This is a genomic window from Xylella fastidiosa, assembly GCF_011801475.1.
GTDB classification, from domain to species: Bacteria; Pseudomonadota; Gammaproteobacteria; order Xanthomonadales; family Xanthomonadaceae; genus Xylella; species Xylella fastidiosa.
The window spans coordinates 2234666-2465351 of sequence record NZ_CP044352.1 but is presented as its reverse complement, the minus strand read 5'-3'; the positions used below and the strand labels follow the sequence as shown (position 1 = coordinate 2465351).

The window sequence follows — 230686 nt, the reverse complement described above, 5'->3', positions numbered from 1 at the left end:
CATTCTCGTGACGTGCTGGTTGCTCAGGAATGGCGTCGGGGTAAGCCCAGGGGTAGCCCTGGAGAGCGCGATGGTCGCATCCGTGTATGTAAAGGGACCCGGTCGGATGGGGGAGGTGGGCGCCGCCGCACTAAATTTCGCTTGGAGACCGAGCGTGATTCCAGTGTGGATGGGGCAGTCACTCCTGTATTTGGAGTGTCTACGGGGATAGTATCTGCTCCAGGTAAAGAGGTGGGGCGAAACATCGGTCTCCGACGTCGTAGTCGTTCAATGGATTCTGGTGAAAGTGGCCATGTTGTCGCCACTGCCGACCAAGTGGCTGCTAAGTCAGGTAGTCAACCGTCGCTCTTAGGTCGAATAGGGCGCCGTATCCGCTCGCTGTTAAGTATGTTCTAAGAAGATTGCCCTGGGCCAGGAAGCCCATTACTGCGTAGTCTTACGATGCTTCGATATGATTACGTGCATGAGTGTCCTTAGTTTCGATAATGTTAGTAAGCAGTACTCCGATGGTCATCTTGCTCTTGACGATGTCAGTTTCAGTGTCGCCGAGGGTGAGATGTTGTTTGTCACTGGCCATTCTGGGGCTGGTAAGAGTACGTTGCTCAGGTTGATTCAACTTGATGAGCGTCCTACCTACGGTGAAGTATTGTTTGATGATCTAAATCTGCTTAACGTGCGCGGGCGCCAGATACCATTTCATCGGCGTCAAGTCGGTGCTGTTTATCAGGACCATCGTTTGCTGATGGATTACAGTGTCGGTGATAATGTCGCTTTGCCACTCGTTCTGCGTGGTATTCCTCGTGCGGAAATTGGCAAGCAGGTGTGCTCAGTCTTGGAGCGTGTTAGTTTGGCCCATCGCTCACGAGCGTTGCCATCGGAGTTGTCGGCTGGTGAGCAGCAGCGTGTTGGTATCGCTCGTGCGATTATTAGTGAACCACGTTTATTGGTTGCTGATGAACCTACGGGTAATCTTGATCCGACGCTAGCTGAAGAGATCATGCAGTTGTTTGTAGAACTTCCGGCACGTGGTACAAGTGTGTTGGTGGTGAGCCATGACTTGGCTTTGCTGAAGAAGATGCGTAAGCGTGTATTGATCCTTGATCATGGACGTCTTGTTGACGATATCTCGCCGCAGGACTTGGCAGAATGAATAAATCTGCTATTAATGCTGCCGACTCCCGATTGGGTGCCTGGGTTGGTTACCATATTCACAGTATCGCGTTTAGCTTCCATTGTGTGATGCGCAAACCTTTGGCGACATTGCTTACAGTCATGGCATTGACTTTGGCGCTTGCATTGCCTCTAGGTTTGTCAATCGTGTTAGGTAATCTTAGGGTGTTGGCTGACAGCGTGCAGCAATCCCGGCAGATTAATCTGTTCTTGAAGACCAAGGTGGATGTTGTGGCGGCTCAGCGTTTGGCTGAGAAGCTGCGTGGTCGTCCCGATGTTGCTGTGGTGGTGGTTCGTACTCCAGAGCAGGGATTGGCTGAGTTACGCGAAGGTGCGAAGCTGGGTGAGGCGATAGATGCGCTTGGTAAAAATCCGTTGCCGAGTTTGTTGGTGGTTATTCCATCCCTATCTGCTGTAGATAGCGAGGTGGCGCGGGTGTTGCAGGCACTTCCAGAGGCTGATTTGGTGCAGTACGACGTATTATGGCAGCGTCGACTGGATGCTTGGCTAGGCTTAGGTCAATATTTGGTGCATATACTTTCAGCTTTGCTCGGCTTTGGTGCTGTAATGGTGGTTGGCAATACCGTCCGGCTGGATATCCAGTCTAGGCGCCATGAGATCGCGGTGCTACATCTGCTTGGTGCTAGCGATGGTTTTATTCGTCGTCCTTACCTGTATTTGGGGACGTGGTACTGTTTGGCTGCTTCTCTTGCTGCGTTTGGTTTGCTAGGTCTGATTGGCGTGGTGTTGCGTGCGCCACTGATGGTGTTGACGGATAGTTATAACAGTCGTTTCGCCCTTCATGGGTTGGGCATATCCGAAGGTGTCATGATTCTTGGAGGTATTCTCCTGTTGGGTTGGCTTGGTGTATGGCTGGTGACGGGGCATTTTTTACGTCAAATGCGCCCCGCGTAAATATGAGAGCTAAATGCTAGTTTCTGAACTCAAGAATAGGCATCTGATCAGTAATACGCCAAGGGTGATGGTCGTAGACGGTTCCAAATTGGTTCGTAAATTGATTACAGACGTGTTGCGGCGTGAGTTGCCAGAAGTAGATGTAATTGGCTGTGTCGGCATTGCTGAAGCACGGCAGACCCTAGAGGCTGGAACAGTCGATTTGGTGACTACTTCGCTTTTTCTGCCTGATGGTGATGGATTGGCTTTAGCCCGTAGCGTACGTGAGGAAGCGGGCCAAGCTTATGTGCCAGTGATCGTTGTCTCTGGAGATACTCAGCAGCACTTGGTCGAGCGTCGTTTCACTGAGTATGTGACCGATTATTTCGACAAAGCGTTAGGTCACGAGGCACTGGCTGCCTTCATACGTGGTTATGTGCAGCCCGAGCCAGTATCCAGTGGCACTGTGTTGTATGTAGAAGATAGTTGTGTGGTTGCTGAGGCGACAACACGTATGCTGGAGCGTCAAGGTTTACGTGTGGTTCACGTGCTTACCGCTGAAGATGCCTTCGCATTGTTAACTGCTGAATCGTTGGGGCGCACCGAGTACCGCATCAATTTGGTTCTGACTGATGTGACCCTGAAAGGTGAGCTTAGTGGCTGTGATGTAGTGCAGCGCATCCGTATCGATTTTTCTTATGGTAAACGCCGCCTTCCAGTGCTTGTTATGACTGGCGACACCAATTCTCAAAATCAATCCGAATTGTTGCGAGCCGGAGCTAATGATTTGGTGCAGAAGCCGATTGAGGAGCGTTTGCTTGTAACCAAGGTGTTGTTCCAACTGCGCTTGGCGCGTCTTAAAGATGATCTAGCGACTATTTGAATAGCATGAACGAGCAAGGTAAGGCCATTAATAGTAGTGCCGAGTCTCGAATTCAGTTGGAATCTTCTTGGAAGGCGCACGTTGGTAACTGGTTATTGCGTCCGGAAATGCGGGATTTGTCTTCCTTCCTGCGTGCGAGAAAGGTTGCTGGTGTGAGTGTCTACCCACCAGGATCTCAGATATTTGCGGCGTTCGAAGCGACCCCATTCCAGCGGGTCAAGGCTGTAATCCTTGGTCAAGATCCTTATCACGGTCAGGGCCAAGCGCATGGTTTGTGTTTTTCAGTGCGGCCGGGTATGCCGTTGCCGCCTTCTTTGTTGAATATTTATAAAGAGCTCGAAGAAGATCTTGGGTTGCTCCGCCCTGATCACGGCTGTCTGCTTCCTTGGGCAAAGCGTGGTGTATTGCTACTTAATGCGGTACTGACGGTGGAGGATGGTCGTGCAGGTGCGCATCAGGGTAAGGGCTGGGAAGGCTTTACCGACCATGTCGTTGATACCTTGAATCGCGAGCGTGAAGGACTTGTATTCATGCTCTGGGGTAGCTATGCCCAAGCCAAGGGTAAGGCTATTGATACGCGTCGCCACCTTGTACTCAAGGCTCCGCACCCTTCACCTTTGTCAGCGCATCGTGGTTTTCTGGGTTGCCGTCATTTTTCTCTCTGCAACCAGTACTTGAGCCAACATGGCTTGGGAATGGTGGATTGGAGCTTGCCTCCATGTATTGCACTGGATGGTGCAATATTAAATGGTAGAATAGCGGTGTAGTGATTACCGGCCCATGACAATGTTAGGATGCCATTTTAATTTAAATGGAGTTTTTCTAAAGATTTGTTCATTTTAAACGTATAGCTGTCACTGTGTGGTTACTTTAAGATTTGGGATACTTGAGTATGACTCGAAATACATCAATGGTGCTTGTGGGAAACAACTTTCCTGTTCCAAATGCCCTCGGTTCGTTGGAGGCATACATCAGTGCCGTGCACCAGATATCGGTACTTTCGGTTGATGAGGAGCAGCTATTGGCTCGCCGTTATCGTGATCAACAGGATTTAGATGCTGCACGTGAGTTGGTGCATTCGCACTTGCGTTTTGTTGTTCGGGTAGCGCGCGGTTATAGCGGTTACGGCCTGTCTTTAGGCGACTTAATACAAGAGGGTAATATCGGTCTGATGAAAGCTGTAAAGCGCTTTGATCCGGATATGGGTGTCCGTTTGGTTTCTTTTGCAATGCATTGGATTCGCGCTGAAATGCATGAGTTTATTTTGAAGAATTGGCGCATCGTTAAAGTTGCTACCACCAAAGCGCAGCGAAAGCTGTTTTTTAACCTTCGGAAATCTAGAACCCGTCTGGGCTGGATGAATGCCGAGGAAGTTAGTGCAGTTGCTAGGGATCTTAACGTCTCCGAACGTGAGGTATTGGAGATGGAGTCACGTTTGTCAGGGCGCGATATTGGTTTCGACGCGCCGGAGGAAGACAACGCTCCGCCATCGCCTGTTGGCTACTTGATTGCTAATGATGGAGATCCTTCTCAAGCTTACGAACGTGGTAATAGTGAGGAAACCCAATTACGCCTATTGCAGGAAGGTTTGTCTGTCCTTGATACCCGTTCGCGCGATATTATTCAGCGTCGCTGGCTGGAAACAGATAAGAAAATCACGTTGCAAGAATTAGCTGAAGAATATGGAGTTTCAGCAGAACGTATTCGGCAGATTGAAGCTAATGCGCTTAAAAAAATGAAGGTGCTGTTCGCTGCTTGAATGCTCTGTTTCAAAACAAAGGCTACAAAGTGGCTAGTGGTTGTTGCTTGTATGTATTTTTCTCGTTTTTGAAGATGCTTGGATCTTCCTGATGCTTAGTGTGATAAGTGTATGTTTATTTTCTTGAGTATGCGTAAATTTTGCTGAGGATAGTCTAAGCGTGCTTTTAATAATATAGAGATAAGAAAAGCATTCGCAGCACGATGTTCCGAAATTGAGTAGAAATCATCGATTTAGATAAATAACTGGGCGTAGAGTCGCTTGTAATCCCCTCTTTCAATTGACATTAATGATCCGCTTTCAGTCTTTTTTACTCTTAGAGTGTGTCCTCTGAAAATCCTTCTTGCTATACGTTGTAGGTCAAGAGTACGTTAATGAGGATTACGAAGCGCTTTCAGAGAAGCTTTAGCAGGCTGTGTGTCATTGAGTCATTCTACCGTGAAGCGCTCTAGGGGTGATGGTGATTCTGCGTTTTTCAGAGTGGGTCATGGGGTTGGGAGCGATGCTGGTACGGGATGTTGTGCTTCAATCAGCTACATCTTTGGTTTGGCGTTGGCCAATGAGTTGGAACTCCTTTTGGAACATATGTTGTGGAATTTTATCTATTAGAGTGTTGGACTAACTTGATTCTTATCAGATCTTTTCCGATGATCGTGAAGATGAGTTAAGTTGCATGTCTTGCTAGGTTTTTTTTCGGTGGAAGGACAGGCCAGATACAATTTCGTTAAATGGAGAGGCGGCAAGATGATAGTGAAACTCGTATTGATGCTGCCTGGGATGCATTGTGGTAGTACATCTTCTAATATAGGAACGGTGTGAATTTGTGATATACCGTATCCGATATGATTTTCGATACCTGATCGTTTGAGTATAACGCAGACATTAAGGCATGATTTCCGCAGTGTGGATAATAATAAAAGTGCCATGATTATATCGTCAGTACAAACTATAGTGTATTACGGTGCTTTTTTGATGTATGTAATGATGATTAATTTTGTGGATTATATATCCCTGCTGGTCAACACGTCTAATCTATTGATGTGTAAATAACGAAGTGATTGTGTTGAGTATAAAAGTCTGCTGGGTGGTATTCCATCAGTTTGTGATTATTTAAGATCAGTACTTCCACTACGATAGCTGTTATGGAATATTTTGAGGTTGACGATGATCGCTGCTATCAATAGATTTTCTGTGAAAGCGGATGATCGAGAATTATTTGATTTATTAAAAAAATATGAATTTGTATTGGTTAGTAATATACTTATGCGGTAAGTATCTTTAGAAATTTGTAAATGTAACGAAGGAAATATCTTTCTCCTTTTTTATTTCCATACAGAGTTTTATTATATCTGGAGATACTGAACTTCGTGTAGATAACCTTGTGCGGATTAATTAGTAGCGTACCATCGTTGCTGGTTACCAGAGAATTTTTTTGGAATTTTTTATTTTTGGTGATGCCGGTTTATTATTTTATTTTTTGTTAAATTTTTGGAAGTATTACCTTAGTAAAGATCAACTGGATCCACGTCTAACGACCAGCGGACTCGGCGTGCTTCTGGCAGTGCATGAATTGCTGGTATCAAGACATTGAGTGTGCGGTGTAGTGCGTTACGTTGGGAGCTGGACAGCAATAATTGGTAGCGCTCGTAGCCGGCGCGGCGCGGCATGGGAGCCGACATTGGGCCGTAGCATTCGACTGCATTGTTGGTTGGCATGTGTTTGCGTATCGTGGTGAGAAACTGTTGTGTTGAGGTTGTGTCTTTCGCTTCAGCACGCAGGAGTGCCAAGTGTGCGAATGGTGGTAACCAAGCGGCTTGGCGTTGTTGTAGCTCCGTATTAGCAAAGGTGTGGTAGCCGCCGTTGATTAGTGTTTGCAACAGAGGGTGATCAGGGTGGTGAGTTTGTAGCCAGACTTCTCCGGCGTGTTTAGCACGGCCAGCGCGGCCAGCAACTTGGATCAGTTGCTGGGAGAGCTTTTCAGTGGCACGGAAGTCGGCTGAGAATAGGCCTTCGTCGATTCCAACGACCACGACCATCGTTAAGCGTGGTAGGTGATGCCCTTTGGCTAGAATCTGTGTGCCTACTAAAATGCCAGCGGCATTGCCGAGTTTGGTGAATTGGGTTTTTAGTCCGTCGCGGTGCTTGGTTGTGTTGCGATCAATACGCACCACAGGATGTTTAGGGAAAGCCTCAATCAGGCGAGCTTCTAGGCGTTCGGTGCCTATGCCCTGTGGCTGTAGCGCTGTACTGCCGCAGTCTGGGCATGATAGTGGCATTGGCTGGCGTGCGCCGCAGTGGTGGCACTGTAAATAGGTTCCGCCGCTGTATACAGTCATTGGTGTGTGGTGCACTGATGTACTGCACTGGTGACAGGTAGCGGTCCAGCCGCAGTCGTGACATAGCAACACTGGTGAATAGCCGCACCGGTTCTTGAATACGAGTACCTGCTCATCACGCGCTAAAGTTGCGTTAATTCCTGTTAATACCTCGGGTGATAGGCCGTCTTTCAGTGGTCTTTTGCGCACGTCTAGTACGCGCACCTGAGGGGCATACGCTTGACCGGCACGGTAGCTGAGGCGGAGGTGCTTGTAGCGTCCGTTATGCGCGTTGTACAGTGATTCCAGTGACGGAGTGGCACTCCCGAGGATGACCGGTACGTTCAGTGCCTTGCCGCGCACCAATGCGAAATCGCGCGCGTTGTAACGTATCCCGTCTTGCTGCTTGTAACTCGTGTCGTGTTCCTCATCTACTATAATTAGTCCGGCATTAGGTAGGGGGGTGAACACCGCTGAGCGGGTTCCTAGTACCAGTCGTGCCTCGCCACATCGTGCCGTCGCCCACACGCGGGCGCGTTCGCTGTCTGCCAATTTAGAGTGCAGGGCATGCACGGGTATTCCGAGGCGGGCATGGAAGTTGGTTAGAAGTTGAGGTGTCAAGCCGATCTCAGGGACTAAGACCAATGCTTGTTTACTCGCAGCTAAGCAGGTAGCGATGGCTTGTAGGTAGACTTCTGTTTTACCGCTGCCGGTGACTCCATCTAGAAGATAAGTTTTGAAGCCTACGTTAGCGTTTAGTGTCTCAACTGCTTTCTGTTGTTCAGTGTTGAGTACAGGTACGGTGTTGCTTGTGGTCTGGATGATTACAGGTACCGTTGTAGGTTTCTTGATGCGTTCGACATAACCACGCTTGGTTAGGTTGTGTGCAACTGCGCGCCAGCGATTCATCCGAGTGTTAAGTGCATCTTCCGTTTGATCACTGGCGGTGAGTAATTCAGCCATTTGTGCTGAGCGGCTGTTGCGACGCAGCTTGGGAGCGGCAGTGCGCCCGGTTTCGGTTAGACGCCAAGCCCAGCAGGTCCAGGTCTCTGGTAAGGGTTTACCATGACGTAACAGCCCGGGAAGAGCCGTAGCTAATATCTCACCTAGTGGGGTATGCGTGTAGTGTGACAGCCACTGTAACGATTGTGCCAGCTCGCCATCTAGAATTGGTATACGGTCAATCCAGGCGAATGCCTCGCGTAATGGTACTGACATTTCGGCTGATGGAAGTTCGACGACTACACCGATCAGCTCACGTTTCCCGAATGGCACACGTACGCGGCAGCCTAAGGTTGAATCTGGGAGTGGTATGCCGCTTGGCGGCAGATAGTCGAAGCATTGCGGTAAAGGGATTGGCAACGCCACACGTAGGATCGTAGGGGGCATGGAGAAGGTTTAGTGATCGGATGCCGATAACAGAGTGTGTAGTTTGATCTCTATTCTCGTGGTTGTTCTCATAAACAAAAGGTAACTTATCGTTCTATTTGAAGAAACTGCGTTATCCACATTGCTTGTGGATAACGCTGTGGATTTCTCTTGTGCTCGCACGCTGTGAGAGTGCTGCCATCAGCCTTTTGCTTGGATTGGACAAAAAATGGCCATAATTTTTTTTTCTTTTGGATCATTCACTTAGTGACAAGGCATGGTTGCGATGTAGGTAATCAATGCCTTCTGAAACGGTGCTCTATGTCAAGCCCTGACGCTGTGTACAACCTACTTTAATGGTGAGCTCAATACATGGATTGGGAGTGCTAGATCAAAAGTGCTTTAAGAGGTCGTCTGCCCCCTATTGACCGCTATCATGCTTGGATACTGGAGTATCCATGACCGCTGTTCCCAAAGTTGCAATTACTTCTCCCGCTGCACTATTGGCTTTTCTACGTGGTGTTGAGCGTCGTGCCGTCGTACTTGTTGAATTACAGACAGGTACCATGTCTGCGGCACAGGCGGTGTTGCCTGCTGCCATCAGGATTTTCGGTGCTGAGGCTGTAGATTGCCCCTTTGCTGAATGGTCGATACGTTTTTGGAGTTTGCTGTGTGGTGCCCCAGTGCTGCGTCGGCCGCCTCTTACAGGGCAACGCTGGCCAAAAGAGTTGGTGTCCTTGCAAGCCATGGCAGTAGAAGATCGGCTTGCACTGCTGTTGCGAATCGTTGCTGGCCTGGATGAGGCTCAGGCTGCGGTAGTGTTAGGGAAGCCGTTGGAAACTTATTACCAAGCGCTAGCGCGTGCCTGTCCGCGTGATGTGCAGGGTCGCCCTAACCCAGCGGCTTGGCGTGCATTGGCCGAAGCGGCTCAGCAGCGGGTACGGAGTCTATCCATCAAGCGTCTTGTCACGACGACTGTGCTTCCGTCTCCATCACCCAAGATTAGTGTTGCTGAGTCTGCTGTTTCACGATTCCCTGCGCCCATAAGGTTTGAGCGGAATTGGGTCGTAATAGCCGGATTGACCTTGGGGGTGATATTCATGTTGAATTTGGCTTGGAACCGGAATATATGGTCAGTGCCAGATCCCCAATATGTCTCCAAGGGTTTTCCTGCCGTGTTACCTCTTCTAGAAGATTCGCCAGTAGTTATCGAAGCACTGCCAGACTACGTATCGTCGGCGTCGCCACAGGTGATATCGCCAGATCTTGCTGATCGCGCCATGCTTGAAGATAGTGCCTTGGAAGCGGCGCGTCAGGCAGATTTTTTTGCTTGGTACGTAGCTGGTCAGCCTATACCTCCAGATGAATCTGATTTAGCTCCGGTGGTAGCTTTTAGCATTCGGCACAATGGGAATCGTCGATGACCAGAGTCGAGCGTTGTCGAACGTATTGTTGTTTTCTTGTGCTATTGGTTGTGTCATCTGCAGTTTGCATCTGTGGTCAAGCACAGGACTTGGCTGTTGTATCTCCTGCGTCTATTTCTGCCCAGAAATTACTGCGTTGGCAACATATGACTCCAGCGCAGCAGGCTGATTTGCGCTTGCGTTACCGCGCTTGGCTGGCTATGGCGCCGGATGAGCATGTGCGTATTCTGAAGGCTAAGTCAGGAATTGCGTCACTATCGCCAATGCAACAGCAGGCACTACAAGCACGGTTCGCTCGATTAGATCGGATGTACAGCCGCGGTTGGTTGCTGGGTCCGCGCTTGGGTGCACACTATGCGCATCTACAACCGCTGATTGGCTACGTGCAGGAGTCCGAGCGGACCCCACTTTTGGCGTTGCTGCACGATTTGGATGATGTCCAATTGGCGCAGTTGGCGACGCTGGTTCAGCGTACTCCGCCAGCGCAATGTGATGCACTGCGTCGGGAATTGCTGGCACAGACACCGGCTGAGCGTGATGCATGGTTGCGGACACGGCTGCGACGCTAGAGGGGGAAAGCGATAAAGAATTTATATGGTGTAAAGTTAATTTCTAAAGAAAAACCACATAACGTGCCCTCATACCGATTTTGAGGCATTAAGACATCTTTAGATTTGCTTTGATTTTTGTGGCCTATAGCGCTTTTGAAATTCCCCTGTTTATATTTGAATATTGTAATTTATAGATCGGATAATATATTTTGCTTCCTTGGTTTATCCATTGCCTAATGGAATTGTGATATTTTCCATAAATTGCGCCTTTACGCGCATCCTAAATGCCTAGTGTTTTTACCTAGGCCCGATTTCAGGATCGCTCTTTCTATTTGCTTTATGGCAGTCTCGTTTGTGATATCCCGCTTTGGTTCCGAAGTTCGTCCTACTCTTTTGCTTGCGCTGCCGCTCGTTTTGGGTCACGTTTCCACTGGTCTGATCGGCTTTGTACTTAACGTTATTGCTGGTCATCACTCTACCGTCACTCTAGCGGCATCGACTATCGGCACTGCATTGCTTTGGTTGCCGATGTTGGTACCCATGGGTACGTTGATTTCGTTAACGGTGTTGGTATCGCAATTGCATGGTGCTGAGCGTGAACGGGACATTGGGCCTTTGTTCCGCCAAGCGTTGTGGCTGGCCATGCTGTTGGGGTTGGTGATGTTCACTTTCCTCAGTGTGGTGCCAGCCTTGTTGCCGCTCTTTGGTATCGTCCCGGATATCGTTCCGGGTGCTGCTAAGTTTTTGCATGTAGTGCGTTGGGGGAGTTTGGCATTCCCTCTTTACTTCTGTATGCGTTATTTCTGTGAGGGAATGCACTGTACTTTTCCAACGATGCTTCTGGGTTTTGGTGGGTTGCTAGTGCTGGTGCCATTGAGTTATGCGTTGACATACGGTCGTTTTGGTTTTGCCGAGTATGGTGTTGAGGGCTTGGGGATCGCAACAGTGACGGTCATGTGGCTACAGGCGGTTGTATTTGCGTTGTACTTGTGGAGATCACGTCGCTTCGCCCATCTGCAGCTATTTGCGCATCTGGAATTGCCGTGCTGGGCACGTATCCGTGATCTGTTGAATATAGGATTACCCATCGGCATTAGTATTTTGATGGAGGGCGGATTATTTATTGTCACCACGTTGCTGATTGGTCGGTTTGGTACTGATGAAATTGCCGCGCATCAAATTGCCCTAAGTGTTGCTCAATTGTGCTTCATGATCCCGATGGGTGTAGCTGAGGCAACCACGGTGCGAATCGGCCATGCTGTGGGTCGTTGCGATCTTTTGGTGATGCGCCGTGTCGCTTGGGCTGGTTATGCAATCGTGATCGGGACGCAGACACTCTCAGCAAGTGTGCTTTTGCTCGGATATGACGTGATTGTAGCCGCTTATACGGATGATTTGGTGGTGGCGTCTCTGGCTTCTAAATTACTGTTGTTTGCGGCTATATTCCAGTTCCCGGATGGTCTCCAGATGCTTTCGTCCGGTGTATTACGTGGGATGAAGGACACCCGGGTGCCGATGCTGCTGGCGATGATCTCGTATTGGGGTTTAGGTATGCCGCTTGGTCTTGGCCTTGGTTTTGCCTTGGAATGGAATTCTCGCGGTATGTGGATCGGCTTAATCATTGGCTTGACTGCAGCTGCATTGTTGCTTGGTTGGCGATTTCGTGTGGTTAGCGAGCGCATGTTTGCCGGTATTCCCTAATTGTCAGTCACAGCGCGGTTATGCTGACACCCGCTGCGCTGATTCGCGTTCAAAATGATGTCAGTTTTTCAAGGAGCGTTTCATGAACCAGTCTGTGCCTAGAAATCCCATTGCCCGTTTCTTTATTGGCTTATGGGGAGCGATGAATTTTACCCGCCGCTTAATTCTCAATTTGGTGTTTTTCGGTTTCTTGTTTTTCTTGTTATTGATGATGTTAATTGGAATGACGCACGGCTTGAAAGGCAAGCAGCTCGACGATCGCACGACTCTATTGATTGCGCCGCAAGGCACATTGGTGGAACAGTTCAGTGCCGATCCGGCCAGTCGTGCATTAGCCAAAGCGACTGGTGATAAGAGTGGGCAGGAAGTTCAACTGCGTGATCTGATCCGTGTGATTGAGGCTGCGGCTAAGGATAAGAAGATTGAACGTGTTCTGCTGGATTTGGACAAGTTGCAGCCATCAGGGTATGCCTCATTGCGTGAGGTCGTTGCTGCGTTACAGAACCTCAAAGATTCAGGGAAACAGTTAGTTGCTTTCAGTGAAAGTATGACTCAGTCGCAGTATCTGCTTGCCGCACAGGCGGATGAGATTTATTTGGATCCAATGGGCAGTGTTTTGCTTGAGGGTTTGGCTCACTACCGTCAGTATTTCCGCAAGGGATTACAAGAAAAATTGGGTGTGGATGTTCATCTTTTCCGTGTCGGCGAATACAAATCCGCGGCTGAGCCTTTTGTTCTTGATGCGGCCTCAGCCGATGCCAAGGAGGCCGATTTGTTCTGGATGAACGATATATGGCAACGCTATTTGGCCGATATCGCTAAGGCACGTAAGCTCGATTCGGCGCACCTCAATACTATAGTCGAAAGACTGCCGCAGGATATTGCTGCTAATCATGGTGATTTGGCCAAGTATGCATTGGCGCAGAAACTGGTAGATGGCTTGAGAACTCGCGAGCAAGTGAACCAGTTAATGATCCAGCGTGGTGTTGCCGATAAAAAGGCCGATGGTGGTTTCCGTAATGTGGACTTCGGTACTTATTTAAGTTTGCTGGATGCACAGAGTGCGCTACTAGGCACGTCCTCGCAGATTGCCGTCGTTGTGGCAGCGGGTGAAATAAAAGGAGGTGATCAGCCTGCCGGTTATATTGGTGGTGAGTCGACCAGTATGCTTTTGCGTAAGGTGCGTGATGAAGACGCGGTCAAAGCGGTGGTGCTTCGTGTAAATTCTCCCGGTGGAGAAGTCTTCGCTTCTGAGCAGATTCGCCGTGAAGTCGTTGCACTGAGGAAGGTTGGCAAGCCGGTCGTGGTGTCGATGGGTGATATGGCTGCTTCCGGAGGGTATTGGATTAGCATGGATGCTGATCGCATTTATGCTGATCCATCGACGATCAGTGGTTCGATTGGTATCTTCGGCTTGGTACCCAATATCACTCGTACGCTTGATAAAGTGGGAGTGCACACGGATGGCGTGGGTACGACCCGTTTTGCAGGTGCACTTGATATCACTCGTGCGCTGGATCCGCAGGTGGGACAGATATTCCAGAATGTGATCGACAAAGGCTACGCAGATTTCACAACTAAGGTTGCGCAGGCGCGTCACCGCTCCGTGAAAGAGATTGACAGTATTGCTCGCGGTCGTGTATGGAGCGGCGCGCAGGCGAAAGAACGTGGTTTGGTCGATGAACTTGGGGGAGTGCGCGAGGCGATTACTGATGCTGCAAAGCGTGCCAAGCTTGGCGAGGGCCACTACAGTGTGCGTTATGTTGATAAGGCAGTCAGCCCATTTATGCAGTTCATCATCAACATGATGTCCACTCGGATTGGGAACTGGGCATTGGGAGATTCAGGCTTGGCTCGGGTGCTGCTCACCCGTATTTCTCCGGAAACAGAGGTGCAGTTGCGTTTTGTTGAAGATGCAGTGCGTGAGGCCAAAACGGGCATGCTTCCAGTCAAACCCTTGGTTTACTGTTTCTGTGGACTTTAGCTAGTTTGTGGCGCCCTATGGTGCGATTGTTTGATTCTGTTTGCTGTTTTTCGACCGGAATCTTCTTTTGTTTTTTAAGGAGTGGCGTGTAAGAGGCTGATTGTATTCAATGGCTTTGGTGCTATCTGGACAAGTCAAACCAGCAGAAAGTTTTGATATGCCATGAATTTCGCGGGCAAATGGCAGCTGGTGATGTTGTGGCAAGTGGCCTATAGCATGGGTTACGTCCGCAGACGGCAGCGGCAGTTGTGGTGTGAGTGCGATACAAACTGTTGTAATAATGGTTTGTATCGCCTTGTATTAGGAGGTTGTTTAAGCGTTGAGTAAGCGCTGTGAGCGACTGATCACAAATGATGCTACGGATGGCATTGCGTGATGAAGCGTTGCAATTGAGCATATGTCTTCGATTGATTTTTTAATCATTATGTCAGCTGTCAGCCTTGACCAGAATGTAGAGTGTCTTTGTCATTATCATTTCATTGTAGTGCTTCCGAAGAGTTTCCCTGACAATTGACAGCTAGCATTCTGGTGTTTTGGAGATGCATACGAGTATTAGGTAGTGTTGTTCTCTCCTTGCCTGATGAGTCAGGCGGGTATTACTCTGTTTTGTATGTCTTTACTTTTTTGACTGGCCAGTGGATCGTTTATTGTGTTCATTTATCGATCTATGCCTCATTCTGCTGCAGTTATGATTCACATATCTTTTGTGCAGCTTTGCTCATGTATAGACGAGATTTCTTAAAAAGCGTTACTGCTGCTTGGGTTGCGTTTGGTTTACCTAACCCTCTTGGGGGAGCGTTCGCTACCAACAGGGTGATTCCTTTGCGTCGCTTGGGTCAATCTCAGCGTTTTGACTATGAATGGTTAAAGGAGCGCGCTCGCGCCCTCGCTGCGACGCCTTATCATTCACGTAAACGTGTGTTGCCGACACCACTAGAGAGGCTAAGTTGGGATCAGTACCAATCAATTCGTTATCGCCAGGATCATGCATTGTGGGCTGATAGTGATGCTCATTTCCAAGTCAAGTTTTTCCACCTTGGTCTGTATTTCCATAGCCCGGTGCGGATGTACGAAGTGGTGGATGGTATGGCGCAGGAGTTAGCTTATGATCCCGCGGCTTTTGACTATGGTAGCAGTGGCTTAAATGGGAAGGGGTTGCCCAAGGATCTGGGTTTCGCAGGATTCCGATTGAATACTCGTAAGGATATTGATCGAGATTTTGCTGCCTTCCTAGGGGCAAGCTACTTTCGCGCTGTGGGACAGGAGGGACAGTACGGCCAGTCTGCGCGTGGGTTAGCGGTCAATACAGGGAGTAGCGGACCAGAAGAGTTCCCGGACTTTATCGCTTATTACCTTGAGCAGCCGACTGCGGATGCGGATACCGTCGTGATGTATGGACTTTTGGATTCGCCGAGTATTGCTGGCGCTTATCGTTTTTCCATCACTCACGCAGATGTCCTACGGATGGACATCGACAGCGCACTGTATCCGCGTGAAACCATTGAGCGACTCGGGATTGCTCCATGTACCAGTATGTACCAAGTGGGTGAGAATGATCGGCGCATGGGTTGGGATTGGCGTCCAGAGATTCATGACACGGATGGATTGTTTCTTTGGACAGGGAATGGTGAGTGGATTTGGCGGCCCCTATGTAATCCGCTACATCTACGCTTCAACATGTTTCTTGACAACAATCCACGCGGTTTTGGTCTTTTGCAGCGTGATCGTGATTTCGATCACTATCAAGACGATGGTGTGTTTTACGAGAAGCGTCCTTGCCTATGGGTTGAGCCTAAACATGGCTGGGGTGAGGGGTCTGTCCAGTTGGTGGAGATCCCAACATTCGATGAAACCTTCGATAACATCGTTGCCTTCTGGAATCCACGGAATAAACCTCACCCTGGTCAGGAACTACTGTTCGGGTATCGGTTGTATTGGGGGCTTTTCCGCCTGTATCTTCTTCGTTGGCGTATTGTGTGGCCACGCGTACAGGCTTAGGTGGTGTGGTTGGTCAGAAGCGTAAATACTTCTCGTGGCGGTTTGCTGTGGATTTTGTTGGTGGCAAATTGGCTGCCCTCGCCAGGGTTCATGATGTGAGTGTGGAACCAGTACTGCATATGACACGTGGTCGCCCTGAGATCGTCTCGGCACGACCATTGCATGAGATCCGTGGCTATCGTGTCATGTTCGACGTAGTGCCCTTGGAGGACAGTGCTCAACAGATTGACATCCGTTTGTACTTGCGTGATACCAATGGGGAGCCATTAACAGAAACGTGGCTCTATCAATGGGTACCACCGATATTGGAGGAGCGCAAGTATTAATCGGATGAAGATTGATTACGACAGTACGGTATGCCGAGAATGACTTGATTCCGTAACGTTGCGGGTGATGTCGAGAACTATCGCAATAGTTAATTGATTCTTATAGTGAGATTCAAACACAGATGTATTTTCTTGGCGGACTGTATCGAAATGAGTCTCCACATTGATAATGTACCGCCAAGTGCTCTAAATCGAGATTTACCTATGTTTTAGATGTGTTCAGTGTGCAACGGTTTTCGTTTCCATTGACGATTATTTTTCAACGTTCTGCTTGCTTTTATTTTGGTGACTGATGCGCTTCAATTTTTGATGTACTTCGAGTCTCTGGCATGTGCTGCACTTGATGCGTAGTCCAGTTTTGGTGTGTGTATAGATCAGTTGTGCTCGCAGTTCCGCTGATTTAATAACGCTGATCTTTATGAAATCTTGCTTGTGTTCCAGACTTGACTACGTGAATGAAATAGCTGTTCCTGCACACTCTCAATTAATACCGGGTAATCGTAGCGTAGGTAGCAGCATCTTGGCTTTCGTCGACTGAAAAATATGTAATTGTTCAGGTCGAGGATTTTTCTGATGTGTTCTAACCATCTGATATCAAGACAGACATGTAAGAAAGTGATTTTTGTTTTGCGGCCCTGACATGCATGGTTAACATGTTCAAAAGTATCTACGGGGGAGACAGCTCCTAGGCCTGTCATCGTACTTATAACGCATCATTGCAGCATAGCAATCCCTTGCTCGATTAGTAATCAATACCGATGCCGTGTCACAAGCAAATGGGCTTCCATATACTGATCGGTACAATACGTATCCGGAAAACGTTTTCCTTATGCACGGCCTCAATTCTCCTCAACGTGCTGCGGTCTTATACCGTGAAGGTCCTCTGCTGGTGCTTGCGGGTGCTGGCAGCGGCAAGACGCGTGTGATTGTGGAGAAGATTGCGTACTTGATCACCTCAGATTGTTATCCTGCTAAACGTATTGCAGCGATTACATTTACCAACAAGTCCGCGAAGGAAATGCGTGAACGTGTGGCGAAGCAGATCAAAAGTAGTCGTGCTGATGGATTGACGATCTGTACCTTTCATGCATTGGGACTGAAGTTTTTGCAGATTGAGCATGAGGCCGTTGGACTGAAGCCTGGCTTTTCGGTGTTCGATGCAGATGATGCTGATGCCCAGATCAATGACCTGTTGCATGGAGCCAAACAGGATGTGATTGATGATACGAAAAGACGGATATCCCGTGCTAAGAATGCTGGTTTGTCACCTGAACAAGCACTTGCTGCTGCACGTACCACGCGTGACATGGAGGTGGCAACGTTATATGCACGCTATCAAGCACGCCTGATAGCGTTCAACGCCGTTGATTTTGATGACTTGATTCGCCTGCCGGTACAGATCCTTGAAACGAGTGATCAGGTTGCGATTGCTTGGCGTGAACGGATTGGTTACTTGTTGGTCGACGAGTGTCAGGATACCAACGATGCACAATATCGATTACTAAAGGTGCTGGCCAGTCCGCGTGGCAACTTCACCTGTGTAGGGGATGATGATCAGAGTATCTATGCTTGGCGAGGTGCTAATGCTGAGAACTTAATGCAACTGGAGAGAGATTACCCACAATTGAAAGTCATCAAGTTGGAACAGAACTACCGTTGTCCTAACCGTGTGCTGCGTGCTGCCAATGCGTTGATTGCACATAACCCACATGCGCATCTGAAGACGTTGTGGAGTGACCAGAAAGACGGTGAGCGCATCCGTATTTGGGAGTGCCGAGACAGCGAACATGAGGCTGAAAAGATCGCAGCGGAAATCTCTTATTTGGGGGATGCCAAGCAGGTACCGTGGAGTGATTTCTGCATCTTGTTCCGAGGTAACTTTCAATCGCGTCCGCTGGAAAAGGCACTGCAATTATTGCGTATCCCTTACCACTTGACGGGTGGTACCGCGTTTCTGGAACGTCAAGAAGTGAAGAACCTGTTGTCTTGGCTACGATTGTTGGTTAACCCTGATGACGACGCCGCATTTCTCCGTGCAGTGCAGTCACCCAAGCGTGAGGTTGGTTCCACCTCATTGGCTAAATTGGCTGAACTTGCGGCGACAAAGCAAATGCCGATGTCGCGTGCTGCTGAGTCGCTGGGCGCGTTGCAACAATTACCGGCGCGCGCAGCCAGTGGCCTGAATAAATTCACTGATATCTTGCGTGAGTTGCGCCAGCAAGTATCACGTGTGTCGGCGGCTGAGTTAGTGCGGCGCCTTGCTGAAGTTTCTGGTTTACTTACCGAATTGCGTGAGCAGTCCAATGATGAAGCGAGTTACCAACGGCGTAAGCGTAATGTAGAGGAACTGGCCGAATGGTTTGAAGGCGACCCTTTCGGTGCCAGTGTTGGCGATCTTGTTTCTCAGCTAGCATTGCTATCACGAAATGATAAGGACGATGGTGGTAACCAGGTGCGCATGATGACACTGCACGCTTCCAAAGGATTGGAGTTTCGTTATGTGTTCATCGCTGGTTGCGAAGATGGCGTGCTACCGCATGAAGTCAGCTTGGAAGAAGGCAATGTGCAAGAGGAGCGGCGCCTATTATATGTTGGTATCACCCGAGCCAAAGAGCAGTTGTGGATGAGCTATAGCAAATGTGCGCGCCGCTTCGGTGAACGTGTGCGGTTTAAGCCCAGTCGCTTTTTCGATGAACTGCCAGCTGAGGAATTACAGTGCGATGGTGCTGATCCTGCGGTTGATGCCGAACGTAAACAGGAGCGTGCTAAGGCTGGTTTGGCAGCAATTCAGGCGCTATTGGACTGAGTGATTCCGTGTATTCGACTTTAGCTGGCCTGGACAGATTTAGATGTCACTTGAGCTGCAAGCAGAATGCAATAGTGATTGTTCGCTGTGGTATCTATTCCATTTACCTTGGAAGACCCCAAAGGCTATCCCATACCTATATCAAATGGTCACAGTGCTATCCATAGGTCTATTCATGATTATTTTGATTTTGCTTTCATCATATGTGCTATCGGGTATCTTTAGTAACCTTTCCCTGGAGTATGCTTGCATGAAGCAATCTAAAATCCGCTCAGTCCTACAGAGCATTGCTCTGCTTGTATTGGCGGGTACCGCTGCAGCCGAACCTAAACTAGAGAAAATCACTCATGGTAGGTTCGAGCAGATCCCGGTCCTGCGTCCGGATGGTGAACCACAGCGCGTGGTGATCTGGTTCAGTGGTGCTGGGCATGTTGACCAGCGTACCCGTCAGGCGGAATTATTAAGGCAGGACGGGGCAATGGTTGCACTGGTTGATACGACCCATCTGTATAAAGTGCTCGCTGCTGATTCTAATCACTGTACATTTTCTGTCGGCGATGTCGAGAATCTGTCGCGTTATCTGCAAGCTTACTATCGAGATAAAACATATCGGCTTCCATTATTAGTCGGTGATGGCGATGGCTCGGGGCTAGTCTATGCGGTTGCTGCGCAGGCACCTGAAAATATACTTGCTGGTGTGGTGACCGATGGATTGTGTCCTGTAGTGGTGCCTACGCATGCGGTTTGTGGGGCTGGTGTGGCGAGTGATCAGCATCTCAAGCCGGCGCCAGTTGCCGCTCCTTTACTTGTCATGACGGTCTCATCTGCGCATTGTCCAGTGCAATTGACCAGCGAATTCGTCCGTAAGGTCGCACTTGGGCGTGAAATCAGACTTGCAGCAAGTGCTGATCTACTGCCCCGCTTACGGGCAGTGCTACGCGTGTTAGGCGCACAAAAAGGTGTGAGTTTGCCCCCACCGCCTGCTGATCTGGATGGACTACCAGTGGTGGAGGTGCCGAGTAAAGCACAAAAGAAAAGTGACACCTTTGCAATCTTTGTTTCTGGCGACGGAGGTTGGGCCGAAATCGACAAGAAGGTGGCAGGACATCTGGCCGATGCTGATATTCCTGTAGTGGGTTTGGATTCACTGCGGTACTTCTGGAGCGAACGTACCCCGCAAGGCTTTGCCAAAGATCTGGACCGCATTGCACGCTTTTATGCTCACCACTGGAAGCGTAGCCGTTTGTTGCTGGTCGGATTCTCTCAAGGTGCAGACGTGCTGCCTGCAGCGATTAATAAGCTTTCCCCCAACACCCGCCCAATTATCCGTATGACTGCACTATTGTCGTTAGGAAAATATGCGCAATACGAATTTCATGTCAGCAACTGGATATCAACAGACGACGAGGGTATACCGATTGCAGCAGACATGGTCAAATTGAGCTCCACAAGAACAGTGTGTATCTATGGCGTAGATGATCAAGAAACACTGTGTCCATCATTACCACAACAGAATCGTCGCGTTGCCTTACCGGGCACACATCACTTTAATGGTGATTATGAAACTGTCGCCAAAACTATTTTGGCGCAGATGGAAACTGCACCTTGATCTTGTTGATTACAGTTGCTCATTCATCTGTTTTGTGACATTACCCCAGGTACACAGCTAAGCATATTTATCCGCAGATGTTTAGCTTGGACATCTGATTAGAAATCATGTGTGGGGCCGTAACAATCATTGCTATCCTGGGGACTGGTATTGGATTTCTTGCTAATCAGCATGAATGAAGTCGGTTGCTTCGATTATTAGGTTTCCCTTGTGGTGGGTTCATTAATTACAAGATAGATTGATGACCCACATTACATATCTGTATTGTGGCTATTAGTAGACTGATTTTCTTAATGTTTAGATCAATCATCCTACTGTTTATTTGTTTCTGTGTAACTTGTTATTTGAATGATGCCTAGACCTCTTTTGGTTCTAGCTACTTTGACTTTATTAAATTCATAGAGTGTGACAAGGATTGGGGTATTATTTGAATTTTAAATCATTCAGCGATGTGAGAAGATATATTGAGAACATTTGATACATATATAGAAAATATATAGCTATCTCTGCTGGTTGATTGTGTGATTTTTTCTGGTTATTTTTGACATCGGAATTCATCAATATCATGAAGACATATCGAATAATGCGTCATTTAAAAGTATATTTTATAATCTAGATTATAATTCTTATGCGTTGATTATATTTAGAAATGGAGGGTTTTATTTTTAGTGGTAGTATGGATGGCTGATTTTATAGAAATTATTCATGTTAAATTTTAGGGTATTATATGGCATTTAATTGATTGGGATACATAAAGGTATACCTTGATGTTACTTGGTTATATCGAATCAGTGCGTATTTTTTATGGATTTTTTTAGAAGTAATATGTCATTTAAGCTCATGTTTATTTTATAGAGTCTGCGGCATTTTTTTCTAATTTCTAATTTTGAGACTCATTTCTCTTCTTTCATGTGTTTTTTTAGAGAAAGATGTTGGTCGTGATGCTTGCATAATGTATGAAGTGTGAGAATATAATTATTTTAATGATGTGGCGCGTTTATGCTTTAGTGAGTTTAGGCGTTTTTTTGAATGGTGTAGGATTTCTTAAATTAATTTTAAATAAAGTCACTTAAAGAGTCTAAGGTAATGAATACTCAAAAAAAAGCTCTATCATTGTATCTGCGTCATTTCTTACTGATCATTACTTTTTTGGTGTCGTTGCAGGCTGTCGCTGCAGAAAAAAAGAATGATGTAGTGAGTAATCAGAAAGATGCATTTGAATCCCTTTTATTCTCAGAGCCTCCATCTCTAAAGGGTACTCTTAGAGAGATACTTGCAAATCATTTTGGTGTAGAAAAGTCGCTAAGTAATCGTAACGACGTTTATTATGTGTTAAATGTTGGATATGTTGATGGTAAACTTTATGATCCCTCATCAAACAGCTTCCAGAAGGTCCATTTACGCGGATATACTGGTCAAGATGCCAATAATAAACGTGTCACCCAAGTTAATCAGTTTGTCGCCCCTCAAATCGAGGCCCACCCTGGTGATACGGTCCGTATTTTATTAAAGAACAGATTACCTCCTGATGCGAGTTGTCTGAATAACCATGGAATGCAACAGCAAGTGACAGCCAATAAATTGGCCGATAAACCTCATTGTTTCAATGGAACTAATTTGCATTCTCATGGGTTGTGGATCAGTCCGACAGGAAATAGTGATAATGTCCTTCTGTCAATCAATCCAGGAGTTAGCTTCGAATATCAGTATGATCTTTCTAATGATATTCCAGAGGGCACTTATTGGTACCACTCACATCGCCATGGCTCTACTGCTTTGCAAGTGTCTAGCGGTATGGCCGGTGCTTTTATTATACGCGGTAATCGTAAGCCAACGCCGACCTCAAATGGAGATTTAAGTACCTTATTAATGGATCCAGAGACAGGGCAATCTTACAAAGAACATACGGTGCTTTTCCAACAAATTGCTTACGCTTGTTTAGGTAATGATGGAAAGTTAAAACGTAAAAAGGATGGGACAATTAACTGGAGCTGTAATCCAGGAGAAACCGGCGTCATTGAGTCTTATGATCAGTTTGGGCCGGGTACATGGCCTGCTTCCGGTCGGTGGACAAGTATCAACGGCATCGTACTACCAACGTTTAAATCACAAGTTGGTGAAGTGGAGCGTTGGAGATTGATTCATGCAGGTGTGCGTGAAACAATTAATATGACATTTCGAAAAATCAACCCTAATATTAACTTGAATGAATTACATAAGCGTGCTTATACAGGTCATTTAAAGAGAGAGGATGCGGGACGTTTAGTCCAGGAGCTTTGCTCTGGAGAAGCTATTCCTTTCCAGATCGTAGCAGCCGATGGATTGACAATGAGTCATACTATCAATACTCAGAAAGTGACTCTTCAACCTGGATATCGTTATGATTTACTAACGGTATTTCCTTCCTCAGGTGGATATTGCATTATACAACCACAACAATCCAAAGCTGGTAGTATAAATAGCGAATCCTCACCTCAGAGTTTACTTGGCTTTGTGTCTGTCTCTGGAAAAGATAATATCTCTACAAACGCAATCACCTCAGTGCTTGTTAATAAGTTAATAAAGTCAGCTGAGAAATTTATGCCAGAGAATGTTCGTGAAGAAGTGATTAAAGATATCGCGCATGCTGAAGGCAAGGATAATCATCATGAAATCCTCCTGAGAAAGTTTACGCCACATCCTATCGATATTGCGGATAATGAAGTTCAAGGCCAGTCGAAACAAAAACTATTATTCTTTGTAGGTCAAGACTCGGATAAAAATAATGTATTTGTCTTGAGCCATGATTTCTCGGTTAAGAACGTGAATGGTGTCTATATGCCAAGCAAGCCATTCATCTATAATCCTAATAAGGTTGGTTTGAATCTGCCTCTAGGTAAGGCGCAAGAGTGGGAGTTGCGTTCTTATAGTGTTAGCCATCCTTTCCATATACATGTTAATCCTTTCCAGATTGTGGCTATTTATGATCCACAAGGTAAGGATGTCAGTGCGCCTGGTGTTGTAGAGGCTGATGGTGATACTCAATTTTCAGGTTTAAAAGGGCAATGGAAAGACACTATCCTTGTGAAAACAAATTTATTACCGGGTGATTTGAAGAATAACCCTAAAAATTTCTATCGATTTATAATTCGAACTCGGTATCAACGATATATAGGAGAATTTGTTTTACACTGCCATATTCTTGATCATGAAGATCAGGGTATGATGGAGAAAATTGCTGTCTCACTGCAGGATAATGTAGATTTACATTAGAATATTAATTTAAAGATCTCTGGTTATAGATTTTATTATCATTTTTTAACTCACCTGAACCCTCGTATGTTTCAGGTGAGTTTTAAATGTTTTGCATGTGATGGCATCGCCTGCGATTTAAAAGTAGGTGGGAAAGGTGCTTTATTGGTGCGTTGATTTTTTTATTTTTATAGAAAGAAAATAATCACGATGTAACGGTGTTTAAAGCCCCATGTTAATACATGATCTGCAAGCGATGGGTGCCCGTATGGTAACGGTATTTGTTGATCAAGCCATTTAGCGCTTCGTAATATAACTGCAAGTCACCGGTAATGAGAATTAGGTGAATAAATCCGATGAGTATGACATCGGGTATCTTGTATTTTGGAGTGGGTATGGTGATAGCCATTAAGTCTATAAAACAGGTGATCTTGTGTTTATTCTTATTGTGAGGTCATCGTGTCGTTGTGTGTTCAAGGTTCGCCACACGTATGCATTGCTTGTATGACGGAGAGGCGCAGGTCGTTCGAGTCAAGCACGTTTGTGTTGGTGGCCTGCATTGATGCGCTCCATGAGTACGTGTAATGGGCGATTGGGTGGTCCGAGTAGCTTAAATAACAGCAACGCGCCACCTTGCTGTGCGTTGTGGGCTTGTCCGATATTAAAAATGGGAATGGCTGTATTGTTGTGTATTACCTTATGCCGTGTGGAGCTTATGTCCTATCTATCACGGAATGTGTTGATAGCTGGATCGCTAATATGAGCATCAAAAATGACTGCAATGACAGTAGGACGATGGGAAATTGCTTTCAAAGTTTCCAAAGTAGGGCAATTACATGTTGAATATTCTTATCAAGTCTCATGCTTACCTATAGACATGTATTAAAAGGCGTTTGCTTTAAGCCAGGTTGAGTGATTTCAGGCGAGGGAGCTTCAAGTACTTTATTTTTCAGATGAAATATTTTGTTGGATATTATTTGCTGCAGATCACTCAAGCACAGTCGCGGTTGCCATTGATCTCATTGTTCTTCCATAATTTTTAGTCTATTTCTTGTGCAGGGAATTGTAGGCAGAGTGTGTATTCATTGGTGCAACACTGTGCTACAGGGAGGGGAGTGTCTGTTTGGCTATCAGGTGGTGCCAGTGCTACGTCAGGACGCAGTTTCAATAGCGCTGCCCAGTCGCCTCGGTTGGAATTACAGTTATTTTCTTGCGCTGGGGTGCATTCCTGATCCTGATTCGGTTGTAGTCGTGACAGTTGCAGCCGTCCTTTGCGATCCAACGGCAGTTTGCGCATCATCACCGTATTGGACACGTTGCCGCCAATCATGTGGAGCGTGCGATCGCCGTTGACGTTTGCAGCGACCACAATATCGCAGTGACTGAGCCAATCCTCGGTTCTACCAGCGTCTAGCGCGGCACGTAAGCCGGCATAGCCGACGGGCGGACGTCCGCGTATCCGGCATAGCAGGTCTCCGGCTTTTGGCTTCTCAATGCCTGGGTCGGTGAAACGGTATGGCGAGGAAGCATCAAGATAACTGGCGCGAATGTAGGTGATGTGAGATGGTGAGACGCTGAACCCAGCGAGACCAACGCGAGTCATGACCCAGGATATAAACGCTGCTGACCAGGGGGTGTCAAGCAGGAATGCGCGGCAATCGTTGGCAGTGTTGCGGCTGTTGTCTAGCGCGGCACAGCTAGAGGATCCTGGCGCGCTGCCCGTCATCGCTAGGGTGCTGCTCTCACGCCAGTAAAGCGCTACTTGTTGCCAAGCAATGGATTTTTGATCGGCGAGCGTGTCGCTTTCAGATTCTGTGATGCCAAGCTTGGCGATGCGTCCGTGACGATTGATGAATGATTGTCCCCATAGTCGATGTTCCTCACAGGCAGTGCGTACGATGGCTTGTGCTGCAGCAGAAGAGCCGTTAACCGGCGGCAATTCGCAGACTTCGACCGCCAGGGCTTGGGAAGTGCCTAGCCAGAACACGATGAGTATCGGCATTAGATGCATCAACGTGGAGACAGGTATCGATCCTCTTGGATGGATGAGACGCAAACAGATTGACTGAATCATTTTGTGATTATCTTTGATCTCGTTGATGGTCTCAGTTGCTTTGAATACCAATGGGCATTGGTGTTTCGACCACAACGGAGCCAACGATATTGCGATGGCCGTAAGTTATCGTAGCGTTACAGCGCATTTGTGTAATGCCATTGACGTTCCTTTTTTGGTTCCGTGTGTGGGGAATGGGCCGGGTAACGCGCTACATTCAATTTCACAGGCTGGGTATGCTTGGGCGTTGGTCAATATCCTGCCGCAATTAGTTTCCAGTCATTTGTGAGGTTATTTCTTTGGGGAGATTTCAATCACCAGCCGAGCCAATTGCTGTACATGGGGGCTTTACGATTGTGATCGTGGTGACGGCGGATACTGATTTTTGAAGGCATTCTTAGTGAATGTAGATTCGATCTAGATCAACGTGTGCCTGCTGCCGTCAATATCGTATTGCCTGACATCTTTCTCGTTTGGATGTCTGTGTTGGTTGACTCATGTTTAAGCTGAATGAGTGGGAGGAGTGCCGGATGAAGAGGGAGGTGCGACGGTTTCTTCAAAGCTATCCATCCGCAGTGAGAGTGTTTTAATTGTCGTGATGGAGGTGCTTTATTTATCCGGGAAGTTGGCGATCTGTATCGTAGCGATAGCTTCCTCGGGCAATAAGACGGGGATACTGTCTTCAATTCGGAACACTTGTTTGCGATCACGAGTGATCAGCGCTTCATGTAATGACTGATTTTGAATGCTGCCGTCGGCGCGTTGCACAGTGCCACTAACGATCGCCTTGTTCAGGGCTTCCAGCCCTTTACTCTCAAGTAAGGACAGCGGTTGGCGGGTATCTGGGGAGCACAGCAAATGAAGTAATTTGCGATCCATAATGAATGTCTGATCTTAACCGGGAAGATGGCTAGAATACGCGTTTGCGATAGGTTAGGGCCATGATCTCCAATCAATCCCCCCCGCTGGTCGGTATTGTCATGGGTTCCTCTTCGGATTGGGGGGCGATGCAGCACGCCGCACAAAAGCTCGATGCTCTCAGCGTCGCGTATGAAGTGAAGGTCGTTTCGGCGCATCGTACTCCGGATAAATTGTTTGCTTATGCTGAGCAGGCTGAAGGACGTGGTTTGCGTGCCATCATTGCCGGGGCCGGTGGCGCAGCGCACCTTCCAGGTATGTTGGCTGCTAAGACGATAGTTCCAGTGTTGGGGGTGCCAATGCAGTCCAGGGCTCTGAATGGTTTGGATTCGCTGTTATCAATCGTACAGATGCCGGCGGGTATTCCAGTAGCCACATTCGCGATTGGGGAAGCTGGTGCAGTCAATGCCGCCCTGTTTGCCGCCGCGCTGTTGGTACCCGAAAATCCAGCAATGCGTCGGATGCTGACTGAGTTCCGCCAACGTCAGACGGATCAGGTGAATGCTGCGGACGATCCACGCCAATGAAGACCCTCGGTATTCTTGGCGGTGGGCAACTGGCCCGTATGCTGGCGTTGGCTGCACCCCCATTGGGCGTGCGGGTGTGTACCTTTGATCAAACTGTTGACGCTTGTGCTGGGCAGATGACGCCGCTCTGGGTTGGTTGTTTTGATGATGTGGCTGCGTTGCGTGACTTTGTCACCCGGGTGGATGTCATCACTTTCGACTCTGAGAACCTGCCGGTTGCTAGTGTGCAAGTACTGAAAGAACACGTCCCGGTGTATCCGAATCCAGAGGCGCTTGCAGTGGCCCAGGACAGGCTGAGTGAAAAAACCTTGTTTCGTGACTTGGGGATTCCGGTGCCCGACTTCGTTGCTGTCGACAATCGGGCTGCTTTGGATGTGGCAATCGTCAAGGTGGGGACACCTTGTATCCTCAAGACGCGTCGGTTTGGTTACGATGGCAAAGGCCAATTCCGCATCAAGACGTTGACTGATGCGGATGCGGCTTGGGCCATGCTCGGTGAGCAAGCCGGAATAACCGGGTTGATTTTGGAAGCCTTTGTGCCATTCCAGCGTGAGATGAGCATCCTTGCTGTGCGCGGTTGTAACGGTCAGTTTCGTTCTTGGCCGTTGACAGAGAATTGGCATGTTGCTGGCGTTCTTTCTGTCAGTTTGGCTCCAATGGCCGTTGATCCCACGCTGCAGGCTGCGGCTGAAGCCTATGCGCGTTTATTGGCTGAGCGATTGGACTATGTGGGCGTGTTCGCACTAGAGCTGTTCGTCCACGATGGTCGATTACTTGCCAACGAGATGGCACCACGCGTACATAACTCCGGACATTGGACGATTGAAGGGGCCGAAACGTCCCAGTTTGAAAATCACCTGCGTGCTGTATTTGGCTTACCGCTCGGTAGCACTGCGATGCGTGGTTATGCCTGCATGGTCAATTGCTTAGGTGTCATGCCTGATCAACAGGCATTACTTGCCCTGTCAGGCCTACATTGGCACGACTATGGCAAGCAGCCACGCCAAGGGCGCAAGGTCGGTCATGCCACACTACGTGCGGATCAACCTGCGGATTTAATGGCTTCTCTAGAGCAGGTCGGCGCAGTACTTGGGGATCAAGAGCGCGTGGCTGTGGTGCTGGAGCGTTTGTCCGAGGAGGTGTCACGGAGGGATGCCGTTGCGGCGTCTTCTTCTGTCTGAGCTGATGTCAGCGATGGGCGAAAGCCTGGGCGTCCTCTCGAATGGCTGCGTGAATGCCTGAAGTCTGTGTCAATGGAGGATAGCGTCTGTGCTCGGTGCAGGTGTGTCACTGTCACGTGTCTGCCGCCATATTGCTGCGTTGCCGTTGTACTTCATGCGTTTCCACATAAAGCATGAGGACATACAGTTTCAGAATGTGGTGAAAATGAGCATATGAGGGGCTGTTAGATTGGTGTGAGACTTTGTTAGGAATACGGTGGTTACAATGTCGCCCTGTGTCGTAGACATCTGATTAGCGGTTACGGGACCTGCCTCATGTTGGGAGAATCGTATGTTGGTGATGGAGCGGATCCAGGCTGAAATTGAAGAGCATCCATTGGTGTTATTCATGAAAGGGACGCTTGAATTTCCGATGTGTGGTTATTCCAGCAGAGCGACACAGGCGTTGCTTGCTGCTGGCGCTCGTCATTTGCATATTGTGAACGTGCTTGCCGAAGCAGAGATTCGTGCCAATTTGCCACGCTTCTCCAATTGGCTGACTTTCCCGCAGCTGTTCATTCATGGAGAATTGATCGGTGGCTGCGAGATCATCTTGGAGCTGTTTGAATCTGGCGATCTGAAGCGTATTCTCAGCGAGGCTGATTAGGCTTGAGTGCATATGTGTTGTAGCAAACCGTACTGAAAGGTTGCCTGGTGTGGGCAGCGGGTGTGAATGGAGGTTACAGCGCACATCTGGGCCGCAGGCCCCACAGTGATCTTACTCATGTGGTGATTACCGTTGTTGCAGTGGTGTCAGGCCGTGCCCCATTTTGATTGTTTCCATATCCGTTGGAGTATCAAGCGAGGCATTTCCAGACGGCGGTGCCACACCGATGCAGACTTGGTTGGGCGGCTTGTGTAAGTCACGGTATCCTGCGCAGCAGGATGTGCTTTCTTGGTCGAACTGGCCTATTCACCGGCATCCGTGTGCAAGGAGCCTCCAAACCTGAGCGCACGGTGACGGTTCGGTAAAGATTGCAGCGTCCACAAACTGACAGCGTGTGTGGTCTTATGGGTGACGTCTCAGAGGGTGAGTTCAGCGTATTGGGGCAGATTGCGGCCATCTAGGCACAATAGGCCTGTTGGACTCGTCCTGGGTGTCTGTAGACAGCCCAGATCAGTGATTGTATCGAAGTCCCAATGCGTACCGTATTGAGCACATAGGGTGTTGTTGCCGTGAATGGTGGGTGCCAAGGTTGATCCTGCCGAATAGGCATCGGCCTGTCTTGCATTATTCAGTGTTTTTATCGAGTGTTTTACACCGTCGAGTGATCTGGAGTTCCATCCCATGACGATTATGTCTGCTGCGTTGTTACTGTTCCTGATTCTTGACCCATTGGGCAACATCCCGGTGTTTCTCAGCGTACTCAAACCATTGCCTGCCCAACGGCAACGCGTGGTACTGGCGCGTGAATTGCTGATTGCGCTGATGGTACTCATGGGTTTCCTATGGGGGGGCAAATACGTCTTGGAGTTGATGCATTTGCGACAGGAGTCGGTATCGATTGCCGGAGGCATCGTCTTATTCCTCATTGGTATCCGGATGATCTTTCCTCGGCCAGAAGGATTGATGGGGGAAATCCCTGAGGGAGAGCCTTTTATCGTGCCATTAGCAATCCCATTGGTTGCTGGTCCATCGGGCATGGCTGCAGTGATGCTGATGGGGAGCAACGAGCCGGCCCGGTTGTGGGATTGGAACTGTGCGTTGTTGCTGGCTTGGGGCGGAGCAGCAGCGATCTTATTTTCTGCGACGTTCTTGTACAAACTGTTGGGCCATCGTGTGTTGACAGCATTGGAGCGCTTAATGGGAATGTTGTTGGTGGCAATCTCGGTGCAAATGTTTATGGACGGAATCAGCACATACCTCAAAGCGTCAATGCATTGATAGCCGCTGCCTTATGTCAGCAGACAATGGAGGCTTGAGGTAACGTGATCGCTTCCGACGGTACAGCGTCATTGATCCACTAAATGCCATTGATGCGTTTTGCAATGATTATCCCAGAAGAAAAACAGCGATGACGTGCCGCTCGGGGGCAGCGTCGTGGTGTCTTGGTGTTCTTATTAATATAGATGGTGTTTTTTGCGTGAGCACGCGAAGTAATGTGCGGTGTGTTGCCCAGTGATGTTATGTCGAAAATCGTTATATACCTCATTGGTCACATGTGACGATTGTCCAAAGGTTTCTACGATGGGTACTGGAATCTCAGTGTTGTTCAACCATAGAACAATCGTTTTGAACGCAGATCAAGATTCGCCTATTGAATGAAAAACGCAGCATCACAAAGGCGATGCCCCTATGGCACTCAATTGCAGTTGATCGCTTTGATTTGTATAAGGACTGCACATATCCCATATCGAATATCAGTAGATCTTGCGGTAGATTTCGATACTATTTTTTCAAGCGCATACATTTTATTTGTCACAGCTTCTATCGTTTAAGACTCGCGCTTACGACAGCTACTCCCGCTTCTATTTATTAATGCAGAGGTATCAGGTTTCAATTGAAGTGTGCTCATTGGAGGCGCTCTGCTTGAAACCACCACCGATACAGTTCAACTCAGCTTCGTTCAGCGCGCGTATCTTGTTTGAGGAAATTTCGTGTGTGGGTTCTTTGGTCATTAACTTGATTGCCGCAGTAATGCGTTGTGATGTGCTTTATTGACTGCCGATCACTGCTGCTGCGCGATGGCTAATATGGAATCACCAGATGCATCAAATCTGCTTCATGTTGAGTGATTGATGGTTGAAATTTCATGCTGTGTTGTGGCAGACCGCTGATGAAATCATGCTGCTTTGTTTGATAAAAATGCCTCAAAACAAATTCAACAAACCAACGCGGTGTCAATGGTGCTGACACTGGAATGCGGCATCCCGTGACATCACCTAATGTCAGATGACTTTTGGGATGCGCCCCATCAACGTAAATACCTTCGCGCGCATCAAAATCAAAACGTAATGGGAATGGAACAATTCTACGTTCCACAATCTCCATAAACAGCGCATCGCAAACGTATGTGTCCGGGTCATCTTGGAAGGTCCGTAGATGTGGCGCAGGGTAAAACCCAAGCCGATGTTGGAGCAGGCTGTCGTTTTCGAGGCGGTACATCATTTGAAGCAGTGCCCCATCAATAAGCCTCATGTTGTATGAGCGCTTATCTGCGAGTGCGCTATATATTTTCGTGTATTCGATATCACGTAGTGCAATGGAAAGATGCTGCGCACCGCTGAAGCTAATCTCTGTTTTACCCCCAGAACATCGAATCGCAGAGAAGTTTGAATCGTCACACACGCCTTGTTCAATTAATTTAGAAATCAGTCAATCCATATCTTTTTTGATGCATTGTGGAGTCAGCCTCATGAGGCGTTATCCCCAAGGAATTTTCTGAGTGTCTCCAGACTCGCTGCATCAAGATCTTCCAAATGCAGTTCGCCACTCTCCAGATCATGTAAAAGATCAGCAAGCTGACTCTTGCGTTGCTTAAGACGCTGCCGCGCTTGTGGAGACATATCACGGTGCACAATGCGCAGACTGCTCAATAACTCCTCATCGGGATAGGTGAACTCCAAGACAAAGTGGCGCTGCTTTAACGCATTGAATTCATCAACCAACTCCTGCATTTGGGGGCCATAACCGATGACCCGAACCCAGGCTTTACTGCGTGTCATCGCGGTAAAAAGACAATTACGCAGATTGGCAAGCCCTGAGCCGGAACCGTTACAGTGCTGCGCATTGATGACATACACCATGCCGGCTTCATTCCCCTTGGCACGGTAAATCCCAGTGAACGTTACGGAGCGAGTATCGGTTCGGAAAAAGACGTCCGCATCGGTATCGACACCTGCTAAATGCGCCTGAATCCCTGCTTCAAAAAGCGATTTACGGATGAAACCTGTACTTTGACGGGCCGTTAGAGAATCTGGGTGAATCACCATGATGTCATCATGGCGAAGCTCGTCTTCTGCGAGATTTTTCTGAATCTGTTGCAGCAGCCAGGCATCTTGCTGAAACTCATCCTCGAATGGGATGAACTGGACGATGTCATTAATATCCGAATGATCTTCCAGGAATATTGGACTTGTTTCTGGAGTGCGCTCAAGTGCAACAGGCTGGCCTTTAGCCAATTGCCCATGCTTCACGGTGTAGCCAATTTCTTCCCATAACATTGGATCGTTGAACATCTGCACCAAGCCAGTTGATTTAGCTTGCGGCGCGTTACGGTACATCCCAAAACCAAGACTATGCGCCGACACTAATACCGGGCGGGAGTTTCGATAGCATTTCTGCAAGATTAAATCCCGTCTCTCATCGTCGCCAAAGGTGGCCAGTGGTTTTACCGTTTCATCCTTGCCAAAAATCTCTTCCGGCGGTGGCAGCGATGTTCCTGAGAGACTTTGCAGCTCGTCGTAGGCGTACACCAAGCGTTTTTCTGGCGTCAGCATGGCGTAGCACAGCTTCAGAAAACTGGGTGGCAGGTCCTGTGCTTCATCTAAAAGAATGACATCGTAGAGACCTGCGGCATCAGCAGCATCTTCTAATGCATTGCGACATGCGCCATTGAAGGCATTTTCCTCGTTTACGAATGTAAAAGAGGCTCTCCTAAAGTCGAAAAACGTCGCTCCCGTCGCACAGCAATATTCATAGTAAAGGCCATCTCTCGCCGCTCCGCCGGGTGCCCCCCAGGCATTGATGACCCGAATCTTGGTCCAGTCTGGTTCTTCACCACTCTGCTCAATACAAAAATTGGTGATGAGCCGCTGGAACTGGGCTTTGAGGGAACGCGTATTAAAGGTGACAGCGATCCGCCAATCCGGATACTGGGTGTGCAGATAAGCGGCTTTAAGTGCCAAGACAATGGTTTTTCCAGAACCTGCCAGCCCTCTGATGCGCTGCACGCCTTCCACTGTTTCAAGGACGGCTTTGTGTTGCCGATGATCCAGCGTGGCAATGGAATCTTCCAGACGCTTGAGCTTGGCCCCCCGGGAGTCTGAGCGTTGTACTTCACGCTTGGAGCGGCTTTTTCTAATGCTGCTGAGGCTTTCTATTGCAGACAGCGTCATTCTGTAGAGAGTATCGCTGCCCTGCGTCCAATCCAGTGCATTGAGTGCAGCGCCAAGGCCGTGTTCATTGACGAGTGGATAATCCGTAATCGCGACAGCCTCAACATTGCCAATGGCTGGAGCAAATGAAATCACCGACAACGGCACCTGTCATTGACGTCCTTTGACCAGTTCCCGATGTAACCTCAAGCGTGCTTCCATCTTGTTTGCTAAATCATCCTGACGTTCTGCATAGTCTTTGGCATCCGTCCCTTCGATTAAATCGAATAACACAATGCCTGTGGAGGGGCTGACCAAGGTGGCATCAATGGAGTATTTGCCATCTGGTGTGGCAATCAAGGGATAGCCGATGAAGACTTCACCGCAGATGCCCTGCAAGAGGGTGAGCGCTTGCTGCAAGAGGTCGGTGGCAACCGGTTTGTTATTGACACCACGGGTAATGTTCAATTGTTCAGTCATGATTGTTAGTCCTCATGGACGCTGCCTGAAAAGACCGGCGTAGCGTGGTGCGGGGGCAGCGAGAGCGGCAAGTAAAAACTGCATCTTTTAGATAGGCCGGTATCGGAAACGGGTGTCGAGGTCTTGGATGTGCTGATGATCCAGGGTGGGTTGAGAGGTACGGAACTGGCCGTGGGTAGCGATGGTGAGTCATGCGGCTTGCATCTGTGATGTTCCGAAGTTGCGCGTGATGTTGACCAGGCGGAACCCAGAAATACGCGCTGGCTTGCTGTGCTGCTCAACTTTGGTCGATGCGTAATGGGTGTCGTGCTTTGGGAAGACAAACGAATCTCCATGCAGTGTTCTGAGAAACCAAGAAACCCGGGTTGCTGATCTATGCGGGGCGGTGTTGCAGCCTTGTTCTTGTCTTGTGCTTGTATCGGGTGCTAGCCATGTGTCCTGTTGTGTCCCCAAGAGAGCTGCTTGGAATAGGGGATGGCGGCTGTCTGGAGAGACGGCAGCTGTATTGTGGATGATTGTGGGGTTTTTTCGGCATTCTTTCTGGGTGTGTTTGTTGGCGAGTGATTGTGCGGTTTTTCTGATCGTGGTGTCTGTTCTGCACCGTTGTTTGGATGTGGTGCGGTCTCGTATTGAATTTAAAGCGTGACTCTTGGGCAAGCTCAGACGCCTGCGCTGCTTTGTAAGGGTGCTGTGGACATGAGCGCTGTGAGCCATGCGAGAGGGCGTTATTTCGAATGCTTGAGGACAGGTGTTTCCGTAGTGTTGTTGCCGAGATGGGTTTGGTTGGGTGAGACACGTCGGTTGCAGTGGGGGTCTCTCAAGCGCATCAGACGGAGCAATATTGCCGGTCGTCGGTGTGATCTGGGCCACGTTGCGAGGGTCATGCAGTGGATCCATTAGAAATGTCCGATTGCAGCGCTTGTGGCTGTTATCAAGTGTGCAAGGAGTGTTTCATAGAAGGCATGGCTAGGTGCAGCCTGCATCAATGGACACTGAAACAGCAAAGACGCTCCCAGGAGGTCAATATTCGGTTTGGTGAGGTGCATTGCCTGGGGCTAATGTTGTTCGTGGCTAAGCGTAAGGAGGACGCAGGTGTGGGGCGAGGAGGGCGTAGTGCTACCGCAGAGGCATCGGTACGCCTGGTGTTGGCTTAGATGTGTTTGATCGTGTGGTTGCTGTCTCAAACCTGTGTCGCGTTGGTGCAGATCACATTGCCGGGTAGTTTCACATCAAGTACTGGATTGCTGTGACAGAGGATGGCCGTGTTCTTGGTGATGGGGACATCGTGGTTGCGTAGTCGTGTTGTGGCGGTGCCGTGGGGTGTTACGCGGAGTGAGTGGCAGTGGGGGTGTCCAATGATTCGTAGTGTCGTGGCTGACATAGTTAATGTGTGTGCTGTTGCGGTGAGAGTAGTCATTCTCACGATGTTGCAGGGGCACGATGGGTGGCTGTTTTTACGCAAGAAAATGCCATGTTCCCCCTCCAGAGGGCGGCGTTACTACATGGGTTGTTGCTTTTGCTGTTGAGGTTGTTGCGGTTGTAGAGGTGTTTAGGTTGTCAGGTGCTGTAAGTGTGGTAGTGCTGCATTGATGTGATCCCAGGGGAAAAGCGGTCCGGGGTCATGTTTGCGTGGAACCAGTTGCGTGGGGTCGTTGCTGGCCGGGACGTGTTCGGTGTCCAGTGTGTCGTGGCCGGCGATGCTGTTGAGTGCCGGTAGTGTGTGTGTCAGCCACGTCAGCAGTGCGATCAGGGCTTGGATCTGGGCTGCTGGATAGGGTTCGTCCATTGTTTGATGGCGGGTGTCTAGCCAATGGGGGTAGCGGCCACGGTTCACGAGTTCGATGCCTAGGGTGTGTGCGTTTTGGTTGCGGACGTGGTGTGCGATTCGTTCTGGGGGCACGTATTGTTCAATGTGTCCGTTGCGATCGATATAGTAATGGCCGCTGTCGCCGGTGCCGCTCGGATAGAGCACGCGCTCGCTATAGGTGCGTGCTGTTGCTAAGTCGGGGAGTTCGGTGCAATGAATGACTGCCAGGGTGATGGTGTCCAGTGGCCGTAGTTGTAGTGCGGTGACGTAGGGCAGAGGGTGTCGCTGAATGGGGGGTAGGGGGCGGGCATTGGCCGATGCTACCACCGCTGCGGTGCGTTGCCTCTATGTGGTGCGTTGCCTCTATATTGCTTGTCTGGGGTGCTTGGTGCTGCCGTGTATGTATGGTGTGATGGGCACTGTTTAGTTTGCTGGGTGTACACGGTGTGTGGCTTCGGTGGCCTGAGTGTGTTTGTGGTGGTGGGATAGGTGTTGTTGACGTTGTGGAGGAACGATGAGTCGAGGGCATTGCATTCTGTCGCATGGTTTTGAGAGTAGTCCGGATGCGAACAAAGTCACTGCGTTGGCGGAGGTCGCTGAGCGCTTGGGGTGGAGTCATGTGCGTCCTGACTATAGTGATCTGGATGCACGGCGGGAGGTCAGTCTGTTGGGTGATGTGCCGGGGCGCTTGGAGCGTTTGCTGGCTTTGGCGCGTGATGCTGTTACGCGTGGTCCAGTGGTGTTGGCGGGATCTAGTCTCGGTGCTTATATATCGGGACGGGTGTCGTTGCAGGTGCCTGTTCGCGGTCTGTTTTTGATGGTGCCGCCGATATGTATCTCTCAGATGCCGGCGTTGGATGCGGCGTCAGTGCCGATTTCAATTGTGCATGCTTGGCGTGATGAGCTGATTCCTGCTGTGGAGGTGATCGCTTGGGCACAGGCGCGTGCAGCGCGGTTGTTGGTGGTGGACGATACGCATCGTTTGGGGCATCACGTTGATGCTGCGGCCCAGGCGTTTGCGGCATTGCTTGCGACGCTGTAGACGTTTTAATGGTGTGATCGGGGACAGACGGTGTGCGATTGGGCCGTTTCTGTTTTTTCTGTGGGCAGTCACGTGATGGTGATGTTGTTCTGGTGTTTTTTAGGATGGTGTGCGGTCGCTGGTTAGGGCGCATGTTGCGTTGTCTCGGGTATTGATTGTGGTTGGGGTTGCTGGATCCAAGGATTGCTTTTGTCTGGTTCTGGGTGTGTTGATGTCGTGTTTGAAGTGGTCCTGACAAGAGTGCTGGTAAAGCGTGGCGTGATGGCCCAACACGGCGCTCCGTGTGGTGGCTTCTGTTGCTGTTTTCCCCATCGTGGCAGGTGTGAGGTGCTGGTTTCCGGTTTGGGTTGATGATGTGAGATTTTTTGTTTCCTGCGCTAAAGGTTTGGAATATCTGTTGGTTGATGAAGTGTTGGCGCTTGGTGCCGCTGGGGCTACGGCGACAGTGGCCGGTGTCAATGTGGAAGGTGGGTTGTGCGATGCGCAGCGTCTGGTGCTGTGGTCGCGTTTGGCCAGCCGTGTGTTGTGGCCGTTGGCGGCGTTCGCATGTGCGGATGAGGATGCGTTATATGCGGGTGTTGCGGCGTTGCCGTGGGTGGAGCATGTTTTGCCGGGCCAGACGTTGGCGGTGGATGCGCACGTTTCCGGGGAGGCGATCACTCATGCGCGTTACGCTGCACAGCGTGTGAAGGATGCGGTGGTCGATACGTTGCGTGATGCTGGTGTGGTGCGGCCATCGGTTGATGTGGAGCACCCAGATGTACGTTTGAATTTGTCGCTCCGCAAGGGGCGTGCGACGTTGTCGGTGGATCTGGGTGGTCGGGCGCTGCATCACCGTGGTTGGCGTCAGGCACCGCATGCGGCGTCATTGAAGGAGCATTTGGCGGCTGCGGTGTTGTTGCGTGCCGGCTGGGCCAAGGTCTATGCCGAAGGTGGGGGGCTGCTCGATCCGATGTGTGGCAGTGGCACGCTCTTGATTGAGGGGGCGTTGATGGTGGCCGATGTGGCACCTGGGTTGTCGCGTTATGCCGATCCTGATGCGATGTCTCATGTGTCGGTAGCAGAGCGTCCGGTGTTGTTGCCGAGTCGTTGGCGTGGTTTTGATGTCGTGGCGTGGGAAGCCTTAGTGGTTGATGCGCAGCAGCGTGCCAGGCGAGGGTTGGCGGAGTTGCGTCCGGTGTTGCACGGCAGTGACATTGATCCTCGGGCACTTGGTGCTGCGTTTGCGAATGCGCGGGCGGCGGGTGTTCAAGATGCGATTGAGTTTGTTGTTGCCGGTATTGATGTGCTGCCGGCGGTGTCTGAGCCTCACGGTGTGGTGGTGTGTAACGCGCCCTATGATGTGCGTTTGGCGGCCGATCCGGGGTTGTATCGGCATTTGGGGGATGCGTTACGGCGTGTGGTCCCGCGCTGGCGGGCCGCGCTAGTGTGTGGCAGTAGTACGTTGGCATTTGCAACGGGGTTGCGGGCTGATAAGAAGTATCAGTTTTTCAACGGTGCGTTGGAATGTGTGTTGATTGTCTGTGATCCGGTGGTGCCGTTAGCGCGTGAGGCAGGGGGAGCACAGGCGTTGAGTGAGGGGGCGCAGATGGCTGCTAATCGTCTGCGCAAGAATGTGCAGCGCTTGAAGAAGTGGCGTATCCGGGCGGGGGTGGAGTGTTACCGGGTTTACGATGCTGATTTGCCGGAGTATGCGGCTGCGATTGATGTGTATCAGGAGGTGGATGGTGCGCGGCGGTTATTCCTGCATGTGCAGGAGTATGCGGCGCCGGCGTCGATTCCTGAGGGGGATGTGCGGCGGAGGCGTCATGAGTTGCTTGCTGCGGTACGCGCGGTGTTTGATGTGTCGGTGGCTCAGGTGGCTTTAAAAACGCGGCAGCGCGGTAAGGGGGGGAGTCAGTACGGTTGTTTTGCGCAGCGTGGGGAGTTTTTTCATGTGTGTGAGCATGGTGCGTTGTTGCGTGTGAATTTGTTTGATTATCTGGATACGGGGTTGTTTCTTGATCATCGTCCTTTGCGCGGGCGCATGGCGCGTGAGGCGGTGGGTAAGCGTTTTCTAAATGTGTTCTGTTACACGGGTGTGGCGAGTGTGGAGGCAGCAGTGGCTGGTGCTGCGGCGACAACCAGTGTGGATTTGTCATCCACGTATTTGCATTGGTGTACGGATAATTTTGCGTTGAATGGGCAAGGTGGGGTGAGGCATCGTTTGGTGCAGGCGGATGCGTTGGCTTGGTTGGAGGCGGAGCGTGGTCAATACGATGTCATTTTTTGTGATCCGCCGACGTTTTCGAATTCGGCGCGCGCTGATGATTTTGATGTGCAACGCGATCATGTGCGTTTGCTGCGTGCGGCTGTTGCGCGGTTGACCCCTGGTGGGGTGCTTTACTTTTCCAATAATTTCCGCCGTTTCCGTTTGGACGTGGATGCGGTTGCTGCGTTTGCGCAGTGTGAGGAAATCAGCCCGGTGACGATTGATTTAGATTTTTCGCGCAATACGAGGATCCATCGTACGTGGCTGTTGTGGCGGTAGTGGGGTGTTTGCAGGGAGTTGTTGGGGTGTTTCTCTGGAGGTAATCGGCAGTGTTGCGCTGTACGGTTGCGGTGGTAGGGCCGTTAGGGGCAATGGTGGGTGTGATGGTTTCAGGTTGCGATGTGTGTTTTTTTAAGTTGAGAAGGGGTTGGGTGAGGGTGCTTTCTCAAGCTGAGGAGGTGATGTTGCGGTCTGTCTGTATGGTGTTGGTAGTAGGTAGTCACCAGGGTACTGGTGGCTGTTATGTCATTGTTGGTCTATTGGGTGTGTGGCTGGCCATGTGGACGCTATGCAGTGGGATGGCTGGTTTGCTCAAAGGGGTGGGGAGGAGGTGGGGCAGGAATGTTTGTGGGGTTATCTCCGGTTTCTGTTCAGTCAGTGTCTGTGCATGGTGGTGTTGTTAGGCAAGGTTGTTGAATGAAGTTCCAGTGAGGTTTCAGGCTGGTGTTATGGGGCGTTGCTCAGTCGTGCGAGTTCTTCGGCTTGGTGTTCTTGTCGTAGTCGGTCGATCAGGGGGTCTAGGTCGCCTTCGATGATGTTGGGAAGGTCGTAGAGTGTCAGGTTTTCGACACGGTGATCGGTGATCCGGCCTTGGGGAAAGTTGTAGGTGCGGATACGTTGGCTGCGGTCGCCGCTGCCGACTTGCAGTTTACGTTTCATTGCTTCGGCTGTGGCCTGTTGGCTGCGTTGGCTTTCGATCAGTTGTGCTTTGAGCCGTTTCATTGCTTTGTCGCGGTTGGCGTGTTGGCTGCGTTCGGTTTGGGATTCGACGACGACGCCGGTTGGGAGATGGGTGATGCGGATTGCCGATTCGGTTTTGTTGACGTGTTGGCCGCCGGCACCGGAGGAGCGGAATGTGTCGATCTTGAGGTCAGCGGGGTTGATCGAGATGTCTGCGATTTCGTCGGCTTCTGGAATAATCGCGACGGTGGCTGCTGAAGTATGGATGCGTCCCTGGGATTCGGTTGCGGGCACGCGTTGTACGCGGTGTGTGCCGGATTCAAATTTAAGTCGGGAGTAGGCGCCGCGTCCGACAATGCGCGCTATGATTTCTTTATAGCCGCCATGTTCGCCGGGAGTATCTGATTCCACTTCGACTTTCCAGCGCTGGCGTTCGGCGTAGCGGGTGTACATCCGGAAGAGGTTGCCGGCAAAGATTGCAGCTTCGTCGCCACCAGTGCCGGCGCGTACTTCCAGGAATAGGTTGCATTCGTCTCGGGGGTCTTGAGGAATCAGGAGTCGCTGAAGTTGTTCGTCAAGTGTGGTCAGGTGTGCTTGGGCTATGGCGATTTCTTGTTCGGCAAGTTCGCGCATTTCAGGGTCGGTGCGTAGTGTTTCAGCGGCGGCTAGATCGGCTTTGGTACGGGTTTCTTCGGCCAGTGTGGTCGCAATCGGTGCGAGTTGCGCCAATTCGCGGGAGTATGTACGGAATCTGTCGGTGTCAGAGGCGATTTTGGGATCAGAGAGCAAGCGTTCGAGTTCTTCATGGCGCTCGGCGAGTGCTTCCAGTTTACGACGCAGGGTCGGTTTCATCGGTTTTCACAATCGTTGTCTGAAGGGTGGGGTGGTGGTAGCCGGGTTTCTCTGGAAAGAGTTGTTCTGCTGCACGAACTAGCTCGGTGTTGTTGGCGAGTGCGGCTTCGCGCAGTGCGGCAGTTGGAGGGTGTAACAGGCGGTTTGTCAGGCCATGGGCAAGTTGTTCCAGGACTTCTTCGGCGGGACGGCCGTTTGCTAGTTGTCGCCGTGCGCGTGTCAGCAGTTCATCCCGGGTCGTTGTGCCGAAGGTGCGTAGGCGCCGTAGTGGGGCTTGGTGTGCCTGCGCTTGAAGTGTATCCATGTAGCGTTTGACTTGTAATTCAATGATGGCCTCAGCGGTTTCGGCTGCTTCGCGCCGGCTGTGCCGGTTTTCTTCCACGGCGCGCTCCAGGTCGTCAATGGTGTATAGGTAGGCGTCGGTGAGTGTTCCTACTTCGGTCTCGATATCGCGTGGTATTGCTAGGTCAAATAGCAGTATGGGTTTTCGTTTTCGGATGTGTAGTGCGCTTTCGACGTTGGATTGGGTGACTATAGGGGTAGGTGCGGCAGTGGCCGAGAAGATGATGTCGGCTTCGGCAAGGTGGAGGTTTAGTTCGGTCAGGGGGAGTGCGTAGCCACCATGCTGGCTGGCCAGCATCTGCGCTTTGGCGTGGGTGCGGTTGGCAATTAACAGGCGTTGTACTCGTCCTTCGCTCAGGTGTTTGGCTGCCAGTTGGATGGTCTCGCCGGCGCCGATGAGCAATACGGTCGATTCGTTCAGCGGGGAGAAGGCGTCTTGTGCTAGTCGCACTGCGGTTGAGGCTATTGAGACTGGGTTGGTGCCAATCCGTGTATTTGTGCGTGCGTGCTTGGCGACGGAGAAGCTATGTTGGAATAGCCGGTCAAGTGTGTTGCCAAGGGTGCCGTGGGTGCGTGCCATGGACCAGGAATCCTTGACTTGGCCGAGGATTTGTGACTCCCCGAGGACCATTGAGTCTAGGCCTGTGGCGACTCTGAATAGGTGCCTGACTGCCGCTGCGTCGCGATATTGATATAAGTGGTTTTGTAATCCTGGTCTGTGTTGTTCGAGCCAGTTCAGCAGCATTTGCGCATTTGTGGTCTCGGCGTATAACTCGGTACGGTTGCAGGTGGATAGCAGTGCGGCTTCGTTCACATTGGGGAGGTTGCGCAGTGAATCAAGTGCGCGTGGCAATGCATCACCGACGAAAGAGGCCCGTTCGCGTAGCTCCATTGGCGCAGTTTGATGGTTCAGTCCGAGTACCCACAACGTCATCGTTCAGTTACTTGCTATAAGCTGCTTGTTATTCATGTCCTCCATTTTACGGTCCGGTTGCTCCCGATGCTCGTGCCGATTCGCATCCTTACAGTTCCATTGTTGTTTTTTATCGTGTTTCCCGCAGTTGCTGCTCGCGCGGCTTTTGGCGATCCGGCGACTCAGGTGAGTCCTTGGTTGGGGCCCGTTTTGGTGGCCGAGTTTGAATTGCAATCTGGGCAGCTGAGCAATGCGGCGAGATGGTATTTGCAGGCTGCACGTTTTCAGCCTGGGAATGTCGGTCTCGTTGAGCGTGCCGCTCGCATTGCGATGTTGGCGGGTGATGATGTCGGTGCGGAGCGTGCTTTAGCGATCTGGGGTGTCCGCGCGCCTAAGTCGTTGTCAATGCGTGAGGTCGAAGTATCACTCGCTATGCGTCGCCAGCAGGTCAATATGGCGCGCCATGGGCTTACCGGGTTGCTGCGTAATCCTGATCCCCGTAGTTGGCGTTATGCGTTGATTGCACTCAACAATGGCGGCCGTGATCCGCAGCTGTCGGTTAGGTTGATGGAGGAGTTGGTTCGCCGCGGTGATATCCCTAATCGGATTGAGGTCTGGCAGGAGTTTGGTCGTTTGGCGTTGCGTTTGGAGCAGCCGATATTGGTGAAGCACATCATCGACCAGTTGATGCTGCGCTTTCCTAAGGATCCACGTGTGGCGTTGTTGCAGGCTGCTCAGTTGCAGCAGGCGGGTAAGCGTAAGCAGGCTCTTTCTAAGCTAAAGGAGGTTGAGCGGCGTGCGGTAGCTGATGTGGATCTGCGTGGGGCATTAGCTTTGACTTATGAAGGCATGGGTGAAGGTAAGGCTGCTGCACGGGTGCTTGCCACTGGTCCGCAGGATGTTCAAACCTATGGTTTGCGTGCTTCGTTGCTAGCTCGCCAGCAGGAGAGGCAGGCGTTGATTGCTTTGTATGAGGAGTTGAGTGGTGGGAGCGGGACGCATGAGCCGGAGAAGCGTCTTCTGTTAGGTAAGATTGCTGAGTTTCTGATGCGTTACGAGGATGCGCTTTCTTGGTATCACGGGGTGTTGGATGGGGAGCTGCGTGGTGAGGCGGTGTTGCGTGCGGTCAGCGTGTTATTTGAGTTGAAGCGCTATGATGAGGCGTTCGATGAGGTGCATCGCTTGCAGGGGGATGCTGCGATTGATGATGAGCAGCGTCGCGATGCTTATTTGGTTGAGGCTGAGTTAAAACAGCGCTTGGGTGACTCTGCAGGTGAGTTGAACGCTTTTGCGCGTGGATTGGATGAGTTTCCTAACGACAGTGAGCTTCTTTATGTGCGTGCGCTGGCTTGGGAGCGTCGTGATGACATCGTTCAGGCTGAGGCCGATTTGCGTAAGTTGCTGGTTGCCGATCCGGGCAATGTGGTCGCGTTGAATGCGCTTGGTTATACCTTGGCCAACCATACGATCCGCTACAAGGAGGCGTTGGCGTTGATTGATCGTGCCCGTGCGGCTGAGCCTGATAATCCTTCGATTATCGATAGTTACGGTTGGGTCATTTATCGACTGGGACGGGTTAAGGAGGCTTTGGTGGAGCTTAAGCGTGCTTGGTCTTTAGCTAAGGAGCCAGAGATTGCTGTGCATGTCGGTGAGGTGCTGTGGGCGGATGGTCAGCGCGAGGAGGCACGGTACTATTTTGAGGAAGCGCGTAAATTGGATCCGGATAATTTGGTGTTGCGCCATGTACTGGAAAAGTTTGGGTTATGAAGGTGTATTTGCATGATGTGAATAGGGGCTTGGGTGTGTTCTTGTTGGCAGTCTCTTTTTTGTTGCCTGGGTGTAGCAGCAGTGGTGGCCGGCGTGCGTCGGTGCCCGTCACGGTGGATGCCACTGCGCAGGTAGTTGAGCAGGCTCGCCAAACGTGGTTGCAGGAGCATCCTAACTGGAGTTTTTACGGACGTGCGGCGATCAGGCAGGGGAGTGATGGTGGGAGTGTCCGGGTGGAGTGGGAGCAGCATGGTCGCGGTTACCGCATTGTGTTAAGTGCTCCAATGAGTCGTCAGAGTTGGGTGTTGAGCGGAAGTAGTAGCGGTCCGGCTCGTCTTGAGGGTGTGGGTGGGTGGGTGCGTGTTGGCGAAGTTGCCGAACAGGTGTTGTTCGAGGCGACTGGTTGGCAAGTTCCGATGGGGTTATTGCCTGATTGGGTACGAGGTCGCAATAGTGATAGTGGGGGTGGGGATGTGCAGTTAGATGCGGAGGGACGTCCTCACCGTGTGTATCAGGGGGGGTGGCAGTTGAGGTTTCTGGATTGGTTTCCGTCTTCCGTGGGGCGTCCGATGTTGCCGCGGCAAATTGAGGCTAGTCGCGGTTCGGCTAGGATACGTTTGATTGTTGATCAATGGGACGAGTTGATCCCGTGAGTGTCGTCATTGATGACGGTGTGGGCTGGTCGGCGTGGCCGGCACCTGCCAAGTTGAATTTATTTTTGCAAATTACCGGGCGACGTGTTGATGGTTACCATGAATTGCAGACTGTTTTTCGTCTGCTTGATTGGGGTGATACGATCCATCTGCGGGTGCGTGAAGATGGTCAGATTCATCGCATTGGTGAGTCAGTGACTGGGGTTGTTGAGGCTGACGACTTGGTGGTGCGTGCGGCTTATTTGCTAAAACATGCGACTAATGTCTATTTAGGGGCAGATATCTTTGTTGAAAAGCGAATCCCAGTTGGTGGCGGCTTTGGCGGTGGGTCCTCTGATGCGGCGACTGTGCTTCTTGTGTTGAATGCATTGTGGCACACCAGGCTTGACGTTGCGGTTTTGGCGGCTTTGGGGTTACGTTTGGGGGCCGATGTGCCGGTATTTGTACATGGGTGTAATGCGTGGGCTGAGGGTGTCGGTGAGTGCTTAACACCGATGATTCTGCCTGGAGCGGCCTACCTGCTATTGGATCCAGGGGTGTGTGTGCCGACACGGGAGCTGTTCCTTGATCCGGATTTGACGCGCGATGCGTCCCCCGCGACAATAGGCGACTTCATTGCTGGTACTGCGTTTGGTAATGCATTCGAGCCGGTTCTGAGACGCCGCGAGTCTGCGGTTGCGGGTGCTCTTGATGTGCTCTCAGAGGTTGGTTTTGCAAGGGTGACTGGCTCTGGCAGCGGTTGCTTTGTGGAATTCAGTACGCGCGATGAGGCTGAGTGTGCTTTGGAGCGGCTGCCGTACGGGTTGTGTGCTTGGGTTGCTGATGGCGCTTCCCGTTCTCCGCTGCTTGATGTACTGAAAACAATGGAATTTTGATGCAGGGGCGTCGCCAAGAGGACTAAGGCACCGGGTTTTGATCCCGGCATTCGTAGGTTCGAATCCTACCGCCCCTGCCAGTTTTTTTATGGTTTTCAAGTTCATGTGTTCCCGTTTGGAGGGGGCAGGGCGCTTGGGTTTGTAGTGTTCCTGGTAATTCGGTTTTACTCTCTTAACCTTACTCTTCGTTGCTGCCTGATAGATGCCTACCATTCAAGACGAACGCAATTTGATGGTCTTTTCGGGCAATGCCAATAAACCACTGACTCAAAGTATTTGTAAGGAGTTAGGGGTGCGTATGGGTAAATCGTTAGTGTCGCGTTTTTCCGATGGAGAGGAGCAGGTCGAAATTGAGGAAAGTGTGCGTCGTCAGGAAGTATTTGTGGTGCAGCCGACCTGTGCGCCAAGTGCTGAAAATTTGATGGAACTGTTGGTTATCATTGATGCGCTCAAGCGTGCCAGTGTTTCTAGTGTCACTGCCGTGATTCCGTACTTCGGTTATTCGCGTCAGGATCGCCGAATGCGTTCTTTGCGTGTACCGATTACCGCAAAGGTTGCGGCAAAAATGATCAGTGCGATTGGTGCTGATCGTGTGTTGACCATTGATTTGCACGCTGATCAAATCCAGGGTTTTTTTGATGTGCCGGTAGATAACGTTTATGCTTCGCCGCTGTTACTGGCTGATATTTGGCGTGCTTATGGCACTGACAATATAATTGTGGTTTCCCCGGATGTGGGGGGGTGGTCAGAGCCCGTGCCATGGCTAAGCGTTTAGGCGATACCGATCTGGCAATCATTGATAAGCGCCGTCCTCGTGCCAATGTTGCTACGGTAATGAATATTATCGGGGAGGTTAACGGTAAGACCTGTGTACTGGTCGATGATTTAGTGGATACTGCCGGTACTTTGTGTGCGGCGGCCGTAGCACTTAAGCAAAATGGTGCTACTAAGGTTGTTGCTTATATCACGCATCCGGTGCTGTCCGGCCCTGCTATGGACAATATTAATAACTCTGAGCTTGACGAGCTTGTGGTGACGGATACCATTCCTTTGTCTGATGCCGCTCGGGAATGCCGAAAAATTCGCCAGCTTAGTGTGGCTGAGTTGCTTGCTGAGACTATTCGGCGTATTGCTTTTGGTGAATCAGTCAGTTCACTGTATGTGGATTGATTGCATGGCCCATCGGGCTGTTTTTAAAAACGACTCTTTTGGTCGCGAGAGGGTCGCCTTCTATCGCTGCGAGGCGGTTTCTCAACTTTTATAAGGTAGTAAAATAATATGGCAAATCATCAAATTAAAGCGCAGCGCCGTAAAGACGAGGGGAAGGGTGCGAGCCGCCGCCTGCGTCATGCTGGCATGATTCCAGCCATTATTTATGGCGGTGAGCAGCGTCCAGTGAGTATCCAACTCAATCATGAGCAGATTTGGCTTGCTCAACAGAACGAGTGGTTCTATTCCTCTATTCTCGATCTGAATGTCGATGGGGCGGGGGCCGAGAAGGTTCTGCTGCGTGATTTACAGCGCCATCCTTATCGTCAGTTGGTTATGCATGTTGACTTTCAGCGCGTTAGTTCGGATGCCAAGCTGAGTGTTGCTGTGCCGTTGCATTTCATCAATCAGGCTACTTCACCTGCCGGCAAGGTTGGTGGTGTGGTGATTACCCACGAATTGAATGAGGTGCAGGTATCGTGTTTACCGAAAGATTTGCCCGAGTTCATTGAGGTTGATTTGTCCACCTTGAATGTCGGTCACGTAATTCACCTGTCTGATATTACGTTCCCAATCGGTGTTGAGTTGTCGACTCGGTTGGATAAGGAGCACGATATGGCCGTAGTCATTGCTAAGCATGCAGTGATTGAGGATGACGCTCCTGCAGAAGAAGGGGAGGGTGACTCCAAGTAATGTGCTGCATTCCTTGCATCCTAAATGGCGGGGTAATTCAGTAACAATGTTCATATGTTAGGGCTGCGTTTGATAGTTGGGCTCGGCAATCCGGGTAGTGAGTACATCAAAACCAGGCACAATGCTGGGTTTCGCTTTGTCGATGGTTTAGTTCAGCGTGAGGGGCAGTGCTGGGCGTTGGAGTCTAAGTTGTTTGCTTACGTTGCTCGTGTGTTTATCGCTGGGCAATGGGTATGGTTACTACGCCCAGTCACTTTTATGAATTTGAGCGGCAAGTCGATTTGTGCCGGTTTGAATTTTTGGAAAATTAAACCGGAGCAAATGTTGGTTGCTCACGATGAGTTGGATTTTCCACCAGGGGCTGTGCGCTTGAAGTTTGATGGTGGTCATGGTGGTCAGAATGGGTTGCGTGATATTACCAAGTTGCTTGGTCACGGACGTTTTCATCGTCTGCGTGTAGGTATTGGTCATCCTGGCCATAAAGACCGTGTGGTGAGTTGGGTGCTAGGTTGTCCAACGTGCGATGAAAATATTGCTATTGATGCTGCTTTGGAACGAGCCAGTGTAGTGTTGCCTTTAGCGGTTGCTGGTGACTTTGATGGGGCGATGAAAAAGCTACATACGGTAGTGTGATGGGAAATCTATATGGGTATTAAATGCGGTATCGTTGGGTTGCCTAATGTTGGTAAGTCGACTTTGTTCAATGCGTTGACTAAAGCTGGTATCGCTGCCGCTAACTTCCCATTCTGTACAATTGAGCCTAACGTAGGTGTCGTGTCTGTTCCTGATCCTCGTCTTAATCAATTGGCCGAAATCGTCAAGCCTCAGAAGTTACTGCCGACGGTGATTGAGTTCGTTGATATTGCAGGTTTGGTTGCTGGTGCGGCTAGTGGTGAAGGGTTAGGCAATAAGTTTTTAGCGCATATTCGCGAGGTTGATGCGATCGCTCATGTAGTTCGTTGTTTCGAACATGGTGAAATTATTCATGTTGCCGGTAAGGTTGATCCTCTGGCTGACATTGAAATCATTGATACGGAATTGATACTGGCCGATCTCGACACTGTCGAGAAGGCGTGCAACCGTATCATGCGTGCTGCCAAAGGGGGGGGGGGAGGCGATTGCCCGCAAGTCTGTGCTTGAGAGATTGCAGGTTGCGCTTAATGAAGGCAAATCTGCTCGCTCTGCTGGTTTGGATGAGGATGAACGTGCTTTAGTCCGCGATTTGTTCTTGCTGACGCTCAAGCCGGTGATGTATATCGCTAATGTGCTTGAAAATGGGTTTCAGGATAATGTTTATCTTGAGGCTTTACGTGTCCGTGCTTCCTCTGATAATGCTCAGTTAGTGCCGATTTCTGCAGTGATCGAAGAGGAGCTGGCTCAGCTTGAGGATGTGGATCGCGATGCATTTTTGGTTGACCTTGGTCTGGAGGAGCCGGGGTTGAATCGAGTAGTTCGTGCTGCTTATGCGTTGCTAGGTTTGCAGACTTACTTTACTGCGGGTGTGAAGGAAGTGCGTGCTTGGACTGTGAAGTCTGGTGCCACCGCGCCGCAGGCCGCTGCGGTGATTCATACGGATTTTGAAAAGGGATTTATCCGTGCCGAAACGATTGCTTTCGATGACTTCATTAAATATAAAGGCGAAGCAGGCGCGCGTGATGCTGGGCGTATGCGTTTGGAGGGCAAGGAGTATCGGGTTCAGGAAGGAGATGTGTTGCATTTTCGCTTTAACGTATGATTCTGTTGCTGCCTAAATGCATTTTTGCCGTATATTTTTTCGATGGTAAGTTTGTTGTAAAGCAGGCTTCTGAATTGGTTGTGTAGTGGAGTTTTTGTTGACGTGGGTTTTATTTAGTGCGATAATGAATGGCTTTTCAATCGCTCGAAATGAAATAATTTCCTGGTTGCTTGTGGTTGTGAAAATCAGGAGGGATACCCAAGCGGCCAACGGGGGCAGACTGTAAATCTGCTGGCTTGCGCCTTCGGTGGTTCGAATCCACCTCCCTCCACCATTTTCATTGTCTGCATGTGGCTGGTAGCTAGGTGCGGGAGTAGTTCAAAGGTAGAACCTCAGCCTTCCAAGCTGATGGTGCGGGTTCGATTCCCGTCTCCCGCTCCATTGAATTTAATGATTTTAGAGCGTGGCATAATTCGAAGCTGTGCTCACGTAGCTCAGTCGGTAGAGCACCTCCTTGGTAAGGAGGAGGTCGATGGTTCGATTCCATTCGTGAGCACCATAGGTTTTATTTAAAGATTTTAACGAATATTGAGAACAGATACTCATGGCTCAGGATAAGTTCAAACGCACTAAGTTGCACGTAAATGTTGGTACGATTGGTCACGTTGACCATGGCAAGACTACACTGACTGCGGCGCTGACCAAGGTGGGTGCTGAGCGTTTTGGTGGCGAGTTTAAGGCATACGATGCGATTGACGCGGCACCTGAAGAGAAGGCGCGCGGGATTACTATTTCTACGGCGCACGTCGAGTATGAAACTGAAGTCCGCCACTATGCCCATGTGGACTGTCCTGGTCATGCTGATTATGTGAAAAACATGATTACAGGTGCGGCGCAGATGGATGGTGCGATTTTAGTATGTTCTGCTGCTGATGGTCCGATGCCTCAGACTCGTGAACACATTTTGTTGGCTCGCCAGGTGGGTGTGCCTTACATTGTTGTGTTCTTGAATAAGGCTGACATGGTGGATGATGCTGAGTTGCTTGAGCTTGTGGAGATGGAAGTTCGTGAGTTGTTGAGCAAGTATGATTTTCCTGGTGATGACACTCCTATTGTGAGAGGTTCCGCGTTGAAGGCGCTGGAGGGTGATCAGTCTGAGATTGGTGTACCGGCGATTATTCGACTGGCGGAAGCATTAGATACCCACATTCCGAATCCGGAGCGTGCGATTGATCGTCCGTTTTTGATGCCTGTGGAAGATGTGTTTTCGATTTCTGGTCGTGGCACTGTGGTGACAGGTCGTATTGAATGTGGTGTGATTAAGGTTGGCGATGAGGTGGAAATAGTTGGCATTCGTCCGACGTCGAAGACGATTGTTACGGGTGTTGAGATGTTCCGTAAGTTATTGGATCAAGGTCAGGCTGGTGACAACGCGGGTCTATTGTTGCGCGGTACGAAGCGTGATGAAGTGGAGCGTGGTCAGGTGTTGGCGAAGCCTGGTTGTATAAAGGCGCATAAAGAATTTGAGGCTGAGGTGTATGTGCTTTCGAAAGAGGAGGGTGGTCGTCATACTCCGTTTTTCAATGGATACACTCCGCAGTTTTATATGCGTACAACAGACATTACCGGTAAGGTCTGTTTACCTGAGGGTGTAGAGATGGTGATGCCTGGTGATAATGTGAAGGTGACGGTATCTCTGATTAATCCTGTGGCGATGGGTGAGGGTCAGCGCTTTGCGATCCGTGAAGGTGGGCGGACAGTGGGTGCTGGCGTTGTTTCGAAGGTTATTGGTTAACTAGAGTGCTTTGTAGTCCGGCGGTCTTAGCTCGTTGGATTTTTTCAAACGGCGGACCGATTTAATCTCGGTTCGCCGTTGTTATTTCAAAAATTGTAGTGCGAGTGAGTCTCAAGCGTCAGTAGCTCAATTGGCAGAGCAGCGGTCTCCAAAACCGCAGGTTGGGGGTTCGAGTCCCTCCTGGCGCGCCACTTTCTTCCTGGTTTGTGACTTGGCTCAAATCGGTAAATTAAATCCTGATGAAAACAAAAATCGAACCTATTAAAAGCACCGTTCTTAGCGGAGATATTTTCAAATACTTCATTGCTAGTTTGCTATTGGTGTTAGGGGTGTTTGTATGGTTTTTGTTTAGTAGAGCTGTGGATTTTCTTATGCTAGGTTCTTGGGGTCCACAGTTGCGTGGTTTGGTTGTTATTCTCGTTTTCGTCGCTGCTGTATCGGTGCTTATGACTACAGCAAGGGGCCGTGAATTTCGTGGGTTCTTGTTTGAGTCCCGTTTTGAGTTGCGTAAGGTGGTCTGGCCTACTCGTCACGAGGCTATTCGTATCACTTGGGTTGTAATTGTCATGATTACTATACTAAGTTTGTTGTTGGGTGGCTTTGATTTCGTGATACAGAAGCTCACGCAGTGGTTCCTATCGCGTTGAGGAGGATTAAACTGTGAAGCGCTGGTATGTTGTTCATGCCTATTCAGGTTTTGAGAAGTCAGTTGCGCAGGCGTTGCGTGATCGTATTTCTCGTATTGAGATTCAAGATCGTTTTGGTGATGTGTTGGTTCCTGCCGAAGAAGTTGTGGAAATGCGTTCCGGTCAGAAGCGCCGTTCTGAACACAAATTTTTCCCTGGCTATGTGTTGATTCAGATCGAAACTTATTATGAGGGTGGTGTGCCCCGAATCGATAATGAATGTTGGCATTTGGTTAAGGAGACCCCGAAGGTAATGGGCTTTATAGGTGGTACTGCTGATCGCCCGTTGCCGATCAGTAGTGATGAGGCTGATGTTATCTTGCGTCGTGTTCAGGATGGGGCTGAAAAACCACGTCCTAAAGTTTTATTTGAGCCAGGGCAGATGGTTCGAGTTATAGATGGCCCCTTTAATGATTTTGATGGGCTCGTAGAGGAAGTTAACTATGAAAAGAATCGTCTGCGTGTGGCGGTACTGATTTTTGGTCGTCCTACACCTGTTGACCTTGACTTTGGTCAGGTTCAAAAAAGCTGAGTTTTTCTATTTTTTATTCAGTGAAAAATATAAAAGGTTTGCTATACTCGGTATTATAAGACCTGTTAGGGCTGCCTTTTTTGCGGCTTCAAATAGTCTTTAATTAGTAAGTTTAAATGCGTGATGTCGGGACGCGTGCTTTTCTCGATATGATGGGGAGCCTGTTTCTAGAGCGCTATTACCCGGAGATATTTCAGGTGGCAAAGAAAGTTACTGCTTACATTAAGCTTCAGGTGAAGGCCGGTCAGGCGTCTCCTTCACCTCCCGTTGGTCCCGCTTTGGGGCAGCGTGGTTTGAATATTATGGATTTTTGTAAGGCTTTTAATGCTGGAACTCAAAAGATTGAGCAGGGTTTGCCGATTCCGGTAGTAATTACTGCTTACTCGGACCGCACTTTCACCTTTATTACAAAAAGCCCTCCAGCGTCGATTTTGTTGAAGAAAATTGTCGGTATACAATCCGGTTCCAAGCGTCCCAACACAGAGAAGGTGGGCAAAGTCACTCGCAAGCAGCTTGAGGATATTGCTAAGACTAAGGAGCTCGATATGACTGCTGCTGATTTAGATGCTGCTGTACGTACGATTGCAGGTTCGGCTCGCAGTATGGGTTTGGTGGTGGAGGGTTGAACTTATGGTGCAGACAAAGCGTCAAAAAGCTATTGATATCGCTGTTGTCCCTGGTAAGGCGTATGGGATTGATGAAGCGATTAAGATTCTAAAAACGGCCACTAAGGCCAAGTTTATTGAATCAGTGGATGTTGCCATACGTTTAGGTGTGGATGTGAAAAAGTCGGATCAACAGGTCCGAGGCTCGACTTTGTTGCCCGCTGGAACTGGTAGGGATGTACGTGTCGCTGTGTTTGTTCCATCTGGCGCTAAAGCTGAGGATGCTTTAGCTGCTGGTGCTGATGCGGTCGGTATGGATGATTTGGCTGAGAAGATGCAGGCGGGTGATCTAAATTACGACGTCGTGATTGCTACTCCGGATGCGATGCGTGTTGTTGGTAAGTTGGGTACTTTGCTTGGGCCTCGTGGTCTTATGCCTAATCCGAAAGTTGGTACGGTATCTCAAAATCCTGGTGAAGCTGTTAAGAATGCTAAATCTGGCCAAGTTCGTTATCGTGCTGACAAGGCTGGTATCATTCATTGTGTGATTGGTAAGGTGAATTTTGACGATGAAGCATTGAAGTTAAACTTACAAGCATTGTTAGTTGACTTAATTAAAATCAAACCAACTGCTTCTAAAGGTACTTATTTGCAAAAAGTGTCATTGAGTTCCACTATGGGTCCAGGCGTAATGATTGACCAATCTACTTTATCTCTTAAGTAATTTTGGTGTGGTCGAATTAATGCTTCTGGGGTGCTTCATTAATATAATTTTTATGGCCGATTTTCCCGGCTTTTGGTCCACCACTATAAAGGTGTAGGGCCTTTTGGAGGCGGTCGTGGGTGTTTAACTCTCGATAGCCATCAAAGATCGTAGGTGGGTTCTGCGATGACTTTTGTGATTCTTGCTTAAGTCTGTAGAACGCTTAATTTTTATTTAAGGGAAAGCCTACGTAGATGGTGTCGCTCTTCTGGACTTTTCTGGTTCATGAAGCTCTGGGGCGTTCCCGAGTTGTGCTAGTTCCAGGTCTAGAACAGCCACTCAATCTTGAACGTGATTATGTCTCGGTTTCCATGAGGGAAGCTGCCCGAAACCGTAATCGGCAGGAGCTGTGAGCGGGTTATTTGAAGCAGAGCAACGGGAGTGGGGTCCTTTCGAAATGTATATGCGATTTTTTCACTATAACTTAGCCATTTTTGTTTTCCCATCTTTAATGGAGTGGGCCAATGGCTCTTAATGTTTTTCAGAAACAGGAAGTTGTTAAAGAGTTGGCAGGAGTTGCTACTAAAGCTCACTCGTTGATTGTCGCTGAATATGCTGGCATCACTGTTCCTCAGATGACTGCGATGCGTAAGCAGGCTCGAGAGAGTGGTGTGTATCTCAAAGTTGTTAAGAATAAGTTGGCAGCGCGTGCCCTTGGAGATACCGAATACGCCGTTATTAAGGAAAAGTTAATTGGCCCTCTCCTGTATGCCTTTTCCCTGGAGGATCCAGGTGCTGCGGGTCGTCTAATTAAGGAGTTTTCTAAAAAACATGACAAGCTCAAGTCGAAAGCAGTATCCCTTGGTGGTGTGTTGTATCCGGCTGGTCATGTCGATGTGCTTGCATCATTGCCAACGCGATTGCAGGCTCTGGCTATGCTAGCTCGTGTTTTATCCGAGCCGGTCACATTGTTCGCACGTGCTATTAAAGCTATGGCTGATGACAAAAGTGAAACTTTTGCTGTGTCATCGCCTGAAACCAGTGAAGCGTGATGCGTTAAAGACTCGCTAGAAAATCCATCTCAGAAACTATCTAAAGGTAATTATCATGTCCCTCACCAACGAGAAGATTGTCGAAGCTATTGCCGAGAAATCCATAATGGAAGTTATGGAGCTTGTTAAGGCTATTGAAGATAGGTTTGGCGTTTCTGCTGCTGCTCCTGTTATGGTTTCTGGTTCAGCTGCTGCTGCTGCTCCGGTAGAAGAGCAGACTGAATTTACCGTCACTCTGAAAGAAGCTGGAGCTAAGAAAGTTGAAGTGATCAAAGCCGTTCGTGCTGTCACTGGTTTGGGGCTTAAAGAAGCCAAGGATCTTACTGAAGCGGGCGGTATATTGAAAGAAGCTGTCTCAAAGGAAGAGGCTGAGAAAGTTAAAAAAGAGCTTGAGGCTGCTGGTGCAACTGTAGAGGTCAAGTAAACGGTTATCTTGCATTGTCCGACATCTCGTAGTGATTCATTGAAGGCTGGGACGGCCCCCAGCCTTTTATCCCTTACAAAAAACGCTGTTATCTGGATGTTCGGAAATTCAAAATTCAATTTATGGTTTCTTGGTAGTTGAAAGTAATGGGGAAAGACGCGCTGGTGTCTAATACCCGTGTTTTCAACTGGTAACTCGTTACGTTAGAGCCGCGGACGCGCGGCCTGTACACCCTAAAGGTGAAAGATCTTATGACATCCTATTCGTTCACCGAAAAGAAGCGTATCCGCAAGGATTTCGGCAAGCATCGTTCGATCCTCAAGGTGCCGTTTTTGTTAGCTATCCAGGTGGACTCTTATCGTGCATTCCTTCAAGGAGATGTGGAGTCCAGCCAACGTAAAGACATTGGTTTACATGGGGCACTGAAATCAGTATTTCCTATTGTCAGTTACAGCGGTAATGCTGCTTTGGAATATGTCGGTTACAAACTTGGTGAGCCGATGTTCGATGAACGTGAATGCCGGCAGCGTGGTATGAGTTATGGTGCGCCGTTGCGCGTGACCGTTCGTTTAGTCATTTATGATCGTGAGTCATCGACAAAAGCAGTTAAGTACATTAAGGAACAGGAAGTATATCTTGGTGAAATCCCGTTGATGACTGAAAACGGTACCTTCATTGTGAATGGTACCGAGCGAGTCATTGTTTCGCAGTTGCATCGTTCCCCAGGTGTCTTTTTTGACCACGATCGTGGCAAGACACACAGTTCGGGTAAATTGCTTTATAGCGCTCGTATCATTCCTTGTCGAGGTTCATGGTTGGACTTCGAATTCGACCCAAAAGATGCGCTATTTACCCGTATTGACCGTCGCCGTAAGTTGCCGGTATCCATTTTGTTGCGTGCACTCGGTTATTCTAACGAGGAAATACTTGGCGAATTTTTTGAAATTAATACGTTTCATATTAATCCTGATGAAGGGGTGCAGCTTGAGTTGGTTCCCGAGCGGCTACGTGGTGAGATATTAAGTTTCAATCTGACTGACGGTGGCAGCGTGATTGTTGAAGCCGGTAAGCGCATCACTGCGCGTCATGTGAAGCAGTTGGAGGCTTCGGGTATTTCCGCATTAGCTGTGCCGGATGAGTATCTAATTGGCCGTATTTTATCCCATGACGTGATTGATGCGACGACTGGTGAATTGTTAGCCAGTGCCAACAGTGAGGTGAATGAGGATCGCATAATTGCTTTTCGCAAGGCTGGTATCGAGTCGGTCGGAACCCTTTGGGTGAACGATTTGGATCGTGGTGCTTATCTATCTAATACTTTGCGTATTGATCCGACTAGAACTCAGCTTGAGGCGCAGGTTGAAATATATCGCATGATGCGTCCAGGAGAGCCGCCAACTAAGGAGGCAGCTCAAAACTTATTTCATAATTTATTTTTTACTTTTGATCGTTACGACTTATCAATGGTTGGTCGCATGAAGTTTAATCGCCGTGTTGGCCGTAAAGAAGTCGCTGGCGAGCCTGTTCTTTACGATAAAAAGTATTTTTCAGATCGTAATGATGAAGAATCCAGGCGCTTAGTTTCTAAGCTGGGCGAAACTTCCGATATCCTTGATGTGATTAAAGGTTTGTGTGAGATTCGTAATGGTCGTGGTGTTGTCGATGATATTGATCATCTGGGTAACCGTCGGGTGCGTTCTGTCGGTGAGATGGCAGAAAATGTCTTCCGTGTTGGGCTTGTCCGTGTCGAACGTGCTGTCAAAGAACGTTTGTCAATGGCCGAATCCGAGGGGCTTACGCCTCAAGAGTTGATCAATGCTAAACCGGTTGCTGCCGCGATTAAGGAATTCTTCGGTTCCTCCCAATTGTCCCAGTTCATGGATCAGAATAATCCTTTGTCGGAAGTGACTCATAAGCGTCGTCTTTCGGCATTGGGTCCAGGTGGATTAACACGTGAGCGAGCTGGTTTCGAAGTGCGTGATGTTCATTTAAGTCATTATGGCTGTTTATGTACGATCGAAACCCCTGAAGGTCCCAATATTGGCCTAATCAATTCACTGGCCGTGTTTGCTCGTACCAACCAATATGGCTTCCTTGAGACACCGTATCGCAAGGTTGTGGAAGGTCGTGTTACCGATGAAGTTGAGTACTTGTCGGCGATTGAGGAAAATCAGTATGTTATTGCACAGGCGAACACGCTGACTGATGATAATGGGCAATTAACCGAGTCATTTGTGCCATGTCGTTTTCAGGGGGAGTCGCTCTTGAAGCCCCCATCTTATGTTCATTACATGGATGTTTCGCCGATGCAGACAGTGTCAGTTGCTGCTGCTTTGGTGCCATTCTTGGAGCATGATGACGCGAATCGCGCATTAATGGGTGCGAACATGCAGCGCCAAGCTGTGCCCACCTTGCGTGCTCAGAAACCGTTGGTTGGTACTGGTATTGAGCGTACAGTGGCGCGTGACTCGGGTGTGACTGTGAATGCGCGCCGTGGAGGTGTGATTGATCAGGTCGATGCTGGCCGTATCGTGGTTAAAGTCAACGAAAGTGAGATTATTGGTGCCACCGATGCTGGTGTTGATATATATGGATTGATCAAATATACACGCTCAAATCAGAATACATGTATCAATCAGCGCCCCCTTGTGAATGTTGGCGACATAGTTGCTAGTGGTGACGTACTGGCCGATGGCCCATCGACTGACATTGGCGAATTGGCTCTTGGGCAAAACATGCTGATCGCTTTTATGCCTTGGAATGGCTACAACTTCGAAGATTCAATTTTGCTTTCTGAACGCGTTGTTGAAGAGGATCGCTACACTACAATTCACATTGAGGAGCTGACTTGTATTGCGCGCGATACCAAGTTGGGATCAGAGGAAATTTCAGCTGACATCCCTAACGTCTCTGAGCAGGCATTAAATCGTCTAGATGAGTCAGGTGTGGTGTACATCGGTGCTGAGGTGCGCGCTGGCGATATTTTGGTTGGTAAAGTCACGCCGAAGGGAGAAAGTCAGTTAACTCCAGAAGAAAAGTTGCTGCGTGCCATCTTTGGTGAAAAAGCTTCGGATGTGAAGGATAGTTCGCTTCGTGTACCTCCGGGCATGGATGGTACTGTAATTGATGTCCAGGTGTTCACCCGTGATGGTATTGAGAAGGACAAGCGTGCGCACCAGATCGAAGAGTATGAAATCAAGCGTGTCAAAAAGGATTTTGATGATCAATTTCGTATTCTAGAAGGTGCTATTTATGCTCGTTTGCGTTCTCAGATTGTAGGTAAGGTGGTTAACTCCGGTGTTGATATTAAAAAGGGTGAGGTCATCACTGATCCTTATCTTGATGGTTTGAAGAAGAGTGACTGGTTTGCATTGCGTATGAAGGATGAGGTTGCTGTTGAGGCAATCGATAGGGCGCAGAAACAGATACAGGCGTACCAGAAAGAGTTCGATCAGCGTTTTTCTGACAAGCGTAGCAAAATCACTCAGGGGGACGACTTGGCTCCGGGTGTATTGAAAATGGTCAAGGTGTTTTTGGCTGTAAAGCGTTGTATTCAGTGTGGCGATAAGATGGCCGGACGTCATGGTAATAAAGGTGTGATTTCCAACGTTGTTCCCGTTGAAGACATGCCATTTATGGAGGATGGGACACCTGTCGATATCGTGTTAAATCCGTTGGGCGTTCCCTCTCGTATGAATATTGGCCAAATCTTAGAGGTGCATTTGGGGTGGGCAGCTAAGGGTTTGGGGCATCGAATTCAGCGTATGCTGGAGGCCAATGCTGCTATTGCGGACTTAAGAAAATTTCTTAATGAAATTTATAATCATGATAAAAGCTTGGTTGGCGAGCGTGTAGATCTGTCTCAGTTCAGTGATGACGAATTGCTGAATATGGCTAAGAATCTGACTGATGGTGTGCCGATGGCGAGCCCGGTTTTCGATGGTGCCTCTGAACAAGAGATCAAACGTATGCTGGATCTCGCGGAATTGCCGGCCGGCGGTCAGACCCAACTCTACGATGGCCATACTGGGGAACCTTTCGATCGTAAGACTACGGTCGGTTACATGCACTATTTAAAATTGAACCATTTGGTTGATGACAAGATGCACGCTCGTTCAACTGGCCCTTATTCACTGGTTACTCAGCAACCATTGGGTGGTAAGGCCCAGTTTGGAGGGCAGCGTTTTGGCGAAATGGAAGTTTGGGCCTTGGAAGCTTATGGCGCAGCTTACACTCTGCAGGAAATGTTGACTGTAAAGTCTGATGATGTTCAGGGGCGTAATCAGATGTACAAGAACATTGTTGATGGTGATCATCAGATGGTGGCAGGTATGCCTGAATCTTTTAATGTTCTCGTGAAAGAAATCCGCTCCTTAGCAATTAATATTGAGTTGGAAGATAACTAAGATGCGTTGTTATGGATTAATTCATCTGTTTGGAGATCCAGAGCTCCATTGTCCTCTGTTTCCAACTCGTCCCGATGCCCGAATTTCGGAGAAGAATTATGAAAGATCTACTCAATCTTTTTAATCAGCAGCGCCAGACATTGGATTTCGATGCCATCAAGATTGGCCTTGCCTCGCCTGCCTTGATTAGATCTTGGTCGTTCGGTGAAGTGAAGAAGCCGGAAACAATCAACTACCGCACTTTTAAGCCTGAGCGTGATGGTTTGTTTTGTGCTGCTATCTTTGGTCCTATCAAGGACTATGAATGTTTATGTGGCAAATATAAGCGCATGAAGCATCGAGGGGTGGTCTGTGAGAAATGTGGTACCGAGGTGACTTTAGCAAAAGTACGCCGTGAGCGTATGGGTTGCATTGAGCTAGCTTCGCCTGTTGCTCATATTTGGTTCTTAAAATCGCTACCTTCACGCATTGGATTGATGCTGGACATGACTTTACGTGATATCGAGCGTGTCTTGTACTTCGAAGCCTATGTAGTGACTGAGCCGGGTCTAACTCCTTTAGAACGGCGTCAGCTCCTAACCGAAGAACAATATTTGCAAGCCCGTCAAGAACATGCTGATGACTTCGATGCTTCTATGGGAGCCGAAGCTGTATACGAACTCTTGCGAATGATTGACTTGCAATCGGAGATGGCTCGTTTGCGTGAGGAAATCGTTGTCACTGGTTCTGAGACTAAGCTGAAACGTTTGACTAAACGTATTAAGCTGATTGAAGCGTTTATCGAATCTGGCAATCGTCCGGAATGGATGATTTTGACCGTGTTGCCTGTACTACCCCCAGACCTGCGTCCGCTGGTGCCGTTGGACGGTGGTCGCTTTGCAACCTCTGATCTTAATGACCTGTACCGTCGAGTCATTAATCGTAACAATCGTCTGTGCCGCTTATTGGAGTTAAGTGCTCCTGACATCATCGTGCGCAACGAGAAGCGCATGTTGCAGGAATCAGTCGACGCGTTGCTAGACAACGGTCGTCGTGGGCGTGCTATTACTGGTACTAATAAGCGTCCCTTAAAATCGTTAGCGGACATGATTAAGGGTAAACAGGGTCGTTTTCGCCAAAATTTGCTTGGAAAGCGTGTCGATTACTCTGCTCGTTCAGTGATTATCGTAGGCCCTAATCTTCGGTTACACCAATGTGGATTACCGAAAAAAATGGCGCTTGAGCTATTCAAACCTTTTGTGTTTGCTAAGCTGCAGCGTCGCGGCTTGGCTACTACGATTAAGGGAGCTAAAAAACTAGTTGAGCGTGAAGAAGCCGAGGTCTGGGATATTCTTGAAGAGGTTATTTCTGAGCATCCTGTGGTATTGAATCGTGCGCCAACTTTACATCGCCAGGGTATTCAAGCCTTTGAGCCAGTTTTAATTGAAGGTAAAGCGATTCAGTTACATCCGTTAGTTTGTACTGCATTCAATGCAGATTTCGATGGCGATCAGATGGCCGTGCATGTGCCTCTTTCGCTCGAAGCTCAGCTTGAAGCGCGTGCGTTGATGATGTCTACTAACAACATACTGTCTCCAGCGAATGGTGAGCCGATCATCGTACCATCACAGGATGTTGTACTTGGCTTGTACTACATGAGCCGTGCACTTGAAAATAAGAAGGGCGAAGGGATGGTGTTCGCCAATACCAGCGAGCTGAAACGTGCTTACGACAATAGCGTTGTTGAATTGCATGCTAAGGTGAAGGTTCGTATTACAGAGATAGAGACTGATGATCAAGGGCTGCGTAACAAGGCTTCTTCGATTGTAGATACTACGGTAGGTCGTGCATTATTGAGTGAGATTCTTCCAGAAGGTTTGCCGTTTGTTCTTGTCAATACCGAAATGACTAAAAAGAACATTTCGAGGTTGATTAATTCAAGTTATCGCATGCTTGGCTTGAAGGAAACTGTTGTATTTGCAGATAAATTGATGTACACGGGTTATGCCTATGCGACACGTGCCGGTGTGTCAATCTGTATTGATGACATGCTGATTCCTATCGAAAAGAAAGAAATATTGGGTGAAGCTGAGCAAGAAGTGCTCGAGATTCAGGAGCAGTATCAATCCGGATTGGTTACCGCTGGCGAGCGTTATAACAAAGTGGTTGATATTTGGTCCCGTACTAATGAACGGATTGCCAAGGCAATGATGGATACCATCGGCACTGAGAGAGTGGTTAACGCCGATGGTGAAATCGTTGATCAGAAGTCGATGAATTCGCTCTATATCATGGCTGATTCTGGCGCGCGCGGTAGCCCGCAGCAGATTCGCCAATTAGCTGCTATGCGTGGTCTAATGGTACGTCCTGATGGCTCGATCATTGAGACACCCATCAAAGCTAACTTTCGTGAAGGTTTGAGTGTCCAGGAATATTTCAACTCTACGCATGGTGCTCGTAAAGGTTTGGCTGATACTGCATTGAAGACAGCGAACTCTGGTTACCTGACTCGCCGTTTGGTTGATGTCACTCAAGATTTATGTGTTGTACAGCTTGATTGCGGCACTGCTGGTGGATTAACTATGACCCCGATCGTTGAAGGTGGAGATGTTGTTGAGCCACTTAAGGATCGCGTGTTAGGACGTGTTGTTGCTGAGGATGTATTGCTGCCTGGTAATGATGATGAGCCCATTGTAACTCGTAGCACCTTGCTTGATGAGCAATGGGTAGCTAAGTTGGAAGAGGCCGGTGTGCAGTCAGTGAAGGTTCGTTCTCCTATCACATGTGAGTCTCCGTTTGGCGTATGCGCCCTATGCTATGGTAGGGATCTCGCTCGTGGTCATTTGGTTAATATGGGTGAAGCAGTAGGTGTCATTGCTGCTCAATCAATCGGTGAACCAGGTACGCAGTTGACGATGCGTACCTTCCATATTGGTGGTACCGCGTTGAGTGCAGCAGCGATAGATAACATTACTGTAAAAACTAGCGGTTCGGTAAAATTTACTAATCTAAAGTATGTTGAGCATGCCAATGGTACTTTGGTTGCGGTATCTCGTTCCGGAGAGATTTCGGTTCTAGATACTCACGGCCGTGAGCGTGAACGCTACAAGTTACCTTACGGTGCAACTATAAATGTCAAGGATATGGCTGAAGTCAAATCAGGGCAAATCTTGGCAAATTGGGATCCCCACAATCACCCAATTGTTTCTGAAGTTGCAGGTTTTGTCCGTTTTATCGATTTTGTTGATGGTGTCACTGTCATTGAGAAAACTGATGATCTGACTGGTTTATCTTCCCGTGAGATTGCTGATCTGAAGCGCCGTGGTTCCCAAGGTAAGGATCTTCGTCCTTTGGTGCGTATCGTTGATAAAAAAGGTAACGATCTGACTATTCCCGGTACTGATCTTTCAGCTCAGTATTTGTTGCCTCCGCGTTCGATTGTTAATCTTCAGGATGGTGCTCCAGTTGGCATCGGTGATGTGGTGGCTAAGATTCCACAGGAGGCCTCCAAAACTCGCGATATCACTGGCGGTTTGCCTCGGGTGGCGGATCTGTTCGAAGCGCGTAGGCCGAAAGATCCTGCTATTTTGGCTGAGCGTTCAGGGGTGATAAGTTTTGGTAAAGACACCAAAGGTAAGCAGCGATTGATTATTAAAGATGCCGATGGAAGCGAGCACGAAGAGTTGATTCCTAAGTACCGTCAAATTATTGTGTTCGAGGGAGAGCATGTCACCAAGGGGGAGACCATTGTGGACGGTGAGCCGAGTCCACAGGATATTTTGCGTTTACTCGGTATCGAGCCGTTAGCTGCTTACTTGGTTAAAGAAATACAGGATGTGTATCGTTTGCAGGGTGTGAAGATCAATGATAAGCATATTGAAGTCATTACACGGCAAATGTTGCGCAAAGTTGAGATTGTTGATCAGGGAAACAGTAAGTTCCTCAATGGTGAGCAAGTTGAACGTCAGCGTGTTATCGATGAAAACGCGAAGTTAATTGCGCGCAATGAATTACCAGCAAAGTACAATCCAGTGTTACTAGGTATTACTAAGGCTTCTTTGGCAACGGAATCGTTCATTTCCGCAGCTTCTTTCCAAGAAACGACCCGTGTCTTAACTGAGGCTGCGGTACGAGGGACCAGGGATAATTTGCGTGGTTTGAAAGAAAATGTCATCGTTGGTCGCCTTATTCCGGCTGGTACTGGCCAGACGTATCATAGCCAGCGTCGCTATAGTTCTGTTGGTCTTACTGAGTCTGAAATGGAAACCTTGGTTGGTCGCAGTACCTCATCTGGTACAGAAGTTACTTCGCCTTCCAAGGATGCGATTCCTCTTGGGGGGTAAGGTGGGTTTTTGAGTATTCGGATGAATCATAAATTCTGCTTACTATCAACCGTCGAAAAATAGCTATCATAACGGTATTGTGCGATGATTTGATTATTAGGCCGCGGTCAAGTAAGTCTGAGTTTCTTGCTTCATTGGCAGTTTGTTCATCTGTCAATTATGCGGTTTTTGTTAACCGCAGTGCAGTTAACTGCACTGCTTCCCTTTATTAATGCACAGGCTTTTGTGCTTTATTTAGAAGAATCTACGATGGCAACTATTAATCAATTAGTTCGCAAGCCGCGGCAAGCGAGTACTTACAAGAGCGCCTCCCCGGCACTTGATAAGTGTCCTCAGCGCCGTGGAGTGTGTACTCGTGTATACACTAGCACCCCTAAAAAACCTAACTCTGCATTGCGTAAGGTTGCTAAAGTGCGTCTAACCAATCAAGAAGAGGTCATTAGCTACATAGGTGGTGAAGGTCACAATTTGCAAGAGCATTCTGTCGTTTTGATTCGTGGTGGTCGTGTCAAGGATTTGCCCGGTGTGCGATATCATACGGTGCGTGGTTCGCTTGACGCTGCTGGTGTCGCCAAGCGGCGTCAGGGCCGTTCGAAGTATGGCGCAAAGCGCCCGAAGAGTTAAAGGAGTCAGCTAATAATGTCTCGTAAAGGTTCTACTCCGCAGCGTAATGTTCTGCCAGATCCAAAATATGGTAGTGAAACTATTGCGCGTTTCATCAATATGGTGATGAAAAGTGGTAAGAAGTCTGTTGCCGAAAAAATCGTCTATGGCGCGATGAATGTTATTGGTGAGAAAAATTCAAATGCTATCGAATTGCTTCAGAAGGCCCTTGACAATGTCTCTCCTGCTGTTGAGGTTAAGTCGCGTCGTGTAGGTGGTGCAACTTACCAAGTGCCAGTAGAGGTACGCGCTTCTCGTCGCATGGCGCTGGCGATGCGTTGGTTGATAGATTCTTCACGTAAACGTGGCGAAAACTCTATGCCACGTAAATTGGCGGCAGAATTGCTTGACGCATCTGAGAGTCGTGGCGGTGCCATCAAAAAACGTGATGAGACTCACCGTATGGCTGAAGCAAATAAAGCCTTTGCCCACTACCGCTGGTGATTTATAGATTTTTGGTAAAGGGTTTTTCGTGTCTTATAAATACTCTTTGCTAATAGTAACAGTTCTGTGTCTCATCCGAAGGCCGCTGGGAAGCGGCGTTTGGCCATTTGAAATTTGAGGAATTGAGAGGTTCCCGTGGTTCGTGCCACTCCTATTCATCGTTATCGTAACATTGGCATCATGGCTCATATTGATGCTGGTAAGACCACTACCTCCGAGCGCATCCTTTTCTATGCTGGTGTATGTCACCAAATGGGTGAAGTTCATGATGGTGCTGCGGTGATGGATTGGATGGAGCAGGAACAGGAGCGTGGCATCACTATCACTTCCGCTGCGACCACTGTGTTTTGGTCCGGTATGGATAAATCTATGCCGCAGCACCGTTTTAATATCATTGATACTCCAGGGCATGTTGACTTCACCATAGAAGTGGAGCGTTCCCTGCGTGTGCTTGATGGCGCGGTATTCGTACTATGTGCGGTCGGCGGTGTGCAGCCTCAGTCCGAGACAGTGTGGCGTCAGGCTAATAAGTATTTTGTGCCACGCATGGCTTTCGTCAATAAGATGGATCGTACCGGTGCTAACTTTGATAAAGTTGTCGAGCAATTGAAGGCGCGTCTAGGTGCTTATCCTGTGCCTATGCAAGTGCCGATTGGTGCAGAAGATGGTTTTGAGGGGGTGATTGACCTTCTGAAAATGAAAGCTATCCATTGGGATGCTGCGTCGCAGGGTACTGTCTTTGAATACCGTGATATCCCCATTGAATTAGTTGATAAAGCTTCAAAGGCGCGTGCCTTTATGGTCGAGGCTGCCGCAGAGGCGACTGAAGAATTAATGGATAAGTACCTGAATGAAGGTGAGTTGAAAGAACAGGAAATATTAGAAGGGCTCCGTGAGCGAACATTGAAGGTTGAAATTATACCTGTGTTTTGTGGTTCAGCATTCAAGAATAAGGGTGTGCAAGCGATGCTTGATGGCGTCATACACCTATTGCCTTCGCCAGCTGACCGCCCTCCAGTGCAGGGTTTGGATGAAAAAGGTAACGAATGCCGCTGCAAGGCTTCGGATAGCGAGCCTTTTTCGGCTTTAGCCTTCAAGATTATGACTGATCCATTTGTTGGTTCGCTGACATTCTTTCGTGTTTACTCTGGTGTACTGAATTCTGGTGACCAAGTGTATAACTCCGTCAAATTGAAAAAGGAACGTGTGGGACGGATTTTACAAATGCACTCCAACCAACGGGACGAAATAAAAGAAGTTCGTGCTGGTGACATAGCTGCTGCGGTAGGTCTGAAGGATGTCACAACTGGCGATACTCTATGTGACCAAAACCATATCATCACTCTAGAGCGGATGATTTTCCCTGAACCGGTGATTTCAATGGCGGTTGAGCCTAAGACTAAATCCGATCAGGAAAAAATGGGAATGGCTCTGGGACGTCTTGCGCAGGAAGATCCTTCTTTCCGTGTCAAGACTGACGAGGAATCAGGTCAAACCATTATTTCGGGTATGGGTGAACTGCATCTAGACATTATTGTTGACCGTATGCGTCGTGAATTTAATGTCGAGGCCAACGTTGGTAAGCCACAAGTAGCTTATCGTGAAACGATCCGTAAGAGTGATGTGAAGTCGGATTATAAACACGTAAAACAGTCGGGTGGTAAGGGTCAGTATGGTCATGTTGTGATTGAGATTTCGCCAATGAGCGATGTCGATAAACAGCATCCAGATGTGAAGGGTGATTTTTTGTTTATTAACGAAATTACCGGCGGTGTTATACCTAAAGAATTTATCTCACCGATTGAGAAGGGATTGCGTGAAACTATTACCAGTGGTCCGTTGGCTGGTTTCCCTGTCGTCGGTGTGAAAGTTAAGCTGGTTTTCGGTTCATACCATGATGTTGACTCCTCAGAAATGGCGTTTAAGCTTGCTGCCTCAATGGCGTTCAAACAGGGTTTCGCTAAAGCTAATCCTGTGTTACTTGAGCCAATCATGAAGGTTGAAATTGTCAGTCCTGAGGATTATTTGGGGGATATCATGGGTGATGTAAGTCGTCGCCGTGGTGTTTTGCAAGGCCAGGATGATAGTCTTTCGGGCAAGGTTATCAATGCGATGATTCCATTGGGCGAGATGTTTGGATATGCCACCTCGCTGCGTTCGATGACGCAAGGACGGGCTACTTTTGCGATGGAATTTGACCATTACGAAGAGGCACCTACCAACATTGCCGATACTGTCATCAAGAAAACTTAAACGGAAGCGTTTGCCAGCTTGCCGAAGGCCATAAACAACGGCTCTTTTGCTGGGCGCTGTGTTATTAAAATCGAGTAAAAATTTAGCAGAAGAGGTTTCTAATTCTATGGCTCAGGATAAGTTCAAACGCACTAAGTTGCACGTAAATGTTGGTACGATTGGTCACGTTGACCATGGCAAGACTACACTGACTGCGGCGCTGACCAAGGTGGGTGCTGAGCGTTTTGGTGGCGAGTTTAAGGCATACGATGCGATTGACGCGGCACCTGAAGAGAAGGCGCGCGGGATTACTATTTCTACGGCGCACGTCGAGTATGAAACTGAAGTCCGCCACTATGCCCATGTGGACTGTCCTGGTCATGCTGATTATGTGAAAAACATGATTACAGGTGCGGCGCAGATGGATGGTGCGATTTTAGTATGTTCTGCTGCTGATGGTCCGATGCCTCAGACTCGTGAACACATTTTGTTGGCTCGCCAGGTGGGTGTGCCTTACATTGTTGTGTTCTTGAATAAGGCTGACATGGTGGATGATGCTGAGTTGCTTGAGCTTGTGGAGATGGAAGTTCGTGAGTTGTTGAGCAAGTATGATTTTCCTGGTGATGACACTCCTATTGTGAGAGGTTCCGCGTTGAAGGCGCTGGAGGGTGATCAGTCTGAGATTGGTGTACCGGCGATTATTCGACTGGCGGAAGCATTAGATACCCACATTCCGAATCCGGAGCGTGCGATTGATCGTCCGTTTTTGATGCCTGTGGAAGATGTGTTTTCGATTTCTGGTCGTGGCACTGTGGTGACAGGTCGTATTGAATGTGGTGTGATTAAGGTTGGCGATGAGGTGGAAATAGTTGGCATTCGTCCGACGTCGAAGACGATTGTTACGGGTGTTGAGATGTTCCGTAAGTTATTGGATCAAGGTCAGGCTGGTGACAACGCGGGTCTATTGTTGCGCGGTACGAAGCGTGATGAAGTGGAGCGTGGTCAGGTGTTGGCGAAGCCTGGTTGTATAAAGGCGCATAAAGAATTTGAGGCTGAGGTGTATGTGCTTTCGAAAGAGGAGGGTGGTCGTCATACTCCGTTTTTCAATGGATACACTCCGCAGTTTTATATGCGTACAACAGACATTACCGGTAAGGTCTGTTTACCTGAGGGTGTAGAGATGGTGATGCCTGGTGATAATGTGAAGGTGACGGTATCTCTGATTAATCCTGTGGCGATGGGTGAGGGTCAGCGCTTTGCGATCCGTGAAGGTGGGCGGACAGTGGGTGCTGGCGTTGTTTCGAAGGTTATTGGTTAACTAGAGTGCTTTGTAGTCCGGCGGTCTTAGCTCGTTGGATTTTTTCAAACGGCGGACCGATTTAATCTCGGTTCGCCGTTGTTATTTCAAAAATTGTAATGTATTTAAATTTTAAGTATCCTAAGTTATTGGTGTCAATTTTAATAGTTCTTTCTCTGCACAGCGCCCGACTACAGTGTCTAAATTAAGTGTTCGCACTGAAATTGCATCTGCTGGTTGTGCGGGGTTACCTTGATAATTCTAAAGATTGCATTCAATAAGTCGGTTGATTGATCTCTCTCGACTTTTGAACCAATAAATTATTTGTGTATAGTTATGTTGCTGTTGCTGTTGCTGTTGCTGTTGCTGTTGCTGATCCAATGATGCTTGTATATTGCATTATAAATAGTTTCTATTTGTAGTGAATTTTCATAGAAATAGACAATTATTTTTAGTATTTTAATTGGAAGTGAGGCGTTCGCTCATTACTTTCTGTTTTTTCCCTCCTTAATTTTTATTAGAGTTTTACCTTCAATGATTAACTGCAGTCTCTCTTCAGTTGCGATGTTTCTGAAGATATTAAGCATTGTGGATTGTGTGGTTTCGGTATTTCTTGATAATGCTGAGTGTAGCCATTGATCGGTCAATCTTGACTGTAGCAGTGTGTGCAGCACAGTAGTTATTGTCATTGGTGCGTTGGTATTAAATGGTGCGAGTGTGTGTTCTTAGATTCTCGTTGTGTAATATGTGGGAGATAAGATCGATACTGTAATATGCTGTTGCGCGTTTTGTATATAAAAGTAATATGTGGCTTGCTGTTTCTTTGTGATATGAAGTGTTATTGAGGTTGATGCTAGATGATATACTTTCGTATATTGGCGAAATTAATGATTCGTGCATATCAGCTTTAATAACGGCTCAGTTGGTTCGTCTTTACTGCATTTCTAGATCTGATGATTGCGGTGATCTTAATCTTTAGGGTGATTGCTTCTTAAATATTTTTGAGCCTTGTGCGATTGATGTTGAATAGAAAATTGAGCTTATGCCTGTATGCTCCTCTGTTTCAGATTCAGATGTTGTCTATCAACAGTTTGATTGATCTTTTCTAGCAATTACGCTTGAATTCTTCGAACTCAAGATAAGTGTCTTGTTATAAAAATATTCTAAGTGCTTCAGAGACTAGGATAAAGCATAAATTTTTTTGAGTATGTATTTATGTTCCTTTTGCCTTGCTGGGTGGATTAATTTATCCCCAGGAATTGCTGTATGTGGCAGACGTTCTGTGAAAATTGAGGTATTCTTTGCGCATTATAATTTCTGCAACTCCGTTGCTGTCCGTAGGATGTGCGGCTTGATCTAATGCTTACCAAGTTGCATACAGATGAAGATCAGTCCGATACGATGAGGTATACATGATTGTGCGACTCTGCTACTGCATTGAGGTGAAAGATAAACGTTGTAGTTCCGCATCAGTAATACCTGATAATTAACGCGGTTTGTTCAATTTTTCAACTCTCAATTAAGCATTTTGCATAGCGAGCAGCGCGCGCGTACTGTGTTCAAGGGTGAGCTAATTAGTAAGTGATAAAGGCGCGAAGCGCCCTCAGTATATTCGATCACGCATGATCCCCTTAATATCAATCAGTTTTATCGCTTGATATTCAGTGATACTGACCACACATTGTGATGTATATTCTTTTCTATATTTTGGAATATTCGTTATATGTTGACTCGTATTGTCTTATTTGCCATCACCAATATTGCAGTATTGATTTTAGCTAGCATCGTGATGTCGTTGCTGGGTGTCAATCCGACACAAATGAGTGGGCTGTTGGTTATGGCTTTAATTTTGGGTTTTGGTGGTTCGCTTATCTCGCTATTGATGTCTAAAGCCATCGCTAAGCATACGACTGGTGCCTATGTGATTGAGCAACCCAGGAATCCAAGTCAGCGCTGGTTACTAGACACTGTAAGGCGGCAAGCCGAGATTGTTGGCATCGGCATGCCTGAGGTAGCTATCTATGAGGGACCTGAGATCAATGCTTTTGCAACTGGTGCTGATCGCAACAATGCGCTGGTGGCAGTATCTACCGGTTTGTTGCAGAACATGAGTCAGGATGAGGCCGAGGCAGTGTTGGGGCATGAGATCGCACATGTTGCCAACGGTGACATGGTGACTATGGCGTTGCTGCAGGGTGTGCTTAATACATTTGTGATCGTACTAGCGCGGGTCGTTGGAGGGTTTATTGACAGTCTGCTTTCCGGAAATCGTGGTGGTGGTCGTGGTGTTGCTTACTACGGGATTGTATTGGTATTGGAATTATTGTTTGGTCTTTTTGCGACGATAATTACCATGTGGTTTTCGCGTCGTCGTGAGTTTCGTGCTGATGAGGGCGGTGCATACTTGGCCGGCCGCAATAAAATGATTGCTGCATTAGAGCGGCTTGGGATTAACCATGGCCAAAGTACGTTACCGACGCAGGTGCAAGCTTTTGGTATTTATGGTGGTATCGGTGAAGGGCTGCGTAAGCTTTTCTTGAGTCATCCGCCTTTGAGTGAGCGTATTGCTGCGCTTCGTATGGCTAGAGAGTAATGTACACTCTCGCTTTGGTTGCTGCTTAATTATCTGATTCTAATTTGGATTTTAACTAATTATGTAATGCAGTTATTAGCCAACTTTAGTAATTGATTGTTACATTGTTTCTATAATCCTGACCCATAGTTTGGTCTAGTAATTCGAGTCCACTATGGTTCGGAAAGAAAATAAAGGACTATTTTTATGTATCTTTTCCAACTTTGTTGAGGTGGTAACACTAAGTCGTATTAGAACTCGTTGTTCATTGTTGCGCTGATTGGCGCGACGAAGTCTCCTTGCACGTAGTCCACGCCTACCTTGAATAATGCGCTCATCGACGTTGAGTCGGTCACGAATTCGGCGAAGGTTGCAATTCCGTTGTCTTGCGCACGTGAAGTTATCTCACGAATCTTTTCTAGACTGTCATGGTTGGAGTTGATGTCTTGAGTTAGGTTACGATCCAATTTTAGGAATGCTGGCTTGAAATGTGTCAATAACTGAAATGAGTCCAGCCCTGTACCGAACTGTTCTAGCCCCATTTTGCAGCCTTGTACTGAGATTTCACTAAGAAACTGCTGCGCATTATATAAATGGGTGAACACTTTTGATTCCGGCGTTTGTAACCACAGTTGCTCCCCACGAACATGATGTGCTGCTAATTCTGTACGTAGCATGGTGAGTAACTGCGGGTCGGTAAACGAAGCCGAGTCGATCTGTACCAGTAAATGCGTGGTATGGCCGGCCCGCTGGCGTTCACCGATCTGTGCGATCGCACGCGCAACTACCCATCGATCAATTTGTGCGATCAACTCGCGTTTCTTGGCGATTTCTAGCAGTGTCACCGACGAAATGAGTTCTTCATCTCCATGCAGGCCTATGTAAATTTGGTATAGCTCTAGGGATTGTTGCTGTAGACTCATTATCGGTTGGTAATAAATGGTCAAATCGTTGTTTGTCACTGCTTGCTGCAGTTGTTTTAGCAAGTTCTGGATTCGCAGTTCCTCTGCGCGATCCGCTGCCGCTGGATCGTAGATTATGGCAGTGTTGCCACCAAGCTGAGTGGCAATCTGAACTGACTCGGCGGCGTGATGGAGTACTTTGCACAAATTGGCGATGCGTTCGCCTATTTGTACACCGCCAATGCTTACTGTGACTGTGGTTGAGTGTTTTCCAAGCAGGAATATATGTTGTGCGATGTCAATGCGGATACGTTCAGCCAATGTTATGGTATGGGTGTAATCGCCCTCTAACAGTAGTGCGAATCTGGTCTCGCAGAAACGCGCGGTTCGCACTGCTACTTTTGAATCGATCATTTCAGAAAAGAAATTTGCGAGTGAGGTGATGAGTGTGTCCGCCGAGTCCAAGCCGATTTCTTGTAGGATTCTTGTGTAATGGTTAGGTTCAACTAGTAGCAAGCCAAATTGATCTCCGTTCATACCGGCGCGTGCTACAGCATCTTCTAATGCGATGATGAAGGCTTGGCGATTTAGAAGCCCGGTAATAGGATCACGTTGACGCAGTTTTTCGATTTCACGTGTCAATTCTTGGTCGAATTCTTCGTAGCCACGGAGCACTACCTGGATGCAGGGTTCACCTTCGTATGTTGTGGTGGTGAACTCCATTGTTGCTGGAAATATGTTGCCATTTACGTGACGCGCATCTAATTTATATTGCGATGGTGGTTTCTCTCCTTTGGAGAGTGTTTTGAGCAGATGCTTGAATCCTTCCATGTGTGGAGCTGCAATCAAATCTAACAGTGGTAGCCCCTCAATGTCTTCAAACGATTCGAATCCAAACATTTCCAGATAAGCTTGGTTTGCCTGAATGTGCATGCCTTCATGCACATAGGCGATTGGATCTCTTGACGATGCGATCAGCGCATTACAGCGGCGTTCGGTCTCCCGTATTTGCGCTTCGAATCGGCGTAGGCTGCGGCGTATTTGCAGCGCTTCAATTTCGTTGTTTACCACTTCCAGTAGGTGTTTGGGGTGGTGACCTAAGGCGATTGAGCGGATACCGAAACCGGTTGCAGCAATCCACTCTTTCTCGTTGAGTTGCCAAGTCAGTTGGATCAGGGGGACGTCTTTGCCACTAGTGGAAATTTGTTGATGTAGTGCTCTGAGTGATATTTGGGAGGAATTGCCGACTAGTACTAGGTCAATTGGGTGACTGAGCATCATTGTCACGTCTTCTAGGTGCTGTGGCCGGGATGGTCGCACTGCAATGCCGCTATTTCGCAGCAAAGTAACGATCGCTTCGGTATTCTCAGGGTTATCGTCAATGATCATCAGTCTTAGCGTGCGTTCTTTGTTTTTTTTCATGCGTTAGTCCAAGGGATGAGAGGGGACACGAGCAATCTATGCATGCACTGCATGGCCGCTTAGGTGCTTTATCCTTTTGATCGAGAAATGCAGATATGGATTGTGAAGTTCCTAGATCAGCTGAATACGTCTACACCTGGCTGAACGAAGTACGACTCAGGTGTAGCAGTTCTTTAATGCTTAAATTGATGTCGTCGGTGTTTTTGTTTCTGGTTGTGCTATCAATTCCTAACTAGGTTGCCAAAAATTTGGCTATGGAATGTAGTTGGTATTTATCTAGTTGGCGTATTGGTTTATCCAGCAGTCAGATCTCTTAAACGATGTTGCGTCAAGTCTAAGAGGGGGGGGCTAGCCATGCTACATGTCTTGGTTTGCGTTATTTAGCCAGTGTGGCCATGTTTTTCTCGAGGAATAGGTTTTAGACATAGACCGTTGCTATGTATTCACTGAGAACCAAATATTTAGAATTGATTTGCAGTTACTATTCAGATTAGTGATAATAGTCAAACTTTTTATATATTCGTCTCAAAAATATTCTATAAATAATAATTCTTCTTCCTGCGGTTGATTTTGGAAATATGAGTAAATAAGTAATTAATATCAGTAATGTCATTCATTTTCTAGTAAAGTTGGCTGATTGTTGTTGGAAGTCAAAATTTTTTTGAGAATCTTGTTTCTTCTAGATGAATAGATGAAAATCAGAATTGTATCCATCTCCGTTTTGGCTATTCATAGAGATGATTATCATGCGTATAGCGCATCTCAATTGCCTTGGTCATCATTTCGGTGTTTCGTAACTATGATGTGACGATAGTGTGATTCGAGTTTCTGTGCTTACTGCTTGGAATTGATCTTAAGCTCTATTGGATCAGTATGTTTCGCTGGATGTTGTGTTTAGTGAAGCTGCTCGGTTGGGCTATCTTGGTGTACAGGTCTGGCCATGGTTTTTTCTCTACTAAGATAGTGGCCCCTGGTGCAACAGGACCTTGTCTAACTTAATTCACTGATTTTCTTTGGTTGTTTGAGTCATCGAAGCGATGCCTTTGGATGAAGTTATAGTGTCAATTCAAATGCTGATTGTGCCAACAAGCGGAAGTCTTGGGTGTGCAGCATCAATTTTTATTTATGCCATCTACACTGATTGCGGAAGAGCCTGTCTAAGGCAAATATTGTGGCTTCAATTTTATGTGGCTTTGCTCTACAGAGTGCTCTTATGTGGTAGCGATGGTGAGAGCCATGGATGGGAGGGGAGATGAGACGCATATATTGTGCGAGTTATTTCTCAATCAGTAGACTGGATGTAGTGATAATTAGATAGAGGGGAGTCGATTTTTTAAGAAAAGCCTAGTATCGTTACACGTGCTGTGTTTGCTAGGCTCACAGTGAATCGTGGCCTGTTGCAGTCGATCACCTGATCAGCTTCATCGTTCCGTTTGACCAACGCCTGCAACTCAGTTTTGGCCCCGATCTCCGGTGGCCGTTATCCATTCAATTGTTCAGGAGTTTGTAATGTCTGATACGTCTGATGATCGTCAGATAGGTACGGTGAAGTGGTTCAATGATAATAAAGGCTTCGGCTTCATCACCTCGAATAATGGGCCCGACCTGTTTGTCCATTACCGCGCAATTCAAGGTAATGGATTTAAGTCCCTTCAGGAAGGTCAGAAAGTTTCTTTCGTTGCTGTGCAAGGCCAGAAAGGTATGCAGGCTGACCAAGTTCAGGTTCTGTAATCTAGGGTCTCATTAGAGATTGTTCTCGTAACGCCGGAAGTACCTGCTTCCGGCTTTTTTCCGTGTTTTCCATAGATAAGAATTTCTTATGGCTCATATCTCCTGAGGATTCTTAATTTCCTATTCTGTGATGTGGTTCTAGAGGAAAATCAGGTTTTCTATTGCGTTTAATCTCTTTCTTCAAGTCGGTTGGGGCCAAACCGTTGTTGTGCTTTTGTGGGATTGGCAGGCTTGGTCATATTGGTGTTCGATCCAGCCTGTTGTTAAGTGGTGCTGGCGTGATTACTACGTAGTGATAGAGGTGATTCTGAGGGTAGGTTGTGTGGAATATGCGCAACCTTCGCTAATTGGGATGCGGCAATATCACAAGGTATTCAGCACCAATGGCGTATCTGATTCATATGTGGCCACTGCGTTTTAACAACCGTTTTATTGATGTACTGCCTTGCGATCCAGAGGTCAGCTTACGCTCGCGTCAGGTTTTAGAAGCTTGGTCCAGGGTGGCACCCACCCCGGTGCCCATGCCGTGTTTGCTGGCGTATTCATCTGAAGTGGCAGCGATATTGAATTTCGATGCAGAGGAACTGGTGACTCCACGTTTCGTCGAGGTGTTTAGCGGCAATGCGTTATATACGGGTATGCAGCCGTATGCTGTCAATTATGGTGGACATCAGTTTGGGCAATGGGTAGGGCAGCTCGGTGATGGTCGTGTGATTACGTTAGGCGAATTGCTTGGTGCCGATGGCGTGTACTACGAGTTGCAGCTTAAGGGGGCTGGACCTACGCCGTATTCGCGTGGTGCTGATGGCCGTGCTGTATTGAGATCGTCCATCCGTGAGTTCTTGTGTAGTGAGGCGATGCATCATCTTGGGATACCAACCACGCGCGCGTTGAGTCTGATTGCCACAGGGGATACGGTGATACGCGACATGCTTTATGACGGTCACCCTGCCCCTGAGCCTAGTGCGATTGTGTGCCGCGTAGCGCCCTCTTTTATACGTTTTGGCACATTTGAGTTGCCGGCTTCGCGTGGTGATATCGATCTGCTACGTCGGCTGGTCGAGTTTACGATCATACGGGATTACCCCCATTTGCACGGTGCAGGGGAGACGTTGTACGCGGATTGGTTTGCCGAGATTTGTACACGTACCGCGGAGCTTGTTGCCCACTGGATGCGGGTTGGTTTTGTACATGGGGTGATGAATACCGACAACATGTCGATTCTTGGTTTGACGATCGACTACGGCCCATACGGCTGGATCGATAATAATGATCTGGACTGGACTCCAAATGTGACCGATGTCCAGAGTCGCCGTTATCGTTTTGGTGCTCAGCCGCAAGTGGCGTACTGGAACCTAGGTTGTTTGGCGCGTGCTCTGGCGCCACTGTTTAGTGATGCAGCGTCATTGCAGGCAGGACTAGAACGGTTCCGTGCCACGTACTTAGCGGCCGAGCGCCGTGATGCTGCGGCTAAACTCGGCTTCGCGGCTTGCTTTGATGAAGACCTGGAGTTGTTTGATGCATTGCGTACCTGCATGCACCAAGCGGAGATGGATATGACGCTGACTTTCCTGGGATTGGCTGATTGGGAGCCGAACATGCCGGACAGTCTGTCTCTGTGGGCTGAGGCATTTTACGATCCTGTCAAACGTGATGCGCAGGCACCCATGTTGCGTGATTGGTTGCAGCGCTATGCAGCGCGTCTTTCTGTGGATCCCTTGCCGGTTGCCGAACGGCATGAGCGCATGCGTTTGGCTAATCCACGCTATGTGTTGCGCAATTATTTGACGCAGCAGGCGATCGAATGTGCTGAGCAAGGCGATCTCACTGAGTTACATGCACTGTTGGAGGTCATGCGCCGACCCTATGATTTTCAGCTAGGACGTGAGGCATATGCGATGCGGCGTCCAGAGTGGGCGCGCAGCCGCATTGGTTGTTCGATGCTGTCTTGCAGTTCTTGAGTGGAGACAGTGTCAGGTGTTTGATTCACACAGTGTGTGGCTGTGTCAGGAGTGAATTCAAATCTTGCATTGGTTGTGGTGTTCCAGAGTGCTGATGCACTATGAGTCCCAATCCCTGAAAAACCAGGGTGTTGTACTTGATGAAAGTGGGATTGGTCTCGGCAATTGTATGGTGGAGTGGGTTGTATTGAGTTGCTTGATTGCTGTGCAAGCTGCTTTGGGGGTGTCGTTGTGTCTTCCTCCAGGACGCAACGACTGGCTGCTGCGTACAATGCGCCAATGCCTCTGATTACTCTTCAAAATGTTGATTACAGCGTTGGTGGTCCATTGTTGTTGGAAAAAGCAGCACTGAGTATTGAACAAGGTGAGCGCATTGCTCTCATCGGTCGTAACGGTGCAGGTAAGTCAACACTGATGAGGTTGATTGCTGGAGAGTTGCATCCGGACAGTGGCGAAATTCGTATTCAGCAGGGCATGCGGGTGACGCGTCTTGAGCAAGAGGTGCCGCAGGACATGAGCGGTAGCGTGTTCGATGTGGTTGCTGCCGGCCTTGGTCAGCCTGGGCGATGGCTCGCTGAATTTCACCAACTCAGTCATGCGGAAGTTCTCGACACTGAGGCATTAGCACAAGTCCAATCTAGGATTGATGCCAGCGATGCTTGGTCTCTGGATCAGCGAGTGACTGAGGTACTAACCCGTCTCGAGTTAAACGGCGAAGCTGAGTTTGCGTCTCTGTCTGGTGGGATGAAACGCCGTGTGTTACTGGCATCTGCGCTTGTGTCTTTGCCTCATTTGTTACTCCTGGATGAGCCAACCAACCACTTGGACACCGAGGCGATTGATTGGCTTGAGAGTTTCCTCAAGGGGTGGGATGGTAGCGTGCTATTTATCACCCATGATCGCCGTTTCCTACGTGCTTTGGCGACGCGCATTGTTGAGATCGACCGTGGTCATGTCACGAGTTGGCCGGGAAATTGGGATAATTATGAGCGTCGCCGTGAGGAGCGGCTCAACCTAGAAGCACAGCAGCAGGCACGCTTCGATAAGCTGTTGGCTCAGGAAGAGGTGTGGATCCGGCAAGGGATCAAGGCGCGTCGTACTCGTGATGAGGGTCGTGTGCGCAGGCTCAAGGCGATGCGGATGGAGCGTCTTCAGCGCCGTGAGCTAAGTGGCAATGTACAACTTGAGGTGGCTCAAGGCGAGTTCTCTGGGAAGAAGGTCATTGAGGCAAAGAATCTGTGTTTTGCATTCGGTGAGCGCACGATTGTGCGTGATGTCTCCACCACAATCTTGCGTGGTGACCGTATCGGATTCATTGGCCCCAATGGCAGTGGCAAGACGACGTTGCTGAAGTTGTTGTTGGGTGAGCTGCTACCGCAGGCTGGTGAGGTGCGTATGGGCACTCATCTACAGATTGCTTACTTTGACCAATATCGTGCGACTTTGCGTGAGGACTGGAATGCAATTGAGAACGTTGCTGAAGGTGCAGACTTTATCGATCTCAATGGCAAGCGAAAACATCTCTACGCTTATTTGCAGGACTTTTTGTTCACTCCTGAACGTGCTCGGGCACCCATCACTCGCTTGTCCGGTGGTGAGCGTAATCGGTTATTACTGGCGAAGTTGTTTGCACAACCGTCTAATGTTTTGGTGATGGATGAACCGACCAATGATCTGGATGTTGAGACGCTGGAGTTGCTGGAGGAATTGTTGACCAATTACAAGGGCACGCTGCTGTTGGTCAGTCATGATCGCGATTTCCTCGACAATGTTGTGACATCGACGTTGGTGATGGAAGCAGAAGGAAACGTTGGTGAATACGTCGGTGGCTACAGTGATTGGCTGTGGCAGCGTCCCAAGCCTACTATGGTGATGGTGCGCGAGCCACATGCCGCCAAAGCGGAAGTGGTGATGCCTGTGTCCGGGTCGGTCAAACGTAAGCTTAGCTACAAGGATATGCGTGAGTTGGAACAGTTACCTAATCGCATTGAGCGTTTGGAAGAAGAGTTGGCAGCGTTGACTGAGGCGATGAGCACAGCTGATTTTTATCAGCGCGATAGCGCTTTAGTGGGTGCTGATACACAGCGTTTGACCATGCTCCAGGCCGAACTGGATTCTGCCTACGTCCGTTGGGCTGAACTGGATCGTTGAAAAAACATATCGTATTGGCATGCATTACCCAGTCTGGTGTACCGGCTGCTTGCCTTAGTCGGTGTCGGCCACAAAGACCATAAACACCCGGCTATCATTGGCCCAAGATGCGGTTGCCTCCTCAAGGATATCTAGGAGGATTGCGTGTGTATCGGCTGCCTGTTGTGCCAGTGTGGCGATGCCGTCTAGTAACAGTGCTTGCCCGTCAGACGCCGCCAGCCAGCTTAGATCCCGCAGTGCGTCTGCGAGTGCGTCCCAGTTGTGCCCAAAGCTCTTGGGAAAATTCAGTTGGGTTGCTAACTCCAGGAGCAACGTGGCTTTGTCGCGGCACTGGTGCAGGTTCACGTGGATAACTTGAAGTCCGGCTGCATGGGTCACTGCGGCCAAGTGAGGCAGATCGCTGGAGGCAACCCGATAGACCCTGGAGCTTTTGGGGTCACTGGGATCTAATCGGAGGGTGTTGCTATTCATCGCGTTGATACGTTGAAGCTGCGGAAGCTCGTGTAGTGATCGTCACTGTAGTACCAGATCTCTGGGGGATCACCACCGGTAACGATCCGTCGGGCACCCCGATCGTGAGAACCTGGTGTTTCTACGGTGTATTCGCGGTAATAACCGTATGGACGTGCTGGTAGCCGTTTTTCTCTGTTGCCAAAGATGATGCCATCCTTACGATAAGGGAAAGGGCCTCCTTGTTGAATGAGTCTAACCAAGGTACGTGCTTCTGCGGGGAGAAATTCCGGTAACCCATCTTTGGCGCGTAATGCCGGTGGTGCGATCTGTACTCCGCCGTGATGGTTTTGCGACCCTGGCGCAAATTCCGGATTAGAAACATGTAATGAGTGCATGCCCCACAACGTGGCGAGCACTAGTAAAACGGTGGCCGATAGCGTGAATTTTCTAAGCATATGCCCGGGTCGGAGAGGAAGAGTGGCGAGTATGTCTGGATTGGTTGTTTTTAACTTGACTATTGGCGCTAAAAGCAGAACTCAAAGCCAGTGTCTAGTCTATCTAAAGGACACCCATCAGCATGCTGATGGGTTTTAGTGGGGTGTGGTCTCCCTATGGTTTTCCTTGGTAGCTGTGCCTATCGTCTTTACCATTTACCATAAACGTCGGCATCCGCCGGTATGACTTCAGGAGAAACGCATGGCTTACACCCTTCCCATCCTGCCTTACGCTTACGATGCGTTGGAACCACACATTGATGCCCAGACAATGGAAATCCATTACACCAAGCACCATGCCACCTATATCAATAATCTTAATGCTGCGTTGGAAGGAACGGAGTACGCGGATTTACCCATTGAAGAATTGCTCCGTAACTTAAAAAGTTTGCCGGAAAGCTTGCAGGTTCCAGTACGTAACAACGGCGGTGGTCACGCCAATCATTCACTGTTCTGGACGGTGATGGCTCAGGATGGCGGCGGCAAGCCGAAAGGAGAGGTTGCTAAAGCGATTGACCAGCAGCTGGGTGGTTTTGAGACATTTAAAGATGCTTTTACCAAAGCTGCACTCAGTCGTTTCGGGTCCGGTTGGTCATTGCTAAACGTCACTCCGAGCAAAACTTTGGTGGTTGAAAGCAGCGCTAATCAGGACAGCCCTCTATGCGATGGTAAGACGTCTATTTTGTGCTTGGATGTGTGGGAACATGCATATTACTTGCACTATCAGAATCGTCGTGCGGATTACGTTAATGCGTTCTACAACGTGATCAACTGGGATGAGGTTGAGCGCCGCTATGTGGTTGCGATGAGCTGATCCATTCCAAAGAGAGTTTTGGGGTTTTCCCAGGAGCCGGGAGCGTGCGTTTCCGGCTCTTTTCATGTCGCTATGGGATATTAACGTTGCTGCTTTTATCATCACGTAATTGCATTGCTGTTTTATTTTTAATGGTGTCGAATGTTTGCGTACGCGGTAAGGGTACTAAAAACAGGGAGCCTCTCTCAGCGTGATGTTACTAATTTGCATGGCTGTATCAGTTGTACACGATCATTCTAGCCAGTTGCGGTTGGATAATGATCTCTGATTTCTAAGTTGTGTCAGTTGCAGTTGGTCGGTGCGTATGGCGGGATTTCTTGCTTGTGTGGTGTATGTACTGAAGGATTTTTTTTCAGTATTTACATGCCTTCTAAATTGCTTGTGTTACCAGTGCTTTTTCTTTTGTGGAGGCTTTTCAATCATTGGTTGCTAAGGATATTTTCTGCTGCGCTCGAACCCTAGGTCGGAGCATTGTCTGTGGCGATGAGGATGCTGTATCCCTCATTGGTGTGCGTATTTGTTTAACGGTATCCAGCTTATTTATCGTGTTTCCATGCATGATGACAAGCTTGTTAACAGTGATTCCATGTTCGCCTCACTGTGTGCAAGATATGGCGATGGATTCAGTTGAATTTGATGATGAATTGGTGGCGATTTTTTTGCATTAGTTTGATTTCTTGCTTTCCTGGAACATCGTTTATATCTTGAGTTTCTCGTATTATTTTTGAGATGTAATAGACGTATTTATTTTCTTGATAACCTTGATGATTTTCTAATGTGATCTGAAAATGGGTGGGTCTTTTTTAATGTAATGGAGTTGAGAAAATTATAATGACGATATTTTTTATCTTATGTCAACACTAGTTTTAATTTTATTTATGAAGATGTGTGAAATTCATTATTGTTATTTCTGATTACTTGGGTAAATAATCAGAAATATAAATCCAGTGAGCTTAAGATCTTTAGGGATCTTTTGATTTCTAATGCATCATTGAATTTATTTAAATATTTTCGATTTTTTAATTTTAACTTCCACTATATCTCATTAATGAGACTTGGGTACGATGCCTATAGAGGGAGTTCTCTCGTAAGCTTTTTCCAAAGCGTGTATCAGTTCCTTAGTCAGATATGGCTTAGTCAGTATTACACCTGAGGCGAACTCACTAGATATGTATTCTGGAGGAGTTCCAGTGGCTAGAACGAATGGTATATCTAGTTCACTGAGACGCTTGGCGATTATGCCACTGGTCCTTCCATTACCGAGTTGGTGGTCAAGGATTGCAATATCTGGAGGTTGTTGGTTAATCAGCGCAATGGCATCTTCGATCAATGCTGTAGAGTCGATCACTGATGCGCCAGCTTGAGAGAGTTGCATTTCAAGTAGCATTGTATTCATTGCATCGTTTTCTACTACTAATATTCGAATTCTCTGTAAAGTGAACATCGCATCCTATCCGACTAGGTATGGAGTATAGCGACAGAAAATCCATGTAGTGATGCGGTGCGCGGTGACATTGGCTGAAGTATCAAGATTCAGTGTACATCAGTGTCTTGCCAATGACATGCTGCCTTGCGTCGGTACCTGATCGTCGCACATTTTCATTATGGATTTGTTTTTGTTGAATTTACGTCAATATCAATTCTAATGACGTCATATGGATTATTGATGAGTCGCTCAGATATTGGGTATCAGTGGTTGCAGTTGACGATAATCTTGAGATAGTTCTTTCTTGATTGTGTTACTTCGATTAATGATGTTGACGTTTGACCAATGTAGTCATCAGTCTGCTTGTATCGCAAAAAATGTGACGTTGTTACTTTCAGTAGAGGTGATGAGAAATAATATTGTTTCATCTTCAATATAGCTTAGTTACTATTTTGAGTAATAGGTGTAAGTGACCATAACCAATGGTAGGTTGTGAATTCTTTCTATGAGAATTAAGTGAGTTCTCATTATTTATTATATTGAATACAGTGTGGTAGTTATTGTGACGCTACATTGCTTATTAAGTCGATGGTGTTTGTATCCTGCATTGCTTATGCTGCAATTGTGTCAACAATAAATGCTATATCATTGATTGCCGGGTTACGTAGGTTTTCCACGTAGATAGTTAACTGGTAGTCGTTGTGTTAGAACATCATACGTTTATGTTTAATTTGGAGTGTGGAAACACAGGCCCAATTTTTTCAGTACCATCAAGTTCCGGTGGCCTTCTCAGTGTTTTAGTTGGGTCATCTTTTGAGGTATTTAATACGATTGTTGGTTAGATCGTTTAATTACGTGTTGGTCTCTGTCGAGCGCGCGCGGATTGCATGTGCTGGATGGCAGATTGTTTGTTCCATCGCCAGGTGTTATCGCTGCGACTAGATGCTGGCGATCATTCACAAGTGCATTTTTACAATGAGTCTGTGAGCCTGATGCGGGTGCTGAGTTAGAATTGCACGATGGTTATTATCAATACTGCTGCTTATCACTTTGTTTCGATCACGCAGCCGCAGACACTGGCTGATCAAATCCGTGCCCATGGGGAGATTGCGGGACTGAAAGGGACGGTGTTGATCGCCAATGAAGGAATTAATTTGTTCCTTGCTGGCGAGAAGGAGGCTATCAATGCATTCTATGCTTGGTTGTGTGCTGACGTGCGTTTTGCAGCGTTGCATGTGAAGTATAGTGTTAGTGCATATAAACCATTCGCGCGCTTTAAGGTGAAGGTCAGGCCAGAGATTATCAGCTTCCGTCGCGGGGATATTTCTCCGCTTCAGGTCCGTGCACCTGGGGTCTCTGCACACACCCTTCGTGATTGGCTACGTCGGGGTTGCGATGATAATGGCCGACGTTTGGTAATGCTAGATGCTCGCAATCAGCAAGAAATTGCATACGGTACATTTTCTGGAGCAATGACCTTGCCGATCACCAAATTTACTGGATTCCCAGGGGCGCTAGCACACTATCGTGACTTATTATCCGATGCTACTGTGGTTAGCTTCTGCACAGGCGGGATTCGCTGTGAAAAGGCTGTCTTGTGGATGCGTGCCGATGGTATGGACAACGTGCTGCAACTGGAGGGCGGTATCCTCGGTTACTTCGAGCAAGTGGGTGGGGAGGGCTACGATGGACGTTGTTTTGTCTTTGATAAGCGGGTAGCGCTTGATCCGCAACTGCGTCCTTTGTATGACATGCGGGTCGTAGCAAGTTTTGCGCGATCAGAAATTTCTTAATGCGTAGCGCAGTATCTACTGATACATGCTTCCCGACGGTCGTTGCATCCTGAGTTGCTAGTTTGTGTAACAGTTGTTGCGGGCTTTATTGGGGAGAGGTTGCATAACAGTCTGTTCAGTCGATATTCAAAAACCGTTGTGCGGCGTTCCGATGCATTAATATGAGTATTTACCGCAATGTGTTTTGTTTCAGAAATTCGTTGGATTGACTCGCATCTCTAGAAAACTATCTGATTCAGGGGGACAAGGATGACTATTAAGATTTTTCTGATTGATGATCATACTCTCGTGCGTGTTGGCATGAAGATGATCTTATCCAATGAATTAGATCTCGAAGTGATAGGGGAAGCGGAGACAGGGGAGGCGGCTTTACCACAGATCCGTGAGCTACGCCCGAATGTCGTATTGTGTGACATGCATCTCCCTGGGGTGAGTGGGCTGGAGATTACAGAAAAATTGGTGAAAGGGAATTATGGTAGCCGTGTAATTATTGTTTCGGTGTTGGAAGACGGCCCATTGCCGAAGCGACTGTTAGAGGCTGGAGCTTCTGGTTATGTTGGTAAGGGCGGTGATGCTAATGAGTTGCTGCGTGCTATCCGTGAAGTGGCTTTAGGGAAGCGCTATCTTGGTAACAGCATTGCGCAGAATTTGGTGTTGTCAAGCCTTGAAGGAGGATGTTCACCTTTTGATGTTTTGTCACCGCGTGAGTTGGAAATTGCCTTGTTGTTAATCCAAGGTCTGAGTCAGGGGGCTATTGCTAAGCGGTTGTGTCTCAGTCCTAAGACAATCAACACTCATAAAGTGCGTTTGTTCGCTAAAGTTGATGTTCGAGATACCATTGCTCTGGCTCGGTTGGCTATTCAGTACGGGGTGAGTACTCCGGAGAAATATAGTTTAGATAAAACGATCTGATTCGAAATCCAGATTTTCTTCCTCAAAATGATGCTTTCAGGTAGAGAGTGAACAGGTACTTAGAAGGCACTCAATAGGATGATATAAGGTGCTGCGTCACTACAATTATCAGGGATAAGAGTGTTGTATTTGGTAGTGCCGCCATGTGGTTCCACTCAAACGTCGTTGTTCTTTAAAGCCTTTTAGTTGCCTTTGTGTCTTTGTATTTTCTACTTATGGGGCGGGCTACAATTGTAAAAAAATGTTTATGTAAGCATCTCAAGTGTCAGACATTGAGTGTGTGGTTTTTGTTCCTTGAAATGACCTAAGTCTGCTCTTTGCCATCTTTCGATGGCAAAGAGTACAGAACTATGCTTTCCACTTATTTGCGGAAGCGGGGGATTATTTCATTGGTTATGTGAGTGTGTTTGGAAGCAAGGTTGTTAATAATTTTATAGTGTATTGTTGTCACTATTTTCTTCGTTGTTTTTTGTAAAACCTAATGATTTGTCGTTCTGCGATGTTGTGGTCGCGTTATTAATATTACGTTGGGTTGTATTTTCCACGAATGGGGCTTGCTTCTTGTCTTCTAGTGGAGCGACTACCTTGGGTAGTGGATTTTGCATCGGCAAGCGTTGCTTTCGTACTGGTGGTTGGGTTGTTTCGGATTCCGTTGTAACGATCTTTCGCTTCGTTTCGATGTGTTCATTATTGTATGTAGTGGAGGGAATAACTTTGGTTTGTGCTTTTTCTATCGTTGTTGAAGGCTTGGTTGCTATCACTGGTTGATTCGTTACAACCAGCACATCAGTGGTTGTTGGGCGAGCTGCCGTATCGCTGTTCGCATTGGTTGGTTTGTTTGGTATCTCTGTCTTTGTGGTTTTAGTATTCGCGTTTGAGCGTGATGTTGGTGTTATATGCTCTGATGGAGGTGCCTTGGCAGAGGGATGTGCCGTAGAGAGAGTTTCCAGACGACGCCCCGAACTGTGTCTGGTGGTGTTGGAGTGAGCGTTGTAAGGTGTTCTTGACGGGGAATCAGAAACGACATCTTTATGCGTATGAGTCTTAGTAGCTTGTACAGAGGCATTAGGCGTGGTTGACGCAGCACTGGTTTCACTTTGGGGAGCCATTTGCGAGGCGATATGCGTTCTGGACGCGGTTTCCATTATGCTTTGAGGTGCTGTAGTTGTGAGATCAGCGGATATCCCCTCTCTCTCGGCAGCTATTGCCTTACGTAACGGTGCGGTGATCGGAGCTGCGGGTGCTAGGTCATCGAACTCAAACTCCGGTTGGCGCTTGTTTTCCTGCATGGCAGGGCGCAAGGCTTGGGGTGATTCGATATTGTCCGCATTGTCGGTTTCAGTGTCGTTGGATAGTTTGATGCTATTGCTTTCGCTTACAGCATTGGTTTCGTTACCGAGAGAAGTATTCCGACGACGACGACGACCACCACGACGACCACGGCGCCGCCGGTTGCTGCCGTCGTTGTTCCCAGTACCTTCATGATTGTTTTGTTGCGGTTCAATGTCAGTATTTGTATTGATGTTCGTCTTTGTGGTTGATTTAGCTTCGATCAGCGCGTTTGATGTGCCTTGAGTCACGTTCGATGTTGTTGGTAAAGCATCTTGGTCTTTACCTGACGGTGTGGCTGTCATGCTAGGCGCAGGGATGTTATTAAGCACCGCTTCCGCAGTTAACGGGATCGGTTTTGCTTTCTGTAGCGTGTTGTCTTCACCATGGAGTACAGGTGCAGGCTGTTTGTCTAATATCGTTTTCGTGCTGTTTTGTGTCGGTTGCGATTGCGTCCTTGGTGTTTTTGGGAGCTGTGGTTGGGGTTGCCTTGGCATCTGGGGTAATTTCGACACATATGCTGACGATTTTGGTGTTTGTGATTCGTTCCGCAATTTCCCGTTTGTGTCTGCTGTGCATTGGTTCTGGATTTGCGGATAGTTGTTGCTTTCGTTATGGCGATAATTGTCGCGGTGGCTGCTGCTTTGCTGCTGTGGTTGGGTGTTGCTAGTAGCGATTTGGCCATCACGGCGGTTGCGTTCGTTGCGTTGCACATTGCCATTGCGGTTCTGTTGCAGGGGCGCAGGATGCGAGCTGTTACTTGCGGTCTGTCGCTTGTCAGTATTTCCAAAGATACGTTTTAGCCAACTCGCTAGGCTGGATACAAGTTCCGGAATAGGGTGTGCTCGGTTCTCAGCGGATTGCTCTCGGATTGTTGGTATGTTTTCTTGAGTTGGTGCCAGTTGCGGTGGGGTGATCGATTTCACTGCTGGTGCTGGCGGGATGTTAAGTTGCGATTTGGTGAGTGCATGTACCGGTAGCTTGCGTGGGGTGTTGCGTTGGTAACTTGGTTTGCCTGTTTCTTCGCTTAATTCGTTCTCACGTAGACGAGTCACCTCGTAGTGCGGGGTATGTAATTGCTCGTCAGCGATGATGATGATCGGTGCGTCATGGCGTTTCTCGATCTCATTAATTGCACGGCGCTTCTCGTTGAGCAGGTAGTTGGCTATCTCTACTGGTGTCTGGACAAGCACCTGTCCAGTGCTTTCCTTCATCGCGTGTTCTTCGACTATACGGATGATCGACAGTGATAGCGATTCGATGCTGCGCATCCGCCCGTGTCCGTCGCAGTATGGGCAAACGATTTGGCTGGATTCGCCCAGGCTTGGGCGTAGGCGTTGACGACTCATCTCCAACAGGCCGAAGCGTGAGATCCGGCTAAGCTGCACGCGTGCACGGTCGTATTTGAGACAGTTTTGTAGACGGGTTTCGATCTCACGTTGGTGTTTTGAAGAGGACATATCAATGAAGTCAATCACTACTAACCCACCTACATCGCGTAGGCGCAGTTGGCGTGCGATTTCATCGGCTGCTTCCAGGTTGGTTTGGAATGCGGTTTCCTCAATGTCGTTACCCTTTGTAGCTCGTGAAGAGTTGACATCAATGGCAGTGAGCGCTTCTGTTTGATCAACCACAATGGAGCCGCCGGAGGGGAGGCGTACGTTACGTTCGTAGGCACCTTCGATCTGCGATTCGATCTGGAAGCGATTGAACAGAGGGATGTCGTCTTTGTAGTATTTGAGCTTGCGAAGGCTTTGCGGCATCACGTGCCGCATGAATTGGTGGGCGTCCTGATACATTTCCTCTGTATCGACTAGAATTTCGCCGATGTCAGCACGGAAATAGTCGCGTAGGGCGCGGATGATGAGGCGCGATTCTTGGTAGATGAGCAATGGAGCAGGCTTGCTCAATGCAGCTTCGGCAATGGCGCGCCAAGCGTGCAGTAAAAAATCCAGATCCCATTGTAGCTCTTGAGTGTCACGGCCCACGCCAGCAGTACGGATGATCACTCCCATATCGTTGGGAATGTTCAGTTTTTCCAGTGCTTCTTTCAGCGCAGCGCGATCTTCGCCTTCAATGCGACGTGAGACTCCGCCTGCTGATGGCGAGTTTGGCATCAACACCATGTAGCGACCGGCGAGTGAAATGAACGTGGTCAGAGCGGCTCCTTTGTTGCCACGTTCTTCTTTATCAACCTGAACGACGATCTCTTGACCCTCGCGTAATAACTCTCGGATACCAGCTTTGTGATGGTCCAGACCGGCTTGGAAGTAGTCTTTGGAGATTTCTTTTAACGGCAAAAAGCCGTGGCGATCTGTGCCGTAATCAACAAATGCGGCTTCGAGAGACGGTTCCAGCCGGGTGATACGGCCTTTATAGATGTTGGATTTTTTTTGTTCTTTAGATGGTTGCTCAATATCAATGTCGTACAGGCTCTGGCCATCCACGATTGCTACGCGAAGCTCTTCGGCCTGTGTAGCATTGATTAACATTCGCTTCATTAGTTGCGTTCCTCGCGCGCTTTTTACGCGCGGAACGCCGTGGCGCTTCGCCTCTGGAAGTATTCATCGCCCCTTTCGCGCGAAGCGCGTACAGGTCGACTTGGTTTTCCAGCGCTACAGCACCACGGCAGGCCGCGGGAGCGCTTTATTTCTCAGTTGTTTCAGGGCCGACAGCCACATTCCGGTAAAACCGGTGAGGCACACGGGACATGTTCAGCGCGGGCACTGAAATGCCCGGCGATGGCCAGGTAGGTCGGCGAGTCGCTAACATTGCCGTCCCTGATGGGGGGCCGTGTGCTATGCCAGATTCGTCGGAAGCGGGGCTTCTGACCCAGGTCAACCTTCAACGAAATCAAACCCTTATCTCGCGCTTCGAAGTGTAGCAGAATATGTGGTCGGATGACCGATCCATTTCGTTCCCAGTCAGAGTCTGTCGTGGAGTGTTTCAGCGTACGTATCGTTGTCGTGCCTGCCGAGCACAGTGGGCAGCGCTTGGATAATTTTCTTCTCAGCAAACTAAAGGGTGTCCCGCGCAGCTTGATTTACAAGCTGGTGCGCAGTGGGCAAGTCAGAGTGAATGGTGGTCGTGTCAAGGCCGAGCGCAAATTGGATGGGGGTGACGAAGTCCGACTTCCGCCGTTACGTCTTATTCAGGATCGGGCGATTGTCGCGCCATCGGCTGCATTTCTGGCCAGGATGGAGGCAGCGATTGTGTTCGAGGACGCGCGTTTGTTGGCGTTGAACAAACCCAGTGGTATGGCTAGCCATGGCGGCAGTGGGATCAGTTACGGCGTGATTGAGGCTATGCGTATCTTGCGTCCTAAGCAGGAACTGGAACTTGTACATCGTTTGGATCGTGATACCTCTGGTTTGTTGATCATGGCAAAAAAGCGTGCAGTTCTCATTGAGTTGCAGGCATTGATGCGCGAAGCCAGCGTGAATGGTAAGGAGGGGCGTGGTATTGCCAAGCGCTATTTGACTTTGTTATCAGGGCGTATGCCCAATGGAGTGATGAGTGTTGATGCGCCGTTGCATATTAATTTGCGCCATGGGGGAGAGCGTCATGTCCGGGTGCATCATGATGGGAAGCCTTCAAAGAGTCGTTTCCGTTTGCTAGAGCGGCGTGGAGGGCAATCGTATTGCGAGGTGTTGATCGAAACTGGTCGAACTCATCAGATTCGTGTGCATGCACAGCATCTCGGTCATCCAGTTACTGGGGACGACAAGTACGGTGATCAGGAGGTCAACCGGAAGTTGCGCGATCAGATTGGTTTACAGCGTCTTTTCTTACATGCTGTGTCGTTGGAGTTTGCTTTGGATGCTGGAAGTACGCCCTATGTGTTGAATGCTCCATTGGCGGAGGACTTGGTGGCCGCCTTAGACCGTCTTTAGTCTGATCCAGCTTTGAGCGATCTTTAACAAAAAATGTTCAGCTTCCCGCTTCACGCATTATGTCTGTGGTGAAATACTCCAGCACTGTGATTACGGTGCTGTGAGAGATATTGTGGGCTGTTATCGTTAAGCGTTAAAAGCATACCTAGTCTGGAATTGTCCAGGGCATATGAAGAATCTGCTTGCAGTGATACTAATTGCCCTGTCGATATAGAGTCGCTCCCACCCGCTGTATTGCGGAGTGGCTGGCACTACAGCGCTTTGATTATGTTAGATATGCGTGAAATTCTAAATGGCCATTTGATATAGATATCAGGTCATGTGTATCAGGCGCAGTATAGATATGGAGATGCGGTTAGAACGCTGCTGTGAGGCCCGTGTGAATAGCGACTTCAGTGATTGTGATGGTCACCTTCTTCAAGTGCGAAGCACCAGTCAGGTTTGGGAATGGGCGGGTTGAACGTGACTGGTACTTGGATTGTCTGTGTGATCGGTTGACCATTGCGCGTCGCTGGCCTGAATTCCCAGTCGCGTACACGATCCTTTGCCGCTGTATCCAGTGCTGCCTGGTTGCTGCTTTGTACCAAGTTTACTTCGATGGGTTTTCCTTGCGGACCTACTTTGACTTTCAATACTGTGCGTCCGCCGATACCGGCGCAGGCTAGTTGCTCCGGATACTTTGGTGGGGGGGTACGCACAGCAAGGAGTTCAGTAGGAGGGGTTACGGGCGTTTGATCGACACGCTTGTTACAGGCATCAAGTGCCAGCAATAGTGCCACCAGGTCAGCAAAATGCAGCAATTTCATGGCGATGTCAGATTCCTTGTTCGTATAGGGCGGAAGTCTTAGCGGCGCAAATGAAGTCAATCTCGCTGATTCCCCCTATTTTATGCGTTGAAAAGCACACGACAGCCCTGCCATAGTGCACGTTCATGTCCGGGTGATGATCTTCGCAGTGTGCGATAAAAGCGAGCGCGTTAACGAATGCGAGGGTACGGTAATAATTGTCGAATTGGAATGTCCGGGTGAGTGCATGTCCGTTATTACTCAATTCCCATCCTGGGACTTGTGTCAACAGTTCGGCTAAGCGGGCTTGGCCGAGTTTGTGTTCTTTTTTTTCTCGCGGCTGGCAGTGAGCTTGAGCTAGAGTAATCCGATCGTTCATTGAGCATCCTGGTGTCATTAGTATGTGCATACTAGGGTGAGGCGAATGCGATACTAAGTGAATTTAGAATAACCAACATGATCCAGATTTCTGACACAGCTAAGTCTCACTTCCTTAAATTGATCCAACGCGAAGGTGTCCCTGGGATGGGGGTACGTTTGAGTGCGGTGGATCCCGGCACACCGCGTGCCGACGCGCGCTTGGAGTTTGCCGATCCCTCGGAATTGGTTGGCGATGAATGGTTGATAGATTGTGGTGACTTCACCCTCTATGTCGCTTCAGCCAGCGTGGCATGGCTGGATGGTGCTGAGATCGACTACGTTACACAGGCCACTGGTAGTCAGCAATTGATCATCAAAGCTCCGAAGATTAAAGGTCAGGAGCTTAGTCAGGTTGCATCATTGGTTGAGAGAGTGTGTTGGGTTGTGGAGAACGAGATTAACCCGCAATTAGCATCCCATGGTGGACGAGTGGAGGTACAGGAGGTTTCTGCAGAAGGAGTTGTCTTACTGCGTTTTGGCGGTGGCTGCCACGGCTGTGGCATGGCTGATGTAACTCTTAAGCAGGGCGTTGAGAAAACCCTGATGGACCGAGTACATGGTGTGATTGCAGTACGTGATGCGACCGACCACAGTACAGGTGCGGCTCCATATATTTCTCGCGATTTTTCCCCCTGATTTTTTCTTTGCGATGACACACGCTCAATTCACGCATTTTTTATCTTGATGCACACTTATTTTCCGGACTTGTTAATCCTCAGGTCGATTAGTCGCTTGCCATGTGGATGGATTGAATGCCGTTGCAGTCTCCAAGGTTTAGGCAGAGCAAATTGATTGCCTTTTGGGCGGCGTATACGTCACGTCCTCGCAGTAGAGACGAGCTGGCGTTAGGATACTTTCGGGCGTTTCGAAGCTTGTGGTGGCAACACTGGGATCCACGTCCGCGTGATGAGTGGCTACTGCATTGGGTTGCGGTGTTTAGCAGTGCCCTAATTAATTTGTGTTTTCTTTTTTTGCTTATTTGGAGCTTTGCGATCCGTTGGGTCTTGCCGCCTTCAAGTGATGAGGGGCGGGTGAGCGTCAGTCTGATTGGTCATGGTGCATCGGCATCTGGTACGGACGTAGGCACACCACATGATGCAGCGGTTGCTGTTGCGACGTCTGCTGCTGTGTCCAGATCTACACCGTCTGTCATTCCTCCTGTGCCTGCTCCTTTGGCTGGCGTGGAAAGTCCATCTACACAGATTGCTGATGGGAGCGCTGCGTCACCATCGTCTACGCGTCAGGTACCTTCTAACGTTGAGGTCAAACAGCCAGCGCAACCTACAGTTGAACAGCCGTTGCAAGTGACTGAAGTCACAGTCCCGACAACTGACTTTGTGATTCCTCCTTTACAGCATTTATCTGATATGCCGGTCCGGATACGTGAGCATTTGCTGCCGCAAGTACGGCAACGTGAAGTGCAGATCGTTGATATTTCTTCGCGACCGTTGCAGTCACAGTCACACGAGCCGCAGCTACCTCCGTCGCGTGTGCCTATTCCGAGCGTGCGTGAGCGTGATGTTGTGATTCCGGATCAACTGCAGATTGTTATGAGCAGTCCACAGTTGGTTGTTCCGACGCTTCGTCCCAAAGAACTGCGTGAGGTGCAGGTTCATCAGCGTGAGTTGCCCGCCGTCGCTGTACCGGCGCAACCTTCTGTTGACATGCCTTCGTCAGCTCCAGTAACGGTTGCATCCACCCCAGTACAAGCGCCTTCAGAAGATCGGAAGCAAGGGAATACAGCCGCAGTGCAGCACGGCAATGGTTCGGATGCATTCAAGCGTAACGATGATTGGGGCTTGGGTGATCACCAGCGTCAGGGGAGTGATGGGCAAGGTTTATTCGACCAGCAGGGACGCGTTCGTGTCCCTAAAGCCGACACGTCCGGCGTGATTTCGCGCGGTGCACCTGGGAGTGAATCGGATACTTGGACTCGTGAACGTCTTGCTCAGTCTGGGCAATGGCTGAAACGGCCACCGTACGATTACATTCCAACGGTGTTCGATCAGTACTGGACTCCAAATGAATCTTTATTACAGCAATGGGTGAGTCGTGGTATCAAGAAGATCGAAATCCCCATTCCAGGCACCAACATCAAGATCCATTGTGTGGTGTCACTGTTGCAGTTTGGCGGGGGATGCAGTCTGACGAATCCGAATATGAATGATCAGCCAGCGATTGCACGTCCGCCGCCAGACATCCCGTTCAAGAAGGAATTGCAGGAGCAGGAGAGTGGTATCAGGTAACGGGTAAATAAAGTTTTGTTTTTGATCGGGGGGGGAGCATCTTCAGCGTTGTAGCAACGCTAGCTTGTCCGGTTTGCCATTCCATTCTGCGGCGTCGGGCATCGGTTCACGGCGTACCGTCACTACTGGCCATGCTTTGGCAAGCTCGGCGTTAAGTGCAATGCATTGTTTCTGTTCAGTGGGTACATCCTCCTCGGGATAGATTGCATTTGCTGGGCACTCTGGCTCACACAGTGTGCAATCAATACATTCGTCAGGGTCAATGACAAGAAAGTTCGGGCCTTCATGGAAGCAATCGACGGGACAGACTTCTACGCAGTCAGTGTATTTGCAGTTGATGCAGTTTTCGGTAACGACAAATGGCATGATTAAATCCAGCGTTTAGTCGTGCAATTCTAGATCAGTTGTGTGAGTCCGCGAGTGGTTGCCCGATAAGCTTCCATAACGGTTTTTTTACATTACATGTGCGTGCTAAGCATTCGCTACAGTTACACATCTCGTCGGGTTGTTGATGTGCAAGGCAGCTGCTTGTTACTTGTGGCGTACTTGAAAGGTACTTTTACAGTGCATCGCCTTTCCTTTTGGTAAGTGCACATTGGCGTTGTTAAACGCAATCCAAGTGTATCGTTCTTGGTCACTTTTGAATTTGATTTTCCCTGCATTACGTGGTGTAAATCTGGTGTGATGAAAAGCGATAAAAAGGCTATTGGCGTTAAGGATACGATTTGTGAACGGTGTCTATACAACGCATCCAGTGAGAGGGCTGTACTCAATTCCTTTTTGATGTTTCTAGCCGCAAATATAGGATTGGTTAGATGGATACAGCCAAAATGCTGAGACAGGTTGCGTTGCTCACCGGTGTTAATGGAGAAGCGAAAGACTGTATTGGTACTTTGATCGTGAATGAATCAATGCAGTGCATTGCGTTTGCTGTACGTGTAGCCGTTTGCTGTATTGCTGGTGCGTAAAGCTTGCAGCAGTGCACGTGGATTTCCATCGTTAGGTGCCATCGCAATGCCGAGTAGGCGTGCCAGTAGTGGGTATATGTCGACGTTGTTGATCGGGTTAAGTAACAGGTTCGGCATGAATGATGGCCCGTTGGCAAGGAAAACGGCCCGCATGGAGGGGAGCATTGGATCGAACCCGGATGAGCCACCCATTTGCAATGGGTTGCGCTTAGTTATTTGGGCTGCTGATAGTGCATTCCAGCCTTCGTGCATTTGGCAGACGATGTTTGGGATCCGTGGGTGGGTACCGTAGTGCCAGTGCGTTGGCAAGGCTTGCTTGCGCCAACAGTCGTATGTGGCGTGTGCGCCGAGTACCATGGCTTCAACTTTACTTTCATGGCCAGGTAACGGTGTGATTCCGAGTACTTGGCCATCACTGACTACATGTACATCTGATAGTTGCACGATGCGTTCTAGAGGTACCGCGTGATCGCCTGGGATTGGTGCAATGCCTTGGTCAGAGACCACAATCACGTCGGTATCTGTGAGTTTGCCGTGTTGGCGCAGGCTATCAATCAGCCGACCAATTGCGCTGTCGATCATGTTTACAGCTGCGGCATATTGTGGAGAATCGGGGCCGAAGTTGTCGCCTGCAGTGTTGACTTGCTCAAAACGCAGTATCACCAAGCGTGGTGCATCGGGGCCACGTTCATTGAGCCAGCGCAGCGCCTGAGTGATCTGTGTATCTGCTGAAATGTGTTTGTTATAGGCATACCAGCGGCTTGGTCGCGTACCGGCGATTGATGCTTCGCTACCTGGCCAGAGAAATGTAGCGCTGCGTATGCCGGCGTGCTCAGCACTGACCCATATGGGTTCGCCTCCCCACCAGCGTCCGTTGCTGATTGCTTCCTGACGTTCCGATTCGAATGCCCCCAGGAGCGGATCCTCCATGGTGTTATGCACAATGCCATGATGATCCGGGCGCAGCCCAGTGATTAGAGTGTAGGCGTTTGGAAGGGTCAACGCAGGATACGAAGGTGTCATCCAGCGTGCGTGTACGCCATCGCTTGCTAAGCGTGCTAGTTGCGGCGCCTGACCATGTTCAAGTGCGTCAGCGCGGAGGCCATCAATCAAGATCAGCAGTAATTTGTACTTTGGGTGGTCTGTGATGGCAATGGTTGGTATGTTAAGGCGAGTAGGAATCGAGCAGGTCGCCAATAGCAGGGTGCCGATGAATATAGATAACGTGCGTGCGATCATCATTGCAGCAATATCAGCAGTAGTAGTGATGTCACGATGTCATGATTGTCTTGCACGTATGAGTTGGTTTGGTACCTTCCAGGTACAGCAGGGAGCGTTTGATATGTAGTCCGCCGTTGAAGCCGGTGAGCGCGCCATTGCTGCCAATCACACGGTGGCAAGGTAATACGATGGGCAGTGGGTTGCGAGCGTTTGCGGCTCCTACGGCACGGCTTGCACTTGGTCGCCCAATGTGAGCAGCTAATTTCGCATAACTCCAAGTCTGGCCGAATGAGATGTGGGCTAGTGCCTTCCATACCGCACATTGGAATGGTGTGCCCTGTGGTCGTAACGGTAGCGAGAATGTGTGGAGCTCGCCGTGCAAATAGTCGAGTAACTGGGTGCGTGCTTGCTTTAATAGTGTTGTACTCGGAGCATAGTGCCAGCATTCGTGCTCTTTTGTTGTGTGATCGTTGCTTGGGAGCATCACGCGACATAGTGCATCTGTATCGGCGACAATTGTCAGTATTCCAATCGGACTATCAAAGATGTCATAGCACAGTTGCGACATCATGAGGCCTCTTTAGGGTCACGGCTAGGTAGTATCGATTTAGCAAAATAAAAATCTTCTACGGCCATCAAGTTCCAGGACGCGTGATAGTACGTGCAGTTAGGTGCCCATGTATAGAAACACAAGTACTGCCTGGAATGCTTGATTTATATCTTGGTATTTGCGTAGTGCAGTGTCGATTTTCCCGAAGCGTAAGAGAAACATTTAGCCCATACACTGCATCGTGTCTTCTCTGTCCCATGATGACAAGCTTGCTTGCATTTCCATCAGAGTTATTCACTGAATATTTGTAGTTATTTAGATGAACTGAGGATATGTTGAATGCGATGCGGAACGTTCTTAGGTGGATTCTGAGGGTTTGTCATTGTAAATAGGGATTTCTGATCTCGTTCGACCAATTATGCAGGCACATCATTAATTAATGTGAAAGTCTTGCATCTTGGGAATCAGGTATTGAAGTAAGTTCCTGGTATTCTTGGAAGCTACGGTTTAGTTGATGGATCGCCGAAATACGAGTCATTGCAGTACTATTTCTAAATGCATTTCAACATACAATGCTAGGATGTTGAATATTTCCAAACCTTGTGTTGCGTCCTATTGTTGACCCAGCTTGTGCTGCGTATCGTTGATTGCTTTTGGTGTATGTGTTATGCGCTTTATTTATCCACTCCGAGTGGTTATGCCCGCATTAAATCTGCTTAAACTCGCTAGGCTTGTTGTGTTTACAAGTGTTCGGAGAATGTTTCGTTCTGCCCGTCTGTTTGTGCTTTCGTTTGTTTTCCTTACTCCTTTGGTTGGTTACGTCCAGCCTCAGGTGAAGCCAATCGTTGCTGCATCTCCCCTAACGCCAGCCCAGCAAGCACAATTGGATAAGCAGAATGCGATGATGAATCAGGTAGCGTTAAAGGTTGCGCAATTGGTTGATGCTGGTCAGATTGCAAAGATCTGGGATGGTGCCTCAATGGTGGCTAAGCAAGCGGTAAGGCGTGATGCATTTATTGAGCAGATTCGTGTCGAGCGTGTTCGTCTCGGCACAGTGATCGCGCGCGGTCATGGCGTAGTGACTCGGGTCAAATATGATACCAGCCTGCAGCTGCCCGCTGGCCTTTACTTCAATGTGAGTTTCCCGGTTAAGTTTGCGAATGCGTCGCAGCCGTTGCGTGAGTTAATTTCGTTTCGACAGGACGAAGACAACATTTGGCGCTTATCGGGTTATAGCTTGCGTGCGCCTGGAAATGAAGCCGCATTTTGAAGTTTTGCTTTATGTTGCTGATGTGGATTGAAGACCGCTGTGCTTTACAGCGTGGATCTTTATAGTGTCATCTTCCTGGCTATGATTGGGCGCCAGGAGTACTTCAACTGACGCGGTTGTTCCCTATCCCATCCGTATTTAGATAAGTGTGTGCATCAACCGCTTAGGATTGAAAGGCTGTTGTTGTGAGCAGTACTGCTTGGCATTGGTCCGTTTGTGTGACAGTAAATAACCGTTGAGGTATTGCTAACCATTGGATCAGTTTTTCTCCTTCACTGGATCTGAGGTTACTAACGCGTTGTTTTAGAGTCTGCTTGCAATTGCCTTGGCGAATCCCATGGTGTTGCCGTTACCCCCCAGATCGGGAGTCAGCGAATCTTTGGCATTCAGTGTGGCCACGATTGCGTTGCGTAGGCGTTCGGCGTTTTGTGGTTGACCGATATGATCCAGCATTTGTACAGCACCTAGCAGCAGCGCGCATGGATTGGCTTTACCTTGTCCAGCGATGTCTGGAGCCGAGCCATGTACGGCTTCGAAGATGGCTTGTTCATTACCAATGTTGGCGCCCGGAGCCAAGCCTAAACCGCCGACCAAGCCTGCGCACAAATCTGAGAGGATGTCACCGAACAAGTTTGTGGTGACAATGATGTCGAATTGTTCTGGGCGCATTACAAGTTGCATGCAAGTGTTGTCGACGATCATTTCTTGGAAATCGATTTCTGGGTACTGGCTTGCGACGTCTCGGGCGGTTTTCAGAAATAGTCCAGAGGTTGATTTAATGATGTTGGCTTTGTGTACTGCGGTGACCTTTTTGCGGCCCGTTGTTCGGGCTAAGTCGAATGCGTAACGGACGATACGTTCCGACCCTTTACGGGTCACTCGTGCGCTTGAAGTGGCAACTTCTCCGTCAGGAGAGATGGTTTGACCCTCGCTCAGGTAGGCACCCTCGGTATTTTCCCGTACGGTGATCAGGTCTACGTTATCGCTAAAGCGTGACTTGGTATTTGGGAAAGATTTTGCGGGGCGAACGTTGGCGTATAAGTCGAATTTACGTCGCAGGGCGACATTGATCGAGCTGAAACCTTCACCTACCGGGGTTGTGAGCGGGCTTTTTAGCGCGATTTTGTTCTTGCTGATTGAATTCAGGGTGGATTCCGGTAGCAAGTCTCCGTGTTTTTCAAGTGCGCTCAAGCCTGCATCTGCGAATTCGTAATTCAGATTCGCTTGTAACGCGTTTAATACCGACAGGGTGGCATCCATGATTTCCGGGCCGATACCATCACCGCGGATCACCGTAATTGTTTGCGTCATGAGAGTTGAATCCCGAACTGAAAAGGGGGAGCGCAAGCTAGCTGTCCAAAGTGCGGATGCTAGGGTTTTTCCGAAGTATTATGCCTGAATTCTATAGATGACTTCAGTGGATAATACTTTAAGCGTTAACTATATCTGACGTCCCGTTATATCTTTTAAATTGCGGACAGAAGTTTGGTGTGATGTTCGTTGCTTTGATTCACTATTGTTCAGCCATCATGAAGATCTCTTTGGTGTCTTCTAGTGCGTGACGTTTATAAAGAGGGATGTTAGCGCTGCAGGGCGGCAATAAGACAGTCCTGCTTGTGCTTGTTTGTGTTGTTGGATGTCTTCAATACCTTATGCGCAAGCGCGCCTGGGCTGTGGTTGCACTGTTTCAGTGCCGTTTAACTCATGCGCAGGCTGGGTTGGCATCGTGCGAGAAGGCGTTGGAGAGGGCTTGGTAGTTAATATATTGTTATATAACGAGCTGTGTACAACGTGGTAGATGATGCGATGCAGTATCAAGCATCCCACATAACGGTTGGTAGCGAATATGTTTTTATTTTTGATGCATCGGTGTGGCAAGTTTGAGGAAGTTTAAAGATTGAATGTATGGTTTTTCTGGACTGAATGCGTGAGTGCATATGCTGGTAGATCCCGCTCAAAGTGAGCGGTGGAAGCGTTGCTTGCGCTCCCCCATTTCCCCCATTGCGATCATCCCTGCGGGCTGTGATTGGTCAGCAGTGGTTCCAGCTTGCCTGCATGATGAAGTGCCATCATGTCGTCGTAGCCGCCAACATGGGTATCCCCAACGAAAATCTGGGGCACGCTGGTACGTTGGGTGCGTGCAATCATTTTTTCGCGTTCTGCTGAGTTCACGTTGATCATGATCTCTGTCCAGGTGTAACCCTTGCTCTTTAGAAAATTCTTAGCAGCCACGCAATAGGGGCAGATAGCAGTTGAGTAAATAGTAATCTTGGGTGTGCTACCTGCTTCATCACGTGTAGAGTCTTGTTTCATTAGGAAACTCCGTGTCGATTTTGAGGTCCAATGGTAACCGATGCCCCGCATGTCGAAGGTGGCGGTTGCAACATTTAAACTGGTGACCTCCCCCTGGTGACCTCCCCAGAATTTCGCGACAGGAGCTTCACTTTGCGCCGACTATCACTTGCTATTGCCACTGCTCTCGTATTGCCTCTGGGTGGTATTGGTGTCAATGCTCAGGAAAGCCGCTTACCTGACATTGGTTCCTCGGCGGGGCAATTACTGACTCCGGCACGTCAGGCCGAATATGGCAAGTTGATGATGGCTGAGTTACGTAACTACGGCTATGTGTTGGAAGACCCGTTACTACAGGGGTGGTTGCAGAGCATAGGAGAACATTTGGCGGCTAACAGTGATCAACCGCACCAACTATTTACCTTTGTATTGTTAAAAGAACGTCAAATTAATGCGTTTGCCACATTGGGCGGTTATGTAGCGGTGAATTCCGGCCTGTTGCTGACCGCTGAGCGTGAGGATGAGGTTGCAGCCGTGCTCTCCCACGAGATCGCGCACATTACTCAGAAGCATGTGCTGCGTAGCGTTGAGCGTGCACAGCGTGATCAGATTCCGATTCTGCTAGGGATGCTGGCGGCTGTGATCGCCGCACAGCACGTTGGCGGTAATTCAAGTGGTGATGCGACGATGGCTGGTATTACCAGTGCCATGGGACTCATGCAGCAGCGCCAGATCAATTACACCCGTTCCAACGAAGCTGAAGCAGATCGTCTTGGAATTCACACCTTGGCGCGTAGTGGGTATGACTTAGAGGCGATGGCTGGCTTTTTCGAGAGAATGTCGCTGGTGACACGCGGTAATTCTGGCGGTGATCAGGCGCCGGACTATTTACAGACCCATCCTGTGACCGTGACCCGCATCAGCGAGGCGAAGGCACGTGCTGAGCAACTCAAGAAACAAAAGGGACTCACGGGGGGCGAGGTTGACCTAATGTCCCGGGAGCGTTTGAATTTGCATCATGTTTTGCCTGGTGTTCCTGCTAATCCGTTGTTGCCAAAAGTTCTACAGCCAGCGTATAGCGAGTTATCTCGTGGGCCTAGTGGTCAGTTCGGTTGGGCCAAAGAGCGCTTACGCGTACTGAGTGCGAAATCCCCAGAGAGTGCGCTGCGTGAGTATGAAGCCCTGCGTCGCAACACAAAGGGGGGATTGAATGATTTTCAGCGCTATGGGATGGCGTTGGCCAAGTTCCGTAATGGCAGCAATCTGGACGAGGTCATGCATGAATTCCGTACATTGCTTGAGGTACACCCTGACAATGTCTGGCTTGCTTCGGCATTGGCGCAGACCCAAGCGCGGGCTGGACAGCGTCACGAGGCTGGTGAACGTTTCGATGCCTTGTTGCGGCGCTTGCCTGGGCAGCGTGCAGTGGTGCTCATGTATGCGGAGATGCTTAACGAAGGCGGTAACCTTCAGGATGGTAAGCGTGCTCAGGCGTTGTTATTGCCGTTACTGCGTCAGTTGTCTGAGGATGCGTTATTTCAACAAACTTTCGCGCGCTCCTGCGAGTTGGCCGGTGCCACTGCACGCGCCAGTGAGGCCTATGCGGAAGCCGCGTTTCTGAACGGACGTCCGGAGCAGGCATTGATTCAGTTGCAGGCGTTGAAGAAGAAGAATCTGGATTATGTGACACGTGCGCGAGTGGATGCGCGTATTGCGGCGATTACTCCAGCGGTGCTGGAAATGCGTCGTCAGGGTATCCGCGATCCGGATTTGGATCGATGATCTCTGTGTGTCATATCAGCCATATTTTTGTCATGAATTTGTAGTTTACTGGCGAACATCCTAAGTAAGGCGGTGTCTGAGCGTGCAAAAACGCGTCTTGATTGTCGATGATGAGGTGGCGATTCGTGACATGGTTGCTTTCGCTTTGCGTAAGGGTGAATTTGAATCCTTGCAAGCTAGTGATGCGCGCGAGGCTCAGGCCGTTATCGCAGATTGCGTTCCGGATTTGATTTTGTTGGATTGGATGCTGCCTGGTACCAGTGGCCTGGAGTTGACACGTCGTTGGCGTAAAGCGTCGCTGACCCGTGAAATACCTATCATCATGCTGACCGCGCGTAGTGAGGAGAACGATCGGGTTGGTGGTTTGGAAGCGGGGGTGGATGATTATATGGTCAAGCCGTTCTCGGCGCGCGAACTGTTGGCGCGCATCCGCGCGGTGATGCGCCGTACTCGTGATGATGAGGAGGATGGTAGTGTTGCCATTGGAAAATTACGCATTGATGGTGCTGCGCACCGTGTGTATGCCGGTCATGTGCAAGTGCCAATTGGTCCGACTGAATACCGCTTACTGCATTTTTTCATGACACATTCGGAGCGCGTGTACTCGCGTACTCAACTTTTAGATCATGTTTGGGGTAGCGGCGTATATATAGAGGAGCGCACGATTGATGTGCATATCCGCCGTTTGCGTAGAACGTTGGAGCCATTCGGCCTTGACGATATGGTGCAGACGGTACGTAGTGCCGGTTATCGCTTCTCCGGGGCGATCCAGATCTGAATATTCCATCGAATGCCGTGAGTATCGTCTCCACACTCCACCGTATTCGGTTCGCTTGGTTCAAGACCCTGGGAGTGTTGGCGCTGATTTTGTTCGCTGCACTGCTTGTTGGTCTGTTGATCGGCCAAGTGTGGATAGTACTGACCTTAACAGCCTTAGCAGAAATTGCCTGGCAGTACTGGAGGCTGCATCAAGTTCTGTATCAATTGGCCGTGCGTCGGCGCTGGACACGTTCGATGGATATCGGTGTTTGGAAACAATTAGATCACTTGATTTACCGTAATCAAACCGACATGCGTGCGCGTGTTCACCGGTTGATGGAGATGTTGCGTACCTACCGTGCAGCAGCAGCTGCGCTCCCTGATGCAGTGGTTGTTGTCGATTGCAATAGTCAGTGCATTCAATGGTTCAATGAGGCGGCGAATACCTTGCTGGGCCTGCGTTACCCTAGCGACCTGGACAGGCCTGTTGTCGAGCGGTTGCAGCCGTTGCCGTTAGCATCATGGTTGACTCAGGGTTGTAACGCTGAGTCGATGTTGGACGTGCCTTCACCAGTGAATCCTGACGTGCGCTTGAATCTGCACCTCATTCCTTATTTCGACGATTATTTGTTGCTGGTAGCACGTGACGTTAGCAAACTGTTGCGTCTGGAGCAGGTGAAACGTGACTTTGTGGCGAATGTGTCGCACGAATTACGTACCCCATTGACCGTGGTGCATGGTTATCTTGACATGCTCGATCCGGATGATTTTCCGGATGCTGCTCCAATGTTGGATGAGATGCGTAAGCAGTCGCAGCGCATGACTCAATTAGTTGAGGATCTGCTGACACTCTCCAGGTTGGAATCCCAGGAGGAACTTGAACAGGAGCAGGTGGCAATGGTGCCGATGTTGGCGACGTTGCATCGTGAGGCTGAGGCACACAGTCAAGGCCGTCATACGATTGAAGTGGTCGACAATGCTGGCTGCGATCTTTTCGGCTCCAATAAGGACCTTCACAGTGCGTTTTCCAATTTGATTACCAACGCAGTGCGTTACACTCCGGCTGGCGGTAGTGTTAGGGTGTGCTTCCAACGCGAAGATGATGGCGTGGCGCTGATGGTTTGCGATACTGGTTATGGTATTCCAACCTCACACTTACCACGAATCACCGAACGCTTTTACCGGGTTTCCAGCAGTCGCTCGCGTGAGAGAGGGGGGACTGGTTTAGGGCTGTCGATCGTCAAGCATGTGTTGGAACTCCACCAGGCACGCTTAGACATCATCAGTGAAGTTGGTAAGGGGAGTGAATTCTCCTGCCACTTTGCTGCAGCCCGAGTCGCCATGCGTGAATCTGAATCTGTGCCGATACAGCCTTAGATGTCCCTGCTTGAAATAATCCTTGCTCGTGTGGCGTGGATTTACTGTGGCCTCACTGTTGTTCCTTCCTACTTATATTTCTTTCCTAGTCTCTTTTTTCTCAAGACGTTCTATGTCTAAATCTTCTCCCATTGAACCTGTTTCAGCATCTGATGTCAGCCAGCAGTTCCGTGATCCTGGGCTGTATTTGAACAGGGAGCTATCACAGCTCGACTTCAATTTTCGAGTGTTGGCACAGGCATTGGATGAGCAGGTGCCGTTGTTAGAGCGGTTGCGCTTCCTGTGTATTTCTTGCACCAATCTGGATGAATTCTTCGAAATCCGTGTTGCTACCGTGCGCCATGCTCAGGAATTCGGTTTGCCGCCAGCGCCTGATGGGATGAGACCGACGGTAATCCTCAACGCTGTTCACGACCTGACAACCAAACTCGTCCATGATCAGTACAACTGCTGGAACCAAGTGCTGTGTCCGGCACTTGCCTCCCTTGGAGTGGGTGTACTGAGTCATAACAGTTGGAACGTGCGTCAGAAACGTTGGCTACGTGGTTACTTTCGCAACGAAATCATGCCGGTGTTATCGCCACTTGGTTTAGATCCTGCGCATCCATTTCCGAAAATATTCAATAAAACCTTAAATATTGTGGTGGTACTTAACGGTATTGATGCTTTTGGTCGTGCTGGTCATTTGGCTATCGTGCGTGCCCCGCGTTCGTTGCCGCGTATTATCGAGTTGCCCCAACATCTGTCCAGAGATGGCTCTCAAAACTTCGTCTTCTTGTCCTCAGTACTGTCTGCTTTTGTCGGTGAGTTGTTTCCTGGCATGGTGGTCAAGGGGGCTTATCAATTTCGGGTTACTCGTAATTCTGAATTGGTGGTGGATGAGGATGAAGTCGAGAATCTGGCGCTGGCGTTGCGTAATGAATTGGTGACCCGCGGTTATCGTCTTGCAGTCAGGTTAGAGATCGCTGAGGACTGCCCAATCCCGATTGTGCGTACATTACTGCAGAATTTTGGGTTGCAAGAAAACGCTGTATATCGGATTAATGGTCCTGTCAATCTGAGCCGAGTGAGTCAGGTCTATGACATGGTGTTGCGTCCGGAACTGAAATATCCCCCGTTCAATCCACGCACGGTGCGTAACAGTGATCACATTTTCGAGATCATTGCCAAGGGGGATGTGTTGTTGTACCACCCCTACGATGCTTTTACCGCAGTCCTTGATTTGCTGCGTCAGGCGGCGGCTGACCCGGATGTACTGGCCATCAAACAAACCCTCTACCGTACCGGCAAGGATTCCACTATCGTTGATGCGCTGATCCAAGCCGCACGTAGTGGCAAGGATGTCACTGTGGTGGTTGAGTTGCGCGCGCGTTTTGACGAGGAAGCCAACCTAGGTTTGGCCGATAAGCTGCAGGAGGCTGGGGTACAAGTGGTCTATGGTGTGGTTGGTTACAAGACCCACGCCAAGATGTTGCTGATTGTACGCCGTGAGGGCCGCAAACTACGTCGCTACGTGCATTTGGGCACTGGCAACTACCATAGTGGTACGGCACGGATATATACCGATTTGAGTTTGATGACGGCTAATGCGGCCATCGGTAAAGATGTGCATCAACTATTTCTGCAATTGTCTGGATTAGCACCCAAAATGAAGCTGGAGTGCTTATTGCAGTCCCCATTTACCTTGCATGCAGGGGTGTTGTTCCGGATCGAACGTGAGACCACGTTCGCACGGAAGGGGCGCCCTGCCCGCATCGTTGCCAAGATGAATGCGCTGAATGAGCCACAGGTCGTACGCGCACTGTACGTCGCCTCGCAGGCGGGTGTGCAAATTGATCTGATTGTGCGTGGGGCTTGCACGTTGCGGCCTGGCGTGCAGGGTATATCCGAAAACATCCGCGTGCGTTCAATCGTCGGCCGCTTTTTGGAGCACAGCCGGGTGTATTGGTTTGCTAATAACGGTACGCCTGAACTGTTCTGCGCCAGCGCCGATTGGTTGGAGCGCAATTTGCTACGTCGGGTCGAGATCTGTTTCCCGATCTTGAATCCGGATTTGGCGAAACGTATTTATTCTGATGTTTTACAGAGTTACTTGGATGACAACCTCAATGCTTGGGAATTGGGGAGTGATGGCGTTTACCGGAAACTGCTCCCCGAGACAGATCATGCGCCATACTCGGCCCAGGTGGCTCTACTGGAGTCTTTATAGATGTTCCTTTGCACTATGCCGGTGATGTTTACAGCGCCGGTGGGATTTTCAGTTAAAATATGCCCTCTATGCTCAATACGTTGCCATCCTATCCCCCGCTGAAGGACGGTGACCTCTTGGCCGCCATTGATCTTGGCTCCAATAGTTTCCACATGGTGGTTGCACGTTATCTGCTCGGTCAGTTACACGTGGTCGATCGTCTCCGTGAAGCAGTGCGTATTGCCGATGGACTTGATGCTAAAGGGGGATTGTCGAGCAAAGCATGTGAGCGTGCACTTGAATGCTTGGCGCGCTTTGGTCAGCGTCTGCGTAATATGCCTTCTCCCCATGTGCGTGCTTTGGCTACCAATACGGTGCGTCGACTCCGTTCGCCGCAGGCCTTCCTGGTGTTGGCTGAGACCGCCTTGGGACATTCGATTGAGGTTGTCAGTGGCCGCGAAGAGGCGCGTCTGATTTATCTTGGTGTTGCTCATGCGCAGCCACCCCGATTGGATCAGCATCGGTTGGTGATTGATATTGGTGGCGGTTCGACTGAATTTATCATCGGTAAAGGCTTCGAGCCTCTGGAGCGAGAGAGCTTACAGGTCGGGTGTATCGCCAGTACGCGGCGTTTTTTCCCAGAGGGTAAATTGTCCAAAAAGCGGTGGAATGATGCACTGACTGAGATCGGTACTGAGTTTCAACAATTTGCGGCTCAATACAATGCATTAGGTTGGCAGGAGGCACTGGGTTCCTCGGGGACGCACAAAACGATTGCCAAGATCTGCACGGAGATGAAGCTTGCCAAGGGAGAAATCACCGCCGAAGCGTTGCCTGTATTGCGTGAGGAATTACTCAAAGCCAAGCGTATTGAAGATATTCATTTGCCTGGTTTGTCTGCTCATCGCCGTCCCATCATCGCTGGTGGAATATTGGTGCTGGAGGCCGTGTTTCAGACGCTTGGCCTGGAAAAGCTGTTGGTCAGCAAGGCAGCAATGCGTGAGGGTATCCTCTACGACATGCTCGGCCGAGCTGGTGACAACGACCCGCGTGACACATCGGTGGCCGTGTTGATGCACCGCTATGCCATTGACGAACAGCAAGCGTTGCGTGTGGAGACGACTGCACAGCTCCTGTTCCAGCAGGCGTGTGGTCCCTGGGCCTTGGATGCTGACGATGCCCGTGTGCTTTGTTGGGCGGCGCGCTTGCATGAGTTGGGGTTAGTGATTGCGCATAGTCACTACCACGTGCATGGCAGCTACGTGCTGGAGCATTCCGATATTGCAGGTTTCTCTCGCCAGGAGCAGCAAGTACTAGCTGTGCTCGTGTGTACGCATCGTCGTCATGTGTCGAAGAACGCGTTTGACGTGTTACCTGACCGCCTACGGGTGTCGGTTCGCCGCAGAGCTGCGCTGCTGCGTCTGGCGGCATTGCTGCATCGTGCGCGCGAACCCGATTGGGTGCCTACGTTGGATCTGCATGTCGATGGCGATGTGCTGATGTTGACCGTTCCCAAGGGGTGCTTGGCCTCACGGCCGCTGCTGCATAGTGACTTGAATGCAGAGGTTGAAGCAATGGTGGATTTAGGAATCGTGTTCAAACTGTCTGTCGTTTGAGACAGATGCTGTGTACGGTTGAGCGTACCGTATTGTTGCGCATGCGGTTTTTGACTTATCTTCCATGCTGATATGGGCAAGAGAGTGCGTTGTTCGTTGCAGTTAGGTCAGCCTTTCCGTTTTCCGTTTTCCGTTTTCCGTTTTCCGTTTTCCGTTTTCCGTTTTCCGTTTTCCGTTTTCCGTTTTCCGTTTTCCGTTTTCTGTGGCCTGGGTATGCCTGTGTTGGCCGTTATCTCTCTTGACCAAAGCGTCTGCTGCCGATAGTAAAGTAGGGAAGGTGATAATCGTATTGCAGAGCCGTTTTTTTATTGAATGGTTATCGCGTCCCCTGAATGACGATATATTGCGTTGCAATACTGCTGTGATTGTTGTGTTATTGAGATCAATGTGGTGTAACGCCTTCGTTGTCCTACGACAAGAAACAGCGTATTCAAATGGTGCGCCTTGGATTGTTATGTCACTACAAAAGCTAATGGCGCGGGTGTATTAATGCGTGTTGTTGGCGTGTTGTGATGTTCTATTTTTCGCACGATGCAGATGCGTTCTGGGGTATTGCCTGCTTTAAAAAGCGGGGCTAGTTGAAATATGTATAGGCTGCCCATCCCATTGATTTTCTTGGTGTGACGAGGGTTAGCAGTGTGCTTGCCAAGAATAATGTGATAGTCATTGCCAGAGCCAGTCATGTGTGTATCGGCATGCCAACTGTTTGGTTGCGATACGGTATTTTAAATTTTCTTTCAATATTTCAGTGATTGCGTCAGGTTTTACATGTAATCCTGCTCTCTGGGTCTACTACAATGATTGAATGACGACTTTGATTATTTCAGATCTGCATTTGGATCCGTTGCGTCCCGTGGTGACTGAATTATTTCTGCGATTCTTGCGGGAACAGGTGTCTGGTGCCGATGCGCTTTATATTCTTGGCGACCTGTTTGAAATATGGATTGGTGACGATATGCCTTCAGAAGTCGCCGACATGGTGGTGGCTGCGTTGCGTACCCACGCCGATGCGGGTACGCCGCTGTACTTCATGCCAGGTAACCGTGATTTTCTGGTGGGTGCCGATTATGCAGCGCGTGCTGGTTTCCGGATTCTTCCGGATCCATGTGTCGTTGATCTCTATGGGGAACCCACGCTCCTGTTACACGGTGACCTGTTATGTACAGACGATATCGCGTATCAAGCGTTCCGTGCGCAGACGCGTGACCCGGAATTCATTGCGCAGTTTTTGACGCAGACGCTTTCCGCGCGTCTTGCTTTTGCACAGCAGGCCCGTCTGGCCAGTCACGCGCACCAGTCTGGATTGAAACAAGAAAATGATTCCACGCAGTTTGAAAAAATTACTGACGTAGTACCTGCTGATGTTGCAGCGATGTTTGCTTGCTATGGGGTCAATCGAATGATTCATGGCCATACGCATCGCCCAGCGTTGCACATGTTGCAGGTGGCTGAGTGTGCGTGCACGCGTGTAGTGCTTGGTGATTGGTATCAGCAAGGGTCAGTGTTGTGTGTGGATGCTGATGGTCTTGTGTTGGAGCAGTTGTTATTGCCAGGTTGAATATGCGTTTGTGTTGCATTTCTTGGGACAAGAGTCGAGAAACAATTGCTTAGCTGGTATTGGCCTCAGCGATTTTTTCAAAAATCTTTGTTTGATTCCTAGAAAAAGATCGCAATAGTTTGTCGCTGCTTGAGTAGCGGTTGGATGCTTTGTGATGAATTTTTTTGATTTTGACAGCAGCAGTGCAATGCATTTTTATAGGTAAATATTGACGATCATCAGGCGTCGCGTAGCGGTTCAGCCATCTTTTCAGGCGGCGCGATCACATAAAAAGGGATCATTATCTTGAGTGTTATCCAAGATAGTAGGATGACCTTCGAGGTGTAGATAAGTTCTTTTACTTTGTGATAGATCGTCTTCTCACTCGACCCGAAAAATACCAAATCCAGATCATCCCATGAACAGAGTCATAATTACTGCCGATGGGGGGGGGCTGAGGTGTGTAAGGAATCGCATTGGCATAAATCGCTGTTACCAAATGTATCTTTGATGCTGATCGTTGCAGCGAGAATGCCCGGATGCCTTTGCCTTTTACGATCGTGTGTAAAGCAGCAGAAAACACGGACCACGTTCCTGTAATGGCATTGGTTCGTGCGTCCTCACACCTGATCGTATGCTTCTCCTTACTTCTCCTTACAGTTTTCTCTCGGAATCAGCCGTCAGCAATTGATTGATCTCTTGTACATCCTCAATGCTCAGGGTGCCGCTGTTCTGGGAAAGTAGTAGACGGTTTTGTAGGAAGTTGTAGCGTGCTTGTACATAGGCTTGCCGTACCGAGAAAAGGATACGTTGGTTCTGTACCACGTCCAGCAGGGTTCGGGTGCCGACTTCCAGGCCGACTTGAGAAGCATCTAGGGCCGCTTGTGCTGAGACGACTGCCAAGCGACGCGCTTCGACCTCGCTGATGCCTGCAATCATATTTTGGTAGGCATTGCGGGTATTACGGTTTAGCGTGCGCTTATTCTGCTCGTAGTTATCCTGTTGGATGTCGCGTTGTGCGATTGCCTGACGGACCCTGGATTGGGTTGCACCACCTGCAAAGAGTGGTATTGACAGCGTTAATTGTAAGTTGTTGGTGTCGCTAATCGGTTGGTTCCTGTCAGGAATGAGTGCGCTCATTGCGCCGCTGGAGGATCCCCAGGCTTTACTTTTCCCCAGGCTTCCACTCAGTGACAGTGTTGGGTAGTGCTCGCCACGTGCGGCTGAGATGCTGGATTCCGCGGCATTGACTTGCAATTGCTGCGCTTTTAGCGACGGATTGTTGGAGATGGCTTCAGTGACCAGCTGGTCAATGTTACTGAATTTCGCTGGCACTTCTGGTCGGAAGTCTTCAGGGAGGCCACGCAGGTCAGTGACGGGTTGTCCAGTGATCTCTGCCAATGCTTGGTAGTAGTCTTGCAGTGTGTTGCGTGCAGTGATGGTGTCTGCACGGGCTTGGTCGTAGCTGGCACGTGCTTCATGAAGGTCTGTGATGGGTGATAGGCCAACCTCAAGACGTTTCTGTGCGTAATCAAACTGGCGCTTAGCTGATGCTTCATTCGCTTCGGCGGCGATCAGCGATTCAATCCCGATCAAGACGCTGAAGTATGCAGCTGAGCTGCGCACAATCAAGTTTTGTTTGGCCGATTCCAGTGTGAAATCGGCGGCTTTGGCGATCTCGCGTTGTGATCGAAGGTTGGAAAACTGGCTCCAGTTGAACAGAGTTTGGCTACCGTTGATGCTGTATTGGCGGTTCTTACTGATGGCTGATCCGCTGATACCGTCGTATTCAGTGCGGCTACGTGCCAGGGTGGCTGTGCCGCTCATCTGCGGCAGCAGCGCTGCACGTGCCTGAACTTGCCCTTCAACGCTGTATAGCCGAGTGGATTCGGCTGCGCTTAATTGAGGGTCAGCAGCGCGTGCCATTTCGTAGACTTGTAATAGGTTTGTCGCTTGTGAAACGACGGGAAATAGGGCGGTGGTCACGGCCAAGGCGAGGCAGCGGCGGATCATAGCGTTATCCTTGAGTCAGGTATCAAAAATGAAATTGGAGGGCTGGCTCGCCACCTTTGAGGTAAGCCAGATCGGTCTCAAACAGGGATGTGATGTTTGGGGTAGAGGCATCTCCACGCACCAGAACAGCTTGCATCGCTGGGGAGTGGCCGTGTATAGCGAACATACGGCCGTTGGGGTGTAGCCATTGCAGAAATTGCAGTGGCAGCGTGCTCACTGCACCAGTCAAGCAAATGACGCTGAACTGACGTTCGGGTTGCCAAGTGAAAGCGTCGGCCTGCTCAATGTGTACGTTACTGCCTAGGCCAATGGTATCTAGGTGGGTACGTGCCGATGCGGCCAGTGCGGAATTGATCTCTAGGCTGACTACTTCGTGTCCCAGTGAAGCCAAGCAGGCAGTGAGGAAACCACTGCCGGTGCCGATTTCCAATACGTCCTCTTCTGGTGACAACATCAGGGCTTGAAGTAGGCGCCCCTCAATGACGGGTTTCATCATTGTTTGTCCGCCGGGTAAGGGGATTTCAAGGTCTGCGTAGGCTAGGGTACGGTATGGTTCAGGGACGAACGCCTCGCGTGGGATGTGTGCCAGTACATCAAGTACGTGCAGATCCACCACATCCCATGGACGGATCTGCTGTTCGACCATTTTTTCGCGGGCTATGGAAAAATCAATGGTCATGGTGTCAATTTTCGACGCGGTGGGACACGCATTTTAGCCGTGCTTTGATGTGGGGTCATGGCTCTTGATCTGTGTGGTCTATGCGTCTGCTTTGCACTATTGGAAGTCATTGTCATCGTGTATGGCATTGTGTCTTTACTTTAGGAATAGAGTCCACGTTGGTGTTGGTATGTGCCAGGAACCGCACTGTACTGGAGTGCGATATCAGATCATAGATTATCAATTACGTGTAATACGTCTTTAAGTCAGTGTGAAGGGTTTTGTAAAAGTTGATGTTAGACATAGGATTCCAAGTTCGCCAAGAGGCGAGCTGTGCTTTTAAGAAGTTTCCAAGTATTTGTTGAGTACGATTGGGGGGGTATTCCAAGATATCTCGTACATCTGTGCGCTTTTGGTGCCGGGTGGCGTGAGGATGTTGATTGTGCTTGCCAAGTTTGGTGCTGATAGATGGGGCAGGTATTGCGGGAGACGTAACCTTCTAAGTGGTATGTTGAACACGTTGCGTTGGATGCTATATGCCCGTGTTATGTCGATGTTTGATCCTTATTTAGGGAAACCAGGATACGGATGTTCATAAGGTGGCAATTGATCTGCGAGCACGGTACATGGGCTGGCAATGATGGTTACTTGTTTAGCAAGATCAGCAGGTGACAGGTGGTGATGGATGCGTAGTTGGTGTAGTTGATAGGTGTCAGTAATGCAGGAACCTGTACAGGTCCGTTTGCTGATGCGCGATATGTTGTACGTTTCACTTCATAAGTGGTGAACAGCGGTAGGGTGATACAGATGAGATTTATCAAGGAAGGAATAGCATCGTGTGATTGATGGCATTTGAAAAAGCCAAGTAAGTGTTTTGTGGTGTTGCTGTAACGTTGGGAGGCAAGCATGTCTGTAGATGGAATCCTCCTTATCTCTGCTTGGCCTGTGCATGAATGCGAAGTTTCATGAAAGTCTTGATGACTCGGGGAGGTATAACGATCAGGTTAGGTGGAGTGGTAAATCTGTATTTTGCAGGGATGTTTAAAAGAGACAGGATTGAATGATGTTGGAAGGTTGCAGCAGATTTTTTGTTGCTGTATGTATGGCATTTTAGGAGTTAAATGCAGCAGGGTTTTGTCTTGGTATTTTCCGAATATTGCTGTCTATATGCGTAATTTCTTTGCGTGATTTGATCAATCATGGATTGGTATATCTTCAATAAGAAATTCCTGATGAATAAATGATCTTTTCGATTCTTGGAGTTATTCATGGCGAAAGATTATTTTCGCTGACTGGGGTTTTCAAATTCAGTAAAACTACTGTTTTGATCGAAAAAATAGCAGTGCGCAGGTGAATCATCTGGGTGCATTGTTCATGCAGATGCTATGCATGAACATGAGCAATGATGTCTGCTTGTGGTGTGATAGCTGCTGTATTGATGCTATTTACGGTGGGGCATGTTGTGATTCAGTTGTAAGCTTGGTTGTGTCAGGGTGCGATGACGATGCTGATCTCGCTGTCTGTGCTGATGGTGGAGCGTTCGCGACAGGTGATTGCCGTGACTTTGTATCGTGTGGAGAGAGTATAGGTGTTTGCAGCCGTATTTCGATCACCTGTTTATTCTATGAATTGTAGGCGTGCCAGCTTTGCGTATAGGCCTCCAGCGGCGATGAGTTCGCTGTGGGTGCCTTGAGCGACGATCCGGCCTTGGTCCATCACCACGATCCGGTCAGCTTTCAAGATGGTGACCAAGCGGTGTGCAATGATCAATGTGGTGCGCCCTGTCATCAGTCGTTCCAGTGCCTGTTGTACTGCTTGCTCGTTTTGTGCATCAAGTGCGTTGGTCGCTTCATCCAGGAGTAGAATCGGCGCCTCCTTGAGGAGTGCGCGAGCGATTGCGATACGTTGCTGCTGGCCGCCGGACAGGGACAGGCCGTGCTCGCCTAGCTCGGTGGCATAACCCTGTGGCAGGGCGCGGATGAAACCATCTGCTTCGGAAGAGCGTGCGGCGATCTCGATTTCGGCAGTGGTGGCGTCCAGTCGTCCATAGCGGATATTTTCCATTGCGCTCGCGGTGAACAGTGTTGGTTGTTGTTGTACCAGTGCAATGTGTGTCCGTAATACTTTCGGATCGGTTTGGCGTAGGTCCACACCATCAATCAGGATGCGTCCATGGGTGGGATCATAGAAGCGTAGTAATAGTGATAGCAGGGTGCTTTTGCCAGCACCGGATGGGCCGACAAAAGCGATGGTTTCCCCCGGACGTATATGCAGGTCAATGCCATCAAGTGCAGGTGTTTCTGGGCGTTGTGGATAGTGGAAGCCGACACGTTCAAAGCGGATTTCTCCCCGCAATGGATGGGGTGGCAAGGTAGGTGTGGCTGGTACGCTGAGCGTGTTTTTCTCTTTGAGTAATTCGAAAATCCGGCCCATGCCACCAGCGGCACGTTGTAGTTCGTTCCACACTTCGGCAAGGGAGCCGATGGAACCACCGCTGATCAGTGCGTATAGGACAAATTCACCGAGTGTGCCCGCGCTCATACGGCCAGCAATGACATCATGTGCACCTGCCCATAACACTCCGACGATTGCACTGAATATCAACACGATGCTTGCAGCGGTGACCCATGTTTGGATGTGAATGCGTTGTCGCGCGGCCTGCAAACTCGTTTCCAGTGCGCGGTCGAAGCGTGTACGTTCGTAATGTTCACGTGCATAGGCTTGCACTGTACGTAAAGCACGTAATGTTTCAGCAGCGAAGCTATTGGTGTCGGCAATGCGATCCTGGCTGGTACGGGCGGCTTTTTGGAGGTGTTGTGCGCCTAAGAAAATGGGAAGTATCACGAATGGGATGACCACCAGGGAAAGGCTGGCGAGGCGTGGACTGGTGATGAATAACATGATAAGGCTACCGATTGCAGTCACGGTGCTACGCGTCGCTACTGACATTGTGGATCCAATGATTGAGCGTAGCAGTTCACTGTCTGTGGCCAGACGCGACACCAGCTCGTTGCTGCGATTACGATCGTGAAAGCTGGCATCCAATCCTATGAGGTGTGCGTATAACTGGCTACGCAGGTCGGTGATGATCTTCTCGCCCAGTAGCGAGACGGAGAACAGGCGCGCTGCTGTACCTACTGCCAGAATCACGGCGACTAACAACAGTAGAGCGAAGCTCCGATTGATTTGCCCCTCGCTGGAAAAACCGTGGTCAATCATTTGTTTGAAGGCGCTTGGTAGGGTCAGCGTTGCTGCCGAGGAGACCGCCAACGCAATCAGCCATCCCGAGAACAAGGCAAGATGGCGGCGCATGAATGGCCACAAGATGCGCAGATGGTTCAGGCGTTGTAGGCGGTTGGGGATGTGTGGTGCAGGCATGGGTGGGAGTTTCCTACAGGCTGTAGCAGGGGGCCGATGGTGTTGCTTAGCCAAGTTTTCAATGTATGGAGCTGATCCAGTGGGCAAGGCATGTGCAGGTGGGTACCTTCGCATTGCTTTGCTTGAGCGTGAACGGTGTTGTTAGAAGTTGCCATTGCAGTTGAAATCGCAATGCACTCAGGTGCTATCGTTGGGGAGAAGCGAAGATTGCCAGTGGATAGCTGAATATCCATCGGCACGGTCAGAGGTGTTCACTTGGAAGAGGGGTGATTCCGCGAAACGATGACGTGCCGGCATTCATCTGAAAATTGCGACTCTCTCGTATCTTCGATGCACGAAAAAAGAAACCCGCCTGTTGGCGGGTTTCCAAAGAATATGGCGCGCCCGGAGAGATTCGAACTCCCGACCGCCTGGTTCGTAGCCAGGTACTCTAATCCAACTGAGCTACGGGCGCGTTTTTCTTAGAAAAATAGTATGAAAATCATCCGTGAGGTTCTATCCATATGAGCATCAATATTTGTACGCGATAAAACTAAAAGTACACGAATTGTGTACAGAGTACACGATTCGTGTACACGATAAAACTAAAAGTACACGATTCGTGTACTTTTAGTTTCTAAAGAGGCGTTAATGATGATGCGTTGGTAGAGTCGCCTAAGATTTTTCTGGGCGCGTGTTGTTCATTTGAATGTGTTTGATGAACCAATGTGCATTTGATGACCGTAAGACATCAATTCAAGACCATCTAGGATGAATAGACCTTGGTTAAATCGGTGCTTTTCGTGTGATTTTCTCTTGTGCTAGGCGTGGTTCAGCAGCTAGACTTCCTTAGTTTTCGCAGTTGAAGTGCTTATTGCTGTGAAAACAGCGTCCACGCCAGACGTCACTGGCGAATCTACACCTGCTACCGTTGCTCTGTGTCGGGGTGCTTCCATTAGGGGGTCGGCATGGAGGTGGCAGGGAAGTTTAAACCCAGGAATCATTGCGGGTTCCTTAAAGGTAAGAAGCCCGCAAAATAGTGTGTGCATAGCGTACATACGAGATTCCGCTCTCTAGGAGTGACTGTTATGCCTCAAGTGACGATGCGTCAGATGTTGGAAGCTGGGGTCCATTTTGGCCACCAGACCCGTTACCGTCATCCCAAGATGTCACCTAACATCTTTGGTGCCCGCGGTAAAATTCACATCATCAATCTCGAAAAAACCGTTCCTCTGTTCAACGATGCGATGAACTTCCTTTCCGCAGTTGCACAGAAGCGCGGAAGCGTTCTGTTTGTGGGGACCAAGCGCAGTGCGCGGGATGCGATCAAGGAAGAGGCCGAACGTTGTGGTATGCCTTACATGATCCAGCGTTGGCTCGGTGGCACGTTGACTAACTTCCGTACGGTGAAGCAATCGGTTGCCCGTCTGAAGGAGCTCGAGCTAGCCGAGACAGACGGTACTTTCAGCAAGCTTGTGAAGCACGAAGTGCTGAGACTGCGCCGTGAGTCCGGTAAATTGCAGGCTTCGCTGGGTGGTATTAAGGATATGAACCGTATTCCTGATGCAATCTTCGTGATCGATATTGGTCATGAGGATATTGCGATCAAGGAGGCTAAGAAGCTCGGCATTCCAGTTGTGGCAGTGGTGGATACCAATTACGATCCTTCACTTGTGGATTACCCGATTCCTGGCAATGACGATGCTATCCGTGCCGTACAGCTCTATGCGCGTGCCGCTGCCGATGCTGTTTTGGAAGGTAAGGCGGCGATGCCAAATGCTGCTGCTGTGCGCGAGGAAGAGTTTGCTTCTGCCCCAGATGCGGGCAAGAAGGGCCGTCAAGCTCAGCCCAAGAAGGGTAAAAGGGCTAGCGACGCTGCGGCTGAGTAAGCGGCAGTCCGATACAGCTGCGTTGCAGCGCCGTTCTCGGCGGTATTTGGGAATCTCTGTTTATTTTTTGTGGACCCATTTTCCTGGACGATTACAGCATTTCATCTACATAGGGACGGGCGGATTCTCGCCTGTCCTCCCCGGCGATCATTGCTCGCCTCCGGCCTTTGTATATACGAGGTAATTCTATGGAAATCACTGCATCCCTGGTCAAGGAACTGCGCGAGCGCACCGGCGTAGGCATGATGGAGTGCAAAAAAGCGCTGAGTGAAAATGCAGGCAATATTGATGCTTCTGTCGAATGGCTGCGTAAATCCGGTTTGGTAAAGGCCGATAAAAAGGCTGGTCGTATTGCTGCTGAGGGCCGCATTGTGGTAGTTCATGATGGCTGTAAGGCTGTCCTGGTCGAGATCAATTCGGAGACCGATTTTGTTGCCAAAGACAGTCATTTTCTGGCATTTGCCGAGGCTGTTGCGCAGGCTGCGTTAGTTGCTGGGGCGGCTGATGTTGAAGCGCTAAAGCATGTCAAGCTTCCGTCTGGAGAGACTGTTGAGGAAACCCGCGCTGCGGTGATTGCCAAGATTGGCGAGAATGTGCGGGTGCGTCGTCTAGCGCGGATTGATAGTGCAAATAATGTGGCCGCATACGTACATGGTGGCCGTATCGGTGTATTGGTTGAAGTCAAGGGAGGCGATGTTGAGTTGGCTCGCGGCATTGCAATGCATGTAGCAGCGATGAACCCCCCATATAACAAGGTTGCTGATGTGTCGGCTGAATTTCTGGAAAAGGAAAAGGAGATCGAGCTGAGTAAGATGTCTGAGAAAGACAAATCTAAGCCTGCCGATATTTTGGAGAAAATTATCAGTGGGAAGATCAACAAAATAGTTAAGGAAGTGACTTTGTATGGTCAGCCGTATGTGCTTAATCCCGATCAAAGTGTCGAGCAAGTTGTGAAGGCCGCAGGTGCTGATGTGATTGGTTTCCAGCGCATGGAGGTTGGCGAAGGGATTGAAAAGATCGTCGAAGACTATGCTTCTGAAGTGATGAAGCAGGCCGGCCTTTCTTGATTTCTCCCTAGGTCGTGTGTTTGTTTGAGGAACCGTGGTACACCCCTGCTGTGTGGTCGCGTGTTCGCCACGGTTGTTTTGTCAGGCAGCGTCTTAGAGCGCCTCATGCGCTGCTGTGAATCCGTCATATGCTGATCCTTCCCTAGCCTGCGATAGGCAGGACTCCCAGGGCTGTGGTATTCATGTGCAGTAGTGTCCTGGTTGGGAAGCGGCGATGTCTCATTGAACGCTCTATATAGCGTTTTGGGCTATCACGCTTTAATGATCTGAATCGTGCAGCGTTCCAGGGCTGGGGCGCTTGGTTAGCTTGCGCTGCAGAGAGCGCCGATGCATGCCAAGTAACCGTGCGGCGGCGGAGATGTTGCCGTCCGTCTCGTGTAATGCTTGCTGGATATGTTCCCACTGAAGGCGACTGAGCGGAGTCATCGTATGTAAAGCAGATTCGTCCTTGTCCGGCGTTAATCTGTTTGCTGTGTCTTCGCTGATTGCACGCAGAATGGTGTTGATGTTGGCTGGTTTGGGTAGATATTCGTCGGCACCGCGTTTAATGGCTTCTACCGCAGTGGCAATGCTGGCGTAGCCGGTGACGAGCAGGATTCGCATATCGCTGCGGATGGCGCGCAGTTCTTGGATGAGCGCTAACCCTGAGTCTTGGCCGAGCTTTAGGTCGAGCAAGGCGAAACTTGGGAGCGCGCTACGCGCAGCGGTTAATGCGCTGACTGCATCGGTGGCGGTCACGGTGTCTACGCCACGGCGTCCCAAACTGCGCTGTAGGGTGCGCAGATAGAGTGTGTCGTCGTCGACTAGCAAGCCGATCTTGGCGGCGGAGTGATTCATGCCGTGGATGTTTCCTTCAAGGGCACTCGAAAGCTTACTCGTGTGCCGCGTCCTTTGGCGGGTTGCATCCAGATGTCGCCTTGCAGACGTTCGACGGTCGCATGGGACAATGCCAGACCAACGCCCATGCTATTTGCTTTTTGGGTGTGGAACAGCATCCCTGGTAAGAGTCCCTGGGGCGTTTCGAAACCAGAGCCATAGTCGCGCACCTCACCGTATAACTGGCCATCCTGAATATGGAGATTCAAATCAACTTGCCGCCTGTCACTGCGTTCGCCAGCGTCGGCGGCATTATTGAGAAGCACCATGATGAGGTGGCCTACTCCAGGTTCCAGCATCAATTGTAGCGGTGCATCCTCGTTGTGTTTCAGATGGATCGTCGGATGCATTAGTTGCCACTGATCTAGAACGTTATGCACTTGGATATCAACGTTGAGCTTGTCGGCGGGTGCGGCGAGTGTCAGCACACGGTTGCGGCATTGCGTCAGTAGCTCGCGTAGCGTTTCCAAATCCTCGCACAACTCAAGTTGCTGGCATTGCTCGGCGACATCGTCGGCGAGCAACGTCATGGTAGCTAATGGAGTATTGAGTTCGTGTGCAACCGATGCTGCATGGGTTGCCAGGGCGATGATGCCTTCATTGCGTGTGAAACGTTCACGCAGTAGCGAGATCTCACGTTCTCTGGCGTGTAGTGCCTGTGCCAGCCATGTGGTGAATACCAGGACCATTACCGTTGAGAGCAGAAAGTTAGCCGCCATCCCCCACATATGCAAGGTGAGAGGGTTGAAGTGGTTGTGTGGTAGTGGCAGGCCGAATGCGGCGCTGACTAAGTAGCCACTGACGCAAGCGGCCGCGACTGCCATGGCCCAGCGTAACGGCAACGCTAACGCTGCCAGTGCGATCAGGACCAGGAACAGTGAGCCGAACGGATTGCTGATGCCGCCACTCCAGCCGACCATCCAGGTGAGTACGGTGACATCGACCAGGATATGGCTGAATTCGATGTTCGGTGAAGTGACATGGGTGTGTGAAATGCGTCGCTGTGCATATAGGTTAAACAGTGCCAGCGTGCAAACCCCGGCCCACAGCGGCCCCTGTGGCAATGCTAAGCCCATCGCATGGGTGGCCATCAGGATGGTCACTACCTGTCCGGCAGTGGCGACCCAGCGCAAGGTACACAGAGTGCGTAAGAATGAAGTGGCAGAGGTATGCATGCGTCTGCATCATATTTAGGTTGTGGGGTGCTTTGGGAGAAACTTTTGCATGACCAGCATATGATTGATGTGGGTTGTCTGTGTGCTGGCTGAGTGTGCTGTGCGAGGCAGGGCGATTGCGGTCAGATGTGTTGACGATATGTATGTGGGTGTCGATGTTGATCCAGCACAAAGATGTGAGTGATTCAGTGGCTCAAGGTTTAAACTACGCATATGCACGACATCGTGACTCCTCAAGTTGCTTCTGATTCCGCCGTACCTTGGCCGCGGCGCCTTACGCAGGCAGTCAATATTGGTCACCTGACCGTTGGAGGGGGACACCCAGTAGTGGTGCAGTCGATGACCAACACGGATACAGCCGACGTTGTTGCTAGTACCAAGCAGGTTGCCGAATTGTGGCGTGCCGGTTCTGAGATGGTGAGGTTGACCGTCAACAATGCCCAATCGGCTGCTGCAATCCCGCGTATTGCCGAACGCTTGGCAATGATGGGCATTGAAGTCCCCTTGATCGGTGATTTTCATTACAACGGTCATCAATTATTGGCTGACGAACCGGCGTGTGCGGAAGTGCTGGCCAAGTACCGGATCAATCCTGGTAATGTCGGTTTTGGAAAGAAGCGGGATTTGCAGTTCGGCCAATTGATTGAATGCGCGATCCGCTATGGCAAACCCATTAGGATTGGCGCCAATTGGGGATCATTGGATCAGATGTTGGCGGCGCAATTGATGGATGAGAACAATCGGCGCAAGCAGCCATGGGATGCCGCTCAGGTGTTGCGTGAGGTATTGATTTTTTCGGCGGTAGGCTCTGCCGAGCGCGCTGTTGAGTTGGGGTTGCCGCGTGATCGCATTGTGCTCTCGGCCAAGGTGTCTGGTGTGCAGGAGCTGATTGCGGTATACCGTGATATGGCAGCGCGCTGTGATTTTGCCTTGCATCTTGGCCTCACTGAGGCTGGTATTGGGAGTAAAGGGATCGTTGCGTCCTCAGCGGCGCTGGCAGTATTACTGCAAGAAGGGATCGGAGATACGATCCGCATTTCGTTGACCCCTGAGCCGGGGCAATCGCGTACCCAAGAGGTGATTGTGGCCCAGGAGTTGTTGCAGACAACTGGTCATCGTGCCTTTACTCCGATGGTCACTGCTTGCCCGGGGTGTGGGCGTACCACTTCGGAATTCTTCCAGGAACTCGCCAAGACGGTGCAGCAGCACGTGCGCGACAAGATGCAGGTGTGGAAAATCACTCACCCTGGTGCGGAAACTATGACCTTGGCCGTCATGGGTTGTGTGGTGAACGGGCCGGGGGAATCGCGTCACGCCAACATTGGTATTTCGCTGCCTGGCACGGGAGAGATGCCGGTTGCGCCGGTGTTTATTGATGGTGAGAAGTCGGTAACCTTGCGTGGCGGAAACATTGCCCAGGACTTCATCACTTTAGTTGACGATTACGTAGAACGCAGGTATGCCCGTTTCCCCGACTGATGCGTTTGTCGGCTTCTGTCGTTGGCGACGCGCTCATGTGCGGCATCACCAGTTGCTGTGCTTAGGGGTGTTGCTGCCTCTTGGTCTGTGCGTTGTGTTGGCTGTCGGCGTTTACCAACGTCAGTCTTTCTGCTTCGATCTGCCGTTGTTGTATTGGATACGTACCCTGGCCTCGCCGAATCTTGATGCCTTTTTTGTCGCATTGACTCAGCAGGGTTACTGGTATGGGGTGGTGGGTATTGATGTGTTGATTGTGCTGATCCTGTTGGGGCAGCGGCGTTGGTATGTCGCTGGGTTTGCTGGATCCAGTCTTGTTGGTGCGAAGCTCTTGAATATTGCTGCCAAGCATCTCTTCCAGCGTGAGCGGCCCATGCTGTGGGAGACAATTGCTCCGGCTCATGGGTTCAGCTTTCCCAGCGCCCACGCGATGGATGCGATGGCGATGCTGACAGTGTTGCTTGTGCTGCTGCGGGGTGTACGCTGGCGTGGATTATTGATGATGGTTCCAGGGACGTTTGTGCTGCTGTTGAGTGCTTCGCGTCTATATCTCGGTGTGCATTACCCTTCCGACATTCTTGGCGGCTGGAGTGCGGCGCTGGTTTGGGTGATCGGGCTGTATTTGCTGATGTTTCGCGATGCGGATCGGTTGCTAGCATTGCGCTCTAGGACGGGCCCTGAGCGCGATTGATTCCGTTGGATTGGACACCTTTTTGTATCGTTTCGGTCGCCGTGCGTCGTGCCAGCACTGCTTCTCGATGGGTGATGTAGACGTTCGCGCCGATAATGATGGATGCGCCTAACGCGGTGTAGCGATCCAAATGTTCTCCGAATAACCACCATCCGAGCAGTGTCACCAGCGGTAGTTGCATGAAGCCAATTGGCTGTAATGTCGAGACTTCTCCCAGGCGTAATGCGCGGATCCACAGGAGCTGCCCTATCGTGCCGAATATGCCGGTGGCGATGAGCCATACCCACTCCACTCCTTCCGGCCAGTGCCACTGCCACAGCGCGAGTGGCAGCGATAATGGAACCCAGAACGCGTAGGTATAGAACACGACGGTATCTGGTGGATCAAGGTGCGAAAGTTGCTTCATTTGGATTGTAATGATCGCATTCAACAGCGCTGCGACCAGCGCGACCAGTAGGGCTGGACTGAACGTGCTCGACCAGGGCTGCAGTAACACCAGGATGCCAGCGAAGCCAGCTAGTATCGCTAGCAAGCGCCGTAGCCGCACGACCTCGTGCAGCCGTAGGGAGGCTAGAATGGTCGCAAACAGCGGGGTGGAGTAGGACAGGGTGATGGCTTGTGTGAGGGGCAGATGGCTAATGGCCCAAAAGTTGCACAGCATTGATATCAGCCCGAGCATTGAGCGTGCTATGTAACGTGGCCCATGTTGAGTACGTGGTAGCGGCTTGCCTGGGCCAAGTATCAATGGGAGCAGGACAAGCAGGCCGAATGCATTGCGGAAGAATGCAATTTCTGTCGTGGGTATTTGAGTGGAAGCGTAACGGATAGTGATTGCCATCATGCCAAACGACAGTGTACTGAATAGCATCAGCATTGCCGCACGTAGCGGCAGCTGTCTCTGAGTCACCATTGGGCCCCAATCAGGCGTGTTTCTGGCTCGATTGCCACACCGAAGCGCTCCTGCACCGAAGCAGCGATGCGTCGTGCCAGCGCCAGCAGCTCGGCGCCGGTTGCTTCGCCGTAGTTAACCAGTACAAGTGAGTGCTGTGGCGCAACTCCAGCGTCGCCTTCGCGGATGCCTTTCCAGCCACACTGCTCAATCAGCCAAGCCGCTGATAGCTTGTTTGATTCTGGTGTTTCGCCCGGGTAAATGGGGAGTGTGGGGTGGTGTTGGCGTAACTGTTCGGCTTGTTCGCGTGGCAGATGTGGGTTCTTGAAAAAGCTGCCGGCGTTGCTGAGCACCTCTGGATCCGGCAGTTTGCGGCGACGCAGATTGATAACTGCCTGGGCGACATCGCATGGCTCTGGCAATGTGATCTGTAGCGCCTCTAATTCTTCGCTGATCCCTGCGTAGTTGAGGTTGAGTTCATGCAGCAGCGGCAGACGGAATTCTACCGCTGTGATCAGGTAGCGGTTTGGTTCTCGCTTGAATCGACTGTTGCGGTAAGCGAATTCACATTCGGATGCGGTCAGCCTTACGAACTTGCCTTCGGTCTGATCATAGGCTTCGACAATGTGCACGAATTCTTCGACTTGCACCCCATACGCACCGATGTTCTGAATTGAGCAGGCTCCGACTGTGCCTGGAATTAGTGCCAGATTTTCCAGTCCAGACAGTCCCTGTTGCAGTGACCATAGCACCAAGTCATGCCAAGCCATCCCTGCACCTGCACGTACTAGCGTGTGATCGATCCGATGTTCAAGGATCGTCACTTCGCGGTTAACAAAGCGCAGCACACACTCCTCAGGATCGGCGGCGAACAAAACATTACTGCCACTGCCAAGCACCAAGATTGGCAAGCCGACGATGTGAGGGTGCGTCAATGCTTGTGGTAGTGCGGTCGGATGAATGATCTCTAGTAGCCAGCGCGCTTGTGCCTGGATATGAAAAGTGTTCAGCTCACGCAGAGGCGCGTTGGCATGGAGGATCCAGTCAGGAGTATTGATTTGCCTGCTCATTGAGTGTTTTCCCTTCCGCTACTGGAGGCTTCGAGGCGGCGGCGAATGGCTTCCACGCATTCTCCAACCAACTGTGGGCCTTTGAATATCAATCCGGTGTAGCACTGTACTAGGCTGGCACCAGCAGCCATTTTGGCGCCGGCATCGGCACCGCAACAGATGCCGCCCACGCCGATGAGATCAATAGTTTCAGGTAAGTGAGTACGTAGCCGACGTAGCACCAAGGTGGACTGTCCCAGGAGGGGTGCACCGGACAGCCCCCCCGCTTCGCTTGCCAGCGGATGTTGTCTTAGGAGCGGGCGCGTCACGGTGGTATTGGTGGCGATCACTCCGTCTACGCTCATCTCGTTGAGTACACGTGCTGCTGCATCAATGTCGCTGTCACTGAGATCTGGTGCCATCTTGATGAGCATGGGTACGTGCCGGCCGTGTTTCGCTGCCAGCGTTTCTTGTGTTTCACGTAATTCTCCGATCAAGCGACGCAATGTCTGTTCCTCTTGCAGCGCTCGTAGACCAGCAGTATTTGGTGAGGAGAGATTGATAGTGACATAGTCTGCCAGTGCATAGACCCGTTCCAGACAATACCGATAGTCGTTACTGGCCTGTTCGTTAGGGGTGTCTTTGTTCTTGCCAATGTTGATCCCAAGCGGGCCGTTGCGTCGCCGCGCGCCTGCAACGTTACGTACCAGCGCATCTACACCTAGGTTGTTAAACCCCATGCGGTTAATCACTGCTTGTTGTTGCGTCAGGCGGAAAAGGCGAGGCTTGGGATTCCCCGCTTGTGGACGTGGGGTGGTGGTACCGATTTCAATAAAGCCAAAGCCTAAGGCGAATAGAGCGTCAATGTGAGTCCCGTTTTTGTCCAGTCCGGCGGCTAAGCCAACAGGGTTGGGAAAGTTCAGACCGAAGGCTGTGGTGGGTAAAGGTCGTGTGTGGCGTGTCAGTAGAGGTAATGCTCCACTGTGGTAGGCGATATCTAAGGTGCGCAGGCTGATGTCATGGGCACGCTCTGCGTCGCAGGTGAACAGGAGGGGACGGAAAAGGGAATACATATTGCTCAAATTAGCGCCCGGCAAAGGCGTCTGTCAGGTATTTATGCCGATAGGATAGCTGTATGTCCATCTCTGACAAAGGATGTAGGTCTGTCTGTTTTAGGGTCTGAGATGTGGGATGGAGAGGGATGTTTGAATGGTCATTGTGCGGTGTCAGGACAGTGTTTCGAAACCTTAGCTGCTGTACCTTTCACTCAGTCAATCAATATTGCCGAGCAGCGTTGCTTAGCGTGTGGAAGCGTTGCTGCGAATATTGGAAATTTCTTATGAGTCTAGGAGGTTAGTGTTTGGCGAGCGAACCTAAAAAGCCTACGTAAAAGATAATGGCCATAACTATCAATAAAAAGGATAATGCAAGCCAACCAAGTATCAGACCAACGATCGCTAGTTCATCGCCTTTCAATGTGTCGGGCTGACGCCGGATTTCAGCGCGTGCCATGTGGCCGGTGATGATCCCACACAAACTTCCGATGAAGGGCAAAAAACTGATGCCGAGGATACTGGTGACTAGACTAGCGATGGCGAGTCGGCTGGCTCTCTGCTGTCCGTTGGTGCTCTGCTGAATGATGTCCATTGTGATCAAATATCAAAAACAAGTGGAAATTTTATCACGGATCATTCCTGCCTGATGTGCATCAATGCGCTGATAGCGGTCATCATGGCGATTAGGTGTCAGCCCCTTGAGGGGAGCCGTATGCGAACAATCAATGCGTTTGGCCAGTGACAAACCACCAATGGGAATCATTGCAGCCAGTGGGGGAGTCAATGCGGCAATGCTTTGTTACAGAGTTGTGCAGGCTCGAAAGGAACATGGTGTGGCTTTGCTCACGGAAGGTGGTAGTCGTGTTCAACACAGTGCTGACGTGTGCTGCACATGGGATCTACCATTGATGGGAACACGCAACACGTGAGTGACATATCACACTCCTCACCCAAAGTACGCAGTACATACCTCCTGTGCGTCGCCATCCATCCGTATCTGGCCATGTTCCAACCAAATCACACGATTACATGTATTTAGAATCAGTTGTTTGGAGTGACTGGCGACAACGAGAATATTGGTTGCTTGTACAAGTTCTGAAAGGCGTTTTTCCGCTTTTTGCTTGAAGCCTTCGTCGCCAACAGATAACCACTCGTCCATCAACAGGATCTCTGGACATACGATGGTGGATACTGAAAAGGCTAAGCGTAGATGCATGCCTGTCGAATACGTGCGTAGTGGCATGTCGATGAAATTGCCGAGTTCGGAGAATTCGATGATTTCATTCACAGAGCGGTTTATTTCGCTCTTGGTCATCCCAAGCAGTGCGCCACGTAGATAGATGTTTTCCCGTCCTGTGGCTTCTGGGTCCGTTCCTAGTGAAATGTCGATCAACGACCCGGTGGTTCCTTCGATCAGCGCTTGGCCTGAGGAAGGGAAATAGACGTTATTCAATAGGCGCAGCAAGGTGCTCTTTCCCGCACCATTGTGACCGAGCAGACCAACGCGCGCGCCGTCTTGCAACGTGAATGTCAACTCTTTTAATACACTGACGACAACACGACCACTTTCTTCCTTGCGCAACTGACCGCCGGTGACGGCCTGGATGAGTTGTTTTTTTAGTGATCTACTGCTTGCGTTATAGATTGGAAAATCGACGCAGACGTTCTCAAATTTGATAAGAGCCATGTTTTGTTAGAGCCAATAGGCGATGCGGCGCTTGTAACGGTTGTAAAAAAAGGTTGCCAATATCCATCCAAAGACTGCAAGTGAAATAGATATCTGCCAGTTCAAAGCATTGGGCACATTGCCTAAAAGCGGTGCACGTACAATTTCAACAATGTGATAAATCGGATTCCACTTAAGCAAATAGTTCGCTGTTGCTGCGGGCAGGTGCGTTGGCATCCATATGATCGGTGTCAAATAGAACGCGACTTGGGTTGAGTTGGATACGATTTGCGACAAATCGCGATACCGTGTGCAAATCACGCTCAGGATTAAGCCAATCCATCCAAGATTTAACACCAGCACTAAAAAGCCGAGGATGCTCAACAGGGCAGTGAAGCTAATGTGCTTCCCAACGACGATAAAGACCACAGGCAGAATAACGATGTTGTGCAGCACAATAATGATATTGCGCCAGATGGTACGCATGACGTGTACGAACAGTGGGATTGGCAGCTGCTTGATGATTGCTTCTGCAGAGGTGAATGCGCCGCAGCCTTCATTAATGGTTGTTGATATAAAGCCCCAGATAATGATGCCCGCGGTGAGAAACGGTAGAAAATCGCTGAATGGTAAATTGAGTATCTGGCCGAAAACGAGTCCCATCGTTGCAATCATCACGGCCATACTGATGGTCAGCCAAAACGGCCCGAGCACGGAGCGCTGGTAGCGCTGACGCACGTCTTGCCAACCGAGCATGCCCACCAGGCGATATTTCCTGACAGCAGCAGCAATATCTGAGAGTGCGATCATGGCAGGAAAATCTTTCATCATTCAATTCACTTTCACGTCTTATTGATTAAACAGCAGATAGGCGCATCCGATGTACCCAATGAACGTCTCCGCTTGGATGATCTCACCGAGGGAATGTGCATCTGTGCCATATCACTATTGCAATGGAAGCTAACCCTTTGCATTTTGCATGATGAAGGATTGCTTCTGGAGTATTGCGAAACATGTATCAATGTGTTTGATAGTGCGACCACATCGACCTTTTTATATGCAGATTCATCTGCCGAGCACTCTACAGCGGTTGTGTGTTAACGACTGAAGAGACGTTATGGATAGCGTCCTTCGTGCGATATCGCTGCAGGGTATGCCATGACGATGCGATTTACCTTCGGAAAACAGCCAAAGCGACATTATCAGTTATTCACGAAGAACTGAACGTCCTCACTCTACTGAGTAGTGATCGGTGCAGTGCCCTTGGTTCATGTGATCTGAGTGAAGTGGATCCCTTGGCAACAGCGGACCATGTATCAAGAAACATTGTCCGCTCTATTGCAGTGAGTAAGGATTGCATTGTGATGATGACGACCGAATTTACCGCGACTCAATGTGCTGTTACTCCAGTATCCCATTGGATGATTTAAGACCAACGGTGATGCGTGATTTGAAAGACCAAGGTGCTTCAGTCTTAGCCGCAGAGGATGTGGTGTCCGTCCTACTCACCACAGACGGACACTAGGTGATTAAAATGATGTGACAGAGATGGTTCAGTACACTGTGGCGAACGACGATGACGTTCGCACTCGCCATTGGCATGCCGCAGACAGTCGCCGGACCTGTTTCAGAACTCGGCACTGCCTGGCGCACGCGGGTAGGGGATTGCATCGCGGATATTGCTCAGCCCGCAGACGTAGACCACGAGACGTTCAAACCCCAGGCCGAACCCCGCGTGCGGCACCGAGCCGTAGCGGCGAAAATCCCGATACCACTGGTAATGTGCCGGGTCCAGACCGAATTGCGCCATCCGTATATCAAGCATTTCCAAACGCTCCTCACGTTGGCTGCCGCCAATAATTTCGCCGATGCCCGGGGCTAACACATCCATCGCCGCGACCGTTTTCCCATCGTCGTTCAGCCGCATGTAAAAAGCTTTGATGTGTTCGGGATAGTTCGTCACCACCACCGGACGGCCGATGTGCTTCTCGGTCAACCAGCGCTCGTGCTCGGTTTGTAGATCCAGTCCCCATTCAACCGGAAAATCAAACTTTTTCCCCGACCTTTCCAACAGCTTGATGGCATCTGTGTACTCGATCCGTTCGAATGGTGAATTGATAAACCCTTCCAGCTTGCTGATCGTGGTTTTCTCTACCCGTTCGGTAATGAATGCCAAGTCGTCGTCACGTTCCTCCAGTACCGTTTTGAAAAGAAATTTGAGGAACTGTTCGGCCACACGTGCATCCTCAGCCAGATCCGCGAAGGCGATTTCTGGCTCAATCATCCAAAATTCCGCAAGGTGACGCGGCGTGTGACTATTCTCAGCTCGGAACGTCGGGCCGAAGGTATACACCTTGCTCAGTGCCAGTGCATAGGCTTCTACGTTGAGTTGCCCGGAGACGGTCAAGAACGTTTCTTTTCCAAAGAAATCATGCGAAAAGTCAATTCCGCCGGTCTCCGTGCGCGGTAGATTGACTAAATCCAGCGTAGAGACGCGGAACATTTGTCCGGCACCTTCGGCGTCGGAAGTGGTGATGATCGGTGTGGTGATCCAGTAATAACCATTCTCGTGAAAAAAACGGTGTACCGCCTGCGATAGACAGTGGCGGATACGAGCGACTGCACCAAACAGATTGGTGCGTGGACGCAGGTGCGCCACCTCCCGCAGGAATTCCAATGAATGTTGTTTGGGTTGGATCGGATATGTTTCCGGATCCTCGACCCAACCGACGACCTCAATGCTCTGGGCCTGGATTTCGAACTGTTGACCTTGGCCCAGAGAGGGTGCCAGGGTGCCGATCACGATGACTGCGCAACCTGTAGTGAGTTTGCGTACTTCTGTTTCGTAATTTGGAAGATGCGCTGGAGTGACGACCTGAATTGCGGCGAAGCAGGAACCATCACTGACACTGACAAAACTGAGACCCGCTTTAGAATCGCGCCGGGTTCGTACCCAGCCACGGACTGTCACTTCACTGCCCACCTGAATTTTCCCGGAGAACATTTGCTCAACACTAGCCACCGTCATGACGCTCCACCTTAATTAATTCGTAGTGAATCTTTCTTCTTGAACGCGCGAGTGTATCTTGATGGCCTTGGCGCGGCGATTGTGGCGATTCCTTCGAAGATGTGTTTTGGCTGCCTGATGTCGTTATGTCGTACTCAATGCTTTGCGAAGTCTTTCGGAAGCGCCGCCGTTATACTTTGTAATTCATCTTGAATAGCTGCAGAGTTTTGGGAGTTTCCGTATGACTGTCACGCTTACCCCGGTTGCTTTGGATCGTGTGCGTCGTTTTATCCAACAGACTCCCGGTACGCTGGGACTACGTTTTGGCGTCACCCGTACTGGCTGTTCCGGCTGGGGGCATTTTACTGATCTAGCGTGCGAACAGCGCGAAGGTGATAGCGTCTTTGAACAGGACGGCGTACGCATCTTCGTTGATGCACACAGCTTGCCCTTGGTCGATGGGACCTGTATCGACTTCAGTAAACGCGGCTTGAGCGAAACATTTACCTTCGTTAATCCCAACGCCGCCGTTGAATGTGGGTGTGGCGAGAGCTTCACCACAGACGTCGACAAGGCCTGATTGCTGCCTCATCCTGGCCGGAATGGGCCTGCTGATGCTTCGCCTGAGCTGTGTTTGAGCCGGTGACTGCTTGTTATGGAATCACAAGGCGTCTTCTTGCGGCCAGAGCAAGGAACCGCCATACTCCCCAGCCCTCCGCCTGATTCTTGGTGGGGCCTTGCTCCACCGGCATTGCTGGGGGGCTGTCTGCCCTCTCAGGGCTACATCCACAAGGTTATTAAACAAAGGTTTAAATAATAATGGGTCGTCATTACGAAATCGTGCTATTGGTCCATCCGGACCAGAGCGAACAAGTGCAAGCCATGCTCGAGCGCTACAAGGCGCTGATTGAGAACGGCCATGGCAAAATTCATCGTTTGGAAGACTGGGGACGCCGTCAGCTGGCTTACCCCATTCAGAAACTCGTCAAAGCCCATTACCTCATGATGAACATTGAGGTTGAGCAGTCTGTATTGAACGAACTAGTCGATTTATTCCGGTTTAACGATGCGATTTTGCGTCACTTAGCAATCAAACGCAGTGGCCCGGATACCGAGCAGTCGTTCATCATGAAGAGCAAGGATGATAAAGGCGACAAGCCGGAGCGCCGCCGCCGTGACGACGATGAAAATGGTGATGTCGGCGTTTCTAACGATAGTGATAACGATGGCGGCAACGCCGAAGCTGCTTAAGGAGTCCCCTCATGTCTAAGTTCTTCCGACGCCGCAAATTCTGCAAATTCACTGCCGAGGGCATTAAAGAGATCGACTATAAAGATCTCAATACCCTACGCCAGTATTTGACAGAGAATGGCAGAATCGTTCCAAGCCGTGTGACCGGCACAAAATCGAAATACCAGCGCCAATTGACAACTGCAGTGAAACTTGCGCGTTTTCTTGCGTTGATTCCCTACACTGATAACCATGATATTTAGATAGACGGGTCCCTTAGCGTGAGAAGCTGGTCTCTGCTTTGACCATGCTTCCTGCGTGAAACACCCCCGCAATATCGATATCTTTCCCGTCCTATTCGGACAGCATCCGTTGCGCCGTTTCAGATCCTGGCGCTAACGAATAACGGAACACTTACCATGGAACTCATACTGCTGCAAAAAGTCGCCAACCTTGGTGCCTTAGGAGACAAAGTCACTGTCAAACCAGGTTATGGCCGCAACTTTCTCCTCCCAAACGGAGTAGCTGTGCCTGCCACAGAAGCCAATCTTGCTGCCTTCCAGGCCAAGCGTGCTGAGTATGAAGCCAAAGCCAAGTCGGAACTGGATCAGGCTCAGGCGCGTGCCGCCAAGTTTGAGGGCGCCAGTGTCACGGTGTCTGCGCATGCCTCCACCGAAGGTAAATTGTATGGCTCGGTGGGCGCGCGCGACATTGCTGAGGCGTTCACTGCCGTCGGCTTACCGCTTGAAAAGAAAGAAGTCATTCTTGGCGAGGGTGCGTTCCGCCTGATTGGCGAATACGACGTCCTATTGCACCTACACGCTGATGTTGAAAGTACTGTTAAGGTGATTGTTCAGGGCGTCCCCTGATTCGTTTGACCTCCATCGTGTCTGACAGGCGCCTGACTGCGCCTGTCGTTTTTTCTTTATTGTCCCCGTGTTCTGGGTGTGGCGGCTATACTCTGCCCGTTTTATATCGGTGTGGTGGTTGTGCCGCTTTGGCGCGTGACCTCCTAAGGACACATTTCCAACGGAATTCCTTACGTTTGGGCACCATCAGCCTGTGGTGCCTGGAACCTTCAGCCTATGCGCCTGTCCACGATCAAGCTGTCCGGTTTCAAATCGTTTGTTGATCCTGCCACGCTCCATCTACCAACCAACATGACCGGTATCGTTGGTCCCAATGGCTGCGGCAAATCCAACATTATTGATGCGGTGCGTTGGGTGATGGGTGAAAGCTCAGCTAGCCGGTTACGAGGCGATTCGTTGACGGACGTGATTTTTTCCGGATCTTCCGCCCGTAAACCGGTGGCACAGGCCACCGTTGAGCTGATCTTTGATAACAGCGACCACACCATCAGTGGAGAATTCGCGGCATTCAACGAAATTTCGGTCAAACGTACCGTGAGCCGTGATGGCTCCAGCGTCTACTCCCTGAACGGCACCAAGTGCCGCCGCCGCGATATTACCGACTTGTTCCTAGGCACCGGCTTGGGGCCGCGCAGCTACTCCATCATCGAACAGGGCATGATCAGTCAGATTATCGAAGCGCGCCCTGAAGATTTGCGTATCTACCTGGAAGAAGCTGCCGGCATATCCAAATACAAAGAACGGCGTAAGGAGACCGAGAGCCGCATCCGTCATACTCAAGAAAATCTGGATCGCCTGAACGATTTGCGTGAAGAAATCGGTAAACAGCTTGAACACCTCAAGCGCCAAGCGCGCCAAGCTGAGCAATATCAGACATTGCAAGAAGAACGCCGTGTTAAAGATGCCGAGTGCAAGGCCTTGCAGTTCCGTGAACTGGACACCCGTCTCCAAGGATTGCGCCAGGCATTACTTCAAGAGGAAACCCGCTTACAGCAATTGCTTGCCGAACAGCGTGAAGCCGAGATGCGGATCGAAACCTCCCGCGTGCGGCGTGAAGAGTCTGCCGAAGCCTTGGCAACCGCACAGGCCGATGTCTATCAAGTAGGTGCCACACTGGCCCGCATCGAACAACAGATCCAACATCAACGTGAAATGTCGCAGCGTTTGCACAAAGCACGCGATGAAGCACAGAAACAACTGATCGACCTGACCCGTCACATGGGTGACGATGCCGCCACACTGGCGGTGTTACGTGAGGCCGTCGAGAACAACGAACCCCAGTTGCACGTGCTGCGTGAGCAGAGCGAATTTAAACAAGACGCACTGCGCGACGCCGAAGCAGCGTTGACAGACTGGCAGCAGCGTTGGGACAGCCACAACCGAGAGACCAGCGAAGCATCGCGTGCTGGTGAAGTTGAACGTACCCGTGTTGACTACTTGGACCGTCAGACCCTGGACGCCGAGCGGCGGCGTGACCTATTGCTTGCCGAACGTGCCGGACTTGATCTGGACGCATTGGCCGAAGCCTTCGAGCAGATCGAAGTGCAATACGAAACCCAGAAAGCCGCACTAGACGGCCTCAACGACCAACTTGAACAACGTAAACAGACATTGGCGGACGTACAGCACCAGCAGCGTACTGCGCAGACCGAACTGGCCGATGTCCGTAAACATGCCCAGACCGCCCGTGGTCGCCTATCTTCACTTGAGACCCTGCAACAGGCCGCCCTTGGCCAGGAACAAGGTGCCGCCATGACCTGGTTGCAGGCCCATGGATTGAGTTCGGCCGCCCGCGTAGGAGAACGTATTCGTGTCGAGAGCGGCTGGGAAAACGCCCTTGAAAGCGCCCTTGGTCACATGATTGAAGGCGTCCTTGTTGATGACCCGCAGACCTTGGTTGAAGCATTGAACAGCCTTAACGAAGGCCACATCGCATTGGTGGCTGACACCCAGACACAGATCCAAGTGGCCCCCACATCCCTGGCCGCTAAAGTCCAGGGACCTGTTGCGATCCGCCGTTTACTGACCCATCTGCACGGCGCTGAAGATTTAGTCGCTGCCCGCGCCCTGCAAGCAACACTGGGCGAGGGCGACTGGGTGATGACCCGCAACGGTGAATGCCTGGGTGAAGGATGGCTACGCGTATCCCGTTCTGGAGCCGCTGAGCAAGGCGCATTACTGCGTGAACGTGACATTCAAACCCTGCGCGCCCAGATTGAGACCCTGCAAGAGCGCGAAGCTGAATTGGAACATCGCTTGACGCACTTCCGCGACCACCTATTGATGGCCGAACAGCACCGCGAAGATGCACAACGCCAACTCTATATTGCACATCGTGGCGTCTCCGAACTGGCCGGCCAGCGCCAGGCCCACCACGGCAAACTAGAGGCCTCCCGTGGCCGTATCCAGCACATTGAAGCCGAGATTGCCCAGTTATTAGAAACCTTGGATACCAGCCGTGACCAAGCCCGTACTGCGCGCGCCACACTGGATGAGGCAGTCACCCGCATGGGTGACTTAGAGAGCCAACGTCAGGCATTGCACGCTGAGCGGCAACAACTTAACCTGACCCGTGACCAAGCGCGTGAAGCCGCACGCAGCGTCCGTGAAGCTATGCATGCCTTAGCCTTGACCTTAGAGTCACAGCGTACCCAAATGGTGTCCTTGAGTCAGACATTGCAGCGCATGGACAACCAGCGCGGCCAGCTCGACGCACGCTTAGAAGAACTGATGAACCAACTCAGTGAAGGTGATTCCCCGGTGGAGATCCTGGAGCAACAACATCAGGCTGCCCTCAGCGAACGAGTCCGTACCGAACACCTCTTGGTCCAAGCACGTACTCATCTTGACGGCATTGATGCCGAACTGCGCCAATTTGAACACACCCGTCAGCAGCGCGATGAACAGGCCTTGTCCCAGCGCGAGCGCATCTCTCAATGCCGCCTTGACCAACAGGCCCTCGCCTTGGGCGCTGAACAGCGGCAGGCTGCGGTGGAGAAAGCCGGCTTCGTCTTACAGCACCTTGTGGATGCCCTTCCTGAAGCTGCCAACCCAGCTGACTGGGAGGCCGCGATAGAACAACTGGATATACGTATCCGTCGTCTGGAACCTGTCAATCTGGCGGCCATTCACGAGTACAACGAAGCCGCACAGCGTGTCGAATACCTCCAAGCCCAACATGAGGACCTGACCGTTGCCCTACAGACACTTGAGGATGCCATCTCCAAAATCGACCGTGAAACCCGAGGCCGCTTTAAAGAGACCTTCGATCGCGTCAACGCGGGGTTACAGACACTCTACCCCCGTTTATTTGGTGGCGGTCACGCCTACCTGGAGCTGACCAGTGAAGATTTACTCGACACCGGCATAGCGATCATGGCCCGCCCCCCAGGCAAGCGCGTCTCCAGCATCTCCTTACTGTCTGGCGGTGAAAAAGCCATGACAGCAGTTGCACTTGTGTTTGCCATCTTCCAACTCAACCCCGCACCCTTCTGCCTGCTCGACGAAGTGGATGCTCCCCTGGACGAAGCCAATGTTGGGCGCTTGGCCAGCATGGTGAAAGAAATGAGCGAGAAAGTGCAGTTCCTGTTTGTCAGCCACAACAAATCCACCATGGAAGCCGCCCAGCAACTGTCCGGTGTCACCATGCGTGAACCCGGAGTGAGCCGCCTAGTCAGCGTGGATTTGGCCGAAGCGGCCCGTTTGGTTGACGGGAGCTGACGTGCCATCCTTGCCCTAATAAGATGACCTGATAAGTACATCGCTGGAGAGACACTGAATGTCTGACGTCACCCTGTTACGCATCGGGATTGCGATTGTAGGAATACTGTTCGTTGCCGCTGTCTTCTTCTTCAGCACACCGAAGACATCGGCTCACAGAGTACGCACGAAAAAAGAAGAGCCACCCCGCGAACGGCGTGAGCCGATGTTGTCTACCGAAGTGGACAACTCCCCACATCAAAGCGTCGACGAAGTGCCTGCCTCCGTTCCGCAGCAGCAAGTGAATCCTGAGGCCACTAAACCTGGAGAAATTGAGCTAGGCAAGCGGCCCACCAACCACTTCGACAAAATCATCCTCCTGTTTGTTGCCGCCAAAGCAGAACACACCTTGCGCGGCGAGGACATCGTCGTGGCCGCAGAGAAAACTGGGATGATCTTTGGATACATGAATGTATTTCACCGTCTCGTTGAAGGCTATCCGGAGCGCGGCCCGATCTTCAGCATGGCGAGCATCCTCAAGCCTGGTAGCTTTGATATGGCCAACATCCGCGAAATGCAGATCCCCGCCATCTCATTTTTCCTCACATTGCCCGCACCAATGACTGCGCTTGATGCCTGGGAGAAAATGCTGCCCACCGTCCAGCGTATGGCCGAACTGCTGGATGGCGTGGTACTGGACGAAAGCCGTAATGCATTGGGTCGCCAGCGCATCGCCCATATCCGAGATGAACTACGCGCCTACGACCGCCAACAACAAGTGCCCCCACTGATCAAGAACTCACGCTGGTAAACCGAACCCAACACATCACCTTAGAAGCACAGGCGAAGTGCCAAGAGATCGTAGATCTAGCGTGATGGGACGCAGCCTCTCCCCACACCCCGCCTGCCTTGTGTCTCTGAAGCACCTGACCTGGACCGGAACAATCCATGAAAAGTCATCCCAGTGCTTCACCGCGTTGACTGCACCGTGCTCTGAAACAAACATCTAAAGTCACCATTGAAGATGCCCAAAATGTTGGAGAAGTGTTGGATTGCTCCAATCCCACTGCTTGCTGACCACATCACCATGTCCAATCGCTCCGCATCTGTGACCCTCCCCGGACGCGGCTCGCCTGCCTGATACCCATCGACGGATGCCCCAGGTGCATAGAGTCCTCCCGCCTGACATGCCGCCGCATCGCACTGATGTTGCAACCTCCGGCTCAACCTTTCCCTGATTGCCGTTTCCCCGATGCGCCCCCGCCTTCTGACCTCCAAGACCTGATGAGCCAACCAACCATCACACCGTGTCCTCCTGACACCTCAGCCACCTTCTTACACCACACATCAGCAATGCAATAACCCCGAGGACACCCAACCGCATTGAACACTCCCCGGAGTCTTTATCCTCACCGTACCCCGCTTAGCTTCCCACTGCGACGGCTCTGGTGGTGTCTAAGGTGCCTTGCAACCCTTCGATGTTTGTAACCATGCCCAACGCACCGAACAACCCTGCAACATCTCACAGCGCCTCACTTATACAATCATTTCCTGTTTTATAAATAACTGATCCCGCCCTCATGATCCCCCTGGATCCTGCCCAGCGTGCCGCTGAACTGCGTCGTCGTCTTCAAGAGGCCAACTACCACTACCACGTCCTCGACCAACCACGTATTCCGGATGCTGACTACGACCGCATGTTGCGTGAACTGGACGCCCTCGAAGCGACCTATCCAGACCTAGCGACGCCTGATTCACCGACTCAGCGTGTTGGACACACCATTGCCACCGCATTTTCCGAAGTGCGCCATACCGTCCCGATGCTTTCCCTGAACAATGCCTTCAGTGATCCCGAAGTCCTTGAATTCGTGCGCCGTATTACCGCGCGTCTGGGAGAAACAGCCCCTGGTTTTTCCGCAGAACCCAAACTGGATGGCTTGGCGATCAGCCTCCGCTATCAGAACGGCATCTTTATCCAAGGAGCGACTCGCGGCGATGGCGTCACCGGCGAAGATGTCACCGCCAACCTGCGTACCCTGCCTACCATCCCGCAACGCTTGCAAAGCGACACATGGCCAACCGTGTTGGAAGTGCGCGGCGAAGTGTATATGCCACGTCCTGACTTTGAAGCCTACAACACCCAGGCCCGGCTTCGCGGATGGAAAGTACTGGCCAATCCCCGCAATGGCGCCGCCGGCTCCTTGCGGCAACTGGACCCACACATCACCGCACAGCGCCCCCTGAGCTTCTATGCCTACGGTATCGGCGAAGTGACCGATGACGTAGCGTTCCACCGCCACTCCGAAATCCTGGCCTCCCTACGTGCCTGGGGATTCCCCGTCTCCCCCCTCGTGGAGCTGGTGTATGGCAGTGAAGGACTACTGAATTACTACCGCCGGATGGAAACCATTCGCGATACCTTACCGTTTGATATTGATGGCATCGTTTATAAACTCGACGACCTGTCTGGCCAGCATGAAATGGGGTTTGTCGCCCGTGCCCCCCGTTGGGCCATTGCCCATAAATTTCCGGCCCAAGAACAAACCACCACTGTTGAAGCCATTGAAATCCAGATTGGCCGCACCGGTGCGGCCACCCCAGTCGCACGCCTGACCCCCGTACAAGTCGCTGGAGTCACCGTTACCAGCGTCACCTTGCATAACGCTGACCAGATCGCCCGCTTGGATGTACGCATCGGTGATACCGTCATCGTGCGCCGTGCTGGTGACGTGATTCCTGAAGTCGTCGCAGTCATCACCGACAGCCGCCCCCCTGGAGCCACCGCATGGAGCATGCCGATGGCGTGCCCCGTCTGTGGTTCCGAGATTGTTCGTGAAACAGGCGCCGCTGTATGGCGTTGCTCCGGTGAACTCGCCTGTCCCGCCCAACGCAAAGAGGCCATCCGCCATTTCGTCTCCCGCCGCGCTATGGATGTCGAAGGGCTGGGCGTCAAGTGCATTGAATTACTGGTGGATGCCGCCGTTGTCCACGGCGTCGCTGACCTGTATCACCTGAGCCTGGATCAACTGCTGCGGCTCCGCCTCGTCACCAATGCCCAAACCCCCACCATGCTCCTGCGCGAAGCGCGCGACCATGTGACCGGCATGCGTTACCAACAATTAGAAGAGATACTGCGCACCGTGGGTGTGGACCTGTCTGGTGAAGGTGACGTGCCCAAGCATTGGCAGATTGACGTATTGCGTGCCCAATGGCCGGACTTTGATTGGAACCACAAAAAGATTGCCACCAAGTGGGCGCAGAACCTGATTGCTGCCATTGACCGCTCACGGCAGACTACCTTGGAGCGTTTCCTCTTTGCCCTTGGCATGACCCATGTCGGCGAAACCACCGCCAAAGCACTGGCGCACTCCTTCGGGGACTTAGCAATCATTCGGCAACTCCCTTGGCCCTTATTCAAATGCGTCCCGGATATTGGAGGCGAAGTGGCACGTGCCATCGGCCACTTTATGGATCAGCCCGCCAACCAACAGGCCATTGATGACCTAGTGGAGCGTGGCGTGCGTATCACCGATGCCCATCCCCCCACATCTACATTGCGCGATCAACTCACCCTGGCCAGCCTCTTGGAACACTTGGAGATTCCAAAAATCACCCCACTGCGTGCTGTCCAGTTAGCCACCCTCGCTCCCACATTGCCCTTATTGGCTGAAGCCGACCTTGATGCACTCCTTCAGGCGGGCGTGCCCCAGCCTGCTGCACAATCATTGACCGAATGGTTCCAATCTCCTGATAACATCTCCTTAGCCCGCCGCCTCCAGCACTGCTGTGACGTACTGTTGGCACAACTGCTATCTCCCGATCGTGCCCACACTGCCCCACTCAACGGCCAGAGCGTCGTACTGACAGGCAAATTAGCGTCACTGACCCGTGAAGCCGCCGCCACTCGACTAGAAAGCTTGGGAGCCAAAATTGTCGGCAGTGTGTCCAAAAAAACCAGCTTCCTTGTTGCTGGAGAAGATCCAGGCTCCAAACTCGACAAAGCCCACGCCTTGCATGTCGATATTTGGGATGAAGCCCGTCTACTCGCCTTTCTGGAACAATACAGTGCCCAATAGAACAACAGACATGGACACGGCTACCTTGCAATGGCGTCTTGCTACTCCTGTCGATGAACCCCTACTGATCCCCATGATCCGGCGCTTCTATGCCGAAGACGCCACCCCTTTTGATTCCCTACGTTCTTTGCCTGCTTTGCGTACCCTCCTGGCCGATCCTACATCCGGCGAAGTCCTGTTGTGGCTGACGTCGCAAGGAGAGCACGTCGGCTACGCCGTCCTCACCCTGTGTTGCAGCCTTGAACTAGGCGGACGCTATGTATTGCTGGATGAACTCTACCTAGAGCCAGCGGTCCGTGGTCGTGGTTACGGCCGTCACGCCATCGCCCATCTGGAAGCCCGAGTGCAGGCACTCGGTTTTGACCTGCTGCGCATGGAAGTGAACCACCATAACAACGCGGCCAAGCGCTTCTACCTAGCATTAGGCTACCGCGATGAACACCGTGACCTGCTCAGCCGTCGTTTGAACGAAACATCTTGATGACCCTCATCGACACCTTGCGGCTGCGCGCCCGTTTAAACACCATGATCCGGCGCTTCTTTGCAGATCGCGGCGTCTTAGAAGTTGAAACACCCCTCCTCTCCGCCGCCGGAAATACCGAGCCAAACATCCACAGCTTCACCACCTGCTTTACTGGGCATTGTGATGCCGGAGCAGCACAACGTTGGCTGCGTACTTCGCCGGAATACCCCATGAAACGTCTCCTTGCTGCTGGTATCGGCGACTGCTACGAACTGGGGCGCGTCTTCCGTAACGGAGAAGCGGGCGGTCGCCATAACCCCGAATTCACCATGCTCGAGTGGTATCGCGTCGGCTGGGATCACCACCGCCTGGCTGAGGAAACCACCGCCTTGGTCCGTGAAGCGCTGTCTCTTGTCGAACGCACAGCTACATTGCATGTCACCACGTACCGTCAACTGTTCCTTGACATCCTTGACATTGATCCCCTACGTGCTCCGCAAACCGTACTGCGTCAAGCCTTGGACGGTGGCGAGATCAACCCCGATGGATTGAGCCGTGATGATTGGCTTGACCTACTGATGACGCATCGCATCCAGCCGACATTCCCTACCGACCGCATCACCGTCATTGACGACTGGCCAGCCACACAGTGTGCCTTGGCGCGGATCCGTTCCGATGACCCCCCGGTGGCGGAGCGCTTTGAACTCTACTTAGGTGTTCACGAGATCGCCAACGGTTACCATGAATTGAACGATGCAACTGAACAGCGCCGTCGTTTTGAACACGATAATCAAGTCCGTGCCGCACGCGGATTGCCGCAGATGCCTCTTGACGAACCTCTCTTGAACGTCTTGTCCCGTCTTCCTGATTGCGCCGGTGTCGCCGTCGGTGTGGATCGATTACTGATGGCCATGAGCGCAACCGCATCCATTGCCGACGTCCTGGCGTTTTCCTTTATCTCTGCTTAGCCTGCGTTGCATGTCTGTTGGTGGGTTGATACCGTCCAACATGTGTACCAGCGCTGCTCTGTCGACTGTGGATGGGCGAGTGCCGTTTCACTTAGACGTTTGTCTAAAGGACTTTTGTCTCACCATGTGAGTTCCTAATTGATTTGCTTATGCCCCCAATTCTTGGATCCCAATGCAGCAGCACACACCTTCTTTCTAGGGGGATGCCTGCCATCAAGAGGGGCATTTCCCTCTTGCTGCTCGGAGGCGTTCCCTGGTTTGGGATCGCTGCAGATCGTTATGAAGCGCCTCCTGACGTAGTGCGTTGTGAGTCCCACGATCAAGAACGCGTCCATTGCACCATGCTGACCACGCATGGAGTGCAGCTCGTGCGCCAACTCTCCGTAAACAGTTGCGAGCATGGCAGTCAGTGGGATGTGGACCCAGAGGGCGTCTGGGTAGAGCAGGGGTGCCAGGCCGAATTTGCTCCCCTGCCTGATCCTGTGCATCCACAACGGCGGATATTGCGCTGCGCCTCAGATGGTTCTGTCGTCAGTTGCCCCGTGGTGCTACGCGGTGTCCCTGTCCGCTTACTGCGCCAACTTTCCTTATTTCCCTGCAAGAAAAATGTTACCTGGGGGAGAAAACACCATGAAATCTGGGTGTCCAGTGGCTGCAAAGGTGAATTTGAACTCGGTGCCGAAGATGGATCTGGATTTGTTGATATGCCGTGGCGCTTGATTTGTGAATCCAAAAAACGTCAACGCATGAGCTGTGGCACATCGGTACAGCACGAGGTGAGTGTATTCCTGCAACTCTCCACCACACCCTGCGAAAAAGATCGTAATTGGGGCTGGGATGCTGACCGAATCTGGGTCGATGGAGGCTGCCGTGCCGAATTTCTCGTCTATTGAAACCGCTCTCCATCTGCAAACCGCATCCCACCGACACCAACACCTGTGTAGCGTCACCTGATCGCACACACCGACCTTTCCTATTCTCGACAGGCCTCAATGTCTATCAACGGATGCGTACAATGCTCCAATGCACCATCCCTTGCCCCCTGATGACACACTTTACGACCAGGTTCGTCCCATCCTTTGGACCGGCCATTTCCTGAAATTACTTGATCAGCGCAAATTGCCGTTTGTGGTCGAATATGTGGAGTGCCACAGTAGCGAAGATGTCACACAGGCCATCCGCACCCTGATCGTTCGTGGTGCACCGGCCATTGGCATTGTTGCAGGGTGGGGCGCCGTCCTTGCAGCGCGTGAGATTGAAGCGGTCGATGGCATTGAAGCACTTTGCAAGCTAGAACCCGCATTACAACGTCTCCATGCCGCACGCCCAACCGCGGTCAACCTTGCTTGGGTCCTGGCCCGCATGCGCCGGACCCTGAGCGCTGCCCACGCTGATTGGCGCCAAGTGATGGAGTGCGAAGCGGAGTCCATTGCGAGGGAGGACCTCACCGCCAACCGTTGCATGGGTGCCTACGGTGCCGCACTCATTCCAATCGGCAGTGGCGTGTTGACCCATTGCAATACCGGTTCTTTGGCGACTGCAGGGTTCGGGACTGCCTTGGGAGTCATCCGTGATGGCATCGCCCAAGGGCGCATCGCACGCGTATTCGTAGGAGAGACCCGTCCCTGGCTACAGGGTGCACGTCTCACCGTGTGGGAATTGCAGCAAGACGGGATCGACGCCACCTTGATTGCCGACTCCGCCGCTGCCCACCTCATGAAATCTGGCCAGGTGCAATGGGTCATTGTTGGCGCTGACAGAATCTGTGCCAATGGGGATACTGCCAACAAAATTGGCACCTACCAACTGGCTATTACCGCTCGCCATCATGGAGTTAAATTCATGGTGGTTGCCTCCGCTGCGACTGTCGATATGGACACCGTCGCTGGAGAGGCGATCGAGATTGAACAGCGCGATCCGGAGGAACTGCTTGGAGTGAGTGGTGTGCGTACCGTGGCCGAAGGTATTGCTGCTTGGAATCCAGTCTTTGACGTCACACCGGGTGCCCTGATTGACGCCATTGTCACGGAGCGCGGTGTGATTCAATCTCCAGATGCGGCACAGATGCGTGCCACATTCGGCAACTGAATGCGCCTGGGAACCACCTTCTTTCCATCCTCACACTCCCATCAAGTGTTTGTTTCTTTGGGGTAAGCATCAGCGGCCGTAGTGCCTTCATGATAAAATCACCGGATTAAATTGAACCCTGGCCATCTTTGTTCGGCAGCCCATCCCATGGTTGCTTGTGAACTTGTGCGCCGCTTTACATGACGGGACCCGAATGGCAGAGACCGCCAAGGAAATCATCAAGGTCAATCTGGAAGACGAGATGCGTAAGAGCTACCTTGATTATGCGATGAGCGTAATCGTAGGTCGTGCACTCCCCGATGCTCGCGATGGCATGAAGCCTGTGCATCGCCGCGTCCTGTACGCCATGCATGAACTTGGTGCTCACAGCGACAAGTCCTACTTCAAATCTGCACGTATCATCGGTGAAGTTCTCGGTAAGTACCATCCGCATGGTGATCAGTCTGTTTACGACACCCTGGTACGTATGGCGCAACCCTTCTCGTTGCGTTACTTACTGGTAGAGGGTCAAGGTAACTTTGGTTCGGTGGACGGCGATCCTGCCGCCGCGATGCGTTACACCGAGTCGCGCATGTCGCGGATCAGCCACGATCTGATTGCTGACATCGATAAAGAGACCGTCGACTTCCAGCCCAATTACGACGAAAAAGAAACGGAACCAACGGTCATGCCGACCCGGTTCCCGAATCTATTGGTCAATGGATCGTCCGGGATTGCAGTGGGCATGGCCACCAATATCCCGCCCCATAACCTTGTCGAATCCATCAACGCTTGCATTGCCCTTATTGATAATCCAGAACTGGATATTGATGGATTGATGGAATACATCCCCGGTCCGGATTTCCCCACCGCCGGTATCATCAACGGCACCGCTGGCATTGTTGCTGGCTACCGTACCGGCCGTGGTCGCGTCCGCATGCGTGCCAAGGCGGATATTGAAGTTGCCGACAATGGTCGTGAAGCCATCGTTGTTACTGAGATTCCTTACCAAGTCAACAAAGCACGTTTGATCGAAAAAATTGCCGAGCTGGTGAAGGAAAAGAGAATCGATGGCATCAGCGAACTGCGTGACGAGTCCGACAAGGACGGCATGCGGATTTATATTGAAGTCAAACGTGGCGAGTCTGCCGAGGTTGTCCTCAACAACCTCTACCAGCAGACCCAGATGGAGTCGGTATTCGGAATTAACATGGTGGCACTGGTTGACGGCCGCCCCCAACTACTCAACCTCAAACAGATACTGCAAGCCTTCATCCGTCACCGCCGCGAAGTGGTCACCCGTCGCACCATCTTCGAACTGCGCAAAGCCCGTGCCCGTGCCCACGTCCTGGAAGGTTTGACGGTTGCCCTGGCCAACATTGACGAGATGATTCACCTGATCAAAACCTCGCCAAGCCCACAAGAAGCAAAAGAGCGCCTGCTCGCCAAAACCTGGGCACCTGGATTGGTCGGCACATTGCTCAGTGCCTCAGGTGGTGAAGCATCGCGCCCGGAAGATCTCCCCCAAGGCGTGGGGCTGATTGGCGACTCCTATCAATTGACTGAAGTCCAAGTACGACAGATTTTGGAAATGCGCCTGCACCGCCTCACCGGGCTGGAACAGGACAAGCTTGCCGAAGAGTACCAGCAGCTGCTGGAGATCATTGTCGGCCTGATCCGCATCTTGGAGAGCCCGGATGTCCTATTACAGGTCATTCGCGATGAACTGCTCAAGATACGTGAAGAATATGGGGATGTACGCCGTACCGAGATCCGCCATAGCGAAGAAGACTTAGACATCCTCGACCTCATTGCACCAGAGGATGTCGTCGTCACCCTGTCCCACGCCGGCTATGCCAAGCGTCAGCCCGTGTCAGCCTACCGTGCCCAAAAGCGGGGAGGGCGTGGCCGCGCTGCTGTGACCACAAAAGAAGAAGACTTCATTGACCATCTCTGGCTGGTCAACACCCACGACACCCTGTTGACCTTCACCAGCACCGGCAAAGTATTTTGGCTGTCGGTGTACCAATTGCCAGAGGCCGGTTCCAACGCCCGCGGTCGCCCCATCATCAACTGGATCCCCTTGGAGCCAGGCGAAAAAGTGCAGGCCGTCCTTCCCGTACGCGAATACGCTGAGAACCACTATGTGTTTTTTGCCACCCGCCAAGGGACCGTCAAAAAGACTCCCTTGAGTGAATTTGCATTCCGCTTAGCGCGCGGCAAAATCGCGATCAACCTTGATCAAGGAGATGCCCTGATTGGTGTTGCCCTGACCGATGGCGAACGTGATGTCCTGCTCTTTGCCTCCAATGGCAAGACCGTGCGTTTCAGTGAGAACACTGTCCGCTCAATGGGCCGCACCGCCACGGGCGTGCGCGGTATCAAACTGACCGAAGGAGAAGAGGTGGTCAGCCTCATCATTGCCGAACCGGCAACTGGCGTGGATATGCTCGAAGAAGCGGAAGAAACCGCAGACGACGACATCCAGACAGCCAACACTGCCGAGAGCGTGCACATTGATCCCACCCAGGATGACATCCTCTGCATCCTGACCGCCACTGAAAACGGCTACGGCAAATGCACCCCCCTGGCCCATTACCCTCGTAAAGGCCGTGGCACTCAAGGCGTCATTGGTATCCAGACCACCGAGCGCAATGGCCGCCTGGTTGCTGCCGTCCTATTAGGTGCCACCGACGAAGTCCTCTTGATCTCTGATGGCGGCACCCTGGTGCGTACCCGTGGCTCCGAGATTTCGCGCGTTGGCCGTAATACCCAAGGCGTCACCCTAATCCGCTTATCCAATGGTGAAAAACTTCAGGCAGTCGAGCGTTTGGATGCTTCCTTGAGTATCCCGGATGAGACAGAGGACGATCCCGGCACCGTACACCCTGCCTGAACAGGCAACATCCGTCCGGATCTGAATTAAATTCCCATTAAAAGCCCATGAGGACATGGCACACTCGCCATGTCCCATCTCCTGAACCTCTGCGACTCACCTACCGTCCGGGATACCACCCTTTGTCTGCGTCCCAGACCTTCATCATGCCATCATGTTCAGCGAACCATCCCTGTTGCAACCCGTTTGCTGCGTGTCGCATCCCTTGCCACGTCTTCAGCGTTTCAATTCATGATCCTAAGGACAATCGCTATGCCCTCCCGTAGAGACCTCTGCTCCACACTGCTGATCCTTGTGATGACGGCCTCCTTCGGCGTCATCCCTGCCTTTGCTGACTACCGTACCCCCCCAGAGCACATCCTCAAAGTGCTCAAAGCACCACTGACACCAACACCGAGCCTGGACCCCACCGGCCACCGTCTTCTCTTGACCACTCAGCAGACCTATCCTTCCATTACCCGTGTTGCCCAACCCTATTTGAAACTGGCCGGCGTGCGCCTGGAACCTCGTAACCGCAGCCGCCACGACACCCCCGGTGGCTACGGTATTCCATCTTGCGTTGCCCACTTCTCCCTGATCGAGATTGTCGGCGGTCGCGAGATCCCCGTTCAGCTCCCTCCCGGAGCCTGTCCCGGCATGGCCTTGTGGTCCCCCGATGGCCAGCGCTTCGTCTTCCAAAACGTTACATCCGACTCCGTTGAATTGTGGATTGGCGATGCCGCCACCGGCCACATACGCCACATACCCGGCATACGTCTCAACCCCATTTTTGGACATACGGTCCAATGGCTTGGCGGCAGCAGCAAACTCCTCCTCAAACTCGTGCCCCCTCATCAGGGATTACCGCCGGCCAACACTCCCGGCACCGCTGGTCCGGATATTCAAGAAACCTTCGGCGGCAAAGGCCAGAGCAGCACCTATGAAACTCGCGACACCCTTGCCAGCATTTACGATGATTCCTTATTCGCCTACTACGGCGCCTCCCAATTGGCGGTACTTGATATTGGAACCGGCGTCCTACGTCCCGTTGGAGTTCCCGCCTTGTACGACAGCGTCAAAGGTGCTCCTGACGGCCTACATGTATTGACTGTCGCCATTCAACCCCCGTACTCCCATGCCGTCACTTACCAGCGTTTCGCCCGTGACATCGCCGTACTTGACCTCGTCAAAAATGCCTCCGCACCGATCGCCCGTCTGCCATTGGCGGACCGCGTCCCCGTGCATGGCGTCCCCGAAGGCCCGCGCGACTTCGACTGGCGCCCCACTGATCCGGCCACCTTGGTATGGGCTGAGGCCCAGGATCATGGCGACTGGAACATCAACGTCCCGCACCGTGACCACCTCATGCTGTTGCAAGCTCCCTTCACCACCAAACCCGTTGAGATTGCACGTACCGTACAACGCTTCGATGGCTTTGACTGGACCGCACAGCCAGATATTGCCTTCCTCAGTGAAGAAGATGAGAACCGTCACTGGCGCCGCACCCGTATTGTTGACCTTGACCACCCAGCCCATCCCGAACGCATCTTGTGGGATCTTTCCAGCGATGAACGCTATGCAGACCCAGGCGCGTTTATCTACCACCTCCTGCCCAACGGCACCTCCGTCGTACGCCAGGATGGTCATGCCGTCTACCTGAGAGGGCAGGGCGCCTCCCCACAGGGCGACCGCCCTTTCTTAGACCGCCTGGACCTGAAAACACTCAAGACCCAACGCCTATTCCGCAGCAACAGCGACGCCTACGAACAGTTACTTGGCTTTGTTCCCGAACCCGGAAAATTCCTCACCTGGCACCAAACCGTCATCGACCCCCCTAACGCCTTCCTACGCACCCTCGGTCCCCAGCACCCAACCCCTGCCCAGAGCGAACCCGACTATGCCTCCAGCACCGCCCGCATTACCCATATCACCGATCCGACCCCCGAAGTGCGTCAGATCAAAAAACGCCTTGTGACCTATAAACGTAATGATGGCGTCGACCTTTCCTTCACCCTCTATACTCCCCCCGACTATCAAGAAGGCCAACGCCTACCGGCCATCCTTTACGCCTATCCCGCTGACTTTGCCAACAGCACCCAGGCTGGCCAAGTCACCGGTTCCCAACACACCTTCACCCGCTTACCCTACTACCGACTGCTCCTCCTGGCCGGCTACGCCATCATCGACAACGCATCCTTCCCCATCGTTGGCGACCCCAAAACCGCCTACGATACTTACCTCGAACAACTCAAAGCCGATGCCACGGCCGCTGTAGACAAAGCCGTCGCCTTGGGCGTCGTCGACCGTGAGCGCATCGGCATCACCGGACACAGCCACGGTGCCCTCATGACAGCCAACTTGATCGCCCATACCGACCTGTTTCGTGCTGGAGTGGCCACCAGCGGCTCATACAACAAAACCTTCACCCCCTTTGGCTTCCAGAACGAACGCCGCATCCTTTGGCAAGCCAAAGACGTCTACTTGAAAGCATCGCCCTTCTTCTATGCCGACAAAATCAAACACCCATTACTCCTGATCCATGGCGAAGATGACGCCAACCCTGGCACCGAACCATTCCAATCCCGCAAGTTCTACCAAGCAATCCGCGGCAATGGCGGTATTGCCAAACTGGTCATGCTGCCCCATGAACCACATTGGTATACCGCCTTGGAATCGAACCAACAGGTCGTCTACGAAATGCTCAATTGGTTTGATACCCACGTCAAACAGGCCCCCCGTAAACCTGAATCACCGCCCTTGATACCTCCCCATTGAGTGACCTGCTATCCCTTGGGCAACGCTCGATCAATCCAAACCTTCGAACGTTTCCAGCCCTTCCAAGCAAACCTTGCAGCGTACTGATTCCGGTACGCTGCCTCTCGAAACACCGCACCCTAAGAGCCCCCGCCTGCCCATGATTGACCTAGCCATCCATGGCTGAGTCCCCATCCTAAAACGCCCACCGGGTGATTCGGCTTCTTTCCTTCAACCTGCCCGATACCCCCTTGTCATGGGCCACGCAACACCCTCCGGCACACAGCCCCGGTTCCCACCTGCCAACCACTGTCAGCCCCTGCAGACGATTGCTAGCCCTCGTATGCAAGCCATTCTGTGAAAAAATTCACACCTTTCCCAAACTCCAGCCCGTAGGAAATCTCCTACATCAGAATCAGTAGTTTTTTCAGCGATTTCCTCCTGGTAACTCCTATGTTCTTCCCCACTCATACCTCGATAAAATTCACTATTCATTGAATGAATAGGGTGCATGGCACTTGGAGCGCTCCCTTTCACAGCAACACAAGCAAGGTAAAGGGATGATCCAGAATACAAAAACGTCTTCTTTGAACACCATGGCAATACGATTCAAACCATATATTCGATGGTGCCTGCTCCCATTGATCGCAGCGCTGCTCCAACAACAGAGCGCATACGCCCAAGTCGCACCACCCGATCAAGAATTGCTCCGCCAACAAGAACGTGAACGCGCACTCCGTGAACAACTGGAGCGCGGCACCGATACCCGTTTACAAGAAGTACCGGGAAAAATCCCCTCCTTATTGCCACATGACGAAACCCCCTGCTTCCCTATCCAGAAAATTTTTCTCGAAGGTGACAAAGCCGCCCGCTTTCAATGGGCCTTGACCGCTGCCAACCCACCCCATGATCCAGCTATCGGGCGTTGCCTCGGCACCGCAGGCATCAACATTGTTATCTCCCGCGTACAAAACGCCATCATTTCCCGTGGCTACGTCACCACACGCGTCCTTGCTACCCCACAAGACCTCAAAAGCGGAGAACTTCACCTCACCCTCATTCCCGGCATACTCGCCCACATTCGTTTTGCTCCCGGCACCAAACCCGATGCCACTTTTTGGAACGCCATCCCCGCCCACCCTGGCGACCTACTCAACCTGCGCGATATAGAACAAGGTCTAGAGAACTTCAAACGCGTTCCCACAGTCGAAGCGGATATCCAAATCGTTCCCACCGAAGGAGACAACTCTCAGCCCGGTCAAAGCGATTTACTTATTTCCTGGACCCAAGGCCGCCCTGTCCGTTTCAATGCCAGTTTTGACGACTCAGGCAGCAAAAGTACCGGCAAAACCCAGGCTGGAGTCACTCTCTCTCTGGACCATGCCCTGACTCAAAATGACCTCTTCTACATCAGCCTCAACCGTTCTGCCTTCAACGGCAGCAAACGCGGGACCCGAGGCATCACCCTCCATTACTCCATGCCCTTAGGTAACTGGTTAATCGCCGCCACCCACAGCGGCTACAACTACCACCAAAGCATTGCAGGCAGCCAACAAACCTATATTTACAGCGGTGAAAGCCATAACAGCGAACTCAAACTATCCCGGCGCCTCATCCGTACCGCCAGCAGCAAAAGCGGTATCTACCTACGTGGTTGGACCCGTGACTCGAAAAATTTCATCGACGATACAGAAGTCCTCGTACAACGCCGTCGCATGGCAGGTTGGGAAATGGGCCTCACCTATCGCCGCTACATCAATACCGCAACACTGGATACTACTCTGGGTTTCCGGCGCGGTACCGGTGCCTTTGGTGCATTACCCGCCCCAGAAGAACTCTTTGATGAAGGCACCTCCCGTCCCAAAATCTACTTTGCTGACTTACAGTTCAACCTTCCCTTTCAACTGGGTCACCAATCCTTGCGCTATACCGGTAGTTGGCGTGCCCAATGGAACCGTACCCCTCTGATTACCCAAGACCGTTTTTCCATCGGCGGGCGCTACACCGTCCGTGGCTTCGATGGCGAAACTACCTTGATCGGCGAGCGCGGCTGGCTGTTGCGTAACGATCTTGGGCTATCCCTTGGAGGCGGCCAAGAAGCGTACCTCGCCCTTGACTATGCACACATCGGAGGGGCGTCGGCCTACTTACAACAAGGCAACCACCTTGCCGGTACCGCCTTGGGATTGCGTGGAGGCCACCGCAGCCTATTTTGGGATGTCTTCGTAGGCGCCCCAATCAACCGCCCACGCACCTTCTCAAACGCCTATACCGTGACCGGATTCAGCTTGAACTGGTCCTTCTAAACACATACCGCTCTCAAAACATTTCACTTAATGGGGATACCATGAACAAGGATCTCTAGCGTCTCATCTACAACTGTGCTCTGCGTTTGTGGCAAGTCACCTCAGCACTTGCCACCGCACCCGGCGGTACCGCAGGTCCTGCTCCTGCAGCGCAACTCCCACCGCGCGTGCCACATCCATCATCTTTGGCCTCTGGCTCAGCCTCGGCTGGGTGAGCATCGCTGGCATCGCCACCGCCCAAGTCATCCTCAATGAAGTCAACAGCCAGACTCCTACCTAACTTCATGGTTACCTGGAAGTGGTCGGCGACTGTGCCTAATTTACCGCCACCGATACCCTGACCAATCGCGGCATCATCGACAACCTCGGCACTGGAAACTTCTACGGCGACCACCTTGCCCTCCAAGTCCAGGCACTCACTCACCGCGATGAAACCATCGACGGCCAGACCCACACCGCCGTCATCGCCACCCATCAGTGCATGGACATTGGCGTCGCCGCCCTGCGTAACACCACTAATGCCTTCATCATCAGCGATGGAAATGCGGCCATTGACATCATCGGTGCCCTGAACCTCACCGCCGCCCGGCTGACGCCACCGGAACTTGATTTGCCGTACTGACGGAGCATTCCAAACTACCAAGAGCCTATCGGCGTTGTTGTTTTTTTGGCCGAATCTGTACGCCATATGCCGGTGAGCGATGCGGCAGGTTATCGGCTTCCGGCTTCGTAAGTCTGATCTTTACCGCCCGAATTAACCGGTGCAAACCGGTTACATCCCTATTAATAAATAGATGGGGATGAGTGCAATCATTGTGTTGTGTGTGCTTTATGTGGGATGCATCATCTGGATGATGGTGGTAAGCATTGAAGATACCTGAGTGCTAGCCAACGATATGAACAACGATGCCTCCGTGTTTCTGGAGGCATCGTTATTTATTGAGGTTATTTGTCGAGGCGTTTTTCAGCGATACGTCTGGAATGTGTGGAGAAACTTTGAAAAATAGTTTCTTAACAACGCATCATATGCCCTCACTTGAGGGTTCTATCTTACGAGCAAAGCAATCGCTGCACCTAAATCTCCCGGTGAACGTACTGTCTTGATGCCTGCTTTTTCCATTGCAGCAAACTTGCCTTCAGCTGTTCCTGAGCCTCCTGAGGCGATGGCGCCAGCATGACCCATACGCTTGCCTTTCGGTGCGGATGCACCAGCGATAAAGCCAACCACCGGTTTTTTCACATGGTGTTTAATATATTCAGCCCCGGCTTCCTCAGCATCCCCGCCGATCTCGCCTACCATGATGATGCCTTTGGTCTGCGGGTCGTTATTGAACAGTTTTAGCGCATCAACGAAGTTCAGCCCGTTGATTGGATCCCCACCGATACCGATGCAGGTTGATTGACCGAGGCCGACGTCAGTGGTTTGCTTCACTGCTTCGTAAGTCAAGGTACCGGAGCGGGACACAATACCGATATGACCTGGCTTGTGGATATGGCCAGGCATAATGCCTATCTTGCACTCTCCTGGTGTAATGACGCCTGGGCAGTTTGGTCCTATCAAGGTGATTTCAGGTGATGCTTTAAGTACATTTTTAACGCGTAGCATATCCAGCACGGGGATACCTTCAGTAATCGCTACGATGACTTTGATGCCTGCTGCAGCTGCTTCCAAGATTGCATCCGCTGCAAACGGTGGTGGTACGTAGATCACTGAGGCGTCGGCACCTGTGTTCTGGACTGCTTCACGCACAGTATTGAATACCGGTAGATCAATATGAGTATTTCCTCCCTTGCCGGGGGTAACACCGCCGACGACTTGGGTGCCGTATTCCACCATTTGAGTGGCATGGAAGGTCCCTTGTTGACCGGTGAAGCCTTGTACGATCACCTTCGTATTTTTATTAACCAGTACAGACATGTTGAATTCCTAAAGGGTCTCGGTGAGTTCAGACGGTGACAGCGGCCACGGCTTTTTTGGCGCCGTCGTTGATGTCGTCAGCCGGGATGATGGCGAGGCCGGATGTAGCTAGCAGTTGTTTGCCAGCGTCTACATTGGTGCCTTCCAAGCGTACGATAACAGGCACTTTGACACCCACCTCCTTCACTGCAGCGATGATGCCTTCGGCAATCATGTCGCAGCGGACAATGCCACCGAAGATATTGACAAAGATGGCTTTGACCTTGTTTGAGGAAAGGATCAGTTTGAATGCGGTCGTCACGCGCTCTTTGGTAGCGCCGCCACCGACATCAAGGAAGTTTGCCGGTTCGCCGCCATTGAGTTTGATCACATCCATCGTGGCCATGGCAAGTCCGGCTCCATTGACCATGCAGCCGATGTTGCCATCCATGGTGACGTAGTTCAGATCGTTTTCTGAAGCTAGAACCTCGGTTTCGTCTTCCTGAGTTTTATCGCGCATTGCGGCCAATTCTTTATGTCGGAATGTGGCGTTGTCGTCGGAATTAATTTTTCCATCCAGTGCGTACAAATCCCCATTGCTCAGGATTGCTAATGGATTTAATTCGATCAAGGACAAATCTTTGTCGTTGAACAATTGATAGAGGCTAATCATGATTTTGGACAGCTGATTAACCTGTTTTGCTTCTAAGCCGAGGTGAAATCCAATATCGCGTCCTTGGTATGGCTGTAGGCCTTCGACAAAGTCGACGTTGAGCGTTTGGATTTTTTCAGGGGTTTCAGCTGCAACGTGCTCAATGTCCACGCCACCCTCGGATGAGGCGATGTAGGTGATTGAACGCGTGCCGCGATCCACTAACACTGACAGATAGAGTTCTTTAGTGATTTCACCGGCTTCGGTGACCAGGACCAGATTCACCGGCAGAGCGACACCTGCTGACTGGTAAGTAGCCATCTTGGTACCGAGCATTGTTGCTGCGGCCTGTTTCACTTCGTCGGTTGTCTTGCAGAATTTCACGCCGCCGGCCTTACCGCGACCGCCCGCATGAATCTGAGCTTTTACCATCCAGGGGCCGTTGCCCAAGGATTTGGCGGCTGTGACCGCTTCATCGGCTGAAGACGCGATGCGTCCGGCCGGAACAGGGATGCCGTATTCGGCAAATAGTTGTTTTGCCTGGTATTCGTGGAAATTCATGCGTCACCGTCGAGAATGGAAACGATCGCTATGCAAGGCTGGATGTTTGCCAATGGCAGACACCGTCATGGGTGCAAGCGGGCTGCTCATTGTCGCTCACTATGATGATGGAGCGCAAAATTATTGTGTTTTTATTCATAGTCTTGATTGGTACTTCTTGTAATTTTTGCGGGGCTAGTTGGAGTTAATCGGGCATAGTGTCGCCGGTCGTGTCTATACTCGGCTATCTCTCTTCTGCCTTAGGACACCGTGACGTGTTGTTCAGCGCTTCGCTGATTCATCGGATCGAATTTGCCCCGCAGCGTGAACTTTATTTTCTCGCGTTGTATCGGATCTTGGAGGCTGGATTGATCGCGGCCCTGGTGTTCAGTCCGGTGTCGCTATTGGTGGATCCTGAGAGTGATCCACATTTGGGCACGGTTGTCGCTGTCGGTTATTTGCTGTTGGCTACCATTTTGTTGGTCTGGGGTCGTAATGAGCGTTGGTTCACGCCATTAGTCTTTGGAAGTACTGTCGCCGACATTTTGGCTGCCACTCTTGCTATTCACGCTCTGCCTAAAGCCAGTGCCGGCATTGCGATGATGTTGTTGTTTAACGTTGCTGCCGCCGCCATCTTATTGCGGTTGCGTTTCAGCATGATCCTGGCTTGGATTGCTGGGGTTGCGATGCTTGTGGAATACATCTGGACTGTACTCAGTGAGGGTGACTCCTCACGTTCACTGGCCGAGCTCCTTATGTTTTTCACCAGCTACACTGCAGTGGCGTATATGTGTCATCAGGCCGCGCAGCGGGCTAGATATAGCCAAGCTCTGGCTGAAAAGCGCCGTGCCCAGATAGTCAACTTGGCAGAGATCAATGAGCTGATTATCCGACGTATGCGGACGGGTGTGTTGGTGGTGGATGCTGCTAATCGAATCGGTTTGAGTAACGAAACTGCAGCTGCGTTGCTGGGATACGACAGACAATTGGTCGAGAGTGATTACGATCTCGCTACGGTTGCTCCGGAGTTGATAATGCGTCTGAAGTGTTGGCGTATTGGTCGACACTACGAAGATACTCCGTTGCGATTAGCGCCTGATCAACCTGAGGTTCAGCCTCGCTTTGTGAGTTTGCTTGCCGACAGTGGATTGACATTAATTTTCCTTGATGATGTCAGTGTTGTTTCACGCCGTGCCGAATCGTTGACTTTGTTGGCGCTTGGACGTTTTTCAGCCAGTTTGGCGCACGAGATTCGTAATCCTTTGGCTGCAATTAAACATGCATCGCAGCTGTTGGAAGAGTCCTCCAATCTTGACAAAGGCGATCAAAGGCTGTTGGACATTATTCTAAAGCAGTGCCAGCGGACCAATGGGATTGTGGAGAGCGTGCTTGGTTTGGCAAGACGCGAACGTGCTAACCCGGAAAATTTGGATTTGGTCGGTTTTGTGTCGCGATTTGTCGATGAATACCGCCAGACATTGTCAAGCGAGTATGACAATCTGGAGATACAAACGTTGCACAGTACCGTGCAGGCACTGGTGGATCCACGCCACTTGTACCAGATCCTCGCTGTCCTTACCCACAACGCATTGCGTTATGGCCGCTTTCCGGATACTCCGGCACAGGTGCGTATTGAGGTGGTATATACCGGAGGCAGCGTGGGGATCAATGTCCTTGATCAGGGGCCTGGTATACCCGATGCGGCTGTTTTGCAGCTTTTTCAGCCTTTTTTCACTACTTCCGACCATGGTACGGGGCTTGGTCTATATATCGCTCGTGAGCTGTGCAATGCGAATCAATCCAATCTTGAGTACGTGGCCATTCCAGGGGGAGGGGCTTGTTTCCGGATTACTTTGCCGGGTCCGTATGCATTGATTCCGAATTGAGTGCCCCGGTATTTCATTCACATTCTTTCGCATTTAGAGAGAGCGTGGCCGTTGCGGCGTGTTAGCGTCGCTATTGCAGATTGCAACCCTATGGGCGGTTAATATTGGCATCTTCGATGCGTTGCCGTGCGTCTGAAGACGATGGGAATTGTCCATCTTCAGTCTGCTGCGTTATCTTGGCATTCATGAATGAATCCCGCAGTGCTCTGATTGTCGATGACGAGCGCGACATCCGTGAACTTTTGGTCCTTACGCTAGGACGTATGGGGCTGCGTATCAGAACGGCAGCTAATCTGGCACAAGCATACGCGTTACTTGAGTCTGACTCGTTCAATCTTTGTATCACCGACATGCGTTTACCTGACGGCAGTGGCATTGAGCTGGTGAAAAAGATTGTGCGTCATTATCCACGCACCCCGGTGGCCATGATCACTGCTTTTGGCAGTATCGAACTGGCGGTAGAGGCGCTCAAGGAAGGTGCTTTTGACTTTGTCAGCAAACCTGTTGATCTGAACGTCCTGCGAGGCATGGTCCGTCATGCTTTGGAATTGAACAATCGTGAACGCTCTGTTGTGTCAAGTCAGCCACAAAGCCCCAGCCAACGTCTCCTTGGTGAATCATCACCGATGGCTCAGCTTCGGGCCACCATCGCTAAAGTGGCGCGTAGTCAAGCCCCGGTTTATATCCTTGGTGAATCAGGAGTTGGTAAAGAACTGGTTGCACGTACGATCCACGAACAGAGTGTGCGTGCTGCTGGGGCGTTCGTGCCGGTCAACTGTGGTGCGATCCCTGTGGATCTTATGGAAAGCGAATTTTTCGGTCACAAGAAAGGGAGTTTCACCGGTGCGCATACTGATAAGCCAGGTTTATTCCAAAGTGCTGGCGGCGGTACTTTATTCCTGGATGAAGTTGCCGAATTACCCTTGCACATGCAAGTTAAATTGCTGCGTGCGATTCAGGAGAAATCGATACGGCCAATCGGTGCAACCGTTGAGGTACCAGTAGATGTGCGTATTTTATCGGCGACTCACCAAGATCTGAGTGACCTGATTGCCAATGGCCGCTTCCGTCACGATTTGTACTACCGCATTAATGTAATCGAGATACGTGTTCCACCGCTACGTGAGCGTGCTGGCGATTTGCCGCATCTTGCTGCAGCCATTGTGGCTCGCTTGGCACACACGCATGGGCGGGCGGTCCCGTTGCTTTCACCCTCCGCCTTGGAGGCGTTAGAACATTATTCGTTCCCGGGTAATGTGCGTGAACTGGAGAACATTCTGGAGCGTGCTCTAGCACTGACTGAAGATGATCATATCGGTGCCGCGGATCTGCACCTGCCCCAGGGCAGTTTGCATGGACAGGGATTGCCGCTCCCGTTAGTGCCCACAGTTCTCCCGATTGTGCCTGCGGACGCATCAGCATCGGTGGAGGGTGAGAATACGCCGGCTGCCTTGCCCTCGTACATGGAGCAGCTGGAACGTGCTGCCATTCAAAAGGCGTTGGAAGAGAATCGCTGGAATAAAACAAAGACAGCCGCAAAACTTGGCATCACTTTCCGTGCATTACGTTACAAACTAAAGAAGCTGGGTATGGAGTGATGAGAGGAAGCAGGCAACATAGCCTGCCTTGCTTCTTCTCAGCATGGTGTCATGACGTGCTTTGATTCAGTCATTAACAGGTGTTGTTGATGCCTAATCTTTGGTGACTCGATTAATTTCAGCCAGCCCGGTGATGCCCTGAGCGACTTTGAGTAGCGCCGATTGGCGTAGGTCGTTGATGCCGATGCGCTGTGCCTCTTCGGCGATTTGTAAGGCATTACCGCCGGCTAAAATGATCGAGGAAATCCCTTCGGTAATTGGCATCACTTGATAAATACCTGTGCGGCCTTTGTAGCCTTCAGTGCATTCGTCGCAACCGACAGGCTCGTATAATTCCAGCCCCGCATCAATTTGTTCTTGAGTGAATCCTTCGGCCAGTAATGCGTTTGTCGGCAATTGAGCCGGGCGCTTGCACTTGTTGCACAATCTCCGTGCCAATCGCTGTGCAATCACTAAGGTCACGGATGAAGTGATGTTGTATGGTGCAATCCCCATGTTCATGAGGCGTGCGATGGTTTGCGGTGCATCGTTGGTATGTAGGGTGGAGAGCACCATGTGGCCGGTCTGTGCGGCTTTGATGGCGATTTCAGCGGTTTCCAGATCACGGATTTCGCCGACCATGATCACATCCGGGTCTTGGCGCAGAAACGAACGTAATGCTGCGGCAAACGTCATACCGCGCTTGTTGTTTTGTTGTACCTGATTGACACCCGGCAGCCGGATTTCTACAGGATCTTCGGCTGTGGAGATATTGCGTGTTTCGTCATTGAGGATGCCTAACGCAGTGTAAAGTGAGACTGTCTTGCCCGAACCGGTCGGACCAGTGACCAGTACCATTCCATAGGGTTTGTGGATTGCTTCCATAAAAAGCGTTTGTTGGTCAGCTTCGTAACCGAGTTTGTCGATACCCAGCTTTGCCGCGCTGCCATCCAAGATACGCAGTACCACTTTCTCGCCGAACAGCGTTGGCAAGGTGCTGACGCGGAAATCGACTTGCTTGGTTTTCGACAGATTAAGCTTGATACGTCCGTCTTGAGGGACGCGTTTTTCCGCGATATCCAGTTGCGACATGACTTTCAAGCGTGCGGCGATACGCTGATTCAACTTGTTCGGTGCTTTTGCCACAGCCTTCAGCAGACCATCAATCCGGAAACGGACGCGGTAATCTTCTTCGTATGGTTCAAAGTGGATGTCTGATGCGCCGCGTCGGATGGCATCAATCAGCACTTTGTTGACGAATTTGACGACAGGTGTGTCATCGCTCTTGGCATCAATCCCTGTATCGCCACTGGCCCCGTCGTCGTCTCCGCCGCCGATATCCAGCCCTTCAATGCCGTTATCCTCTTCATCCAATGCGGAGCTGAGCGCGCCGCTCCTAGATTGCCATTGTTCAAGTGTGCGCCGTATCTGGTCTTCGTCGACCAGAATCGGTTCCACGACCAGATTGGTGTGGAATTTGATGTCGTCCAGGGCCTGTGTTTGAGTTGGATTGCTGATCCCGACGAACAGTCGATTACCGCGTTTAAATAATGGCAACACTCGATGCTTTTGCAGTAATTCTTCGTCGACCAAGTTCATTGCATTGTGATTGTGGTCGAATGCGGACACATCCAGTAGCGGCATCCCGAACTCAAGTGCATTGGCCGCGGCCAATTTTGCTGCACTCACTAGTTTTTTATCGATCAACCACTGTGGTAAAGGCACTTTTGCGGCCATTGCCTGATTTTGAGCAGTGCGTGCAGTGGCTTCCTCAATGCTGCCATCCTGGACCAGGCGACGGGCAATACCGGTGATGCCGACAAGATTGGCTGAATGAGGTGTGTTCATGAAAAGTTCTCTGGTTACTCTGCTTTAAAGTATGGTGCCCGTTGGCTTTTCCAATGAGCAGTTATCGGGAGGGGTACGTCAATCGAAGGCGCTTGTGTCGTATGTCCAATTTTCTTTGGTTGTGCGATTGAGCGTCAATTTTAGAGGATGGATGAAACGGTTTTCTAACCTATTGTGAAGATGATTCTACTGGCCTGCGTGTTGTTAACGTGTGCTTGAATCTTCGAATTCGGGTGAGTGGTGTAGAAACCCGAATGGGTCGTGTCGATCAGGGCAACCTGCGGCTGTTCTTATAGTAGAAGCATCCCGGTAAAGGGTCCTTCCGCCTGGATATCTTCCAGAGTCGTTGGCGATATAGGCTTGGTCAGTGCGACCTCGATCACTGCCAGTGCAATGATGCTCAACCATGTTCGATGGGGGAGAGTCCAGCTGATTTTTTATTCTTTAAACCTTAGGGAAACCGAAGCCGGACAGATCATGGTTTCAAGGTGATCCATCAGAGATTGCTTTGAAATCATCATCTTGTTGCTTGAGTGAAGGATGTTGCGGTCAGCGATGGCCAGCCCAGATGTCCAGAAATGCAGATGGAAACGCTGCATGGATGGCCGTGTCTCTCACAGACAATGGTTTCAAGAGAGAGAGCGTTCAACACGTGCTGTGGTGCTGAGGAACTGTTTGGGTGGATCGGTCTGCCTTTCAAAGGCAGCCACGCTAGCTAAATTGGCGGCGTCTTTAACGTATTGACCAAGAAGCCCGCCATGATGGCGGGCTTCTTACTTGACACCGATTACCTTAGGTGAATGTGAGCATTTACCCATGAATCGTGTTGTTGCTGGTGTTAATTAAGTTCCAGTGCAGCCTGCTGGAGTTAACGCTGCAGGCGCGGTTGTGGTGCAGGTCCAGTTCCCCCCAGTATTGACGCCACCTTGGCCTGCGTTGTTATCAGCGATGCGGGTCAAGGTGATAGTTTGATTGTTGACCTGACCATTACCAATCATCGTACATACGATTGCGCCGCCAGTAGTTGTGATGTCCACCACAACGAGGCTGCAACGAGTGGTCGGGCTGCGTAGTCCAATAGCGTTAGGAGTGTTTGAAGCCTGTCCATCAGCCATACGGATTTCGGCTTGTGTTCGGCCCGGTGTGATCTCGGCTAGTGCCGCTGCGACTTGAGACCTGGCGACATAATTTTGGTACATGGGCAGAGCGATCGCTGCCAGGATGGCGATGATCGCAATGACGATCATCAGCTCGATCAAAGTGAAGCCTTGTTGCTTTTTCATGATGAATCCTTAAATAGCGTTGGTAAGAAATCCAGCGTTGCTGAATGCGTTGTCCAGCACTGGCAAGATGACTTAAGCAGGAGGCGTGCCAATAGTGTGATTTATATCAATAAATAGAATTGATATTTGTCACTCTTTCTTTTTTTGGAGAAGAGGCGTGTTAAAAACGCCGTATTGGGTCAGGACCTGCCGTTATGCGTTATTCATCCCAATATTGAAGGGTGCAATACAAAGCATGGCTGCGGGATGGGAGGAGAGCGTAGCTTGATGATGGCAGCGTCAACACAGGTCCTTGGCAGGGCCTATCGCCAATCCAGGGGATGGGTTTAGGGATGCTGATAACTGCTTGCGTTTGTTCCATTGGTTCGTTTGCCTGGTCGGGGTGTTGTCTGCGCAGGGAAACGATGGAAGGTACTTTGCGACAGGTAAGGCAGATGGAGTGACCTGAGGCGAAGTCTCAATGCGTGAGCACGCAACATGGATCCACTGCGGCGCTGTGGGCTTTGGCAATGTCCTGTTGTTGTCAATGATGTAGTGAATAAAAGCTTTGGTTCAGGCTCGCGATGTTGGTAGTCATGATCGCTGCTGCGGTCCGCTCATTTTTGAGTGCCGGTCGCATGTGGTGCCAGCGATATCTTGGTTTCCGGGCAGAACAAACGTGTGCATGTGATTGCACACCGTAGCTCCTGATCATCCTGGACGGGAAGGCCGGTGCTTCATCATGTTGTTAGAGGGTGTTGAAGACTGAATTTCAAGATGCCGCGCTCGGCAAGATGAAGTGTTCCGGCGGGTTACGGATGATTCCTGAGGTTTTTGTGCAGTCTATGGTTCCTGGGTGCTGATTAAGATTCACATGGTGCGCTATGTGGTGTTGTTTGCGGTGTCGATAGAGTCAGCGCCAAGGGCTTGGATGCTTCCGGATGCACTTATTCGCCAGGTTGCGGTTTTTTCGGGAAGTGCCAGTATGAGTATTGCTGAAAGTCAGGGGGATTATTGTAAATATTTTTTAATGATTAAATTTTCGGGTGAAGTCAAAGTGAAATGTATTGCGTTTTTATATTAAAATCGGTGCTTTATCGATTTTTTAATAATAGTTGTAACGGCTCACTCTTGTGTATTCGATAATAATATTAATGCCATAAAAAATATAATTAATCAGGCTTTGAAATGTCAGCTGAGTATAAGGGCTATGTATTGAATAAGAATAATATTATCAAAGCGCCCGCCATCAAGGCGGGCTTCTCACCGGATCTATCACGTTAGGCGAACGTGGTCACTCAGCATTGATCGTGTTGCTGTGTGTATTCATTATTTAGCGGCAGTGCAGCCGGAAGGTCTCAGTGCATCGGATGTCACAGTGGTGTTGCATGTCCACTGACCTCCATTATTGGCGCCATTGGTGCCCGCGGAGTTATCGACGCTACGATTCCAAGCGATGGTTTGACCATTCACCTGAGAATTGCCCTTAATCGTACATGTGATGTTGGCAAGTCCGGTGTTTTCGACTTTAACGGTAATCCCACAACGAGTGGTGTCGGTGCGCAGTCCAATATCGCTCGCATTGGTTGTACTCTTCCCATCAGCAATCAGAGACTCGGCTTGCACCTTACCCGGTGTAATGTCAGCCAGTCCCGCGGTGACTTGGGATCTGGCAACATAATTTTGGTACATGGGCAGAGCGATGGCCGCCAGAACAGCAATGATTGCAATGACGATCATTAGTTCGATTAAGTTAAAACCTTGTTGCTTTTTCATGTGTATACCTTCAATAAAAAGTTTGGTCACTCATTAAACGTATGGATGAAGAGAATTCATGTGTGGGGGTTTATTGCTGCGCTGCCAGTTAAACTGGATATGCGAGCTATATTCAGAATTCAGAAAAAATAGGCTTCATGGAGAAATTATGATGCCCGAATGAATAAACTTTGGAAGGGTTTTATTTAATAATTGCGATCCATTCTTCCAGAAGTCGTAAATGGTCAATATATGTCATTGAATGTCACTTTATGGGGGTGTTGAATGAAGAGCGCTTATGGGTGTGGTGCACGAGCTTTTTAGATTTTGCTGCTAGGGTTTCAGGAACAAGTTACCATGCGTCATCGGTCCGCTTGGGGACGGTGGATGGGAGAACAGCATTGATATTTGCAACACGTACTGCGGTAAATGCTTCGCGTGCTGGGAATACCAGCCCGCCGTTGACTTCGTTTCTTTGGGAAGGGACGGATAAGCGCGGTGTCAAAATCAAGGGGGAACAGACAGCACGCACGGCGAACTTGTTGCGTGCTGAGCTACGTCGTCAAGGCATCACGCCTCTTGTGGTTAAGCCTAGGCCTAAGCCGCTGTTTGGTCAGGCAGGGAAGCGGATCACTCCGAAGGACATTGCCTTTTTTAGTCGCCAGATGGCGACGATGATGAAAGCCGGTGTCCCCATTGTCGGGGCGTTGGATATTTTGGCCAACGGTCAGAAGAATCCGCGTATGCGTACGATGGTCAATCAAATTAAAAATGATATTGAAGGCGGCTCCTCGCTGTATGAGTCAATCAGCAAGCACCCTGTATATTTCGATGAGCTTTATCGCAATCTGGTCAGGGCTGGTGAGCGCGCGGGCGTGCTGGAGACGGTGCTTGATACGGTTGCTAGTTATAAGGAGAACATTGAGGCTCTGAAGGGAAAAATTCGCAAGGCGTTGTTTTATCCTGTTGCTATTGTCGCGGTTGCTCTCATTGTTAGTTCGATTTTATTGATATACGTGGTGCCGCAGTTCGAGGATGTGTTCAAAGGATTCGGAGCGGAATTGCCTGCATTCACTCAGATGATTGTCAATTTTTCCAACTTTATGCAGCGGTGGTGGTGGGCCATGTTGGCTCTGCTGATTGTTGTTATCGGTGGTGGTTTGTTTACTTACAAGCGCTCTGAATCCATGCAACATCTGTTGGATAGGTTGGTGTTGAAGTTCCCGGTGATCGGGGCAATTATGCACAATAGCGCGCTTGCTCGGTTCTCGCGAACAACAGCTGTTACTTTCCGTGCAGGGGTGCCACTGGTAGAGGCATTGGGTATCGTTGCTGGGGCAACCGGCAATAAGGTTTATTCGGATGCTGTGTTCCGCATGCGTGATGATGTTTCAGTTGGCTATTCTATAAATATGTCAATGAGGCAAGTTGGTATCTTCCCTCATATGGTGGTGCAGATGGCTTCCATCGGTGAGGAAGCCGGTGCTCTGGACGCGATGCTGTTTAAAGTCGCTGAGTACTATGAACAGGAAGTCAGTAACGCGGTCGATGGACTCAGCAGTTTGCTGGAACCGCTGATCATGGTCTTTATTGGTGTTATCGTCGGCGGCATGGTCATTGCTATGTATTTGCCGATCTTTAAGCTTGCTTCTGTCGTTGGATAAAACGTTATGGCATTTCTTGATCAGCACCCCGGACTCGGCTATCCCCTTGCGTCCGGTTTGGGGTTGTTGCTTGGTAGTTTTCTCAATGTGGTGATCCTGCGTTTGCCGCGCCGTTTGGAATGGCAATGGAAGCGCGATGCGCGCGAAATCCTGGAAATGCCGGACATTTATGATCCGCCACCGCCGGGAATTGTGGTCGAGCCTTCCCACGATCCAGTGACTGGTGATCGGTTGAAGTGGTGGGAAAACATTCCGGTGCTTAGCTGGTTGTTGCTACGTGGACGTTCGCGTTACAGCGGCAAGTCAATCTCGTTGCAGTATCCGTTGGTCGAATTGCTGACTTGCCTGCTGGTGCTGGCCAGTGTTTGGCGTTTTGGATTCGGTTGGCATGGTTTTGGGGCAATTGTGTTCAGTTGTTTCCTGGTTGCGTTGGCTGGGATTGATTTGCGTACTCGGCTCTTACCTGACCAGTTAACTTTAATGCTCATGTGGCTGGGTTTGATTGGATCGGCGGATAACTTGTTTATGGCAGCCAAACCTGCGTTATTGGGGGCTGCAGTTGGTTATTTATCTCTGTGGATTGTGGCGGCGTTGTTCAAACTGATCTTTAACAAGGAAGGGATGGGCCATGGTGACTTCAAAATGCTGGGCGCGCTTGGGGCATGGTGTGGGTTAAAGGGTATTCTCCCGATCATTTTGATTTCATCACTGGCTGGAGTGGTATTGGGCTCTGTTTGGCTTGTTGTGCGTGGTCATAACCGTACGACGATGATTCCGTTTGGACCTTATCTGGCAGTTGGTGGATGGATCGTGTTCTTTTTCGGCGATCAGATCATCCATGCTTATCTGGAGCTATTAAGTATCGGGTGAGGTTGGAGTTGATGAGTGTCTATGCGGTTGGTCTCACTGGAGGGGTCGCTTGCGGTAAGAGCTTGCTGGCGCAGCTGTTCGAGGCGTTAAACACGACGGTTGTTGATGCAGATACAATTGCCCGCCAAGTGGTTGAGCCTGGTCCAGTTCTCAATTGCATCGTTGCTAGGTTTGGTAGCAAGATTTTGCGGGCTGATGGTTGTCTTGATCGTCGTTTTTTGCGGCAACGTGTATTTGCCGATGTGGCCGAACGAAAGGCGTTGGAGGCTATTGTCCATCCGGTGATCCGAGCTAGGTTGAAGCAGGCGGCGGCGGCGGCGGCAGGTCCATATGTGCTAGTCGTCATTCCACTTTTGGCCGAGGCTGGTGGTCGCATTGGATACCCTTGGTTGCAGCGCATTCTTGTCGTGGATGCTATACCGGAAGTACAACACGCACGACTGATGCAGCGTGATTCAATTGACGCTGAGCAGGCTTCCTTGATGATCGCGGCCCAGATTGGCCGCAAAGAGCGCTTAGCTATAGCCGACGATATTGTGTTTAACGATGGAGATCCCGCGCATTTGGGCGGGCAGGTATGCAATTTGGACGCGCGCTATCGCGCTCTTGCTTCTGTTTTTTCTGATGTTGATTAGTATCAATTGTTGGCATTACCGAGAGACATCAATTCATCATTGTGACACTTAAATAGTGTACGGTGGTGGATGTTATTTGCGGTTGTTATCTGCAAGAGTAATGAACCGATGGGTCCACGATTAGAGATGAACAGGTCGCCGGGTCGATGTGGAAAATAGAGTGGTGTATGGATGTATGAGTTGCTTCGATCCGCTGATTAATGTTTCTTGGATACTCTCATTGCTTTTAATTGTGGGTTATTAAAGCGGTTGATTTTGATATTGCGTTATTTAAAGAAACGCAATGTAGCAATCACTCCGCAGAAGTCTCCTGGTTGCACGCTGACTTTCCAGCCGTATAAATCGCATAATCGGCTCACTATTGATAGGCCAATGCCCCCACCTTGGGAATGTCCTGCATGGGTACCGCGGTATCCACGTTGGAATAGTTTGGCAGCGTCCTGTTCGCTGAGACCAGGACCCGTATCTTGTATTTCGACCGCTTTTTCAAGTACCCGCACCGTAACTCGTCCTTCAAGGGTGTACTTGACTGCGTTGCCAATCAGGTTCCCCAATGCGACTGACAGTGCAGATTCTGGTGCATTCACCGTTAGATCGTGTTTATCCTCCAAGATGAGTTCGATTCGTTTGCCGCCAAGTTGGGCGCGATGCGAATCCAGTAATTGTTCAGCAACTTTGGCGACATTGCTGCTTCCATGGCCGCGTTCGTTGCGCGAAAGCAGTAACAATGCACCAATCAGGTCGCTGCATTGCTGTTCGGCGCGTTGAATACGCCGTATCCGTTGTTGGATCTTCGGGTCCATTTCGGGTTTGGTGAGTAACAGTTCGGTTGCCCCCCTGATGACAGCCAGTGGGGTACGCAATTCGTGACTCACATCTGCGTTGAATTCACGATCTCTTTGTACTACTTCAGTGAGTTTGCTTGAATAATCGTCCAATGCACGCGCAAGCTCGCCGACTTCATCATCTGGAAAGTGGGGGGCGAGAGGTTTTGGATTGGTAGTTTGACCACGATAAGTACGTAGTAGCTTAGCTAAGTCTGAAACTGGCTTCATCACTTTTGAGGCCGACCACCATCCAATAAGTAGGGACAGCCCACTGAATACCAGCACAGAAATGTATAGGGCACGTTTGAGCTGTCGCTCGCCACGTATAGCCTCGGTCATGTCGTAAGCCAAGAAAAACCAAGCATCATCGGCTTTGCGTACCGCGAGTTTGTAATACGCAAATAGTTTTCCAGCATTGTCTAAGCCAATTACATTGTGATTGCCATTCGGGAGTGCTGCCCAATCAGGGCGTTCTAACCTGACACGGTCAAATTTATCCCGTGGATAGTAGAACGCTTTTATCTGTTGTACTGGCAGATCCGGGCTATGGGATGGATCCATATAGTAGCGCTTGGCATACTCGTCTATGTTGCGATTCATCAATTCTTCGACGAGCTGGTTTTCCACCCGTGCGCGTGCCCAATTTGTGGCAAACGCAAACAGCGAAGTCAGTGCAAAGCCAAGAAATAAGAAGGATAAAATGATTCGGCTTCTTAACCGGCGCCGGTAGCGCGCGTGTCGCCCTTTCGAACATGACTGTGCCTCGGTTTCATGCATCGGGTGTGGCGATGCGGTATCCGATCCCATGACGAGTCTGTATCAATGGTACGTCGAAAGGCTTATCAACGACGGCGCGTAATCCGTGGATATGCACACGCAGCGAATCCGAATCCGGTAGCTCCTCTCCCCACACACGAGTTTCTAGATCTTGGCGGGTCACTACGGCTGGCGTGGCTTCCATCAGTGCTTGCAGTATCTTCAATCCGGTTGGATTGAGTTGTAGCAGTTTGCCGCGGCGGCGTACTTCCAGTGTGTCCAGGTTATATTCGAGATCACCTGTTTCCAATACTCGGGTTTGCAGGCCTTTGCCACGGCGCGATAGTGCGTTTAAACGAACTTCAACTTCCTGCAAAGCGAATGGTTTAATCAAGTAGTCGTCAGCACCCGAGTCGAAGCCCGTCAGTTTGTTATCCAGCGAGTCACGTGCGGTCAACATCAGCACAGGGGTTTGTTTGCGTGCTTCGTTGCGCAACTTGCGGCAGACTTCAATGCCATCCATGCCAGGCAGATTAAGGTCGAGTACGATGGCGTCGAATTCGTGGACTACGGCCAAATGCAATCCAGTCACGCCATCGGCGGCAAAATCCACGGCGTGGCCGCGTTCTTCAAGGTAATCGCCCAGATTGGCGGCGATATCGCTGTTGTCTTCGATGACCAAAATGCGCACTTGAGCCTCAATTGTTCGGAGGGGGAGGAGGGTACCGCTGGACCCTGATTGTTGGAGTATGGTTTCCCTCTTGCTTGGGAAGCAAAGTGGATGTAACCACGTCATGTTGCATAAGAAGAGGGGGAATTGGAACAGGTGATAAGTGATTGCATTGCCATCTGCTACTTGTAGACCAAAATGCTGTCCACACAGTTCCTGTGTCCTTGTTGTCCTTGAGATCGGCTGTATAACCGGCATTGTCTTCAAATAGGCTTAAATTCCAGGTATTACTTACATCCGAGTAAGTATGTTCCGCACTATGGCGGTAACGGTTTTGGCTTAATGGATGGCGTTTTAGGAACAGTTGTCTAACTTGTCTCCCATTTGTGGCCTTCCACAGCGATGCAGCCAATCGAAGGTAGGGCCCAAGGCAAGTGCCGTGTGACTGGTAAAGATGGCAGGCCACTCTGCGTAATCCTCTACTGCGGTTACTGCGGTTACTGCGGTTACTGCGGTTACTGCGGTTACTGCGGTGTGGAGGGTGGTGTTTCATCATACTATTTAGGACTGTAGTGCGCTTTATACCTTCCCATCAAGGGCTACTTGACAAAAAACCTAAGCAAAAGTGCTTTAATCAAAAAATAAATTTTGATGCCATGATCAGTGAGGTAAGTGCTGTGATCGATAAGTTGTAGCTATGACCTAAATAATCCATCAGGGCTTGCAAATATTGCTGCTACAGATAGTAGCCAGCATTTCTTCCACATGGCGCACAATCTTTATGGCGACGTTGGTTCCGGAGGTCGCTTCGATGCCTTCCAACCCCGGGGTGGGATTGACCTCAAGGACCAGCGGTCCACGTCGTGAACGGATGAGATCTACACCGGCCACGGTCAGTCCAAGTGCGTGTGCTGAACGTACTGCCACCTCTTGTTCTTCCTCGCTTGCGGTGGCGGCAGTTGCACTCCCACCTAGGTGCAGGTTGGAACGAAAGTCACCCTCCGCAGCTTGGCGACGCATCGTTGCTACGACTTGGTTGCCGACGACGAAGCAGCGCAGGTCCGCACTGTCAGCTTCGCTTATAAATTCCTGTACCAGAAAATTGGCGTAGAGCCCACGTAGTGCCTCTACCAAACCGCGTGAAGCACTGTTTTTTTCCGATAGGATCACTCCCTTACCCTGCGCGCCCTCATTCAGCTTGACTACATGGGGGGGCGGACCGAGCATTGAGAGTAGGTCTTGAGTATCGTCGGGATTGTCGCCGAACACAGTCATTGGCATGTCGATCCCCTGGGCGGCTAACAGTTGATGTGCGCGTAGCTTATCTCGTGAGCGCAGAATTGCGTCCGAGGGATTGGGGCTGTAGGTGCCCATCAGTTCGAATTGACGTAGCACCGCTGCGGCGTAATGCGTGACCGATACACCAATGCGAGGAATCACCGCGTGATAGCCATCAATGGGCTTGCCTTTATAGTGCATGCTGAAGTCTCCAACTACGATCCGCATGTAGCAGCGTAACGGGTCAAGAATACGAACAGTATGGCCACGCATACGTGCGACTTCGACTAAACGTCGAGTGGAATAAAGCTTGCTGTTGCGGGAGAGAATGGCCAGCTTCATCAGTATTCAACCGAATGTATCTTGGATGTTATGAATGCAAAACGCTCTACCTAGCGGTGGAGCATGGAAAGATGCAACGGGTAATCGGTATGGAGAATTTCATTTATATCTTTGATTTTTAAGAATCTTATACATGATTCGATAGATTTTCGTTGCATTATGTATGCGTTCCGGTTTACAGGTAAGTAAGTGATTTTCAAAGTCTGTTCTGATGTCAATCCATTGCAATTGGTACCCAGGAGTTACCACCTTAGCCAGCGTTGCGTCTTTGCAAGAATATGGAGAGCTGGAACGGATCCATGGGAATCATCGTCAGTAGTGGTTCTGAGAAATGTCCCTGCGGCGCGGTGAGCTTATGCGGATCGCTGTAACCCAATTCGCGCAGGTTGAACGCTATTTACCTAAGCAACGCGATAATGTCAGTTCGAATAATCTGCAAGTGCTCCGGGTCATACGTTATCTCGCTGAGCACAATTGCAACATAGTGCTTTCTGCCCAAAGGCTTTGTTTACTGGCACAGGTTCTGTACATGCATGAACTAATGGCGAAATTGGGTTTGCTGAGATCGAGCCTGAAACTCACTCCACCAAGCATAGGTCGTGAAGATTGAAACGCAGACACTGTTGCTCGACAGACACTTGTCTTAAGTTGAATCCTGTTGCCACAGTGGTACCTTAAAAGAACCATCTGCAAGGACGAGTGCCGTTGCCGTCACCTGTTTGTACAACGCATTCAAAAGGGGATTGCAACATGCACCGATCTGTTATCAATGTGCTAGGTTAATTTTGAGTGACTAGTTGGAGGGCGTATAACCCTGTGCATCGTCCCGATAGCTGACGTTACAGCTGATAAAAGATTATTTGCTATGGTGTGGAATGTTGGTGAGCAGCAATCTACTGTTCATCAAATGCAATATGCTATGACTACTATCCCATTTGTGACGCGATTGGCCCATAGCTATGTTGGTTAGATCTTAGTGGTGAAGCGAATAGGCGTTTAAGGATGCTGATGTGATATCGCGATGCCTATTTACGTTGAACTTTGACTAAACAGCGGTCTGAAGTCAAAATCAATCATGAAACAACCGGTGTTGTACCGCATCCAGCTGGTTCCTAGAATTTGGTAAAAGTAGACTGTTAACTTCACAGTGGGGCATCGGGCTTGTGAATGACGCGGTACTTCCCTTCGATAGTCTGTGTGCCAACTTCAGCATGAGTACGCCGACGCTGACCCACTAATAGTTTCCATGCGACTCCTCCAAGAACCATTGCTGCGCCAACGAAAACACTGAATAACACAAGAGCTATCAAAATGGTAAGACCTGCGGTGCTTGCCATAAGTCGCGCTATGGGATGGCGGGGTTTGCGTGGTTCAAACAAGTATCGGAAATGGTTGGATTGCAGGAAGACAGGGACAGGCATAGAAGATATAGATTACCTCTGGAACAACCCTAGTATGGTGGTCATCTAATGCCGCTGAGTGAAGAAAATGTTAATAAGCGTTCGCTTATAGCATCATCTCGTTTTCTGACTGTCCATCTCTCCATAGGTCTCACTTTGCTGCTTACATTCCTGCCTTTCCTCAAGGGTTCCGACTTGACTAACGAGAACACACTATCTATCTCTATGTAGCACTAAAGTATTGGTGTATTTCCTGGTCTTGTTTACGGGCTTGGCCGGATAACAATGGGTTGCTTTTCTAAAGTCGCTATGTTCGCTGCTGTAAATCTATTCCGAGTGGTTTTAGAGGGGTTTAGGGTGGCCCTATTGTTAGTATCCTGTCATTGTCCAAGCGTAGCGAGTAACCCTGCTTGTGATTCTTTTTAGGGAAGCTCCATTTGAAATGGTGTTGCTTAAATTTTTTGGCTAAATTCGAGGTAATACCTAGGAATTTGGCATTACTGGTGGCTTACATTGATCTGGTGCGAGTCCTTGATCAAGATAAATGGTTCAATGGTCGTGACTATGAGTAGGAATTGAAGAGATATCTTAATTTGCCCGAATTTGATTTAGCATGTTGCTTTCTTCCCCATTAAATCTATGAAGGGTGTCAACCTGGTGCATGATCCGAATGCGCAGTATGAGTATCGCTGTTGCCAGTCCTTGGTGATGATTGAGGTGCTGGTGAATGAGCAAGGTGCCCTGACGGCGCTTTTTTTGTTGCTTCGCGGGAAGCTCAAAGATTGCATTGCTGAATGTTTGCATCAGTACGTCGACATTAGCATCATTGCCTGATCCTGCTTGGCAGAATTCAACAACACTGATGCCTCATCTCAATACTTACATATATCAATCGCTGACACGCCTTTTATACTCATGATTACGATTACGCTCCCAGACGGCAGTCGCCGTGAATTTGAAGGTCCCGTTAGCGTTATGCAGGTTGCTCATGCAATCGGTCCGGGCTTGGCCAAGGCCACCATTGCCGGGCAGATTGATGGGGGACACTTAGTGGATGCGAGTGATCTCATTGAGCATGATGCTATCCTGCGAATCATCACTCCTGAGGATCAAGAAGCCCTGGAGATTATCCGTCACTCTTGCGCTCACTTGGTTGGCCATGCGGTCAAACAGTTGTATCCCGAAGCCAAAATGGTTATTGGTCCAGTGATTGCTGATGGTTTTTACTACGATATTTACTCCAAGCGTCCGTTCACCCCTGAAGATTTGGCTGCGATTGAGCAGCGTATGGTCGAGTTGATTGCCCAGGACTACGATGTGGTCAAACACATCACTGCACGTCACGATGTCGTGCGCTTGTTCAAAGAGCGTGGAGAGGATTACAAACTGCGTCTCATCGAAGATATGGGGCCTGAAGTTACTGCGATGGGGATTTATCATCATCAAGAATATGTAGATATGTGCCGTGGCCCGCACGTGCCTAATACGCGTTTCTTGAAGGCTTTCAGATTGACACGCATTTCTGGTGCTTACTGGCGTGGTAACACAAAGAATGAGCAGTTGCAGCGCATCTATGGCACTGCTTGGGCCGACAAGAAGCAACTTGAAGCCTATATGCAACGGTTACAGGATGCTGAAAAGCGAGATCACCGCAAGATAGGTAAGGCGCAGGATTTATTCCACCTCCAGGAAGAAGGGCCAGGTTTGGTGTTCTGGCATCCGAAAGGCTGGGTGATCTGGCAGACAATCGAGAATTACATCCGTCGTGTCTATCGCAACAGCGGCTATGGTGAATTGCGTTGCCCGCAAATTTTGGATGTGTCGTTGTGGCAAAAGTCTGGTCACTGGGATAATTACAAAGAGAACATGTTTTTTACTGATTCGGAGAAGCGTACCTACGCCGTTAAACCTATGAATTGTCCTGGCCATGTTCAAGTGTTCAATCAGGGCTTACATAGCTACCGTGATTTGCCGATCCGCTATGGCGAATTCGGTGCTTGCCATCGTAATGAACCATCCGGTGCGTTACATGGTCTGTTGCGTGTGCGTGGCTTCACGCAGGATGACGGCCACATATTCTGTACCGAGGCACAGATTGAAGCCGAGGTCACGGCATTCCACCGTCAAGCGTTGCAGGTCTATGCAGACTTTGGTTTCGAGAATATTCAGATCAAAATTGCCTTGCGTCCAGACAAGCGCCTAGGGGATTCCCTAAGTTGGGACAAAGCGGAGGCTGCGTTGCGTGCTGCTCTGAGTGCCTGTGAGGTGGAGTGGCAAGAGCTGCCTGGCGAAGGGGCGTTCTACGGTCCGAAGATCGAATATCATCTGAAAGACGCGATTGGCCGCACTTGGCAGTTGGGCACGATTCAGGTTGATTTCATGATGCCAGCTCGTCTCGGCGCAGAGTATGTAGACGAGCGCAGCCAGCGCCGTCACCCGGTCATGTTGCACCGGGCAATCGTGGGTTCGATGGAACGTTTCATCGGTATTTTGATTGAACACTACGCTGGAATTTGGCCTACTTGGCTTGCGCCTGTCCAGGTAGTGATCGCTAATATTACTGATGCTCAGTATGAATACGCAGAGCAGGTCCATAAAGCCCTTTTAAATCAAGGTTTCCGGGTCAACATTGATTTGCGGAATGAGAAAATCGGTTATAAGATTCGCGAACATACACTGCAACGCGTCCCTTACCTTTTGGTGGTTGGTGATCGTGAAAAGGAGAATGGCACTGTTGCTGTACGCACGTGTTCCAGAGAGGATTTGGGTGCTATGTCGATTTCCACTTTCGTTGAGCGTTTGCAGACAGAGCAAGTTGTGTGAGCCAACCCTGGTTAGTCCAGAGATATGATCTGGACGGCGCCGATTTGATTTCCTTGGAGATTGCAATATCAGTACCTCTGACAACAAACAGAACCGTAAGAACCATGAAATCCGGGTACCACGTGTACGCGTGATTGGTAGTGACGGAGAAATGATTGGCGTGTTGTCGCGTGACGAAGCGCTTGCCATGGCCGAAAAAGAAGGATTGGATCTGGTCGAGATACAGCCTCAAGCTGATCCGCCGGTTTGTAAGGTTATGAACTTTGGCAAGTTCAAGTTCGAGCAACAAAAGAAGGCGAACGAAGCTAAAAAGAAGACTAAACAAGTCGAGATCAAGGAACTTAAGTTCCGCCCAGTCACGGACGAGGGTGACTACCAGATCAAGCTGCGTAACATGCGTCGTTTTCTGGAAGAGGGTGATAAAGTTAAGATTAACATTCGCTTCCGTGGCCGTGAGATGAGCCATCAAGAATTAGGTCGACAGATGGCAGCGCGTATTGAAATGGATCTTGGTGATGATGTCGTTATTGAATCCCGTCCCCGCTTAGAAGGGCGACAGATGGTGATGATGGTTGCGCCGAGGAAAAAAAGCTAAGACGTCTTTCATTTAATTTTTTATCTTTGTACCGAAGCATCTCATTTACAAAATGTTTTGTCTCCTGGCATACTAGCAGATCAGCTTCTTGGAGCTGGTTTCTATGTGGTGAAGTTGGGGACCCTCCTTGGCTTTTAAGTCAAGGATTTACTAGCAGTCTAGGGCTTAAATGGATTTTAGGAAAAGTGCAGTACACGTTACTGTCGCCCTGGGCAGTGATAAACATCCTTACAAGGACATTCGCAATGCCCAAGATAAAAACTAACAGGGCGGCGGCCAAGCGTTTCCGCAAGACTGCCTCTGGAAAATATAAGGCTGGACACGCTAATCGCAGCCATATCCTTACTAAGAAAGCGACTAAGCGGAAACGTAACCTCCGGCAGCAGAACCATGTTCGTGCTGAAGATGCGGGTCGCTTGGACCGCATGTTGCCCTACCTCTGAGGATTAAGTCATGGCACGAGTTAAGCGTGGCGTGCAGGCGCGCCGCCGTCATAAGAAAATCCTAAGTCTAGCGAAGGGTTATTACAATGCTCGCCGCAAGGTGTTTCGTGTTGCCAAGCAGGCTGTTATCAAAGCGCAGCAGTATGCTTATATTGGCCGTAAACAGAAAAAGCGTAATTTCCGATCTCTATGGATCGTCCGTATTAATGCGGCGGCTCGTATGAATGGGTTGAGTTACAGCCGTTTCATGAATGGCATCTTGAAGTGTGGTATTACCTTGGACCGTAAGATGCTTGCTGATATTGCTGTGCATGATCCTGCCGGTTTTACTGCCCTTGCTGAAAAGGCGAAAACCATGCTTGCGGCATAACTCATCAGTCATAATGCATGATGCGAAGGGCTTTACGGAATATGCATTTACAGAGTTTTTGTTTGTGTACTCCCATATAGTTGCTTATCGCTTTATAAAATAAATAACATCGCATCTGGTTTTACTCAGGTTATTTATTTGAAAGAGCAGTGCTTATTAAAGCCATGTGGGGAAGGGTACCAGTCCTTCCCACATTACGTTTTAGAGTTGAATGAGTATGAGCAACATCACACCCAGCGTTGCGCGTAATGCAAACCGTCTAGCATACGACGACAGGATGGGTAGCTAAAGCGTATGGTAATCAATGACATTGAATCCCTGACAGCCCAAGCATTGGCTGAGGTGGCGGCTGCGCAGAATTTAGATCATTTGGAATTTTTGCGTGTAGCTCTTCTTGGTAAAAATGGCAGCATCACCTTGCAGCTCAAGCAACTGGGTAAATTGCCAGTTGAGCAGCGTAAGGCGATTGGCGAAAAGCTCAACCGCGTCCGGGATCTTATCTCGGACGCATTAATGGATCGCAAAGCTGCGTTGGAAAGTGCGGCGTTGAGCAAGCGCCTCATTGATGAGCGCGTTGATGTTACCCTCCCAGGGCGCCGAGGTGAACGAGCAGGCTTGCATCCAGTCACCCGTACTTTGGAGCGTATTACCGAGATTTTTGCCCGGCTGGGTTACGAGCTGGTTGAAGGTCCGGAAATTGAGGACGACTGGCATAATTTTGAGGCGCTGAACTTCCCATTGCACCATCCAGCGCGTGCTATGCATGACACCTTTTATTTTGGTGACGGCCGTTTGCTACGGACTCATACTTCTGGTGTACAGGTGCGTTACATGAGTGACCACCGGCCGCCGCTGCGTATGATCGCTGCTGGCAAGGTTTATCGCAGCGATAGTGATCAGACGCACTCGCCAATGTTCCATCAGATAGAAGGATTATTGCTTGACAAGCATGCCACTTTTGTTGACTTGAAAGGGACCTTGTCCGAGTTCTTGAGAGCGTTTTTTGAGCGTGATTTTGAGGTGCGTTTTCGCCCAAGTTATTTCCCGTTTGTCGAACCGGGTGCGGAAGTTGATATTGCTTGGCAACAGTCCGACAGCAGCGTTCGATGGCTGGAGGTGCTGGGTTGCGGCATGGTACATCCGAACGTGCTGAAGAATGTTGGCATTGATTCGGAATGTTATACAGGCTTTGCATTTGGACTAGGTGTGGAACGTTTTGCGATGCTGCGTTACGGCGTCGACGACTTACGTGCTTTTTTCGAGAATGATGTGAGATTTTTACGCCAGTTTTCTTGAAACTGCTGTCTTACCCTGATCTTGCTACATTCTGATGGTGCTGAGCCTGTTTTGCTCTTTTCCCGTTTCCAGATCCGACTCTCATGAAATTCAGCGAAAATTGGTTGCGCAATCATGCTCCTATCCAAGCCAATCGTGACGTGCTTGTAGCGACCCTGACCGCGATAGGCCTTGAAGTTGAAAACGTGGCAGTGTTAGGTGAAGCTTTGGACTTGATCTTAGTGGCGCGCATCGTCAATGTCGTGCCTCATCCCGAATCTGATCTCTTACAAATCTGTCAAGTCGATGTTGCTCAAGACACCCTTTTACAGATTGTCTGCGGCGCTTCAAACGTGCGTCCTGGCTTGGTGGTGCCATTGGCGTTGCTTGGTGCCAAGATCGGTGCACTGACGATCAAGTCCACCACACTGCGTGGGATCGAATCCAATGGCATGTTGTGCTCAGCCAAAGAACTTGGCTTGGATACAGAGGCGTCCGGTCTGATGGAACTCCCGGAAGATGCACCGATTGGTACACCATTAGCCGATTATCTTGCTTTGCCCGATGCTAGTATTGAAATCAAATTGACCCCGAACCGTGCTGATTGCTTCAGCGTGCGCGGCATTGCTTTCGACGTGGCTGCGGCCTGTGCCAGTGAGGTGACCCCGTTTCATATTGACGAGATCCCCGCTGTTTCTGCGCGTACGCTGCCTGTTGAATTACATGCTGGTGCCAATGCCCCACGCTATTGTGGCTGTGTGATTGAGGGTATCGACCCTGCTGCCCCTACTCCGGTGTGGATGGCCGAGCGCCTGCGTCGCAGCGGTATTCGTCCGGTGTCATTGCTGGTTGATATCACCCAGTACGTCATGTTGGAACTGGGGCAGCCGATGCATGCTTTCGACGTGGATACCCTACGTGGCCCCATTGGTGTACGTCTCTCCCGCAATGATGAAGCCTTGAAGCTTCTTGATGGACGTACAGTTGTGCTTGATAACGATTTCCTAGTTGTGACTGATGCCGATCAACCTATTGCACTGGCTGGTTTGATCGGCGGTTGGGAAACACGCATAACAGATACCACTATCAACGTCTTTCTTGAGGCTGCTCACTTTGCACCGGCTGCGATCATGGGACGTGGCCGTAAACTTGGCCTGCATACCGATGCCAGCCACCGCTTCGAGCGCGGCGTAGATCCAGCCTTACCCCCGCAAGCGATCGCTTTTGCGACCCGCCTCATACTGGAACTTGCTGGTGGCAAGCCAGGGTCATTGATTCACGTTCAATTGCCCGAGTATTTACCGGCACCGGCTTCGATCTTGCTGCGTCGCACACGTATCGCGCGCCTCCTTGGCATTGTCATTGATGATGCCGAGGTAGAGCGTATTTTGCAGGCCCTGGGGATGCAGGTAACGACTCAAGCTGAAGGTTGGCGCGTTGTTGCACCAAGCCGCCGTTTTGATATTGCGATTGAAGAAGATCTGATCGAAGAGCTGGTACGTATCCGTGGTTACGAACATCTACCAACCGCCTTGCCGGTTGGAGCGAGTCATATCGCAATGCCCAGTGAAACCCGACTCGATATGACCAGCGTGCGTCGACAATTGATTGCACGTGAATTACAAGAAACCATCAACTACGCCTTCATTGATGCTGAGCTACTGCGCCGTTGGCAATTGAATACTGGTCAAGTCATGTTGATGAATCCCCTGAGTGCGGAGTTGGCAGTGATGCGACCACGCTTGTTACCAGGTTTGGTGGCAGCCTTGGGGCGCAACATCGCCCGTCAGCTGGAACGCGTGCGCTTGTTTGAACTGGGCAATGTATTTACTGCATCTGATGAGGCAGGAGCAGCACCCCTTGAAACCCGACACGTTGCTGCTGCCGTATGTGGCGATGCGTTCGCCTTGCAGTGGGGTGAACAGGTGCGTAAGGTCGATTTCTACGATCTGAAAGGGGACTTGGAATCCCTAGCTGCGGCCAGCGGTGCAGTCTTGACCTTCCATTCCTCAGCACAGCCATGGGGCCATCCCGGCCGCTCAGCCGACGTTTGGTGTGATGACATGTGTATTGGCTGGATTGGACAATTGCATCCGGCACTTACCCAAACACTGGAAATCAACGTGGATGTGATCGCCTTCGAACTGGCTTTGGAACCGCTAGTACGCCGCGCACTTCCGCGTGCTCATGCACTCTCACGTTTCCCATTCGTGCGCCGCGACTTGGCCTGTGTCGTGCCCGAACACGTTACTTGGAGCGAACTGGCAATCACCGTGCGCGATGTCATTGGACCGTTACTTCGCGACGTGAAACTGTTTGATCGCTACGTCGGTAAGGGTATCGAACCAGGCTTTAAAAGCCTGGCTATTGGCTTGATTTTGCAGGATGACACGCGCACTCTGATCGACCGTGACGTTGACGACATCATGACGAAGGTTGTCATGGCGATCCAGCAACGACACGACGTGCGGATCCGGTCTTGATGTAAATAAAGGGGGTACACCAGCATGGCATTGACAAAAGCAGAGATGGTAGAACGTTTATTCGATGAAGTCGGCTTGAATAAACGCGAAGCAAAAGAATTTGTTGATGCCTTCTTCGACTTGTTGCGCGATGCACTGGAACAAGGAAAGGAAATCAAGCTTTCCGGCTTCGGTAACTTTGAATTGCGCTGTAAAAATCAGAGACCTGGCCGCAATCCAAAAACCGGAGAAGAAATCCCGATTTCTGCCAGAACAGTGGTTACTTTCCGATCGGGTCAGAAGCTGAAGGAGAGGGTGGATGCCTATGTTGGATCCAGGCAGTAACCGAGAACTACCAACGATTCCAGCCAAGCGTTACTTCTCCATTGGTGAAGTTGCTGATTTGTGCGACGTCAAACAGCACGTATTGCGCTACTGGGAAACCGAATTCCCCAGTCTGGAACCAGCCAAACGCCGTGGCAACCGTCGTTACTACCAGCGCCACGATGTCCTGTTAGTGCGTCAAATTCGCAGCCTGTTGTATGAACAGGGATACACCATCGGTGGTGCACGCTTGCGCCTGGAGGGTGAGAGCGCCCGTAACGAATTGACCCTCAGCCATCAGATTATCAAGCAAGTGCGCCTGGAACTGGAGGAAGTGTTGCAGTTATTGCGGAGCTGAGTGCTTTGAACTGCTCCTCTTATCAATCTCCCCGCGTTTCTGGAATGCTACGTAGATGCTAGGCAGTATTGAGGTAATACCGCTATACGGTACAATCATGGACTGCCGCAATGTCGGCTTACTGTTGATCGGGGTATAGCGCAGCCTGGTAGCGCACCAGTCTGGGGGACTGGTGGTCGTCGGTTCAAATCCGGCTACCCCGACCATTTTTCTATTAATACCTTCCAAGTGATGGCTTCGCAGAAAAATGCCCTATCGTCTTGTCGACAGCTAGACAGCTAGACAGCTAGACAGCTAGACAGCTAGACAGCTAGACAGCTAGACAGCTAGACAGCTACCGATCGCTTAAAACCTGTTTACCCCCTTGCGGCATCGCCTACAGAAACTCCTCATCGTCGTCCTGGGGTGGCTAGCAGCCCTTGGCCAATGTCAAAGTCTGACTGACTTAGCCACAGCAGTTTGGCTTCCTCCACATGGAAACCAACCTACTGGCACTGCTAATGCAATGCTACGGACTTGCGCAAGCATGACCCACCTCCTATGACATATGACACACGTGCAGCCGTATCGGATGGAGCGTGCGACATGCACGGCAGCATCTTAGCCAAGCGTGATCGACAAGTTCAGTCAAAAAAAGATTCCGCGATTCCTGCTGTAGAAAACGACTGACGCGCCTGCAACTGCTCCACCTCCTGAAAATCACCTATTCGCCCTGCAAGGCGATCAATCTCATGAGGCTGACGAACCGTGAACTCGAACCCCGCCAAACATCACAACCACAGCCCTGTTGTGCACTGTGCATCCATCCCCCGATGCCCCCCGTTTCGTAAACGTGATGATGCAAACCTTGCTGCACGTATCGCTGACTGACCACCATGAAGCGAACCATCTTGCCGACGATCACCCGTCGTGCAATCTACTGCGTGGCTCTTGCAAAGCACTGTGCTCACAGACAAACCCAATAGATGCAGACCCTCGTTAGATCACTCCTACAGCCAATCGGACGATGTGGACTTGCCCCTCACCTGATCGGCTACATACCCAGGAACATGGGTCAGTACCCCACCCTGGCATTGGAACGTCTGCACCAAGCCATCCACAACCACATCTGACAGACACACAAGCCACAGGAGAATGGACATCGCGCCATGCCCACCATTTCTGAAAACGCAACATCAGACCTTTGAATTCTGCAATACGCAGGCCACTGTTGCTATCGAACCCGAAGCACAATGCATGACCATGGAGAATATTGCTCACCACTACTGCACCTGCAAAACCTGCATGACGCGTTGATCGCGTACCAAGTGTGGACACGATCATAAGCGCCGGTATGGCCGACTGACGCGGGCTCCTGTGTGGATCAGCCCGATACAGTTGTATTGATACCCTTGACCTCGCAAAATCCTCCCACCTTGATACTGATCCTTCCTTCTTGCTGCAATCCCTCTGCTGAATGCCCTGATTCATCTCAACCACCTTGCCTGGATGCTTCCGACACCTCGCTCCAACCCATGACTCTCGTGATAACAGCGCCAACCCAGACCTTGGGATGTGCTTATTCCCATTCAACATCGAAGTAACCCCTACGAACGGCCGTCGCTGGCCACCTGAATTGACCCACCGCTTAAGCGCGAGATTGAGATTGAAGTCGTCCCTACCCCGTCACACCGCCCCATGCGTGTGCTGCTGCATCAGCACCAACATGATGCAGGTGCGACGATGAGCGGTTTAATCGCTTACTGCCGTCAAGGGTTTGAGCCGGAATTGGCGGCTGAATTGAGGGACCGCGCCGTATTACTCGGAATCGCCAGTGATATACACGCACAGCGTAATCATGGCTTCGTACTCTTGCGGTGCGATCCCCTTCATGTCGATACACTGCTACAGCAATTGCACTGGCGCCGCTTGATCTTCGCGCGACAAACCCTGCGTTTACATGCCGAACTGAAAACACTCAACTCACGAGACCGCATTGCTCCCATCCTGGCAGCACTCCCCAAGACACCATGCTTTGGTGATTTGTGGATTGAGTACCCAGACTCAGACATGGGCAAGCCATTAGCTGGACTAGCCCGCAGTTTCGGCAACGCATTGCGTCCCGTACTGCGCAGTGCTGGTCGACTTTCCGCGCAGCTCCATCCACAGTGGCCACGCCTGCACGTCTGCTTCCTGAGTGGTGACCACGTATTGCTAGGCAGCACACGTTCCGTTGACAGTGCGCCGTGGCAACTCGGCATCCCGCGTTTGAAACTGTTGCCAGAGGCTCCATCACGCTCTGCACTTAAGTTGGAAGAGGCATTGATCACCCTGCTCACTCCGAACGAGCGTGAAGCCAAATTACGCCCTGGCATGTGTGCGACCGACCTAGGCGCAGCGCCCGGTGGTTGGACTTGGGTATTGATTTGCCAGCATCTGCGCGTGACCAGCATTGACAATGCGGCATTGCGGCCACCACTGCTCAATCATCCATTGGTCCAGCACGTGCGGGCCGATGGCTTTCGTTGGATACCGCCACGGCCAATGGATTGGATGGTCTGCGACATGGTTGAACAGCCACGTCGGGTTGCAGAACGTATGGCTGTCTGGCTGCGTGAAGGGTGGTGTCGGCACATGATCTTTAATCTCAAGCTACCGATGAAAAAACGTTGGGATGAAACCCGATTGTGTTTGGAACGCTTCGAAACCCAGGCGGCAGTGCCACTGACCCTACGCGCCAAGCAGTTGTATCATGACCGCGAAGAGATCACCGTTTATGCCAGCAACGACGCTCGGTAAATTTCTTCAATCACCCATTGATCACTTCATTCAGCATCACGCGACAGGCACATTGTATGGTTTTGGAACATCCTGTTTTTATGATTGCTGAATTTAAATAACACCGTATGGACGCTAAACAGACCGAGGGTGTTTAAAGCACCTTGGGTGAGAAATAGTAGCTTTTCTAAACTTAGGATGGTGTTGCCCTAGTACGGATTAACGTTCAGTTCAGCATGCGATAAATAGGCGCCGCAGAAAAAATGGCTCCGATCTCAGAATAATTAATACCATCCTTGAATAGATAATTTGGTATATCAATGGTCTGGCGGTATAAATTTTTTCGGCTCACTGAGAGTGAGTTTAAACGTTTGTGACAATGTGTTTTTTCAATGTGCTATCGGGACATAAAAAGGAACGCTTTTTAAATGGTCCTTCGGTCCGTGTTATGGATGTTCAAATATTCATCATACGCGACTGCTCCAATATCGTTTTCCCAGCCACGCAATGATGCTTTCATCTGTTTCCGCTCATTCTCATCAAAATATGGAATGCCCGATGATGGCCGATGAATCCATCAATCAAGATACAAGCCTGTTTTCTTATATGCAGCAATAGCACGTCTTGGTGATCTAAGACGTCAATAGTATCGCCAAAGGCAATCGTTATTGGTTGTGCATTTCAAAAGAAAAGCAGCGCTGCAACGCTTGCACAAGACTTATCTACACGGAGTGGCTCAATGTATCTATGTGCTGACACGCGACAACGCTTGGCTGCCCAGTAACAAGAAAACCTTTGAGATTCATTCAGCCTGGGAAGGCTGGAAATTTCTCATCCGGGTGTTTCGCTTTCCACGCCGTATAAGCGGCAGTGCCTATCCACGCCTCGAAAGGCTTGGGTATTTTCCCGCGTCCGCTCCAGGTCGCGCCGGAATGTGGCAGCCAATACTTTATGGGAGCCTCGCGCTTGGCTTTGGCCGGTGCCTTACGGGGAGGTGTTACCTCCTTGACCAGTGCCGTGATTTCAGACTTCTGTTTGACGTTGAAGTGTGTCCCAAAGGTGTTAATCGCATTGATGATGTCCAGAAATGCATCATTTGCCTGTGCTTGGCGCAATTGCGCTTCCTGTTCTTCCAGTTTGTGTAGCTCTTCCGTCAGTTTAATCTTGGTTTGAGCAATCAAATCCAAAGAGGAGCTGGTTGTATCGTTCATAGTTTCCGGTGTGGTGTCTTAAAGTAAGCCAGAGGGAATGATCAGTTAAAACCTAGGTATTTTTTCATCGTAGATAACAGTTGCCGAGTAGGTCACTATTTATTATCTGCCGATACATATCAATGCCTACATGGTACTGAGCAAACCCTGATTATTGGAGTGATTCATGAATACTGAGGGAAAGGATATTTCTATTGTCTTAACCGCAATCCCAGCCCCTTCCAAGCCAAATGCCAGGATGCGAAGTGTAATACAGCTTCATTCCTCGGAATGAAACGTTAGGTATCTGACATAGATAATAATGGTTGTAACTGCGTTTCGAGCAGAGAGCGGCGCCATTGGCCGAGTGAGTTTGGCCATCGGCGTTGTTCGATGAGAGCTTCTAAATGACGACGCGACGCTAGGATACCCTCAGGTAAACCTAGATCATAGCTACATTCGGCGACGATTTTCTGTAGTTGCTTGAGCAACGCTTTGTCTGCATCGCTGGGTGCAGTTACCAATGGCGCTTGCGCTTCATCGGCAAGAGGAGTCTGTAGCGCTTCCAGTATTTGAGTGGCGAGCGGGTCCCAGGATTTATTGAACTTTTTAAGCTGGTATCGCAGTTCGGTCATATTGGGAGGAGGGAACCGTGCCAGAATGCTCGCCAGTTCGTTGTTCAGTATCCAGTTGCGTGGTTTGTTGCTGGAGCGTGCTGATGTTTCCCGCCAGCGCAATAAGCGCAGCAGGCGGTACTGTGCTGGAGCGTCAAGAAGTTGTGCTGAACGTATTGCCAGATGCGGCCAGCGTTCGTTCTCGTTTTGTTCGATATTGTCGGTCAATCGTGTGCAGTCCTCTTCCAACCAAGCACTGCGGCTCATTTCTGCTAACCGTTCTGTGAGCGTGTCATGCAATGCAAATAAATACCGGACATCGTTAGCCGCGTAGTCTAGTTGCGCTGGCGTGAGTGGTCGGTGCATCCAGTCTGAGCGTGTTTCGCCTTTTCCCAATTCCACATTGGTAACCTTGGCCACCAACTTCTGGTAACCCATCCCACCACCCAAGCCCGTCAATGCAGCCCCAATTTGGGTATCAAACAGCGGCCGTGGTAGCACACCACAGGCATATTTGAATGCAATTAAGTCCTCACTGGCGCTGTGCATAATTTTGATGACATTCGGAGCGGCCAACCAGAGTCCCAGCGCGTCGGTCATCCCGGGGACCAGTGGGTCCACCAGTAATATTTCATCTCCAATTGCGATCTGTACCAGCGCTAATTCTGGCCAAAAAGTGCCTTCTCGGATGAACTCGGTATCCATACCGATTCGGGTTGGTTTTCGATCCCACCAGGTAGCGAGAGTGTCGGGGTGCTGGATCCAATGCGGCACGTGATTTCCGTGATTGAGCTAGGATTGTTTGAGTCGAGAAGAATAGCCTAAGGTTTGCCGTGGTGCTTTCTTGGGAGGAAGCGTATTTGCGCATCGCTGGTCAGTGGATTGTAGGATTGTGGGTGATATTGTCGGCAGGATGCGCCCCGACGCCCCAGCCGGTTGCACCCAAGGTCGTTGCTGCACCGCCAGCAACACCGCATGTTGCGATTAGCACCAAAAAATCCGCCCCGACACGCGCGCTTTGGCAATCCCCACCGGTTGTATTAGGTGACATGACTTCCGTGCAGGTCAGGCGGCGTGCTGCGCAGGCATTGGCTGAAGATCGACTGTACCGCAGCCCTGACGATGCGATTCCGCTGTATTTGGCATTGCGTGCCCGCAGTGACGGCCGTGACCGTGTGGCTGAAGAAGGGCTGCGCCGTGCCTTGCTGCGTTTGCTGGTCCTGGCGGATGGCTTATTGCTGCAACCGCAGGCACAGGAAGAAGCATTGGAACAAGCGGGCGATGTCACCATGGTGGCCTTGTCGCTGGCACCGCAGGATCCGCGAGTGCATCGTTTGCAAAGTCGCGTTGAGACTGCACAACGTGTACTGGCCTTCAATCTTGCTGGTGAGGACGATTTGCGTGCTGGAACGTTAGGCGAGAGTAGTCGCAGTGCATTGGATCACTTCCGCGATGCATTGGGCTTGGATCCGGACAATGCGCGTGCCCGTCAAGGCTTGGCGGCAGTGGAGAGCGCGATGATCCGCTACGCAGAACAAGCGGCTGAGACCACTCATTTCGACAGTGCCACATACTGGCTTGATGTTGCATCCACGGTGCGCGAACAAGCACCTACGGTGATCGACGCGCGTAGGCGCATCGCTATCTTGCGTATAGAAAAAATTGCCGCATTGCGGGATGCCGTATTGCGTGCAATTTCTGACCCAAAGAAATTAAAGAGCGCGCATGCCCTCTTTACGGAGATTGTCCGTATTGCTGCTCCTGGTGATGCGGTGATTAGCGAGTTGCGGGAGCGCATCAATCGCGCAACCCATTATGGGAGCTTCCGCCGAGGACAAGTGTTTACCGATGCGATGCAAGACGGTACTCGAGGTCCCCAGATGCTGGTGGTCCCCCACGGCAGCTTTCAGATGGGCGCAACCGATACCGAAGTAGGTGCCTCAGCGGCGGAACGACCGCAACACCATGTCCGTTTTGAACGCGGTTTTGCGATGTCGATTACTGAAGTCACCGTCGCTCAGTTCCGGCGCTTTGTTGAGCAGACAGGTTACCGACCGCGAGCAACCCGGCGAGGGCATTCACTGGTGTATGACGAACGCAGTGGGAACTTTGTGCGGCGCAGCGGCGTAGATTGGCAGTCTGGTTACGATGGCCGCGCGGCTGCTCCCAACGATCCAGTGATGCATGTCAGCGTGCGCGATGCAGAGGCGTATGCGGCATGGATGTCGCGTCAAACCGGGCGTTATTACCGCCTCCCAAGTGAAGCTGAGTTTGAGTACGCCCTGCGTGCCGGCCGACAAGGCTACTACCCTTGGGGCAACGCCGCCGTCCCAGTGACCGGAAACTATACTGGCGGCAACGATGTCTCTCCGAGTGGACGGCGTTGGGCCAATGCCTTTATCGGTTATGGGGATCGCTACTGGGCTGTGGCCCCTGTAGCTAGTTTCCGCGCCAATGCCTGGGGCCTTCACGACATGGGCGGCAACTTGAGTGAATGGGTAGCCGATTGCTGGCACTCCAGTTATCGGCGTGCCCCAGCCGATGGTGTCGCCTGGTACAACCCAGGCTGCCGTCAGCGTTTGGTACGTGGCGGCAGCTGGGCCAACTCACCACAGCAGACCCGTGCAGCGTGGCGTGGATCACAGGATTCAGAGATGACCAGCGCCAGGATTGGTTTCCGTCTCGTTCGTGGCATATAACGTGCAGCTCTTTAGGGTAGAGGATCGTCACGGCGGGTGCTTGTCATGACGTCTTCCTCATAACATTCGGCGAAGACTGTTTCGGCGAGGACTGTATGAAGCGTGCTAATAGCAACATCAAATACTGGGTGACATGGGCAATGCTGCTGGGTGGGAGTGTTGCAGTTTGTTCCCATGCATACGGCGATGTTTCCGATGGGCGTGATGGATGGGGTGCAATGCAGAGGCTACCCAGTGCATCCTCTGGCGTTGCGATCACTGATCCGGATGCTGGCGTCGCGGGTTTGCCTCCTCTGCCGGAAAAAGTGCAGTCTCACATAGCGACTCCAATACCAGGCAGTGGCGTCAAAACCCTGCCGCTCGTCGAATACTATGCCCCGGGCAGTGATCGGCTGGCGATCATGATCTCCGGTGATGGTGGTTGGCGCACACTGGATCGTAATTTATCGAAGGAATTACAGCGCCGTGGTATTTCCGTCGTGGGATGGAATAGCCTGCGTTACTTCTGGAAGCTGCGTACCCCTGAGCAGCTGGGTGACGATCTTAGCCGTGTCATTGCCGACTATCAGCGGCGTTGGGGTGCCCACCAAGTCATCCTGATCGGTTATTCATTTGGTGCCGACGTGATGCCATTTGCCTATGCTCACTTGATGCCGATGCAGCGCAACGACGTTGATTTTATTTCTCTGCTTGCTCCAGGTCGCCAGGCCGACTTCAAAGCCCGGATTTTTGGTCGGTTGGGATGGGGCGAGCATGGCACCCAGGATGTTTTGACGGCCTTAGGCGCGCTTGATTTGCAGCGCGTGCAATGCGTCTATGGACAGAATGATAAAGATGCCGTCTGTTCAGAATTGCGTGAACGTATATTCGATGTCGTGATGCGTCCCGGTGGTCATCACTTCGACGGCGATACTGTCAAACTTGCCGATGTGATCTTACAAGGGTGGCGGCGTGCCGGTTGGGGTGCGGGGAACCACGCAACGGGGGGAGCAGCCATCGTTGAGGGCACCAGCCGTTCGCAGCCGTGAGTAGCTGCTGCGCACCATAACCGATTGCGATGTTTTTAGTTCATGTGCTGCTGATTTCGACCCTGACCCGGAGCTGGCCATGTGCCAGCTTGGTGTCTAGAACATCGCCCACACAGACCTGAGCGCTGTCGCGTACCAACGTATTGTTGTCGGCGCGACGTACCAGCGCATAGCCGCGCGCCACCGTGGCCAAAGGGTTGACCGCCTCCAAAGCACGTACCAGCCCATGCAGACGCAGTTGCTCTTGTTGCAGACGTCGCTGTAGCGGTTGCTGTGGATTTAAATGCTTTAGGTGCTTTTGCAATCCCGCAATCTGCTGTCTTGGGTTGAGTGCATACAGTCGGGTGTGGTGATTGCGTAGTTGCCCTTGGGCGCGGTCAAGCACGTGATGCAGGCATTGTTGAAGGCGGCGTCCAGCTTCGGCTTGGCGTTGCGCCAACAGACGCAAGTGCATCTCAGGATTGCGTGCCTGCAAGCGCAGCCCCAGTTGGTCGGCCCGTTGGATGGCTTGGTCCAGACGGTGTTGCTGCAAATGCAGCAAGCGCTGCTGCAACTGGCCTAAGTGCTGGCGCAGTGCGCGTTGGTCGGGGACCAGCAATTCAGCCGCAACAGATGGAGTGGGTGCTCGGATATCTGCGGCAAAATCCGCAAGAGTGAAATCAGTTTCATGACCAATCGCCGAGATCACCGGCGTGTGTGCGGCAGCGATTGTACGTGCCAGCTGCTCGTTATTAAATGCCCAAAGGTCCTCAAGTGACCCGCCGCCGCGCGCGATCAGAATGGCGTCGTAACGGCCGCTGCTGTCTGCGCCGCCCAGCAAATGGGTGATTTGTGCCGCCGCTGTATCACCCTGCACCAACGAGGGCAGTAATTCGATTTCGACCAGTGGAAAGCGCCGCATCAGCACGCTGAGAATGTCACGTATTACAGCGCCGCTGGGCGAGGTAATCACTGCGATGCGGCGGGGATGGACAGGTAGAGGCTGTTTGCGTGCAGGATCGAACAGGCCTTCGGCTTCGAGCCGGATACGTAGTTGTTCAAAGGCCCGACGCAGCGCCCCTTCACCGGACTCTTCGAGATGGTCCAGGACGATTTGGTAATCACCGCGCGCTTCATACAACGTCAGCCGCCCCCGTGCGAGCACCCGCAAACCTTCGCGCGGCTGAAACGTGAGCCACTGGCTCTTGGGTTTAAACATCGCACAGCGTACCTGCGCCTGCGCGTCCTTCAGCGTGACATACAGATGGCCTGAAGACGGGCGGCTGACATTGCCGAGTTCGCCCTCAATCCACACCAGCGGAAACGCGCTTTCAAGCAGATCGCGGGCGAGAGTATTGAGCTGGCTGGGTGTCAGGATCTCGTCGCGGTGCTGCATCTGTGCATGTGATGACTTGGTCAGGCAGGATGCAGTGTACTTCTGTCTCCAGAGCCGACGCACGGTATATCGCTCCCCTCGGTGATGCAAATCACGGACCAGGCGATGGATGCAACGATGTCCTCAAGGCGCTTGCGTATCGGTGGCATGGATGCGCACATTCTGTTCTTGAGTGTTCCAGCAGCTCGGGTGTACATGTCTTCACTTGGCAAGCATCCTCCAATTGAGCAGTGAGCAGTGAGCAGTGAGCAGTGAGCAGTGAGCAGTGAGCAGTGAGCAGTGAGCAGTGAGCAGTGAGCAGTGAGCAGTGAGCAGTGAGCAGTGAGCAGGCTGCAGTGTTGCAGTGATCTGCTCCTTGCCGGGTGTCTGGTACTGCGTTGCCTGGTGTTTCCTAGAGTGTTGGCTATCCCGGAGCGGTGCGGTGTTACAACGGACTCTGCGGTATCACACTGCTGGAAGCTGGCCACAGGCGCGTACCCATCTGGAAAAACACTGGATATCGCATCCTTGCACGTCAGTGTGACAACCATACCTACAGAGATAAAATTTCCACATGTCTGCTCCTTTTGCGCTCTATGACACTGCCGCTGCAGCTGCGCTTGATGCACGGCTGGCCGCGCACTTGGGTGATGATGGTGATCTGTTGATGCAGTGCGCTGGCCGTGCTGCATGGGATCTGTTGCGCCAGCGTTGGCCAGATGCCCGTCAGGTGCTGGTGGCATGCGGTACTGGCAACAATGGCGGCGACGGCTATGTACTCGCCTGCTTGGCGCACCGCGCCGGCTTGCAGGTACAGGTGGTGCACTTGCCCGGGTGTGGTCCGGCGTCGTTGCTGGCGCAGCGTGCTTATGATGCGTACCTTGCCGCAGGTGGTCAGGTGATGCTGTTCTCAGGGGTACTCGAGACGGCGGATGTCTTGGTGGATGCCCTGTTTGGCATTGGTTTGAATCGACCCTTGGACGTGCCGACGCAAGGTTTAATCAATGCACTGAATGCGGCTGGTCGGCCGGTGTTGGCGTTAGACGTTCCTAGTGGCGTTGATGCCGAACGTGGCGCTGTATTTGGTACGCCCGTATGCGCGCATGTCACGCTGCAATTCATGGTGCCTCATGTGGGTTTGTATACAGGCCCAGCATTGGATGCCGTGGGCGAGCGTGTACTGGCTGCGCTTGATGTGCCGCCAGCACTACGGGATGCGCTGCCACCTTGTGCTGAGCGATGGGGGCCACAGAGACTGGCATCCCTGTTCCGTTCGCGGCGTCGTAACAGCCACAAAGGTGAGTTTGGGCGTGTGTTGTGTGTGGGCGGTAATTGGGGGAGCGGTGGAGCAATCATGTTGAGTGCCGAGGCCGCATTGCGCAGTGGTGCCGGTGTGGTACACGTGGCGACGCGTGAAGCACATGTTGCCCCCTTGCTGGCGCGTTGTCCGGAGACAATGCCGCGCGGTGTTGCCGGAAGTGCCGAGCTGATGCCGTTGTTGACCGCAGCCGATGTTGTTGCGCTTGGGCCGGGGTTAGGACAGGACTCGTGGGGCCAAGCGTTATTGGCAGCCACCCTCGACAGTGGGTGTGCCCTGGTGATTGATGCCGATGCCTTGAATGTGTTGGCTGCGGCGCCAGGTCCCCTGCCACCTGGTGCAATCTTGACGCCGCATCCGGGCGAGGCCGGCCGTTTGCTTGGCTGCACGACGGCTCAGGTGCAGGCGGATCGTCGCGCAGCTGCGCAGGCCTTGGCGGCGCGTTTTGCTGCTGTGGTGGTGCTGAAGGGGGCGGGCAGTCTTATTGCCGCGCCGGGTTGCTTACCGTGCGTGATTGATGCCGGTAATCCCGGCATGGCGGTTGCTGGGATGGGTGACGTACTCACTGGTGTCATTGCCGCGTTGCGTGCCCAAGGCGAGAGCGCGTTCGATGCGGCATTATTTGGCGCGTTGTTGCATGCTGCTGCTGGTGACCAGGTGGCGCGTGATGGGGGGGAACGTGGTTTGCTGCCTAGCGATGTCCTGCCGGTACTACGTCGTTTGATCAACCCGGATTCTGCGCCGTGATCGAATTTCAACTCACTGATGTTGCTGCGACTGAGCGTTTGGGCATGGTGTTAGCCCACAGTCGGCCGCTACCTGCCGTGTTGTCTCTACAAGGTGATATTGGGGCTGGTAAATCGACATTGGCACGCGCACTGCTGCGTGCGCTGGGTGTCACTGGGGCGATCCGAAGTCCGACCTACACGCTGGTTGAGCGGTATGTGTTGGCCGATGGCGGTGAGGCTTGGCACTTGGATCTATACCGGATTGGCAATGCGTCTGAACTGGATTTCCTCGGTTTGGATGAGGACGAGGTTGTGCTATGGCTGGTGGAGTGGCCTGAGCGTGGCGCTGGTGCGTTGCCGTCGTTGGATCTGGAAGTGGCTTTGGCCATTGAGGGTGCCGGGCGTCGTGTCCGATTACGTGCCGGCAGTACACAAGGTGAGGCATGGTTGGCGGCCGCGGTGATAAAAATGCAATTGCCGGTTGTTTTTCCAGGAGTGCCCTAGGAAATTACTCCAGGCTATGGATTATTAAAGATAAATTTCTTGCAATTCATAGGGGGCGATGCTTGAATCATTCCCCATGATTCCGGTGAGTCTTCGATTGCGATACGTTGCCTTGCTGCTTGTGGCTAGTTTGGCGGTGCTGGTGCCGCGGCTGCATGCGGGTGAGGTCAATGCGATCGAGTTGACCAGCAGCGCCAATGGAACCCGTGCCGAAATTCGTCTTTCTGGTCGTGGTGCTTTCAAGACAATTTCGTTGTCTGCGCCAGAGCGTTTGGTGGTTGATTTCCCTGCTTCCAATGCCATTGAATCCCTGAAGTTGCCTACAGGGCGTGGTGTGGTGCGTAGTGTGCGTACTGGCCAGCCGGTGTCTGGAACGTTTCGTGTGGTCTTTGACTTAGCGAATCCTGTCGCTCCGCTCAAACCGCAGATGCAAGTGATTGGCAATGTCTCCACGTTGGTGATTGAGTGGCCCGGCGGTGTCAGTCACACATCCACTGCGGCGGTTGTGCCGTCTGGGAGCCGTCTGGGAGCAGAGCCGGACCCTGTGCCGACGGTGATTGATTCACATGCCGAGGCCGCGCGTGCTACGGCGATGTTGACGGGCAAGGGACAACATACCTCGGCGATGCCGGTTGCTCTTGGATTGGGTGAGCTGACCACGCATGGGGTGTCACCTGCTGACATTCTCAACGGAGCATCGGTAGACGATGCTCGATCTAGGCCGACATCTGCTGCTGTCGCTGCACCTGTGTCTGCGCTTGCATCCTCTGCTGCGACGGGAGCTGTTAACCCGTTGCCTGGCGGGACCGTTTCGCCGGTTGCGGATGTGAAAACTACCCCGGCAGAAGACACCGCATTGGTGACGACGGCTCCCGTAGTGCCTGGCAATCTGTCGCGTATGCAGATGGCACCTGGTATGCGCTCCTTGGTCGTGGCGATTGATCCCGGTCACGGTGGCCAGGATTCTGGTGCGGTTGGGCCTACCGGTAAACTTGAGAAAAACGTGACGTTGGCGATTGGGCGTGAGCTGGCGCGTCAGATCAATGCTACTCCCGGGATGAAGGCTTACATGACGCGTGATAGCGATGTGTTTATTCCACTGCCCATGCGGGCGCAAAGAGCACGTGCGGCCAAGGCTGATATTTTTATTTCGATCCATGCCGATGCGGCTGATAATCGTGCTGCCACTGGTTCATCGGTCTATGTGCTGTCGACGAGGGGTGCTTCCTCACAGCGTGCGCGTTGGTTGGCGGATAAGGAAAACGCCGCCGATTTGGTCGGTGGGGTACGTTTGCAAAAGGCCGAGCCAACGTTGGCTAACGTGTTATTGGATTTGGCGCAGAGTGGTTATATGAAAGCCTCTGAAGATGCTGCCGATCATGTGCTGGGCAGCTTGAAGCGTGTCGCCAATAACCATAAGTCGGAGGTGGAACACGCGAATTTTGCGGTGCTGCGTACCTCAGATATGCCAGCGATGCTTGTCGAGACTGCTTTCATTTCCAATGCATATGAGGAACGGCGCTTGGTTGATCCCGCCTTCCAGCGCCAATTAGCTGCTGCAGTGTTGGAGGGAGTAATCACCTTTTTCACCAATCAGCCGCCTCCCGGTACGTTGTTCGCCTTGCGCGCACAAGCCGAGCCAGCCACGACTGGTGGCTCGGTGATCACCAGCACGCATTAAGTTGCTTGATGGTGATTTGTCGATTCTTAGAGTGAATGTCCGGGTGTCGTTGCTGCGTGTTTCCCGTGTGTCTGAGTGTTTGATCGTTTTAGATCTGATGGCTGTTGCCTGTCCGTTATCCTTGGAGAAGTGCTGATGCCAATCCGTCAGCTACCCGAGATTTTGATTAACCAGATTGCCGCCGGGGAGGTGGTTGAGCGTCCCGCCTCGGTGGTTAAAGAGTTGGTTGAGAATGCAATTGATGCCGGTGCGACGCGTGTGGACATTGAGTTGGAAGCAGCAGGGGTGCGCTTGATTCGCATCCGTGACAACGGCCACGGTATGGCTGCTCAGGAATTGCCGCTGGCAGTCTTGCGGCACGCTACCAGCAAGATTGCCTCATTGGATGATTTGGAAGCGGTCGCCACCCTGGGTTTCCGTGGTGAGGCACTGCCTTCGATTGCTTCGGTGAGTCGGTTTACCTTGATGTCGCGTCGTGCCACGGATGAACACGGTGCGGTATTGCAGATTGAGGGAGGTACGCTGGGCGAGGTGATCCCCCATGCGCATGCACCGGGGACCACCGTTGAGGTGCGTGAGTTGTTCTATAACGTGCCAGCGCGGCGTAAGTTCCTCCGTGCTGAGCGTACCGAGCTGGGGCATATTGAGGAATGGGCACGTTCTCTGGCGCTGGCGCATCCAGATTTAGAATTGCGTCTTTCACATAATGGCAAACTTTCGCGTCGCTATAAGCCGGGTGACTGGTATTCAGATGTGCGCTTGATCGAGATTTTGGGAGAAGATTTTGCGCATCAGGCATTGCGTGTAGATCACAGTGGCGCGGGGTTACGTCTGCATGGGTGCATTGTGCAGCCGCATTACTCGCGTTTGAATGCGGATCAGCAATATTTGTACGTCAATGGACGTCCAGTCCGTGATCGTAGTGTTGCTCACGCCGTCAAACAGGCTTACAGCGATGTGCTCTATCAGGGGCGACATCCGGCGTATGTGCTGTTTCTGGAGCTGGACCCGGCACGTGTGGACGTGAACGTACACCCGGCCAAACATGAGGTGCGTTTCCGTGATGCACGGCTCATCCATGATTTTGTCTACCGTACTGTTCAGGGCACGTTGGCACAGACGCGTGCGGGTACGCCGCCGTTGGCGGTGGGTGTGGGTGATGTGGAGGGGGAGGGTGCAAGGCCTCCTGGCCGTCATGCGGTGTCGTTTTCAGGGCGGCGTGGTGGTGCCTCGCATGTGCTGGGGAGCTACTCTGCCAGCACGGCTCCTCTGATGCAGGGTGTGCCAAGCGTGTCTGTGGCTGACGCGCCCGCAGCGTATGCAGCCCTGTATGCTGCGCCACCGACGCAGGTAATGGATGCAGTGCCACAGATGCAGACGGGGCTACCGCTGGCTGCTGGGGCGGGCGACGTACCGCCACTTGGCTATGCCATCGCACAGCTGCATGGCATTTATATCTTGGCTGAGTGTGCCGATGGGCTGATTGTGGTGGATATGCATGCGGCTCACGAGCGTATTGGTTACGAGCGCCTGAAGCGCGCCCATGATGGTATTGGGTTACGTACCCAGCCACTGTTGGTGCCGATGACGTTGATGGTTGCCGAGCGTGAGGCTGATGTTGCTGAGTGTGAAGCTGAGACGTTGGCCAATCTTGGCTTTGAAGTGACCCGCAGTGGTCCGGGTTCGTTACAGGTGCGTAGCATCCCGGCGTTGCTTTCCCAAGCGGAGCCAGAAATGTTACTGCGCGATGTGCTCAGCGATCTGAGTGAACATGGCCACACCCGGCGTGTGGCTGAGGCGCGTGATACGTTGCTTGCGACGATGGCTTGTCATGGTGCTGTGCGTGCTCACCGGCGCTTGAGCATTTCCGAGATGAACGCGTTGTTGCGTGATATGGAGGCTACGAGCGCTCAGGTCAATGTAATCACGGACGTCCTACCTGGGCGCGTTTTAGTTTGGCTGAGATCGATCGTTGGTTTCTTAGGGGGCGGTGATGCGGCGTGAATACCAATACGGGGCAGTATTGATATTGTTGGCTGTGGTCGCAGTGCTTTTCACGTTTTTCGCGTGGTGGCAGCGTGATCGCGATGTTGCCGGAACGCCGTTTGTCAGCATACGTGGGATATTCCAGGCCGATCATCGGGCTTGGTGTGAGCATCGGCGGCGTGAGCTGACTAAGCCTGATGGATGGATGAGTCTGATTGGTTTGCATTGGTTGGGGCCGAAGGCACATTACGTTGGTAGCAGTCCCGACAATGGCATTCGCCTAGCGATGGGGCCGCCTGACATGGGGATGATTGAGCGCGATGGTGATGTTGTTTGGTTCACTCCACACGCCGGAGTGCCGCTGACTGTCGATGGGCATCCGTTGCGTGGTCGTGTCCGTGTCTTCAGTGATGCTGATCTTGCGCCAACCACGATTGGTTTTGATGGTGGCAAGGGATGGTTGATGCTGATTCGGCGTGGGGATCGGTTGGCACTCAGGGTCAGGCACGCGGATGCACCGTCACGGTTGCACTTTACTGGGTTGGAGTATTGGCCGTCTGATCCAGAGTGGCGGATTTCAGCGCGCTATCTGCCCAATAAGGTTGGCGCTACGTTATCCATTTTTAACATTGTTGGGATGACTGCCAATGTGCCTAATGCGGGTGTCATTGCGTTCGAGCGTTTGGGCCGCACCTATCATCTGCAGGCGATACGTGCGGCTGGGAAAGCACTGTTTGTGATGTTTGCTGACCGTACCAGTGGTCACGGGAGCTATCCTGCCGGGCGCTTCTTGGAGGTGGATCCACCGGATAAACAGGGGCGTGTAGTGTTGGATTTCAATCGTGCTTACAACCCACCGTGTGCATTTACATTGTTTACCACCTGTTTACTCCCGCCCTCTGAGAATCGATTGAATCTGGCGGTGACCGCCGGTGAGAAGGCTTACCATGTGTCGAGAGTGTCGCCATGAATGCAGGGGCGTTGTATTTGAGTGTTTGAGACCTCTATTGGGTCTTGGTCGATTCTGTCCCAGGCTGGGTGAAGGGGCAAGTCCTCATCTGCCACCGCAGCGGCACACTTGTAATGAGTGATTGGTTGCTGCTTTGTCAGTCTTTCGGGGGTAGTGATGTTTCAGTATGGGCAGAGCGTTGTAGCGGATGCTCTCCGCTTCCTGGTCTTTGTCTGACTGAGCGCAACGGTGTATGCCGCTGTTTGGTGGGATGCGTTGGATTTGCCTGTTTTTAAGTGCGTGGTAGCGTCACGCCCGTCTGTCCTTGATATTTCCCGTTGCGGTCGCGGTAGGATGTTTCGCACACATCGTCGGGATCGGCTTGCAGGAACAACATCTGCGCTACACCCTCGTTCGCGTAGATGCGTGCGGGTAACGGGGTGGTGTTGCTGAATTCAAGGGTGACGTGTCCTTCCCACTCCGGCTCCAGTGGGGTCACATTGACGATGATTCCACAACGTGCGTAGGTGCTTTTCCCAAGACAGATCACCAGTACATTGCGTGGGATGCGGAAATACTCAATGGTACGTGCCAAGGCGAAGCTGTTCGGTGGGATGATGCAGACGTCTGATTCGACATCAATGAAGCTTCCATTATCGAATTGTTTTGGATCGACAATGGTTGAGTTGATATTGGTGAATATCTTGAATTCATGGGAACAGCGCACGTCGTAGCCGTAACTGGATGTGCCATAACTGACGATGCGTTGTCCTGTGGTGTTTTGTTTGATTTGACCGGGTTCAAACGGTGCAATCATGCCGTGTTGTTTGGCCATATGCCGGATCCAGCGGTCGCTTTTGATGCTCATGTGGAGTCCTTGGAAACAGTGGGCGTTTGGCCGTGCATTCTAACCGTGCTGAGTGATGTACGTGTCGGCTATAGGTTTACTTATCCGCCGGTGATAGTGTGCTGCTGCCATATTGAATCTGCCTATGCATATTCTTGATAGAAGTGTTAGTACGCTGATTTGACGCCGTCAACATGCTTCTTTCAAGGTATTGCCGATGTTTTTGGTGAATGTGTAACTCGTGAAAGTGTTGTTTTTGATATTGTTCTTGTGGTGTAGGGTGACACTGCAAACATTGATTATGGGTACTGATGTTCTGGTGAGAGGGGATGTGCTGCTTATCCTTCTTAAGGGAGTGAGCTTGAGAGCGCGCACAAGTGGTGTGAGCCATATGCCGGTAGCCGTTCTACAGTAAATATCCGGTGGCAGAGCAGTATTGAAAATCTAGCACTGGGGGATATGCACGGTGAGTTGAGTGCATGCATCACTAGGTTGTACGTGCTTGATGGTGCTCCCTGGGCATCTTTGACATGAATACTCACGAAAGAATCCGAATGCCATTGTCCTTTCTGGTAGCCCAGGGGGGATATCGAGTCAAGCTACGAGAGAAGCCCAACTCCGCCAAATGACATAGATCGCGACAGCAATTACGATCAACCCGAAAACCCGATTGAGCAGGTGTTTGCTTGCTGAAAGTCGGGTTGCTAGAAGTGTGCCTAGCCCTCCTCCTGTAATACCGCCTACGATGAATTCCATGGCAATCGTCCAGTTCACCAGGTCGTGGCGTGCATAGTTCAAGGTAGTGATGAGCCCAAAGCTGCCGACCGCGAGTAACGAGGAGCCAATGGCGTTGATAGTGGGCATCCTAGTCGCAAAAATGAGGGCGGGCACGATCAGAAAACCGCCACCAATCCCGAAGAAGCCCGATGCTGCACCCGTGAGTATTGCGACTGAGCTGGTTTTCATACACATCCGAAGTACAGTTTGGTGGTGCTCGGCACGAGGAGCAGTTGCACGCCCACGCAGCATCAGCAGACCCACCATGGCCATCAGCAAACCGAACAGCAATAGTAAACGCTGTCCATCAATCAGCATACCGATGCTTGAGCCAAGGAAGGCGCCCAACGTCCCGACCAGCGCAAAAATCACGGCGGATCGCCACCATACATGGCCCTTCCACGCATGGGCGATTAGATTGGCATAAGCGTTGACGGACACTGCGACTGCGCTTGTTCCGATGGCGATATGGGGGTTGGTCACACCCACGACATAAAGCAGGAGCGGTGTGGCAAGGATCGAGCCGCCGCCTCCGAGCAGACCGAGCGCGAAGCCGACGAGACCTCCCGAGCCAATGGTGACGATGAGAGATTGAATCGTCATGAGAGGCTCCTCACGACAATTCGATCATGGATGATCATGCCTGCCGCCATCGCTGCTACAAAGAGCAGAACTGACCCAAGTCCTGTAGACAGACTGGCGATTGCGGGGCCTGGGCAAAGGCCTGTTAATCCCCAGCCGGTTCCGAAAATTGCCGAGCCGAACACGATACGTCGATCAATCACTTTCTTTGAAGGTAAGTGGAAGCACTCGTCGAGCAAAGGCCGTTTCAGACGGCGTTGCAACGCCATCCCTGGGAAAGCCACAGCCAACGCACTGCCAAGCACGAAAAGGAGACTCGGATTCCAATGACCGCTGGCGACATTGAGAAAGCTCAGTACTCGAATCGGATTGATCATCTCCGACAATGCCAACCCAAAACCGAACAGGAGGCCCGCTGCCAGAGCTACAGTGAAACGGAGGGTGGAGTAAAAGTGTAGGTTCATTGATAGACTCCCATGAACGTGGCGGTGGCCATACCCGAGATGAGGAAAATGGCCGTAGCAACGATGGAACGGGGCGAATGTCGGGCAATGCCGACGATACCGTGCCCAGATGTGCAACCTGCGCCCATGCGAGTGCCCAAACCGACCAAAAGCCCAGCGACGATGATCGTCGGCCACGTTGCGGCCACCGTCACAGACGGAAAGCGGTCAAAGATCACTGTGAACAGCAATGGTCCAAGGACAAGCCCTACCACGAAAGGGATGTTCTGGGCAGGATTGCCGCCCTGGAGCAAGCGGCCGACAATGCCGCTGATACCAGCGATGCGTCCGTTGAGAAGAAGTAACATGACCGTCGAGAGACCGAGCAGTATGCCGCCGAGAATGGGGTACCAATATTCGCTCACGCCTGTTTCTCCTGTGTGCAGAAGATCGTATAGAGTGCGTTTACAAGCTGGGCGGCCTTCGCTTCTGTCAGACGGTAGAAAATCTGCTTAATATTGCGTCGCGTCTCGACGATGCCAGACTCGCGCAACACCCCGAGCTGTTGGGAAAGCGTCGGCTGCCCAATGCCGATCTGCTGTTCAAGTTCACCGACGGAGAATTCGCCCTCGACCAGTGTGCATACCAACATCAACCGTACCGGGTGCGACAGTGTCTTGAGCAGATTCGCTACTTCGTTGGCTCGCTTTTCCATGTCTTCACGGGTCATATGGGGAACCGTGTTATCTCGCATTTCGTTCACCATGCGGCACCTTCAAGTGCATTAAGCGGGAACTTGAGGTAGCGTCTGCCGTTTGCTTCCGGCTCCGGTAGCTGCCCGCCGAGCACATTGACCTGGAGTGCATGCAGGATCAGTTTTGGCATCGGTAGTGTCTTGTCACGTGCTTCGCGCAGTGCCACAAACGTTGTCTCGTCCACGCCTGCCAGATGTAAGTTGGCCTTTTTCTGTTCCCCGACGGTGCTTTCCCAGCGTGGGTGGCGTCCTGATGGCTGATAGTCATGGCCGGTGAATAGACGTGTTTCGTCGGGAAGCGAGAGAATCGCTTGGATGGAACTCCAGAGTGCTCGTGCGCTTCCGCCGGGAAAATCGGCGCGCGCGGTTCCCGAGTCGGGCATGAAGATCGTGTCGTGCACGAAGGCGGTATCACCGATGACATAGGTGACAGAAGCCAGCGTGTGGCCCGGTGAAAACATCACCCGTCCTTTGATGGAGCCCACATTGAAGACGTCCCCGTCGGCGAACAGATGATCCCATTGTGATCCATTCGTGCTTAGGGTCGGCAAGTTGTAGATCTCTCTCCACAGTCGCTGCACTTTCGTTACATGAGTGCCGATTGCGGTTGGTGCGCCGGTCCTTTGCTTCAGATACTGAGCGGCGGAGAAATGGTCAGCATGTGGGTGTGTGTCGAGGATCCATTCTACTGTCAATCCCTGCTGCTCGACATGGGCTAAAATGGCGTCAGCGTTTGTCGTTGCGGTAGCGCCGGATTTCTCGTCGAAATCTAACACCGGATCAATGATGGCGCATCGCTTCGTAGTCTGGTCGGTGACCACATACTGGATGCTTCCGGTTCGCGGATCGAAGAAGCCTGAAACGCGCGGAGTCTGGATGGCTTGACGTTTTAACCAGGTCACTGCGCGCCCAAGATCGAAACCGTGGGCGTGGCCGAGTGCCTCCACTTCATCGCGTTTCATGCGTCCGTCGATCACCTCACTCAGCGCGTAAAGCATCAAGGCGCGTGTCCCGCTTTTGCAATGGACCAGAACCGATCCCTCCGTCGTTGCTATCGCTCGCTGGAACGCCTGGATATCGGCCTCAGTGATGGACGTTCCGATCACCGGCACGAAATTGTAGGCAAGTCCAGCGCGACGTGCCGCCGCTTGCTCGGCGTCGTTGCCGGGCTGGTTTGGTTCTTCTCCGTCTGGCCGGAGGTTAATGATGCTGCGATAACCTCGACGAGCGAAGTTGATGAATTCGTCAGTATTCGGCTGTCCTGAGATGGCCAGTCGTTCGTTGATGTCTACTATTTTCATGGGACTCCTCCATAAATTACAATATACAATAATATATATTGAGTGGGCGGAAGTAGTCAAAGGTGTCGCAGACATCCTTGCAGAAAAAATCACACGCCGTGTTGCTTCCTTGGGCCCATGTCTCATTCCTTTGCGACTATCTCTGGAACGCATTTGATGATCCCATCGAACGTTTCAGATCAATCCGCGCTTACCGTTTCAATCCAAGCAACTTCAAGTTCCTGTAGCGAGTATTCATGTAGATATACCCACGGAACCCCACAGAGAAGGTTTTTGCCAAGTCCAGGCGTTCAAGTGTATGACGTGGCGCAGCGGCAAAGAGTGCTATGCAGTGTCTGGTGACTCATCTACTTGGATGTTGTTGTCATTCATTTCCGACGATTCCCAACACATGTTCGTATTGGGTATGGTTGCTCAAGAGAGTCTCAACCGGTGTATCCATCAATCTCTACGAGAAGATCATTGCGGCATATGGTGCCGTGCAATAGCAGGTGCGGAATTGCGCCCAGGCGTTCCTGCAGTGCGGTGGCAATGTGTGGCAAATCCATCTGTTCGCGCACGTAGACTTTTAATCGTGTTTTTAGGTCGAACTGTGTTGGTATTTTGGGGTGCTGTGCGTGCGCGTGACGGAGGAGCACATTGAAGTTTGCGAAGATTTCTTCTAGTTGTGCCAATGGGTCACCCGGGTGCATGGATTGATGGCCAACGATGGCCGCCGTGCCAGATAACAACAGTGGCATTGCGCTGTTGCGGGGTGGGAGCATTGCTCGTGCGAAGCTTGGAGGTTGTGGGCCGTAAGTCTTTGGGTAGCAGTAGGCGCTAATTTGACGGGGGTTTTCCAGTGGTGTGCCAGGGTGCGCCGAGGCCAACCAGTACACGTGAAGGATGCGGTGCCCGTTGGAGTAACCGATCGCTGTTGCAGCAGGCAGCTGCGCGGTCTTTAAGCCGCTGATGCCACGTGCGCGGCCAATGTTGAATTTGCGGTAGCGTTCGTTATCGCCAGTACCGATGGTGATTCCATCCACATAGTTCCAGATCCGTAATAAATGGGGAGTGCTGCTGCCAGCAACGAAATGTGTCAGGCGTGTGTAGAGTTCTTCACTACAGATATCGATGGGCTGTGTGTTCTCCTCCAGTGCAATCGTGCCAAATTGCAGTTGATCGTTACTTGCCCAGGCAATCCCATCTTTGCACCCGACCTGTGTCGGTGTGTTGCTGCGCCATACTTCCAATGAGGTGTTGCCGTATGGTTCCAAAGGCACGCGCACGTAGCGCGGGTCAGTAGCGTGAGGTGCATCGGCACCAAAACCAAACACTGCCAGTACGCAATGATCAGCCAGCAACATGGGTAGGGTTGCTCTGGGTACGTAGTCAATGTGTAACGTGGTAGTCAACGTTGCATTCATTAGATTGTGTGATGGTGGCGTCTTGCCGCTGCTGAATAGTGCCAGTAGCTATGTTGTTAGGTTGCTTCACACTTTTAATGTGAGCGTTACGTCTATTCCCAGGAAGCAGAAGCAGGACGGTTGCGGGGCAGCGTGTAGGAGCCGCGCCGATCAGCAACACATCCGAAGTTCCGACCTTGGCGATTTTTGACCGTGGAAAAGCGTAAATACAAGGTGTGATGGTGTGCGTCATCTTAGAGATGCAGCTTGAACAGAACGTAAAAGTGGCTGAATGCTCCCTTTGGAAAAGCGGTCGGGGGAGTTGCGCGTGACGTGCTGATGCCTGATCTTTGTGCACCGTTTATTGTTTGGGGCCTCTTCTAGATGTCTGTGCAAACTCCCGCTGAGTGCGAACTGGCTGAGTTAATTGTGGAAAGTCTCAATCTTGAGGATGTCCAGTCTGGGGAGATTGATCCGGAAGCGCCGTTGTTTAACACGGGGCTGGGCTTGGATTCGATTGACGCGTTGGAATTGGCTCTGGTGATTACCAAGCGTTATGGTTTCCAGATGCGTTCGGACAATGATGACAACCAACGTATCTTTGCTTCGCTGCGTGCGCTTTCAGATCATGTTCAAGCGCACAGAAGAACCTGAGTCAGTTTCAGAGACATCTGTCCCGACGTGGGTGCTCGGTGTGACCGTCCTGTTGGCGTTGGCTTATGTGTTGTTGGCCCACTGGGCCAATACGACGCATCGTTCATGGCTGGCGGTCCTGGCTTTTGTTGCTTTGGTGCTGATGGGGCTGGTCAAGCCAATCGCACGTGGCCGCATCTGGGCGTGTGGTGCCGCATTGCTGCTGTTGGTGGCCATCGTGCCGCTATGGGAGTCGCCTCATGTGTTGCTGCTGTTGGCGCTGTCGCCGGTGGTGTCCATGGGGTGGGTTGCTTGGTTCTTCGGGGGCAGTTTGCGTCATGGTCATATTCCGCTGATTACCCGTATCGTTGAAGGATTGCATCGTCAAGCTGGCCAGAATATCGGCCCGCTCCAGTATCGTTACGGCCGCCGTTTGACGCTGTTATGGACGGTGTTGCTGACGGGGCTGACGGTGGTGAATGGTGTGCTTGAGTTGTGTGCGGTACCCAGTGGGGTGCTCGCTCAGCTTGGTCAGCAACCGTGGCTGGTGATTCCTGATGGAAGTGTTTCAGTCTATGTGAATCTTTTGGATTACGCGTTGATTGGTATTTTCTTCATTGGGGAATATGTATTGCGTGGATACTGGTTTCCACAGCGTCCATATCGGAATTTTGTGGATTTTTTGCGCCAAATGGTGCGTTTAGGGCCTGAGTTCTGGCGTCATTTTTTGCGCTGAGTGCGGCGCTGCTTGGGGGTAATCCCTGTGCATGATGTGTTGTTAGGTCGTGTGTGCGGTGTTGTGGTCGTGATCCTGCTGTCTCGCGTGTGGGGACGCGGCATTGTGTTGCCAACGGCGCTTTATCTTGAGTTTGGGATCGTGGCGGTATTGTGGTCGTCTACATCTTGGATATGTAGGGGGGGATGGTGTGAGTGTGATGCGCAATCAGGGTTTCAAGCATGTTCATGAGAGATGCGATTGATGGAATTTTCCATTCCTAAGACGCACCCCTGTTTTCCTGGTCACTTTCCTGGCTTTGCAGTGGTGCCTGGGGTGTTGGTGTTGGCGCAGGTGTTACATGCTTTGCAGGTACGCGAAGGCAGGTTGACCGGGATCTGTCTGCCACAGGTCAAATTCTTGCGGTCGCTGCTGCCGGAGCAGCAAGCGCGGATCGAGCTGGAGGGAGCCATGCCGCGCTGGCGTTTCCGGGTTTGCTGTGCGGACACTCTTTTGGCCAGCGGCGAGATTGTTGCTGGGTCGGGGGCATGAGTACATTTTGGAAAAATCGTCCAGAGGGTGGGAGGCGTTTCGCGCTGTGGCTGATTCGCGGTATTGCTCGGTATGGCGGTCGGCTGATCGGTCGCGCACTGTTGTATCCGATCACGGTGTACTTTCTTGTGGTGCGTGGCGCGGAACGTCGCGCTTCTGTGTGTTATCTGAGCCGCGTGTTAGGTCGGCCAGCGTGTTGGTTGGATGTTGCTAGACACTTCCATATGTTTGCTTCCACGATTCTCGACCGTGTCTATCTGTTGTGTGGGCAGATGGAGCGTTTCCGGATTGACTTGCGTGGTGTGGAGCAGTTGTCTGTTTATCTGGACCGTGGCTGTGGTCTGCTGATCTTCGGTTCGCACTTGGGCAGTTTTGAAGCGTTGCGTGCGCTGGCGAGGACGCATCCGCATGCGAAATTACGGATCGTGCTGGACAAGGCACACAATCGTGTCACGAGTGAGCTGCTGGATGCACTCAATCCGGAGCTTGCTGAGGGCATCATTGATGCTGGTATGGACAGTACTGCAATTGTCATCGCGATTAAGACGGCAGTTGAGGAGGGAGCAATGGTTGCGTTGCTTGTGGACCGTGCCTCTCAGCGGGATACCTTACTGCCGATGATGTTCCTGGGGGGCACCGCAGTGTTTCCCACGTCGCCGTGGTTGATTGCTGCGGCTTTGAAGGTACCGGTAGTGCTGGCATTCGGTTTGTACCACGGTAGTAACCATTATGAGTTGATATTCGAGGCGTTCAGCGAAGGTCTGGATGTGCCGCGTCGTCAGCGTGCGCCGGTATTGGCGGCGCTCATCGGCGATTACACGGCCAGGTTGGAGCGTTACACAAGTTACGCGCCATACAACTGGTTCAACTTCTACGATTTCTGGAATATCTCTGAGGCTGATGATGCGTCGTATCTTGGTGTGGATGTTGATATTGCTGTGCAGCGTCGTACCGTCGCTGGTTACCGCAGCAAATGAGCCGGACGATGTCACTCGGATACTCAAGGTGCTGGCGCACTCAGAGTCGGTGAGTATCCCGTTTTTGGAGTTGCGCAGCTCGGCATTATTGAAGATTCAGTTACGGGTGCGTGGCTATTACCGTTGGCTGAATGTCCAGACGCTGGTGCGTGAGGTGACTGTGCCGTATCACGAGGTGACGACGTTGCGTGATGGCAAGGTGTTCCTTGAGCGCGATGGCCAGAAACGACGTGATTTTGATCTGTCACATGTCCCTGAGTTGACTGGTTTATACACGGGGTTTAGTGCGTTGCTGTCAGGCAACCGCGCACTGCTGGAGCGGAATTTTCGTGTTCGTGCCGAGGGTACACAGGATGGTTGGCAGCTGCATTTGGCACCTGTGGATGCAACATTGGCGCAACAGGTCCATGAGGTGCGTTTGTATGGACGCGGTGCCGATCTGATCTGTATGGAGAGTGTGCCGGCCAGGGGGGATGTGCAGCGTACGTTGTTGGCCGGTGCGGCGCAGGCTGCGACGGAGGCGGGCAATGCTGCAACGCTGGCGGCGCTATGTCATGGCCGTCCCACGTGAGTGTTGGTCGTGGCATGGGCGCGGCGTGCAGGTGGGGTGCCTGCGGTATTGGTAAACGTTGGGGTGTATTTTTCTGTCAGTTCCTTCACGTTTGATGATGGCTTCGGGGGTGATGGTTTGATGTTGTGGCAGTGGTATGCCGCTGGTGGTGTCTGCTGCACTATGGGGGTCGATCGTGGGTGATTGGATCTCTCGGTGTCGTATCGGTATTGCTGTGTTGTGGTTGTTGTTGTTAGTCGGTCTGGGCTGGTGGCTTGCGGGTCGGCTGCAACTCACGGGTGATCTGCGTCAGTTTATGCCTGAGGCACAGACTCCCGCACAAAAGTTGTTACTTGAGGAGCTGGGTGAGGGGCCGGGTTCACGGTTGTTGTTGATGTCGTTACGTGGGAGTGATCCAGCCATTTTGGCGCGGCAATCGCAGGCATTACGGGAAGTGTTGGCAGGGCAGCCTCAGGTGTTTGAGTTGGTTGCTAATGGTGCGCATGTTGGGCTGGAGGCAATTCCGCCCCGATTATTGCCATACCGCTATCTGTTTAGTGACAGTTTTGATGCTGCGCCGCTGGATGTTGGGTATCTCAAGCAGGCGTTGCAGATGCGGGTACAGGATTTGGGGTCTCCAGCCGCGCGTGTGGTTGAGCCGCTGTTGCCTCGGGATCCAACGTTGGAAGTGTTGCATGTGGCTGAGCGTTTGCAGCCGTTAGCGGCACCTGCAATGCGTGATGGGGTTTGGTTTGATCGTGCTGGACGGCGTGCGTTATTGCTGGCGCAGACGCATGCTGCTGGTTTTGATCCGACGGGCCAGCAGCGCGCTTACGATGCGGTGCAGGCGGCGTTTACTCGGGTGTCGGTGAATACGGCAACGCAGTTGGAACTCACGGGACCTGGTGCGTTTGCGGTGGAGATTGCTGCAAAGACTCAAGGGGAGGCGCAGTGGATCGGGATGTTGGATACGGTAGGACTGATTGTGCTGTTGCTGTTGGCGTATCGCAGTTGGAAGGTGCCGTTGTTGGGGGTGTTACCTCTTGCCAGTGCTGGTCTGGCTGGTTTGGTTGCGGTGGCATTGCTGTTTGATCGTGTGCATGGCATCACGGTGGCGTTTGGTTTTACCTTGATTGGTGTGGTGCAGGATTATCCGATTCACTTATTTAGCCATCAACGGCCGGGGCTGGACCCGCGGGAAAATGCGCGCCATTTGTGGCCGGCTTTGGCGACGGGTGTTGTTTCTACCTGTATTGCTTACGTTACGTTTCTATTTTCAGGGGTGGATGGGCTACGTCAGCTTGCAACTTTCACGATTGCAGGGTTGTTGGTCGCGGCAGTGACCACGCGTTGGTTGTTGCCGGGGTTGATTGATCCTGCGCCGCGTGATCCTGCCGATTCGGTCGTGCTCGCGCGGTTATGGCAGTGGACCGCGGGGGTGCGGTGTCCGCATTGGTCGCTAGCATTATTGAGTGTGGCCGCAGTCGCTGCGGTGCTGCTGGTGCCTGGTCCGTTCTGGGAGAATGATCTGTCTAAGTTGACTCCGGTACCGGTTGCTGCGTTGTTGCGTGATATGCGCTTGCGTCAGGAGTTGGGGGCGCCGGATGTGCGCTATGTGCTGGCACTGCATGCGGTTTCGGCCGAGCAGGCGTTGCAAGCTGCTGAGGCGTTGCGCCCACGTCTGGATGGTGCGGTTGCCCAGGGTATTGTTGCCGGTTACGACATGGCGGCGCGTTATTTGCCTAGCATCCAGACGCAGCGTCGGCGTCAACAGGCGTTACCCCCGCCGGAGCAAGTGCGCCGTTTGATCGCAGAGGCTGTGATCGCTTCGGGGTTTCGTGCTGATGTATTTGAGCCATTTCAGGCGGATGTGGAGATGGCACGGCAGGCACCGCCAATGACGATGCAGATGTTGGGAGGGACTGCGTTGGCGATGCCGGTCAGTGGTTTGTTGTTGGTGGGTACTGACGGTGTCACCGCGCTGGTGTCGCTGATTGGTTTGCATGATCCGCAGGCGCTCGCTGTCGTGGTAGGTGGTAGTGGTGCACAGTTGATGGATTTGAAGGAGGCGTCTGAGTCACTGGTTGTGGCTTACCGTGGTCGTGTGCTGGGGGCGTTGGGTGTGGCTGGGTTTCTGTTGGTTGGCACGGTGGCTTTGGCATTGCGTCAGTGGCGACGGATGGTGCGTGTGCTCTTGCCTATGGCGATGACAACGTTATGGATTGTGGCATTGCAACGCATCTGTGGGGTGGAGTTGAATTTGTTTCACCTGATTGCGTTGATTCTTGCGGCTGGGTTGGGCCTGGACTATGCGTTGTTCTTTGAACACGCCGGTGATCATCGCGCCGAGCAATTGCGCACGTTGCATGCGTTGTTGGTGTGCAGTGTGATGACGTTGGTGGTGTTCGCTTTGTTGGCTGTCTCAAGTATTCCGGTGCTGAGTGCGATTGGGAGTACGGTGGCTCTGGGTGTGCTGCTTAACTTTGTTCTTGCGTTGTTGATCTCGCGTGTTCCGGTGTTGGAGAGGATTGCTGGGAGTGATGCTCTTGTCGCAGGGGGGTGAAGAGATTGCCCAGCTGGTGCCTCACCAAGGCAGGATGTGTTTTTGGGAGCAGGTTGTGGAGTGGGATACGACGCGCATTGTGCTGTGTAGTGACATGCACCGCGATGTGGTCCATCCACTGCGTTGTGATGGAGGGTTGCACGCGGTGCATTTGTGTGAGTATGGGGCGCAGGCGATGGCGGTACATGGCGGTTTGCTCGGACGCCAGATGGGTCGTCCAGTGCGGCAGGGGATGTTGGTGGCATTGCGTGGGGTGACGCTGCACGTGGAGAGGTTCGACGATTTGCCCCAGGCGCTGTATGGGGAGGCGGAAGTACTGATGCAGGGTGAGAATAGTCAACAGTACAGATTCCGTATCTTCCATGTGGATCAGTTGCTCGCCGAAGGGCGTGCGGTAGTGATGTTGGGCTGAATGCTTTTCAAGGTTGGTACTGACAAGGCGGGTTCGGCAGGTGGCATGCGTCAAGCGCAGGTACAACGGGGAGGTTCTGCGGTGACAAGGGCAGGGCATGTGGTGCGCCAGGGCACGTGGGTAACACCAACGCCGTAAGTTGCGGAGCGTCGTTACTAGTGCGGAGCGGACCTAGTGTGACAGCCTATTGCTTCTATTGGAGCGGGCGATGGGAATCGAACCCACGTCGGTAGCTTGGGAAGCTACAGCTCTACCATTGAGCTACGCCCGCTGCGGTACGCCCGGCAGTCTATGCTTCCTTGACTATGGAGGCAACGACGGGAGTTCGGTGGTTACCTCGAAGGTGTGTTGTTGCATAGACTGGCGGTATTTTAAAAATTGCCGTTGACGAATAACGTGACATCGCGTGCGTTCTTCTCTGTACTGGTGGTGAGGCCAACGTTGCTCTGTAGATGTCCAATTTTGGTGCGTGCACCGAGTACGATGCTGGCGTAGTTGCGATTGAATGTCAGTCCCGGCACGGAATAGATACCCGCTTCTGGCATGGTTTGCAGCCATGCATTGGCTTGGTTTTGTTGTTTCTTGAATTCGTGATCGTAGGTCACCTGTAAGTACGGGGTGACGACGTTTCCTTCCAGTCGCATCTGCAAGCCGACGCGCCCAAGCAGTGAGTTGAGTTGCTGATCGGCATAACCCAGCGCGGTGCTGCTGGCGTTTTGTTCGGTGTAGCTTTCCAATTTGGTTTTTTGCCAGGTCAGTCCAGCCACTGAGCCATAGCGCAGCCGACCTTCGCCCATCTCGTAACTGGCATTCAGTGCAACGGTCAGGTTGCTGCCATTGGGGGAACCACGGTGTATCCGTGTGGCTGGACCGAGTTGTACTTCGCGTTTGATGTCGTAGTTCAGCAAGGTGTAACTGATTTGGGCATTGACCCAGACGGGACCGGTATACCAGCCTGAAAAGCCGCCCAAGGTGGTGTCTTTTTGCTTGAAGGTGCCGTTTCCATTGCTGAAGTCGGCATGCATACGTCCGTAGCCGATAAAGCCACCGGACACGATTTGGCCGCTGTGCCAGTCAAATCCGAAGAGGCCGGCCGGTGCAACGCTTTTGTACAGGTCGTTACTGTCATTGCGCTGTGAGTCGCTGCGCATGCTGCCCCACCAGTGCAGGCCATCCTGCTGCGGTGTGCCGTCCAGATGCCAGGCAACTTGGTAGGCGCGGGCGCGGGCGATCCCTTGAGCCGAGCGTGTCAGCACTTGCTGGAGCCGTGGCGCTTCCAAGATTGAAATCGCGTACTGGCCCAACATGTGGTGTGCTGCGGTGGTTGGGTGGATGTCATCGGCGAATGCATAGGTGTTGGGTGCATTTGCGTCGACCAGGGTCGTGGGGTTGCACAGTGGCAATTGTAGGGTGCATGCCGTGTCGGTGGTGTTGCTGAAGCCGTAGGTTGCCGGTGAGGTGATTAATTCCTGTAATAAGTGGAAGGTGTCGATCGGGATGACCTGCAACCCTGCCGATTTCAGGGCAGTGAATAGTGTTGTGTTATAGGCGGTGGCCGCAGCAGTGCTTTGCGCGGTGGTCCCTGTGTTTCGGGCGCGAGGTGCCAAACCAAGATCAGGGATTGCTGCGACTAGGATGTAATGTGCGCCAGCATTTTTCAATGTGCTCACCAGGCTTATTTCTGCGGTGGTTGCATTGCCGATGATGGTGTGTATTTGTTCTGGAGTTGTTAACGTGTCGAGCAGGTCGTTAGCGCCACCCCAGAGGGTGTATAGCGCGCTTGGATCAGCCTTGCCCCCATGAGCACTGAGATAGGCGTTCGTTTGAGATGTTAGTGATTGTGCTTCGCCCAATATGCTGATTGAAGGTTCATTTATGTGTGCGCCACCAGCGGCGTAATTGTTGCCGCTTTGGCTGTTGCCATTGGGGGAGGCATTGCTTCCATAATAGCTGGCAACGTATTCAGACCAGACCCAGCCGGGGTTGGTGGTGAATTTGCCGGTGATGGCTTGTATTTCGTTCGGTAGGAGCGGGCGGTAGTAGCCGCTGTCACTCAGGCTGTCGCCGAAAAAGATGGTTTGTTGAAAGGCTGGTTTCGCGATGCCCTGTGTGGTTGTCAACGTGATGGCAAAGGCGAGGAGGGAGCGTGTGAAATTGGAGGTCATGATGAGGGTGTTTTATTCAAAAATTGACGGTGGGTGCTGCAACCAATGGGTATGTTGAGTAGTGTATGTGGTTATTGTTCATAATTTGTTCTTGATGGAAAAATCTGAATCAGTAACACAATTAATGTCACATTTTTTACCTATGAATATTCAGCTTAATGGTCAATGTCGCTGCATCCCCGAGACAAGTTCAATTGCGGGTCTGCTTGCTGAGGAGGGGTTCAGTGAGCGTCGTGTTGCGGTGGAGGTTAACGGTGAGATTGTGCCACGCACTTTGCATGTGAATTACGTGCTGCGTGAGGGTGACCGTGTGGAGATTGTTCATGCGCTTGGTGGAGGCTGAAGTGTGTGAGTCGCGATGCGTAGAGAGGTAATGCGCCATAATCTCTGGATGAATAATTTCGCTTCCAATGATCCGCTTGTTATTGCTGGTACTGTTTACTCATCGCGGTTGCTCACGGGCACTGGCAAGTTCAAAGACCTTGATGAGACGCGCTTAGCTACTGAGGCGGCGGGGTCTCAAATTGTTACTGTGGCGATTCGCCGGGTGAATATCGGTCAGGATCCGCATCAGCCCAATTTACTGAACGTTCTCTCTCCGGATCGCTACGCGATCCTACCCAATACGGCGGGTTGTTACACAGCTGAGGATGCGGTGCGGACTTGCCGGTTAGCGCGGGAATTGTTGGATGGACACCGGCTCACTAAGCTGGAAGTGCTTGGCGACAAAAAGACGTTGTATCCGGACGTTGTGCAAACGTTGAAAGCCGCTGAACAGTTGGTTGCCGAGGATTTTCAGGTCATGGTCTATACCAGTGACGATCCGATCTTGGCGAAGCGTCTGGAGGAGATCGGTTGTGTGGCGGTGATGCCGTTAGCTGCACCCATCGGTTCGGGGTTGGGAGTTCAGAATCGCTACAATTTGCTGGAGATTATTGAGAACGCTCAGGTCCCTATCATCGTGGATGCTGGAGTAGGGACGGCATCTGATGCGGCGATTGCGATGGAGCTTGGCTGTGATGCGGTATTAATGAATACCGCGATTGCTGGTGCGCGTGATCCGGTGTTGATGGCGAGTGCGATGCGTAAGGCTGTTGAGGCTGGACGTGAAGCGTTCCTGGCGGGACGTATCCCACGGAAGCGTTACGCTGCGGCATCCAGTCCAGTGGAGGGATTGGTTGGATGATGAATCTGCTCAGCAGCGATGGTGTCCAAGTGTTGCCTAGACCCTTCACCCTCAATGAAAGACGCCGTGAAGTGCGTAGTTTTGTATTGCGTCAGGGGCATTTTACGCCTGCTCAGAAGCGCGCTTTTGATCATTATTGGCCGCGCTTTGGTGTGGATTTTATCGGTCAGTTGCGTGATCTGGATGTTTTGTTCGGACGCAGTGCTCCGAAGGTGCTGGAGGTTGGTTTCGGTAATGGTGCTGCACTGCGTTTTGCTGCACAGCATGAGCCTAGATATGACTATATCGGTATTGAAGTGTATGCGCCGGGTGTAGGACGTTTGCTCAACGGATTGGCTGAGGATGGGAGTCGTCATGTGCGTCTGTATCACTACGATGCAGTCGAAGTGTTGAATAAGGAAATCGTTGATGGTGCGCTTGATGAGATTCGCATCTATTTTCCTGATCCATGGCACAAGAAGCGCCATCATAAGCGTCGTTTGATTCAGCCGTTATTCGCTACGCTACTCGTACGTAAGTTGCGTGTTGGCGGATGTTTGCACATGGCGACGGATTGGGCTGATTATGCTGAGCAGATGTGGGATGTGCTTGATGCCACGCCAGGATTGGTCAATCGCGCTGGCCTGCGTGGCCAAGTGCCTTGCCCCGATTGGCGAGTTCAGACGCGCTTTGAGAGGCGTGGCCAAAATCTGGGCCACAGAGTCTGGAATCTGCTCTACGATCGGGTCTGAATTCTGCCACTGGGATCACTACATCATCACTCCATGGATACTGCTTTGACGTTGACCAATGACATGAAGCTGGTGCTCGGTTTGGTCGGTTTTACGATGGCAATGTTTGTTTGGGAGCGGATACGCGCTGATGTCGTGGCGTTGATTGTGTTAGTGGTGCTTGGGACAACGGGATTGATCCCTCCGGAAGAGCTTTTCGGCGGTTTCTCCGGTAATGCCGTGATGAGCATCATCGCTACGGCGATTTTGGGTGCGGGACTGGAACGTACCGGTGCGTTGAATCGCTTAGCGGCTTGGCTGTTGCGTCGCTCGCATGGCAGTGAACGGCGGTTGTTGTTGATCACGTTGGGGGTTGCCGGACTCAACTCTCCATTTATGCAAAACACGTCGGTGATGGCGTTATATATGCCGGTTGCTGCGCGTTTAGCGGCACGTACCGGGCTGACGCTACAGCGATTATTGCTACCGATTGCTGCGATGATCGTCATGGGTGGTGCGTTGACCATGGTCGGTAATTCGCCGTTGATTTTGCTAAATGATTTGTTGCAATCGGCGAATAACAATTTGCCTTCGGGAATCGCCACTATTGAGCCGTTGCGCATGTTTGCCCCGCTGCCGATCGGCGTGGCATTACTGATTGCGGCGTTGCTTTACTTCTTTTTTTATGGTGACCGCAAGCTGATTCAAGAGGAGCAGTTGGCTAACGAAGAGGTGACTGCGGCGCGGCACGAGAGTTATTTTGCGCGTACCTACGGCATTGATGCCGATGTCTTTGAGTTGGTGGTCAATGCGGAGAGTCCACTGGTCGGTATGACTGTAGGTGAGGCTGAAACCATTCAGGGTGCGCCGCTGTTATTGGCATTGAAAACGGGTAACGACACGCGCTTGAGTCCGCCAGTGGACATGCGTATCTGGGTGGGGAGTGTGCTTGGTGCAATGGGGCCACGTCAGCAGGTGGCTGGTTTTGCAAAGAATCAATTGTTGAATGTGTCCTCGCGATTGCGTCACCTTGGTGACTTGTTCAACCCTGCATGTGCTGGGATTTGCGAGGTGGTGATCCCGCCCAATTCGCGTTTTATTGATAAAACCTCGACCGAGTTGCGTTTGCGCAAACAAATGGGGATTAGTTTGCTGGCGATCAATCGTGATAAGCATGTGATTCGGGAAGACGTGCGTAATGTGCCGCTGCGTGCCGGGGACATGCTGGTATTGCACAGTCTCTGGCAGGATTTAGCGCAAGCGGCAGAAAGCCGGGATTTTGTCCCGGTCACTGATTACCCTAAGGGTGAGCAGCGTCCGCATAAGTTCAAGATTGCGATGGCAATCTTTGCATTCACTATCTTGATTGCACTGACTGCCAAGTTGCCGGTGGCGTTGACTTTGCTGACCGGTGTGGCTTGTATGCTCGTTACTGGGGTGATCCGCATGGACGAGGCCTATACTGCAATCAGTTGGAAAACGATTTTCATGATGGCCGGATTGATCCCGCTGGGTTGGGCGATGGATAGCAGCGGCACTGCGGCTTGGGTGGCTGGACACACGATTGACCGGCTACCGCATGGAATGCCGATATGGGCGATCGAGTTGGCTATGGCACTTTTGACGACGGCGTTTTCGCTGGTGATCAGTCACGTTGGTGCAACGATTGTGATGGTTCCGATTGCGGTTAACGTCGCGTTGGCAGCAAATGGCAATCCGACGGCATTTGGCCTGATTGTGGCGCTAGCAGCGTCAAACAATCTGATGACGGTTTCCAATCCAGTAATTTCAATGGTGACTGGACCTGCCAATTATCAGCCACGCGAATTATGGAAGGTGGGCGGACCATTGTCTCTGATTTATATTGTGGTGATGGTGGTGATGATTAATTTAATGTCTCAATGGGGTGTGCTTTGAATGTGTCACCTGCATCGCTGAGTCATGATGGTGCGATTGTCTTTATGTAAGTTATTTTCTGGGGTTGATAACAGATATTTTCGTATCGCAGTATTTGTCACTCAGGATGCACCACACTCTGTGGGCTGGGTGATTGCAATGCTGGTTATGGATGCTCAGCGCGGAGATGTGCGTTTGTCTTTGATATCAATGTAATTTCCCGAGTAATGGAATCCTATTTCTGTGGGTTATTTTAAGCAGGAAGATGAATTCTCCATCTATTGGAATACTGCGCTTGTTTTATCTGATGATGGTGGGTTTTTTATTTGGAATTTGTGTGTGTCCAATCGATCAGTGGAGGATGTCTTGGTATTAATGTTGATCAGTATAAATATTAAAATTTAATATTAATTAATGAGTGAATTCAGGATTAATTTTATATAAGGGGTATGTGCGGTGAATGCTATTAGTGGTTCTAGTGGTTCTAGTGGTTCTAGTGGTTCTAGTGGTTCTAGTGGTTCATTTTTTCCCGTTGCGGTTCCGCCTCTATGATTTAAGGGGTAGATAACGCTCTATTTAAAAGTGTTTTCGCATTGTGTGGCGTCATTTTTCAAAAATAAGTTTTTAGGATGGCGGTGCCATTATTGAAAAGTATTTGTGCCTTTTTTATTGGCTGAATCATCTATCCATCCATTACTGTTTATAAAATTTACGGGGAGCAGCAGTCGCAAGGGGTGATAGGATCATCGTTTTTGCATGCATTGCCGTCGGTTGTTGGTATTGCGGTGATGTGGTGTTTCTCATGGCTCAGTGATGACAGCATCCTGTTTCTTCTGCGGATGTTGTGTCAAGTGAAGGAATAAGTGGCAGATATTTCCGGTATGGGCTTGCCGATATCTATATCTTGCTGTCGGTGAATGGATCCAATCGTCATACGACGGTTGTGCATCCTGGTTTTGAGTCTTTTATTCAAGGTGGCTATTTCTGTTCGTATGGAACAGATGAGGCGCTGCTGGATAGTTTTTTCTATCTAATGGGTCAGTCCTACTTAAATTTTTCTTTAAATGAGATTTATGTCACTTCTCATGTTCGGCTTTCTTGGGTGTGATTCTGAAGAGTTGCGATTATCTATTTTATAAAATCCATATAAAACAATTATTTATATAATAAATCGAATAATTTTCATAAATATTTTCGTAACTTATTGATTATTAAATGAGTGCGTTTGTTAAATATTGTTAAGATTTTTTTTAAAATTTCATGATGGGTGGAAAAAAGGGGGTAATCCGGGTTTTTTATGGTTTTTTGTGGTTCAATAACCCTTCGATGTGGGCTTCTTAGAGTCCTGAAGGTAATTACGACGGTGTTCCAAGGTGAGACAGCCATTACGTTGGACGATAAAGGACGCATGGTGGTCCCTGTGGTCTATCGCGATCTCATCGCGCGTATGAGTGCCAATCGTCTTGTGTTGACGTACAACCCGTTTGAGGCCGGTTGTCTTTGGTTGTATGTAGAAAAAGAGTGGGAGCGTGTTCGTGATGAGCTGATGGTCAAGCCCAATGCGCATCGTGTGGTTCGGGTACTACAGCAGAAGCTAGTTGGTTCTTCGGCACTATTGGAGTTGGATGCCAATGGACGCATTAGTGTTCCGTCCAGTCATCGGAGTGCAGTTGCTATTGAGAAAAAAGCAGTGTTGCTGGGAATGGGAGATAAGTTTGAACTTTGGAGCGAGCAGGCGCATCACGCATTGATCCAGCAGACACTCTCTGATGGTGATTTGGGCGATGGACTACTCGATCTCAGATTGTGAGTGGGGACGGATGTGTGACGAGGGGTGCTTGGATGGCTTGGCACCGCACTTGTCAATGACTCATGTCCCAGTGCTCTACACCCAGGCCATGGAAGGGTTGCGGGTGGTTGAAAACGGAACCTATTTGGATGGCACATTCGGGCGTGGAGGACACGCACGAGGGGTGCTGCAACAACTAGGCCCTGGAGGCCGACTGCTAGTGATGGATAAGGATCCAGAAGCGATCGCAATGGCTGAACGTGCGTTCAGCTGTGATCCGCGCGTGGTCATTCGTCATGGCAGCTTTGCTTTGCTCGCGCAGTTGGCTGCGCCACAGTCTTTGGATGGTGTGTTGTTTGATCTAGGAGTGTCTTCGCCGCAGTTGGATGTTCCAGAGCGTGGTTTTTCTTTTGCTAAGGATGGCCCGCTTGATATGCGCATGGATCCGGAGATGGGGGAGAGTGCGGCGCAGTGGCTGGCACGTGTCTCCGAGCGTGAAATCGCTGACGTACTTTGGACCTACGGCGAGGAAAAACAGAGCCGTCGTATTGCGCGTGCGATTGTCGCCTACCGCGCCAATCAGCCGTTGTTACGTACCGTGCAGTTGGCTGAATTAATTGCATCTGTGATGTTACGCACTAAGTTTGGTGCCTGTAAATCCAGGATTCATCCTGCGACGCGCAGTTTTCAGGGAATCCGTATCCATGTGAACCGTGAGTTGGTGGATTTGGAGGTTGGTCTTGAAGCAGCACTCGCAGCATTGCGCCCGGGTGGGCGGTTGGTCGTGATCAGTTTTCATTCACTGGAGGACCGTATCGTCAAACAGTTTATCAGTCGTCATTCCAAGGTGCCGCCTACCAATCGTCGCCTACCTGAGGTGCAGACCTTCGTGCCGTTATTACGGATGATCGGTCGTGCGATCAAGGCCGATGAGGATGAGTTGGAGGTTAACCCGCGTGCGCGCAGTGCGGTGCTTCGAGTGGCTGAGAAGTTGGATGTGTTGGGGGCGGTGCGATGAGCCGTCTGCTGTTGATTATTCTTTTGGCTTGTACGGTCGCTTCGGCGATCGGTGTGGTTTACATGCGCCATCTGCATCGAAAGTTATTCGTTGAGCTGTCCCATGCCGAGCGGGTACGTGATGATCTGAATATTGAGTTTGGTCGATTGCAGTTGGAGCAAGCGACGTGGGCCGAAGCCAATCGGGTTGATCAGGTTGCACGTGAGCGCTTAGGGATGAGATTCCCGGAAAGCAAAGAGATCGTTGTGGTGCGTCCATGAAGAACCGTAATAACCGCTTCCGCAGTCATTTCAATTTGCGTGGTCGGTTGTTGCTGGTCGGTACAGCGCTGGGCCTGTGTTCAATGACGTTGATCGCCAGTGCTGCCTACGTGCAGTTGATTAATAGTGATTTCTATCAGCGTCAGGCCCAAGCGCGCTACTTGCGTGAGCTACCGATTCCGACCTCGCGTGGAATGATTACAGATCGCAATGGTGAGCCGTTGGCGGTTTCTACGCCGGTCGAGTCGATTTGGGGAAATCCACAGGAACTATTGCGGAATCCTGATGCCATCTCGAAGTTGGCCAAGGTACTTGATGTCCCGATGGAAGAACTGCGTACTCGTTTGTTGCAGAAGGCCGATAAAGAGTTCATGTATTTGAAGCGCCGGATCAATCCTGACGTTGCACATCACGTTCTTGGGTTGCAAATTCCTGGGGTATTCGCGCAGCGTGAATTCAGGCGTTTCTACCCTCAGAGTGAGGCAATGGCGCATGTATTGGGTTTTACCAATATTGATGACCGTGGCCAGGAAGGTCTGGAGCTGTCATTTGATGATTGGTTGACAGGTAAGCCTGGTAGCAAGCGTGTGGTACGTGATGCGCGTGGCGCGATTGTGGAGAGTGTGGATGCGATCCGGTCGGCACAGCCGGGTAAGGATTTGGTGTTGACGATTGATCGTCGTATTCAATTTCTTGCTTATAAGGAACTGCGCAACGCCATTATTGAAAATCAAGCGGCTGGCGGTTCGATTGTCGTCATGGATGTGAACAATGGCGAGATTTTAGCCATGGTCAATTTGCCGACCTACAACCCTAACGCGGTGAACGGGATTAATTCTTCAGCACGGCGTAATCGTGCGGTGACGGATCTGGTTGAGCCAGGTTCGACGATGAAGCCGTTGACGGTTGCGACCGCGCTGCAAGCGGGTGTGGTGACCCCTGATACGGTCATTGATACCAATCCTGGTTATCTGTCACTGGGACGTTTTACCATCCGCGATGTGCCGCGTAATAACGGTGTGCTCAATGTGACTGGTGTGATTACGCGCAGTTCCAATATTGGTGCTGCCAAGATCGTCGCCAAGGTGCCGGACAAAACGTTCTACGAATTGGTGCAAGGTTTTGGTTACGGGACAGCGCCTCATAGCGGTTTTCCTGGTGAATCCAGCGGTGTGTTGCCTTTACCGGCACGTTGGAGCGGTACTTCCAAGACCACTATGTCTTACGGTTACGGTCTGTCTGTGACGCCGTTGCAAATTGCGCAGGCGTACGCGACGTTGGGCAATGGCGGCAAGCTAGTCCCGCCGACGTTTGTGAAAGGCCATCATGCCGAGGCACGTCAAGTCGTTGATGCCAAGGTTGCACAGCAAGTGATTGGGATGATGGAAACGGTGGTCACACGTGGAGGGGCTAAGGCCGCGGCGATCCTTGGCTACCATGTTGCTGGAAAGACGGGCACGGCGCGCAAAACGGGCGCTAATGGCTACGAATCCGGTCATTACAATGCGCTGTTTGCTGGTTTGGTACCTGCCACGCGCCCGCGTTTCGCCACGGTCATTGTGATCAACGATCCGCAGGGTAAGGCGTATTACGGTGGCTTGGTATCTGCACCCGTGTTCCATCGGGTGATGGAGGGGGCGCTACGGTTGATGGATGTGCCTCCTGACGACATTCAATCATGGTTGGCTGCGCAGGCTGCAGGAAAAACTGGGCGGACGCCACCGCGGCAGGTCGATCCCGATCCGGCATTAGTACCCGATGCTGCCGATGAGGTCGCCGCTGGTATTCCTACGACGGTGACACCATCGCCGTCTGCGATTCAGAGAGATCGCCAATGAGGCGTTCTATGCCATTGGCGCAGCTATTGCCCGATATTCCGCAAGCGCGTGATGTCGTGATCTCTGGTTTGGTGATGGATAGCCGTGAGGTGCAGCCGGGTGATGCGTTTGTCGCGGTTGCAGGGTTCGGCGTTCACGGGTTGTGTTTTATTGAGGATGCGTGTGCCAGAGGTGCTGTTGCAATTTTGTTTGAGCCGCCCGCACCGCAGGGGGTGTCAGTGCCGGATGGTGCGATTGCAGTGCATGGTTTACGTGCGCGTTTGGGTGCGATGGCGGATCGTTTCCATGGCCATCCGTCGCAGGCGATGACCATGGTGGGGGTCACTGGCACCAATGGTAAGACGTCCACTGTGCAGTTGTTGGCCCAGGCTTGGCATCGTCTGGGTGTGCGCAGTGCGACCTGTGGAACGCTCGGTGTGGGTTTGTACGATCAGCTGGTACCGACGGGTTTCACGACGCCGCTGGTATTGCAATTGCATCAGTGTCTGGGACAACTGCGTGATGATGGTGCGCAGGCGGTGGCGATGGAAGTCAGTTCCCACGCTCTTGACCAGGGACGCGTGGATGGCGTGCATTATGACGTTGCGGTGTTCACCAATCTGACGCGCGATCATCTTGATTATCACGGTGACATGGAGCACTACGGTGAGGCTAAGGCTCGCTTGTTCGCGCATCAGGATGTGCAGGCGGCGGTGATCAATGTGGATGATCTTTTCGGTTTGCGTCTGTTACATGGTTTGGCCAATGGGGTGCGGCGGGTTGGAGTCAGCGTGTGTGGTCACACGGATGCAGATGTGATGGCGCAGCATCTGAGTCTGAATCTTCAGGGTATCGGGTTTGATCTTGTCATCGGTGCGGATCGTGCGCCGGTGCGTTCACCTCTGATGGGACGTTTCAACGTTGATAATTTGCTTACGGTAGCAGGTGTTCTTTATGCGCTGGATTACGCGCTGTCTGAGATTGCTGCGGTGCTGTCGACGTTGCGGCCGATTCATGGCCGGATGAATCGTTTGGGTGGTCAGGATGGGCAGCCTGTGGTGGTGGTTGATTACGCGCATACCCCTGATGCGCTGGGGCAGGTGTTGTCCAGTTTGAGTAGCCACGTATGCGGTCGTTTGATTTGTGTGTTTGGCTGTGGCGGTGAGCGCGATAGGGGTAAACGTTCACAGATGGCTGTTATTGCCGAGAGTAACGCCGATGTTGTGTTGGTGACCGATGATAATCCGCGTGGTGAGGATGGTGATGGCATTGTTGCTGACATTCTGGCCGGTTTTGTGCGTCCCAACCTCGTAAAAGTGCAGCGTGACCGTTCTGCTGCGATTGCGGCAGCCATTGGTATAGCCAGTGCAGGGGATGTTGTGTTGATTGCTGGCAAAGGTCACGAGCGATATCAGGAGGTTGCTGGGGTGCGTCATCCGTTCGATGACACTGAGGTTGCTATGCGTGTGCTGGCAGCAATGTCGGCCCAGGAGACTGTCCGATGAGATCTATGCCACTTTCGTTAATTGCGTACTGGACCGGTGGTTATCTGCACGGTGAGGATGTCAGGGTGTGTGCAATTGGTCATGACACCCGTGCGCTGGATGTTGGCGTGTTGTATGTGGCGTTGCGAGGCCAGCGTTTCGATGCGCATCTATTCTGCGCCGAAGCGGTGGCACGTGGTGCGGCGGGGGTATTGGTTGATCACGTCTTGCCAGAGTTGGATGTTCCTCAGGTCGTTGTGGCCGATACTGAGCGCGCGCTTGCGGCGATTGCTTCAGCCTTGCAGCGTGACCGGACATCTTTTGTGTTGGCATTGACTGGGTCCAATGGAAAAACCAGTGTTAAGGCAATGCTTGTATCCATTTTGGAGCATGCTGCGGCACAGAGTAGTACGGTGGTCTATGCGAGTTCTGGTAACTGCAACAATGAGATTGGCCTGCCGTTGGCAGTGATTGCCGCGCCCGATAATGCCGATTTTGCGGTGTATGAGATGGGTGCGGGCAAGTTGGGCGACATCGGTTATTTGACTGACATCGTTACGCCGGATGTGGCGTTGGTTAATAACATCGCACCGGCGCACTTGGAGCGCATGGGGAGCTTGCTTGGTGTGGCGCGTACCAAAGGTGAGATCTATGCCGCGTTGCGGCCTGGTGGTACTGCTGTGATCAATATGGATGATGCGTTTGCTTTGTGGTTTGAGCAGCAGTGTGTTCCGGCTGGTTGTGCTGTGTTGCGGTTCGGTTTGCAGGCAACTGCTGACGTTACTGCGTATAGCCTGCAATTCAGTGAGGACAGTGTGCGTTTTGTACTTGTGACGCCACAGGGGGAGGTGCCGGTGTGCTTGGCGCTGTCTGGGCGTCACAATGTGTGTAATGCGCTGGCAGCGGCAGCAATGGCGTTGGTTGCTGGTATTCCTTTGTCGCAGATTGCGGCTGGTCTTGGTTTGGCTCGGTCGGTGGCCGGTCGCCAAGTTGCGCATGCTTTACCCGGTGGTGCGGTATTGATTGATGATAGTTACAACGCCAATCCTGGGTCGCTGGATGTGGCAATCGATACGTTGACGGCTGCTTCCGGCCCAGGATGGTTGGTGCTTGGCGATATGCTCGAGCTTGGTTTGGAGGGGGTGGCGCTGCATGCCGCTGCTGGACGTCGTGCACGTCAAGCCAAAGTAGCCCGTTTATATGCACTGGGTGAGTTGAGTGCAGTTGCAGCGCGGGAGTTTGGTGAGGGTGGACATGTGTTTGCCGATCATGATGCGTTGGCTGCGGTGTTGTGGGATGACTTGATGCATGTACCAGGTGGGGTGCCGCCGCGGGTGCTTGTGAAGGGGTCGCGGGGTAGTGCGATGGACAAAATTGTGGGCGCTCTGTTGTCGAGTGCGGAGGGCGTAGCGCATGTTGTTTGAGTTTGCCCGTTGGTTGCAGCAATTTGAAAGTTTGTTTGGGTTGTTCAATTACCTGACGTTCCGCAGCATTTTGGCGGCATTGACTGCATTGTTTTTGTCGCTGTGGATCGGGCCGGTATTGATCCAGAAGTTGTCCCAGTTTAAGGGGGGGCAGCCGATCCGTCAGGATGGCCCGAAGATGCATTTTTCTAAAGCTGGCACGCCGACGATGGGCGGTTCGCTGATTTTGATGACAGTGACGTTGTCGGTGTTGTTATGGGGGGATTTGCGTAATCGCTATGTGTGGTTGGTTTTGGTGGTTATGTTGGCTTTTGGGGCGATTGGTTGGTACGACGATTGGATCAAGCTTGCGAGGCGTGATCCGAATGGTCTGAAATCGCGTTGGAAGTATTTGTTGCAGTCGATCTTTGGTTTAGCTGCTGGCTTGTTTCTTTACTTTACTGCTGATGTGCCGGCGGCAGTCACTTTCTATATCCCTATGTTCAAGTCGATCGCATTGCCGTTGACCAGCATTAGTTTTGTGGCGATCACTTATTTTTGGATTGTTGGTTTTTCCAACGCGGTTAATTTGACGGATGGTTTAGATGGGTTGGCGATTATGCCAACGGTGTTGGTGGCGTGTGCATTAGGGGTATTTGCTTACGCTTCGGGGAATACCTTGTTTTCCAGTTATCTGAAGATTCCCACGATTCCCGGTGCTGGCGATTTAATCATTATCTGTGCGGCTATTGCTGGAGCGGGTCTTGGTTTTTTGTGGTTTAACGCGTATCCGGCGATGGTGTTCATGGGGGATATCGGTGCTCTGGCATTGGGTGCGGTACTTGGCACGATTGCGGTAATTGTGCGTCAGGAGTTGGTATTAGTGGTGATGGGTGGTGTGTTTGTCATTGAGACGTTGTCGGTCATTATTCAGGTCACCAGTTTCAAGTTGACCGGCAAGCGGGTGTTTCGTATGGCGCCGATTCACCATCATTTTGAGTTGAAGGGGTGGCCGGAGCCGCGCGTGATTGTGCGTTTCTGGATTATCTCGGTGGTGTTGGTGTTGGTTGGTCTTGCGACGTTGAAGGTGCGCTGATGAACGTTTTTATGCCACAGACAGCGCGATTCGAGGTAATGAGAGGTTCTTACGATCCGTGGCTTTTGGGTGCTGCCGTGGCTTTGGCTTCGCTCGGTGTGGTGATGGTGGCTTCCAGTTCGATCGAGCTGACGGATAGTCCGTTTTATTATCTGATTCGGCACTTGGTGTCTTTGAGTATCGGTGTTTGTTTAGCTTTTTTGGTGATGCGTACTGAGCTTAAGAAGGTGGAACAGTACAACCGTGTGCTTCTTTTGATCTGCTTTGTGTTGCTGTTATTGGTATTTGTGCCGGGATTGGGTAGCAGTGTTAATGGTGCCAAGCGCTGGATTAATTTGGGTGTGTCTAAGTTCCAGACGGTTGAGGCGGTGAAGGTGTTGTATGTTGTTTGGTTGTCCAGTTATCTGGTGCGCTTCCGTGACGATGTCAATGCGACTTGGCCGGCGATGCTGAAGCCGTTGAGTGTGGTTGCTCTGCTGATTGGTTTGTTGTTGATGCAGCCTGATTTTGGTTCTTCAACGTTATTGTTAGGCATTACCGCAGGGATGTTGGTATTGGGTGGGGTGAATCTGCCAAAGATGTCGATGCCGATTCTTGCGGCGCTGGTGGCGCTCATCGCACTCGTGGTGTTTGAGCCATACCGGATGCGTCGTATGACGTCATTCATGGATCCGTGGGCTGATCAACGTGGTTCCGGTTATCAGTTGTCTAATGCGTTGATGGCGGTGGGTCGTGGTGAGTGGTTCGGCGTGGGGCTGGGTGCCTCTGTGCAGAAGCTCAATTATTTGCCTGAGTCGCATACTGATTTCATTTTTTCGGTGATTGCAGAAGAGCTGGGTTTCGTCGGGGTATGCAGTGTGATCGCGTTGTATACATTGCTGGTTGGACGTGCGTTCTGGCTGGGGATGCGTTGTGTGGAGATGCGGCGTCATTTTTCAGGTTATGTGGCTTTAGGGATTGCGTTGTGGATCAGTTTGCAGAGTTTCGTTTCGATCGCTGTCAATCTGGGTATGTTGCCAACGAAGGGTTTGACGTTGCCGCTGGTCTCTTCCGGAGGTTCGTCGGTACTGATGACCTGTGTTGCGGTGGGATTGTTGCTACGTGTTTCTTACGAGGCTGATCGGGCGGATCGATTGCGCAAAAAATTGATGTCTGGTGCGGATGATATGTTGCTGCACGAGGTTGTTGGTGCTCCATTGGCCGCATCGCAGCAGGTGGGGGGAAGTCAGATGCGCTCCCGCGTGGCATCGGTGTTTGGGAAGGTGCTATGAGCATAGTGGTCCAATCTGCGGTGACGCACTTTCGCCCCGTCATGATTTTGGCTGGTGGTACCGGTGGTCATATTTTCCCTGGTTTGGCGGTGGCAGGTGTGTTGCGTGCCCGTGGTGTACCAGTGGTATGGCTGGGCGCAGCCGGAAAAATGGAAACGCATTTAGTACCAAAGCACGGTATTGAAATACAGACCATTGCCGTTTCCGGTGTGCGTGGTCATGGCATGTTGGCTTTGCTTGGTGCGCCTGTGCGTGTGTTACCTGCAATTTTTGCTGCCATGCGGGTATTACGTCGGTATCGCCCACGTGTGGTGGTCAGTTTTGGTGGTTTCGCGGCAGGTCCTGGTGGTATTGCAGCACGTTTGATGGGTCTGCCTCTGATTGTGCACGAGCAGAATCGTGCGCCTGGAATGACTAATAGGGTTTTGGCACGTGTTGCGAGACGTGTTCTATCTGGTTTTCCGGGCAGTTTTGTTGCTGAGGAGGTGGTGGGGAATCCAGTGCGTAAGGACATTGCTGCGCTGCCCGCACCAGGAGTACGTTTTGCTGGCCGCAGTGGTCCGGTGCGCTTGTTAGTGCTTGGGGGCAGTCAGGGGGCACGTGTAATGAATAATGCGTTGCCGGTGGTGTTGCGGGTGTTGTCTGATTCTGATGTGGCTGTGGAGGTGCGTCATCAGTGTGGCGAAGCGCTGCGTGCTGAAACGGAGGGTGCCTATGCATATGCAGGTGTGGCTGCGCGTGTTGAACCGTTTATTAGTGATATGGCTGCAGCGTATTCCTGGGCCGATTTAGTGGTGTGTCGTGCCGGTGCCTCAACGTTGGCTGAGTTGTGTGCAGCCGGTGTTGGGAGTGTGTTGATACCTTTTCCTGCGGCGGTGGATGATCACCAGAGGCGCAATGCGGAATATCTGGTTGCTGCTGGTGCTGCGTTGTTGTTGCAGCAGCAGGACCGTGCATTTTATGTCTATCTAGAGTCGGTGTTGCGTGATTTGTTGTCTAATCCAATGCGTCGCTTGGCGATGGCTGAGGCTGCACGTGGATTGGCTAAATCTGATGCTGCCGAGTGTATTGCTGAAATTATTCTTAAGGAATCGATATGAGGCGTGGAGTCGTTTCCAAAATGGTTGGGTGTCGTGCTCAAAGTGAGTGCTGTTTGTGATTCGTCGTCTTCAAGACAATGGCGATTTGATCCGTGCTTTCCCACGTGTGCATTTTGTGGGTATTGGTGGTGCTGGGATGACGGGTATTGCTGAGGTGATGTTGACGTTGGGTTACGAGGTATCCGGTTCTGATAATGCCGATAATGCCGCGACTCGACGTTTAGCGACACTGGGTGCACGGGTGATGCGTGGTCATTCAGCAGCTAATGTGCTTGGTACAGATTGTGTGGTGGTATCAAGTGCGATTCGCGAAGATAACCCGGAGTTGATGGAGGCGCGTAGTCAGCGTATTCCAATTATGCCGCGTGCGGCGATGTTGGCTGAGTTGATGCGTTTTCGCCACGGTATTGCTGTTGCCGGTACACACGGTAAGACAACGACGACGAGTTTGATTGCGGCAGTGCTCAGTGAGGGAGGGTTAGATCCGACGTTTGTCATTGGTGGTCAGTTGCTTGCTGCTGGTGCTAACGCCAAGCTCGGCGCTGGTCAATGGTTGGTGGTCGAGGCGGATGAAAGCGATGGCAGTTTTCTGCGTTTGAATCCGCTTGTGGCGGTGGTTACCAATATTGATGCTGATCATTTGGAAAATTATGGGAATGATTTTTCCAGGATAAAAGATGCGTTTACGGAGTTTTTGCAGCGTCTGCCGTTTTATGGGTTGGCATTGTTGTGCCTTGATGATCCAGAGGTGGCCGAGTTGGTGGGCAAGGCGAGACGTCATGTGATGACTTATGGGATTGATGCTGCTGCTGATGTGCGTGCCGAAGATGTGGTTCAAGATGGTGCACGGATGTGTTTCACGCTGTGTCTTCCTGAGGGCAAGGTTATTCCGGTGACGCTGGCGTTGCCGGGGCGTCATAACGTACTCAATGCGTTGGCTGCTTCTGCGGTCGGGTGGCAGTTGGGTGTGCCGCCAGAGGTGATTGGGCGTGCATTGAAGAGTTTTGTTGGTATCGGGCGTCGCTTCAATGATTTGGGGGATGTCGCTATTGGAAATGGTGCATGTGTTCGTTTGATTGATGATTACGGGCATCATCCGCGTGAGTTAGAGGCGGTGTTTGCAGCTGCGCGAGGGGGGTGGCCGGATAAGCGGTTGGTGGTTGCGTTTCAGCCGCATCGTTACAGTCGTACTCGCGATCAGTTTGATGCGTTTGCTGCGGTGTTGAGCAGTGTTGATGCGCTGGTATTGAGTGAGGTTTATCCGGCTGGTGAAGTGCCGATCCCGGGGGCTGATGCTAAGGCGCTGGCGCGTGCGATCCGCGCGCGGGGACGCAGTGAGCCTGTCGTGGTGGGTCAAGTGGCTAGTTTGATTGATGTGTTGCCGGATGTGTTACAGGAGGGGGATTTGCTGTTGATGATGGGTGCTGGCGATATTGGTTCCATCGCGCAGCGGATTGTTCATGATGGTTTTGTCTTTGGAGAGGTTTAAATATGGGTATGAGCATATTTTCACTGTCTCCACGGTATACGGATCCGGCGGTGTTTGGTCGTGTTGCAGTGTTATTAGGGGGGACGTCTGCTGAGCGTGAGGTGTCTTTGCTTTCAGGTCGTAATGTGTTGGAAGTATTGCGCATGCGCGGTGTTGATGCTCAGTCGGTAGATGGGGTTCCGGCACTCGCTCAGGCGCTGGTGGAACGGCGTTTTGATCGTGTGTTCAATGTGTTGCACGGTCATAATGGCGGTGGTGAGGATGGTGTGGTGCAGGGGTTGATGCAGGCTTTTGGTGTGCCGTATACAGGTTCGGATGTGCTTGGTTCAGCGTTGAGTATGGATAAGGTGCGCACTAAACAGGTTTGGCTTGCGCTGGGTTTGCCGACGCCGCGTTATGCGAGTTTGAGTGTGTGTGCCACTGCTGTTGAGGTGCGTAAGGCGGTTGAGATGCTAGGTTTTCCGGTGATTATTAAGCCGGCTAAAGAAGGGTCTAGTGTTGGTGTCAGTCGTGTGTTTGCACTGGAGCATTTGGAGGAGGCGGTTGCTTTAGCGGCGCGTTACGAGGGTGAGTTGCTGATGGAGCAGTTGATCGAAGGGGATGAATTGACGGTGTCGATTCTTGATGAAATGGCGTTGCCCTCAATTCGGATCGTTCCTCAGGGGCAGTGGTATGACTATAACGCGAAGTATCTTGCTGAAGACACGCAGTATGTGTGCCCGGGTTTGGATGATGTTGCTGAGGCTGAAATCGCTCAACTTGCGTTGGCTGCATTCCATAGTGTTGGTTGTCGTGGTTGGGGTCGTGTGGATGTGATGCGCGAGCGCGGCAGTGGGCGCTTTTTCTTATTGGAAGTCAATACTGCTCCTGGAATGACGACTCACTCGTTAGTGCCAAAGGCAGCGAGTCAGTTGGGTATGGGTTTTGATGATTTGGTGTGGCGGATTCTGGAGCAGACTTTATGAGTTGCTTTGGTATCCGTATGGATGGGAGGCAGGACGGCTGTGCATTTGTTGCTGGAAGTACGGTAATGGTGGTGTCTTGTGTATCGTCCGCTTGGAGTGTCGTGGTATGAACGTTGTTCTACGCATTTTGGCTTGGTTGTTGGCGGTGGGGTTAGTGGTGCTGCCCGTGGTCGCTGTGCTCAATGGTTGGGTGGGTGCTGAGCGTTGGCCGTTGGCTAAGTTGCGTGTCAGCGGGGATTTTAAGCGTGTTTCAGCGGAGGAGCTGCGTGCAGTGGTATTGCCTTATGTGCGCTCTGGTTTCTTTGCGGTGCGGTTGCCGCAGGTCCAGGATGCCGTTGAGCGTCTGCCATGGGTGGAGCGTGCTCATGTCAGTAAGCGTTGGCCAGATGTGTTGGAAGTCAGTGTTGTGGAGCATCAGCCATTCGCGCGTTGGGGGAGTGACCGTATGTTGTCCGAGCAGGGGCGGTTGTTTCCGGTGCCGGGGGGGCTCAAGAATCTGAAGTTGCCTCAGCTTGGGGGGCCAGATATGAAGGTCCGTGATGTGGTGGCGCTTTATAAGGCTTCGTCTGCGCTGTTTGCGTCGACTGGGTTGGATGTGAGTTGGTTGCAGATGGATGCGCGGGGAAGTTGGTCTTTAGGGTTAAGTAATGGGTTGCAGATTTTTGTTGGTCGTGATGATGCAAGGGCACGATTGGAACGTTTTGCTCGCGTGTTGCCGCAGTTGTTGGATCCGCAGCGTCCGGTTGTGCGCGCTGATTTGCGTTACACCAATGGGTTCACTGTCGTGCGTGGTCAGGCGTCTGTTGCTTTGGGTGTGGAGGGCAGGTTGTCTGAAGCGGTGTTCGTTTCTGTATTGCAGCGGGTGACGTCGTCCGTGCAGTGTGGCTGGCAGCGGTTCATGGCGTTTCAGTCCGTATTCCCTATCTACGGATTTAGTACATGAATCGTAAAGGTGAGAAATCATTGATTGTCGGATTGGATATTGGTACTTCCAAAGTGGTTGCGTTGGTTGGTGAGTATTCACAGGGCAATCTAATTGAGGTGATTGGTATCGGTTCCCATGAATCCAGGGGGATTAAGCGGGGTGTGGTGGTGGATATTGAGTCTACGGTGCAGTCGATTCAACGCGCTGTTGAGGAAGCGGAGTTGATGGCTGGTTGTGAGATTCGATCGGTATACGCTTCAATTTCAGGGAATCATGTGCAATGTAAAAATTCGCAAGGCATTGCGCCGATCCGTGATGGTGAGGTGACTTGGAATGATTTGGAGCGGGTGCTTGATGCGGCCAAGGCGGTGGCCATCCCGGCGGATCAACGTATTTTGCATGCGATTCCGCGCGAGTATGTGTTGGATGATTCACAGGAAGGTATTCGTAATCCCGTCGGGATGACCGGTGTGCGCCTTGAGGTGCATGCGCATTTGGTGGTGTGTGCGCAATCCGCTGCGGCCAACATCATCAAATGTGTACATAAGTGTGGTTTGCAGGTGGACGATTTGGTGTTGTCTTCTTTAGGGTCTGCTGTCGCGGTCTTGACATCCGATGAGCGTGAGTTGGGTGTGGTATTGGTTGATATTGGCGCTGGTACCACGGATTTAGCGGTGTATGTGCATGGGGCGATTTGCCATACGGCTTCTTTGCCGATTGCTGGTGATCACGTGACCAACGATATTGCGCATATGTTGCGTACTCCAACGCCGGAGGCTGAGCAGATTAAGGTGCGTTATGCCTGTGCGTT

At 51.1% G+C, this 230686-nt stretch carries 179 protein-coding genes, 8 tRNA genes and 7 pseudogenes (2 of these 194 cut by a window edge); 133 read left to right on the top strand and 61 right to left on the bottom strand.

Features of this window, described 5'->3' with window-relative positions:
• From rhlB to F7G16_RS11215, 7 genes are all read left to right on the top strand, one after another.
• Positions 1-396, top strand: partial view of an ATP-dependent RNA helicase RhlB gene (rhlB, locus tag F7G16_RS11245; RefSeq protein WP_011098346.1) — the final stretch only. It extends 1236 nt beyond the left edge of the window; only the last 396 of its 1632 coding nucleotides appear in the window; the start codon falls outside the window, past its left edge; its stop codon occupies positions 394-396.
• Positions 397-463: 67 nt separating this feature from the next.
• Complete coding sequence (locus F7G16_RS11240; RefSeq protein ID WP_004087507.1) at positions 464-1150, top strand: cell division ATP-binding protein FtsE; 687 nt, start codon at positions 464-466, stop codon at positions 1148-1150.
• Positions 1147-2085 (top strand): permease-like cell division protein FtsX, encoded by a 939-nt coding sequence (ftsX, locus tag F7G16_RS11235; protein ID WP_011098345.1) that lies wholly within the window; start codon positions 1147-1149, stop codon positions 2083-2085. Before F7G16_RS11240 ends, ftsX begins: the two co-directional genes overlap by 4 nt.
• Positions 2086-2098: 13 nt before the next feature.
• On the top strand, positions 2099-2947 hold the full coding sequence (locus F7G16_RS11230) for a response regulator (protein WP_004087509.1): 849 nt from the start codon (positions 2099-2101) through the stop codon (positions 2945-2947).
• 5 nt (positions 2948-2952) lie between these two features.
• Positions 2953-3714: a uracil-DNA glycosylase gene (gene ung, locus F7G16_RS11225; protein ID WP_004087510.1), complete on the top strand. Its 762-nt coding sequence runs from the start codon at positions 2953-2955 to the stop codon at positions 3712-3714.
• A gap of 125 nt (positions 3715-3839) precedes the next feature.
• Positions 3840-4706, top strand: coding sequence for an RNA polymerase sigma factor RpoH (gene rpoH, locus F7G16_RS11220; protein ID WP_012382777.1), 867 nt, complete (start codon positions 3840-3842; stop codon positions 4704-4706).
• 438 nt (positions 4707-5144) lie between these two features.
• Positions 5145-5315 (top strand): hypothetical protein, encoded by a 171-nt coding sequence (locus F7G16_RS11215; RefSeq protein ID WP_012382776.1) that lies wholly within the window; start codon positions 5145-5147, stop codon positions 5313-5315.
• A gap of 893 nt (positions 5316-6208) precedes the next feature.
• Here the strand turns inward: F7G16_RS11215 and F7G16_RS11210 are convergent.
• Complete coding sequence (locus F7G16_RS11210; protein ID WP_004087516.1) at positions 6209-8410, bottom strand: primosomal protein N'; 2202 nt, start codon at positions 8408-8410, stop codon at positions 6209-6211.
• Between the two features lie 437 nt (positions 8411-8847).
• On the opposite strand from F7G16_RS11210, the gene F7G16_RS11205 reads away from it, so the two are divergent.
• From F7G16_RS11205 to F7G16_RS11170, 8 genes and pseudogenes are all read left to right on the top strand, one after another.
• Entirely contained in the window at positions 8848-9813 is a 966-nt protein-coding gene (locus F7G16_RS11205; RefSeq protein ID WP_004087429.1) for an RNA polymerase sigma factor sigma-70 region 4 domain-containing protein, read from the top strand.
• A complete protein-coding gene (locus tag F7G16_RS11200; protein WP_012382775.1) occupies positions 9810-10382 on the top strand; it encodes a DUF3106 domain-containing protein in 573 nt (190 codons plus the stop codon). The genes F7G16_RS11205 and F7G16_RS11200 overlap by 4 nt, the downstream gene beginning before the upstream one ends.
• A gap of 321 nt (positions 10383-10703) precedes the next feature.
• The gene (locus F7G16_RS11195; RefSeq protein WP_004087427.1) at positions 10704-12065 is read left to right on the top strand and encodes an MATE family efflux transporter; all 1362 of its coding nucleotides are present in this window, start codon (positions 10704-10706) and stop codon (positions 12063-12065) included.
• An 82-nt stretch (positions 12066-12147) separates the two neighbouring features.
• Positions 12148-14049, top strand: coding sequence for a signal peptide peptidase SppA (gene sppA / locus F7G16_RS11190; protein WP_004087426.1), 1902 nt, complete (start codon positions 12148-12150; stop codon positions 14047-14049).
• Between the two features lie 720 nt (positions 14050-14769).
• A pseudogene (locus tag F7G16_RS11185) lies at positions 14770-16373 on the top strand (OpgD/OpgG family glucan biosynthesis protein).
• Between the two features lie 829 nt (positions 16374-17202).
• Entirely contained in the window at positions 17203-19179 is a 1977-nt protein-coding gene (rep, locus tag F7G16_RS11180; protein ID WP_004087422.1) for a DNA helicase Rep, read from the top strand.
• Positions 19180-19429: 250 nt separating this feature from the next.
• Entirely contained in the window at positions 19430-20788 is a 1359-nt protein-coding gene (locus tag F7G16_RS11175; protein WP_011098339.1) for a virulence factor, read from the top strand.
• A 1086-nt stretch (positions 20789-21874) separates the two neighbouring features.
• Positions 21875-24040 (top strand): multicopper oxidase family protein, encoded by a 2166-nt coding sequence (locus F7G16_RS11170; protein WP_004087420.1) that lies wholly within the window; start codon positions 21875-21877, stop codon positions 24038-24040.
• Between the two features lie 1018 nt (positions 24041-25058).
• Here the strand turns inward: F7G16_RS11170 and F7G16_RS11165 are convergent.
• Together F7G16_RS11165 and F7G16_RS11155 are read right to left on the bottom strand one after the other, a co-directional pair.
• Positions 25059-26030, bottom strand: coding sequence for a DUF2272 domain-containing protein (locus tag F7G16_RS11165; protein WP_004087419.1), 972 nt, complete (start codon positions 26028-26030; stop codon positions 25059-25061).
• Between the two features lie 651 nt (positions 26031-26681).
• A complete protein-coding gene (locus F7G16_RS11155) occupies positions 26682-26951 on the bottom strand; it encodes a Trm112 family protein (protein WP_004084759.1) in 270 nt (89 codons plus the stop codon).
• A 62-nt stretch (positions 26952-27013) separates the two neighbouring features.
• On the opposite strand from F7G16_RS11155, the gene purE reads away from it, so the two are divergent.
• The 3 genes from purE to grxD all read left to right on the top strand — a co-directional run bounded on the left by purE (position 27014) and on the right by grxD (position 29344).
• Positions 27014-27517 carry a 5-(carboxyamino)imidazole ribonucleotide mutase gene (gene purE / locus F7G16_RS11150; protein WP_011098337.1) on the top strand — a complete coding sequence of 168 codons (504 nt, stop codon included), beginning with the start codon at positions 27014-27016 and terminating at the stop codon, positions 27515-27517.
• Positions 27514-28698, top strand: a complete 1185-nt coding sequence (locus tag F7G16_RS11145; protein WP_004087416.1) for a 5-(carboxyamino)imidazole ribonucleotide synthase — start codon at positions 27514-27516, stop codon at positions 28696-28698. Before purE ends, F7G16_RS11145 begins: the two co-directional genes overlap by 4 nt.
• A 331-nt stretch (positions 28699-29029) precedes the next feature.
• Positions 29030-29344: a Grx4 family monothiol glutaredoxin gene (grxD, locus tag F7G16_RS11140; RefSeq protein WP_004087414.1), complete on the top strand. Its 315-nt coding sequence runs from the start codon at positions 29030-29032 to the stop codon at positions 29342-29344.
• 416 nt (positions 29345-29760) lie between these two features.
• On the opposite strand, the gene F7G16_RS12035 is transcribed toward grxD, so the two are convergent.
• A complete protein-coding gene (locus F7G16_RS12035; protein ID WP_155115086.1) occupies positions 29761-29931 on the bottom strand; it encodes a hypothetical protein in 171 nt (56 codons plus the stop codon).
• Between the two features lie 94 nt (positions 29932-30025).
• Here F7G16_RS12035 and F7G16_RS11130 point away from each other — a divergent pair, with 94 nt between their 5' ends.
• Positions 30026-30622, top strand: coding sequence for a YhgN family NAAT transporter (locus F7G16_RS11130; RefSeq protein WP_004087412.1), 597 nt, complete (start codon positions 30026-30028; stop codon positions 30620-30622).
• Positions 30623-31227: 605 nt separating this feature from the next.
• On the opposite strand, the gene F7G16_RS12610 is transcribed toward F7G16_RS11130, so the two are convergent.
• The 5 genes from F7G16_RS12610 to F7G16_RS11110 form a co-directional block, all read right to left on the bottom strand.
• On the bottom strand, positions 31228-31356 hold the full coding sequence (locus tag F7G16_RS12610; protein ID WP_014607512.1) for a hypothetical protein: 129 nt from the start codon (positions 31354-31356) through the stop codon (positions 31228-31230).
• 70 nt (positions 31357-31426) lie between these two features.
• On the bottom strand, positions 31427-32026 hold the full coding sequence (locus F7G16_RS11125; protein WP_011098335.1) for a DUF2290 domain-containing protein: 600 nt from the start codon (positions 32024-32026) through the stop codon (positions 31427-31429).
• Positions 32027-32091: 65 nt separating this feature from the next.
• Complete coding sequence (locus F7G16_RS11120; protein ID WP_228446155.1) at positions 32092-33930, bottom strand: DEAD/DEAH box helicase; 1839 nt, start codon at positions 33928-33930, stop codon at positions 32092-32094.
• Between the two features lie 15 nt (positions 33931-33945).
• Positions 33946-34254: a hypothetical protein gene (locus F7G16_RS12420; RefSeq protein WP_004087408.1), complete on the bottom strand. Its 309-nt coding sequence runs from the start codon at positions 34252-34254 to the stop codon at positions 33946-33948.
• 189 nt (positions 34255-34443) lie between these two features.
• On the bottom strand, positions 34444-35151 hold the full coding sequence (locus tag F7G16_RS11110) for a hypothetical protein (RefSeq protein WP_004087407.1): 708 nt from the start codon (positions 35149-35151) through the stop codon (positions 34444-34446).
• A gap of 65 nt (positions 35152-35216) precedes the next feature.
• On the opposite strand from F7G16_RS11110, the gene F7G16_RS11105 reads away from it, so the two are divergent.
• Positions 35217-35408, top strand: coding sequence for a hypothetical protein (locus F7G16_RS11105; protein WP_004087406.1), 192 nt, complete (start codon positions 35217-35219; stop codon positions 35406-35408).
• 395 nt (positions 35409-35803) lie between these two features.
• Here the strand turns inward: F7G16_RS11105 and F7G16_RS11095 are convergent, their stop codons facing one another.
• Positions 35804-36388 carry an N-acetylmuramoyl-L-alanine amidase gene (locus F7G16_RS11095; RefSeq protein WP_167405118.1) on the bottom strand — a complete coding sequence of 195 codons (585 nt, stop codon included), beginning with the start codon at positions 36386-36388 and terminating at the stop codon, positions 35804-35806.
• Between the two features lie 187 nt (positions 36389-36575).
• Between F7G16_RS11095 and F7G16_RS11090 the strand changes: the two genes are divergently transcribed.
• Both F7G16_RS11090 and rlmKL read left to right on the top strand, forming a co-directional pair.
• Positions 36576-37103, top strand: a complete 528-nt coding sequence (locus F7G16_RS11090) for an alpha/beta hydrolase (protein ID WP_011098331.1) — start codon at positions 36576-36578, stop codon at positions 37101-37103.
• Between the two features lie 355 nt (positions 37104-37458).
• Positions 37459-39633: a bifunctional 23S rRNA (guanine(2069)-N(7))-methyltransferase RlmK/23S rRNA (guanine(2445)-N(2))-methyltransferase RlmL gene (gene rlmKL, locus F7G16_RS11085; protein ID WP_011098330.1), complete on the top strand. Its 2175-nt coding sequence runs from the start codon at positions 37459-37461 to the stop codon at positions 39631-39633.
• Positions 39634-40080: 447 nt separating this feature from the next.
• Here rlmKL and prfA read toward each other — a convergent pair whose 3' ends face one another.
• Positions 40081-41166: a peptide chain release factor 1 gene (gene prfA, locus F7G16_RS11080; RefSeq protein WP_038233245.1), complete on the bottom strand. Its 1086-nt coding sequence runs from the start codon at positions 41164-41166 to the stop codon at positions 40081-40083.
• Positions 41144-42442, bottom strand: coding sequence for a glutamyl-tRNA reductase (gene hemA / locus F7G16_RS11075; RefSeq protein ID WP_004087400.1), 1299 nt, complete (start codon positions 42440-42442; stop codon positions 41144-41146). Before hemA ends, prfA begins: the two co-directional genes overlap by 23 nt.
• 66 nt (positions 42443-42508) lie before the next feature.
• On the opposite strand from hemA, the gene F7G16_RS11070 reads away from it, so the two are divergent.
• The 26 genes and pseudogenes from F7G16_RS11070 (at position 42509) to htpX (ending at position 71047) form a co-directional block, all read left to right on the top strand.
• Positions 42509-44188, top strand: coding sequence for a tetratricopeptide repeat protein (locus F7G16_RS11070; RefSeq protein WP_004087399.1), 1680 nt, complete (start codon positions 42509-42511; stop codon positions 44186-44188).
• Entirely contained in the window at positions 44185-44841 is a 657-nt protein-coding gene (lolB, locus tag F7G16_RS11065) for a lipoprotein insertase outer membrane protein LolB (RefSeq protein ID WP_004087398.1), read from the top strand. Before F7G16_RS11070 ends, lolB begins: the two co-directional genes overlap by 4 nt.
• Complete coding sequence (gene ispE / locus F7G16_RS11060; RefSeq protein WP_004087397.1) at positions 44820-45716, top strand: 4-(cytidine 5'-diphospho)-2-C-methyl-D-erythritol kinase; 897 nt, start codon at positions 44820-44822, stop codon at positions 45714-45716. Before lolB ends, ispE begins: the two co-directional genes overlap by 22 nt.
• Positions 45717-45719: 3 nt before the next feature.
• A tRNA-Gln gene (locus tag F7G16_RS11055) sits at positions 45720-45796 on the top strand.
• Between the two features lie 131 nt (positions 45797-45927).
• Positions 45928-46886 (top strand): annotated as a pseudogene (locus tag F7G16_RS11050) (ribose-phosphate diphosphokinase).
• 108 nt (positions 46887-46994) lie between these two features.
• Complete coding sequence (locus F7G16_RS11045) at positions 46995-47618, top strand: 50S ribosomal protein L25/general stress protein Ctc (protein WP_004087395.1); 624 nt, start codon at positions 46995-46997, stop codon at positions 47616-47618.
• A 54-nt stretch (positions 47619-47672) separates the two neighbouring features.
• The gene (pth, locus tag F7G16_RS11040) at positions 47673-48251 is read left to right on the top strand and encodes an aminoacyl-tRNA hydrolase (protein ID WP_004087394.1); all 579 of its coding nucleotides are present in this window, start codon (positions 47673-47675) and stop codon (positions 48249-48251) included.
• A gap of 12 nt (positions 48252-48263) precedes the next feature.
• Positions 48264-49353, top strand: a pseudogene (gene ychF, locus F7G16_RS11035) (redox-regulated ATPase YchF).
• Between the two features lie 188 nt (positions 49354-49541).
• Positions 49542-49627, top strand: a tRNA-Tyr gene (locus tag F7G16_RS11030).
• A 33-nt stretch (positions 49628-49660) separates the two neighbouring features.
• Positions 49661-49734 (top strand) — tRNA-Gly (locus F7G16_RS11025).
• A 42-nt stretch (positions 49735-49776) separates the two neighbouring features.
• A tRNA-Thr gene (locus tag F7G16_RS11020) sits at positions 49777-49852 on the top strand.
• Between the two features lie 45 nt (positions 49853-49897).
• A complete protein-coding gene (gene tuf, locus F7G16_RS11015) occupies positions 49898-51088 on the top strand; it encodes an elongation factor Tu (protein ID WP_004089480.1) in 1191 nt (396 codons plus the stop codon).
• Between the two features lie 115 nt (positions 51089-51203).
• Positions 51204-51279: transfer RNA gene (locus tag F7G16_RS11010), tRNA-Trp, on the top strand.
• A gap of 48 nt (positions 51280-51327) precedes the next feature.
• On the top strand, positions 51328-51735 hold the full coding sequence (secE, locus tag F7G16_RS11005; RefSeq protein WP_004090737.1) for a preprotein translocase subunit SecE: 408 nt from the start codon (positions 51328-51330) through the stop codon (positions 51733-51735).
• A gap of 13 nt (positions 51736-51748) precedes the next feature.
• Positions 51749-52306 carry a transcription termination/antitermination protein NusG gene (gene nusG, locus F7G16_RS11000; protein ID WP_004090734.1) on the top strand — a complete coding sequence of 186 codons (558 nt, stop codon included), beginning with the start codon at positions 51749-51751 and terminating at the stop codon, positions 52304-52306.
• A 197-nt stretch (positions 52307-52503) separates the two neighbouring features.
• Positions 52504-52932, top strand: a complete 429-nt coding sequence (rplK, locus tag F7G16_RS10995; RefSeq protein ID WP_011098328.1) for a 50S ribosomal protein L11 — start codon at positions 52504-52506, stop codon at positions 52930-52932.
• Positions 52933-52936: 4 nt separating this feature from the next.
• Complete coding sequence (gene rplA / locus F7G16_RS10990) at positions 52937-53635, top strand: 50S ribosomal protein L1 (RefSeq protein ID WP_004090730.1); 699 nt, start codon at positions 52937-52939, stop codon at positions 53633-53635.
• 503 nt (positions 53636-54138) lie between these two features.
• Positions 54139-54666, top strand: coding sequence for a 50S ribosomal protein L10 (rplJ, locus tag F7G16_RS10985; protein ID WP_004090729.1), 528 nt, complete (start codon positions 54139-54141; stop codon positions 54664-54666).
• Positions 54667-54721: 55 nt separating this feature from the next.
• The gene (gene rplL / locus F7G16_RS10980) at positions 54722-55090 is read left to right on the top strand and encodes a 50S ribosomal protein L7/L12 (RefSeq protein WP_004090727.1); all 369 of its coding nucleotides are present in this window, start codon (positions 54722-54724) and stop codon (positions 55088-55090) included.
• A 251-nt stretch (positions 55091-55341) separates the two neighbouring features.
• Complete coding sequence (gene rpoB / locus F7G16_RS10975) at positions 55342-59496, top strand: DNA-directed RNA polymerase subunit beta (RefSeq protein ID WP_004090725.1); 4155 nt, start codon at positions 55342-55344, stop codon at positions 59494-59496.
• Positions 59497-59594: 98 nt separating this feature from the next.
• Entirely contained in the window at positions 59595-63818 is a 4224-nt protein-coding gene (rpoC, locus tag F7G16_RS10970) for a DNA-directed RNA polymerase subunit beta' (RefSeq protein ID WP_011098326.1), read from the top strand.
• 249 nt (positions 63819-64067) lie between these two features.
• On the top strand, positions 64068-64442 hold the full coding sequence (gene rpsL / locus F7G16_RS10965; protein ID WP_004084687.1) for a 30S ribosomal protein S12: 375 nt from the start codon (positions 64068-64070) through the stop codon (positions 64440-64442).
• Positions 64443-64457: 15 nt separating this feature from the next.
• Positions 64458-64925: a 30S ribosomal protein S7 gene (rpsG, locus tag F7G16_RS10960; RefSeq protein ID WP_004090723.1), complete on the top strand. Its 468-nt coding sequence runs from the start codon at positions 64458-64460 to the stop codon at positions 64923-64925.
• Between the two features lie 135 nt (positions 64926-65060).
• A complete protein-coding gene (fusA, locus tag F7G16_RS10955; protein WP_011098325.1) occupies positions 65061-67178 on the top strand; it encodes an elongation factor G in 2118 nt (705 codons plus the stop codon).
• 106 nt (positions 67179-67284) lie between these two features.
• Positions 67285-68475, top strand: a complete 1191-nt coding sequence (gene tuf, locus F7G16_RS10950) for an elongation factor Tu (protein WP_004089480.1) — start codon at positions 67285-67287, stop codon at positions 68473-68475.
• Positions 68476-70177: 1702 nt separating this feature from the next.
• Positions 70178-71047: a protease HtpX gene (htpX, locus tag F7G16_RS10945; protein ID WP_004087571.1), complete on the top strand. Its 870-nt coding sequence runs from the start codon at positions 70178-70180 to the stop codon at positions 71045-71047.
• Between the two features lie 230 nt (positions 71048-71277).
• On the opposite strand, the gene F7G16_RS10940 is transcribed toward htpX, so the two are convergent.
• Positions 71278-73350, bottom strand: a complete 2073-nt coding sequence (locus F7G16_RS10940; protein WP_004087568.1) for a GGDEF/EAL domain-containing response regulator — start codon at positions 73348-73350, stop codon at positions 71278-71280.
• A 1509-nt stretch (positions 73351-74859) separates the two neighbouring features.
• Here F7G16_RS10940 and csp2 point away from each other — a divergent pair.
• The 5 genes and pseudogenes from csp2 to F7G16_RS12845 form a co-directional block, all read left to right on the top strand.
• Positions 74860-75081: a cold-shock protein Csp2 gene (gene csp2 / locus F7G16_RS10935; RefSeq protein ID WP_004084681.1), complete on the top strand. Its 222-nt coding sequence runs from the start codon at positions 74860-74862 to the stop codon at positions 75079-75081.
• 401 nt (positions 75082-75482) lie between these two features.
• Entirely contained in the window at positions 75483-77042 is a 1560-nt protein-coding gene (locus tag F7G16_RS10930; RefSeq protein WP_011098324.1) for a protein adenylyltransferase SelO, read from the top strand.
• Between the two features lie 94 nt (positions 77043-77136).
• Positions 77137-77331, top strand: a complete 195-nt coding sequence (locus F7G16_RS10925; RefSeq protein WP_012382770.1) for a hypothetical protein — start codon at positions 77137-77139, stop codon at positions 77329-77331.
• Positions 77322-78905: pseudogene (locus tag F7G16_RS10920) on the top strand (ATP-binding cassette domain-containing protein); the annotation flags it as partial. The gene F7G16_RS10925 and the pseudogene F7G16_RS10920, both read left to right, overlap by 10 nt.
• 66 nt (positions 78906-78971) lie before the next feature.
• Positions 78972-79193, top strand: a pseudogene (locus F7G16_RS12845) (ABC transporter ATP-binding protein); the annotation flags it as partial.
• Between the two features lie 54 nt (positions 79194-79247).
• Here the strand turns inward: F7G16_RS12845 and F7G16_RS10915 are convergent.
• Entirely contained in the window at positions 79248-79664 is a 417-nt protein-coding gene (locus F7G16_RS10915) for a barstar family protein (protein ID WP_004087556.1), read from the bottom strand.
• Positions 79661-80101, bottom strand: coding sequence for a guanyl-specific ribonuclease (locus F7G16_RS10910; RefSeq protein WP_004087554.1), 441 nt, complete (start codon positions 80099-80101; stop codon positions 79661-79663). Before F7G16_RS10910 ends, F7G16_RS10915 begins: the two co-directional genes overlap by 4 nt.
• A gap of 241 nt (positions 80102-80342) precedes the next feature.
• Here F7G16_RS10910 and F7G16_RS10905 point away from each other — a divergent pair, with 241 nt between their 5' ends.
• Positions 80343-80954, top strand: coding sequence for a superoxide dismutase (locus tag F7G16_RS10905; protein ID WP_004087549.1), 612 nt, complete (start codon positions 80343-80345; stop codon positions 80952-80954).
• A 1045-nt stretch (positions 80955-81999) separates the two neighbouring features.
• Here F7G16_RS10905 and F7G16_RS10900 read toward each other — a convergent pair.
• On the bottom strand, positions 82000-82398 hold the full coding sequence (locus tag F7G16_RS10900) for a response regulator (protein WP_011098322.1): 399 nt from the start codon (positions 82396-82398) through the stop codon (positions 82000-82002).
• 1001 nt (positions 82399-83399) lie between these two features.
• Here F7G16_RS10900 and F7G16_RS10895 point away from each other — a divergent pair.
• Positions 83400-84173, top strand: a complete 774-nt coding sequence (locus tag F7G16_RS10895; protein WP_004087545.1) for a sulfurtransferase — start codon at positions 83400-83402, stop codon at positions 84171-84173.
• Between the two features lie 249 nt (positions 84174-84422).
• Complete coding sequence (locus F7G16_RS10890) at positions 84423-85085, top strand: response regulator (protein WP_004087541.1); 663 nt, start codon at positions 84423-84425, stop codon at positions 85083-85085.
• Positions 85086-85516: 431 nt separating this feature from the next.
• On the opposite strand, the gene F7G16_RS10885 is transcribed toward F7G16_RS10890, so the two are convergent.
• Complete coding sequence (locus F7G16_RS10885; protein WP_004087540.1) at positions 85517-88915, bottom strand: Rne/Rng family ribonuclease; 3399 nt, start codon at positions 88913-88915, stop codon at positions 85517-85519.
• A gap of 399 nt (positions 88916-89314) precedes the next feature.
• Between F7G16_RS10885 and F7G16_RS10880 the strand changes: the two genes are divergently transcribed.
• Positions 89315-90307 (top strand): RluA family pseudouridine synthase, encoded by a 993-nt coding sequence (locus F7G16_RS10880; protein ID WP_004087539.1) that lies wholly within the window; start codon positions 89315-89317, stop codon positions 90305-90307.
• Between the two features lie 392 nt (positions 90308-90699).
• Here F7G16_RS10880 and F7G16_RS10875 read toward each other — a convergent pair whose 3' ends face one another.
• Both F7G16_RS10875 and F7G16_RS10870 read right to left on the bottom strand, forming a co-directional pair.
• Positions 90700-91113: an energy transducer TonB gene (locus F7G16_RS10875; RefSeq protein ID WP_004087538.1), complete on the bottom strand. Its 414-nt coding sequence runs from the start codon at positions 91111-91113 to the stop codon at positions 90700-90702.
• Between the two features lie 7 nt (positions 91114-91120).
• Complete coding sequence (locus F7G16_RS10870) at positions 91121-91471, bottom strand: 4a-hydroxytetrahydrobiopterin dehydratase (protein WP_004087537.1); 351 nt, start codon at positions 91469-91471, stop codon at positions 91121-91123.
• A 77-nt stretch (positions 91472-91548) separates the two neighbouring features.
• Between F7G16_RS10870 and F7G16_RS10865 the strand changes: the two genes are divergently transcribed.
• On the top strand, positions 91549-92148 hold the full coding sequence (locus tag F7G16_RS10865; RefSeq protein WP_004087536.1) for an NfuA family Fe-S biogenesis protein: 600 nt from the start codon (positions 91549-91551) through the stop codon (positions 92146-92148).
• A gap of 116 nt (positions 92149-92264) precedes the next feature.
• A complete protein-coding gene (locus F7G16_RS10860; protein WP_004087535.1) occupies positions 92265-93758 on the top strand; it encodes a hypothetical protein in 1494 nt (497 codons plus the stop codon).
• Positions 93759-93800: 42 nt separating this feature from the next.
• Here the strand turns inward: F7G16_RS10860 and fdxA are convergent, their stop codons facing one another.
• From fdxA to F7G16_RS10845, 3 genes are all read right to left on the bottom strand, one after another.
• The gene (gene fdxA / locus F7G16_RS10855; protein WP_004084667.1) at positions 93801-94124 is read right to left on the bottom strand and encodes a ferredoxin FdxA; all 324 of its coding nucleotides are present in this window, start codon (positions 94122-94124) and stop codon (positions 93801-93803) included.
• A 542-nt stretch (positions 94125-94666) separates the two neighbouring features.
• A complete protein-coding gene (locus F7G16_RS10850; RefSeq protein WP_004087534.1) occupies positions 94667-95968 on the bottom strand; it encodes an alkaline phosphatase family protein in 1302 nt (433 codons plus the stop codon).
• Positions 95969-95996: 28 nt separating this feature from the next.
• A complete protein-coding gene (locus tag F7G16_RS10845; RefSeq protein WP_171946781.1) occupies positions 95997-96518 on the bottom strand; it encodes a methylated-DNA--[protein]-cysteine S-methyltransferase in 522 nt (173 codons plus the stop codon).
• 676 nt (positions 96519-97194) lie between these two features.
• On the opposite strand from F7G16_RS10845, the gene F7G16_RS10840 reads away from it, so the two are divergent.
• Positions 97195-97767, top strand: coding sequence for a DUF4019 domain-containing protein (locus F7G16_RS10840; protein ID WP_004087531.1), 573 nt, complete (start codon positions 97195-97197; stop codon positions 97765-97767).
• Positions 97768-98070: 303 nt separating this feature from the next.
• Here F7G16_RS10840 and F7G16_RS10835 read toward each other — a convergent pair whose 3' ends face one another.
• Both F7G16_RS10835 and grxC read right to left on the bottom strand, forming a co-directional pair.
• Positions 98071-99078 carry an isocitrate dehydrogenase gene (locus F7G16_RS10835; RefSeq protein ID WP_004087529.1) on the bottom strand — a complete coding sequence of 336 codons (1008 nt, stop codon included), beginning with the start codon at positions 99076-99078 and terminating at the stop codon, positions 98071-98073.
• Between the two features lie 696 nt (positions 99079-99774).
• Positions 99775-100080 (bottom strand): glutaredoxin 3, encoded by a 306-nt coding sequence (grxC, locus tag F7G16_RS10830; protein WP_004087527.1) that lies wholly within the window; start codon positions 100078-100080, stop codon positions 99775-99777.
• Positions 100081-100212: 132 nt separating this feature from the next.
• Here grxC and F7G16_RS10825 point away from each other — a divergent pair, with 132 nt between their 5' ends.
• From F7G16_RS10825 to lpxH, 6 genes are all read left to right on the top strand, one after another.
• Complete coding sequence (locus tag F7G16_RS10825) at positions 100213-101841, top strand: M48 family metalloprotease (RefSeq protein WP_011098320.1); 1629 nt, start codon at positions 100213-100215, stop codon at positions 101839-101841.
• A gap of 82 nt (positions 101842-101923) precedes the next feature.
• Positions 101924-102619, top strand: a complete 696-nt coding sequence (phoB, locus tag F7G16_RS10820; RefSeq protein WP_004084660.1) for a phosphate regulon transcriptional regulator PhoB — start codon at positions 101924-101926, stop codon at positions 102617-102619.
• Between the two features lie 17 nt (positions 102620-102636).
• Entirely contained in the window at positions 102637-103977 is a 1341-nt protein-coding gene (phoR, locus tag F7G16_RS10815) for a phosphate regulon sensor histidine kinase PhoR (protein ID WP_011098319.1), read from the top strand.
• A 112-nt stretch (positions 103978-104089) separates the two neighbouring features.
• Positions 104090-106186: a polyphosphate kinase 1 gene (gene ppk1 / locus F7G16_RS10810; protein ID WP_004087521.1), complete on the top strand. Its 2097-nt coding sequence runs from the start codon at positions 104090-104092 to the stop codon at positions 106184-106186.
• A gap of 68 nt (positions 106187-106254) precedes the next feature.
• On the top strand, positions 106255-107781 hold the full coding sequence (ppx, locus tag F7G16_RS10805) for an exopolyphosphatase (protein ID WP_004087520.1): 1527 nt from the start codon (positions 106255-106257) through the stop codon (positions 107779-107781).
• Positions 107782-108586: 805 nt separating this feature from the next.
• A complete protein-coding gene (gene lpxH / locus F7G16_RS10795) occupies positions 108587-109339 on the top strand; it encodes a UDP-2,3-diacylglucosamine diphosphatase (RefSeq protein ID WP_004090305.1) in 753 nt (250 codons plus the stop codon).
• A gap of 633 nt (positions 109340-109972) precedes the next feature.
• Here the strand turns inward: lpxH and F7G16_RS10790 are convergent.
• The 5 genes from F7G16_RS10790 to F7G16_RS10770 all read right to left on the bottom strand — a co-directional run bounded on the left by F7G16_RS10790 (position 109973) and on the right by F7G16_RS10770 (position 115821).
• Positions 109973-111331, bottom strand: a complete 1359-nt coding sequence (locus tag F7G16_RS10790) for a TolC family outer membrane protein (protein WP_004090307.1) — start codon at positions 111329-111331, stop codon at positions 109973-109975.
• A 22-nt stretch (positions 111332-111353) separates the two neighbouring features.
• Positions 111354-112010: a protein-L-isoaspartate O-methyltransferase family protein gene (locus F7G16_RS10785; protein WP_004084654.1), complete on the bottom strand. Its 657-nt coding sequence runs from the start codon at positions 112008-112010 to the stop codon at positions 111354-111356.
• A 623-nt stretch (positions 112011-112633) separates the two neighbouring features.
• Positions 112634-112897, bottom strand: coding sequence for a hypothetical protein (locus F7G16_RS10780; protein WP_004090311.1), 264 nt, complete (start codon positions 112895-112897; stop codon positions 112634-112636).
• Positions 112898-113606: 709 nt separating this feature from the next.
• Positions 113607-115367 (bottom strand): ABC transporter ATP-binding protein/permease, encoded by a 1761-nt coding sequence (locus F7G16_RS10775; protein WP_004090317.1) that lies wholly within the window; start codon positions 115365-115367, stop codon positions 113607-113609.
• Between the two features lie 376 nt (positions 115368-115743).
• Positions 115744-115821, bottom strand: a tRNA-Arg gene (locus F7G16_RS10770).
• A 613-nt stretch (positions 115822-116434) separates the two neighbouring features.
• Here F7G16_RS10770 and rpsB point away from each other — a divergent pair.
• Together rpsB and tsf are read left to right on the top strand one after the other, a co-directional pair.
• Positions 116435-117235: a 30S ribosomal protein S2 gene (rpsB, locus tag F7G16_RS10765; protein ID WP_004090321.1), complete on the top strand. Its 801-nt coding sequence runs from the start codon at positions 116435-116437 to the stop codon at positions 117233-117235.
• Between the two features lie 188 nt (positions 117236-117423).
• Positions 117424-118302, top strand: coding sequence for a translation elongation factor Ts (gene tsf / locus F7G16_RS10760; RefSeq protein WP_004090323.1), 879 nt, complete (start codon positions 117424-117426; stop codon positions 118300-118302).
• A gap of 258 nt (positions 118303-118560) precedes the next feature.
• On the opposite strand, the gene F7G16_RS10755 is transcribed toward tsf, so the two are convergent.
• Both F7G16_RS10755 and F7G16_RS10750 read right to left on the bottom strand, forming a co-directional pair.
• Positions 118561-119139 carry a response regulator transcription factor gene (locus tag F7G16_RS10755; protein ID WP_004090324.1) on the bottom strand — a complete coding sequence of 193 codons (579 nt, stop codon included), beginning with the start codon at positions 119137-119139 and terminating at the stop codon, positions 118561-118563.
• On the bottom strand, positions 119136-120353 hold the full coding sequence (locus tag F7G16_RS10750) for an ATP-binding protein (protein ID WP_004090325.1): 1218 nt from the start codon (positions 120351-120353) through the stop codon (positions 119136-119138). The genes F7G16_RS10755 and F7G16_RS10750 overlap by 4 nt, the downstream gene beginning before the upstream one ends.
• A gap of 213 nt (positions 120354-120566) precedes the next feature.
• On the opposite strand from F7G16_RS10750, the gene ispG reads away from it, so the two are divergent.
• Both ispG and F7G16_RS10740 read left to right on the top strand, forming a co-directional pair.
• On the top strand, positions 120567-121832 hold the full coding sequence (gene ispG, locus F7G16_RS10745) for a flavodoxin-dependent (E)-4-hydroxy-3-methylbut-2-enyl-diphosphate synthase (protein WP_004090328.1): 1266 nt from the start codon (positions 120567-120569) through the stop codon (positions 121830-121832).
• The gene (locus tag F7G16_RS10740) at positions 121813-122520 is read left to right on the top strand and encodes a phosphatase PAP2 family protein (RefSeq protein WP_004090329.1); all 708 of its coding nucleotides are present in this window, start codon (positions 121813-121815) and stop codon (positions 122518-122520) included. The genes ispG and F7G16_RS10740 overlap by 20 nt, the downstream gene beginning before the upstream one ends.
• On the opposite strand, the gene F7G16_RS10735 is transcribed toward F7G16_RS10740, so the two are convergent.
• The 8 genes from F7G16_RS10735 to asnS all read right to left on the bottom strand — a co-directional run bounded on the left by F7G16_RS10735 (position 122495) and on the right by asnS (position 130207).
• Positions 122495-123430, bottom strand: a complete 936-nt coding sequence (locus tag F7G16_RS10735; RefSeq protein ID WP_004090331.1) for a DMT family transporter — start codon at positions 123428-123430, stop codon at positions 122495-122497. The genes F7G16_RS10740 and F7G16_RS10735 overlap by 26 nt on opposite strands.
• On the bottom strand, positions 123424-124479 hold the full coding sequence (gene murB, locus F7G16_RS10730) for a UDP-N-acetylmuramate dehydrogenase (RefSeq protein ID WP_004084645.1): 1056 nt from the start codon (positions 124477-124479) through the stop codon (positions 123424-123426). Before murB ends, F7G16_RS10735 begins: the two co-directional genes overlap by 7 nt.
• Complete coding sequence (locus F7G16_RS10725; protein ID WP_004090333.1) at positions 124476-125531, bottom strand: quinone-dependent dihydroorotate dehydrogenase; 1056 nt, start codon at positions 125529-125531, stop codon at positions 124476-124478. Before F7G16_RS10725 ends, murB begins: the two co-directional genes overlap by 4 nt.
• A gap of 280 nt (positions 125532-125811) precedes the next feature.
• Positions 125812-126105 carry a DUF4190 domain-containing protein gene (locus F7G16_RS10720; protein WP_004090337.1) on the bottom strand — a complete coding sequence of 98 codons (294 nt, stop codon included), beginning with the start codon at positions 126103-126105 and terminating at the stop codon, positions 125812-125814.
• 12 nt (positions 126106-126117) lie between these two features.
• The gene (locus tag F7G16_RS10715; RefSeq protein ID WP_014607500.1) at positions 126118-126276 is read right to left on the bottom strand and encodes a hypothetical protein; all 159 of its coding nucleotides are present in this window, start codon (positions 126274-126276) and stop codon (positions 126118-126120) included.
• Between the two features lie 183 nt (positions 126277-126459).
• Positions 126460-127200, bottom strand: a complete 741-nt coding sequence (locus tag F7G16_RS10710) for an ABC transporter ATP-binding protein (RefSeq protein WP_004084642.1) — start codon at positions 127198-127200, stop codon at positions 126460-126462.
• Positions 127201-127206: 6 nt separating this feature from the next.
• Positions 127207-128010 (bottom strand): ABC transporter permease, encoded by an 804-nt coding sequence (locus tag F7G16_RS10705; RefSeq protein ID WP_004090340.1) that lies wholly within the window; start codon positions 128008-128010, stop codon positions 127207-127209.
• A gap of 796 nt (positions 128011-128806) precedes the next feature.
• On the bottom strand, positions 128807-130207 hold the full coding sequence (asnS, locus tag F7G16_RS10700) for an asparagine--tRNA ligase (protein WP_004090342.1): 1401 nt from the start codon (positions 130205-130207) through the stop codon (positions 128807-128809).
• Positions 130208-130427: 220 nt separating this feature from the next.
• Here asnS and F7G16_RS10695 point away from each other — a divergent pair, with 220 nt between their 5' ends.
• The 15 genes and pseudogenes from F7G16_RS10695 to F7G16_RS12840 all read left to right on the top strand — a co-directional run.
• Positions 130428-130766: a HesB/IscA family protein gene (locus tag F7G16_RS10695; RefSeq protein ID WP_004084639.1), complete on the top strand. Its 339-nt coding sequence runs from the start codon at positions 130428-130430 to the stop codon at positions 130764-130766.
• 239 nt (positions 130767-131005) lie between these two features.
• Complete coding sequence (gene rpsF, locus F7G16_RS10690; protein ID WP_004090345.1) at positions 131006-131437, top strand: 30S ribosomal protein S6; 432 nt, start codon at positions 131006-131008, stop codon at positions 131435-131437.
• Between the two features lie 11 nt (positions 131438-131448).
• A complete protein-coding gene (rpsR, locus tag F7G16_RS10685) occupies positions 131449-131679 on the top strand; it encodes a 30S ribosomal protein S18 (protein WP_004084635.1) in 231 nt (76 codons plus the stop codon).
• Between the two features lie 156 nt (positions 131680-131835).
• Positions 131836-132285 carry a 50S ribosomal protein L9 gene (gene rplI, locus F7G16_RS10680; RefSeq protein ID WP_004084632.1) on the top strand — a complete coding sequence of 150 codons (450 nt, stop codon included), beginning with the start codon at positions 131836-131838 and terminating at the stop codon, positions 132283-132285.
• A gap of 216 nt (positions 132286-132501) precedes the next feature.
• Entirely contained in the window at positions 132502-136005 is a 3504-nt protein-coding gene (gene smc / locus F7G16_RS10675; protein ID WP_004090347.1) for a chromosome segregation protein SMC, read from the top strand.
• A 58-nt stretch (positions 136006-136063) separates the two neighbouring features.
• Entirely contained in the window at positions 136064-136795 is a 732-nt protein-coding gene (zipA, locus tag F7G16_RS10670) for a cell division protein ZipA (protein ID WP_004090349.1), read from the top strand.
• Positions 136796-137564: 769 nt separating this feature from the next.
• Entirely contained in the window at positions 137565-140060 is a 2496-nt protein-coding gene (ligA, locus tag F7G16_RS10665) for an NAD-dependent DNA ligase LigA (protein WP_004090351.1), read from the top strand.
• 10 nt (positions 140061-140070) lie between these two features.
• Entirely contained in the window at positions 140071-140541 is a 471-nt protein-coding gene (locus tag F7G16_RS10660) for a GNAT family N-acetyltransferase (protein ID WP_004090354.1), read from the top strand.
• On the top strand, positions 140541-141491 hold the full coding sequence (epmA, locus tag F7G16_RS10655) for an EF-P lysine aminoacylase EpmA (RefSeq protein ID WP_004090356.1): 951 nt from the start codon (positions 140541-140543) through the stop codon (positions 141489-141491). The genes F7G16_RS10660 and epmA overlap by 1 nt, the downstream gene beginning before the upstream one ends.
• A 203-nt stretch (positions 141492-141694) precedes the next feature.
• Entirely contained in the window at positions 141695-142384 is a 690-nt protein-coding gene (locus tag F7G16_RS10650; RefSeq protein WP_004090358.1) for a DUF3011 domain-containing protein, read from the top strand.
• A gap of 130 nt (positions 142385-142514) precedes the next feature.
• Positions 142515-143579: an S-methyl-5-thioribose-1-phosphate isomerase gene (gene mtnA / locus F7G16_RS10645; protein WP_004090360.1), complete on the top strand. Its 1065-nt coding sequence runs from the start codon at positions 142515-142517 to the stop codon at positions 143577-143579.
• A 193-nt stretch (positions 143580-143772) separates the two neighbouring features.
• Complete coding sequence (gyrA, locus tag F7G16_RS10640) at positions 143773-146454, top strand: DNA gyrase subunit A (protein WP_004090362.1); 2682 nt, start codon at positions 143773-143775, stop codon at positions 146452-146454.
• Positions 146455-146706: 252 nt separating this feature from the next.
• Entirely contained in the window at positions 146707-149208 is a 2502-nt protein-coding gene (locus tag F7G16_RS10635; protein WP_011098312.1) for an alpha/beta hydrolase family protein, read from the top strand.
• Positions 149209-149747: 539 nt separating this feature from the next.
• Positions 149748-151493, top strand: a complete 1746-nt coding sequence (locus tag F7G16_RS10630) for a ShlB/FhaC/HecB family hemolysin secretion/activation protein (RefSeq protein WP_012382766.1) — start codon at positions 149748-149750, stop codon at positions 151491-151493.
• Between the two features lie 65 nt (positions 151494-151558).
• Positions 151559-151740 (top strand): annotated as a pseudogene (locus F7G16_RS12840) (hypothetical protein); the annotation flags it as partial.
• A gap of 798 nt (positions 151741-152538) precedes the next feature.
• Here F7G16_RS12840 and sucD read toward each other — a convergent pair.
• Together sucD and sucC are read right to left on the bottom strand one after the other, a co-directional pair.
• Positions 152539-153411, bottom strand: a complete 873-nt coding sequence (gene sucD / locus F7G16_RS10620) for a succinate--CoA ligase subunit alpha (protein WP_004090370.1) — start codon at positions 153409-153411, stop codon at positions 152539-152541.
• A 28-nt stretch (positions 153412-153439) separates the two neighbouring features.
• On the bottom strand, positions 153440-154603 hold the full coding sequence (gene sucC, locus F7G16_RS10615; protein ID WP_004090371.1) for an ADP-forming succinate--CoA ligase subunit beta: 1164 nt from the start codon (positions 154601-154603) through the stop codon (positions 153440-153442).
• 254 nt (positions 154604-154857) lie between these two features.
• On the opposite strand from sucC, the gene F7G16_RS10610 reads away from it, so the two are divergent.
• Together F7G16_RS10610 and F7G16_RS10605 are read left to right on the top strand one after the other, a co-directional pair.
• Positions 154858-156468, top strand: coding sequence for a sensor histidine kinase (locus tag F7G16_RS10610; protein WP_004090372.1), 1611 nt, complete (start codon positions 154858-154860; stop codon positions 156466-156468).
• 185 nt (positions 156469-156653) lie between these two features.
• A complete protein-coding gene (locus tag F7G16_RS10605; RefSeq protein ID WP_004090373.1) occupies positions 156654-158066 on the top strand; it encodes a sigma-54-dependent transcriptional regulator in 1413 nt (470 codons plus the stop codon).
• A gap of 93 nt (positions 158067-158159) precedes the next feature.
• On the opposite strand, the gene pilB is transcribed toward F7G16_RS10605, so the two are convergent.
• Positions 158160-159893, bottom strand: coding sequence for a type IV-A pilus assembly ATPase PilB (gene pilB / locus F7G16_RS10600; protein ID WP_004090374.1), 1734 nt, complete (start codon positions 159891-159893; stop codon positions 158160-158162).
• A gap of 842 nt (positions 159894-160735) precedes the next feature.
• Positions 160736-161176, bottom strand: coding sequence for a pilin (locus F7G16_RS10595; protein ID WP_004090375.1), 441 nt, complete (start codon positions 161174-161176; stop codon positions 160736-160738).
• A gap of 835 nt (positions 161177-162011) precedes the next feature.
• Here F7G16_RS10595 and F7G16_RS10590 point away from each other — a divergent pair.
• Complete coding sequence (locus tag F7G16_RS10590; protein ID WP_011098310.1) at positions 162012-162239, top strand: hypothetical protein; 228 nt, start codon at positions 162012-162014, stop codon at positions 162237-162239.
• Between the two features lie 245 nt (positions 162240-162484).
• Here the strand turns inward: F7G16_RS10590 and F7G16_RS10585 are convergent, their stop codons facing one another.
• Positions 162485-162931, bottom strand: a complete 447-nt coding sequence (locus F7G16_RS10585; RefSeq protein WP_004090380.1) for a pilin — start codon at positions 162929-162931, stop codon at positions 162485-162487.
• A 440-nt stretch (positions 162932-163371) separates the two neighbouring features.
• Here F7G16_RS10585 and F7G16_RS10580 point away from each other — a divergent pair, with 440 nt between their 5' ends.
• Genes F7G16_RS10580 through coaE form a run of 3 tightly spaced genes read left to right on the top strand, consistent with a single transcriptional unit; the run spans position 163372 to position 166079 of the window.
• Entirely contained in the window at positions 163372-164574 is a 1203-nt protein-coding gene (locus F7G16_RS10580; RefSeq protein ID WP_011098309.1) for a type II secretion system F family protein, read from the top strand.
• 6 nt (positions 164575-164580) lie between these two features.
• Entirely contained in the window at positions 164581-165444 is an 864-nt protein-coding gene (locus F7G16_RS10575; RefSeq protein ID WP_004084594.1) for a prepilin peptidase, read from the top strand.
• 11 nt (positions 165445-165455) lie between these two features.
• Complete coding sequence (coaE, locus tag F7G16_RS10570) at positions 165456-166079, top strand: dephospho-CoA kinase (RefSeq protein ID WP_004090385.1); 624 nt, start codon at positions 165456-165458, stop codon at positions 166077-166079.
• A gap of 266 nt (positions 166080-166345) precedes the next feature.
• Here the strand turns inward: coaE and F7G16_RS10565 are convergent, their stop codons facing one another.
• The 4 genes from F7G16_RS10565 to F7G16_RS10550 form a co-directional block, all read right to left on the bottom strand.
• Positions 166346-167683 carry a sensor histidine kinase gene (locus F7G16_RS10565; RefSeq protein ID WP_004090387.1) on the bottom strand — a complete coding sequence of 446 codons (1338 nt, stop codon included), beginning with the start codon at positions 167681-167683 and terminating at the stop codon, positions 166346-166348.
• Positions 167676-168353 (bottom strand): response regulator transcription factor, encoded by a 678-nt coding sequence (locus tag F7G16_RS10560; RefSeq protein ID WP_010894955.1) that lies wholly within the window; start codon positions 168351-168353, stop codon positions 167676-167678. Before F7G16_RS10560 ends, F7G16_RS10565 begins: the two co-directional genes overlap by 8 nt.
• A gap of 693 nt (positions 168354-169046) precedes the next feature.
• Positions 169047-169952 (bottom strand): 30S ribosomal protein S6--L-glutamate ligase, encoded by a 906-nt coding sequence (gene rimK / locus F7G16_RS10555; RefSeq protein WP_004090391.1) that lies wholly within the window; start codon positions 169950-169952, stop codon positions 169047-169049.
• A gap of 1142 nt (positions 169953-171094) precedes the next feature.
• Positions 171095-171373 carry a hypothetical protein gene (locus tag F7G16_RS10550; RefSeq protein WP_004090395.1) on the bottom strand — a complete coding sequence of 93 codons (279 nt, stop codon included), beginning with the start codon at positions 171371-171373 and terminating at the stop codon, positions 171095-171097.
• Between the two features lie 618 nt (positions 171374-171991).
• Between F7G16_RS10550 and F7G16_RS10545 the strand changes: the two genes are divergently transcribed.
• The 10 genes from F7G16_RS10545 to F7G16_RS10500 all read left to right on the top strand — a co-directional run bounded on the left by F7G16_RS10545 (position 171992) and on the right by F7G16_RS10500 (position 180208).
• Entirely contained in the window at positions 171992-172186 is a 195-nt protein-coding gene (locus F7G16_RS10545) for a hypothetical protein (protein WP_004090397.1), read from the top strand.
• An 81-nt stretch (positions 172187-172267) separates the two neighbouring features.
• Positions 172268-174175, top strand: a complete 1908-nt coding sequence (thrS, locus tag F7G16_RS10540; protein ID WP_004090399.1) for a threonine--tRNA ligase — start codon at positions 172268-172270, stop codon at positions 174173-174175.
• Positions 174176-174242: 67 nt separating this feature from the next.
• Complete coding sequence (infC, locus tag F7G16_RS10535; protein ID WP_072866324.1) at positions 174243-174770, top strand: translation initiation factor IF-3; 528 nt, start codon at positions 174243-174245, stop codon at positions 174768-174770.
• A 245-nt stretch (positions 174771-175015) separates the two neighbouring features.
• The gene (gene rpmI, locus F7G16_RS10530; protein ID WP_004090402.1) at positions 175016-175213 is read left to right on the top strand and encodes a 50S ribosomal protein L35; all 198 of its coding nucleotides are present in this window, start codon (positions 175016-175018) and stop codon (positions 175211-175213) included.
• A gap of 10 nt (positions 175214-175223) precedes the next feature.
• Positions 175224-175583, top strand: coding sequence for a 50S ribosomal protein L20 (gene rplT / locus F7G16_RS10525; protein ID WP_004090404.1), 360 nt, complete (start codon positions 175224-175226; stop codon positions 175581-175583).
• A 294-nt stretch (positions 175584-175877) separates the two neighbouring features.
• Positions 175878-176879, top strand: coding sequence for a phenylalanine--tRNA ligase subunit alpha (pheS, locus tag F7G16_RS10520; RefSeq protein WP_004090406.1), 1002 nt, complete (start codon positions 175878-175880; stop codon positions 176877-176879).
• A gap of 83 nt (positions 176880-176962) precedes the next feature.
• On the top strand, positions 176963-179341 hold the full coding sequence (gene pheT / locus F7G16_RS10515; protein WP_004090408.1) for a phenylalanine--tRNA ligase subunit beta: 2379 nt from the start codon (positions 176963-176965) through the stop codon (positions 179339-179341).
• Between the two features lie 24 nt (positions 179342-179365).
• Positions 179366-179665 carry an integration host factor subunit alpha gene (locus F7G16_RS10510; RefSeq protein WP_004084568.1) on the top strand — a complete coding sequence of 100 codons (300 nt, stop codon included), beginning with the start codon at positions 179366-179368 and terminating at the stop codon, positions 179663-179665.
• Positions 179646-180002 (top strand): MerR family transcriptional regulator, encoded by a 357-nt coding sequence (locus F7G16_RS10505; RefSeq protein ID WP_014607493.1) that lies wholly within the window; start codon positions 179646-179648, stop codon positions 180000-180002. The genes F7G16_RS10510 and F7G16_RS10505 overlap by 20 nt, the downstream gene beginning before the upstream one ends.
• 129 nt (positions 180003-180131) lie before the next feature.
• Positions 180132-180208: transfer RNA gene (locus tag F7G16_RS10500), tRNA-Pro, on the top strand.
• Between the two features lie 783 nt (positions 180209-180991).
• On the opposite strand, the gene F7G16_RS12030 is transcribed toward F7G16_RS10500, so the two are convergent.
• Positions 180992-181144 (bottom strand): hypothetical protein, encoded by a 153-nt coding sequence (locus F7G16_RS12030; RefSeq protein WP_171817053.1) that lies wholly within the window; start codon positions 181142-181144, stop codon positions 180992-180994.
• 580 nt (positions 181145-181724) lie between these two features.
• Between F7G16_RS12030 and rlmM the strand changes: the two genes are divergently transcribed.
• On the top strand, positions 181725-182780 hold the full coding sequence (gene rlmM / locus F7G16_RS10490; protein ID WP_011098306.1) for a 23S rRNA (cytidine(2498)-2'-O)-methyltransferase RlmM: 1056 nt from the start codon (positions 181725-181727) through the stop codon (positions 182778-182780).
• Between the two features lie 785 nt (positions 182781-183565).
• Here the strand turns inward: rlmM and F7G16_RS10485 are convergent.
• Both F7G16_RS10485 and rnd read right to left on the bottom strand, forming a co-directional pair.
• Complete coding sequence (locus F7G16_RS10485) at positions 183566-183970, bottom strand: H-NS histone family protein (RefSeq protein WP_004090416.1); 405 nt, start codon at positions 183968-183970, stop codon at positions 183566-183568.
• 278 nt (positions 183971-184248) lie between these two features.
• Entirely contained in the window at positions 184249-185337 is a 1089-nt protein-coding gene (rnd, locus tag F7G16_RS10480) for a ribonuclease D (RefSeq protein ID WP_011098305.1), read from the bottom strand.
• A gap of 122 nt (positions 185338-185459) precedes the next feature.
• Between rnd and F7G16_RS10475 the strand changes: the two genes are divergently transcribed.
• Positions 185460-187262 carry a formylglycine-generating enzyme family protein gene (locus tag F7G16_RS10475; protein WP_042466574.1) on the top strand — a complete coding sequence of 601 codons (1803 nt, stop codon included), beginning with the start codon at positions 185460-185462 and terminating at the stop codon, positions 187260-187262.
• A gap of 95 nt (positions 187263-187357) precedes the next feature.
• Positions 187358-188290: an AcvB/VirJ family lysyl-phosphatidylglycerol hydrolase gene (locus tag F7G16_RS10470; protein WP_004090421.1), complete on the top strand. Its 933-nt coding sequence runs from the start codon at positions 187358-187360 to the stop codon at positions 188288-188290.
• 40 nt (positions 188291-188330) lie between these two features.
• On the opposite strand, the gene xseA is transcribed toward F7G16_RS10470, so the two are convergent.
• Positions 188331-189665 (bottom strand): exodeoxyribonuclease VII large subunit, encoded by a 1335-nt coding sequence (gene xseA, locus F7G16_RS10465; protein ID WP_004090422.1) that lies wholly within the window; start codon positions 189663-189665, stop codon positions 188331-188333.
• Positions 189666-190218: 553 nt separating this feature from the next.
• Between xseA and F7G16_RS10460 the strand changes: the two genes are divergently transcribed.
• From F7G16_RS10460 to F7G16_RS10440, 5 genes are all read left to right on the top strand, one after another.
• Positions 190219-191709: a bifunctional ADP-dependent NAD(P)H-hydrate dehydratase/NAD(P)H-hydrate epimerase gene (locus tag F7G16_RS10460; RefSeq protein ID WP_004090423.1), complete on the top strand. Its 1491-nt coding sequence runs from the start codon at positions 190219-190221 to the stop codon at positions 191707-191709.
• The gene (gene tsaE / locus F7G16_RS10455) at positions 191706-192194 is read left to right on the top strand and encodes a tRNA (adenosine(37)-N6)-threonylcarbamoyltransferase complex ATPase subunit type 1 TsaE (RefSeq protein ID WP_011098302.1); all 489 of its coding nucleotides are present in this window, start codon (positions 191706-191708) and stop codon (positions 192192-192194) included. The genes F7G16_RS10460 and tsaE overlap by 4 nt, the downstream gene beginning before the upstream one ends.
• Before the next feature lie 58 nt (positions 192195-192252).
• Entirely contained in the window at positions 192253-193875 is a 1623-nt protein-coding gene (locus F7G16_RS10450; RefSeq protein WP_004090427.1) for an N-acetylmuramoyl-L-alanine amidase, read from the top strand.
• Positions 193876-194010: 135 nt separating this feature from the next.
• A complete protein-coding gene (gene mutL, locus F7G16_RS10445; protein WP_413790131.1) occupies positions 194011-195879 on the top strand; it encodes a DNA mismatch repair endonuclease MutL in 1869 nt (622 codons plus the stop codon).
• Positions 195869-196831 (top strand): DUF1684 domain-containing protein, encoded by a 963-nt coding sequence (locus F7G16_RS10440; RefSeq protein WP_004090430.1) that lies wholly within the window; start codon positions 195869-195871, stop codon positions 196829-196831. Before mutL ends, F7G16_RS10440 begins: the two co-directional genes overlap by 11 nt.
• 271 nt (positions 196832-197102) lie before the next feature.
• Here F7G16_RS10440 and dcd read toward each other — a convergent pair whose 3' ends face one another.
• From dcd to F7G16_RS10405, 7 genes are all read right to left on the bottom strand, one after another.
• On the bottom strand, positions 197103-197678 hold the full coding sequence (gene dcd / locus F7G16_RS10435) for a dCTP deaminase (RefSeq protein WP_004090433.1): 576 nt from the start codon (positions 197676-197678) through the stop codon (positions 197103-197105).
• A 573-nt stretch (positions 197679-198251) separates the two neighbouring features.
• Positions 198252-199037 (bottom strand): sulfite exporter TauE/SafE family protein, encoded by a 786-nt coding sequence (locus F7G16_RS10430; protein WP_004090437.1) that lies wholly within the window; start codon positions 199035-199037, stop codon positions 198252-198254.
• Positions 199034-199480: a YeeE/YedE family protein gene (locus F7G16_RS10425; protein WP_004090438.1), complete on the bottom strand. Its 447-nt coding sequence runs from the start codon at positions 199478-199480 to the stop codon at positions 199034-199036. The genes F7G16_RS10430 and F7G16_RS10425 overlap by 4 nt, the downstream gene beginning before the upstream one ends.
• Entirely contained in the window at positions 199477-199884 is a 408-nt protein-coding gene (locus F7G16_RS10420) for a YeeE/YedE family protein (RefSeq protein WP_011098299.1), read from the bottom strand. The genes F7G16_RS10425 and F7G16_RS10420 overlap by 4 nt, the downstream gene beginning before the upstream one ends.
• On the bottom strand, positions 199881-200225 hold the full coding sequence (gene bigR / locus F7G16_RS10415) for a sulfite-sensing transcriptional repressor BigR (protein WP_004090443.1): 345 nt from the start codon (positions 200223-200225) through the stop codon (positions 199881-199883). The genes F7G16_RS10420 and bigR overlap by 4 nt, the downstream gene beginning before the upstream one ends.
• Positions 200219-201514 (bottom strand): bifunctional sulfur transferase/dioxygenase Blh, encoded by a 1296-nt coding sequence (gene blh, locus F7G16_RS10410; RefSeq protein WP_004090446.1) that lies wholly within the window; start codon positions 201512-201514, stop codon positions 200219-200221. The genes bigR and blh overlap by 7 nt, the downstream gene beginning before the upstream one ends.
• Positions 201515-201939: 425 nt before the next feature.
• Complete coding sequence (locus F7G16_RS10405) at positions 201940-202920, bottom strand: chorismate transformation FkbO/Hyg5 family protein (protein WP_004090449.1); 981 nt, start codon at positions 202918-202920, stop codon at positions 201940-201942.
• 363 nt (positions 202921-203283) lie between these two features.
• Between F7G16_RS10405 and F7G16_RS10400 the strand changes: the two genes are divergently transcribed.
• The 7 genes from F7G16_RS10400 (at position 203284) to F7G16_RS10370 (ending at position 209301) form a co-directional block, all read left to right on the top strand.
• Entirely contained in the window at positions 203284-203553 is a 270-nt protein-coding gene (locus tag F7G16_RS10400; RefSeq protein ID WP_004090451.1) for a phosphopantetheine-binding protein, read from the top strand.
• A gap of 31 nt (positions 203554-203584) precedes the next feature.
• Entirely contained in the window at positions 203585-204268 is a 684-nt protein-coding gene (locus F7G16_RS10395) for a hypothetical protein (RefSeq protein ID WP_014607488.1), read from the top strand.
• A 243-nt stretch (positions 204269-204511) separates the two neighbouring features.
• Entirely contained in the window at positions 204512-204799 is a 288-nt protein-coding gene (locus F7G16_RS10390; protein ID WP_004090455.1) for a 3-hydroxyacyl-ACP dehydratase FabZ family protein, read from the top strand.
• A complete protein-coding gene (locus tag F7G16_RS10385; protein ID WP_004090456.1) occupies positions 204796-205776 on the top strand; it encodes a lysophospholipid acyltransferase family protein in 981 nt (326 codons plus the stop codon). Before F7G16_RS10390 ends, F7G16_RS10385 begins: the two co-directional genes overlap by 4 nt.
• The gene (locus F7G16_RS10380; protein ID WP_020851224.1) at positions 205703-206347 is read left to right on the top strand and encodes a LolA-related protein; all 645 of its coding nucleotides are present in this window, start codon (positions 205703-205705) and stop codon (positions 206345-206347) included. Before F7G16_RS10385 ends, F7G16_RS10380 begins: the two co-directional genes overlap by 74 nt.
• A 136-nt stretch (positions 206348-206483) precedes the next feature.
• Positions 206484-208889 carry an MMPL family transporter gene (locus tag F7G16_RS10375; protein ID WP_004090460.1) on the top strand — a complete coding sequence of 802 codons (2406 nt, stop codon included), beginning with the start codon at positions 206484-206486 and terminating at the stop codon, positions 208887-208889.
• Positions 208867-209301: a hotdog family protein gene (locus tag F7G16_RS10370; RefSeq protein ID WP_004090462.1), complete on the top strand. Its 435-nt coding sequence runs from the start codon at positions 208867-208869 to the stop codon at positions 209299-209301. Before F7G16_RS10375 ends, F7G16_RS10370 begins: the two co-directional genes overlap by 23 nt.
• Positions 209302-209498: 197 nt before the next feature.
• Here F7G16_RS10370 and F7G16_RS10365 read toward each other — a convergent pair.
• Together F7G16_RS10365 and F7G16_RS10360 are read right to left on the bottom strand one after the other, a co-directional pair.
• A tRNA-Gly gene (locus tag F7G16_RS10365) sits at positions 209499-209572 on the bottom strand.
• A gap of 100 nt (positions 209573-209672) precedes the next feature.
• Positions 209673-211466 carry an autotransporter domain-containing esterase gene (locus F7G16_RS10360; RefSeq protein WP_038233244.1) on the bottom strand — a complete coding sequence of 598 codons (1794 nt, stop codon included), beginning with the start codon at positions 211464-211466 and terminating at the stop codon, positions 209673-209675.
• 142 nt (positions 211467-211608) lie between these two features.
• Between F7G16_RS10360 and thiS the strand changes: the two genes are divergently transcribed.
• The 17 genes and pseudogenes from thiS to ftsA all read left to right on the top strand — a co-directional run.
• The gene (gene thiS / locus F7G16_RS10355) at positions 211609-211809 is read left to right on the top strand and encodes a sulfur carrier protein ThiS (protein WP_004090468.1); all 201 of its coding nucleotides are present in this window, start codon (positions 211609-211611) and stop codon (positions 211807-211809) included.
• Positions 211810-211857: 48 nt separating this feature from the next.
• A complete protein-coding gene (locus F7G16_RS10350) occupies positions 211858-212652 on the top strand; it encodes a thiazole synthase (protein ID WP_004090471.1) in 795 nt (264 codons plus the stop codon).
• Positions 212649-213383, top strand: coding sequence for a tRNA (guanosine(46)-N7)-methyltransferase TrmB (gene trmB, locus F7G16_RS10345; RefSeq protein ID WP_004090474.1), 735 nt, complete (start codon positions 212649-212651; stop codon positions 213381-213383). Before F7G16_RS10350 ends, trmB begins: the two co-directional genes overlap by 4 nt.
• Before the next feature lie 33 nt (positions 213384-213416).
• Positions 213417-215279, top strand: a complete 1863-nt coding sequence (locus tag F7G16_RS10340; protein WP_004090475.1) for an SLC13 family permease — start codon at positions 213417-213419, stop codon at positions 215277-215279.
• 1333 nt (positions 215280-216612) lie between these two features.
• Positions 216613-217068 (top strand): division/cell wall cluster transcriptional repressor MraZ, encoded by a 456-nt coding sequence (locus tag F7G16_RS10330; RefSeq protein ID WP_100206164.1) that lies wholly within the window; start codon positions 216613-216615, stop codon positions 217066-217068.
• Positions 217069-217078: 10 nt separating this feature from the next.
• Positions 217079-218065: a 16S rRNA (cytosine(1402)-N(4))-methyltransferase RsmH gene (rsmH, locus tag F7G16_RS10325; protein ID WP_012382751.1), complete on the top strand. Its 987-nt coding sequence runs from the start codon at positions 217079-217081 to the stop codon at positions 218063-218065.
• Positions 218062-218325: a cell division protein FtsL gene (gene ftsL, locus F7G16_RS10320; RefSeq protein WP_004084487.1), complete on the top strand. Its 264-nt coding sequence runs from the start codon at positions 218062-218064 to the stop codon at positions 218323-218325. Before rsmH ends, ftsL begins: the two co-directional genes overlap by 4 nt.
• Positions 218322-220163 (top strand): peptidoglycan D,D-transpeptidase FtsI family protein, encoded by a 1842-nt coding sequence (locus F7G16_RS10315; RefSeq protein ID WP_004090480.1) that lies wholly within the window; start codon positions 218322-218324, stop codon positions 220161-220163. The genes ftsL and F7G16_RS10315 overlap by 4 nt, the downstream gene beginning before the upstream one ends.
• Entirely contained in the window at positions 220160-221647 is a 1488-nt protein-coding gene (locus F7G16_RS10310; RefSeq protein ID WP_011098288.1) for a UDP-N-acetylmuramoyl-L-alanyl-D-glutamate--2,6-diaminopimelate ligase, read from the top strand. Before F7G16_RS10315 ends, F7G16_RS10310 begins: the two co-directional genes overlap by 4 nt.
• Positions 221644-223050, top strand: coding sequence for a UDP-N-acetylmuramoyl-tripeptide--D-alanyl-D-alanine ligase (locus F7G16_RS10305; RefSeq protein WP_004090484.1), 1407 nt, complete (start codon positions 221644-221646; stop codon positions 223048-223050). The genes F7G16_RS10310 and F7G16_RS10305 overlap by 4 nt, the downstream gene beginning before the upstream one ends.
• Entirely contained in the window at positions 223040-224125 is a 1086-nt protein-coding gene (gene mraY, locus F7G16_RS10300; protein ID WP_004084478.1) for a phospho-N-acetylmuramoyl-pentapeptide-transferase, read from the top strand. Before F7G16_RS10305 ends, mraY begins: the two co-directional genes overlap by 11 nt.
• Positions 224125-225396 carry a putative lipid II flippase FtsW gene (gene ftsW / locus F7G16_RS10295; protein ID WP_011098287.1) on the top strand — a complete coding sequence of 424 codons (1272 nt, stop codon included), beginning with the start codon at positions 224125-224127 and terminating at the stop codon, positions 225394-225396. The genes mraY and ftsW overlap by 1 nt, the downstream gene beginning before the upstream one ends.
• Complete coding sequence (gene murG, locus F7G16_RS10290; protein ID WP_012382750.1) at positions 225393-226496, top strand: undecaprenyldiphospho-muramoylpentapeptide beta-N-acetylglucosaminyltransferase; 1104 nt, start codon at positions 225393-225395, stop codon at positions 226494-226496. Before ftsW ends, murG begins: the two co-directional genes overlap by 4 nt.
• A gap of 55 nt (positions 226497-226551) precedes the next feature.
• The gene (murC, locus tag F7G16_RS10285; protein WP_004090503.1) at positions 226552-227985 is read left to right on the top strand and encodes a UDP-N-acetylmuramate--L-alanine ligase; all 1434 of its coding nucleotides are present in this window, start codon (positions 226552-226554) and stop codon (positions 227983-227985) included.
• A gap of 2 nt (positions 227986-227987) precedes the next feature.
• Positions 227988-228950: a D-alanine--D-alanine ligase gene (locus F7G16_RS10280; RefSeq protein ID WP_004090506.1), complete on the top strand. Its 963-nt coding sequence runs from the start codon at positions 227988-227990 to the stop codon at positions 228948-228950.
• Between the two features lie 106 nt (positions 228951-229056).
• Positions 229057-229740 (top strand): annotated as a pseudogene (locus F7G16_RS10275) (cell division protein FtsQ/DivIB); the annotation flags it as partial.
• 149 nt (positions 229741-229889) lie between these two features.
• Positions 229890-230686 carry the 5' portion of a cell division protein FtsA gene (gene ftsA / locus F7G16_RS10270; protein ID WP_004090510.1) on the top strand. The gene runs 439 nt beyond the window's last position, so the window shows 797 of its 1236 coding nt (coding positions 1-797); it begins with the start codon at positions 229890-229892; the stop codon falls past the right edge of the window.

Coding starts and splice junctions, on each gene's coding strand:
- F7G16_RS11240 (WP_004087507.1), top strand. CDS start 464: ATGAGTGTCCTTAGTTTCGATAATGTTAGTAAGCAGTACTCCGATGGT.
- ftsX (WP_011098345.1), top strand. CDS start 1,147: ATGAATAAATCTGCTATTAATGCTGCCGACTCCCGATTGGGTGCCTGG.
- F7G16_RS11230 (WP_004087509.1), top strand. CDS start 2,099: ATGCTAGTTTCTGAACTCAAGAATAGGCATCTGATCAGTAATACGCCA.
- ung (WP_004087510.1), top strand. CDS start 2,953: ATGAACGAGCAAGGTAAGGCCATTAATAGTAGTGCCGAGTCTCGAATT.
- rpoH (WP_012382777.1), top strand. CDS start 3,840: ATGACTCGAAATACATCAATGGTGCTTGTGGGAAACAACTTTCCTGTT.
- F7G16_RS11210 (WP_004087516.1), bottom strand. CDS start 8,410: ATGCCCCCTACGATCCTACGTGTGGCGTTGCCAATCCCTTTACCGCAA.
- F7G16_RS11205 (WP_004087429.1), top strand. CDS start 8,848: ATGACCGCTGTTCCCAAAGTTGCAATTACTTCTCCCGCTGCACTATTG.
- F7G16_RS11200 (WP_012382775.1), top strand. CDS start 9,810: ATGACCAGAGTCGAGCGTTGTCGAACGTATTGTTGTTTTCTTGTGCTA.
- F7G16_RS11195 (WP_004087427.1), top strand. CDS start 10,704: ATGGCAGTCTCGTTTGTGATATCCCGCTTTGGTTCCGAAGTTCGTCCT.
- sppA (WP_004087426.1), top strand. CDS start 12,148: ATGAACCAGTCTGTGCCTAGAAATCCCATTGCCCGTTTCTTTATTGGC.
- rep (WP_004087422.1), top strand. CDS start 17,203: ATGCACGGCCTCAATTCTCCTCAACGTGCTGCGGTCTTATACCGTGAA.
- F7G16_RS11175 (WP_011098339.1), top strand. CDS start 19,430: ATGAAGCAATCTAAAATCCGCTCAGTCCTACAGAGCATTGCTCTGCTT.
- F7G16_RS11170 (WP_004087420.1), top strand. CDS start 21,875: ATGAATACTCAAAAAAAAGCTCTATCATTGTATCTGCGTCATTTCTTA.
- F7G16_RS11165 (WP_004087419.1), bottom strand. CDS start 26,030: ATGCATCTAATGCCGATACTCATCGTGTTCTGGCTAGGCACTTCCCAA.
- F7G16_RS11155 (WP_004084759.1), bottom strand. CDS start 26,951: ATGGATCGCAAATTACTTCATTTGCTGTGCTCCCCAGATACCCGCCAA.
- purE (WP_011098337.1), top strand. CDS start 27,014: ATGATCTCCAATCAATCCCCCCCGCTGGTCGGTATTGTCATGGGTTCC.
- F7G16_RS11145 (WP_004087416.1), top strand. CDS start 27,514: ATGAAGACCCTCGGTATTCTTGGCGGTGGGCAACTGGCCCGTATGCTG.
- grxD (WP_004087414.1), top strand. CDS start 29,030: ATGTTGGTGATGGAGCGGATCCAGGCTGAAATTGAAGAGCATCCATTG.
- F7G16_RS11130 (WP_004087412.1), top strand. CDS start 30,026: ATGACGATTATGTCTGCTGCGTTGTTACTGTTCCTGATTCTTGACCCA.
- F7G16_RS12610 (WP_014607512.1), bottom strand. CDS start 31,356: ATGACCAAAGAACCCACACACGAAATTTCCTCAAACAAGATACGCGCG.
- F7G16_RS12420 (WP_004087408.1), bottom strand. CDS start 34,254: ATGACTGAACAATTGAACATTACCCGTGGTGTCAATAACAAACCGGTT.
- F7G16_RS11110 (WP_004087407.1), bottom strand. CDS start 35,151: ATGGATCCACTGCATGACCCTCGCAACGTGGCCCAGATCACACCGACG.
- F7G16_RS11105 (WP_004087406.1), top strand. CDS start 35,217: ATGGCTAGGTGCAGCCTGCATCAATGGACACTGAAACAGCAAAGACGC.
- F7G16_RS11090 (WP_011098331.1), top strand. CDS start 36,576: ATGAGTCGAGGGCATTGCATTCTGTCGCATGGTTTTGAGAGTAGTCCG.
- prfA (WP_038233245.1), bottom strand. CDS start 41,166: ATGAAACCGACCCTGCGTCGTAAACTGGAAGCACTCGCCGAGCGCCAT.
- hemA (WP_004087400.1), bottom strand. CDS start 42,442: ATGACGTTGTGGGTACTCGGACTGAACCATCAAACTGCGCCAATGGAG.
- F7G16_RS11070 (WP_004087399.1), top strand. CDS start 42,509: ATGCTCGTGCCGATTCGCATCCTTACAGTTCCATTGTTGTTTTTTATC.
- lolB (WP_004087398.1), top strand. CDS start 44,185: ATGAAGGTGTATTTGCATGATGTGAATAGGGGCTTGGGTGTGTTCTTG.
- ispE (WP_004087397.1), top strand. CDS start 44,820: ATGGGACGAGTTGATCCCGTGAGTGTCGTCATTGATGACGGTGTGGGC.
- F7G16_RS11045 (WP_004087395.1), top strand. CDS start 46,995: ATGGCAAATCATCAAATTAAAGCGCAGCGCCGTAAAGACGAGGGGAAG.
- pth (WP_004087394.1), top strand. CDS start 47,673: ATGTTAGGGCTGCGTTTGATAGTTGGGCTCGGCAATCCGGGTAGTGAG.
- tuf (WP_004089480.1), top strand. CDS start 49,898: ATGGCTCAGGATAAGTTCAAACGCACTAAGTTGCACGTAAATGTTGGT.
- secE (WP_004090737.1), top strand. CDS start 51,328: ATGAAAACAAAAATCGAACCTATTAAAAGCACCGTTCTTAGCGGAGAT.
- rplA (WP_004090730.1), top strand. CDS start 52,937: ATGGTGCAGACAAAGCGTCAAAAAGCTATTGATATCGCTGTTGTCCCT.
- rplJ (WP_004090729.1), top strand. CDS start 54,139: ATGGCTCTTAATGTTTTTCAGAAACAGGAAGTTGTTAAAGAGTTGGCA.
- rplL (WP_004090727.1), top strand. CDS start 54,722: ATGTCCCTCACCAACGAGAAGATTGTCGAAGCTATTGCCGAGAAATCC.
- rpoB (WP_004090725.1), top strand. CDS start 55,342: ATGACATCCTATTCGTTCACCGAAAAGAAGCGTATCCGCAAGGATTTC.
- rpoC (WP_011098326.1), top strand. CDS start 59,595: ATGAAAGATCTACTCAATCTTTTTAATCAGCAGCGCCAGACATTGGAT.
- rpsL (WP_004084687.1), top strand. CDS start 64,068: ATGGCAACTATTAATCAATTAGTTCGCAAGCCGCGGCAAGCGAGTACT.
- rpsG (WP_004090723.1), top strand. CDS start 64,458: ATGTCTCGTAAAGGTTCTACTCCGCAGCGTAATGTTCTGCCAGATCCA.
- tuf (WP_004089480.1), top strand. CDS start 67,285: ATGGCTCAGGATAAGTTCAAACGCACTAAGTTGCACGTAAATGTTGGT.
- htpX (WP_004087571.1), top strand. CDS start 70,178: ATGTTGACTCGTATTGTCTTATTTGCCATCACCAATATTGCAGTATTG.
- F7G16_RS10940 (WP_004087568.1), bottom strand. CDS start 73,350: ATGAAAAAAAACAAAGAACGCACGCTAAGACTGATGATCATTGACGAT.
- csp2 (WP_004084681.1), top strand. CDS start 74,860: ATGTCTGATACGTCTGATGATCGTCAGATAGGTACGGTGAAGTGGTTC.
- F7G16_RS10930 (WP_011098324.1), top strand. CDS start 75,483: ATGTGGCCACTGCGTTTTAACAACCGTTTTATTGATGTACTGCCTTGC.
- F7G16_RS10925 (WP_012382770.1), top strand. CDS start 77,137: ATGCACTATGAGTCCCAATCCCTGAAAAACCAGGGTGTTGTACTTGAT.
- F7G16_RS10915 (WP_004087556.1), bottom strand. CDS start 79,664: ATGAATAGCAACACCCTCCGATTAGATCCCAGTGACCCCAAAAGCTCC.
- F7G16_RS10910 (WP_004087554.1), bottom strand. CDS start 80,101: ATGCTTAGAAAATTCACGCTATCGGCCACCGTTTTACTAGTGCTCGCC.
- F7G16_RS10905 (WP_004087549.1), top strand. CDS start 80,343: ATGGCTTACACCCTTCCCATCCTGCCTTACGCTTACGATGCGTTGGAA.
- F7G16_RS10900 (WP_011098322.1), bottom strand. CDS start 82,398: ATGTTCACTTTACAGAGAATTCGAATATTAGTAGTAGAAAACGATGCA.
- F7G16_RS10895 (WP_004087545.1), top strand. CDS start 83,400: ATGGTTATTATCAATACTGCTGCTTATCACTTTGTTTCGATCACGCAG.
- F7G16_RS10890 (WP_004087541.1), top strand. CDS start 84,423: ATGACTATTAAGATTTTTCTGATTGATGATCATACTCTCGTGCGTGTT.
- F7G16_RS10885 (WP_004087540.1), bottom strand. CDS start 88,915: ATGAAGCGAATGTTAATCAATGCTACACAGGCCGAAGAGCTTCGCGTA.
- F7G16_RS10880 (WP_004087539.1), top strand. CDS start 89,315: ATGACCGATCCATTTCGTTCCCAGTCAGAGTCTGTCGTGGAGTGTTTC.
- F7G16_RS10875 (WP_004087538.1), bottom strand. CDS start 91,113: ATGAAATTGCTGCATTTTGCTGACCTGGTGGCACTATTGCTGGCACTT.
- F7G16_RS10870 (WP_004087537.1), bottom strand. CDS start 91,471: ATGAACGATCGGATTACTCTAGCTCAAGCTCACTGCCAGCCGCGAGAA.
- F7G16_RS10865 (WP_004087536.1), top strand. CDS start 91,549: ATGATCCAGATTTCTGACACAGCTAAGTCTCACTTCCTTAAATTGATC.
- F7G16_RS10860 (WP_004087535.1), top strand. CDS start 92,265: ATGCCGTTGCAGTCTCCAAGGTTTAGGCAGAGCAAATTGATTGCCTTT.
- fdxA (WP_004084667.1), bottom strand. CDS start 94,124: ATGCCATTTGTCGTTACCGAAAACTGCATCAACTGCAAATACACTGAC.
- F7G16_RS10850 (WP_004087534.1), bottom strand. CDS start 95,968: ATGATGATCGCACGCACGTTATCTATATTCATCGGCACCCTGCTATTG.
- F7G16_RS10845 (WP_171946781.1), bottom strand. CDS start 96,518: ATGATGTCGCAACTGTGCTATGACATCTTTGATAGTCCGATTGGAATA.
- F7G16_RS10840 (WP_004087531.1), top strand. CDS start 97,195: ATGCCCGCATTAAATCTGCTTAAACTCGCTAGGCTTGTTGTGTTTACA.
- F7G16_RS10835 (WP_004087529.1), bottom strand. CDS start 99,078: ATGACGCAAACAATTACGGTGATCCGCGGTGATGGTATCGGCCCGGAA.
- grxC (WP_004087527.1), bottom strand. CDS start 100,080: ATGAAACAAGACTCTACACGTGATGAAGCAGGTAGCACACCCAAGATT.
- ppk1 (WP_004087521.1), top strand. CDS start 104,090: ATGTCTAAATCTTCTCCCATTGAACCTGTTTCAGCATCTGATGTCAGC.
- ppx (WP_004087520.1), top strand. CDS start 106,255: ATGCTCAATACGTTGCCATCCTATCCCCCGCTGAAGGACGGTGACCTC.
- lpxH (WP_004090305.1), top strand. CDS start 108,587: ATGACGACTTTGATTATTTCAGATCTGCATTTGGATCCGTTGCGTCCC.
- F7G16_RS10790 (WP_004090307.1), bottom strand. CDS start 111,331: ATGATCCGCCGCTGCCTCGCCTTGGCCGTGACCACCGCCCTATTTCCC.
- F7G16_RS10785 (WP_004084654.1), bottom strand. CDS start 112,010: ATGACCATTGATTTTTCCATAGCCCGCGAAAAAATGGTCGAACAGCAG.
- F7G16_RS10780 (WP_004090311.1), bottom strand. CDS start 112,897: ATGCTTGCCTCCCAACGTTACAGCAACACCACAAAACACTTACTTGGC.
- F7G16_RS10775 (WP_004090317.1), bottom strand. CDS start 115,367: ATGCCTGCACCACACATCCCCAACCGCCTACAACGCCTGAACCATCTG.
- rpsB (WP_004090321.1), top strand. CDS start 116,435: ATGCCTCAAGTGACGATGCGTCAGATGTTGGAAGCTGGGGTCCATTTT.
- tsf (WP_004090323.1), top strand. CDS start 117,424: ATGGAAATCACTGCATCCCTGGTCAAGGAACTGCGCGAGCGCACCGGC.
- F7G16_RS10755 (WP_004090324.1), bottom strand. CDS start 119,139: ATGAATCACTCCGCCGCCAAGATCGGCTTGCTAGTCGACGACGACACA.
- F7G16_RS10750 (WP_004090325.1), bottom strand. CDS start 120,353: ATGCATACCTCTGCCACTTCATTCTTACGCACTCTGTGTACCTTGCGC.
- ispG (WP_004090328.1), top strand. CDS start 120,567: ATGCACGACATCGTGACTCCTCAAGTTGCTTCTGATTCCGCCGTACCT.
- F7G16_RS10740 (WP_004090329.1), top strand. CDS start 121,813: ATGCCCGTTTCCCCGACTGATGCGTTTGTCGGCTTCTGTCGTTGGCGA.
- F7G16_RS10735 (WP_004090331.1), bottom strand. CDS start 123,430: ATGGTGACTCAGAGACAGCTGCCGCTACGTGCGGCAATGCTGATGCTA.
- murB (WP_004084645.1), bottom strand. CDS start 124,479: ATGAGCAGGCAAATCAATACTCCTGACTGGATCCTCCATGCCAACGCG.
- F7G16_RS10725 (WP_004090333.1), bottom strand. CDS start 125,531: ATGTATTCCCTTTTCCGTCCCCTCCTGTTCACCTGCGACGCAGAGCGT.
- F7G16_RS10720 (WP_004090337.1), bottom strand. CDS start 126,105: ATGGACATCATTCAGCAGAGCACCAACGGACAGCAGAGAGCCAGCCGA.
- F7G16_RS10715 (WP_014607500.1), bottom strand. CDS start 126,276: ATGATTCCCATTGGTGGTTTGTCACTGGCCAAACGCATTGATTGTTCG.
- F7G16_RS10710 (WP_004084642.1), bottom strand. CDS start 127,200: ATGGCTCTTATCAAATTTGAGAACGTCTGCGTCGATTTTCCAATCTAT.
- F7G16_RS10705 (WP_004090340.1), bottom strand. CDS start 128,010: ATGATGAAAGATTTTCCTGCCATGATCGCACTCTCAGATATTGCTGCT.
- asnS (WP_004090342.1), bottom strand. CDS start 130,207: ATGACGGTGGCTAGTGTTGAGCAAATGTTCTCCGGGAAAATTCAGGTG.
- F7G16_RS10695 (WP_004084639.1), top strand. CDS start 130,428: ATGACTGTCACGCTTACCCCGGTTGCTTTGGATCGTGTGCGTCGTTTT.
- rpsF (WP_004090345.1), top strand. CDS start 131,006: ATGGGTCGTCATTACGAAATCGTGCTATTGGTCCATCCGGACCAGAGC.
- rpsR (WP_004084635.1), top strand. CDS start 131,449: ATGTCTAAGTTCTTCCGACGCCGCAAATTCTGCAAATTCACTGCCGAG.
- rplI (WP_004084632.1), top strand. CDS start 131,836: ATGGAACTCATACTGCTGCAAAAAGTCGCCAACCTTGGTGCCTTAGGA.
- smc (WP_004090347.1), top strand. CDS start 132,502: ATGCGCCTGTCCACGATCAAGCTGTCCGGTTTCAAATCGTTTGTTGAT.
- zipA (WP_004090349.1), top strand. CDS start 136,064: ATGTCTGACGTCACCCTGTTACGCATCGGGATTGCGATTGTAGGAATA.
- ligA (WP_004090351.1), top strand. CDS start 137,565: ATGATCCCCCTGGATCCTGCCCAGCGTGCCGCTGAACTGCGTCGTCGT.
- F7G16_RS10660 (WP_004090354.1), top strand. CDS start 140,071: ATGGACACGGCTACCTTGCAATGGCGTCTTGCTACTCCTGTCGATGAA.
- epmA (WP_004090356.1), top strand. CDS start 140,541: ATGACCCTCATCGACACCTTGCGGCTGCGCGCCCGTTTAAACACCATG.
- F7G16_RS10650 (WP_004090358.1), top strand. CDS start 141,695: ATGCCTGCCATCAAGAGGGGCATTTCCCTCTTGCTGCTCGGAGGCGTT.
- mtnA (WP_004090360.1), top strand. CDS start 142,515: ATGCACCATCCCTTGCCCCCTGATGACACACTTTACGACCAGGTTCGT.
- gyrA (WP_004090362.1), top strand. CDS start 143,773: ATGGCAGAGACCGCCAAGGAAATCATCAAGGTCAATCTGGAAGACGAG.
- F7G16_RS10635 (WP_011098312.1), top strand. CDS start 146,707: ATGCCCTCCCGTAGAGACCTCTGCTCCACACTGCTGATCCTTGTGATG.
- F7G16_RS10630 (WP_012382766.1), top strand. CDS start 149,748: ATGATCCAGAATACAAAAACGTCTTCTTTGAACACCATGGCAATACGA.
- sucD (WP_004090370.1), bottom strand. CDS start 153,411: ATGTCTGTACTGGTTAATAAAAATACGAAGGTGATCGTACAAGGCTTC.
- sucC (WP_004090371.1), bottom strand. CDS start 154,603: ATGAATTTCCACGAATACCAGGCAAAACAACTATTTGCCGAATACGGC.
- F7G16_RS10605 (WP_004090373.1), top strand. CDS start 156,654: ATGAATGAATCCCGCAGTGCTCTGATTGTCGATGACGAGCGCGACATC.
- pilB (WP_004090374.1), bottom strand. CDS start 159,893: ATGAACACACCTCATTCAGCCAATCTTGTCGGCATCACCGGTATTGCC.
- F7G16_RS10595 (WP_004090375.1), bottom strand. CDS start 161,176: ATGAAAAAGCAACAAGGCTTCACTTTGATCGAGCTGATGATCGTCATT.
- F7G16_RS10585 (WP_004090380.1), bottom strand. CDS start 162,931: ATGAAAAAGCAACAAGGTTTTAACTTAATCGAACTAATGATCGTCATT.
- F7G16_RS10575 (WP_004084594.1), top strand. CDS start 164,581: ATGGCATTTCTTGATCAGCACCCCGGACTCGGCTATCCCCTTGCGTCC.
- coaE (WP_004090385.1), top strand. CDS start 165,456: ATGAGTGTCTATGCGGTTGGTCTCACTGGAGGGGTCGCTTGCGGTAAG.
- F7G16_RS10565 (WP_004090387.1), bottom strand. CDS start 167,683: ATGCATGAAACCGAGGCACAGTCATGTTCGAAAGGGCGACACGCGCGC.
- rimK (WP_004090391.1), bottom strand. CDS start 169,952: ATGAAGCTGGCCATTCTCTCCCGCAACAGCAAGCTTTATTCCACTCGA.
- F7G16_RS10550 (WP_004090395.1), bottom strand. CDS start 171,373: ATGCCTGTCCCTGTCTTCCTGCAATCCAACCATTTCCGATACTTGTTT.
- F7G16_RS10545 (WP_004090397.1), top strand. CDS start 171,992: ATGAAGGGTGTCAACCTGGTGCATGATCCGAATGCGCAGTATGAGTAT.
- thrS (WP_004090399.1), top strand. CDS start 172,268: ATGATTACGATTACGCTCCCAGACGGCAGTCGCCGTGAATTTGAAGGT.
- rpmI (WP_004090402.1), top strand. CDS start 175,016: ATGCCCAAGATAAAAACTAACAGGGCGGCGGCCAAGCGTTTCCGCAAG.
- rplT (WP_004090404.1), top strand. CDS start 175,224: ATGGCACGAGTTAAGCGTGGCGTGCAGGCGCGCCGCCGTCATAAGAAA.
- pheS (WP_004090406.1), top strand. CDS start 175,878: ATGGTAATCAATGACATTGAATCCCTGACAGCCCAAGCATTGGCTGAG.
- pheT (WP_004090408.1), top strand. CDS start 176,963: ATGAAATTCAGCGAAAATTGGTTGCGCAATCATGCTCCTATCCAAGCC.
- F7G16_RS10510 (WP_004084568.1), top strand. CDS start 179,366: ATGGCATTGACAAAAGCAGAGATGGTAGAACGTTTATTCGATGAAGTC.
- F7G16_RS10505 (WP_014607493.1), top strand. CDS start 179,646: ATGTTGGATCCAGGCAGTAACCGAGAACTACCAACGATTCCAGCCAAG.
- F7G16_RS12030 (WP_171817053.1), bottom strand. CDS start 181,144: ATGTCCATTCTCCTGTGGCTTGTGTGTCTGTCAGATGTGGTTGTGGAT.
- rlmM (WP_011098306.1), top strand. CDS start 181,725: ATGAGCGGTTTAATCGCTTACTGCCGTCAAGGGTTTGAGCCGGAATTG.
- F7G16_RS10485 (WP_004090416.1), bottom strand. CDS start 183,970: ATGAACGATACAACCAGCTCCTCTTTGGATTTGATTGCTCAAACCAAG.
- F7G16_RS10470 (WP_004090421.1), top strand. CDS start 187,358: ATGAAGCGTGCTAATAGCAACATCAAATACTGGGTGACATGGGCAATG.
- xseA (WP_004090422.1), bottom strand. CDS start 189,665: ATGCAGCACCGCGACGAGATCCTGACACCCAGCCAGCTCAATACTCTC.
- F7G16_RS10460 (WP_004090423.1), top strand. CDS start 190,219: ATGTCTGCTCCTTTTGCGCTCTATGACACTGCCGCTGCAGCTGCGCTT.
- F7G16_RS10450 (WP_004090427.1), top strand. CDS start 192,253: ATGCTTGAATCATTCCCCATGATTCCGGTGAGTCTTCGATTGCGATAC.
- mutL (WP_413790131.1), top strand. CDS start 194,011: ATGCCAATCCGTCAGCTACCCGAGATTTTGATTAACCAGATTGCCGCC.
- F7G16_RS10440 (WP_004090430.1), top strand. CDS start 195,869: ATGCGGCGTGAATACCAATACGGGGCAGTATTGATATTGTTGGCTGTG.
- dcd (WP_004090433.1), bottom strand. CDS start 197,678: ATGAGCATCAAAAGCGACCGCTGGATCCGGCATATGGCCAAACAACAC.
- F7G16_RS10430 (WP_004090437.1), bottom strand. CDS start 199,037: ATGACGATTCAATCTCTCATCGTCACCATTGGCTCGGGAGGTCTCGTC.
- F7G16_RS10425 (WP_004090438.1), bottom strand. CDS start 199,480: ATGAACCTACACTTTTACTCCACCCTCCGTTTCACTGTAGCTCTGGCA.
- bigR (WP_004090443.1), bottom strand. CDS start 200,225: ATGGTGAACGAAATGCGAGATAACACGGTTCCCCATATGACCCGTGAA.
- blh (WP_004090446.1), bottom strand. CDS start 201,514: ATGAAAATAGTAGACATCAACGAACGACTGGCCATCTCAGGACAGCCG.
- F7G16_RS10405 (WP_004090449.1), bottom strand. CDS start 202,920: ATGAATGCAACGTTGACTACCACGTTACACATTGACTACGTACCCAGA.
- F7G16_RS10400 (WP_004090451.1), top strand. CDS start 203,284: ATGTCTGTGCAAACTCCCGCTGAGTGCGAACTGGCTGAGTTAATTGTG.
- F7G16_RS10390 (WP_004090455.1), top strand. CDS start 204,512: ATGGAATTTTCCATTCCTAAGACGCACCCCTGTTTTCCTGGTCACTTT.
- F7G16_RS10385 (WP_004090456.1), top strand. CDS start 204,796: ATGAGTACATTTTGGAAAAATCGTCCAGAGGGTGGGAGGCGTTTCGCG.
- F7G16_RS10380 (WP_020851224.1), top strand. CDS start 205,703: ATGCGTCGTATCTTGGTGTGGATGTTGATATTGCTGTGCAGCGTCGTA.
- F7G16_RS10375 (WP_004090460.1), top strand. CDS start 206,484: ATGCCGCTGGTGGTGTCTGCTGCACTATGGGGGTCGATCGTGGGTGAT.
- F7G16_RS10370 (WP_004090462.1), top strand. CDS start 208,867: ATGCTCTTGTCGCAGGGGGGTGAAGAGATTGCCCAGCTGGTGCCTCAC.
- F7G16_RS10360 (WP_038233244.1), bottom strand. CDS start 211,466: ATGACCTCCAATTTCACACGCTCCCTCCTCGCCTTTGCCATCACGTTG.
- thiS (WP_004090468.1), top strand. CDS start 211,609: ATGAATATTCAGCTTAATGGTCAATGTCGCTGCATCCCCGAGACAAGT.
- F7G16_RS10350 (WP_004090471.1), top strand. CDS start 211,858: ATGAATAATTTCGCTTCCAATGATCCGCTTGTTATTGCTGGTACTGTT.
- trmB (WP_004090474.1), top strand. CDS start 212,649: ATGATGAATCTGCTCAGCAGCGATGGTGTCCAAGTGTTGCCTAGACCC.
- F7G16_RS10340 (WP_004090475.1), top strand. CDS start 213,417: ATGGATACTGCTTTGACGTTGACCAATGACATGAAGCTGGTGCTCGGT.
- rsmH (WP_012382751.1), top strand. CDS start 217,079: ATGTGTGACGAGGGGTGCTTGGATGGCTTGGCACCGCACTTGTCAATG.
- ftsL (WP_004084487.1), top strand. CDS start 218,062: ATGAGCCGTCTGCTGTTGATTATTCTTTTGGCTTGTACGGTCGCTTCG.
- F7G16_RS10315 (WP_004090480.1), top strand. CDS start 218,322: ATGAAGAACCGTAATAACCGCTTCCGCAGTCATTTCAATTTGCGTGGT.
- F7G16_RS10310 (WP_011098288.1), top strand. CDS start 220,160: ATGAGGCGTTCTATGCCATTGGCGCAGCTATTGCCCGATATTCCGCAA.
- F7G16_RS10305 (WP_004090484.1), top strand. CDS start 221,644: ATGAGATCTATGCCACTTTCGTTAATTGCGTACTGGACCGGTGGTTAT.
- mraY (WP_004084478.1), top strand. CDS start 223,040: ATGTTGTTTGAGTTTGCCCGTTGGTTGCAGCAATTTGAAAGTTTGTTT.
- ftsW (WP_011098287.1), top strand. CDS start 224,125: ATGAACGTTTTTATGCCACAGACAGCGCGATTCGAGGTAATGAGAGGT.
- murG (WP_012382750.1), top strand. CDS start 225,393: ATGAGCATAGTGGTCCAATCTGCGGTGACGCACTTTCGCCCCGTCATG.
- F7G16_RS10280 (WP_004090506.1), top strand. CDS start 227,988: ATGGGTATGAGCATATTTTCACTGTCTCCACGGTATACGGATCCGGCG.